Here is a 230,686-nt window from a genome sequence, read left to right on the forward strand (position 1 = left end):
TAGTGAAAGCATCGTTGGTTATGATGGTTATGCGTTTTTATTCGATGAAAACGGAGTCGCGATGGTCCACCCTACCGAAAGAGAAAGTGATTTATCAGAACTAGGTTACATTCAAAGGATGTATGAGTCTGATGACCAAGGCTATTATGATTACACACATGATGGTGATGAGCGGTTTTTAGCTTATAGTACAATCGATCAAACAGGCTGGAAAGTAGGGACTGTCTACCAACAGGAACGCCTTCTTGCAGAATCAACTCAAATTTTAATTGTCATTTTAATTATCTCATTGATTGGCTTTATTATCGCTCTACTAGTAACGTATCTTCTGTCTCGAAGTATTACGAAACCACTATCAAACTTGAAAGAGCAAGTAAGTAAAGTTTCAAATGGAGACTTGACGGTTAGAGTTCAATCGAAGTCAGCAGATGAGATTGGAGAATTATCAACTGATTTTAATAGTATGGTTGGTAGTATGAAGGAGTTAATTTCTTCCGTAGAAACCTCTGCTAGCGATGTTTCTTTGTCTTCTGAAAGCTTAAGTGCTATGGCAGAAGAAACGACGGCTTCAAGTGAAGAAGTAGGTAGAGCGATTTCTGAGATTGCTACAGGTTCTAATCAACAAGCCTCGGAAATTGATGAAGCAAATCAAAAATCGATGGCATTATCAACGCAGATCGATAAAGTGAATGACAAAAACCAAGAAATGGGTACTTTTTCAAAAGAAGCAAACCAATTAAGTAAAGATGGCTTGTCACAAGTTGAAGCTTTAAAAACCAAAACAAATGAATCCAATACTGTCATACGATCGGTTAATGACGTAATCTCGAGTTTAATTGGTAAAGTGAAAGAAATTGAAGATGTGATTGATACGATTAATTCAATTTCAGATCAAACGAATTTACTTGCTTTAAATGCGTCGATTGAAGCCGCGAGAGCAGGTGAACACGGGAAAGGTTTTGCGGTAGTAGCTGAAGAGGTTCGTAAATTAGCTGAGCAGTCTTCGCAAGCAACAGAACAAGTTCGTCATACCATTGTCGGCATCCAAGATGAAACGAATAATGCATCAGAAGAAATGGATCGTACAAATAAAATCTCGCAAGAACAATTGCAAGTTGCGTTGGATACAGAAGGTGTCTTCCATTCTATCGATGACACATTGATCAAATTTGCTAATTCGATTGAGGACATTAGCCGCAATATTACGGAAATGAATCAATCAAAAGATGAAGTAGTTGGATCATTCCAAAGCATTGCTGCAGTAGCGGAGCAGTCTGCAGCATCAACGGAAGAGATCACCGCTTCCACTGAAGATCAAATTAAAGCAATTGCATCGATCTCGGAATCAGCAGAACAATTAAATGAATCCAGCACCAAGCTACAAGAGATGATCCGTGTATTTAAAACATAAAGAAGTACGTGTTCAAAAAGGAGCATAAAAGAGCCGAGTATATCGAGGTGGTGACGTCTTCGAGCACCAGAACGTATGGTGTTAATATGTGAGGAGCATAGAAACAAGCCAGCGAGCTTCCCCAAGATGGGGTGACTTCTGCGTTCGCCACAGGACGTGGCGGTACTTAGTAGAAGTTCCTATAATACGATAGCTATTTTAAGCGGACCTTTTGAACAACCTCATAAAGTTGTAAGAGAAGGCTGACAAAATTAGTTGGCCTTCTCTTTTTAGGCGTTCTCTTCGCTCAAATGATGAATTACGGGACGATTATTCATTACTTAATTGGAAACTTTCACTCTAGCGTGACGGGACAAGCGAATACTGCAAACGCCCAAGAAGTTAAAAGCAAAAACTTTAGAGATACGAACCTTGTAAAAGACCTCAATGACCATAATCATTGAGGTCTTTTTATAAGATCTGAAGGTATAGGTGGATAGCTATCTTTACGCCTCATCTGCGGCGGAAGCTAACGCTGTTTTTAATAAAAGACCGCTTTGCACTTTTTCTTAAGAGTTAAGAGAAAATATAGAAATCTACGTTTCGATGTCTAGCTCCAGCGACGAGCGTTACTTCGTGAATAAGCTGCTAGTTGTCTCGACAGATACACATCGAAGCATTGCTAGCAGAGGAAGAGACAGCTACGAGGTCACTTTAGCCTGTCAGAAGAAGCCCAAAAGCACTTTTTATTGGACAGAACATTTGCATTTCGCCGATAGTCGGCGAAATGCGCTTTTCTTATAGATGTATATCAATATTTTTTATTACGTTATAAACACGATGTTAGTCATATTTGCAATATGAAAGATCTGTAAATTCAGAAAACAAAGAATTTATTCATCGTAATGTATTGACAGCGCTTTCACAAACCGTTACTTTTAATATAACGTTTTTTTGTCGTGTCGTGATTTTTTTATAATGGAAGGGGTAGTATCTATGTCAACTTTTGTTCAAGAAGAAACGTGGGGACAGTCCGAAATGGCTGAACTTCAGTTTATGCGATTAAAAGAAACGGTCAATCGGGTCTATCAAAATGTACCTTTCTATCGTCATGCATTTGAAAGTGAAGGAATCACATCAGATGATGTGAGATCCTTAGCCGACCTGCAACGTTTACCATTTACAAAGAAGCACCATTTACGAGATAATTATCCGTTTGATTTAATTGCTACACCTATGGATGAAGTGGTTCGAATACACGGGTCATCAGGTACGAGTGGAAAGCCTACAGTTGTTGCATACACAAAAAAGGATATTGAGCATTGGTCAGATATTGTTGCAAGAGCCATTTATATGGCAGGAGGTCGAAGAGGAGACCTCCTTCACAATGCGTATGGCTATGGCTTATTTACTGGAGGGTTGGGATTGCATCATGGTTCGGAACGTTTAGGTTGTGCGACGATACCGATGTCAGGGGGAAACACAGCCAGACAAATCACTCTCATTCAAGATTTCAAACCAAGAGTTATAAGTGCGACACCTTCATATTTAATGAACATTGGCGAAACGATGAAAGAAATGGGAATGGATCCAACTGAATCAAGCTTAAAGTATGCGATTCTTGGTGCTGAACCTTGGTCTGAAGAAATGAGAGCAGCGATTGAAGCGTTATTTGACTTAAAAGCGATGGACATCTATGGATTAAGTGAAGTGATGGGACCTGGAATTGCGATGGAATGTGTTGATTGTCAAGACGGTCTCCATATCGCAGAAGATCACTTTATTGTTGAAGTAATTGACCCCGAAACGCTTTTACCGGTTCCGGATGGGGATGACGGGGAACTGGTGTTTACGAGTCTCACAAAAGAAGCGTTGCCAATTATTCGGTATCGTACAGGTGATATTGCCTCGATCACACGAGAGCCGTGTAGGTGCGGACGGACAACAACAAAAATGAGCCGTGTTAAAGGTCGGATTGATGACATGTTAATTATTAGAGGCGTTAATGTCTTCCCATCTGAAATTGAACGGTACATATTACAGATGGACGAGCTTGTTTGCCATTATCAGATTCATTTGCATAAAAAAGGCGTGATGGATCTAGCAGAACTACATGTGGAAGTGTGTGAATCGTTCTTTGATGCTTTACCTGATAAGGATTTGACTCATCCTATTGCAGAGGATTTAGTAAAACGTATTCAACGAACGTTAAAAATGCAAGCTCTCGTCTCTATGGATGTTTTTCTGAAAAAACCTAATTCGATTCCACGCTCAGAAGGTAAGGCAAAGCGAATCGTTGATCACCGTTCTCCAACATTATCAGTCTCAAAATAACGAGAAGAAAATTTTTTATCGATATTTTTCTGAAGATTAAATCAACTGTTGGTTAAAAAGGGAGGGAAACTGAAATGGGAAGAGAACGAAAGTATGGTGAGATTCACCCTGGGGTCAAGTGGGGGCCGTTTACGATAAGGCTTCCCGGTGTTCATTTAAAACTTACACCGAGTCAGCACATCCAAGGTGGGCTGATATTATTGGCCACATGTGGTTCAATCACCCCTTTAGTCATGCAATATTTTGAAGTGTCATTCGAGGTGGCGTGGACGATTAGTTTAGTCATGCTGTTTTGGGTTTTGGCACAAACCGTTTTATTCGGAGACGTTTACGCTGCTGGCGCGATCACAGCGGGACTACCATTAACGATCGTGTTCATGAATACACTCACCCCAGGGATTGAAGCCATACATGGGATGATTGCATTAACGCTTGTGGTTATTGCACTCTTTTTATTCTTTGGTGTGACGAAGTTAGGTGAAAAGTTTAATGCGATGATTCCGGTTGCTTTAAAAGCAGGAATTATTATGGGGGCGGCTATCGCGGCTTTTCAGTCTGAAATCAACCGTTTACCCGAGATGCCCTTTTCACTTATTACCGCTTGGATTGTCGTTCTTGTGTTGATGTTTTCGATCCCTTTTTCAAAATTGCCGAACACAAAGGTGAAACTGTTTTTTGGATCGAATGCCTTGCTTGTTTCTTTTGCATTTGCTGGTCTGGTAGGTTTTTTCACTGGCGAACTAAGTTATTCGATTAGCTGGGGAATTTTCGTTCCTCCTATAGGGGAGACAATTTCTACATTGTCACTTTGGTCTGTAGGGTTCCCTTCGTGGGAAGTGTTTCTCACTGTTTTACCAATAGCGCTAATTATTTATGTACTCGCATTCGGAGACCTAGTAGTTGCTCATACGTTACTTAAAGGGGCCGATAAAGCAAGAGAGGATGAAAAAATTGATATTAACCCAACGCGAAGCCATTTCGTATTAGCCACTCGAAACATCGCTCAGCTTCTAACTGCAGGGCCTTTATTGTGGATACACGGACCGATTTGGACGGGGGTGCAAGTGTTTTTAATTGAACGCTATAAAAAAGGCCGTCACGTGATGGACTCGATTTATGGAGGACCTATGAATTTTTACCTTATGGCGATACCTTTGGGGCTACTCCTTCCGGTTATCGGGATCATCATGCCACTGTTTCCAGTCGCTCTTTCTGTTACATTATTATTAACCGGATTTGCTTGTGCGTATGTAGCAATGTCTATGGTTCATAATAATATTTCACGAGGAATGGTACTAGCCATCGGGATGCTGACGGCAACTTTAGGGCCAGTATGGGGAATCGGAATTGGAATTGGTTTGTATTTTATTTTAATAGGACGTCATGGTGAAACAAAAGCAGTGGAGTCCCAATTCGGCGGTGATTCCGAAGAGAAAGAACAGACGGCGTAATAAAAACAGAGGAGAGCTTGGTAGATACCGAGCTCTCCTCTGTTTTGGGGGTATGTTAAAATAGTGGTCTTGAGTGGAAGTTAATGGAGAACTGTTAAGTTAAAAACAGAGCTCCACAAAGTTTATTGTATTAAGAAAGGGTATGGTCGATTTTGGAATTGAAATTACCTAAAAGCTTTTGGTTTTCGATCATTATTTTTGTTGCATTGCAATGGCTTGCAATACCTGTTTTAGCTCATTTTGCTCATACTCCTGCTGATATTGTCCGGGGTGTTCTGTTCATTGTCGGTATTATTTATCCAATCTATTACATTTCAACATTGCTTTATTTGAGAATGGTAAACAAGCTGGATGGAGAACAAATTATGCTTGCGGCTGTTTTTTTGTTAATCCCATTGTTTGCGTATCTTCCAATTGTCAGTTAAGAAAAAGTGACTTAAATTAATCAATTGTCATCTTTTTCTGTTTGGTTCATGTGTATTCTTCTCGCTCCGATTAATCCCTTTTTCCAGTGAGACTTAAGTTTTGTGATTTTCACTTTCTTTCCTTGGCGAAAGGTATGAAGGATCTTTCCATTTCCTAAATAAAGGGCGACATGTCCAATCTTTTCAATCCCAGCTCTTTTTCTGCGCTTAGAAGTCGTAAAGAATAATAGATCACCTCTTTCTATTTTTTTTAGCGAGATTTCTGATCCTATTTGAAATTGTTGCCGCGAGTTTCTTGGAAGAGTAATGCCGTTTTTGTGAAAAATGTATTGAATAAATGAGCTGCAGTCAAAAGTGTTTGTTTGAAAGGGAGGAGCATTATATAAGTAAGGCACCCCCAAATGGTGCAACCCTGTAGAAATAATGTTATTGGTGCCCATCTCTTAACCTCCATCTAGTAGTTGATAACTATATTTTATTGTTGAAAATTGTCATTGATTGGACAAGAAGAGGAGGTCATATCTGTATTTTTAAAAGTCTGTTTCGTAAAGTTTGTTCCTTTTTAGGTATGCAACAATTAGCAACAATCTTTTTTAGAAGATCTATTAGAACTATAATTTCGACAACATCTAATGAGGACCACTTCCACGGAAGAGGTCCTTTGCTTTTTTTCACACTATTCGATAATTTTCAAGGAGTAGCTGACAATTTGTGTTAAAATAAGTGTAAATTCGACAGTAGACAAAAGATATTTTGGAAATAAACTACCTTAAGCATGAAAATCGATATGATTAATAAAATTTAAGAAGCATTGTTTTGAAAGCAAATTAGTTAGAAAGGAATGCGCTTATGAACAGTGAAGTGGTGAAGGTTCAATATAAAAAGAAATGGACAATGAAGAGGGTCGGCCGGTATGTTGCCGGAGGGCTGGTTGGGATTTTCCTGCTTTCCTCATTATTTGGTTACTTTAAACCGTTACCTGAAGGGATTTCTTATGAAGGAGAGGTCCATCAAGGCGATGTGGATTTATTAATTGATTTAACCTATTCGAGTGAGGACGGCACGAATAAGGATCAAGTTATTTTTGATCACATTCATGACATGATCAATGGGTCAGAGGAATTTATTTTGGTGGATATGTTTTTATTTAATGATGATTATGATCGTGGTGAAGATTATCCTCCACTCGCACAAGATTTAGTGGATGCTCTAGTTGAAAAAAAGAAAGAATATCCCTCGATAGAAATCGTCGTTATGACGGATCCTATTAACAGCTTTTATGGGTCATATCAACCAGAACCATTTAATCAGTTGGAGGAATATGGTATTCACTTACTTGTGACTGATTTAACAGCTCTTAGAGACTCGAATCCTGCTTATTCTGGCTTTTGGCGGGCGATTCCCCAATGGTTTGGAAATTCCGAAAATGGCTGGCTACCAAATCCGTTTAGCCCGGATGCCCCTGAAGGAACAATCCGCTCTTATTTGAAATTGTTGAACTTTAAAGCGAATCATCGGAAAGTAGTAATCAATGAAAAAGAAGGTTTTGTCACCTCTGCTAATCCTCATGACGCGAGTGGCTATCATTCTAATATTGGATTTGTTTTAAGAGGAAATATTTTAGAGGATCTCGTAGAATCAGAGCGAGCTGTTGCCGAAATGTCCGGTGCAAGTGAAGAATGGTTCGATTCGTTTGTTGTTGAGTCTACGGTCGAGGAGGACGTTGACTTAAACAAGGTTCAGATCATTACAGAGGGAAAAATAAAAGAGCATTTAATTGAGGAGATCGGTGCTGCAAATGAAGATGATACGATTTATTTAGGCGCATTTTATTTATCCGATCGCAAGATAATTAAGGAATTGCTTAAAGCTGCGGATCGAGAGGTTGATGTCAGATTAATTTTAGATGCAAATAAGGATGCGTTCGGACGTGAGAAAAATGGTGTTCCAAACCGACCGGTAGCCTATGAACTAATGGAGAAATCAGATGGTAAAGTTCAAGTGAGGTGGTATAACACGAGCGGTGAGCAGTACCACACCAAGTTAATGATGATCGATAAGCCCGAAGAAGCAGTATTAATAGGAGGGTCAGCTAACTTTACGAAACGAAACCTCGGAGATTTAAACTTAGAAACAAACGTAAAGGTTGTCGGTGACCCGCAAGACGAAACGATTGTGAATGCCAGAGATTATTTTACGATGCTTTGGACTAATGATGGTGCAAAATACACATTAGATTATGAGGAATATAAGGATGATTCGCGATTTAATCGGTGGTTATATCGTTTCCAAGAATGGAGCGGACTGTCGACGTTTTAAAGGAACAGATAGTGTAGGAAGACTAGTCAGTGAGGCTAGTCTTTTTTGGGTGTGGAGTGAGCTTTTCGGCATGCTGAGCTATGATTCCGGCAACGAACGAAACTATCTAACTTTTAAAGTTTAACTCACAGTTGACAATTGGAAGAAACCGTCATACGATAATTGTAACTTAATGAAAGGAAGGTACCTTATACAATGAAGCAGTAATCCTAATTTATTAGACATTAATTTTACTTTATTTAATTTTGTCTAGATAGGATTAGTCTGTCCATTTTTAGGTAGCTTACTTTAACAATAGAAATAGTGATTTATCCTCTTAAATGCATGTTAAAAAAAGAGCCGAGAAATTCAGGGAAACGCGACTTTGAGCATCGGGACGTATGTGGTTATAAACGCCACGTCCTGTGGGAACGCCTGTGCTAGCACTTCCTCAACGTTGCGACAGCTATTTTTTCGAACTTTTTGAACTTCCATAGGAGATAGTCTATTTCTGTTTACCTAATATACATCTAATCCTCTCTAGCACTATAGGGAGGTTTTTTTATGCTTTTATTAGAAGCGAATCAAATTGAAAAAAGTTATGGTGACCGTCTTATTATAAAGGTGGAGCAGCTTCAAGTATACGAAGGTGATCGTATCGGTATCGTTGGTAAAAATGGTGAAGGGAAATCAACACTTCTAAAAATGATAGTTGGTGAACTTGAGCCTGATCAAGGTAAGGTGCAGAAATTTTGCTCAGTTGCTTATATTCCCCAACTTGAGGACGCGGGTTTTACGGGGGCTGACAAAGAAAACAACCAGTGGAACGTACCCTTGGGCGATTCTCTTAGCGGGGGTGAAGAAACGCGGAAGAAAATTGCTGCCGCTCTTTCATCAGATGCAAATGTTATTGTCGCCGATGAACCAACCAGTCATCTCGATGTGAAAGGCGTTGAAAAATTTGAGCAAGAAATGCAAAGCTTTCGAGGTGCTTTTGTGATTATTTCCCATGACCGACAACTGTTGAATCAAGTTTGTACGTCAATTTGGGAAGTGGAAGGTGGTGAGGTCACCACTTATGAAGGAAATTACAGTGACTACTTGGATCAAAAAGGGCACGCGAAAAAGCGAGAGTGGTTTGAGTATGAACAGTATCAGAAGGAAAAAGAACGGTTAGTTCAAGCAAAATTAGAGAAAAGTAAGCATTCTAAGTCACTAAAAAAAGCCCCAAAAAGGATGGGCAATTCCGAGGCGAGGCTCCATAAAAGAAGTGTGGGCCTAAAGAAAGCTAAGCTCGATAAAAGTGGTAAATCGATTCAATCAAGAATTGATCAGTTAGAGAAAAAGGAAAGGCCAAAAACCGAAGATGAGCTTATTTTTGATATGAGTCATTTTAAACCAATCCACAGTCGTGCGGTCGTGTCGTTTGATCGAGTGAGTGCACGGGTGGGTGCTAGGACACTGTTTACGGATTTACAAGGATTCATTAAACCAGGAGAAAAAGTAGCAATAACCGGGGATAATGGCACAGGTAAATCTACCCTGCTGAAAATGCTTGTCAGAGGTTATGATGGGATTTCTGTTGCACAACCAGCAGTGATCGGATATTTTCACCAGCAGTTAGAAAATCTTGAAGAAAATAAGTCGATTTTAGAAAACGTGAAAGAAACGAGTCAATACTCAGAACAGTTTATCCGTACGGTTTTATCAAGGCTGCTTTTTAAACGAGAAGAGGTTCAAAAGCAAGTTCATATGTTAAGTGGAGGAGAGCGTGTAAAAACGGCGTTAGCCAAAGTGTTTTTAGGTGATTATAACGTTTTGTTACTCGACGAGCCGACGAATTTTCTCGACCTTCATACAAAAGAAGCGCTGCAAACTGTTCTAAAATCGTACCCGGGGACAATTCTTTTTGTTACTCATGATCGATATTTTGTTAAAGAATTAGCAAAGCGTGTCATTGTTATTGAAAACGAGAAAGCGGTTTTAAAAGAAATTGATAATCTTAATCAAATCGATAAATCGGTTGGAAAACAAAATGATGAGTCTAATGCACTCGCCATTGAGATGGAGTTAACTGAGACGATTAGTAAATTATCAATGTCGGTTGGGGATAAGGAGAAGGAGGAGTTAGAGGAAAAATATCAGGAATTGTTAAAAATGAGAAAACGATTAAACAAATAAGGTGAGAAATAACAGCGGGGGCCGTTTCCGCTGTTATTTTATTTAAAGCCAAAAGCAACCTTCACGTCTCTTGTATCAAGTGAAAAACATCCTTGAGACTTAAAAACAGGCAGTGGAAGCTAACGTTGTTATTTGTTACCAAAAATTAACAATTATCGTTTGAATCATGGTTTTCAATGACGATATCATCGTCTCTCGTGCTCTCTAAGGGCGAATACGATGATTAAATGAACTTGTTGGATAAATGGTGACGCTTTCATACGGTATATCCCCCTATTTCTCACTACCTCATGTTTACCCCTTGAAGTCAAAAATGAGAATGTTACGATTATTAGCGTGATTCAAAAGAGCAGATCAAGAATGTAACAGCCAAGAATAATAACTTTAAAAAAACAGACGAAATTTTAACAGAAAAGCAACTCAACTTAAGGAGATGGATACTTTTATGTCAACAAATTTACGCGTAGCCTTTATCGGGGCAGGAAATATGGCAGAAGCGATGATTTCTGGGATTGTCAAAACGGGAACATTAGAACCAGAGCAAGTGATCGTTACGAACCGAAGTAACGAAGATCGCTTACTGGAACTTCATAACCAATATGGAATTCAAGGAATCGTTCGGGATCGCTTACCGATATCATCGGCGGACGTAATTATATTGGCGATGAAGCCAAAAGACGCCGAGGAGTCACTTATTTCGATTAAAGATCAAATCCGTCCGAATCAAGTGGTGATGAGCGTATTAGCTGGCATATCCACTTCATTTATGGAAGAGCATTTACAAGACGGGCAGCAGGTGATTCGCGTAATGCCAAACACTTCAAGCATGATTCAAGAATCAGCTACAGCCATCTCACCCGGTGAACATGTGACAATGAAAAACGTGAAGGTTGCTAAAAGCTTACTAAGATGCATCGGTGAAGTGTATGTGATAGAAGAAGAGCAAATGGACTTATTTACTGGAATTGCTGGAAGCGGTCCTGCTTACTTTTATTATCTCATGGAAAACATCGAAAAAACGGCGATTGAGAACGGCATGAGTGTTGCTAAAGCAAGAGAGATTGGCGCTCAAACGATCTTAGGTGCAGCAAAAATGATGCTTGAGCGTGACGAAACACCAGCGGAACTTCGCAAAAATATTACTTCTCCGAATGGCACAACCGCATCTGGTCTTGAAGCACTGGCTGATAGTGGCGGAGGAAGTGCGATCAAAGCTGCCGTTCTAGGCGCAATGAACCGTTCAAAAGAAATCAGTGAACAGCTAGAAAAAACACCGGTCCACCAATAATAGGAACGTAGGAGTGAATCAACAAACATGTCGCTAACAAAACGAGTCGTAATTAAAATTGGAAGCAGCTCATTAACGAGCCAATCAGGAGACATTAGTCGTAGAAAACTTGAAAATTTAACAGACCAAGTTGCGGAGCTGAAAGACCAAGGACACGAAGTCTTGCTTGTTTCATCTGGTGCAGTAGCCGCTGGTTATCGTACCCTTGGGTTTGTAAATCGACCAGATTCCCTGCCGGAAAAGCAAGCTGCTGCTTCCGTTGGCCAAGGGCGTTTGATCGAAACGTATTCTGAACTTTTTTCTTCACATGGCTATGCTGCATCTCAAATTTTAATTACACGTAGCGATTTTTCAGAAGAAAAGCGTTATAACAATGTTCGCAACACCATTAACGTTCTCTTAGAGCGAGGGATAGTACCCATTGTGAATGAAAATGATACCGTTACTACTGACCGACTTTGCTTCGGGGATAATGACACCCTTTCTGCCAAGGTCGCAGGTCTTGCCGCAGCGGATCAACTGATTATTTTATCCGATATTGATGGTCTGTATAACGCGGACCCGCGAAAAGACTCATCAGCTGAATTATTAGAGAAAGTATCAGAAATTACCGAAGACATTGAAGACATGGCAGGTGAACCAGGGTCGGATGTTGGAACAGGCGGGATGCGTTCTAAAATCGATGCCTTTAAAATTTCAATGGCATCCGGCATTCCATCTTTCTTGGGACGTTCTGGTGTGGATAACATCTTAGTTGAAGCAGTGAATGAAACAGCAACTGGCACGTATTTTACGTGCAAAGAATCTGATCCAAATTTAGATCATAAACGTCAATGGATCGCATTTAACTCAGGTCCGGAAGGCGAGATTACGATAGAAGAAGAGGCAAGACACGCGATTGTCGATGATAAAACGCATTTACTCCCGAGTCAGGTGTATCAAATCAACGGACACTTTGATAAAGGCTCGGTTGTTCACATTAAAGATGTAAATGGTACAAAGCTAGGGCTAGGTAAAATGAATTATTCCTCAGAAGACTTAGCGAAATTTCAAATGAGAAAAACGCAAGACCCATCGCAGGAAGCTGTAATGAATAGTGAAGCGTTCGTTTGTGAGCTTGAAATTGCAATACCTGTCGGTGTATAAATTAGAAGGAGTGATTGGGTGACGACAGTCGTCGAACCAGTAAACGTAAAAGCACAAGCAAAACTAGCACAAAAAGCATCAAAATCTTTAGGCATGCTCTCGACTGAAGAAAAAAATGAAGCACTTCGTGTAGTGGCTGACCATTTAGACCAAAATACAGCCGCAATTATGACTGCGAACGAACAAGATCTACAAAACGGTCGTGAAGCGAATTTCGAGGATGCTTATATGGACCGTCTTGCATTAAGTGAAGGGCGTATTCAGGAATTTGCTCAAGGACTTCGAGATGTAGCAAAGCTAGAAGATCCTGCCGGTGAAGTTGTAACGGAATGGACGCTTGAAAACGGTTTGGATGTCCAAACGATTCGTGTACCGCTTGGCGTTATTGGTATGATCTATGAAGCACGTCCGAACGTAACCGTGGACGCTACCGGTTTGGCTTTGAAATCCGGTAATGCGATCGTGTTAAAAGGTGGATCCACAGCGATACACTCAAACCGAGCAATTGTCAAATTAATGAAAGAAGCACTTGGGAATACAGCTGTTTCAGCTGATGCTGTCCAATTTATTGATAGCACAGACCGTGAAGCAACAGAACAACTTTTCACAATGAAAGAGCACATTGACGTGCTCATTCCTCGTGGCGGCGGAAAACTGATTCAGGCTGTGGTCAACAACGCAACAGTGCCCGTATTAGAAACAGGGGTTGGAAACTGTCACATTTATGTTGATAAAGACGCGGATGTAGATAAAGCGATTTCGATTTTTGTAAATGCAAAAACAGATCGCCCAGCTGTGTGTAACGCAGCGGAAACGTTAATTATCCACCGCGAATGGTTGAAGGCAAATAAAGACGCCCTAGTTAAGGCATTGGAGAAGCACAGCATTGGTGTATACGGTGATGAAAGTGCCGTTGCAGCAATCCCTGGTGCAAAATCAGCTACCGAAGACAATTGGGCGAAGGAATTTTTAAGCTTAGACGTTGCAGTTAAAATCGTAGACGATGCATCTGAAGCGATCGAACACATCGACACCTATGGCACGAAGCATTCAGAAGCGATTGTCACTGAAAATGCTGAAACAGCAAAGCGTTTTATGGGACTCGTGGACGCGGCAGCTATTTATCATAACGCATCTACTCGTTTTACAGATGGAAGTGCGTTAGGCTTCGGCGCTGAGATCGGAATTTCCACACAAAAGCTTCACGCGCGCGGACCCATGGGTCTTCCTGCATTGACGACAGTGAAATATGTGATGAGTGGGAACGGGCAAGTGAGATAAATGAAATGAGAGAGGACCAATCCTGAGGCGGGATTGGTTTTTTTTAAGAAAGGAATAAAGGTTCTTTTCGTATAGGAGTATTTATTTGAGTAATCTATCAGCGGAAATCAGCATGATATCAGCGGAAATAGTTCGAATATCAGCGATTCGACAAATAACGCGCATTACACTAAATGAAAGCAGCTTTGATAAAAGACCGCTATTGCAGAATCCCCTCACTGTTTTATAAAGCGGGGTTCCAAAAAAGGATTCTCTTCTTTTTTAACGAATGAAGTATGTTATGGATAAAAATAGGGATGGCCAAGCTTTTCATTGTTCTGAAAAGCAGTTTGGACTAAGAAAATTGAGGTGATATCATGACTTTTCCAGTACTCGAAACAAGACGACTCGAATTAGTAGAAGTGGACCAGCAGTACGTAAAGAGCTTGTTTGACATTATGTCAATAGAAGATGTGATGAAATATTACGGAATGGATCCTTTGGAAACCGAAGATCAAGCGACCAAAATTATCGAATCTTTCAAACAGAATTATGAGAATAGTAGAGGTACACGGTGGGGGATGATTCTTAAAGAAACGAACATGTTTGTTGGCACCATTGGTTTAAATCAGTTAAACCTTCTCGGAAAGAAAGCGGAGGTAGGATTTGAATTGCACCCATCCTACTGGAGGAGAGGGATTACTTCAGAAGCATTGAAGGAAGTGCTACGATATTCTTTTGAATATCTAGACTTGTTTCGAGTACGAGCCATTACTTTCCCTGAGAATGATGCATCTGGAAACTTATTAAAAAGCTTAGGTTTCAAAGAGGAGGGAAGATTAAGAGGCTACCTTTTCCAAAACCAGCGCTCTCATGATGCGTTAGTATATTCAATTTTAAAGACAGAGTGGAGGTAAACTTGAATGATTCGGAGAGTTGTTGAGGATAAAAGCTTGCTTTATTAAAAGTTATTGCACATTAGAGAAAAGTGCATAATAGCGTTATCAGTAGGAAGAGGTAGATGACATGTCAGTGAAAAAAATAACAGAAGAGTTTATCGAACTAAATGGTTTTTGCTTATACACAAAACGCTACGAGAAGAGTACAGATGGGCCAACTGTCGTTTTTGATGCCGGATATGGGGATTGCTCAAAGTCTTGGAACTCTATTGCTCCTGAAGTTGCGTCGATGACGAATGTGATTGTGTATGACCGAGCTGGTGTTGGAAAAAGCGATAGCAGTCCAAACCCAAGAACAAGCGAATATATCGTAAAGGAACTTCATCAGTTACTAAGGAATTCCAATGCAAATCCACCGTATATCCTCGTTGGTCATTCATTTGGTGGGGTAAATATACGATTGTATACGACAATGTTTCCTGAAGAAGTAGCAGCGATTGTATTAATCGATTCTACACCGGAGGACTATAAAGAAAGGTTCCTTCCAACTATGGACAAGAATTTTCAAAGAGCCTATAATAAACAATTTGTTCATGAAGCAACATACGATGAATTTATGGAAAGTTTAGATCAATTGACAAAGAACAGAAGACATCTCGGCAACCGATCACTTATCGTTTTATCTGCAGGAAAAAAATCACATTACTCAAAGCATTCACAAGAACTTTGGCATAATATGCAAAGGGAAACAGTTAATCTATCGAATCAAAGCGAGCTAATCATCGCTCACAATAGTTCGCATTATATTCAAAACGATGAACCTGAACTCCTCATAAATGCAATTAAAAAGGTATTGAGGAAGCATACTTATTAGGGAAGTATTGCATATGGTGGAGAATTTACTGATATGAAACAAAAGAGAGAATCTTATAAGTGCGTGTTCAAAATGGACCATAAAGAGCCGAGTAGGTCGAGGCGGCGAAGTTTTCGAGCACCAAAGCTACGAGCAAGACATCGTAGCGATGCTAATCTAAGTTCAGCCTTCTCCATTTGTTTCTTTGTCATTTTGTGTAGAAGGAAAGGTCTTCTTCGCATTCAAAGCAGTACAGATGATTATCTTGATAAACCCCATTTAAAAAGCCATCCATACAATAAATTTCTCTCCCGCATTGTGAACAGTTCCCAACCACTTCTTTCATTAAAGGCCCCTCCAAGCATCATTATATTTCGTTCTAGAAACGTTATTATCACGGCATTCAACATCTAGAAGTTGAATGCCGTGAATTATTAGTAATCTACCGAACAGACTTCTCTTTCTGAACCGGCCATTCTTCAATTTTATATGCCATATCAAAGAACATATACTCAAGCTGGCAGCTAACCATGAAGTGGTCTTTCATGCGTTCTTTTTCTTCATCTGATGCTTTTTCTGCTAATGCATCTAGTTTATCTAAATACGCTTGCATTCTCGGTTCGGTTTGGACACCATAAAAGGAGATCCACTCATAAAATGGATGGTTTTCATCAGGTTGGTATTCTTTCATAATTCGCTCGCCGATGTCTAAGTAAATCCATGGGCAAGGAAGCGTTGCAGCAATTATTTCGCCGAGAGATCCTTCGTGAGCAACATTTAACATATGCTTCGAATAGTGCTGGGCAGTTGGAGCTAACGGATACCCTTGCAAGTCAGCATAATCAACACCGGCGACTTGGCAGAAGTTGTTATGCGGGTGAATTTCGCTGTTTAAAATAAACCCAATGCTCGTATTGAACATTTCCATGTCTTCACGCTTCGTACATTTTCCAATTGCTAAAGCTCGTGCCTGGATCATCGCATTTAAATACTCGAAATCTTGCTTTACATAGTGAATCAATTGATCTTTTAATAGTGTACCTTCTGCTATACCTTTTACAAATGGGTGGTTGTAAGTTGCCTCAAAGATGTAATCTGCCTCTTTACGTAACTCTTGGGAAAATGTCATTCAAAATGCCTCCTTGGATTTTTTGAAGCCTTAAGTACGACTATTTAACATGAAAAAAGTCCCTCCGAAATGGAGCGACTAGTTGTGTAAGGGTAGATTACTAGAAGACACGTAATCACACATTTGCTATCTATAGATAACAAGCGTCGACTCCACTTCCCTACGTTGGTACTAACCAAATCAGGTTCAAAGGGACCAAGGTAAATCCTTATCTCAGCTAAAAAGCGCCCCCAGTGGACTTCTCATTTGAAATTAAAAGATCGTACAATTTCACTGTAATGGATGGAGGAAGGTTTGTCAAAGAGAGGATATTATTGGCTTTTAACTAGCTTAGTAAAAACCTTACTAGAGTCAAGCTTTTCATTTCTGTGAAACTTGCCAATATTATAAAACGTAAATATAGTTATAGAGGAACTTCAAAAAGGTTTGGTGAAAATTAGCAATTAGCTTCGAATATAGAGTTTGGGGTCCTTTGAATGGGACAAATAATATAAATTAAAACATTGAAAGAGGGCAAGGAAATGGAACTCCGATGAGTACACAGATATTCCACACATTTTGATAACCGGAAAGGTCTAATTTCCTAACTCTCAATTATGAGAATGGTTATTGAAGGTTGGAAAATATGGAAGCAGGAAGTAATGAAGGAGGACGAAATGGAAATTCGAATATTAAAACCATCAGACGCTCAGAAGTATCGAGAGTTAAGGCTTGAGGCATTACAAACGTCCCCTGAAGCTTTTGCATCTACCTTTGAAGAAGAGAAAGCATATTCAATAGAAACGTATGCTGACAGATTTGAATCCGAACACTCTTTTAACTTTGCTGCGTTTGCTGAAGAGGACAACCTTGTGGGAATGGTTACACTCGTTCGTGCAAATAAAGAGAAATTAAAGCACCGTGCTACGATTTTGGGGATGTATGTTACTCCGGATAAAAGAGGGGAAGGGATTGGAAAACGATTGATAACAGAGGCTATCGATAAAGCTAAAGCCCACGGTGGAATTGAACAAATTTATTTACATGTCGTTACAACGAACGAATCAGCGGTTAAACTTTATTCTTCAATTGGTTTTACTAGTTTTGGAACGGAACGTCATGCGTTGAAATCGGCGGATACATATTATGATGAAGAGCTAATGGTTTTGTTTTTGGAATAGAATGGCATTTTTCGTTTTACTTCTCGTTAACCATTTTTTTATTCAGGAATAGTAATTAAAATCCATTTTTAAACTAACAGTATAAAAATGTTAGGATAACGACATTATCATAGTATTTTTGTGTACTAAATGGGACACACCCTTTTCCGCACTCGCACATAGAATATACAAGCATCAAATATTCGACAATATGTGAGAGGAGAAAAGTATGTGAAAAAGGTGTGGAAAAATACATTATTTTGGGCAATGGTTGTTCCGTTTCTGCTAATTTATGTTACATTGGCTTACTTCACTTATGGAATGATCAATTCCAGCGCTGAAAAACTATCAGTGATGGAACAAGAGATTACTGAAGCAGAAGAAACAGGAGAAGTATTATCATTTCAAGAGAGAAATGAGTATAGAAGGACCTATGATTTGTACTACAAATCTCAACGCTTAATCCAAAGCTTTTGGATGAGGTATATTTTTGATTTCCCGGAATTCAGAGAGCCACTTTAGGTGGTTTTTTTACATAGTGACTGTGGACAAACTACGGGTATACTTTCTGGGCAGAGAAAAGCGATGAGAAAATTGGCTTAAAGACTCAACTAGACTTGAAGAAATAGATTATTAAGATTATTAATTTGATCGCAGGAGGAATTCTTTCATGAAAAACTACATTATATTCGCAGCTAGCTTTACTGGGCTATGGGTAGTCGTTCAATTAATCTCAGGAATTTTCTTAACGATGAATGCTACACAGGAAATTAACATCGCAGACGGTGCAGTTAGTGTAAATCAAGTAAGCTTTGGACAGAGTAATCCATTTTTCTTTATCTTTGTCCTTGCCGCTGCCATACTAGCGTATGCAATAACAGAAAAGTTCACTAAACAACAAAGTCGAGGCTAACATAAACAAACGATCTCCGGGAAGGAGGTCGTTTTCTTATACCGCCGAACGGGGACAGTCCCCGCACAATTTTGTGTAATTTTTCAATATAAAGAGGGTTGGGTCGTCTTTTTGATGAACTGTTATAGAGAGAAGTATGAGAAAAGGAGACTTACGATGCCCCAAATAAAGGATGCCTGGTTTACAGTTCAGCAAATAACGAAGGATACATTTGCGATTAGTGAGTATGGTCACTGGGAGAAGGTTCATTCGTTTTTACTACTGGGGGAGGAGAGGGCGGCTCTAATTGATACAGGATTAGGGATTGAAAATATGAAGCGAATGACCGATCAATTAACGTCACTTCCTATCGTGGTCTTGACAACTCACGTTCATTGGGATCATATCGGCAGTCATGGTGAGTTTGACAAGATTTATGTCCATGAGGCAGAAGAGGATTGGCTTGTGAACGGTATTAAAAAGTTGCCTATTGAACAGATCAGAAAAGATGTTGCTCGTGACATCACAAAGCCGGTTCCGGAAGCTTTTAACTCAGAAACGTACCGACCTTTTCAAGGCAAACCCACTGGCCTTCTGCGTGATGGCGACTCCATTCAATTAGGAAATCGGGAGCTCACCATTTACCACACACCTGGTCATTCTCCGGGACACATCGCTATACTTGATCATAGGCATCAGTTTTTATTTACAGGAGACTTGCTTTACAATGAAACACCTATTTATGCATTTTTTCCTACGACAGACCCTGCACAATTAGTCGCTTCACTTGAAAAAATTGCCCGTATTCCTAAAGTCTCTAAAATTATTGGTTCCCATAATCAAATAGGTCTTAGTCCAGACATTTTGGAAGATGTGAAAAAAGGGATGAGCCAACTTAAAGAAAAAGATCTTGTGAAACATGGAACCGGAATTCACCAGTTTGGGAGTTTTAGTGTTCAATTTTAGCAAAAGAATGAAGGGGAACTAACATGAGTAATGTTAAAATGTCTGGAGTGAGTTGAGTCTGACATTTAAAAAGAAATAATTTGTGAAGATATCATAGCTTAATCTCAAAATTATGAGATTAAGCTTTCTTCTGTTACCAACGAGAGGTATCCAGATGATATGCGGCTTTTTCGTAAGCTAGGTCCGGACCCTGAGATCCAAGTGATACGATAATTAGCATAGTAAACACGAATTTGTGGAGGAAGAGTTTCACACAAAAGGTAGAAATACAGATAATAGTAGCATACTATATACATATGAATGAAAATTAAATACATTCATATGTATAAAGGAGTTGTTTAATTGCTATGCCAAGAGGGTTTACAGAACGTGAGCAGGAAAAAATCCGCCAAAAGTTGGTTGATGCCGGAAAGTATTATTTTAGCTCACAAGGATTAAAAAAAACCGGAGTAAAGGAGTTGACTGACAAAGCAGGAATCGCTCAAGGATCCTTCTATCGTTTTTTTCAATCCAAAGAATTGCTTTATTTTTATATTTTAGAAATGGAAGAAGAAGTGATTAGAGAAGCCGTTCTCAAGCAGCTAATAAGTACGTCTAACGTTACTGCTTCTTTATTTGCATCTGTTCTTTTGAAAGCACTTACTATGATTGAAAAACATCCGTTAACTTACCGTCTTTATACGAGTGATGACTATGACTACTTAATGCGAAAATTACCTACAGAGAGGTTATCTGAGCATGCGGAGCAAGATACGATGTCATTTACGCCTTTATTATCAGCTTGGAAAAAACAAGGAATTCTCAAGCCAGACCTTTATGAAAATGTCATAAGTGGTGTGTTGCGTGGTTTCTTTCTTCTTATTACTCATAAACGGGAAATTGGTGGCGATGTTTACGATGAAACAATGACGTTTATGGCCTATGCAATAGCAAATGAAATCTTTCGGGAGGGGGAAGTGGAGAGATGATCCAAATTTCCGAGCTCTTTTATACGTACCCGGGTAATCACCGCCCCACAATTAAAGGGGTTAACCTCAGTGTGAAAAAAGGAGAAATCTTTGGTTTTCTAGGTCCATCAGGAACTGGGAAGAGTACGTTGCAGAAGGTTTTGATTGGTGTTTTAAAAAACTATCAAGGAAAAGTGCGGGTTTTGGGTCAGGAAGCAGAACAAGCAACTGGATCTTTTTATGAAAAATTAGGTGTGGCTTTTGAAACACCTAATTTTTATCAAAGATTTACAGCGGAAGAAAACCTTCAATTTTTCAGTTCATTTTATACAAAAATAGCGAAAGATGATTTTCTCAGGAAGGTAGGACTTGAAAACGACAAACATACGAAGGTAGCTGACTTTTCAAAAGGGATGCTGATGAGGCTAAACCTCGTCCGTTCTTTCCTCCACGATCCCGATTTGATTTTACTTGATGAGCCTACTGCTGGGTTGGATCCAGTAAACGTGAATAAAGTCAAAGAACTAATCATGGATAAAAGAGCAGAAGGCAAAACGATTTTGTTAAATACTCACAATATGCACGTGGCGGAATCCATGTGTGATAGAGTTGCTTTTATTGTTGACGGGGAAATCAAACTTATCGATTCACCGGCTCGATTAATCAATTTACACAGCGATAAAAAGGTGGTAGTTACGTTCTTTGAAAACGGTGAATGGAGAGAAAGTAGTTTTTCACTCAGTGGGCTTTATAAAAATGAAGATTTTCAGAGTTTGTTAAAGCAAGGGAAGTGCGAGTCGATTCAAACTTATGAAAAAACGTTGGAAGACATTTTTATTGAAGTTACGGGGAGGAAGCTTCAATGATCTGGAAGCTCTTTAAACAAGATGTTCAATTTCAATTTCGTCACGGTTTTTATTACGTATACGCACTTGTAACGTTCGTTTATATTATCATTCTTTTTCTCATTCCACCTGATGTTCGAGGGGATTGGGGTGTCCTTGTTATTTTCACTGACCCAGGAACATTAGGTTTTTTCTTTATAGGCACAATTGTAATGCTTGAAAGAAATCAACAGCTATTAACCTATCTATTTGCTACTCCGGTTCTACTTAGGAATTATCTAATTTCGAAATTGCTTTCTTTGACATTGATCGCTTGGGCTACGTCGGTACTTATTACTGTCTTTACTCTCGGAATTGAAGTGAACTACATTTTATTAACCGTGTCAGTCATCCTTTGCAGCTTCTTCTTTACTGCGGTTGGTTTAGTCCTTTCCGTCGATGCGAAATCTATTAATCACTTTATGTTTCGATCAATTATTACTATGACCATATTGTATGTACCAATCATTTCTTATTTAGATTTAGTAAGCATTCGTGTATTTGAGATTCTACCAAGCTATTCCGCTCTTTTTTTAATCAATCAGGCAGCGCACGATAGTGTAACTGCCTTGCCAGTATTGGAATTTCTACTTCATATTTTCATATTGATTCTTTGGACGGTGCTCGTTTATTTGTGGGCTTATTCACGATTTAACACGTACATCATCTCGAACACTGGTGAGACGAGGAGGGTTTCAATATGAGGCGACCTTTGGCTCTATCATTAAAAAATTTGAGCACATTCGTAAAAGGAGATGGAAAAAATATTCTTCGAGATCCTCTCATGATGCTCGTTCTTTTCGTCCCGTTTCTCCTTTATGCGATGATCGTCTGGGGAATTCCATTTATTGATTCGCAAATCACACAACTCACAACCTTGCAACTCTCAGACCACATGCCTTTTATTCACGGTTTAGCGTTGACGATGACGCCACTCATGGTTGGTATGGTTACCGGCTTTTTACTACTTGATGAAAAAGATGAAGGTGTTTTTGATTATTTCGCAATCACTCCGATTCAAAAAGAGGGGTTTCTTGCGTATCGAATGAGCATTCCCGTCCTGCTCGCATTTGTATTCACAGTAACTCTAAGCGTTATGTTAGTTAAGGTTGCTCAGAATACGACATTATTACTTCTTTCATTTATCCAGACATCTCTTACAGGTCCGTTAATGACACTCTACCTGGCTTCTTTTGCAAAGAATAAAGTAGAAGGTATGGCTATTGCTAAAGTATTTTCTATTCTAATGGTTGCGCCAGTTTGTACGTATCTTTTTAGTGAGTGGTGGGTTGTTTTTGCCTATATTGTCCCGATTACTTGGAGCGTTGAGCTTTATTATTTTTCCTTGATAGGTAATGGGTATGGGCTGATCCAACAGGGGGAAGTGCTTTTTATCGGCGGACTATTGGTTTACTTTTTATGGATGTTTATTATTTTCAGAAGAATTCAGTGAGATTTCACTAATTCCTTGTATTTATTTGAATATTCATTTTATTCTAAAGAAAAGGGATGAGATAGTGATGGAAAATGAGAATTTAGGGGAATGTCACGCTAATCTGAATGATATGAAGGAGTGATTCAAATTGATTGAAGCAGTATTTTAAGACCGTGACGGTACAATCGGGGGTGATCAATTCATCCACTATCCAGGGGAGTTTCAGTTGTTCCATTATACTCATAAGGTGATGAAAAGATTGAAAGATCATCAGATTCACATTTTCTCATTTACTAACCAACCTGGCATTTCACAAGAGTTATCAAACATAGACGATTTTTATACAGAATTAATGAGTTTTGGGTTTGATGGTGTATATTTATGTCCTCATGGGCACGACGAGGGTTGCGTTTGCCGAAAGCCTGAACCCGGAATGCTTGAAAAAGCAGCAAAGGAACATTGTTTAAATCTTGAAAACTGTGTGGTTATCGGGGATCGCTGGAGTGATATGGTCGCTGCTTCAAAGGTGTGTGCGATTAGAATTCTTGTCAAAACGGGAGCAGGTGAATCGTCTCTAACTGATCAACGTTCCAATTGGCAAGCGATTGAGCCTGATTATGTGGCAGAAACATTAGAGGATGCGGTTGAGTGGTTGATGAAAGATGACATCGATTAATCGAAGGCAATAAAGGGTGGCAACCTCTTTTTCACTACACCAGAAAGTCTAACTGCGCTAAATGAATAAAGTGCTAATAAGGCTTCGCGGCAAGCCAAGCCTTCTTAAAAGAATCTATATCTATAAGTGGATAGCTACCTTATTAGTATTGCTTTGTTTTTTCACCAATGTTTTTTCACCAATGTTTTTTGGAAGTTTTTTAAGTTTCCATGGAGGAGGCCATGATGTATATTTTTTAATTTTGGTTACCATACTATTTCTCGTTTTTAAGTTTTACTCACGATTTTCCCAACAGTAATCAAAGCGTTACTCTCTCTTTACTTTGTTCTCCTCACAATAATCTTTTACGTTCGTTACCATGATATTCGAGAAAACTATAATATGATCGATGCCCTGTCATTCAAGAGGGGTGGGGAATTAAAGCAAATCGGGCGCATCTAACAAGTTATTTCTACTTTGTCCCGTTAAGTATTCTGCTAGCTTATATCTTCATAAGACTATTCATACAAGCCCATACCACCAGTAAAAAAATAATGATATTTTTTCTGTCGGTTTTAACGCAGGGGTTGCTGTTAATTCTGTTTTTCTTATACCTGTTAATTTATGGAGCAAGGCCTTAGCTGGGGAACTCGGCATTGGTAATCGGAATTAATAATTGATGATCCTGGTGAATTTTAAATAAAGAAGGAGGTCTGTCCCATGTTGAATGAAAAAGTGAACGAGACTTTGAAAAAAACTGATTTTTCCGGCACGGTATTATTGAGGGCTGAATCAGATACCGTGTATTCAGGAGCAAGTGGATATGCAAACCGAAGCGATCGTCTAAGAATCAATTTGGAGACCCGTTTTGGCATTGCTTCTGGTTGCAAACTTTTTACTGCTATTGCGATCTGCCAGCTTGTTGAAAAAGGAGATCTGACCTTGCAAACGAGATTAAACTCGTGTCTTGACTTCGATTTTCCACACTTTGATGATGCAATTACAGTTCATCACCTTCTTACTCATACATCAGGGGTTCCTGATTATTTTGACGAAGAAGTGATGGATGATTTTGAAGAGTTATGGCAACAAACACCAATGTATGCATTGAGAAACCTTGAAGGTTTTCTGACCTTATTTCAAAACGAAAAAATGAAATTCACACCTGGTTCTCGCTTTCATTACAATAACGCGGGTTTTGTCCTTCTCGGACTCATTGTAGAAAAGATAAGCGGACAAGTTTTCTCCGATTATGTGGAACAACACATCTTTAAGAAAGCGGCAATGGAAGAATCGGGCTATTTTTCATTTGATCAATTACCCACGAATACGGCATTAGGTTACATTGAAAAAGAGGATGGAACTTGGAAAACAAATGTGTACTCGCTTCCTGTAAAAGGGGGAGCTGATGGGGGTGCATTTACAACAGTCTTAGATATGATCAAGTGCTGGGACGCTCTTTTTTACAACCAACTATTATGTAAGGAGATGACTGAAACTTTACTAAGCCCCCACCGTTCAGTGGATGAGGAGAATTCTTACGGATATGGAGTTTGGATCACGAGAAAAAACGACCAAATCTATAAATATCATGTGATGGGTTACGATCCTGGTGTCAGCTTTCATTCTTCCTATTATCCTAACTCCAAGCACACTTTAGTCGTAGCATCTAACAAAAGCACCGGAGCATATGAAGTAGTAGAAGTAATCGAAGAACAGCTAAAAGAATAAGAGGGTGAATCGAATGTGGAAACAACATCTGCTCTCAATCGGGGAATACCACTATCGGAATAACCACTTTTCTTTTTAAGGATGTTCAGTCTGGAATTCATAGCAGTCGAAAGAACCTTCTAACTTTCTGCTTTTCCACCTAAAACAACCACTCACTTGAATAATTACCGAAGTAACTGGAAAACTTAGGTATAAGCTAATTGAGGAGGATGAAATATGAAATTAAGATGGCTGGTTTTAACCTTATTAATGACGTTGTCTATGGTGGGATTGGGGGCAGACCTAGGACATGCGGCGCCAAATGTTATTGATTTTGAGCTTGAAATTGAGATGAAGGATAACAACAAATATGACATAGAGTACGAGGTGAATGGGACTCAGATCGAAGCTAAATACCAGGTTCCTGGAGAGCCAGTACTTTATGGACAGGACGCAGTTCAAAAAGTTGAGGAATTCATTTCTAAACTAGACCTCAGCCCTGAAACTGGCAGACAAGAAGCAATCGACAGAGTACTTGAACAATTAGGGTTAAATCAAGCAGATATTGATGACTTTGAATTAGAGGTAGATTTTGAAGGTGGACAAGAATTAGATGTTGAATTTGAAAATTAAGTAACCGTTCGAAACGCAAACTCCTGTCGGTCATTTATTCGATAGGAGTTTTATTATGTAATAAAAATTTTCGGAATAGTATGTAAGTGTTATGATGTATTTGGGGAGGGTGATGTCATGAAACTCGATAATATTCGATTGCTCGTAACTAATTTTGACGAGTGTTTTCATTTTTACAAAGAAATACTGAGCTTTGAAGTTACCTGGGGTGAACCGGGCGGAGCTTACGCTAGTTTTGAAACTGCATACGGGGATACAATTGCGATTTTTAACCGTGAAGCAATGGCAGCTGCGGTAGGGAAGAGTAGTCTCCCGAAAGATGCGAATGTACAAGATCGTTTTGCAATCATTTTTCGCATTGAAGACTTAGCAGAAACCGTAGACGTGTTGAAATCGAAAGGTGCCATTGTTTCTGAAATCCACGATCAATCAAGTTGGGGGATTAAAACGGCTCACGTGCGCGATCCTGAAGGGAATCTTCTTGAACTGATGACGAGTATGCCGGAAGAAGAATGGGACGAATCGTTAAGGGAGGAGAGTGAGAAATATGACTAAAAAGGTTATTGAATTGACGGAACAAAAGGAGATAACGGAAGCCTTTCAGCTAATGAGACAACTGCGTACACACCTTGATTTATCTACATATCTCGAGCTTGTAACAGAAGCTATGGCGAAGGATCACTATCGAATGATGGCTTTATTTAATGAAGATAAAATAGTCGCACTTATTGGTTTTAAACCGATGATTACTCTTTATTATGGACGATTCGTCTGGGTGTGTGATTTGGTTACCGATTCGAAAGACCGCTCTAAAGGTTATGGTGAAAATCTACTCAACTATGTGCATGAGTGGGCTAAAGATAACGATTATTCAAGTGTAGCGTTATCTTCAGGATTACAAAGAGAAGCTGCCCACCGTTTTTATGAAAATAAAATGGACTATGACAAAGTGAGTTTTGTATTTAAGAGGTCTGTGAACTAATCTCAACTTTAGAATCAGGTTATTTGTAGAATAGATTTGATTTTTTGTAGAAATAAACTAGCTTTTGTGTAGAATGACGAAGTGTTATGTAGAATTGTTTTTGCTTTTAAAACGAGCAGGGAGCACGCTAACAGAGCTAATAAAGGCTGACACGCTTTCACTTTTGTCAGCCTTAAGTCAGCTAATGTTTATTCATTTCGATGTGAGGGCCGCGAATAGAAGGCAATGTATCATGAACATATTCGGGTGCAGGGTTTAGTACCGGTGAATTACCATAGGCGGGGGCTCGGGAAACGTATTTGAATTCTCCTAAGCCGTCCATGCTTCTCCCTTGTGCCCATCTTCCTGTGCTGCTCTCTTCTCCTTGAGATAGGTTGTAAAAGTCATAAGAAACCTGCTGTTTTTCAAGTTTCCTTGGAAATGTGCTAGGAACTACAATGTTTTCTTGAGCTTCAATCTCTGCGATCGCTGCTAGCCACATGTTTTGGTGCATCGTGTCTCGGGCTATTAAAAACGAGAGCATATCTTTTACACCAGGGTCTGTAGTAGATTCATAAAGTCTGACTGCTTGCAGACGTCCTTGGGATTCAGCGTTTAGGTTTGCTCGAAAATCGGCCAGGAGATTGCCACTTGCAATAATGTAATCCGCTGTCCATCGGTTACCAACGCTATCAGCTGGCATAGCTCCTAATCCAGAAACAATCGCATGTTGGGGGTTCATTCCGCCCAAAATAGCACCAACTACCGGATCTTGTGCTGCTACTTCTTTGTCACCAACGGGTGCATCATCTAATAACCTTGCTATCATCGTTGCTAACATTTCAATGTGAGCAAGTTCCTCAGCCCCGACATCCATTAATAAATCACGGTATTTTGCATTCGCACGACTATTCCACCCTTGAAATAAATATTGCAAAGCAACCGAAATTTCACCAAATTGTCCACCTAAAATTTCCTGGAGCTGTTTAGCAAAAAAAGGGTCAGGCCTACTCGGTTTTGCTTCATATTGCAACTCCTTCATATGGTAAAACATTTGTATCCCTCCTTTGTTTATAACTCCAATAAAAAAGATATGTTGGTATAGTTTGTTTAAGTCCAAGATTTCTAGAAGAGATCGAGAACTTCCAGATGACAGAGGAAGAAGCGTTGACGGTGCACTTAGAAAAAATAATAGAGACTTTGAATCTTCTTTCATCGACAAAGAAATTCTCGTCCTCGGTCAGATTAGTGATGATTATTTTCTCATCACTTGTTAAAATGACAGAGGATAGATAAAAATAGCAGAGACTAAGGTAAAGGAGTTTGAACAACGATGGCAAATGATAAAGTATTGATTTTTGGTCATAAAAATCCTGATACGGATACGATTTGTTCTGCACTTGCATATGCAGATCTTAAAACACAATTAGGGATGAATGTCGAACCTGTTCGTCTGGGGGAAGTGAGTGAAGAAACCAATTACGCTCTTAAACAGTTTAATGTTGACGCTCCTCGCTTTATTGAAAAAGCAGCACCTGAAGCAGAGCAAGTAATTCTAGTTGACCATAATGAGCGTCAGCAAAGTGTAGAAGATATCGAGCACGTTCGTGTATTGGAAGTGATTGACCATCACCGTATCGCGAATTTTGAAACGAAGGACCCGCTCTACTATCGTGCAGAACCGGTCGGTTGTACAGCAACGATTTTAAACAAGTTGTACAAAGAAAATGGTGTTGAAATTAAAAAAGAGATCGCCGGACTTATGCTTTCGGCTATCATCTCCGATTCGCTTTTATTCAAATCACCAACTTGCACAGACGAAGACGTCGAAGCGGCAAAGGAGCTAGCGGAAATTGCAGGTGTTGATGCAGAAAGCTATGGCCTTGAAATGTTAAAAGCTGGAGCTAACTTGAGTGATAAAAGCGTGGGCCAACTTATTTCTCTTGATGCAAAAGAATTTACAATGGGGAACGCTAAAGTTGAAATCGCCCAGGTGAACACAGTAGACACAGAGGAAGTCTTTGCACGTAAAGATGAGTTTGAACTTACAATCGCAAACGTTGTGTCTGAAAAAGGGCTTGATGTCTTTGTTTTTGTTGTGACAGATATTCTTACAAATGACTCTACGGTGCTTGTTGAAGGACAAGCAAGTGAAGCAGTCGAAAAAGCGTTTAACGTTACCTTGAGTAACAAAACAGCCGTCCTCAGCGGTGTTGTTTCACGGAAAAAACAAATCGTACCACCATTGAACGGCGTATTTGCATAATAAAAACCTAGCTTGGCGGTTTCCCAAGCTAGGTTTTTATTATAAGCTAGAAGTATGAGCGGATAGCTACCTTCACACCGCCTGTTTTAATAACAGACTGCTATGCGCCCTTATGAGATAAGATTGTGTAACAATCTACGATTCAATGTCTGCTCCAAGGAAGGTCGGTGTAGCGTCAATGCTTTTTTAGTTCATGATTAATCCCGATCGTTTCTTCGACAGGTAGAATAAAAGCAATTCCTTTCCCCGGTCGATTGAGTGAGGCTTCTTCTTGAATTTTACTTAAAACCTCTTTTACATTTTTACGAGTCACGAGGGTGAGGATGATTTCTTTTTCAGGTTCAATGACCATGGAAAAAAGCTTGGCTTTTTCGTGAATTCCTGATCCACGCCCAGACAGAATTGTTCCCCCTTCAGCGCCAGCTTTTTTGGAAGCATCTACAACAATGCCTGCGTCTCCTTTATTTACGATGGTTACGATTAATTCAAATTCCACATTATCTGTCATTTTATCTAATGCCTCCTCATCCAAGGCCATATCCATGTTGTTATGGACGATGCCTTTCACTGCTAAAGCATCGACTACAAAGCCAATCCCTTTTCCACGTTGATTGAGTTTTGCTGACTTAATAATCTCTTCTAATACATTGGTGACTCGTTCCTCAGGAATAAGAGTAAGGATAATTTCTTTTTCGTAAATCATATCAATGCCGAAAAACGATTCTTTTTCATGTATGCCAAGCCCTGATCCTAATAGGACGGTTCCACCTTCTGCCCCTCCACGTTTTGAGGCTGTGATGACTTTATTTGCTTGTTTCTTTTTGACGATCGTGATGATCAGTTTGTAATGTTGTTTCGGAGCGGTCATACAATTGTTCCTCCTTTTTACTATAAAGTAGTCCAAGGACAAGAACAGAAAGAATAGGGGTTAATGCAACGAGTGAGATCATCCCGAACCCATCAAGGAGTGGGTCGCGTCCTTCTGTTACATTCGCTACGCCGACCGCAATTGCCATAATAAACGTGACTGTCATAGGTCCCGTGGCAACCCCTCCTGCATCAAAGGCGATGGTAACGAAGCGTTTTTTTGAAAACCGAATGAGTAAAAGGGCGGCCATATAACCAGGGATTACAATAATCCACAATGGAATACCGAGGAGAATCCTCACCATGGAGAGCGCGATCGAAATAGCAACGCCGATGGACAATGTTAACAGTAAGACATTACCGGAAATCGAGCCTGCAGTCACCTTCTCTACTTTATGATTCATAATACGGATAGCAGGCTCTGCAAACGTTGCTACAAAGCCAAAAAGAAATCCGATGAGTGGAAGGTAGAGCCAGGACTGCGAGTTTTGACCTAAAATTTCGCCAATAGCTTGACCTGCAGGGAAAAAACCTACACTTACACCTTGTAAAAAAAATGATAATCCAAGGAATGTTAACAAAATACCAAACATCGTCTTCCATACTTTTTTTAAGCTGAGTTTGAGAAAAAAAATTTGAAATACAGTAAAGAATAAAATTAACGGCAGAACGGCCAAAGCTACCTCGAGTAAAATGTGATCAAATCCAGTAAACACTGAATGGATCAACCGAAAACCACCCCCAAAATCATCACAGCTAATACTGGTCCGATAGAGGAGAGGCCGACGAATCCAAACCCGTCACTTGTAGACGAGTCTTTCCCCCTTAGGACAGAAGCAACTCCGACTCCTAGGGCAAGAATAAACGGAACCGTCATTGGACCCGTTGTTACTCCCCCTGCATCAAAGGAGATCGGCAAATAATGGGGTGGCACAAAAGGCACTAGTAAAAAAATGAGTCCATATCCCCCAACTAAAAGGTGTACAAAGGAAATGTTATAGATCATTTTAATCATAGCTAAAGCGACAAAAATTGCGACTCCTAACGCTACTGTATAAACGAGGAGTTGATTGGAAATTGCTCCTTTTGAAACTTCGTCTACTTGAAAGGCGAGCACCCGTACGTCGGGCTCAGCAATGGTGACGACAAGACCTAGAAAAAAACCAACGCCAATAATAAACCATGTTTTTTTTATTTTAGGCAGGGTGGATCCGATTAACTCACCGATTGGTAATAGTCCAATATGGACACCAACGAGGAATAAAAACAGACCGAAACCAACGAACAAAACACCAATCAAAAAGTGGACAAAAACTTCTGTTGGTAAGCCGATGATTGTATATTGGAGAACAATAACGAGGAGTGCCATAGGTAATATCGCAAAAGAGACTTCTTTTACCTGATCAAATAGATTTGTCATTTTTTTCTCCTCTCTTGAAGTTTTGACGACAGATCAATTGAGGTTGAGAGGAATGTATGGTTGATAATAAATATGAAGAGAGACGAGGGAAGATGACAGGCATATCATTACGAAAGTTACATAACTCTATGTTATGATTATATTATGTAACATACGGAGGATAACTATGAAATATGTTGAGCCGATTAAAGACGTCAAAAAAATTCAAGAAGTGAAAGAAATTCTCAAAGCAAAGTCCACGCGTGACTATGCCTTATTCGTACTTGGCATTAATACGGGCTTGAGGATTACGGAATTGTTGGAAACAAAAGTGTTTGAAGTTATGGACTCAAGTGGTGAAATTGGTGACTTCCTATATCCTCATTCACGAACCAATTGTGCATATAGTCAATTTTATTTAAATGAACAAGTGAAGGAAGCTCTTAGCCTTTATTTGTCGGAATATTCGTTTTCAGAAGATGATTTTCTTTTTAAATCAATAAGAGGAACCGTTCCGATTACTCGCCAGCAGGCGTATCGGGTTATACATACTGCGACGCGGGAAGCTGGAATTGACCATAAGGTAGGTACGCACACGTTAAGAAAAACGTTCGGTTATCACGCCTATCGAAAAGGTGTAGCGATATCCTTACTTCAAAAAATCCTTAAGCATACAACGAAGAATGAAACTTATGACTATCTTGGAATAAATCCGAATGATGTTTCGTCGATAAGAATTGATGTTAATTTATAAAATATAAGAGAGGAGCAGATATGATTGAAGCGTTATTAAATACAGATTATGTGGTTTTACTTGTTGCTTTATTTCTTATTATTGGTGTACTCACAACAAAATTTTCTACTCGACTAGGTGTTCCGGCTCTAGTTTTGTTTATTATGCTAGGCATGGTTGCAGGAAGTGACGGGCTTGGTATTATATATTTTGATAATGCTTCGCACGCGCAAATTATTGGTATCATCGCTCTTGTCATTATTTTATTTGAAGGTGGTCTATCCACCAAATGGACAACGATTAAACCAGTTGCGGCTCCTTCTCTACTATTAGCAACAGTTGGGGTGCTAATCACGACTGTTGTGGTTGCAGTAGTAGCAAAGCTGATTCTTGATGTCACTTGGCTTGAAGGAATGCTTTTTGGAGCGATTGTAGGTTCAACTGATGCTGCAGCTGTATTTGCTGTCCTCAAGGGACAAAATATTAAATCTCGTCTTGGTGCTACATTAGAAGCAGAGTCTGGAACGAACGATCCGATGGCAATGTTTTTAACACTCGCTTTTATTGATTTAATCATGCTGGACCAGCAAGGTATTTTATCCACAATCGGTGCCTTTTTTTGGCAAATGGGCTTCGGTTTAGCAGTGGGAATCGCTATGGGAATGTTAGCGTCGTGGGCGATTAACCGGATCAACCTTGATTCGGGTGGACTTTATCCGATTTTTGCGATTAGCTTCGCGTTGCTGACATACAGTATTTCTTCCTTATTAGGGGGGAGCGGATTATTGGGGGTTTACGTGGCAGCTCTTATAATCGGTAATTCAGATTTGACTTACCGTCATACGATTTTCCGGTTTAATGAAGGATTTGCCTGGATGATGCAAATATTAATGTTTATCATTTTAGGGTTACTCGTGTTTCCAGGTCAGCTATTTACGCTAGAAGTAGTACTTCACGGCCTCCTTTTATCATTTACACTCATCGTTGTTGCAAGACCATTAGCAGTGTTTTTATCGACCATTGGGTTTGACTTTACATGGAAGGAAAAAACATTGCTATCTTGGGCTGGCCTTCGTGGGGCTGTTCCCATTGTCCTTGCCACATTTCCGATGATTGTCGGGCTTGATCATGCACAAATGTTCTTCAATGTCGTCTTTTTCGTCGTATTAACATCCGCTTTAATTCAAGGTTCTACAATTACTCCCTTTGCAAAGAAACTGGGGTTAACAGGTCCTAAAAAAGTCACCCCTTTACATTCTTTAGAGCTTGTGAGCATTGGTCAGGCAAATGCGGAAATCATCGAGTATCAAGTGAATGAAGAAGCAAGCATTGTTGGTCAAAACTTAACTGAAATTGAGTTTCCAAGAGATGTTTTGATTAATGCGATTATTCGTGACGGAGAGCTGGTTACTCCATATGGCGAAACGGTCATTGAAGCGAATGATATACTCTATATTCTTGTTTCTCGAACGAGTATGAAAGAACTTAAAAAGCTCCTTGGAGAAACAACGTCAAATAAATAGATAAAAAGAGAGACATTCTGATCCAAGATCGGAGTGTCTCTCTTTTGATGCTATAAAATTACCCTTTCACGCAGCGAAGTGGCCAACAACTGCAAAGAAAAACACGAATCCAAATGCAAAAAATGTTTTACGCATGAGAAACCCTCCTACATTAAAAAGTTTGTTAAGAGATAGTAAAATAAGCGATAATCAGGATTTATTTATGAATGAGTAGTATAAAGTCCGGTTTAGTGTGATTAACTGTTTATATCTCTTATTAACTACATTTTAAACCATATAACTCCATTGATAAAGGGTTGTTACTCATTTTTTTTCGTTTTTTTGAGAGTTGAGAAATGGCAAGCAGACAGCTACCTTCACACCTATCGTTTCAAGGGAAAAGTAACAGTGGTCTTCTTGCGGCGAGTAACAGCAGGAACAGTTGAAGACCCCGCAGGGTGGTGTTCCCGAGAAGGCTGAAGCGTTGACCGCACCAAGTCAAGGTTTCTTTAAAAAAGTAAATTAAAAGAGAGGGATTTATGTAATATTTTCATTACATAATGCAAATTATCATTTACATTATGTAATGAAAGGTATACACTATTAGTAAGATGATGGAAGGAAGGATTCGGAAATGTTAAGAAATCGTGTGAAGGAGCTTCGAGCCCGATTTAGCTTAACGCAAACCGACTTAGCTAAAAAAATCGGCGTCACTAGGCAAACGGTTGGATTGATTGAAAAGGGGGATTATGCACCCTCTGTCACGTTGGCTATTAAAATGGCAAAAACATTTGAAACGCCCATTGAAGAAGTATTTTGGTTAGACTAAGGAGAGGAAAAATAATGTTAGAACGATTTATACGTTCACCGATCAGTATGATGCTTTTCTTTGCTGCGCTTATTGGTGTGATTTACATGGTTCACTATCAATCAGTATCGAACAATGTGGAATCTGTGATCACTTTATGTTTCCTTATTTTGGCTCTTGTTTTTATTGTACTCATTCTGTTTCATAACAAACGAAACCCGGATCGCAGAATTAGTTGGAAAAGCTGGACACCTTATGAGTTGAAGGAAGAAGATGAAGGTCAACAATGGGTAACCTTTCGAGCCTGTAGGAAAGTGTACATTTTTTATTATTTTGCCCTACCAATTGGAGCTGCAGTTATTGCATTCACCCAGCATGTTGCTTATATGCCACTCGTTGTTCTATTAGCGATGGGGGTCATACAGTACACCATCTATTGGCTTGAAGAAAGGAAATATTTAAACCAACAGGAGGAAGTTGAAGAATGACTAGTTTTATTGCTTATGTTGTCGTGTTTTTGCTCGCTGCCACTCCATTTTTTGAAATGATCGCCGTAATTCCGTTAGGTGTTGCAGCTGGTCTGAATGTGGTTCCAGTTACGATTTTAGCACTACTCGGAAACGTCGTAACTGTTCTACTCGTTATACTCTTGATCAACCAGATTCAAGCCTGGTTAACTAGAAGACGGGAAGCGAAAGGAAAAGAGCCTTCCTTGAAGCGACAAAACCGGGCCAAGCGAGTTTGGAAACGGTTTGGATTACCTGGTCTTGCGGTCATTGGTCCTTTGTTTATAGGGAGTCACTTAGCGGCTTTAATGGGGATGAGTTTTGGCGGAACAAAAAAGCAAATGACCAAATGGATGCTAGGTAGTTTAACACTTTGGTGTGTTGTTACTGCAGTTGCTTCTTACATTGGCATTGACCTTCTTTTTACTTATACGGATCGTGAAGGGTTTTTGGTTGATTTATTAGAAGGATAATAAATTTTTGTGAAAAGCTAGCCTTTGAGGTTAGCTTTCTTACATTCTTTGGAGCAGGAATGTTCATGTCTTATGGGAAGATATGTTGATCTTTACATAAAGTCGTTTCAGATTAGAAAGTTAAATGGTTTTCAATGTCGAGAACAAGGTAAATCGGAATAAAAATGGGATTTTGAGGAACGTGAGGTTCAATTATTTAGAAAATAATTTTATTAAAGGAGGCTGTTGCATACGTTAGTAATAGCCTCGTTTTTTCTTTTTAGGGGGTCATTCTTAATCACTTGGATTTGATATCTGGAACAGTGGTTAGTCATTGCCATTTTCTTTATAGCTATCTAATTTCCTTATGAACTGCTGGCTTTTGTCCATAATCTTAAGTAAAAAAGGGGAGTGGATATGGAGTGGGAAAAGGCGTAATAACGGTTAATGTGGTAACGTTTCTGATCGTAGTGACATTTGCTATTATCGGCATGGGTTTTGTTAATTTAGGAGAAACACCTCATATGAATTATTGGCCGCTTTATCCGAGTATTGTTTGGACTGTTGCACTCTTTATTCAACAAATCCCTCATTTATGGGTGAGGCGTTTCGGATTAGCAGTAGCGATTTTAAGCTCACTATTTTGCATTGTTAAGGTTGTTGTCATAATCTTTTAACGAAAGGTCTGGTTGGCAGTGAGACAAATAGAAGTGCGGCCGGCAGAACAGAAAGATTGGTTATCCGTATGGAGCCTTTTACATGATAGAGGGAATACGGATGACGACGAGGCTGCTTATAAGCGATTTTTATATATGATTGATGATTCGAATCATTGTTTGAACGTAGCGACAATCGACGGTTATGTTGTCGGATACTGCTGGATTCAAGACTATGGGCCACATTTAAGAACTGGCCAAAAAGCAATACGGTTTCATGATTTGTTCGTTTGTGAAACATATCGTAAAAAAGGGGTAGCGCGCGCTTTATTTGAAAACGGAAAACAGTGGGCGAAAGACAATGGCGCTAATTGGTTTTCGTGGAATGCAAACCCAAACTCATCTAGTTTTTATACAAAGCTTGGCTATACGCCAACGCCAGAGGAGGAAGAAGGATTTCCTTACTACGAAGTTGAATTTATTGATTAAGTGACGAGCTTTTTACGTTCGCTAGACTACAGACCTTTCAGTAGGAAGAAATCGTATAAATGAAAAAACGGAACTTTTGCTCATTTAGGCATACTATCACCACATTCTATAGAACAGGTGGCAGGTTGAGAAACGAGCATCGTTTGGAAGTTGGTTGGAAAACGTTCAGGTGCTGACATTCTATATGGTTTACTATGATTAGATGAGCTGAAATCCAGATACCATGAGGAACGAAGGAGAAGGAAATATGACGAAAATATGCTGGTGGATAACCCAGTTCCTATTATTAACCGCTTGCACTGACGAAGTCGTGGAGCCTGAAATGAATAAGGTAAAGTTAGATGATGACGTTCATTTTCCTTATAGCATCCCAGAAATCGATGAACATGTCATAACAGCGATTGATGTGGCTCCTCAAGAAGGTGATGCCAAACGAATCGACGTTTATTATACGCATGTTGAAAATGTAAGTAACAATCGGCAGCTAATGGAGGTGGAAGAAGGATACGAAGAGGAGTTTAACTTAAGAACGGTTTACGGACCGTATGAAGAGCTACCTCATTACGGCATTGTCCTTATTCAAAGTCCGGAACCATTCGAGTCAAACTATAAGCAAACAATCTTGGTAAACGATCAAGAGTTTTATTATACTCAAAGCACTAGTGGAGAGACATCTTTATTAGCTTTTCAAGCAGAATATCGAGGTTTATGGTATGATGTGACGATTTTTAATGTGAAGCCAGACCTTTCCGAACGACAAGTAAGAAGAGAAGTTTCTAACGTACATGATAAAATTCTCGAACAATATGAAAAGGACGGTTGAAAAACACTCTGTACTTTAAAGAAGTGTTTTTTCGCGATAATGAACTTTATGATATGGTGGAACTACAGTAAACTTATTTGTAAGTGGAGGTTGAGAGGAGGGGGGAAATTACATCTTCTGCAGATAGGAGAGGAACATCGTGATCAAAAAAATAAACCTACAAGATGATTGTCTTGCCTCTATATTATATAATCTTCAACGAAAAGCCTACACGGTTGAAGCAGATATTTTAAAATATGATGGGCTTCCGCCACTAAAAGAAAGTCTTAGGAAGTTTAAAAATTGTGGGGAGGCGGTCATCGGCTATTTTCAAAATCAAACGGTGCTTGGCTTCCTTTCTTATGAACGATCAGGTAAAGACCTGACGATTTGTCGCCTTGTTGTATCTCCTGAGCATTTTCGTAAAGGCATTGCTCAGCAATTACTAGCTCACATGGATTGTGCGGAGTCAAATGTAACCTCTATTTATGTGGCTACAGGGCGCGGGAATGATCCTGCATGTCTCCTCTATGAAAAAAACGGGAATCAGTGGGTAAGGGATGAAGAAGTGGAGAAGGGCGTTTTCATCCGAAAGTTTCGAAAATTGATCGCCGAAAAAAATGAATTAGAAGAGACAACGCCCAGTAAAAAGGAGTTTACCCACTGATCAAGGTAATTCGGAAAAACATGCGAACGTATTCTTCTTAACAATGATCCTTGCTATCGGGTATTGGAAACCTTGTTCGTTCCTCAAGCAGCTCTTTTCGTTTTATGGGGTCTGGTTCTATCTTCTGTAATTCAGACCGTATGTAATGTAATTCTTCTAAATACGAGTCATATTCTGACCCGAACATTTCGGAGAGGTAATTACGGATTTTTTTTGCTAAAATTGGACTTTTACCTGAAGTTGTCACGCTCAATTTAAGTGCTCCTCTGTCAACTACAGCAGGAAAATAAAAGCTACTTAATTGTGGGTTATCCACAACATTTATGAGAGAAACATAAGACAATAAACCTCTTGATAGCTCTTCATTAATGGGAAAGGAATCTGTTGCAACGACAACTAAAAAGAACGAACGCCAGTTTAATTTTAGCCGGGTACAAAATTCCTCTAAAATGTCTCCTGTAGTCAAGGTCGTTCTTTTAACTTTTAATTGATTAACTTGAGATTGCAGTCCATTTGTAAGTGTAGGGCTAATGAGAGTGACATCTGCCTTTTCCTTTAATAAATAAGCAATTTTTCTTTCTGCAATACTTCCTCCCCCCACAACGAGTATTGGCTTTTGGTAAAGCTGGAGAATAAAAGGGCTACTCATGAAAACCTTCTCCTTTCCAAAGATAGTAACAAAGAAAACAAATTCCTCGTGATTTTCTGATCCCTAGCGAAGATAAACGTTGGGTTTCTAATGTCTTTGTCGAATTGTAACCTGGTCTACTTTTTTGTATATGTTTACAACGAGAGTGCGGTTGCTATCTTCTCCTCAAGCCATTTTGAGATGAGGGGATGTGGGAGATACGTATCCCCGCTCCATTTATAGGATAAACCTTTTAGTCTATTTGGAATGACCTTATTCGTGAAATAGCCTTCACTTAAAAATAATGGCACAACAATCATTGTACGGTCACTTGTAGCAGCCTCTGTTGCTCTTTCTTTAATATTGTCCGGATGCAATGTTCCGTGACAAATTTGATAAAGAGGAATTTTCTGAACGACTTTCTCTTTCAGATCTTCGAGCAACTTTTCCCACCTTTGATGAAAAAAAGGCTCTTCACTGCCATGAGCGACAAAGAGTAACACTTCTTTTTCAGGGTTAACAGACAATGCCTTTATCCTATCCATAATAATCGCAATAATGAGAGGGTGCGCATCCATTGGGTCTAGCCATCGAATACGTGCAGAAGTTGTGATTTGACTCAAGTCAGTTTTAATAAGGGGAGTGTTTAGTAGACCAAGCACATATTTAATTTCCTCAATGTGCGTGCTACCAGAAGAGACAAACAGGGGAATGGCGAGAATCGTACCACACCCCTGGTTCTCCAACGTTCGTATCCCTTGCTCAATCGTCTCATCTTCAGTAAATTCAAGGTAACCGAGCGTAATAGGTAACTGTGAATCTACTTGGTGAATCGCCACTTTAACCTTTTTTACCCAATTCGGGTTGCTTGAGCCATGAACGATAACTAACACACCAGGTCTATCTCGCCTCATACGGTGGACACCTCCTTTATACGTTGATCGCTGTATTTAAATACGAGGAATGTGTTAACTTTTCTTCAAACCAAGCTAGCTTTTCTCTCAACTTTACTACCTCACCTACAACGATGATCGCTGGTGATTGAAAGTTCTTTCTTTCAACTTCGTCTGCAATCGTTGATAGTTCTCCAGTTAATGTTTCCTGTGTTTCACATGTACCCCAACGAACAAGGGCTACAGGAGTAGTTGGAGCAAGTCCGTGATGAAGCAGATTATCTTGAATAACGTTAATTTGTTTAACACCCATGTAAAAAACAAGAGTGTCTACTCCAGAAGCAAGGCTTTTCCAATCAATGTTCTCGTTCTTTCCATCCTTTCGTCGATGTCCTGTAACAACGGCAAATGAAGAGCTTAATTCACGATGGGTTAAAGGAATTCCTGCATAAGCAGGAGCTGCACTTCCGGAAGTGATCCCCGGTACGATTTCGAATGTGAGACCCTTTTTACGGCAGGCTAAAGCTTCTTCTCCAACTCTTCCAAAAATCATCGAATCTCCACCCTTAAGCCTTACTACCTTTTCTCCACGTAATCCATGAAATACAAGAATTTGATTAATTTCCTCTTGGCTTATGCAAGAAGCTAGCGGTGTTTTTCCACAATAGATTAATTCAGCATCCGTTTTACTATGCTTTAAAATTTCCTTGTTAATTAATCGATCATATACGATAACATCCGCTTCCTGTAATAATTCTGTTCCTCGAAGCGTTAATAGTTTTGGGTCACCAGGTCCTGCTCCAACGAAATAAACTTGCCCTTTGCTTTTTTGCACAATGGATTCCTCCTCGTCACTATATTTGACTCTTTAAAACGAAAACTGCTTTTCTGCCAATTTTTTTCGTTTCAATTAAAGATAACTCCTCGATTAACGGGGTTTTTAAATAGTCTCTTTCTAATTCGACTTCGGCCGCATGAAAAGCAGCGGCTTCTCCATCAGCCGCAACGACAATATGGACATTTTCTTCTTTATTAATAAGTGCTTCAAATCGATAGAGCTTCACAGCAATTCCTCCTACTATCATCCATTTATTTTCCTTTCTCGGAAGGGGGAAATTCAGATTAAGAACTTCATATTTTCATTCAGTGAAACGGGGAATACCCCATTTCACTGTGAAAAATTCTGTAGTAGCTCCTTAACCAAAAGGGAGACGTCAGTTTTGCAATCAAGATACTTTTTCATTAATGATTGATGTCAGCTTTTCTTGAAGTGAATCTTTGCCTGTTCGTTCGAAAAAGTCATGAAAATTTTCTCCGGCGAATTTTTCATCTTTAAAATGCGTTAAAAACTCAAGCAGCACATCGTTCAAATAAGAGGCTTCGATTTTCCCTTTGAGCTTTTGATTAAATTGAGCATTTTCTGAGAGCCTTCCGCCAACGTAGATTTCAAATGCTTCTACGAGCTCTTTGTTGTTATTTTTCATTTTGATTCCTTGAAGGCCGATATCTGCTATTTGCCGTTGTCCACAGGCGTTAGGACAGCCGACCATATGAATTCGAACTGGAACATCAACTGTCAAATGGTCGTCTAAGTATTCGGCGATTGCGCTCATGCGAGCTTTTGTTTCTACGAGTGCTAAGTTGCAATATTCAATTCCGGTACAGGAGACTGAGTAACCAATAAAATGCTTAGGTTCGATGCTCATCCGATCTAAAAGGCTCTCATTTAAGAAAGCATCGACATCGTGATCTGCAATATACGGGATGACGACGTTTTGAGAATTACAAGTACGAATCTCACCTTTTCCATATTTTTTGGAGATACGAGCTAGTTCAACAAGCTCCTCTGAATACAGTCTTCCAACAGGGATATTTAAGCCGACATAGTTAAATCCATCTTGTTTTTGAGGGTGTACACCATAGAAATAACCTGCATTCCAAGACTTAAATCGGTTCTCGCCTTTGGGAGGCAAGACAATAAATTCAGAAAGCTTTTCTTTTAACGTTTCTGGCCCCCAATCCGCCATTAAAAACTTCAATCTGGCGCGATGGCGTTTGTCGCGATACCCGTGATCACGAAAGATTGTTGTTATCGCCTCGGTTACTTCTTTTACTTGCTCTGGCTTTACAAAAACATCGAGTTCCTGTGCTAGGAAAGGCTTTGCGGAAAGACCTCCACCAACATATACATGGAAGCCGACAACTTCCTCTCCATCGATTGTTTTTGTTGCGGGTACAAACGATAAGCAATGGATCTCTGCATTTTGTGCATTTTGTATATTTGAGGAGATCGATACTTTATATTTACGTGGGAGATTCGAATAGTCCCGATTTCCTTGAAAGTACCAATAGACCTCATCAACGATTGATCTTGTATCCATTAATTCATTTGGGTCTATTCCAGCTAACGGGTTGCCCACGATAGTTCGCATAATGTCTCCACATGCTCCAACAGAAGATAACCCTACGGCTTTAAGTCTATCGAAAATGTTAGGGATATTTTCGATCTCCAACCAATGAAATTGAACGGCTTGACGCGTTGTAATATCAATGACATTTCGACCATAATCTTTAGCAATGTCGGCTAACACAATAGCCTGTTCATTATTTAAAACTCCAGAGGGGATGTTGACCCTCATCATAAAGTAGCCGTCTTCTTTTGGTTTTTGTAAGTAAAGACCTGCCCATTTAAAACGAGACCACTGATCTTTCGGGATCGATTCGAATCCTTCTTTTGCATACTTTGGAATATCATCTAATATATCAAGACCATCTTTTTCTAGCTTTGCTTTTTCCTCTTTACTTAACTTTTCATTGTCTGCCCAAATTTTCGTGTGAGCCATCTGGTTTGCTCCTTTCACAAGTGAAGAAATGATAAAAGTCTTAAGTTACAATTTGCTTTTCTATTAAGTAGTCTAAAATTTGCTCTACCGATGCTTCGATCGATGACTCATCACTATAAATGATAAGCTCGGGGTTATCAGGCTCCTCATAAGGAGCGCTAATGCCTGTGAATTCTGCAATTTCTCCTTTTCTTGCCTTTTTATATAACCCTTTAGGATCGCGATTCTCACATTCTTGGATGCTGCACTTTACGAAAACTTCAATAAATTCTTCCTTTTCAACTAAATCTCTTGCTAATAGGCGATCTTTTTGATATGGAGAAACGAAAGCTGTCAATACAATTGTGCCGTGATCAACAAATAATTTGGAAACCTCTCCAATACGGCGAATGTTTTCTTGACGATCGTCTGGACTGAAACCTAAATTTGCATTTAATCCGTGACGGACATTATCACCATCAAGTACGTAACTACGAATCTGTTTTTCGTATAATCGTTGGTTCACTGCATTGGCTAACGTTGATTTTCCTGAGCCCGAGAGCCCGGTAAACCATAAAACACAGCTCTTATGCCCATTAAGCTGAATTCGATCACTTTTTGTCACAGCTAAATCATGCCAATGAATGTTGTTGCTTACATTAGTTTTTTGACTCATAGTCTAACTTTCATCCCTTCAATCAGTACTTTTACTACTTCTGCTCGACTAAATTCTGGCGGAGGTGTTTGACCATCGCGTAAAAGCTCGCGTACTTTCGTACCAGAGAGAATGACACGATCCTCTATTTCATGAGGACATGTTTTTGTTGAGGCCATGTTTTCGCATTTCTTACAAAAGAAGCTGTGTTCAAAAAAGAGGGGAGTAATCCCTAATTCTTCTTTTGTAAACTGTTGAAATATTTCCTGTGCCTCGTATGTGCCATAATAGTCTCCAACACCAGCATGGTCTCTTCCAACAATAAAATGTGTGCAACCGTAATTTTTACGAACTAAGGCATGAAAAATGGCTTCTCTTGGTCCGGCATACCTCATTGATGCAGGGAAAACCGCTAGGAATACTCGGTTTTTTGGGTAATAATTTTCTAGCAAAACGTGATAGCTTTTCATTCTTACATCTGCTGGGATATCATCTGATTTTGTTTCACCTACAAGAGGGTTCAAAAAGAGTCCATCCACTGTTTCTAAAGCCGACTTCTGAATATACTCATGTGCTCGATGAACGGGGTTCCTCGTTTGAAAGCCGACAACCGTTTTCCACCCTTTATCTTGAAATGTTTTCCGGGTGTCAACAGGCTCTAAATAATAATTGGAAAACTGTTCTTTCGCGTGCTTTTTCACTAACGTAATGGGGCCAGCTAAATACGTATCGCCTCTTTTGAGGATATTTCTGACCCCGGGGTGCTTCGTATCTTTTGTCTTATAAACTTGGATAGCTTCCATTGTTTGATCAGGAGAATAGACTTCTTCTAGCTCCAACACCCCGTAGGTTATGCCACGATACGTTAAACGGATGAGCTCACCAATCTTTAAAGAAACAGCCTGTTCACTTGTTACCGTAAGCGTGATCGGGATGCTCCAAATTTCACCAGTCGATAATCGTAGGTGATGGACGACACTTTCATAATCTTTTTTTCCAAGGAACCCTGTTAATGGGCTGTAGGCCCCATTTGCAAGGAGCTCTAAGTCAGATAATCCCGTTTTATCCAATTCAACGGAAGGTTTGATAGAAGTATAATCATAGCTTTCATCAATACGGTTAACGATGATGTCCCCGTGTGGAATACTTTCTGTCATTTTGAAATCACTCCTTAATATTTGTTGTCTTTAAATGAAGACCACATTCTGTCTTTTCAAGACCAGACCACCGTCCTGCACGAAGATCTTCACCTTCCTTAACTGCAAATGTGCATGGCTCACAACCAATACTGGGGTACCCTTGATCATGCAGTGGATTGTAGGGTAAATGATGTTTTTCAATATACTGCCATACATCATCCCAGCTCCAATGAATAAGTGGACAGACTTTAATAAGCTGAAACTTCTCATCTTTATTAACAAACTCGGTATTTGCCCGAGTGGGGGACTGGTCTCGCCTTAAGCCAGACAGCCAGGCTGTACTTCCTACCAATGCTTTTTTTAATGGCTTGTTCTTACGTAAGTCGCAGCATAAGTCTGGTTGAGTTTTCCATAATTTTTCTCCATACCTTTCTTTTTGTTCATCGAGGCTTAATTCTGGTTGTACCATTTCAATTTGGAGCTGAGGATATTTTTCTTTTACGCGATCAATGACATCATAGGTTTCGCGAAAGTGAACATGAGTATCTAGAAAAACGACCCTAGCATCTTTTTTAACATGACTTATCATGTCTAAAAGAACCATACCTTCTGCTCCGAAGCTGCAAGCATAAACTAGCTTTTCATCGAAAAAATTAAAGGCCCAGCTAATAACATCTTGTGCACCTAAATAACGCATTCTGTGATTAAAAAACTGATAGTTTTTCTCTGAAAATGTATGGTAGTCTGCCTGGTTAACATTGTTGTCCATATTAGGAGTCCTCCTTTTCTCTGAAATGATCACTAATTTCGGATCGTTTGCCGTTCTATTTTCACAGAGCGATACAAACTTAGTGTTCCAATCGTAGCGATAATAATGGCAGATACTATGACAACGATATATGGGTTTGGGTGTAAAAATACATGAATCAAGCTAAACGAAATCACAAGTGATAGTACAGGAGAGACGATCCATACTTTCATAATTTTCTTTATCACATCCTTTTGCCAAATTTGAAATCCATTCTCAGAGAATCCAATTCCGATAATCCCTGAAGTAGTCGCTTGTGTTAGCGGAACCGGAACTCCAAAGATTGAAGCGATAATAACCAATCCACCTCCCGTTCCAGATACTGCTGTGCCTTGAAGGAGAGAGAAGGAGGTTATTTTCTTGCCATTTGTCTCTAAAACTCTTCCCCCTAAGAGAAAGGCTCCTAGCGCTACGAAAAGTCCTCCGATCCAACCCCCTGTAGAACCTTCCATTAACCCTGCGCCTACTAAAGGGCCTATAGCGTTTGCAACGTTATTCATCCCAGCTGAGAAAGCCTCGATGAACCCAGTAAACACTAAAACAATGGCAAGCACTTTTCCCCATTTTCCTTTGCCTTTCAATTGTGGCCATTTTTCCTCTGCCATTTTTATCACTTTCCCAAAAATAAAACACATAATAAAAGCGGTAAGAGGAACAATCAGCCAGAAAGAAATGATGAAAAGAACACTGGAAACATAAAGGGCTTGAAAGGCAACCCCTACGCCAACAACAGCTCCGATTGTCACTTCACTCGTAGATAGTGGAATACTAATGACGTTTGCTAGAAAAAGGGTCAGGCAAGAGGAGAGCAGGATGATGACGGCAACCTCCACAGAAAAAATAGTCGTTGGAATAATTCCTTTACCCACCGTTTTTACAACCTCTCCACCACCAATAACTGCACCAAGAAAGGCTCCAGTACCCGTCAGTAATAACGCAACCTTTTTTCGTTTGACAGCACCACTGCCGTATGCAGGTCCCATAGTAGCCGCAGCTCCACTTGCACCAATATTCATTGCGAAAAATAATGCAACGATAATGGCAAAATAGGATAATAGCACACCAAACACCTCCAATGATATGACGTAAATTTAAGTTTTTTTATAAAACATATCGGTTTACTTGGTTTTAAGTAAATAAAAAGACCCCTTTCAAAGAAAAGAGGTCGACTTTGTTTGTCATTAGATAAATGTCGTCGATCCCTTATCTTTCAGTATGAAAACTGATGGAAGTAGCACCTTTTGATGTGGAATCAAAGGTTGCTGAGGAGTCATAGGGCCAATTCCCTCGTCCTCTCATGATAAGAGTGAAACTGTTATAGATTATTTTGAATATTTAGAGTGTAAAGTAAATAATGGGAGGAGTCAATAGGATATCGGAAAATTATATTTATTTAGGCTGAAGGTCGGAGGGGAACGATGGTTAAGAACATTTAGTAATAAACCAGCCAATTTATAATGACTCAGTAGCTTTTATCCAGTTCATTTTTCTCAGGATAACATAGTATGAAGTGTACCTTTATGAATTGGAGGTGAGAAAATGGCATTACAATTGATGAAGCTACAAATTACCGCAACAACAACTACAGAAGTGACTCCAGAACCAGAGAAATTCTTTTTTGTGACAACAACTCAAACAGAACCTGATTCCACACTTACGATTAATCCAGATGATTTCTTCCAAGATGATGGAACTGAGGCTACTGAGTTACCAGTTCTTGAAGAAGGAAATAGTTATTACAAAGTTTATATTAATGGTGTTTTACAAATGGAAGGTCTTACTACCTATACAGCTGGAGCTCCTACAGTTGGTTCATTAGCTATCGCAGTGCCAGAGGGTGATGATCCTATTTTAGCTAATACACCGATCGTCTTAGAAGTAATGAATTACGATGCAAGTTCCGAAACTACAGTAGAGACGTAAAAGTGCAATAGTCTCCACTTTGGAGGCTATTGTATTAAGTAGTTAAAGTGACGAATTGGATTATAATAGGGACGCCCTTATGGGGAAGATCTCCCGTTTTTAATGAGAGCTCGCCTTCTTTAATATCATAAACATTCGGTGGTTGTAGCACGCCATTGATAAATACGTTTACATATGAAACAGTTTCAGGATCAAGGATCCCCTTATTTCCATAAGCCAATATCTCATCAGCGTCTGTATATAGAGATTTAGATCCATCAGAAATCGTGTTGTAATGGTAAGTTTCCCCTTGAAGCACTCGAAGGTCTTGTCTTTTCTTGAATGTTATATTGAGTTTAGTTGTGGCCTGAAACGAATCGTACACTTTTTTTGCCGAAACTAGGTGTTTCTGTTTTCTTCGCTTTTTCATGAAATCACCTTCATGTAAATACTGAAGCATCTCATTATGTATATGCCAAGGTTGTTCTGTAAGTTCAACGAAAAAAGAATTTCTGGTGCCTGACCCCCACTGCGTTAATGATGTACAGTGGTGGGGGTCAGGCACCCTTTTTTGTCTTTTCAGTCTTAACATTCGACTTTAGCGTGTGTGGCGAATGTGAAGGCAAGGGAAAAGCATTATTGAGACTTTAAAACATGCGGCGGAATCTAATGCTGCTTTACTTAGCTAATAAAAATTTCCGCACTTCCTCCATAAACAGCTCTGGTTCCTCATAATGAGGAGTATGACCGCTACCGTCAAATGTAATAATTTGACCATTAGATGCATCGTTTATAAAATTGGACGTGTGCGTTTCACATGCAACAGGATCATGTCTTCCATTAAGCATTAGCATCGGCACATGAACGTTTTTAATTTTTGGAAGGAGTGATTCAAAGATCTTTCCTTCATCACGTAGCAGGTTATAATGTATTTCTGACCTGTCGTAAAATTCCTCCCACTCATTGTCAGAGTAACAGGAATAATTCGTTGGGTTAGTCCATTCATATCGGTAAATTTCCATGCGGTTTTCCTCTAAACCTTGGCTTAGCCTCATATACCCTTCTGTAAGCTCACGTGGAGTTGCATTACTATTTCTGAACTCGATGCATTCATTAGCAAGGTCATCCTTACCGTACTTCCTAGCTATCTGAGCAGTTTTGGTAAGTAGGACACGACTTGTAACGGCGAAATCAAATGTAGCACCCTCGAAAATCAACTTGTGAATCGAATCAGGGTGGATGCTAGCGTAATGGAGAGCCAGGTATCCACCGAAAGAGTGACCAATGACTGACCACTTTTTGATATCTAATGTATTTCTTAATGTTTCACAATCTTCAACGAGATCGTCAAGCCCAAAGTCTTCTTCCGGCTTAATCGCTTCAGATCGACATACACCTCGCTGATCAATCGCAATGACTCGGAAATGTTGTGACAGTCTTTCTGCTTGATGTTGGGAAAAATCAAAGCAGCTTTCTCCTGGACCGCCGTGTAAATATAAAATGGCATGCTCGTTCTCTTTTCCAAACTCTTCAACAAATAAATCTTTACCGCGAATGTTCACTTCAATCCCTCCAATTATGATTTAATGATGATTGTCTCTCTTGCCAACCATTGGGAGGGGCTCGCGCTCGAGGAAGGACACAAAGTTAAAATTCGTGTTCTTTATAATTCATAAAAATCCTCCTTTGGGATTATATACAAATAATGGTATCATAATGATGTGAAAATTCAAACAAAAGAGCTTGTTTCATAGGTTCATATGTAAGTAAAGGAGAGACTGGAAAATGACTAAGGTTCATTTTGAGTGGGGGAAGCGTGGTACACGTGAAGCAGCTGGACGGGGAGATATTACGATTATTGTGGACGTACTAAGTTTTTCATCGACAGTCGTTTCAGCATTAGCGTGTGGGGCAGAAATTTTACCCTATCCTCCTTATTTAGACGGGATGGCCTATGCTAATAAGCAAGGAGCTGAATTGATTTTAGGTAGAGCTGAGGCTGCAAGCTTGGATAAACCGACATTGTCTCCTGTGACTTTTAATGAAGAACACAGGGGTAAAAAATATGTCCTTTGCTCGTTAAACGGAGCGGTTTGTACGTGGGTTGCCTCTCAGGTTCCGTATGTTTTTGTTGGGTCACTTCTTAACGCTTTGAGTATTGCTGATGCGGTAAATATTTTAGCTGGTAAGGAAAATGTTGGTGTGACAGTCGTGGCATGCGGCGAACAGTGGAGTGACATTCACGAGCAGGAAGATCGGCTGCGTCCATCACTTGAAGATTATTTAGGTGCAGGTGCGATCATTGCACAACTAAATGGTAGAAAGTCACCTGATGCAAAGGTTTGTGAAATAGCGTTTGAGGGTGTGAAAGGACAAGTAGAGGAACTAATCTGGAACTGTGAAAGCGGAGTGGAGTTGCGGGAAAGAGGATACGAACGTGACGTAAAGCATTGCAGTCAATTAGATATGTCAACAGTCGTTCCGCAGCTTAAGGAAGGAGTATTTGTGAGCGTTCCGGGTGCCTGACCCCCACCACGGTAATGCTTCACCGTAGTGGGGGTCAGGCACCTTCCTAGTTACTCTTCAATTCGTTGTAATATTTCGGTGCCATGTTCCTCAAGAGTACGGAGTATTTTTCCTCTTTGCTGTGCAAACTTGTCGTCAAAACCTATTGTAAAGTTTCCGTTGTCTGTGATGAAAATGTAGTGGGTATAGTAGTGACCATTTTCTTCACCAACGGGCTGAACTTGAGCGATACTTTCCCAAGGGTATTCATCTTCTGTGTAGCTTGTTAATTCATTAATATGAAAACCTTCATCGTCCACATAGTAATAATTCATGATCCCCAAAGTGCAAATAGGTATGAAAAGTAAACCGATAGGAATAAACAGCCAAGAGTGCTTAATATGTTTATTTTTTCGCTCTGAAATCGTATGAACGATAACATAGATAATCATAACAAGTGATGCCCACAGCATTCCACCTCCAAATGTATAGTAGGCCGAAGTGGGGGCTACAAGTATCCAGTTGTCTCTCGAAAAAAAGAATACATCTTGAAGAATGACGATGAAAACGAAAGGTAATATGACGCTACATAGGACCATTATAATGGTCGTTATAATAAGAATGACATTGAGTTGATCTGGATCGATCCGTTTTATACGAAGTGGATTGGACATTGCGATAACTCCTTCTTTTTAGTATCTAATCTCTTATTAGTTCTACGTACCTAGAAAAGAGGGGGTTTCATAAAATTAATAAAATTCTGATTTTTTTCCTGACCCCCACCGCGGTAATACTTCACCGCGGTGGGGGTCAGGCACCTTGTTAAAAGTCATCATTTATTCACAAATAATCACATATTGGTGTTGTAGCTTTTTGAAACTATGACTACAATTTAGGGTAGAGATCATTTTGGGGGTGGGAAGACTTTGTTACCAGAGCAACGAAAGAAACAGGTTTTATCTTGGCTTGAAACAGAAGAGCATATTCGAATTTCGGATTTAAGTGAACGGCTTGAAGTTTCTGAAATGACGGTGTACCGTGATGTACAGGCGCTTTGGGAAGCGGGTTCACTTGAAAGAACGAGTGGAGGTGTTTCAAAAAAGCTCGGACAACAGGTCGGCGTTGAATCCAACCATTGTACATATTGTAAAAAGAGGGTTCATGGTCGGCATCAAGTGCAAATCATTCATCATAACCATAGCGTAGAGAACCTATGTTGCACTCATTGCGGATTGCTTCGCTATCAGGAAGTGGACAAGCAGGTCTCTCAGTTTTTGTGTAAAGACTTTTTAAATGACTCGACTATGAGTGCCCAAATGGCTTTTTTCCTTATTGATGCAGATAATGTAATGAATTGCTGTTATCCGCAAGTCGTACCGTTCGCTATTAAAGAACACGCACTAAAATTTCAAAAAGGTTTTGGTGGTGAACTTTATCAGTTAAGTGAAGCACTCACAATAGTAAATGAGCAAATGAACATAACCAATTGCTGTAAAGATCATTAGATTAAACAAACTCTAGGAGGATAAACGTTATGAAAAAACTATTATCATTTGTTTTAGTAAGCACTCTTATGGTTGCTTGTGGACAAGACGAAGAGCAGAATCAATCTTCTGATATCCCAGAAAGCTTTGAACCTATTGAAGTAGAAGTGCAGATGGATGAAGAGGGAGAACAAGGGGAATGGGCGTTGGAAGCTCTTGTTACCCAAGAGGATCAACCGGTAAATGATGCTAATGAAGTCACTTTTGAAGTTTGGAAACAAGGTGAAAAAGAAGGCAGTGACATGATCGATCATGAGGATGTAAACGAAGGTGTTTATTCAGTATCTTATACGTTTGAAGAAGACGGGATTTTCTTTGTTACACCACACGTAACGGCAAGAGGCATGCACGTAATGCCTACCCATGAAATTGCTATTGGAAATGTGGAGGACGAAGCGACTGAAGGTGAAGATCACGAGTCGGAAGCCGGAGACCATCACCACTCTGATATCGTAGAGGTAGAAAGTAACTTAGGTGAAATTTCTCAGGATGCAGAGGTTGAGCTCACAATTAGTCAAGAAGGCGAAGCATTAGAAGATGCGCGTGTACGCCTGGAAGTCTGGCAGCATGGTGATGAAATGAGAGAATGGATCGACGCTGAAGATGAAGGTGATGGTCAGTACGCCGCATCTCATCAATTTGATGAAACTGGCGATTACCACGTCATCATTCATATTGAAAATGAAGAACTTCATGAGCATTTGGAAGAAGCATTTACGATTGAGTAGGAAGTGAAAAAATGGGGATCTAGCTATGCTAGGTCTTTTTCTTATTTTTGTCCTTACTTTAATTATTTTCTATAGGTTAACGTAAATTCCCTTATAGACATTCTTTATTGGTGTAAAATGGTAGTTAATAGTTTAATACTTTAAATTAAAAAGGAGTCTTATTTATGCTACCTTACCCTCATCCAACCTCACGAGAAGAGAAACAGAATATTATTAAACAGGTTACCAAGCAATTACATAAGAAATTAGGCTCTGATCTTTTGGCACTCGGCCTTTATGGCTCTGTGGGAAAAGGAACAGAAGGAGCCTACTCGGATATCGAAATGCACGTTTTCGTTAAAGATGGTACTCATTTTTCGAGCCATGAATTCATTTATGAGCCCTTCAAAATTGAGCTTAGTGTTCAAACAAAAACCGATATTATCAAAGAGGCACAAACTGTCGATGATGGGTGGAGTATTAAAGCTGGTGTGTTTACGGAGGTTCAAGCCCTTTACGATCCTACCGATCTTTTTACACAATTAAAGAAATTTGCTCTTAACGTACCGGATTCCGAGATACGTGAAGTAATGAAAGAGTTTATGATTTGGGAACCGTACGAAACGATGGGGAAAATTAGGAATAATTATGAACGTGGAACCTACTACTATCTTCCTTGGGGTGCAAAAGACCTTAGTTGGCAAACCGCTAAGCTCATTGGCCTTGCTAATCGAATGATTTATTCTACCAGAAGTGAAACGTTTAAAGAGGCCGTATCTGCTACCTCTAAGCCGAGTGGGTTCGAAAATCTAGCCGAATTGGTTATGAAAGGTGATCTTGCTGACCCAGAACGGGTTTACCTTAGCTGTGAAAATCTTTGGACTGGCTTGAACGATTGGTTTGACCTTTTAGGTATTGATTATCGAGTTACTGATCTACCATTTTAGAAATTGGCAAAATCGTTCATAATCATCTAAATAATGCTAAAACATTTTGTGAGCGTAACTGCTGTTGGTTATCCTCTTAAATTGAGTCGACAAAGGGCAAATGCGTAGTACACCTGGATTTGTATCCGCTACGTATTAGACGTATACTTTTTACCAGACAAAAAATTGAGGTGACCTATTTATAATGTGTGGCATTTTTGCGACAACTAAGAAAGTATCTAAACCATTAATGAATGAAGTGTTAGAAAGTATGAAGCACCGTGGACCTGACGAAGGTAAGTGTGTAGATGTTAATGCGTTTCAACTTGGCCATCGACGTCTTTCTATCGTCGGTTTAGAAGATGGCATTCAGCCGATTACAAATGCCGATGAGTCAAAGTGGCTTGTATGTAATGGTGAGATTTATAACCATCTTTCTTTAAAAGAAAATGAGCTCAAAGAGGAAACGTTCTTCACTCATTCTGATAGTGAAGCTGTTCTTAAGCTTTATGAAAAAGAAGGGGCGAAGAGCATTCAAAAACTAGATGGAATGTTTGGTTATTTTATCGCTGATGTGGAAAATAACACATTTATAGCGGGACGAGATACGTTAGGCATTAAGCCTCTTTATTATGGGATCGATGAGGACGGTCATTATTACTTTTCTTCAGAATTAAAAACATTGTATTTACTTATAGATGATGTAATGGAATTTCCCCACGGACATTATTTTACACCAGAAGAGGGGTTCGTATCGTATCGAAAAATTGAAGCTCCGAACACCGATCAATTAGAGGAAGGTTGGAGAATTCATACAGGAATAATCCAAAAGAACCTCGTTAAAGCTGTCAAAAAACGTCTCATGGCTGACGTGGAAGTTGGTGTATTGTTGAGTGGCGGCCTTGATAGTAGTTTAATCGCGGCAATTGCTAATGAATATACAGATGGACCGGTGAAATCATTCTGTGTAGGCTCTGAAGGCAGTGCGGATATTTTACGGGCGAGAGAAGTCGCTGAGTATTTAGGAACAGACCACTATGAGTATATTTATACAAATGAAGAGCTTGTAGAAGCGATGGAACACGTGATCTATCATCTTGAATCTTATGAACCATCTCTCGTACGTAGTGCGATTCCGAACTATTTTGTGTCAAAGCTAGCAGCGAGTAAGGTGAAAGTAATCTTGTCCGGTGAAGGTGCTGACGAGTTGTTTGCCGGTTATCAATACTTAAGTGACTATCAGAATACTGACAAACTTAATGAGGAAATTATCCAGATGCTAAACGTGCTGCACTCTGTGAACCTACAGCGTGCTGACAGAATGAGTATGGCTCATTCATTAGAGTTAAGAGTGCCATTTCTTGATTTAGAAGTCATTCATGAATCTCTTAAAATACCAGCTGATTTGAAGATTCATAAACAAGATCGTATGGAAAAATGGCTGCTTCGTAAATCGTTTGATGGGTGGATCCCAGAAAATGTCCTTTGGAGAACGAAAGAGGAGTTTTCAGAAGGAAGCGGTGCGTTGGATGTTCTGGAAGCATATGCGAATGAAGTGTTCTCAGACATTGAAATTGAACGGATTCAACAAGAGTCTCCGGTACACTTAAGAAGCAAACAAGAGGCGCTTTATTATCGGATTTTCAAGCTATACTTCCCACAACAATCAGCCCTCGATACTGTTGGTAAATGGGCTACTGCATAGTTCACTGAATAGTCTTGATGAAAAACGCTTGGTAAACCCTGGCGTTTTTCGCAATTAAATAACGCTTATCTAAACGAATTCACCTATGTTAAACTAGTAAAGTGTAAGTTAAATCTAAAAGAGAGAGATTGTTGTATGAGACACAGAAAACTACTTTTAATCATGCTTGTTTCTTTTTTTATCTTTGCGATCACAACATGGGTCCAGTTTACTTATGGAAGTTTTTTATTTGACGAAGTAATTATTTCTGGGGTGACGCAAGTCTCTCATCCATTTCTTATTCAAATGATGCAGTGGGTTACGCTCTTGGGTTCTGGAGAATTTATCGTTGTTATTACGCTAATAGTCACGTTAATACTGCTCTATAATAAAGACTGGTTTAACTCGATTTTTTTATGTGCCCTCACTTTTGGAGGAATCGTTTTAAACTTTTTACTTAAAGTCTTATTTCAAAGAGAGCGGCCTGGTGAGGCAAGGGAATTAGAATTATTCAGTTATTCACTTGAAATCCCTTCTTATAGTTTTCCAAGTGGACACACGATGCGTAGCGTTTTACTTATGGCATTTTTAATCTATTTGAGTTATGTTTTAATAAAGCGCAGTTCTATTCGATTTGTATGTTATTTTTTATGTACAATTGTGATCATGTTAATTGCAATGAGCAGAATTTATCTTGGACTCCATTATCCTTCTGACATTGTAGCTGCTATGAGCATTTCGTTAACGTGGTTTTGTATTTGTTTCTATTTCCTATCTAAAACAAACTTAAAAAACACCCTGACAAACACTTGAGTTTGTCAGGGTGTTTTTATTTGAAGGTAAGAATTCATAAGCGGACAGCTACCTTCACAACACTCGTCTCGAGGGGAAAGCATCCTTGATACTTTAAAACATGCGGTGGAAGCTTATACTGTTTTTAATCAAAGACCGCTATGCGGTTTCTCTTAGAGGTGAGTTACTACTTATTTGATCCAGTACGAATAGGTTCGTTTTTAACACCGTTTTTTATAAAATGTGTAAAAATCGATTAGGGGTGTGCAGATTGGATACAGCTCTGCGCAACAATATTATTTGGCTCATACATCAGCTGCAGAGCATTATGAACGGTTAAAAACAGCGAATGCTTCTAATTCACAGCGTTATTATCAGTATGCAGAACGACAATACTTTCATCGATGGCGAGCCATTTTTTACAGGCAGTATTTTAAGGCGCCAGTCGATGATTAGGTGAATAGGTAAATCAAAGTTCCGCCCATTGCACCGATGATCACAACCATCCAGGCCGGTACTTTCCAAAACACAAGTAGTCCAAACAGTCCGATCGCCAAAGCGAAATCAACAGACGTGTCGATGGCACTCGTAAAGATTGGATTATAGAATGCAGCGGCTAAAATCCCGACAACAGCAGCATTTACACCAAAAAGCGCACCTTGAATTTTCGAGTTTTTTCTCATTACATTCCAAAAGGGCAGTGTCCCTAGAATGAGAAGAAATGCTGGCAAAAAGATCGCCACAGTAGCAATAACCCCGCCGACCCATCCATTCGCGATCGTTCCTAAATAGGATGCAAATGTGAATAGCGGTCCCGGCACTGCTTGAGCGGCACCATAACCGGCAAGAAAGTCTTCGGCTCCTACTAGGCCAGTAGGTACTACTTCTCGCTCAAGTAGAGGTAAGACAACATGGCCGCCACCGAATACGAGTGCTCCTGCCCGGTAAAAGCTATCAAATAAAGCGAGCCATTCAATGGAAAAAAGTTGTCTTGCCAATGGAAGCAAGGCAAGTAACGAAAAGAACAGCACCAAGCAGATGGAAGCAAATCGGTAGCTTAAGCTGATGTTCATATCTGTAGTTTCATCTTGTTTTTTCCCTTTATAAATGAAGAGTCCGACGACTCCAGCAAGGAGAATTAAGACCACTTGACTATAAACCGTTTGCCAGAGCAGCAATAAAATGAGTGTAACAATAGCAATGGTAGCACGCGTGCGATCAGGAGCGAGCTTTTGCCCCATTCCTAGAATGGCGTGGGCAACAACCGCGACAGCGACAATTTTCAGTCCGTGAATCCAACCAGCTGGACTAACATCAAAGCCCTGTAAAAAAAAAGCAAAAATCATCAAGGCTAAAACGGAAGGAAGCGTGAAGCCGATAAACGAAACGATAGCACCGAGCAAACCGCCTCTCATTAATCCAATTCCAATACCAACCTGACTGCTTGCTGGTCCTGGAATAAATTGAGATAGGGCAACCAGGTCTGCATAGGCCTTATCATCGAGCCATTTACGCCGGTTTACATATTCATTGTGAAAATAACCTAAGTGGGCTATGGGTCCTCCAAAGGATGTAAAACCGAGGCGTGTAGAAACGGCTAAAATTTCAAGAAGATGTTTTGTTTTCATAGATACATAACTCCAACTAAGTTTTTTTAATCTTCTTTTTATTTTATCATAGAAAATTAGTTGAATTGTTAAGTTGTTGTAAAACTATAATCGGTTCCTTATAGGGGAAACTTTGCTTATTAGAAAGAGTTCCTTGACTGGTCCGTTTTTCCGCAGGAGCATTCCTGTCGGATAGGTTTTACCCCTATTGATAAAAAAAGGATCCTCCGATATGATGCAAGGTGCAAAAACAAACCAGCAATCACAAAGGAGGAACCCTTCATGAATCGTAGTAGAAATGAACGAATTAATCAAGTCAACGAAAACACTCTAGTTATTGGAATCGATATTGCAAAAAAGAATCACTATGCCTGTGCCGTCAATTTGCGCGGACGCGAATTAGCGAAAGTATGGCGCATCCACCAGTCAAAAGATGGTTTCATCCATTTTGAGCAGGCTGTTAGACAACTGATGGAGACACACAACAAATCAAATGTGCTCATCGGTTTTGAAGCAACCGGCCACTACTGGATGAACCTTGCGGCTATGCTGGAGGCTTTCGAATTCCCTTTTGTCATCGTCAATCCAATGCATGTAAAACAATCCAAGGAAATGGACGATAATTCTCAAACGAAGAACGACGCTAAAGATGCACGCGTTATAGCGAAACTTCTTCCTAACGGCTATTTTAGTATACCGCGGAAGATGACAACCGCTGAACATCACATGAGGCATGGATCCGCAATCCGGGAACGATTACGAAAAGATATCTCTTCCGTAAAAAACAGGATACAGCGATGGAAGGATCTTTACTTTCCGGAATTCAATCAAGTCTTCAGTGAATTGGGCCAACAAGCTCTTGCCGTTTTAAAGCTGACACCTCTTCCCCAGGATGTTCCACATTTGTCTGTCGAAGAGATGGTCAGGCAACAGAAGAAAGCTGGCGCCAAGTATGCTGGGAAACCCAAAATGGTGACCCTGATTGAAGTGGCTCGTCACTCTATTGGCGTAACACGCAGTCAGGAAATGTCACGGCTGGAGATTCGCAGCCTTGTTCAACAGCTGGAACTATTGGAATCACAACTTGAAGAGGTGACTTCCCAGATGGTTGAGCAGGCCCAGTCATTAGAAGAGTTTCAGTACCTCGTCTCCATTCCGGGAATCAGCGAGAACACTGTAAGCGAGTTATTGGCTGAAACAGGCTCTATGCGCAATTACAGGCATCCACGCCAACTCATTAAGCTAGCGGGACTTACGTTGCGTGAGAACAGTTCAGGTCAGCATAAAGGCACAAAGAAGATCTCTAAACGCGGAAGAAAACGACTACGAGCCTTACTTTATAAAGCGATCCTTCCGCTCATTCAGAACAATGCAAGCTTTCGTCAACTGTACATGCATTATCACTCACGGGAACAAAATCCACTGACCAAGAAAGAAGCAATGGTTGTGCTATGCAGAAAGCTGCTTCAGGTGTTCCATGGACTTAGCAAGAAACAGGCAATGTTTGACCCTGAGAGAATGTTGATAGACTCTTCCAACTATCCTCAGAACAAGGCAGCGTAAGGCTTCACAGTGCTTTAATGTACCTTTGACAACACAGGCACAGAGATTCGGCAAGACGGAGACTTTAGACGCCCAGTAAAGGGCAGTCCATGCAGGAGTAAGAGTCCGAGATCTGCGTCAGGCAAGACCCAACGAAGGAATGTAGGCACTTGATGCCAGGAGACATGGGAGGGTAAGTCACCTGATTGTAGCAGAGTTTTTCTCGTGTGAATTACACTATATATGGAAATGTATCCCACATTCCCAACGCAACGCGTAATCTCTAAATACAGTAAATGTATTTACAAGAATTATGTGGACCTTGGCAGTCGGAGGCGAGTACAAAAAAATTTTTTAGGGCCTCAAAATCCGGGCGGACCCCCGCCATATCAACTTTTCCTGAGGGAGTCTCGCAGATTCCGGCCAACTCCGTAGGGTGCTAAACAGACTGCTTCCTCCCATTTCATTTCGTTTGTTTGGTCACTTATTTAATTGGACATTTGGGGAGGTACTCCTTTTTTTCGGTCAATTTACTTCCCAATGTTCATATCGTGTCGTTTTAAACGAAAATTCACCAGAATGAATCCACTCCAGTGCCTTTATGACTAAGGGTGATGCTTGATTCGATTGGAGATTTTCAGTTTTTACCCACCTTGCACCTCTAGAATCCTGATCTTCAAATGAAACGTCCACACTCTCAGGGTCACCAAGAACCTATATCTCGTAGAAAACAGTAATATGATGCAGTCGGGTAAACGATTGCCAATCCCACGGTAAGGAAAAATCTGTTACACCTATTTGCTGCAAAATGGAACTTTTATAGCCAGTTTCTTCTTTAAGTTCACGAGTGATAGCTTCCGGCAGTGTTTCATCATCATTCAAACTCCCATCTGGAAGGTCCCAACGATTTTTATATGGCCCTTTCATTTTATCGATCACGAGAAGTTTGTCACCTTGTACACAAATACCATAAACTCCAAATGCTCTATGTATATTCAAAGTTAATACCCCTTTCTCTTCCTATTAAGATCCGCGTATTTTAAATTTGGACTGAGGTGATCGCAATGAAAAGGGTGGACATTGTATACGGACTTATTTTAAATGAAGAAAAAGATAAGGTGCTCCTCGTGAAGAATGTGGAGCATTCTACATGGACACTTCCAGGAGGAGCAGTTGAACCAGGAGAAACATTGGATGAAGCTGTTGTCCGAGAAGTGAAGGAAGAGACCGGCTTAGACGTAAAAGCTAATTATTTAGTTGCTCTGAACGAAGCATTCATGGTCAAAAACGATCATCATGCGTTGTTTATCACTTTTCAGGCTGAAGTGATTGGAGGGAAGGCGAGTGTTCAAGACCCTGGTAAAATCGAAAGACTTGAGTGGTGCACTTTCTCGAAAGCAAAAGACAGGATGCCTTACTATAAAGGGGGGATCGAAAAGCTGGTCACATCATCAGTAACCTACTTTAACCAAGGAAAGCGTACAGTGTTGTAATTTTCATCAAGCGAAAAACAACTTATACATTCCAATAATAATTAGCACTAGTGAAGGGAAGACTTTATTATTATTTGTGATATAAGGCAATCGTGCAGAGCTTCCGATGATAATTCCGGTTATAAAAAGCACAAAAAAGCTGAGAGTCACAAACAAACTCGTAATTGGGTGGACTTCTTGAACCGCGGAAATGACACCGTATCCGATGTTGTCGATATTAACGATAATAAACAAGTTTCTAACGAGGCGACCGAAGAAGAAGCCACTTTGATGCGTAAGCTGAAAAAGACCGATGCCTAGAAAAACTAGACCTGAAACTTGATTTAAAAACGTAGAGGAACCTTCAAAGCCGATGACTGACCCGATTAGATAGGTAAAAAAGAAGACAAACCCGATGCCTATAGAAAAGAGAAGAAGCTGTCCAATAGGGAAATAAATACGTTTATAACCGATTATGGCTCCCCATAGTAATCCATCAAAACCGATTAAAAGACAGAACATTAACGTAGTTAAGACCATATCCCCTCACTCACCTTCTTTAAAAGTGTATTAAGTGAGTGGAAGTTCTAGGACAAAAATAAAGAAGGTGTCTCAAGAATTGTTGGGACACCTTCTTTCAGCAAGGCGCATTTTAAAATATATTTATTAAATGCTTGTCCTGTCACGAAGAGTGTGACGTCATTTGAGTCCGAAAAAAACCTTAAAAAGCAACAAACTTATTTAGCTTTTCTGGATTGTCTTGGTTTTTCCGCTAATCTTTCTTCCATTCGTTCCTCAATCTTTGCTAGCTCTTTATTGTTTGATAGGATCTGTTCCCGGTTTTGTTCAATTAAAATGGCAATAGATTGTTTAATCATCGGAATCATCCTTTCATATTAGGAAAGTTCAAATCTTAAGTGGTGTGATCGATAACGGCTTATGAGAATGGTACATTATTCTTTTTCCTTCTAATAGAGAAATCAATTCGATAGTGATTCGTTTGTCTGTAGAAAAAAGTTTTTTCATAAACTGGGCGAGTACTTGAAGCTCCTCTGTAAGCGAGCGGTTTCCATCAACAATGACTTTGGATAATGTTACAGAAGATGGACTGTTCATGTTAAGAATTCCTTGAGACAAAGTGATAACAGAATTCTGTTCTTCGACATAGGTGCCATAGTCAGTGATAATCAAAGTATGTGGATCTGACTCTTTTGTGATTGACAGGTCATTCACTAAATAATAAAGCAAATGATCTGAGAGCTTCGCTTTTAATAGAAGAAAGGTTACATTTTGCATACGGAATCCTTTTTGAAATGAGTTGAAAAGAGAATCGATAAATCGTATAGCTTGACAAACATTCTGTTTTACCTTTGGGAGTTGATGAAATGCGAGAATGACATTTTCAATTCTTATTTGTAAATCAGACAAGACATCTTTCATCAAGGCGTGATCTGTGACGGAATTTGATATAAGATTTTTCAATGATATCACTCCTTTTTTATGAAAAGAGAGCTGAGTTTTTTTGTTCTACTTAAATATAATTGATAACGATTCTCATTGTCAACAATGGTCGTTGGAATTAAACAAGTTTTAGATACTTTCTCATAATTGTGAATGGTGTACCTGTGATATAAAATTAAGAGGATTTCATATAAAGGAGTGTCGCGTTTGTATCAGAAAGACAATGTTATGATTCGTCAGATAGAAGAGGCGGATTTAAAGAGACTTTGGGAGCTAACAAGAAAAGAAGAAAATCCAGAATGGAAAAAGTGGGATGCTCCGTATTTTAAGCATCAGTCGATGACATATGAAAACTACTTTGAACAAAAAGATCACATCGTTGCAAAAGATGACGTGTGGGCAATTGTAGTGGACGGTTCGTTAGTTGGTACGGTGAGTTATTACTGGGAGCATCAACCAAGCCGGTGGTTGGAATTAGGGATCGGGATATACGACCCGAAGTATTGGAGCGGGGGATATGGGACGAAAGCGTTCGCGATGTGGGTCTATCATGTATTTGAAGCGGTCCCTCATATTCAGCGAGTCGGCTATACCACCTGGTCTGGAAACGAACGGATGATGAAAGTCGGTGAAAAATTAGGGTTTACTCTTGAAGGTCGAATGCGCAAAGTGCGTTATTTTGATGGTGAATATTACGACTCGATTCGGATGGGTATGCTCAGAGTAGAGTGGAGACAGGTATCAAGTCACAGTGATACGGGGGGGGATTGTTTGATTTAGATGGAACTTTACTTGATCGAAAGAGCTCAGTAAAGTGTTATGATGCTCTACAGTTAGTTAGGAGAATGAAAGACAATACAAATGAGGAAAGCTAGTCAGTGATGACTAGCTTTTTAAGTTAGTATATTCGTTATTGATTATATAATTGAATGATTATATAATTGAATCACTTTCATAATTCATTAGTTTAAAAAAGTAAAAAGCGTTTCTTTTTGCAGCTCCATTGGCCTGCATCTGCTCGCTTTCCGCGTACGAACTGCCAAGCTTCCTCGGGAAAAAGCGCCCTGCGGGGTCTCGGCTAGTCCGTTTATCTGCAGGAGTCTCACAGATTCCGGCCAACTACGCAGAAGAATTTTTTTAATTACGAATCCTTATAGACACTTCAATTCAACTGGGTTGCGGTCTCCAGACTTGCCTTTTCTGGGTTCAGAATTATGAAATTCATTCAATATAGTTAAAATTAAAATTTTGCCTCTAAATGGCTAAAGGAGTTTTAAATCCATGACAAAACCAATCATTTACTTTTTATGTACTGGGAATTCTTGTCGCAGTCAGATTGCCGAGGCTTGGGGAAAGCATTATTTAGGAGATAAATATGACGTATATTCTGCTGGGATTGAAGCGCATGGTGTAAATCCAAAAGCAGTAAAGGCAATGAATGAAGTAGACATTGATATTACAAATCAAACGTCTGATACCATCGACAAAGAGTTGCTTGATAGAGCCGACCTTGTCGTTACTTTATGTGGTCACGCAAATGACGTATGTGCAACACCGCCGAACAAAGAACGCGTACACTGGGGATTTGACGATCCAGCAAAGGCAGAAGGAACAGATGATGAAAAGTGGGCTGTATTTCAGAGGGTCCGTAATGAAATTGGTGAACGGATCAAACGTTTTGCTGAAACAGGAAAATAAAATAAGCATCAAAAAGCCGAAGCCTAGTCAGCTCGGCTTTTTCAAATTGTAGTAGATGAATATTGACAATACTTCTTCACTTGTTAAGTAATTTATGGTTTACTTCTCTTGAAGTAGATGAAATTTACTGTCTTTTTTTGTCTGATTACCATGATAAAATATAACAAAATGAAAATAGAAAGTTATTACCCATTGCGGTTCAACAAAATTTAAAACACAATTTGAAGAGGTAAATGCTCGTTTAACAAAATGCAGGCATGTTGTAATCAGTCTAGGAATTCTTTGAAAAAGCAGAGGGAAAAGAGGATATTTAAACAGAAGAAGCGAAACTTTTCGCAAAATTTATCGTAAAAAGATCGACTTGTCTGATGAAGTTTTTGTGATTCATGTTAACGGGTACATAGGTGAATCTACGCGACTGGAAATTGATTATGCAAAGTTCAAGGAAATGACTGGCCGTTATTATTCAGAGGAAATCCAGAAAAAGAAGTAAACACTGTCTTTAGGAGGTTTGTATGGCTAAAAAACCGTCTGCTAAGTTTACAGTTTTCCTTGTCATTCTGTTTCTTTTACTGCCTATAGTTATCATTTATGTTAGCAATCAAGGCAATCCATTTATTAATAACAAGGTTGAACAAGCCGTTGTGTCTCATTTAAAAGATCGAGGTTTTTCAGATTCAGATATTAAGGACCTTCAAGTGGTGCGCTCAGGAACAGACAACATTGACGGTGCATACCGCTCAAGAATGAAGGTAGTTTTTAATGATGAACCAAACGTTGAGTATACGTTTATTAAGCTGGACGGTGGAGTAGTTATGCAATTATGTAAGGTGAAGACGCAAGGTGAAAATAATACGGTCGAACCATCTTCAATCGAACACCAACATTTAAATGAGGATTGCTACATGCCCAAAGAGGAGATCAGCAACAGCCAATATAAAATGCCGGTTGGCTAGAAAAAAGTGATATTAGGCAGAATGAAAACAAATTAAGTGTTGAATAAATAGAGACTGCTGTATAAGTAGCATACGCCTGCGTGGCAAGAGGATATGCTTTTTCTCATGGAAAGAATCTGCAAGGAAATACCTCTCTTTTGCCAAGGCTCTTTTCTAAAAGATTGTTGCTATTTGATTTTTGAGCTTTTTCAAGATAAATGATAGTGGAGGACAAATTCATTTGTCCGTAACATCATTTGACTTGAAAAAACGCATTACGAAAACAGCCTTTGCCAAAAACCTTGCACCTGACTTTGAGATACACATGAGATAGCCAAGGGGTGCTGTTGCAATGGCGGAGACTCCCTCAGGAAAAGCAACAATGGTCTTCCTGCGACGAGGAACCGCAGGAGGCTGAAGCGTTGCCTGCGGAAAGCGAAGCCATGGAAGCGGCACCCTTTGTATTTGAGTTCTAGAGTATTTCAGCTATACCTAATTATCTTTTATTTTATGTTGATCCTAATTCTACAGGATTTAATTGGAAAAAGGTCGGTGTTTACATATGGAAAAACGAATCGAAACAAAAGACAACCTCGTTTATATAGGAGAGCGGGAAGATGTAATTGTAAAAGCGAAAGAACCTCAGTCTGTTGTTGTACTTGCTCAAGATGACAATGACATTATCTTGATTCGTCAATATCGTGCTCCTGTAGACCACTGGGTAATTCAATTACCGGGCGGGGGAGTGGAAACGGGTGAGGATTTAAAGCAAGCAGCAAGAAGGGAATTCTACGAAGAAACGGGTTATCAGACCGATCACCTTCAGTATTTGGGTAAGCTTTATCCTGGCTCGTGGATCAGTAACGAAGAAAGCCATATCTATTACTCCAATAAAATAACAGGAGAAGGCCGACAACAATTAGAAGACTATGAAAAAATTGAAGTTGGAAAGTACGATGTAAACACGGTTTTACAAATGTTTCGTGACAACGAGCTTCACGATTCTGAACTCAGCTTTGCTATTTTGCAAGCCATTTTACGGGGCTATATCGTTGAGAGAAAATAAGCAAAGTCTTAGTCAGGCTTTGCGATATAATCATATCGGAAAAAAATAACAGAGGAGAGATAAAAAGTGGAATACATCTTTGTAGGTGCAAGTGCAGTTTTTGTATTCGGATTTCTCATGATTTATTCTGGTATTATGAATTCAATTATGGCAGGAAACTTGGAAAGAGAAGATGTTCAAAAGCTGCAGACCAAGTTTTTTATTCGGATCGCGGTTATGGAAGGACCGATTATCGTTGCGATTGTGTTAGCTATAATGTATATGGAGCAGCAGGCTCAAAACGTAAATATTACCTTACCAATTGTTTTAATCATATTCATTACGGTTATTGGTCTAATTAGAGTACTGATGCTAACGAGGGATGCGAAAGCAAGTGTCGATGACGCCGGACTTAAAAATACAGTTCAGACGTTCTTTTTTCTTGGAATGGCATTACTTATCGCTATTCCATTAATTTGTGTCGTCTTTTTAATAACATTAAGTGGGGTATAATGAGACAAACATAGTATTCGGAGTGTTCGAAATGAATCGAAAAGAAATTTATTTCCCTCTTTACGTGGTAATTGGAGCCGCTTCACTGGCAGCTGTGGTGGCTGGTTATGTAAATGATTCGGAACTTTTTAGATTACTAGGGAGAATCGGGTTAGTGGGCCTGATTGTTTTGTTCTTTTTTCATAGAAAATAGTAGCGAATTGCGTTTTTGGCTCAATATGGTATTCCAAATAACCAATAACGAAAAGCAGACGAACTCTAATGAGTCGTCTGCTTTTATTAATGGGATGATTATAAGATTGAAATGCTCTGCTGATTAGTCTTCTAGTACTCGAACTGTTACTGTTTGACGACCGAAACTTTTTGCTTCATCCTTCGTTGCCATATGAAGATCAATGCGGTTTCCTTGGATCGCTCCACCAATGTCACCTGCAATGGCTGTTCCATAGCCCTCAACTTCCACTTTAGATCCAAGAGGAATAACGTCTGGGTCAACAGCAACTACTTTCTTGTCAGGGTTTTCTAGAAGGTTTTGGCCTGTATAAGTAATACCTGAGCATCCGTCACAGTGTGCTGTGTATGCTGTGGCTTCCATTTCCATTGTTGTTTCTGATTCACTAGATTCAGATGAGTCATTGCTGGATCGATCTGTAGATTGATTGTTTGAGTTTTTACTAGACTCATTGCTTGATTTTTCAGATGTTGTAGATCCGTTTGATTCTGAATCGTTAAGAGCAGCATGTAATGTAGCATACGTTTGGGGGCCGGCTAAACCATCCACCAAAATATCTTTTTCAGATTGAAATTCTTTAACTGCGTCATGAGTAACTGAACCGAACTCTCCATCAATGTTAGCGTCATAGTATCCAAGCTCATTTAAGCTGTCCTGGAGAGCCTCAACGACTTCACCTTCATCTCCTTCGCGAAGAATGGCTAGTGCACCAATAGTTTGAACACCAGCGATTCCGTCAATGAGAATGTTTGATTCCGTTTGAAACTCCTTAACGGCTTCTCGAGTAGTTGTATCAAATGCTCCATTTATTGCATCTTCATCTAAGAACCCTTTATCAGTGAGTAGCTCTTGTAACTCCTCAACATGAGCGTGTTCCTTCCCTTCATCTAATAACTTGTCTCCCAGGAAAGGTTCACTTGAAGCGTCACTGCTCAACGGGCTCGTAAAGAAAAAAGCGCCTGCTGCGATGATTGGTAACCCTAGTGTTTTCATTTTTGTAATAGCAAAGTTTTTCATATGTCAGCCTCCTTAGTGCTTAAGTATCTTCGCTAACGTTGTCCATACTACAATCAACGTTTACGTAAAGCAATGAAAAATCGCGCTTTTAAAGGAATTGAAATATAGTTGTAACTGCTGCAATCTATTTGAATAATTAACCCAATCTTTTTTCCTTAAATATGTAGTAAAACCTTATATTACGTACCTTTTTGGGTATTGATACATGAGTATCCTTTTTATTCATAAACACATATTTTATGGAAAAATAATAGAAATAATTATAGTATTAAAGTAATTAGTTAATCCGTATCTTTGTAGGAAGGCTGTAGATTTTTTTGTCGTTATCTTTACGATATAATTACCTTACAGAGGATGTTCAAAAAAGACCGGGAAAAATAGCTGTTGAATTTCTTCGTCATCTTACTTTTCCGCTCCTCGCGTATTAAAGGGATACGTTACGGTGCTGGGAGTGGCGCTTCCTTGAACTACTCGGCACTTTTTGTTCTCCTTTTTGAAGGAGCACTTATGTTAGAACTAGAGGAGGAGTGTTGGACGTGGCATTATATAACCGAATTGGTGTGACTTATGATACCTTAGAAAAGCAGATCCAGAGATTGCGAGATCGTTGTATCGTTTATTGCAAGGAACAAATGAAGGCACTCCGGAAATATTAGATGCCGCTTGTGGCACAGGAAACTATACCCTTGCTTTAGAAATTAAAGGATGCACTATGACTGGGGTAGATGTGTCTGAAGAAATGCTCAGGAAAGCAAGAAGTAAAAGTGAGGATATAAGGTGGATTCAATCAGACATTCGCGAGTGTCGGTTTCATGGGAAAAGGTTTGATGGGGTGACTTGCATTTTATCGATTCATCATTTTGAAGACCTAAGCAGTAGTATTAAGAATCTCTACCATGTACTTAAGTCTGGCGGAAGACTGGTGATCTTTACATCCACTCCAGAACAAATGGCGAACTATTGGTTAAATGCTTACTTTCCTGAAATGATGGAAAAATCAATGGAACAAATGCCTTCTTTTGAAATGGTTTCGTCTGCATTAACGCGGGCAGGTTTTTTTTCAGTAGAAACCGAACCTTTTCTAATTCGTCCTTCGCTAGAAGACTTCTTTTTGTATAGTGGTAAAAGCCACCCTGAATTATATTTAGACGGCCGGATGAGAAGTGGAATTTCGTCTTTTGCAAATCTAGTTTCCGAGAATGAGTTGGAAAAGGGACTTCAATTATTGGCGAGTGACCTTCATAATGGAAACTTTGGTAGGCGAACAGAAGCATTTGATCGTCGGCAAGGAGACTATCTTTTTGTAATAGCTGAAAAACGAGATTCGAACGTTACTTGAGTTGAAAAGCACTCAACAATATCAAGAATAAAAAGGATGGTTTCAAAAAGGAAACCATCCTGCGGTTGCGTTAGATTCGGTTTATCCGTTGAGATAATAATTGCTGATAATGGTCGCTCATCTTCTTTTTTTGTCTTGGAATATAGGGTTTGTAATATTGATAACCCAGTGATAGTTGAGTGGGGTCTTCAACTGTGTTCCCAGATTTCTGCGTCTCTTCTTCCCATTCACTTAAATAAATTACACGAGCATCATCTTCTGGTGGTTCAGGTAGCGTGCTAGCAAATTCTAATGAATTTCCATCTGGATCTAAAAAGTAAATGGAGGCCATAGGACCCCACGTATGAACGAGAGGTTCAATGGGTTTGAGGCCGAATGCTTCACGAGTCTCAATCCCCCTATTTTTTAGCCAATTTGTTGCTTGTTTAATCTCCCCAAAATTAATTTTAAAAGCAAAGTGGCTTTTCTTCCATTCTTCAGCTGATTTTTCCCATATCCCTAACACTTGGCCTGACATACTAAGTGAGTAAAACACGACTCCACGTCCTTTGATTTCTAACTCTGGTTTTAAACCAAGTTTTTCCTCATAAAACTCCTTTGCTTGTGCTATATTTCTGACGTGAACGTGAGTTTCATAAATTCCTTGAATCATAGTCCCATCGCCTCCTCGTTATGCCATTTATTGTTGTTTTTTGTCAAAAAGAGCTGAACGAGGCTTTGAAGTTGGTGGAGTGTTTCCGGTTCTTCAAAGGCATATCCATCAATGACCATTTGTTTGGCCGACACTTCAGCATACAAACCACGCATGACCGTTCGCAGGTTATTAAGGGCATTTATTCCACCTTTACCGCCACCTGCAACACTGACCATAAGTACCGGTTTTTCCTCGAAATACTTGGCACTCGTAAAATCGAGCGTATTTTTCAATGCTCCACTTATGCCGCTATGGTACTCCGGTGTTAAGATAATGAAGGCAGAAGCTTCTTGACAATCTGACAAAAACGATTTTACAGAAGGTTGACTGTTCGTGACATTAAGCCCATTAAAGATAGGAAGCGGAGTTTGACTTAGGTCAAACAGTTTTACAGGATAATTTTCCGAGATATGTTTCGCAACTTTTCCAGTTACCCCTTCTGGTCGGGGAGAGCCATTGATGACAAGTATACTCATATGTTTTTCCACCTTTCTTTCGTGGGTTTTATCTTGTTTGAATATCCTCTTATAGTTTTAGTATAGGAAAAATCGGGAGGAAAAACCTCAGCTAAAAGATTGAATTTTCTTGCGTGAGGAGACTGATTTTTTCTCGGACTGGGGTCGTAGAAAAAGACACCCAAGCATGGGTGTCGTTACTGGAGTTTATACTTAATCGCAAGTAATGCCGCTTGTGTGCGGTCCTGGATGGGAAGCTTTGAAAAAAGGTTTGTGATATGTGTTTTCACGGTTTTCTCAGATATGAAGAGGGTGTTAGCAATTTCATGATTAGCTTTTCCTTTTGAAATTTCAATTAGTACTTCTCGCTCACGATTCGTTAGGGTTTTTAATGCCTTTAACTCTTCGGATTCTTCTTGATGCACATGTTGGAAAAGGTGAGAGGCCACTTTTGGGTCAATGTTTTTTGAACCTTGGGAGACTCGGTGGATTGCAGCGAGTAATTCTTCTGGGTCCGTATCTTTTAAACAGTAGCCATCTGCTCCAGCTTGAACCGCTGAAATCACATGCTCTTGGTCTTCAAAGCTTGTGAGTACTAGCACCTTTACAGGAGGAAAATGTTTTTTTATATGGGTGGTAGCCTCAACACCGTCCATAACTGGCATAGACAAATCAAGAAGTATGACATCTGGGGATAGCCCATTTTTCAACTGATCTATCGCATCTTTACCGTTACTTGCCTCTCCAATTATTTCAATACCAACCTCTTTCAAAAAAAAGTAATAAAGTCCTTTTCTAACAACTTGATGATCATCAACAATCATGATTTTCGTTTTATTCATGAATTTCACCTGCTTTTGGAAGTCTTACAGAAACCGTCGTTCCTTGATTTGGTTGGCTGAGAATGGAGAATTGACCATCGAGCAGCTTGGTGCGCTCTCTCATGCTAATTAGTCCCAATCCATCTGGTAAAACACTTTCTACGTCGAAGCCGCTGCCGTCATCTTTTATCTCCATTTCAACCGAATGCTCATTCGTTCGAATAAGGAAAGAAGCAGTGCTCGTATTCGCATGCTTTTTTATATTATTCAGGGCTTCTTGTCCAATTTTCCAAAGTCCCAGTTCAATATGGCCTGGAATGTTATCGACGAAAATGTCTACCTTGATATTGATTCCTAATTGCTTCCCGTATGTGCAAAAACGGGCCTGCAAGCCTTCTTTGACTTGGTCTGAACGTAATTGCCAGATGAGTGCCTTCATTTGAGCTAATGCTTCTTTTGACATGTGATGGACATCATCAAGAGCTTCGATGATTTGTGGTTCGTTCGTTTGACGTTTTATTCCTTGGGTAGTGTACATAATAGAGAAAAGTTGCTGGTTTACTGAATCGTGGAGATCGCGAGCTAGCCTGTTTCTCTCTTCTAAAACTTTCATTGTTTGTTCTCTTTCTGATAACCGAATCCGTTCCCATGCGGAGCCAATTTGAAATGCTATTGATTCAAGAATGTGCAATTCTTCTTGAGAAAAGGCTTTTTTTTCAGGCGATGCTATATTTAGTAATCCGAATAATTCTTCTCCTGATTTTAATGGAACACTTGCGTGGTGAGTAATTCCTTCAATGTCCCCGCGGTTAAAAGTGATCGCATCTTCAATTCGTTTGCACTCAATAATATTAGTAGCTTTATCGAGCCGTCCGTCAGCACAACGGTTAATACAATAACAACCGCCTTCACGCATATAACGTTTATTTTCATATTGTAGCGCATGAGGTAAATGAGACTCGGCAATAAGTGTAAAGGACTTCTCCTCACCTAATAAGAAAATCCATCCTGATTGAAGATTGGTAAGCTCTAAAATCCGATCGAGTACTTCCTCAAACATAGAGCGCATATTCGTTTCTTTGTTCAGCATCTCAGCTATAGACTTGATTAAAAAAAGTTCATGATTCCGGTTCATGTTACCTCCTCCTTGAAAAGTCGCCTGCTTTCATTTTAGCAAATATTCTAAACAAGCGTTTCTTTTTTCATAATTAACGTTCATAAACGTTGAAATCAATTTTCTCACATTGGTATGATAAGATGGAACCAATAAATGCAATATGTCATTACATAAATTACAGTGGATGGAATGCAAGGAAGGGGTTTTACATGATCACGTTAAAGTCGGAACGGGAAATTTCATTGATGCATGAAGCAGGGAAGCTCCTTGCAAAGTGCCATAAAGAAATAGCAAAAATGATCAAACCAGGAATAACGACGAAAGAAATTGATCAGTTTGTTGATGATTACTTAAAGAAACATGGAGCAACGCCAGAACAAAAAGGATACCAAGGTTATCAATATGCAACTTGTGCTTCTATTAACGATGAAATATGCCACGGGTTTCCACGAAATGAACCGTTACGTGACGGAGACCTTGTCACAATTGATTTTGTAGTCAATTTAAACGGTGCTTTGGCTGATTCAGCTTGGACGTACGGGGTTGGAAGTCTTTCTGATGAAGCAAAGGAATTGTGTAAAGTGACAGAACAATCATTATACCGAGCTATCCGTCAAGCAAAACCAGGAAAGCGGATCGGGGACCTTGGCTTTGCTATTCAATCCTATGTCGAAGCGAAAGGGTATTCGGTTGTACGAGATTTTGCTGGTCACGGACTCGGCCCGACCATTCATGAAGAGCCAAACATCCCTCATTTTGGTATGCAGGGACGAGGGCAGCGCTTAAAAGAAGGCATGGTTATTACAATTGAACCAATGATCAATATTGGAGCATGGAGATCTCAGATGGATGCTAATGGGTGGACGGCACGCACTGTAGATGGAACGCTATCTGCTCAATATGAGCATACAATTGCTATTACGAAGGATGGACCTGTCATTTTAACCGAACAAGAAAGTGTATAACGGGTTAGGGAGATTTAGATTTTATTATAAGTCCCGAGTGGAATACTTGGATTTGATTTACGGTGATGAGTTGGATTCACCGCTTCATTAAGAAAATATTGATCGGTAGTAGGCAGGCACCCTTCTCCTTCCTTCACATAGTTTATAGAGAGCTCATGTGAAAGGAGAGGGCAGTGTGGATAATTATCGACAATTTCCTGGAGGAATCTTCTCTTTCTTATATCCGGGACAACAACAACCTTCAGGCCCACCACCGGGGTTTGGTCCGGGGCAGGGACCAGGAGGAGGTTTTGGACCTGGGCAAGGGCCGGGACAGGGACCACCTGCAGGTCCACCACCGGGCCCGCCACCATCAACGCTACCTCAACAACAAGCTGATGTTGGAGTATTTGCGGTTGATCCTGGATCCCTATATGGTTGTTTGTATCGATATACGTTTATTCGACTTGAGAACGGACGTCGTTTCTGGTTTTATCCGGTATTCATCGGCAGAACATCCGTAGCAGGGTGGCGCTGGCGACCGCGTCAATTCCGCTGGGTTTATACCGGGTTTGATACCCGGCAAATCGCGTCATTTCAGTGTCACTAATGTAAATAAAAAAACCAGATGCAGATTTGTATCTGGTTTTTTTGTGCAAAGATAATTTCTAGAGCTTCAGCTACCTTCACGCCGCTTTTCTCAAGGGTGAAATGCATACAGCTGAAGCTACGCTGTTTTTTAATCTAATAGTATTGTAGGGCAACTCCGATTCGGATAATAAAATTACAGAGCAGGTTTAGTTACTAGCTGAATGTGGTATTAGCTTATGTGAGCATTTTTAAACATACCATTAAATTAAAGGGGGGCTAAGAAATGGTGAGCCCAAATCATATGACTATAATCGGTGAAGCGATTATCGAAAAAAGTAAAGAAATGGCGGAGCAATTATTTGATGATCACGATTCGAAATACCAGGTTAACCAAAAAAATGGGGTTTCAGAGGAAAAGGTGATAGTGTCTCGCCAAGGGCTCTACAAAATGATCGGAGAAGCTCTCATTTCTACAAACTCTGATGAAAAGCTTAATGACATATATAAATGGGGGATAGAAACTGGAAAGAAAGCTGTAAGGCATGGAATATCGCCAGACATTGCTATGCTTTCTTTGTCTCCATTTAGGAAAGTACTTTACCAAATGCTACGAGAAGAATTTAGGAAACACAGTTTGGGATTTGATGCTTATTTTGATGTGTCTGATCGCATAAATCCAATGTTGGATCAAGCCGTTTATTCTTTCACACAAGCATATGTAGAATATAACGATGAAACTCATACTCGTGCGCAGGAGGACCTCCTTGAATTGTCTGTTCCAGTTGTTCCTCTTACGAGCAGTGTGGCTATCTTGCCTGTTATTGGTACGATCGATACGTATCGATCGAAAAAAATGCTTGATCAAGCCCTTGAGCGTGGGTCAGAGCTTGGCCTATCTTACCTTATCATCGATTTATCTGGGGTACGTGTCATTGATACAGCTGTTGCCCGTAACTTATTTCAATTGAATGATGCATTAAAAATTGTTGGAATTACGGGTATTATAAGTGGCTTACGACCAGAATTAGCACAAACCATTGTGAGTTTAGGTATATCGTTCAACCATATGAATGTGACAAACAGCCTCGAACAAGCTTTAATGAAAACAGGACTTAGCATCCAAATTGACAAGGAAGAAGAGGCATCACCTAAACAGAAACGAAAGCAGGTATCTAATAAATGAGGGTGTTCAATTAGTGTGAACACCTTCTTTATTAAAAGTAAAGAAAGCATAAAAATCTACCTTTCTGTGTCTAGCTTCAGGCGTGATGTTAGTAGGGTTCGGTTTTATCTTCAGCTGATGAAACTACTAAACTATGGAAATATTCTCAAATTTTAACACGATTACTAAGTTTTAAAGTGTGGAAAAACTTTCCCTTCTCACATTTTTATCTTATCTTATGTCATAATGAATCCCGTGGAGGTGTTGAGTACATGTTTAAAAAACTTATTTACTCAGTATTAGCTGTTGCTGTAGCAGTTCCGTTACTCGCGACAAATACAGATGCGAGCTCAACGCATACAGTCAAATCAGGAGATACGTTGTATAAAATTTCACAGCAATATGGCGTAAGTCTTTCTGAAATCATTGACGCAAATAGCGACATCCAAGATCCAAATATGATTTATCCAGGGCAGCAAGTTACGATGCCTCAAGCATCAGAATCTGCTCAGCAAAATCAACAAACAAGCCAAGAAGAGTCAAGCGAGCTTTCTCAGTTTGAACAAGAGGTAGTCCAGTTAACGAATGCAGAGCGTGAACAACACGGTCTTTCTCCTCTTGAAATTGATGAACAAGTAGCGGATGTGGCACGTGATAAATCTGCTGATATGAGAGATCAAGGCTATTTCTCTCACAACAGTCCAACTCACGGAAGCCCATTTGATATGCTTCGCAGTTATGGAGTAGATTACAATGCAGCCGGTGAAAACATTGCTGCAGGTCAACGTACACCAGAAGAAGTTGTTGACGCATGGATGAACTCACAAGGACACCGTGAAAACATCCTAAGCGATAACTACACGCACATCGGTATTGGACACGTAGAAGGTGGACAGTACGGACACTATTGGACACAAATGTTTATCTCAAAATAATTGTCAGGGGACTGTCCCCGTACAAATTTGTGAACAAAAGTAGGGAACGAGATTATTAGATTGATAAGTAAGAATAACGCCTAAGCAGCCTGACTTTGTGTTGCTTAGGCGTTTTTTGTATGTATTAAATTGTGCGGGGACAGTCCCCGCACAATTTAGTCTTTTAACATATCGTCCTCGTTTTCGAGGGCTTGATCGGTTTCTGGGTTGCCGGGTGCTGGTGGTGTAGTTTTGGATAGAAACCAGCCACCTACTCCGATGAGGACTAATACAGACCAAAAAATTAATTTCCACACTGTAGATTCGGGAAATTCTTCGGATATGATGGCGACATCGGGGTGGGCAAGGGTAAAGATGACGAGCTTTACGCCGACCCAGCCAACAATTAAAAAAGCGGCAGTTTCAAGGCCGGGACGCTTGTGAAGAATTTTTACAAAGTAGGTGGCGGCAAATCGCATAATAATGACACCGATTAATCCCCCCATCAAGATCACAGCAAACTGTCCACCATCTAAGTCACCTACGTTTGGAAGACCAGTGGGAGGAAGAGTTAAAGCTAGGGCAATGGCAGCAAGAATGGAGTCTACTGCAAAAGCAATGTCTGCAAGCTCGACTTTTAATACTGTTAACCAAAATCCTGAACGGTTTGTTTTTCTGTTAGCCTTCTCCAATTTATTTTTGTCTTTCTTCAGTACGTATTTCTTTACTAGATGATTTAGTGCAATAAATAAAAGATAGATGGCTCCTATAGCTTGAACTTGCCAAACGTTTATGAGAAATGAAATCGCAAATAAGGAGCCGAATCTAAAAATAAAAGCTCCGGCTAATCCGTAAAACAGCGCACGTTTACGTTCTTTTTCAGGCAAATGCTTAACCATTATCGCTAAAACGAGTGCGTTATCTGCAGCCAAAATGCCTTCTAGGCCAATTAAAATAAGGAGAACCCAACCGTATTCCAAAATGAGCGCTGCACTCAATTCAAATCCCTCCTCACTATTACTGTCTCCAATGTCTTTTTAATTAATAAAATTACGTAAAGGAACCAATGCTATTTCTTTTTGGCTATTTTCGTAAAATTTGTTGCTTTTTGAGCGTTTTTGCGTGACAGGGCAAGCATGCGATTGCCTAACGCTCAAAAAACCAATAGCAACAATCTTTTAGTAAAGAGACTTCTTTTTTCAATTGACCAAATATATGTTGTTGGAATTTTTAGAAAATAATAGTCTGAACTTCTGGTTTTATGGTACGATGGAAAAAAGACTTACGAGTATAATTGATTCTTTTCGTGAGGTGATTGGCTTTGTATGAGTGGAAGTGGATGACCAACGAAGATGCAATGAAAATTGCCGAATGGGAGTACAAGGGGCCCTATGACTTTTACAACTTTAAAAATGATGAAGAGGATTTGGATTACTTTTTAAACCCATTTAATTGGGAGCATATTTCAGCTGTTTACGACAGTAACATCTTGGTTGGTTTTGCTTCATTTACTGTAGTTAATGCACGGGAAGTGGAAGTTGGATTAGGATTAAGACCCGATTTAACTGGAAAAGGAAACGGTGAGGAATTTGTCAAATTTGCTGTGGAAAGAGCAAAGGCAAAGTATGAACCGATCACATTAACAGTAAACGTAGCATCTTTTAATGAACGTGCTATAACAGTGTATGGCCGGATAGGTTTTAAAAAAGTAGAAGCGTTTATTCAGAAAACGAATGGTAGTTCTTATCCATTTGTGAAGATGGAGATGCCTGTAAAAGCTGGACACAAACATTCATAACTTTAAAAAATAATAAGGAAAACCATTCACCTCCAGGCTTCTGGAGGTGTCTTTCACAAATATGAAAATGGTGCATTAGTTTACATCAAACACAGAAGCGAGGGAGGGATGTTAGATGAAATTTATAATCGTAGACTCACCAGGTGAAATGTTAATGCAAGCGCAAACATACCTCGCCCAACATGAGGCTACAAACAATCTTCCTTTAGGATTACTTATTCGATTAGCAAAAGAAGAACAAACAGGCTGCTTAGCTTCGGGAGTATGTAAACCATTCTTAGCTATTGCTAAAAATGACACGGAAAGTGTTTCTTTTTTTATCATACAAACACCGCCGTATAACTACATTATCTCTGGTGAGGTTGAACAAATTCCAGAAGTAGTAAACTGGCTGGTCCAGTGCCAGCGCACAATACCAGGAGTTACTGGTGAAAAAGAGCTAGTAAAAGCTTTTAGTTCTGAATGGAAAAAGAGAACTGAACAGCATGGTCAAGTGTTTATGAGGCAACGAATATATCGATTGGATCAAGTGATTACTATCCCTCGTCGAAAAGGAAGACTTCACCTTGCAAAAAAACAAGACATTCCCCTCGTGACGAATTGGATTTTGGGCTTTCACAAGGAGGCGTTAACCCCGACGACTAAAAAAGAAGCGCAGGATTTTGCGATAACATCTATTGAAAATAAGACGATTTACTTATGGAAGAATGAGCACGGTAGGCCGGTTTCGATGGCTAAACGGGCTAGGGGGACAGAAAAAGGTGTGGCTGTAAGTGCCGTTTATACACCAGATGAATATAAACGACGTGGGTATGCGACAACTTGTGTGGCGACATTAAGTGAAAGGTTATTGGATGAGGGGTTCCATTTTTGTTGCTTATACACAGACATTGATAATCCTACATCCAATCGAATATACACAAGGATTGGTTATCGTCCAGTAGCAGACTCACTGGATTACCGATTTAAAATTTGAGGATCGTTAACTAAAGGATCATTTCTTTTTGAGTATCCTCTAAATGGAAAATTTTTAAAGAAACAACTAGGGGGGCGCTAATGTTATCACTTTATTTTACTCGTCATGGAGAGACGGTGTGGAACCGAGAAGGACGCTTACAGGGATGGCAAGACTCTCCGCTTACAAAAAAGGGCGAAAAAGCGGCAGTAACGTTAGGAGAGTATTTACAAAACGTACCTTTCGATGCCATTTACACAAGTCCGAGTGGAAGAACATTGAGGACAGCTGAATTGATAAATAAAGAAAGGGGAACCCCTGTTATTCCTGATGATCGTTTGCGAGAAATTCATTTAGGAATGTGGGAGGGAAAAACAAGGGTTGAAATTGAAGCTGAATATTCAAAAGCAAGGCTTGATACGTTTTGGTCAGACCCGGAATCATATGAAACGGCAGGAGGAGAAACGTTCTGTCAAGTAGAAAGCCGATTGAATGATTTTATCAGTGATATATACAAGCAACACTCATATGGAAATGTACTGTTTGTTACACATACCGTGATTGTAAAGTTGCTTCTAAAGAGGTTCAAAAATCGAATGTTAAATGAACTTTGGGATCCTCCATACATTCATCCAACATGTTTGAATTTAGTGAAGATAAATAAAAATAAACAAACAGAGGTCGTCTTTGAAGGGGATATGACTCATCATGAGTCAAAAAATAATTTGGCTTAACTAAAACTAAGATGAAGTAAAATTTATTGTCGCCTTAAGGCATGGGGGAGGACAAACTATGAGAACTGTTGGTATCATTGGTGGTATGAGTTGGGAGTCAACGCAAATTTATTATCGGTTATTAAATGAAGAAACGCGAAAAAGGCTAGGTGGCTTGCACTCTGCTGAATGTATTTTACATAGTGTTGACTTTGCATCAATTGAAGAAATGCAAAGAGAGGGAGATTGGGAAGGAGCAGCAGCAAAGCTCTTGAATATTGCAAAGAAGCTAGAAGCAAGTGGTGCTCATGGAATTGTCATCTCTTCTAATACGATGCATAAAGTTGCCAAGACAATTGAAAATCAGATAGAAATCCCTCTTTTACATATTGGAGACGCTGTGGCTGAAGGAGTGAAGCAACGAGAAATTGAACATGTAGCTTTACTTGGTACACGGTATACGATGGAAGAGCCGTTTATGGGCGATCGTCTGAAAAAGTACGGTCTTAACGTTCATGCTCCTGAGAAGAATGAGCGGGATTTAATTCACCATATAATCTTTGAAGAGCTTTGCGTTGGCAAAGTGAGAGACGTTTCCCGTAAGCGTATGTTAGCGGTCATTGAAGGTCTGTATGATCAAGGTGTTCATGGAATTATCTTAGGGTGTACAGAACTTCACATGCTGGTGAAGCAAGAAGATTTGAACTTGCCTGTATTTGATTCGACTCAACTCCATGTTGAAAGCATTGTCCAGTTTATGCTTGAAGACGTAGTGCAAAACGTCAGGTAACTGTACCTTTATGCGACTCGCTTTTCGAGATTTCTGTCCTCATTTGCACATGCATTCGAAGGGGACTATATGTCTTGAAGACCATTTATAGGATGAAAGACTAACTCTTTTTATGCTGTTTAATCAGAAAAAAACAATTGAAGATCGTTTGAAAGCTATTGATGTTGAGGTTTTGAAAGAGAGTTGAAGTAATGTGAACGATAGAACGTACGAAAAGCTAACTGATCAAACGTTAGATCAGCTAGAAAGTGAAGTTAAAAAAGAGAACGAGTTACTCTTCTATAGTTATTTGACAAGCCGAAGACCCTTTAGTACTTTTTACGGGCAGTATAAGGACAACAGTCTGCAACATGCAGTAGGTTACTTATCTGGAATGCCTTTTCATGCATTCTCATTTACATTTCAAGGGCCATTGGAAAGTGCCGAATTAGGGCCTTTAGTTGAGATAGTTAGAGAAAAGCACGGTCTTTCCGGTTCAGGAACATCGATGGTTCAAGTTCATGAATTGCCTGTAGTAATGAATGAACTAACGATTGTTTCCCCGCCCAGAAAGCAATATTTGATGAAACTAGCATCAACGGAAAGGCTTGTATCTAAACCAACAGCCCAAAAATTAACCCAAGGTCATAAATTCTATATAGAAACCTTTGCGAATGAACTCGACATGATCGCATTTTCACCTGAAAGACTCCACTTGTCACCAATATATGGGGTATTTAAAGGTGATGCTCTAGTAGCTATGGGAGGCTTTCATGTTTATGATGAACGCTTAATGGAAATTGGGAACATCGGGACGTTATCGGACTTTAGAGGTCAGGGGCTTGCCAGAGACCTCACGAGCGCCATTATTTACGAGGCACAGAAGGTAACCTCTGATAATTATTTATATGTTTTTGCTGATAACACAGATGCGCTAAATCTCTATCATTCTCTTGGATTTGAAGTCATCGGTGAGCGGTTTTTTGTAGAATTTTCATTAGATAACTAAATCACCATTGGAGTGAACATAATGCAACAGAAGGTTAAAATTGAAACATCATTTGAAAAAAAAGTGACCTTTGAGTATCTTCTTCATTTACCTGAAGGCTATGAATCTAGCTCAGAAGATAAGTTCCCTTTTATTTTGTTTCTGCATGGTATGGGACAAAGAGGGGATGACCTCGAAGGAATTAAGGTTTATGGTATGCCAAAAATCGTGGAAGAACAAAATGTACCAGCGATTGTTGTTTCTCCGTTATGTCCTGAAACAACGACGTGGATTGAACAATTAGATGCTTTGCATTCTCTTATTTTACATATTGTTCGGGAATATAGAGTAGACCCAACGAGAATTTACTTGACCGGGCTTAGCATGGGAGGCTTCGGTACGTGGCATTTAGCTGAAAAGTATCCTTATTTGTTTGCTGCTGCGGCTCCAATTTGTGGCGGAGCGCTTCATGAATTTGGTTTTTTAGATCGCATTCATAGGATAAAACATCTCCCTATTTGGACTTTTCACGGAGCCAAAGACGATGTGGTTCCGATTCAAAGAACGCAACTGCTTGTTGATCGTTTACAGAAAGATGGCGGTGACGTGAAATTTACCATTTATCCTGAAGCGACTCACGATTCATGGACAGAGACGTACAACAATCCCAAATTTTTAGAATGGCTGCTTACTCAGACCAATCGAGCAGTAGATTTTTATAAAAAATAATGATCTAGAAGGGTACTTGCATGGACCGTCACGTGTTTCTATTTGGTGCGAAGCTTATTTGCCGCGATATACAGCAGTGTACATTTGTTTAGAGAAGCTTTCTAAAAGCCTTCTAAGTACATAAGGGCTAGATATTATGATGTTAAAAAAGCGTCCATTATTACTATATTGTGGACGTTTTTCTTTTACAAATACGAGGATTGCTATGAACATGCAAGAGGAAAAGAGCACATAAGGGGGCAGCATATGGAAGTACAAGCGATTGATAAAAAAGATTTACCTGCGTTAGCAGAATTCATTGCGTCATTAAATATCGATGCAAAACATTATATTGGCTATAGCAGTATCGAGAGTCAAGGGATTCTTCATCAGTTTTATCATGAGTTTGATGAATGGCCGCCTGAACGCTCTTTTATAATAGGTTTAGAGGATGGAAAAATCATAGCTGCACTTGGATGTGATTGTGATCTTAAAGAAAGCAAGGGATATTTGTGGGGACCGTTTATTATAAATAATATAGATAATGAGTCAGCGGTAACATTAGCGAATAACCTTTGGAAAAGGTTATTAAATATTGTTCCTGCTAGTCTTTTATATTTTAATCTTTTTTATCATAATCAACATTGGCTGGCTAACCGGTTTGCAGATGAGCATAATTTTGGAGTAAAAGAAACTCATCATATTTTTGAAGCTGGTAAAGAGAAGGCGGCAAGACAAAAACACTCAGCAGTGGGGACAGTTTCAGATGAATATGACAAGGTGGTTTCTGATTTACACGATCGAATATTTCCAGGAACCTATTATAGTGGAAAAGTCTTAGTAGAACGAGCACATGATCCGCTGCACAATTTATGGATGATCAAAGATCAAGATATAGTAGCAGGCTACCTTTACGCTGAAGTAGATGGTGATGAATCAGAGGGTTCTATAGAATTTTTAGCTGTAGATGAAGCTTATCAGGGAAGAGGTTTTGGAAGGAAATTATTAGAGCATGCTTTAGACGTATTATTTGATAGTTCGAAAATAAAGCGGATTAGGCTAACGGTACAGGATAACAAAATGATTCCTTTAGGATTATACGAAAGAGCGGGATTTGAGCTGAAAAGTGTAATGGACTCTAGAAAAATGAAAATGAGGAGATAAAGGTAGGTGAACAGGTAATGGAAGAAAAGGGTTGTTTGAAGTGTGGAGTAAGAGATGCAGCGACGAAAGAGATTGCAACAACGGGGACCGGTTTATCAAAAATGTTTGATGTCCAGCATAATAAATTTCTAGTCGTCTATTGTAAAAATTGTGGTTATTCTGAGCTATATAATAAACAATCGTCGAGAGCATCAAATGTCGTTGACTTTTTCTTCGGGGGATAAGTTCAATGTTTGAAGGTGTTAAAGTGCTTTTATATGCAGTGCGTAGTTAATGAGATATAAAATAGCAGCGTGGACACAACTAAATAAATAGATAGGAGAGGCAATGATGTTTTCATACGAGATTAACGACCAGATAAAATTAGAGATATTACAAGAAAAGCACGGGGAAGAAGTGTTTTATTTAACTGACCAGGCTAGGGAATATTTAGGGGAATGGCTTCCTTGGGTGCCACATGTAAAGACAGTAGAAGATACGAAAACCTTTATTCGTTCTACGCTGAAAAGTTTCGGGGAACAAAAAAGCCTTTCGTGCGTCGTTTTATACAAAGGAAAGGTAGCTGGAATCGTTTCCTATCACGAAATTGATCATAGTAACCAAAAAACGAGCATTGGCTACTGGCTTGGTGAAGGTTTTCAAGGAAATGGCCTGATGACGGCGGGAGTTAGAGCTTTAGTCAATCACGCTTTTAATGATTTAGGCTTGAACCGGGTAGAAATTCATGCAGGTCTGACAAATCAAAAAAGCCGCCACATTCCTGAACGGCTAGGATTTGTGAAGGAGGGAGTGCTGCGACAAGCTGAGAAAATTGGCAAGCGCTATATTGATCATGTCGTATATGCTGTATTGAAAGACGAGTGGTCAAACTAGAATCAAAGGTGTTTTAGTACTGAAAATTAGCGAGAGCAAGCAGCTATAGGCCGAGAGAAAAACCATTTAAGGAAGGCGGCGCTGTTTTTTTATGAAGGACCGCTATGTGGTTTTTCTTATGAAGAAAAATATCAGTTACACGAACGCGGATGAGTGCAAACTTCATCTTGGTGGTTTACAAATTAGCATCTTTATCGTTACAATAAAGGTAACAACATAATATCCGTGTTCGCACTAGGGGTGCTATAAGTGCGTGTTCAAAAAGGAAGTAAATATAGCAATGAGAATCAATAGCTATGTTCTTGGACTTTTTGAACATCCTCTTTAAGCTGAGAGGCAGGTGAAATTCCTGTTAACCCTTTGAACCCGAACTAGATAATACTAGCGTGGGGAAGTGCAGGTGACGTCTTAGTTTGTTAATGTTTATTTTATACGAGGACTCTCACTGCATCTTCTCATGAAGGTGCAGTTTTTTTGTTATTGTCGGAAGGCTCTTTTATAAAAGATTGGCTCTATCTTTGCGAAATCAGTAAGAAAGTAAAAGGTAGAATTTCAACGGGTCCTTTTGCGAGCGGAGATGTTGAAAACGAGATATTTCAAGGAGGAGTAAAAAATGGAAGGTTTAAGCTGTGGAATGAGTCGTATTGTTGGGTGTCGCTTTTCAGTGTACCCGATGACTGACAACTTTGTGACGGTCATTAAAGGAGCGCTTGAAGAGGTAGACACAAGTAAGGTATGGATGAAAACAGACGATGTGAGTACTTGTGTGAGAGGCCGGAGTGAGCACGTGTTTGATGTGATAAAGGCGATCTTCGTCCATGCGGCTAAAACAGGGGTCCACGTTGTCTTTAATGGCACTTTTTCAATCGGATGCCCCGGTGATTCTGAAGGAGACACGTACATGTCTGAAGATGGTGTCCGACTAAACGAAGAGGCGGCTCAAGCAGAGGAAGTGGAAGCAGCGACGCAATTTGCGCTGTATCCTTTAAATAATCCGGATTACATGCAAATTATTGCAGAGCAAGTAGGTGTTGCTCAAGATATAGGTACCTTTACAAAAGGTGTTCATTATGCAAGCCGCTTAGATGGAGATGCAAACGATGTGTTCAGAACGCTCGAAGAAGCATTTGTGAATACGTCTAAAACTTATGAACGAAGCCATGTGACAATGACGGCAGCAATTTCTGCAAATAGCCCGTCTACAAAAGATAAGTAAGGAGGGGGTTCATTTGTCAGCAGCATGGAAATTACGTGAAATTGTGTTAATGTCAATCTTTGGTGTTGTATTCGGTGTTATTTACCTTTTGTTTTACTTTTTCGGGCAAGGGTTGCGAAATGTTCTCGCCCCCTTTGGGTTAGGTTCATTTGGTTATGAAGTCATTTTTGGCATTTGGTTTATTGTTTCCATTATTACTGCATATGTCATTCGAAAACCAGGTGCTGCACTTATATCAGAAACGATTGCGGCCACCATTCAAGTGTTAATTGGGAGCCCAGCTGGGCCACGATTGATTATTTCAGGGCTTATTCAAGGGCTTGGAGCTGAAGTCGTATTTGCCGCTACTCGCTGGAAAAATTACAATCTCATGGTCTTAATGCTAGCTGGTGTATCTGCTGCTATATTTAGCTTTGTGTGGGGTTGGTTTATTTCCGGGTTTGCTGCATTATCCACTTCAATGGTTGTGGCTATGTTTATCGTCCGTTGTATCAGCGGTGCGCTACTAGCCGGATTACTCGGTAAATGGATTGGCGATCAGTTAGCTAATACAGGAGTCCTTCGCAGTTATGCTCTTGGAAAGGAGTGGCAGGCTAAGCGTGAACAAAAGATATCGTAACTTACCCGAGTCTACGCTTGTAAACGTTGAAAAATTTTCGTTTGATTATGAGGCGAAAAAGGAAAGCCCTCTTCTCAATCAACTGAGTTTTTCGATTGGGAGAAGTGAGACGGTACTCTTAATGGGTCCAAGTGGCTCCGGGAAAAGTACGTTGGCTCTTTGCCTGAACGGACTTTTTCCTGAAGTCGTGGAAGGTTGGTCAGAAGGGAATATTTATTATGAAGGAAAGCGTCTGGATTCATTTGAAAAGGGGGCAGTTAACCAACGTGTAGGTGTTGTTTTCCAAGATCCTGAAAGCCAGTTTTGTATGATTACAGTGGAAAATGAGTTAGCATTTACGATGGAAAATATCAATGTACCAAGAGAAAAGATGGAAGAGCGAATGGAACATGTTTTAGTAGCGGTTGGACTAGAAGAAGAACGCTACCGCGCAATTCATGAATTGTCTGGAGGCCAAAAACAGAAGGTAGCACTCGCTTCTGTTTTATTACTCCAGCCATCTTTACTCATCTTAGATGAACCGACTGCTAACCTTGACCCTGCTTCCCGAAAAGAGTTTATCGATCTCATCGATTCACTAAAACAATCAAGGGAAATCGCCGTTCTGATTATCGAACATCAGCTTGATGATTGGGTTGCTCAAACGGATCGAGTCTTGGCTATGGACAAAGCAGGTAGACTCTTTGTAGAAGGTGCGCCTCAGGACGTTTTCTATCGTCAGTATTCGGACTTGCAACGCGAAGGCATTCACTTGCCAAAAGTGGTTCGAGATACTGTTGAAACAGGTATTTATCATAAGTTTAATCCTGATGAGATGCCTTTGACCGAAAAAGAATTGGCTATTTATTTGTATAATAACAAATTGAATACCCTCGAGAAAAGCGCGGATCCCATAAGTGACCATGGTTTGTCGACATCGAGTCTGACGTTTTCAGGAGTTGGTTTTGCACGGCAGAAGAAACCGATTCTAAGTGGTGTGAATGTTTCCTTAAATACAGGGGAATTCGTCGGTATAGTAGGAGAAAACGGTGCGGGAAAGTCAACTCTTCTTCAGCTTATGGCAGGAATTTTATCACCTGGAACCGGTGCACGCACATTTTTAGGTAAACCTTTTGAGATATGGGAAGAACGTGACCTTAGACGTGATCTCGGCTTCGTTTTCCAAAATCCTGAGCACCAATTCATTACAGATACCGTTTATGATGAGCTTGCTTTTGGAATGAAGCTGAATGGGACTAAGAGTATACAGGTTGAAGAGAATGTGAAGGCGCTTTTAGCTTCGTTCCAGTTAGAAGGGAAGGAGTGGACTAATCCTTTTGCTTTAAGCGGAGGGCAAAAGCGGCGGTTAAGTGTAGCAACGATGTTGGATGAAAACCCGAAACTGCTGCTTTTCGATGAGCCAACGTTTGGTCAGGATGCGAAAACAACGGAAGAGCTGATGCGAATGATTTCGAAACTAAGAGATCAAGGGACAACGATTGTTTTCGTAACACATGACATGGAACTCGTTGATCAGTATTGTGAAAAGGTATACGTGTTACAGCAAGGGTCTGTAAGTTTCGGTGGATCACCACGAGATCTTTGGGAGGAGACGTCATTGATCGAGTCTGCACACTTGCGACTCCCTTATCGTGTGAGAGTAAACCAAGAGGTAAAGCGGTTGGAAAGCGAAACTAATCGGAAACAAAGAAGGGAAGCTCATCATGCTCACGTCCATTAATCCTACAATGAAAGCTTTTACTATCTTTATTCCCGGATTACTGCTCGCATTTATCTTTGACCCTTTGACACCTCTTCTTTATTTAGTGTTTACAATTGTAATGACCTTTTTGTTAAGTGATATTTCAGTGAAGCGTTGGCTCCTCATTTTTACACCTTTTGTGTTTGTCTCTCTCGGTTTTGCCTGGATGACGATGCTTTATTCGAACGATACCTTTTCAGGTGGGGACGTTATTCTATCCTTTTGGTGGTTTGAAGTAACGAGCGGCAGTATGATGGTTGCAGTTAGTTTGGGGCTTAGATCTCTTTGTTTAGTAGCATTATCGCTCATGTTTGTGTTAACGACGGATTCAACGAAATTTATGCTCAGCCTCATGCAGCAAATAAAACTCCCTCCGAAGCTGACATTTGGGATTCTGGCAGGATACCGGTTTCTCCCGACATTCCGTCATGAGTTCGAGGTGCTTCGTCAAGCCCACCGAATTCGTGGAGTGGGGAGAGCAAAAGGGATAAAGGAACGCATACGGCAGTTTCGCCGTTACGCGATTCCATTGTTGGCAAATGCGATTCGTAAAGCTGAACGTGTCGCTGTGGCAATGGAATCAAAAGGATTTACAGGTTCTCCAAAACGCTCTCATTATCATGAGATGAAGGTAACGCGGCGAGACTGGGTGTTCTTTTCTACGTTCGTATTTGTTTTTTTTGTAACGGTCTTTACGTCCTATTTATTAGGCTATCTGAATGTTTTTGGTCGTCAGTTGTGATTGATGAGTGAAGAGAGTCTTCTGTAATGAAGGCTCTCATTTTATTGTTAGGTTTAAGGGATGAAATGTAGGTATTAAAAGCTCAGAATTAGTAACCTTAAGTAAAATATTCTAATTTTGCTTCAGGGAAATAGCGTTCAATATTAGCTTGCATTGTGTTCTTTAAATCCTCCTGCTCATCTTTTTGATATACGTATTTTCCTATTCCGTACCTCCCCCACTTGTATTTCCGTTTCTCTTCATCAAGTTCAAGCTTTGTCATCGGATAATTCTTTTGAATCACTCGTTTAGCAGGCTTCGTAAAGCGGTGTTGAATTAATTCGAAAGTTAGATCTTCTCGTGCTTTTTCAGACAATTGTTCATTTAGCTTTTGAAACATTTTTTCGTAGCCTTCCTTCCATCCATCATGAATATAAATAGGAGCAACGATAAACCCAAGGGGATAACCAGCATCGGCTACTTTTGCTGCAGCACCTATCCGGTAATCTAAAGGAGAAGTTCCGTGCTCAAAGTTGCGGATTACATAATCAGCATTTATGCTGAAGCGAAACCTTGTTTTTCCTTTATGATCAGCATCTAATAAATGGTCAACATGGTGGTATTTCGTTACGAATCGGAGCTTCCCATTTTCTGAATTGCCAAAAAACTCAATTGCCTGTTTTAACGAATGAGTCAGGTGGTCAATACCGACAATATCTGATGTACAAGATGCTTCAAATCGTGTATCCTGAGGCGCTCGTTCGTTCATATAATCTTCTGCCTGAGAAAAGATATCTTCAAGGTTAACGTACGTGCGAATATACGGTTTACTCCCCATCGTTGTCTGTAAATAACAATACTGACAGTGGCCCATACATCCGGTTGCTAATGGTATAGCGTATTCTGCTGAAGGTTTAGAAGTATCAAACTTTAACGTTTTCCGGACACCAATCACAAGAGTGGATTTTGCATTCCGATATTTTTGAAGATGATTTTCTCCTGGAATGTTTCGAACTTGATTGTGAGAAGTGGTCTGTCTGATTTCCACACCTAAGTCTTCAAATTTTTCCTTTAATTTTGCACCCAAGGGATATTCTAATGCTTGCGGTTCGATATAGACAAGCTGTGGCATAAATGGTTTGATCACCGTCTTCATTCCTTCCAGTTTACTTTGCTTAATTAAAACAGATCTCCATCTACTGGTAAGTCAAAATATTGCTTGTACATCTTTTCTGCTTCTTGATAGCTTGAATACATCGCGTATTCATCGGAAAGAGGGTAATATTCTTCAAATAATAACAAAGACAATCTTCCAGGGTGATCGGGGTGTTCAGCGATAGTGGCTTCTTGTATTTGTGCTACCGTTTGTGCGTGAGGGTTCCGGTAAATAACGTATACTTGATCACCGCTGCGCAATTCTTGAATGTTCATAAATAAACCTCTCTTTTATACAGGATAGTGTTAGCTTCAATCTTCTCAACTTCTTTATTCAAAATCAGAGCTGTTAATGGATGGTAAGTGGGGAAATACCCTCAGCAGGTTTAGGTTCATACTCAATAATTCTAAAAAAAAGTGCCCTCGAATAGAGGGCACAAATGGGAAGTTATTCTTTATCTTTTGATTCAGTATAAGTTTCCGGGGCAGGATCAATTGTTTCCTTTTCATCTCCAGTGTTAAAATCAGCTAAACGTTGTTCCAATTCTTTGACACGTGACTCAAGCGCCGTCAATTCTGTTTTTGATGCAAGATCTAAGTCCTTAAAAATTTGTTGCGCTCGTTCTTTAGTACGGCGGTTCCATGTTTCCTCGGTTTCGGCTCCTTTCTTTACGAAAGAGTCGATCATTTCATTCGCTTCGTCCGGGGTGACTTTTCCTTTAACAACTAACTCTTGAAAGTATTTTTCTGCTTTTTCTTTACTTGTCACCGCTGCTCCAAGTCCAAGTAAAAATCCTTTTTTTAGTAAATCACTCATTTATGAACCTCCTCATTTAATCGTTTTCCCGAAAACTTGATACCCAGCGTTTATGAAAAAATAAAAACAAAAAGGATGACAGAGCACTTACAATCGTGATGAAAATACTGAAAGTAAATAGTGAATTTGCTTCTAAAAGAAGACTTAAAAACAGGAAGATGAGACTGACTAAAAAAGTAGCACTGGAAAATCCAATCAAAAGGACGTATCGTTGATGCTCATAGCCTCGCCATTCCCGACGAGCCTCAGCACGACGTGTGTATTTGGGAGATTGAAGCCAGTTATTTAAGTTACGGGGAACGGCAAGTAATGGTTTCACAGAATCTTTTAAGACTTGCAGGCGAAGATTTCCTTCCTCTTCCTCTGTCTCTTTTAGCCAATCTTTAATTACGGGTTTACCTAATGCAATAAAATCAATTTCAGGGTCAACGATAGTTAATAATCCTAGTGCTATAGAACCTGCTCTTCCAAGGAAGGCGAATTCGGAAGGGAGCTGGATTGGTTGTTCTTGGACTAGCTCTTGAAGATCCTTAAAAATATTTTCTATTACGTCTAGATCTAATTTGTAAAGATCATCATCTAAATAGGATTCCACTGAATGTTTTAAAATCGATTGTAGCTTATGTTTATTTGCATGAGGAAGAAGAAAGCCCATTTCCTGTAACTGTTGAATGACCAACTGATAATCTTCCAAGACAAATCCTTCCACCATTTTTCTTAATTTTGATGCATCTTGCCTTTGAATGGTACCTACCATTCCGAAGTCGATGACAACTAATGTTCCGTTCGGCGTTACTAAAATATTTCCCGGATGGGGGTCTGCGTGAAACATACCATCATCTAATAATTGACCCATGAAAAAATGAAAAACACATTTGGCCAATTCTTTACGGTCAATGTTATTTTTCTGTAAAAAGGACGTATTTGTTACTTTTTCAGCATCGATCCATTCCATTACAAGTACCCGTCTGGTTGAGTATTCCTCGAAATACTGCGGGATATAAAATTGTTCCTGATCATGAAAACGTTTCTTAAAGTATTCCCCGTTTTTTAATTCCTTTGAAAAGTTTAGTTCATTCCCAATTGTTTTAACTAATTCTTTATGAAGGGACTTTAAGTCGGCTTGTTTCCCAAACTTAGTAAAATGATTGGCAATCCAAAGAATAATACGTAAAGCTTTGAAGTCAGTACGAAAAATTTTTTCGATGTTGTGACGCTGGATTTTAATCGCGACTTCTTCACCATTATGTAATCGTCCCCGGTAAACTTCACCAATAGAAGCCGATGCGACAGGTTGTTCACTTAGTTCACTCAACCAATCCCAAATACTTCGTCCCCATTCTTTTTCTAGTAATTGTCTTGATATTCTTGCTGGAACTGGTGGGACACGGTCGATTAGGTCTTCAAGCTCTTGTAAGAAAACGTCAGGTAAAATATCTGCCCGCGTGCTTAAAAATTGACCGGCTTTTATCATCAGTCCTTGAAGCTGAATCGCCCGTTCACGGTATTCAGACGCTTGTTTTTTTAGAAGGCTTTCCCATCTTTCATGAGTATCAGAATCCCAGTGCTTGTTCCGTTTATTAAAGAAGTAAAGCTGCATCATAAACTTAATGAACATAAAGACAATAACTGAAATCCGATAAAGTGAGTTGGTTTTCAATGACGTTCCTCCTATCTCCATTCCCTATACACCATTCTATCTAAAACTACCTATTCCCTTTATTGAATGGAAATATGTTTTAAAAAAATAAACATTTGTTTGTATTTAGGACATATGTTATAGTTTCGTTAGATATTCAGTTACTTTTTATTAGGTTGTTTTCGTAAACTTTAAGGTCATGGAGGACAAATTCATTTGTCTGTAACGTTATTTGAGCCCGAATAATCGCTCAAAAAGTAACCAACTTTACGAAAACAGTCTTGAGAAAAGATCCTTATTTAGTAAAAGGAGGGCGGCTCGGGTGAATGAACGGGAGAAAAAAATTCTGTCTTTAATCCAAAAGGATCCGTACATCTCTCAGCAGGAAATTGCAGATAAGCTTTCTTTATCCCGGTCAGCAGTGGCTGGTTACATTTCTTCGTTAATGAAAAGTGGAGAGATTGTTGGTAAAGCCTACGTATTAAAACAAAGTGACAAAATTCTGTGTATAGGCGGAGCAAATGTGGACCGAAAAATCTGTTTAAAGGATTCATTACATTGGCACACGTCAAATCCAGTAAAAACTCATCAATCGATTGGCGGGGTAGCGCGAAATATTGCCGAAACCCTAGGAATTTTAGGCGCAGACGTTTCTTTATTGTCAGCCATAGGGGAAGATGTTGAGGGAAAGGAAATCGTAAAACAAACGTATCAAACGGTAGATATGAGTCCAACTGTGAAGATTCATAATGAAAAAACAGGATCTTACAGTGCCATTTTAGATGACAAAGGTGAGATGATTGTAGCATTTGCAGATATGGATATTTACGATCGTGCGGTACCAGAACTCATTGAGGATAAATGGGCTCATATTCGAACTGCCAACTTAATCGTTGTTGACACGAATTTTCCACAGGAAACGTTAGAAGAAATTATTACGTATGCAAAAAATGAAGAACGGCTTCTTGGGATTGTCGGAGTTTCTGTCTCAAAGATGGAGCGGTTGCCAAATGACTTAAGAGGCGTGAACTACCTTATTTGTAATGAAGGTGAATTACAGGCGTTGGCAGGTGCACGCTCTAACAGTCAAAGAGAACTCGCCATGATAGCTATGGAAAAAGGTGTTGAACATGTTGTTGTAACAGAAGGAGAAAAAGGAGTGACTTGCTTTTCTAAATCTGCCATGCAAGGTCACATTCCTGCCGTCCATGCAGAGGTAGTAGACGTAACAGGAGCAGGAGATGCTTTTTCAGCAGCATTCTTTTATCGGATCCAGGAAGGGTCTAGTGTAGAAGAAGCAGCCAAGTTTGGGTTAGCCGCTGCAAGTTTAACTGTAGAAAGTAAACAAAGTGTGAATCGGGACTTATCAGTGACAAGAGTTGAAGAACGAATGAACGAGCGTTAGTGAAAGGAACTGTTACCCTACTCGTTGCTATTCGGGCGTTTTATTCAATTAATGCTCAAAAGCTAAAAAGAGAAAACTGTTATTGGAGGAGATCAACATGAAATTGAAAAATTGGCTACAATTATCTAATGAAGTATTGGAAGCGAAGAAAATCGGGTTGCCTGTTGTGGCTCTTGAGTCGACGATTATTTCACACGGTATGCCGTACCCTCAAAATGTTAAAACAGCAAAAAAGGTGGAACAAATTATCCGTGATCAAGGGGCAGTCCCTGCAACAATCGCAATCATGGATGGGAAAATAAAGGTCGGATTAACACATGAAGAAATTGATACTCTTGCCAAAGAAGAAGGAGTAGCCAAGGTTAGCCGGAGGGATTTGGCTTCTGTATTGACTTCAAACCGAACTGGTGCAACAACAGTTGCAGCGACGATGATTTGTGCAGAGTTAGCTGACATTGATGTATTTGTAACTGGTGGTATTGGCGGTGTCCATAGAGGGGCAGAAAAAACAATGGATGTCTCAGCAGATTTGGAGGAACTAGCAAAGACGAACGTTGCGGTTGTATGTGCAGGTGCAAAATCGATACTCGATATTGGTTTAACTCTTGAATATCTTGAAACGAAAGGCGTACCAGTAGTCGGATATCAAACGGATGAATTCCCCGCCTTCTACACTGCAAAGAGCGGATTTGGAGTTGACATAACGGTAGAGGAAGCCCATGAAGTTGCTAAAATGCTTCATGCAAAATGGGAACTGGGACTTCAAGGGGGAGCTGTAATCGGTAATCCGTTACCAGATGAAAGTGCGCTCGACCCAAAATGGATCGATGCGATTATTCAAGAGGCTTTAAAAGAGGCGAGTCAAAATGAAATTAGCGGTAAAGAAGTGACACCATTTTTACTCGATCGCTTAAAAGAAAAGAGTGAAGGTAAAACGCTCGAATCCAATATTTCACTAGTTGAAAACAACGCACGCGTAGGCGCTGAAATTGCCGTACAGCTTACTAAAGAACGACAACAATAAATTCCAAAACAGATACTAAAAAAGCCCAACTGTCAATAACAGTTGGGCTTTTTACACAAAATTGTGCGGGGACAGTCCCTTATACGTTTTTGGCGATTAATTTGGCGTAGAGGAATGTTAGGATGAACGGTACTACGATCGCAATCGCCATACCGATAAAGAATGGAATCCAGTCTTGTGGGAAGATGGATAGAAATCCTGGAAGTCCTCCAACGCCTATTGATGATGCTAGTACACTGTTAATCGTAATAAACATACCGGCTGTTGCTGCACCGATGATCGCACAAACGAATGGGAACCTGTAACGTATGTTTACCCCGAATAGTGCAGGCTCGGTAACGCCGAGATAAGCTGACACGGAAGAAGTTAAAGAAAGTCCGCGCATGTTCTCATTGCGAGTTGCAAACATAATCGCTAACGCTGCAGAACCTTGGGCAATGTTAGATAGTGCCAGGATCGGCCATAAAAATGTTCCATTTCCTGTACCAACAAGCTGCAAGTCAACAGCTAGGAACGCATGGTGCATCCCAGTCACAACAAGAGGCGCATAAAGAGCACCATATACGAGACCACCGATGGCCGGTAATGACGTAAACAGCCATACGAAGAAATCAGTGATACCGTTCGCTATGAAAAATGTTACTGGACCGATCACGATAAATGCTAGGAAACCAGTGACAAGTAGTGCTACAGGAGCAACAACGAGCATTTGAATGGAATCGGGAACGCGTTTTCTTAGGAAAATATCAATTTTTGATAAAATATAAGCTGAGAAGAGAACAGGTAAAACTTGTCCTTGGTAGCCAATCGCTTGAATATCTAGTCCGAGTAAATTCCACATTGGGACTTCACCAGCAGCATCCGCTTCAGCGTAAGCCCAAGCATTAAGTAAATCAGGGTGAACTAAAATCAAACCGAGTACGATGCCTAAGAGCTCACTACCTCCAAACCGTTTTACCGCTGACCATCCAATCAGTGCAGGTAAAAATACAAAGGCGGCGCTGGCGATTACGTTAATGATTTCAGCTAAGTCAGCCCATTGCGGGTACGCTTGAACAACAGACGGCTCAAAGAAAATACCTTCTCCGGTCAAGATGTTATTCAGACCAAGTAGTAAACCAGCGGTCACGATCGCAGGTAAAATTGGAATGAAGATATCCGCAAGCATTTTCACACCGCGCTGTAACCAGTTCTGCTTTGAGGCAGATGCCTCTTTAACATCGTCCTTTGAGGACTCCCCAATACCGGTCATTTCAATCATTTCTTTATAGACTTTGTCTACAGTCCCTTGACCAATGATAATTTGAAATTGACCATTCGTTGAAAAGGAACCTTTAACAACATCGATGCTTTCAAGCTTTTCTGAATCAACTTTGGATTCGTCTTTTAGCGACATTCGAAGTCGCGTTACACAGTGGGTTGCTTTTTCAATATTTTCTTCCCCACCGATGGTTTCTAAAATTTCTTTCACTTGCTTTTCATATTGAGCCATTTTGCTGCCTCCTACATTATTCGAATTTGAATACGAAACATGAGGTCAAAGATGATTAGTAATCGTTTTCATAAACATGCTAAACAGTTTAACTATGAATAGAATCCCCTTACTAACATTGATTATGAGAAAAAACACTCGGTTCCTTGTACCTCAGAACTTGTTATTTTAAACCTGATAGAGAAGCTCAAAAAGGTCTTGGAAAAATAGATAAACGATTGTGCTTATTCAGGGTGGTGCTCCAGTGTTTTCGTCACTTCATTTAACCCATGGTTCCTAGTCAATGCGGTGCTTCCTGAACTTTCAGCCTTTGTTGTCCTCCTATTTTGAACACGTGCTGATATGTGAATAAAGAGTTAATATTGTATATACAAGTCCTTCTTTCGATTTATATTGTATCTTGTATATACACCCTATGCAAGCGTTTTATTTTAGAAATTTAATAGGAAGTATGTGGAATTGAGGAGAGAAGAAAAGAGACTTTGACATATAGAATTAATGATTTAACGTCTTGATGGGGAAAGTGGCGATATTTAAATCGTTTAAAAGCTTAGAAGAGGAGTTTACGAGTCGAATTAAAACTTTTACGAGCCGAAACCACCCAAATACGAGCCAAAAAGTTTTTCTCGAAAAAAATCCCCATCTCAAATGAAAGAGAGGGGGACATAATCAGAAGTTTATTTATTTTTCACAGTCACATTCATTCTTAAAAGCCTTCGAGTGATCAAAAAGCTAAACAATGCGAAAATCACAAAGCCAATCCAATAGAAAATAACTTGAAATTCACTCATGCCCCAAGGAACAAGGGAGGATAGGATCATTCCTCCGAACAAGGCAAAGCATATCACGATTCCGATTAAAAATAGCGGATGGAGCTGCTTGAACACTAAAAATTCTCCATTATGTTCGACTCGGTTTCGTTCGTAAAGAAGCAGTCCTAATACGAAAAAGACAACGGTTCCAATGATTGCACCTGTTATTAAGTCGCCTGTTGAGCTATTGTTAAAGCTTTCAAGTGTGAAAACGTACGTGACTAACGTAATATTGCTAATCCATTCCAAAGGCAGCCGAGGTAAATATGTTCCAAAATTCACCTCTGTAAAGAAAACTAGAAGCATAATAAATCCGAACGGGAAGATTGAAAAAATCAAGGTTAACACAACTTGGGACACCATTTCCCCTGCAATAGTACCGAAAAACATAGCGAATGAAAACAACAGTAAAAAGCCTAATAAAGGCGACCAGAGAATGGCGGTTAATGTGAGGTCATTTAAAACGTAACTGAATTCAGTTGTTTGGATCATCAAATAAGTAACGATGAAATTAAGTAAATGAATGAGTGTAATCGCCATTGCTCCAAATAACCATTTAGCTAAAAACATATCACGACGCTTAAAGGGAAGAGAGAACGTAAAGTCGTTTCTTCTTGTGTTTCGCTCAATGCCAATAAGTAAGCCTGCTAAAACGATAATGCTAATCGTACCGAACAGGGGCAAAGATCCACCCGTAAATAACAAGTACATATCCGACACACGATTGTTAAACACGCTACCCGCTTCTCGCCAGTTCTCAATCGTAACTATGGCTTGAAATGGCAGGTGAATAATAAAGATCACGAAGAGAATCCATACAATCATTTTTGACTGCTTGTAGTTTTGCATCCAAAGCGCTTTATGAAACAAAATCTTTCCCTCCTAACTTTGCCACGAAAATGTCTTCAAGTGACATGGAAAGCTCCTCAAATAATAACGGTTTTTCTTTAAGGATAGCTGCTTCCGCTCCTGACTTTTCGTTTTCGATAATAATCGTGTACACACGACCGGTTTGATTTAAAACGTTTACGTGCTCTTTTATTTCATCAGGCATGTAATCTTGAAATACAACTTGGGCTTTTTTGTACATAGCTTTCATTTCATCAAGCTCGTAATGGCTGTCTACTTCACCGTCTTTAATCATAATGATGTCATTGGCCATAAATTCCAGTTCATCGAGTCGATGAGAAGAAATAATGACGGACACATCGTTCATGGCCACTTCTTCTACGAGTGTTTTTAAGATGCGCCGTTTGACGATAACATCAAGGCCGTCAGTTGGCTCATCGAGAATGATGTACTTTGCCTTTGTAGAGAATGCAACAACAAGCGTAAAAAGAGCTTTCATACCTTTTGAATAATTGCCGATTTTCTTCGATTCAGGAAGGGAAAAGCGGTCCATTAGTTCTTTGAAGTATGCTTCATCAAAACGTGGATAAACGGTTTTATAAAGTTTCACAAGTTCTTTTGTTGAGTAGTTTTTGAGTGCCTCTGATGAATCAGGGACAAAGATGACATTTTGCTTAATTTCTGGGTTTGTAAAAATACTTTTATCATTTATTTTTACGTCACCATTAGTTGGGTCAAGTATGCCTACCATCGTTCTCAACAATGTTGTTTTTCCTGCACCATTTCTACCAACGATTCCAACGATATTACCGGGTTTTATTTCGAATGAGATACATTTTAAAATTTCATTATTGTGAATTCGTTTGGATAGCTGTTCAACCTTCATTATCATTTCCCCCTATATCTTCGTAAAACTCATCCATCCATTCACGTACTTGATCTTTTTGGATCCCCGCATAGTGACTGTCGATCACTACTTGCTTTAATGATTGCCTAATTTTCTCCACCTCTCTTGGGTCATGCGTCTGAACAAAATCTTCGGAGATAAATGTTCCTCTGCCGCGAATTGTCATAATGACACCTTGACGCTCCAACTCACGATACGCTTTACTAACAGTATTAGGGTTGATGACAATTTGCGATGAAAGCTCTCTTACGGAAGGAAGCTTCTCATTTGGTCTTAATAATCCTTTTGCACACATTTCCTTCACCTGATGAATGATTTGTTCATAAAGTGGGGTGTTTTTCTTGGGGTCAATATTAAAGTACATCGCTTCACCACCTTGATGTTCGAATTGTAATCCTTTAAGAATCCGTGCGTGTGATGTGTGTATTATTCATAATAGTACACCAGTAGTTTATTTCTTTTTTGATTAGGTGTCAAATTTTTTTCAGGTTAAGCATGGTAGTCCTGAATAGTGAAGCAGGAAATTGTGCTTTAATTGGAGAAAGGATTAAGCTAGAAAGAAGAGGTGAATTTAATGAAGCAAATAAGAAATGTACTCGTATTAGGTGGAACACGCTTTTTTGGTAAGGGATTAGTAGAATTACTCATAAATAATGGAGATCGTGTCACGATTGCAACAAGGGGAAATCAACCAGCCCCTTTTGGTGACCAAGTTACTCGTGTAAGGGTGGATCGTTCTGATCGAAAAGCGATGGAAGTATCATTTGAAGACACGCGGTGGGATGTAGTCTATGATCAAATTTGTTATTCTCCAAGTGATGCCAAGATTGCGTGTGATGTTTTTAAAGAAAAAACAAAGCAATATATTCTAACCTCGACTCTTTCTGTCTATGAGTGGACAGAAAAAGCTAGTAAAGTAGAAAAAGATTTTGATCCCTATAAATATTCAGTTCAAATGGGAAATAGAGCGGAATTTAACTATGGGGAAGGAAAACGTTTAGCAGAAGCAGTGTTTTTCCAGCAAGCTACATTTCCTGTTACAGCTGTTCGCCCTCCGATCGTTCTAGGGGAAGACGATTATACAGAGCGGCTGCATGATCACGTTCGGAAAGTGTTAAAAGAAGAGCCCATATTTATTAATGAAGCTGAAACCAAGCTGTCGTTTGTAGAAGCTGACGACCTAGCAGCCTTTTTGTTTTGGGTCGGAACGAAAGATTTATGTGGCCCTGTAAATGCATCGGCTCCAGATCAAATTACCTTAGGATCCCTACTAGAGTTAATAGAATCAAGAGTAGGCAAGAAGGCGGTAATTCAAAAGCCACAAGACAAGGAGAATCAATCGCCCTTTAACTTCCCGGCTTCCAACTATCAAGATGTCTCCTTAGTAACAGCTTCCGGTTATGCTTTTCACCCAATAACCGAATGGCTGCCTGACTTAGTAGAGAGCATAGCAAAAAACATACCAAGATAGGGGACAAGATGAAAAAGCCGTCAGGAGAGTCACATTACTCCTGACGGCTTTTTTTGTATAGCATATCTACATGAGGAATGCCATCATCGAGATATACGTTAGATACCGGTTTAAAACCAAACGATTCGTAAAAATGTTTGATATAGTCTTGTGATGAGAGTTTCACGATTGACTCCTCCATGTCGTTTAATATAAAATCCATCGCACGCTCCATTAGTTCATGACCAACTCCGTATCCTCTCTGTTTTTTTGTAACGATTACTCTTCCTATTGCAACTTCACGATAAGTAGCTTCTTGAGGAAGAATTCTAGCATAGGCAATAATTTCACCATGTTCTTCTTTAAATAGGTGATGGGCAATTTTGTCATGATCATCAATTTCAGGGTACGGGCAATTTTGCTCTACGACAAAAATGTTAACGCGTTCCTTTAAAATAGCGAAAAGTTCATTTGTCGTTAATTCTTCAAATGACTTCATTTTCCATGGCATGTTTATTCCCCCGCATCTTTATCTTATATGTATCCTACCAACTAATCTTATCGCAAATCTCTCATACTCTTCAAAGTCCCCTTGTTCAGGGGACTGTCCCCGCACAATTTTGTGTAAAATTGTGGGATGTTTGCTGAATTATCAGATGTTTTAGGTGATTTGGCGTGTCATTGATAAAAAGGGTGCATTTAATAGATTGAGGTAGTAGATTTGTTAGCTCTTTCTATTTTTAGTTATTTCTTGTGTTTACTTCTTGAGGTTAAAAAACACTATATAAGGAGAGTAAAATGGGAGAACAAACTTCGTGTGTATATTGCGGACGCGAGATTAAATATGATATTAAGCTATTTAAAGAAGGTGCTCATGGTGAGCCGATGTGTGAAGATTCTACGTGTGTTGATGAATGGAAATTAGGGATTACGTCGGATGATGACGTTAATAACACAGAGGGTGGTGAAGTATAATGGTTTTGCCTATCAATCTGGGGAGACCAGTAAAAGTGTTTATCGATCCTGGTCACGGAGGTTCTGATCCTGGAGCAGTAGGGAATGGATTGCGAGAAAAAGATTTAAATTTAAATACGGCTCTTCAGTTGAGAAACATTCTACAGAACGATTACCGAAATGTGGAAGTTAGATTGAGTCGGACCTCAGATGTATTTTTATCCTTGGCTGCACGAACACAACAGGCTAATAATTGGGGGGCAGATCTCTTTATATCAATTCATTTCAACTCAGCATCAGCTGCAGCAACTGGTTTTGAATCGTTCCGGTATCGAAATGCACCTAATCGAACGCGTCAAATCCATACAGAATTGCATCGGACGATGTACAATCAAGCTTGGCGTGGCAAGATGCCTGATCGTGGTACTAAAACGGCTGGGTTTTATGTCCTTCGTTATACGTTAATGGCGGCCGTTCTGACTGAAGGAGGCTTTTTAACCAATAGTAATGATGCAAGTTATCTTCGTTCTTCTGCTTTTATTCGTGAAGCAGCAAGGGCTCATGCAGAAGCGATCGCAGCTGTATTTTCTAATATAGGTAGAAAAAGTACAGGTGACTGGACGGGACAAGTGTTGAGAAATGGAGACAGAGGGCCACTTGTACGAAGGTTGCAAGAGGAACTATTAAACTTAAGCTATAATCTCGGTTCCTACGGAGCTGATGGTATTTTTGGAAATGTTACTGAAAACGCATTGAGGAACTTTCAGAGAGATGCTGGGATACTAGTTGATGGTATAGCTGGACCACAGACGTATCAAGCAATGCAAAACGCTACTTCAAGTGGGACGTTAGTAATTGTCGATGTTGATACGTTAAATGTTAGAAACCGCCCTTCTTGGGAGGCGAGCGCAATCGCAGGCCAAGTAAGGCGAGGAGAAGCGTTTACAGTGGTTGAGCGAGTAAATGTGCCAGGTAGCTCTACGGATATGTATCGATTAAAGAGTGGATTATTTATAACAGCAAATGAAAACTTCGTGCGAACGAGAGGTGTGTAAAACGAGAAAGGGAAAAACATCATATGTGCTTTACCTTGTTCTGGAATGGTGTTCTTCGCTCATTCTGGGCTTAAGAAGCATCAACACCCCTTCCGAAAACAGTCTAAAATAAATGAGATGGCTTTTTCCATCACCCTTGCACTTAAATCACATTCAAAAAAATAAAGTTCGGAAGAGCAATCCTTCCGAACTTTGTTTGTTTCCAGGGTCTGTCCCTAAAACAAATTGTCGGGGGACAGTCCCCGCACAATTTATTTATCTTGTAAAAAATGAGGTGGTTTTGCTTTTGCGCCCCAAATAAAAACTACCGCAACTGAAAGAACGAGAACGATGGGGGGGGCTAACATGATTAAAAAGGTTGTTAGGTCCATTTCGATACCCTCCTTCCTTTATTTTTTCCCTTGCACATAATCGGCGTCAAAGAGGAACAGCCTCATAATTAAATACAGCGAAGGGATGAGTAGCAATAGGCCTGCTATGAAAGCGACGATTAATGAAATGGCCATCGCATCATTTGTAAATCCGTCATAAATCGTTAAATACGGATAAAGGAGATAAGGCAAGTGCGCCGCTCCGTATCCGAAAAAGGCTGTGAAGAATTGTACCATGACTAAGAAGAACGCCCATCCGAAATTTCGTCGTTTCCATATGAAGGCAGTGGCAAGTATGAACGAAATAAAAGAGATTCCAAACATCCACCATAAATCGAGCATGTTTGCATAATGCAGTTCATTCCGCTTTCCAAGTAAAAAGAAAACAATAATCCCCATTATGATTGTTGGAAACGACCAAGATAGAGCATACTTCCTAAAAAGCTCCAGTGCAGGTTTATCTTGAGCCCGGTTTGCGTAATAGGTTAAAAAGCTCGCCGAAATAAACAAGACACTAAAGATGGCAAGGAAGACAACGCCCCATGAATACCAACTCGTAAAAAGCTCACCGTATTGTAACTGGACATTCCCGTTATTAACGGTAATGTAATCACCCTCTGAGATCGTCAATACCGTCGTTAATGAAGCTGGAATGAGTAAACCCGTGGCTCCGTACAAGAAAGAGTATACGTGACTATCTTTTGCACCATACGTAGCAAAAGCATAATAAGAACCACGAAGAGCTAACAAAATAATCGAGACACTACCAGGAATTAAAAGAGCTGTTCCGTAATAATAGGCGGTGTCTGGAAAAAACCCTACAATCCCGACAAAGAAAAACACGAGAAAGACGTTTGTTACTTCCCACACAGGAGAAAGGTAACGCTGAATAATGTTGTGAGCGACGTTCCTTTTATTGGTAATACGGCTGTAGTAGCTAAAGAATCCGGCGCCGAAATCAATCGACGCCACAATTAAATAGCCGTAAAGGAAAATCCAAAGTACCGTTATTCCTATTACTTCATAATCCATGCCCGGTACCTCCCTTTATTTATTGCTGATTTTTCTAGTTTTTTCGATCTCTCGCTCTTCCAGCTCATGCTCAACCGGGTTTTGTTTAAACATCTTGCGTAAAACAATAGAACATGTAACCCCGAGAACCACATAAAGGATGGAGAAGAGGACGAGCATTATATCAACGTGATTAGAAGAGGTCGCACCTTTTTCTGTTCTCATCACCCCGTAAATAATCCACGGCTGTCTACCAACTTCTGCAAAAATCCAACCAGACTCAATAGCAATCATGGCTAATGGCCCGCCGGCTGCGATAGCCCAAAGTAGTGGTTTGTTAAATGGATTCCATTTCTTTCGCCAGCTTAGTACAACGAATAGGATAGAGACAGCTGCTAAATACATACCAATCGCTACCATCAGATCAAAGAAATAGTGGACGAACAGCGGTGGTAATTCCTCTTCAGGATAGTCATTTAATCCAACGACTTCAGAGTCTGGTGTCCCTCCTGCTAAAATACTGAGTGCATAAGGAATTTCTAACGCGTACTTTACTTCGTTATCGTCAGTCAGAATACCACCTAAAATAAGCGGTGCCTCAGATTCAGTTTCAAAATGCCATTCAGCAGCAGCAAGTTTTTCTGGCTGATATTCGTGAAGGTATTTTCCAGACAAATCACCAATGACAGCCGTTCCAACAGCAAAAATGGCACCTGCAACCATCGTTAAATGGAGTGCTTTTTTGTGGTAGACATGGTTGTTTCCTTTAAGCAAATGAATCGCCGCAATGGTCGCAAGGATAAATGCGGAGGTTAAGTAACAGGTAATGATAACATGGGAAATTTTTGTAGGTGTCGCTGGGTTAAACATGGCGGCTAACGGATTTACCTCTGTAAGAATCCCGTCAACAAGCTCAAATCCTTGTGGCGCATTCATAAAACCATTTACTGTTGTAATGAAGAAAGCGGAAGCTGTCGCCCCGATTACAATTGGAATCACAAGTAAAAAGTGTTTCATTTTGCTTTTAAAGCGGTCCCAAGTGTACAAGTAGATACCTAGAAAGATAGCTTCAAAGAAAAACGCAAATATTTCTAGAAATAGGGGTAAGCCTATCGTATGGCCGGCTGCTTGCATAAAGTTGGGCCATAAAAGGCTAAGCTGTATCCCAATCGCGGTTCCTGTCACGACCCCTACGGCAACAGTTACAACAAACCCCCGAGCCCACCTCCGTGCTAACAAGGTGTAGTGGGGGTCATTACGTTTAATTCCCATCCATTCTGCAATGGCGATCATAAGTGGTACACCAACACCAATTGTAGCAAAAATGATGTGGAAGCCTAATGTGAAGGATGTAAGAAGGCGACTATATATAACCGGATCGTATTCAAACATAACTCTTTCCCCCTCTTTCTTAATTCTCTCTATTCATCGATACGAAAGGCTATAATTTATTTCATGTACATGGAAAGTAAACGACTAAAACATGATTACTATCCTTATAGTAGTAAATGTGAAACAATAAACATATAGGTAATATCCCCTAATGTATTGTTATTTTGTGAGCAATCTTTGAAACCTATATAAATAAACGTGGTGAGTATTGTAAAAGTGAGTGTTTATAAAGGAAAGTTAGCATAAACACTAAAAATAACTTGTAAAACAACAAGTAGTGATGGGGGGAGGGTTTGTATCACTACCTGTCTTTACCCATTTCAAGAACCAGGTCAAACAAAGACCTTAAGTTTTAAGAGGGTAACTTAATGAAGGAGATTTTCAAGGTTTAAAAGAATAGGTTATTGAAACAAATTTCTAACAGGTTGTAAAAGTTATATTAATCAACCATTAATTAGTTTATGAGTATAGTAAAAGCAGAGAAATGATGGAGGGGTAATATGCGATTTATATTAGTAGAAGAGCACGACCTCATTCGATATGGAACTATTCAGCTATTAGGTGATTTATTTCCCGTGGAATATATTTTAGAGGTGAAGGGTAAAAAAGAGCTTTTTACTTTATTAGAAAAATATAATTTTGATTGGCTTATTTTAAACCCAGATGCATTTCCATATGAAAATACAGGAAAGGTCATTACTGAAGCTAGAAAGCAGCAGTCTGATATGAAAATAGTTTTGTTTGGGGAGGCAGAAGGGAAGTTTGACCCGTCATTTCTTGAGAAGCATCAGATTTTAGGTATTATACGTCATGATGATGCTATTGAGGAAATCATGAGTGCATTTGAAGCGATGAAAGAAGGAAAAAGTCATTACCCGTTTCTCCATCCTATTACAAATAAAACAAATAAAGATCATGAAAAAAAGGAAGGTCCACTTACTGAACGGGAGAGAGAAGTGTTTGACCAGATGATTAAAGGGTTTACTCTTATTGATTCTGCACGCTCTCTTGGTATATCAGAAAAAACAATAGAAAATCATCGTCGGAACATCCGTAAAAAACTGTTAGTCACTAACCAACAGCAATTACTAAAAGCCGCTGAAAAAATGGGGTTTCTTTCCTACAAAGAAGATTAAAGAGGAAGCGGCAAATGTTACCGCTTCCTTAAAACTTCTCTTATTACACTTCATAATGGTGGCAATCAATGACAAGAAGATCGATGTACGGTAGCTACTTCACTACGCTATTCAAACATCAACTCATTAACAAAAACTTTCACCGACTCGAAGTAACGAAATTCTGAATTAGTCCAGTGACCTGGCATGTTTACGTTAATTTCATAAATATCTCCTTCGTGTACTTTGAGCGCATAGAAAGTAATTTCCCCTTCTGGATGACTCCAGACAGAGTGACGGTCGACCTCTTCAAAAGGATTTTCTCTGTCTAATATTTCTGTATACCCTTGCCCTTCTTTTTCTTCTTTGTGATGAAGCTCTTCTAACTCATCAAGCGACCGCTCGTTTTCACTTGGATATCGCGTGACACTGATGCTTGCTTCTTCTCGTTCAACCGCTCCATACATAGAGTAGATATGAACCGTTTCGCTATCATCGGACGTAGCGCTTTCTTCAACTTCAAATTGTTCCTCAATGTAAGAAGAGAACCGCATATCCTCGTTAACATATAAAACGTATTCATATTCCTCATCCATTCCTTCTTGAACGAACTCGTGATTGATCGTTTCTGGACGATCATAAATCCTTTCGACAGGTTGGTCTACTTCTTCATCAAGGTCGTCTATATCCCCAGGGTGTGGATCTTCCTCTGGATCTTCTACATCTCCAGGTACATGAGAAGTACTATCATCTGGAAGTGTAGGGTCGTCTTGAGTAAGGTTGTTGTCACTCATCAGAAAAGACCCCATAAGAATTCCACCAACAAAAAGAAGTGATACGACCGCAGCGTAGACAGGCCAATAAACTAACTTCCTTTTACGCTTTTTTTCCAACTGTACCCCTTGGAAAATTTCCTGAGCAGATGTTGTGGGTGAGGCTGTATTATATTTTTCTTTCAATTCCTTCATTTTTTGGTCAAAATGATTTGAATCCATCGGTTTGACCTCCTTCTTCAAGCGCCATTCTGAGTCGTTCTTTCCCTCTTTTTAACCTGGTTTTCACTGAGTTTTCACGCATCCCAATAATCTTAGCAATTTCACTAATGGTTAGGTCGTGAAAATAAAAGAGGACAATTGGAACACGATATTTTTCATCCATTTTCAGGATGTGTTCATGTAAAAGACTTGCTTCTTCACTTAACCTGTCATAAAAGGAGTAAAACCCTTCAGTTGTTTCCATTTTCATTTTGTTAATTTTTGAACGCTCTCGTTTTTGCTTACGAAAGAAATCTTTACATACATTGAGTGTAACGCTATATAACCACGTACTAAACTTCCCGTATGAATATCTATTTAAAAATCGGTAGACTTTGATAAAGACTTCTTGTGTAACATCGGGTAAATCATTTACGTGAACACCGATTTGACTGGCAAAACGTTCAACGGTTGTATGGTAGTTTGATATGAGCTCGTAAAACGCTTCATCGTTTCCTTGCAAGGACTGGTGAATCAATCTTTTTTCGTCGAGATCTCGCATTCTCTGTCCTCCTTTCAATGGTGGAACGATGTTTATTGGAAAGAAGTTTCATTTGTAGGATGTATTTTTCTTCATCATCATACAATGATGTGTAAGAAATAAAGACTAGAAAAAAATGGTTGACGGAAATTTCGGAATAATGATATGATTAGTTTCGAACAAATATTAAGGTTACGAAAGGAGGAGAGCAACATGAAAGTACTACAGATGATTTTTACAGAAATGAACCACCACCAACTTTATAACTTATGTTGTGGCTCCACCTTTATAGCAGATAAGGTATGGAATTTTTAACCTATATCTATGTCTATTAAGCGCAGCTACAACTCTCGTGGCGTGCGCTTTTTGTATGTATACATTCAAATTTAAGGGATGTAATGCGAGCACATAAGCGGGAAGCTTATGTGCTTATTTGTCTTTTGGTGATCGCGGATCAAACGTGCCGGTCACATAGATTAACACTATTTTGGAGGGATTATTATGATGAGAAGATTTTTGCTAGTAGGAATGCACACAAAAGAGCAAGAGACAGGTGGAGGTTAGCGGAAACACGCACTTAGGACAATCGAATAGGATGTGACAATGTATGTTTATCGTATTAAAGAAGTTAGCATGGTTTTTTAAAGCCCATTGGAAACGCTACACATTTGCGCTTACATTACTTGTTATCGTGAGTTTACTTGAAGTGATTCCACCGAGATTGATTGGTCTTGTCATTGACGACATTCACCAAGGAATCATGACGAATGAGCGTTTATTTTTATACATCGGAATTATGCTTGGCTTGATGGTGGTCATTTACGTGATGACGTATACGTGGATGCGTCAGCTTTTTGGTGGAGCTTTTGTTATTGAGAGGACACTACGATCGCGATTTATGCATCATCTGATGAAGATGACACCGACTTTTTATGAAAAAAATAAGTCTGGAGATTTGATGGCAAGAGCGACCAACGATTTAAAAGCCATTTCAATGACGGCTGGCTTTGGTGTTCTTACACTTGTCGATGCGACTGTCTTTTTAGTCATCATCTTATTTATGATGGGGTTTTTAGTCAGTTGGAAGCTTACGATTGCAGCTTTTTTGCCTCTACCGATTATGGCTTGGCTCATGAAGCGTTACGGCAAAATTATTCATGAGCGGTTTATGAAGGCACAAAATTCGTTCGGAGATTTAAATGACCAAGTTCTTGAGTCAATTTCAGGAGTGAGAGTCATTCGCGCATACGTTAAGGAAAAAGATGACGAATCCCGTTTTAAAGTAATCACAAATGAGGTGCTTCAAAAAAACATCGCTGTAGCTCGAATTGATGCACTGTTTGAACCGACGATTAAAATTCTAGTGGGTCTTAGTTATATGATTGGACTAGGCTACGGTGCATTCTTAGTGTTTAACAGTGAAATTACTCTCGGGCAGCTTGTCTCGTTTAACATTTACTTAGGAATGCTTATTTGGCCAATGTTTGCCTTTGGTGAATTAATGAACATTATGCAAAGAGGAAATGCCTCGTTGGATCGATTAAATCAAACATTTGCTTATGAAGCGGATGTGAAAAACAGTACAGAGCTAGTTCACGTCTCTTCACCGGAATCGATTGCCTTTTCAAATGTTCATTTTCAATATCCGAGTTCAAAATCACAAGCATTAACAGACATTAATTTATCAATCAAAAAGGGTGAAACAATCGGAATTGTTGGAAAGACTGGTGCTGGTAAAACGACATTATTAAAACAGCTACTACGTGAATACCCATCAGGGGCAGGAAGCTTAACAGTGTCCGATGTTCCAATCGGTGAAATTGAACTTGGCCAATTGAAGAGCTGGATCGGATATATTCCACAGGAACAATTCCTATTTTCAAAGACAATAAGAGAAAATGTCCGATTCGGAAGACCAGATGCCTCGGACTATGATTTTTACAGGGTTCTTGATTTGGCATCGATTACAAAAGATATAAAGACATTCCCAAAAGGTATTGAGACTCTCGTAGGGGAAAAAGGTGTTTCCTTATCTGGCGGTCAAAAACAGCGGGTTTCCATTGCAAGAGCTTTGCTTAAAAAACCGGAAATCTTAATTTTAGACGATGCCCTATCTGCTGTAGACGCGAAAACGGAAGCTACTATTATTACAAATATTCGTCATGAACGAAAGGAAAAGACGACATTTATTTCAGCACATCGTATGTCGGCAGTGAGTCACGCAGATCAAATCGTCGTCATCGAAAATGGCAGGATTACTGAAGCCGGTACTCATGATGATTTGATGAAGCTCGGTGGATGGTACCAGGAACAATATACAGCACAACAAATTGAACAAAATCACTTGGTGAAGGGAAGGGAGGTGCATATGCGATGACACCGACAAAAAGATTAATTCGCTATGCCCTTCAGTTTAAACGAACGATAATTTTTGCGTTGCTGCTACTAACGATTGCAGCAGCAGCTGAATTAACGGGACCATTTATCGCAAAGCAAATGATCGATAATCATATTCTTGGGATTGAGAGAGAATGGATCGAAGTAGCTGAAGAAGGCGAAGTTAGCTATGATAACCGCGCCTTTATTCGAAGCGATCGCTACGAAGGGGATAAGGAGGTTTTAGGGGAAGCCCAAGTGCTTCAAATCGGATTGAACTATGTATTTTTAGAAGATCCCATTACATTCGATGGAGAGCGGGATTTAGGAAGCAATACGCTCACGGTTACCCGGGGAGACGATACTGAAACATATCCTGTTACGCCACTTGCAGCAAATGAAGTGTTTCAATTTTTCCAGCCTGAAGTAAAATACTTGATGATGCTAATGGGCGGCTACTTTTTACTCGTGTTAATGGCAGCAATTCTACACTATCATCAAAGCTTTTTACTGCAAAAATCAGCAAATCAAATCATTCAAAAAATGAGAACAGATGTCTTTGAAAAAGTGCAACAGGTGCCGATTCAATATTTTGATTGGCTACCTGCTGGGAAAATTGTCTCAAGAGTCACAAACGATACCGAAGCAATCCGCGAACTATATGTACGCGTTCTTGCTACCTTTTTTACGAGTATCATTTATTTAATCGGGATATACATTGCTTTGTTTTTATTGGACACCCGCCTTGCGACCGCGGCTTTAGTGTTGCTTCCAGTCCTCGTAATCTGGGCAAAGCTGTACCGGAAATTTGCTTCAAAGTACAACCACGTCATTCGTGAACGATTGAGTGATATTAACGGAAAAATTAATGAAAACATCCAAGGAATGCCGATCATTCAAGCTTTCGGCAGGGAAAAAGAAACGAATGAAGAATTTGAAGCATTAAACAAAGAGCACTTTCGCTTCAATAACAAGCTTTTGACATTAAATGCGCTAACTTCATTTAATCTTGTTAATTTATTTAGAAATCTCGCTTTTGTCGGTCTCATTTGGTATTTCGGAGGGGCTTCTGTGGGAGTGGGAGCCGTGTTTTCTTTAGGTATTCTTTATGCCTTTGTTGATTATCTGAACCGCTTGTTTGAGCCTGTTAATAACCTGGTCAACCAGCTGGCTCAATTAGAGGAAGCCCGTGTGGCAGGGGAACGAGTTTTTAACCTGATGGACGAAGATGGAACCCAAGTTTCAAAGGAGGAAGTTTCTCGCTTTAAAGGGAATGTGAGATTTGAAAATGTCTGGTTTGCTTATTCGGGTAGTGAATACGTGTTAAAAGACATTTCGTTTTCAGCAAAACAAGGGGAAACCGTCGCATTTGTCGGACACACCGGGTCGGGAAAAAGTTCAATTATGAATGTATTGTTTCGATTTTACGATCATCAAAAAGGTCTCGTGACAATAGATGGAATGGATATTCATTCCCTTTCAAAGCAGGCTCTACGTAAGCATATGGCAATCGTGCTACAAGATCCGTTTCTGTTTACAGGGACGGTTGCTTCTAATGTCGGTTTGGATGTCCCGCATATTTCTCGTGAGGATATTCGTTTGGCATTAGAGAAAGTCGGTGCAAAAGAGATGATCGATTCACTTCCAAATGGAATCGATGAAGAGGTTAAGGAGAAAGGTAGTACCTTTTCGTCCGGACAACGTCAACTTATTTCATTTGCCCGGGCATTAGTATTCAATCCATCGATCCTCATTTTAGATGAAGCGACTGCGAACATCGATACAGAAACAGAAGCTGTCATTCAAAAAGCGTTAGATGTGGTTAAAGAGGGGCGTACGACCTTTGTCATTGCTCACCGTCTATCAACGATTCGCCAAGCAGATCAAATTATCGTATTAAATAGTGGAGAAATATTGGAACAAGGCAATCACGATCAGTTAATGGAGAAAAAGAGTAACTATTTTTATATGTATCAATTGCAGCAAGGAGTTAAAAAAGAAAATGAAACATTTGCTGGATAAATGAGCAAAGGTCCCTTTATATAGAAAAGCTTTCGAGGAACCTCAAAAGGTATAAGACATTCTTTTGGGGTTCCTCCTCATTTGGGTACAGCTATCTTCACAACGCCTCTCTCCTTATATGTATAATGTTTGAAGTAAAGATAGAAAATAAAGATGAGTAACGAAGGTAAGACATTTTACATGTAGAAAGGCAGATTAACATGGATAATAAAGTGAGCAAAACAAAGGAATGCATCAAGGAAATTGTTTACTCTTTATTTGAAAATGAATATGAAGGGCTTTTTTCTATCATAGATTCTCAAAAACAAAAACAACCTGATCAAAATATCGATAATGAAGACCCTTTACAAAACTTGTAATCCCCCTTTTACAACTGAGAGTGTTAAGGGTGTTTTGCCCATAATTTCACCGTCGCTATGAATGATCAGTGCAGGCTCTGAGCGAATTTCAATATTTTTTCCCCTCAACATGGTCACAGACGGATGGTCGGTGTGTTTTCCTCTGTAGGCTTTCGGTAAAACCTTCAAGAGTTCCCATATTGATAAATTATGAACAATACATAGATCAAACAGACCGTCTTGATAATTTGCCTCTGGACATATTTTTATCCCACCACCGTAGTACGGAAAAGTGGCTGTTGCAATAAGCCACACGTTTGAAAACGTTCGTTCCTCTTCATCAACTCTAATTTGTACGGTTGATGGCTTATATTGCCAAAGTCCTTTCATGATACTCAAAAAGTAGGCTAACCCTCCTAAGCCAACTCGATTACACCAAATTTTATGTTTTGAAGTGTTAGTGATTTCTGCAACTAAACCGTCAAATCCAATGCCTGTTACAGTAATACAATAGTTGTTGTCACCAACTTGTCCTACGTCAATCGCCAACGGTTCCCCTTGGATGATGCGATGGAGTGCTTCCTTATAATCTTTTGGAATCCCTATGCCCCTTGAAAAATCATTACCCGAACCCGCAGGTATAATCCCTACTGGCGTTTTCGTATGAATGAGAACATTGGCAACTTCATGGAATGTGCCATCTCCTCCAATGACGATTATTTTTCTTGTTTCATCATGTACTAAGGATTTAGCGATATCACGGGCATGCCCAGGGTATTTAGTCATTTCTGCTTGATATGAAACTCCATAGTCTTCCAATACCTCTTTTGTCTTTTTCCAGACATACTTTCCCTTCCCATTTCCAGAAGTCTCATTAACAATAAGATAGTACATGATCGATTTCTCCCAACTAATTTGGTACATATATTTTAATGTGTTTTGGCAGTACTTGAAAGGTAAAGGAGTCTGCCTTCTTCCGATCACCATCAATATTAACTGGCAGGTGATTAGGAAGATGAAATGACATTGCTGTTATTTTATCTTCATAAACAAGAGCGTTTTTTACTGGCAAGTGGAATAGCTTTGACATTAAAATAAAAAATAATGCCAGTCGATTACAACGTTTGATTGCGAGAAGATGAAAAACGCCATCACTTGCGAAAGCCTTTGGGTGGATTTTTCTAAAGGGACCAACAGAATCCCCGTTCATTATCATAAAAAAACTGATCTCTCCTTCATTTTGGTGATCTCCAATTTTCAATGTGATCGGCTCCTCCGGGTTAACCCAGTAATGTTTTGTAAAATAATAAACGTATGCTAACTTTCCGAATTTCGATTTAAGATGTGAAGGTGTTTTATATATGAGCTCTCCAAGCCAGCCTGCCGCAGCGATATTTGTGAAGTATATGTTCCCTATTCTTCCTATATCTACAGCCTTTTCGTTACTTTTTTTTATAATGGCAATCGCTTTTTTGACATTAGATATTCCGAGAAACTTGGCGAATTCGTTGCACGTTCCTAGTGGAATTAGACCAATTGAAGGCTTATACCTTTCCTCTGAAATATACTGGATAATCTCATTTATTGTGCCGTCTCCTCCTGCGATGAAGATAGATTCCCACTTTTCTATGCATGCCTGCTTTACTTTAGCTCTGATGTTTTTAGTATCGTCATTTGTTTTAAGTAAAGTCACCTCATAACCAAGATTCTTCACTTCTTTTAAAATTAAAGGGAATTTTCTGTGCCTGCTTTTTTTTCCAGCAAAGGGGTTATAAAGAAATAAACACTTTTTAGATTTATCCACTTATTCTCCCATCCCTTTTCTAAAAGATAACGTTAAGAGCTCGAGGTCTTTTTGACTGGCTTTTTTATATAAGATTGTTGCTATTTGATAAGATCTTCGCTCGAATTTCGCTGTCTCAAGGTAAAATAATCCTTTAGACTTTAAACGAGAGGGCACTTAAGCTAACACTCTTCTATCTACCATTATGTACGGTTCAATTCGTTTTTATTTCCTATGTTCTATCATATATGAATAAAAACCAAAATATGGTTAAAAATAAAGGTAAGACAATCTTTCAGAAAAAGAGGGGATTTCTGTGAAGTCAATTCAATTTGATTATAATGTGCCCCGTTATGTTTTCACAAAAGCTGTTGGAAGGATATCCAATTCTTTCTATTGGCATACGAGATTATCCTGCTTGCGTTTGCGAGAAATTGAGGATATGAAGCTGCCAAATGATGAATGGGTAAAAATAAAAGTCAAGTATGGAGGCATTTGTGGTAGTGACCTCAATCTAATCTTATTAAATGACAGCCCTAAATCCTCTCCATTTGTATCTTTTCCTTTCACGATTGGACATGAGGCCGTTGGGGAAATCGTTGAAGTGGGCAAAATGGTTTTTGGTTTTGAAGTAGGGGATCGTGTTGTAGTGGACCCTGTCCTCTCTTGTCAGGCAAGAGGTATAAAAGAACAGTGTACTGCTTGTAAAAAAGGGCATTACAGTCTTTGTGAAAATAAGCATGAAGGCAATATCTCACCTGGTCTACTCATTGGTACATGCAGGGATACGGGGGGGAGTTGGGGGACATCCTTTGTCGCTCATCACAGCCAAGTATTAAAGCTTCCAAACGATGTAAGTGATCTTAACGGTGTCTTGGTAGAGCCGTTTAGCTGTGCGTTACACGCTGTCCTGCAGAATCCTCCCCCGAAAAACAGCACCGTGCTTGTAGTAGGAGCCGGCGTTATTGGGATCTGTGTAGTCGCTGCTATTCGAGCCCTCGGACTTGACTGTAAAGTGGTTGTTTTAGTGAAACACCCTTTTCAGCAACAGTTGGCCGAAAAGTATGGTGCTGATGAAGTAATTACCTTGTCGAGAACGAATGCTTATCTTCAGCAAACGGCAACTGCACTTAATGCAAAAACACTAAACCCAGTCTTTGGCTCTCCTGTCATACACGGAGGAGCAGACATTGTTTATGAATGTGTGGGTAGAAAAAAAAGTATCAATGACTCACTTCAATTTACGAAAAGCGGTGGGAAAGTTGTTTTATTAGGACTGGCCAGTTTTATCGATGGTATTGACTGGACAACAGTATGGTTAAATGAACTTTCGATAAAAGGGAGTTTTGCCTATGGCACTGTCAATCAAGAAGGGGAGCAATTAAGAACGCTCCAACTTGCTATTAATCTTATGCAAAGCGGTAAAGTAGACCTTTCATCACTCATTACGCATCGTTTTCCGTTAGAGGATTATCGTAAGGCTCTGGAAACAGCTACGAGTAAAAGCAAAGGATCCACGATGAAAGTTGTTTTAGAACCTTAAAGTGAAAATTCAACCTTTTAAAGAGGATGTTTAAAAGTCCGCTAAAAACAGCCTTTTGAATACACATTTACACATATAGCGAAACACCATCTAAAAAATCATGGAGGGAAAGTCATGAAAAGTTTTGCTGTTACAGGAAAAAGAGAAAACCGATTCTTAACATTCTTAGCTGAAGGGATTCAAGACGTTTTTATGGAAAATGAGTATTCCTTATACGACCCGCCAAAAGATGATGTCAAACTTGTTTTTAACTTCATTGACTCTCAAAATCCTAGACCTTTTCGCCGTAAAGCTCAAGCAACATTTGTAGTATCAGTAATTGAAGGGGACGGAGAAGAAGGAAGCGACATCCGTAAAGCAGCGTATCCTTATCTTATTCGTTCATTAGCGAACCATCTGATGTACATTGTGCATGGAGAAGGTAATACAACGGTTTATTTTCTAACACCTGAACAAGGCTTTTATCAAATTAGCTATGTACCTGGGCAGGAAAAGGATTTCTTTAACAAAATTTACACACGCCTCGAGCCTCTTTCGTCGTCACGATTGGTGATTAACAATGAATTCTTGGACGATCTTCCAGAAGATCTCTGGAATGGGGATAATATTACGCAAACGATGAGTTCATCCGGGAAAAAGCTTGATCAAATGAACTTGCTACCAGCCCCATTCCCATTAGAGGAATGCTTGACGAAACGAGACATGAGACATTTGAATAAATTGTACGGAATTGGCGGTTTAAGCTATGGAAACCTAAGTGCAAGAAGAGATGACGAGCACTTTTGGATGAGTGCAAGTGGTATTGATAAAGCGAATATGGTGTCTGTCGGTGAAGACTTTTTATATATTAAAGGGTATGACGAGCAAAAAAATACAATTCGAGTGAGTGTCCCGCCAAAAGTAAAACCTAAACGGGCTTCCGTTGATGCGATTGAACATTGGATGATTTATAAGGAGCACCCGGAAGTTGGAGCTATTGTTCACATGCATGCATGGATGGACGGTGTACAGGCTACAGACATCAATTATCCTTGTGGCACGATTGAACTGGCTGAAACCGTGGCGAAGCTCGTAAAAGAGTCAGAAAATCCTTCTAAAGCTGTAATTGGCTTAAAAAACCACGGATTAACGATAACCGGATCGAGTTTGGAAGAAATATTTGAACGAATTGATGGGAAAATTACACCTCAAGTTCCGATGAGTTAGTGATTACTATGAAAAAGAAGGTAAAATAAGGACCGGGAGCCACCGGTCCTTTTCTTATTCAGTTAAACCGACCCTCTGTTGGATAAAATCCTCCTTGAAAAACTGCTCAAAAGCAAAGCGAGCGGTATCTCCCGTAGTGACTCGTTTGCCCCCTTCAGGCAAGTAATCGGTTTCATATCGGATATTTCCAGTTTCCTCGCCATTCGGCAAGTAAGTAGGACAGATGAGCGTCCAGTCAAGACTCGATTCTTTAAGTGTTAAAAAGGCTTGTAAATGATCCTCTGCTGCAGAAGTGGCTTTTCGATTTGATTCGCTAGATTGAAATCGGTAAACTTCAGGTTCTGTACGAGCTTGAAGGATTCCTGCAGTTCCAACTGAGACGATTCTTTTTACCATTTCCTTTTCCATTGCTGTTACCAGATGCGGAGTAAACGAGGAAAGAAGGTTTGTTTTATCTGTAGAAAGACAAGAAATCACACCATCTTGTCCTTTTATTGCCTCAAGTATATCCTCTTTTTTCTTCGCATCTCCACGCACGATTCTTACGTTAGAAGGAAGAGGAGACGGCAATTTTTCTGGAGAGCGAACAAAAGCGGTAAAAAGATGAGGGCTATTGTCAACAAGCTTTAGAATGTGCGAACCAACCCGACCGGTTGTTCCGAAAAGAAGAATATTCATATTTATATTTGACCTCCTATGTGAGCGGATATTGACTATTATTGAAGTTGTTCAAAAACTTCAGGAAAAAGCTAATGCGGCGTTTCGGGTAGACACTTACAGCTTTGTTGGTGGATACAACCTACCTTTATGACACTATTTTTTCACACTTTTTTTAGTCGTTCTTTGTTAAACTAAAGTGAGAATCGCAAAAATAGGAGAGAAAACATGTTTGAATTAGTCGAAGCCGTTAGTGCTTTTTTTAGAGAACCTTTCATGAATGCGGCAAACCAGGTTGAATCCATCCCAGTTTTATTTGCACTTTTATTAGGACTAGTAGGCGCATTGGCTCCTTGCCAGTTTTCCGGAAATCTAAGCGCGATCACATTGTATGGTAGTAAATCATTAAATCAAGGTGTTTCATGGTCAGATGCCCTATTTTATACATTAGGAAAAATTGTTGCATTTACTGCAATTGGCAGCATCGTATGGATGGTCGGACAGGAGTTTCAACAGCAGCTCACTGTCTATTTTCCATGGATCCGAAGGGCTCTTGGACCGATGCTGATTGTTATTGGTCTATACATGCTCGGTCTGTTTACGTTGCGGTGGACGCTGAAATTGTGGAAGCGTTCCTCTCAAGACACGAGTAAGCGAACTGGGAAGTGGGGCGCATTTATGCTCGGATTCAGTTTTTCACTCGGGTTTTGTCCGACGATGTTTTTACTATTTTTCATGCTTCTTATGCCGCTGACGTTTACTACGGGGTATGGGGGAGTGCTGCCCGCAGTTTTTGCTGTTGGAACGGCTGTACCTTTTTTGATTGTCATTCTTGTGATCTGGTATTTAGGCGCCGGTGGTGTTATGAAAAAGGGCCGGCGACTGGGACTTTTTGTCCAACGAACAGCAGGCGTTTTGATGATTGTTATTGGTGTGTTAGATATTGCTACATTTTGGTAGCGTATAAGCGAAAATGTGTCCTATGGGTACTCTTTTACTATCCAAGGACACTTTTTTTGCGTGATAAAATATAGAGCGACAGCTATCTTCACCCCTTACTCTTCTAACAAAAACCCTTCCTTCGCTAATGCTTTAATGGCTTCGTCAAGCAATTCACCTGAGGGAGCTTCGATGGTATGTAAATGCACACCATCTGTGAGCTCTGACAAATATGAAGCGTTGTTAGATTCTATTTTCTCAATGAATTTTTCGACCTCTTTTCTGTTGCTAACCATAACCGACGCAGTTAAATCACCATAAACAGGATGTTCTATTTTCACATCCTTTACGGTGATACCGTGATCTACGAGCAAATACAACTCTTCTTTTGTCTGGGAAGGCTTATGACTGGATACGATCACTCGTTGATAAGGTGAATCGTCCTGTTCATTTTCAATAAGCATATAGCCTTGAGAGGTGGCCAAAATTGGCACATTACGCGCCTTTAAAAGAGAGATGTCTTGTACAATCACTTGACGGCTTACATTCATCTTTTTTGCTAAACGCGCTCCGGTGAGAGGTGAGTGAGTCGTTTTTAATGCAGTGTGGATTAGTTCTCTACGTTCTTCACCGAGCCATTTTTTTGTTCTTTCTGTCATGGGGTAGTTCCTCCGTTTTTGCATTAGTCACTATCGACTCGATAATGTCAATCGTTCTGCTTAGTTCGTCTTGGGTTGTTGCAATACCAAATGATACGCGTACGAATTCTTTCGCCTCTTGATCGGACTTCCCTATAGATGATAATACATGGGAAGCCTCTTGTTTCGCAACCTGACAAGCACTCCCGGTTGACACGCAAATACCGTGGCGGTCTAATGTCAACATCACATATTGCCCTTCTATTCCTGGAATGCGAAATCCGACGATATGGGGCACGGCTTTTACATGGTGTCCTTCAATGACAGCTGATGGAACTCTCCTCGTTAATTCGGATGCAAAAGTATCTCGCAAATTACGGAGCTTTTTTTCGTTTGCTGCTCTTGATCTGAATTGCTGCTGAGCAGTCTTTGCAAAAGCAGCAATTCCAGGTGTATTTATGGTGCCAGGTCGAAATCCGCTTTCATGAGTAGAGGCTGTAAACGGATCTATGCCTTCCCACATAACATTTTCAGAAATAAAGACAGCTCCAACACCTTTTGGGCCATACACTTTATGAGCGGAAATGGACAAACACGAAATTTGATCTTTGTTGACATCAATCCCGATTTTCCCGAACGTCTGCACCACATCGGTATGAAAGTGCACTTCTTTTTTAGCACAAAGAGCTCCGATTTTGTTTATAGGCTGAACGGTAGCAATTTCAGAGTTGGCGTGTTGTACAGAGACTAGGACGGTTTTGTCAGTTATGGATTCTTCCAATGCTGAAAGAGAAATCTCTCCTCGTTCATTCACATCTAAGTAAGTCACATAAAAACCATCAATTTCCAATTGCTTAAAAACAGATAAAATAGACGGGTGTTCAATCTTCGTAGTAATGACATGCTTCTTTTTTCCTTTAAAAGAAGCAGTAAGCGAGCGGATCGCCCGTTCATTTGACTCAGTTCCACCACTCGTAAAATAAATCTCATGCGGCTTTGCACCAATATTCAAGGCAATCTCCTGTCTGCTCGCTTCGACAATTTGTGTCGCATTATAGCCTCCTTCATGAAGACTACTCGTATTTCCGTAATAATGCTTTGACACTTCCTTATATACATCAAAGGCTTCTTCACTCATTCGTGTTGTCGATGCGTGGTCTAAAAAGATCATGTATACGTCTCCTTAAAATTTAAAAGTAAATGGTCAAAAAGTACGAGAAAACTCGTTTTTTGTAAAAAATGATGTAAAAGAGGGTGTTCAAAAAGTCCACTAAAAATAGCTGTCGTATCTCTAGTTGCAAACACAGGAAGTAATCCTTTCTGTCTCTTTTTGTCCTCATTTTTGAATACCCATAAAAAATAATAGTTGAGTTTAGTTTAAATTTATGTAAATATATGTGTCAAGACACCTGTAAATTTAAAGAGGGGTGTATCAATGAAAAAGAAAAATGTGATCATTGTCGGCAGTGGTTTAGCAGCACTAACAGCTGTAAAGAAATTAGCTGAGCACTTTAATGTGATTGTTTTCACAAAAAGCCTTTCTAGCGGGAGTTCCTGGAAAGCACAGGGAGGTATTGCTGCAGGTATATATGAAACGGACAATGGAGAACAGCATAAACAAGATACAATTCGCGCCGGTGGTGGTCATAATGATCCGCGTGCCGTTGAGCTACTCGTCTGTGAAGGGGAGCAGGTCATCCGAGAGTGGATTAAGGAAGGAATGGTGTTTGACAACGAGTCAAATGGACAGTTGGCCTTAGGGATGGAAGGAGCGCACTCAGTTCGGCGTATTCTTCATGCTGGCGGCGATCAGACTGGAAAAAAAATGATGGAGTACCTATTAGGAAAAGAGGTGGATGTGGAGCTCTATACAGACAAACATATAATAGACTTGATTCATTTACGTGGTGAGTGCAAAGGGGTTTATGTTAAAGATACTTTTGGTCAATCGGAGTGTTACGAAGCAGATGCGGTTATCCTTGCTACAGGTGGATATGGTGGTTTGTACGAAGCGAGTTCAAACGACCAGGACTTAGTTGGGGAAGGCTTAGCTCTCGCTTATCGTGCAGGGGCCACACTTACTGATTTGGAATTTACTCAATTTCACCCGACGTTGTTGTGGACAGAGGGTCATAGCAGAGGACTTGTTTCTGAAGCGGTGCGCGGAGAGGGAGGAGTACTTGTTGATGAGCAAAACAACCCTTTGATGGGGTGGCACCCGTTAAAAGACTTAGCACCTAGAGATGTCGTTGCTAGAACACTGTTTCAAAATGTAAAGCGTAATGAAGCGGTCTATTTAAATATAAATAATGTACGTGCCTTTAAGACGCGCTTTCCAACGATTGAGAAGTTATGTAGTGAAGCGGGGGTTCACGTGGAAGCAGGCAGGATTCCTGTTCGACCGGGGGCGCATTTTTCCATAGGGGGCATCGAAACTGACTTAAACGGAAGAACCTCTGTACCGGGCTTGTATGCTATCGGGGAAGTCGCTTGTACAGGTGTTCATGGTGCTAACAGGCTGGCGAGTAATTCCTTACTGGAAGCGATTGTATTTGGAAAGCGAGCAGCCGAACACATTGTAAACGGTAATAGTTTCGATAGTTGCAAACCGACTGCATTCCTTATGGATGATTTTATGCCGGTACAGTTGCCAGGTAAAGAAGAGGTCATTCAAAAGGTTTCGTACGCTGTTGGCATTGAAAAGAACGCCAATGATTTACAAGACTTAATTAAATGGTGTGAGGGCTATGGTGTGAAACGCCATTTGCATAGTTTCAGAGGATCATGGACTAAAGAGGAGCTTAAAAGGAGCAATATGCTGATTACGGCGTGGTTACTCGCCTCATCGTCACTTTTACGAACAGAAACGAGAGGTACACACTATCGTGCAGATTTCTCGACTGCTAACGACCTCAGATGGCAAGGGCAAAAAGTAAGACGAAACAAATTGGAAAACAAGTGGATGATAGAAACGGGTAACGAGAGGAGCAATCAATATGAACAAGTGGATGCTTAAACAATCATTAGAAGAGTGGCTACGAGAAGATATCGGATTTTCAGACCTTACGGCAGAAGCGATTTTTCCATCCGATGCACAAGGAGAAGCTAAGTTCATTGCCAAACAACCAGGTGTCTTTTTTGGTGTAGATATTTTAAATACTGGTTACCGGGAGCTTGGGTTAAATGTTGACGTTGTGTGTGAAAAAAAAGACGGGGATCTCGTTCAAAAAGGAGATATTTTGGCCAATGTGAGCGGGTCTGTTCGCGACATTCTCACAACAGAGCGGGTATTTTTAAACTTGTTGCAGCGGCTGAGTGGTGTTGCGACGGCTACAAAACGAGCCGTTGAGGAAACGAATGGCTTTTCAACTCGAATTTGTGATACACGAAAAACGACGCCAGGACTTCGAATGCTCGAAAAAGCTGCTGTGCGCGCTGGTGGTGGGGGCAATCACCGGTTCCGTTTAGATGACGCAATCCTAATTAAAGACAATCACATTTCCGCTTGCGGTTCTATTCACGAGGCAGTGAAACGAGTAAAGGCATCAGTCGGTCATATGGTGAAAATTGAAGTCGAAGTTGAAACAGCTGAACAGGTGGAAGAGGCCGTTAAGTCAGGGGCGGATGTGATTATGTTTGATAACGTCTCACCTGATACGGCAAAAGAATGGGTAGAGCGGGTACCAAGTGTAGTGGTTACAGAAGTGTCCGGAGGAATCGCTACCGATGCTATTCGTGACTATGCGGCAACGGGTGTGGATGTGATTTCAATGGGTGTACTTACCCATTCTGTGAAAGCCCTTGATATTAGCTTAGCTTTTGTAGAAAAAGGAGGCGGAGTAAATGAGCGCGCTTGATTCCCTGTTACAAGATCAAACACTTTTACCTGATTATTATAAAAATCAATCAGACAATGCGTTAATAAGACAAATTTCCACGATCAAAAAGGACTTAGGCAGCCATCTTTATTTACCAGGACACCATTATCAAAAAGATGAAATCATTCAATTTGCTGATGATACCGGGGACTCTTTAAAGCTTGCTCAACTATCAGCAACGAACAAGGAAGCCTCTTACATCGTGTTTTGCGGAGTACATTTTATGGCTGAAACGGCAGACATATTAACGGACGAACATCAGCAGGTCGTTTTGCCTGACATGCGAGCTGGTTGTTCAATGGCAGATATGGCTAATTATGCACAAACTGAAGTCGCTTGGGAAGCGCTTACCGAACAGTTTGGGGATACAATTATCCCGCTTACTTATGTCAATTCAACTGCTGAAATAAAAGCGTTTGTAGGAAGACATGGCGGAGCTTGTGTTACATCATCTAATGCTAAACAAATTGTGACATGGGCATTGAAACAAAAGAAGAGGATTCTATTTTTACCTGATCAGCACCTAGGGAGAAATACTGCTCATGATTTAGGCATTCCTTTAGATGAAATGATTATCTGGGATCCAATTGCTGGAAAGCTTGAAGAAACAGACCACCCCGAAGAAGTGAAAGTACTTCTTTGGAAAGGGCATTGCTCCGTTCATGAGAACTTTCGAATGGAGCATGTGAAACAGCTTCGCGAAAAAGAGCCGGATCGCCGAATACTAGTACACCCTGAATGTACGTGGGAAGTAGTCCAGGCAAGTGATGATGCGGGGTCTACAAGTTATATTATTAATCAAATAAAGAATGCTCCAGCTGGAAGTAAGTGGGCAATCGGAACAGAAATGAACTTGGTAAGGCGACTGATTCAAGACAACCCGCATCTCGATATTACTTCACTGAATCCGTATATGTGTCCTTGCTTGACGATGAACCGCATAGATTTACCTCATCTTGCATGGTCACTTGATCAAATCGTCAAAGGTAGTCCAGTGAACACGATCCGCGTCCCAATAACGGTTGCAAAAGATGCACAAAAAGCACTCCAACGGATGCTTTCTCTTGTATAAAAGGCTGTTTTCGGAAAGTATTGTTGTTTTTTAAGCGTTAGGCAAGCATCCGCTTGCCTAACGCATAAATATATTCGGTGGTTCGTGATTTTAATGAAATAGAAGCAGAAGATCCGAGTTTATCCCCGATGTTTGCATGCGAAAAATGCGGCGGAGAAATGTACCCCGAATATGATAAGGGAATTCATGGCGTAGAGTACCGTATTCGAATAAGCTGTGACTCAAAAAGAACCTAGCTTGGTGATTTTCCCAAGCTAGGTTTTTTACTAAAAGAATTTATAAGTGGAGAGCTACTTTCACGCCGCTATGCGTTTTTTCATATATAGGTAGTATTTTCGCAAATATATTCAATATGTTTTGACGGCTAATTCCCTTTTGATGAATACGCAAAAGTACAAGTTCAACTAAGATTTTCCTTTCTGGACGTTTAGTCAAATTTTAATAGTGTAATTATTGTTCATCATTTCACATGATTTTAAATAGTATAAATTTATTTACAATTCAGAATAGGTTCCCTATAATAAAACTGAACGATTGCTCAGTCAGGTAACAGTGCACCTTTTTTTCGACAAAAAAATGAAAACCTTTACATTAAAATAGGGGGAGAAAATTTCATGAATTTTTCACTTACAAAAGAACAACAGATGATCAAAGAAATGGTAAGGGATTTTGCTAAAAATGAGGTTGAACCATTAGCAGATGAAGTGGATCGCACAAGTAGGTTTCCAGCAGAAACCTTTAAGAAAATCGGGGAATTGGGACTACTAGGCATCCCATTCCCAGAGGAGTATGGTGGATCCGGTGGTGATACGATTTCGTATGCGCTAGCTGTCGAAGAAATTGGTAAGGCATGTGGGGGAACGGGATTAAGCTATGCTGCAGCCGTTTCACTCGGTGCTTCACCCCTATACTATTTCGGTACAGAAGAGCAAAAGCAAGAATACCTTGTACCGATTGCAAAAGGGGAAACATTAGGAGCGTTCGGGTTAACTGAACCAAACGCCGGGTCAGATGCAGGAGGCACACAGACGAAAGCTGAACTAGCCGGTGATCACTATGTGATTAACGGGGAAAAATGCTGGATTACGAATACTGAATATTCGAGAATCGTGATTGTTACAGCAGTGAATGGAACAGATGAACGCGGTAAAAAGAAAATCTCTGCATTTATCGTACCTACCGATTCTCCAGGTGTAACAATTCGAAGCGATTATGAAAAATTTGGGGTACGAGGTTCAAACACGACAGAGATTCATTTAGAAGATGTGAAAGTGCCAAAAGAAAACATCCTTGGAGATCCGGAAAAAGGATTCAATCAGTTTTTATACACCCTCGACGGTGGACGTATTTCCATTGCCGCACTTGCAGTAGGAATTGGTCAAGCAGCATATGAGGCGGCTCTTGCATACAGCCAAGAACGTAAACAGTTTGGAAAAGCGATTGGCAGCTTCCAGGCGATTCAATTTAAGCTCAGTGATATGGCAATGGAGCTTGAACTTGCCCGTAATATGGTTCATAAAGCAGCCTGGTTAAAAGACAACAATAAACCGTTTAAAAAAGAATCAGCTTATGCAAAGCTATTTGCTTCAGAAGCAGCTACAAGAGCGTGTAATCAGGCCATTCAAATTCATGGTGGGTATGGCTATATGCGTGAGTACAAAGTAGAGCGTTACTTACGTGATGCAAAGCTTATGGAAATTGGTGAAGGAACATCTGAGATTCAACGACTCGTTATCGCTCGTGAAATTGGTTGTCCAAGAACATAAGGAACTTTGTTTAATAAATTAAAACATCGGGGAGTCAGATTGAGGTTGACTCGATCTAACTGAAATCCACCTATGCAAACGATTAGAGGGGCTAACACCCTGAGAGAAAAATCAGATCATAATTGGGGGGAATCAAGATGATTAAAAAACTACTTGTGGCAAATCGCGGAGAAATCGCTGTTCGGATTTTTAAAACGTGTGAAAAACTAGGGATTCAAACGGTTGCTGTTTTCTCAGACGCAGATGAACATAGTGTACACGTCAAGGCTGCAGACGAAGCACGGTGGATCGGTGGTTCGAGAGTAAAAGAAAGTTATTTAAATATAGATAAAATTCTTGAGGTGGCAAAAGAATCAGGAGCAGATGCCATTCACCCTGGGTATGGCTTTGTATCAGAGAATCCTGATTTTGCCAAGCGCGTAAAAGAAGCAGGGATTACCTTTATCGGACCTAATGAAAAAATCATGGAAACGATGGGGCACAAGATCGCTGCGCGTGAAGCGATGATTGCAGCAGGTGTTCCTGTCGTTCCGGGAAAAACGATAGAAAATGCTGACGATGAGCAGACTGTTGCTAAAATTTGCCGTGAAATCGGTTATCCGGTCATGATTAAAGCTGCTGCTGGAGGCGGCGGAATTGGCATGCAGCGTGTCGATCATAAAGAAGAGCTTATTAAAGTTCTTCCTTCTGTCATAAAAAAGGCCGAAACATTTTTTGGCTCAGCCGAATTGTATGTGGAAAAATTCATAGAGAATCCTCGTCACATCGAGGCTCAAGTCGTAGGGGATATCTATGGAAACGTGCAATGCTTAGGGGAACGTGATTGCTCGATTCAGCGAAGAAACCAAAAGGTTGTTGAAGAAGCACCTGCGGTCAACCTAAGTGAGGAAACGAAAGCATCCTTATACCAATATGCAGAAAAAGCAGCTAAAGACATCGGTTATACAAACGTGGGTACGATAGAATTTTTAGTCGATGACAAAGAAAATATATTTTTCTTAGAAATGAATACCCGTTTGCAAGTGGAACATCCCGTCACAGAAGAAGTGACTGGAGTAGATCTTGTCGAATGGCAAATTCGAATTGCCGAAGAAAAGAGGATTATGGATCTAAAAGAGCGAAATGTGTCATATGAACATGCAATCGAGGTTCGGGTTTATGCTGAAGATCCAGTAAACTTTTTTCCTTCTCCAGGTAAGTTAAAGCGCTGGTCGTTCCCTGATATGCCGAGTATTCGCTATGATTTCGGTGTAGAGGAGAGTACACATGTGACACCTTTCTATGACCCTATGCTAGGAAAAGTGATTTCAAAGGGGCATTCCCGTTTAGAGGCGATTGCTCAACTAGTGGAGTGTTTGGAAAATGCAGAGGTTGAAGGTATAAAAACAAATATCCCGATGCTTGTTGAAACACTACAGCATCCCGTGTTTAAAGAAGGGAAAGCGACAACGCAGTTTGTTCAAACGCATGTAATTGAGAAAAAACGTACACAAGTCTAACTTAGGAGTGAAAGTCATGAAGGAAGTAAAAACAACGATGGCAGGAAACGTATGGAAAGTCCAAGTAGCAGCAGGAGATGAAGTGACAGCGGGTCAAGAGGTTGTTATTCTTGAATCTATGAAAATGGAAATTCCGATTACTTGTGAAACAAATGGCGTCATCGATGAATTGAAAGTAGAAGAAGGTAGTTTCGTTAATGAAGATGACGTGTTAATGACACTGAAATAGAGGAGGTTGCCATGAGTTATCCAAATCAGGTCCTTATTAAAGAGGTAGGGCCTCGGGACGGTCTCCAGAATGAAAAACAGTTCCTTTCTACAGTGGATAAAGTCGAATGGATCAATCAACTTTCTGAAACTGGCCTTTCATACATTGAAGTAACGTCGTTTGTTAACCCAAAATGGATTCCTGCACTTTCAGACAGCTTTGAAGTAGCGACACGGATTAAGCGGAAGCCAGGCGTTACTTATGCAGCTCTTGTACCGAATAGGAAAGGGTTGGAGAAAGCATTAGAAGCGGATGTAGATGAAGTAGCTGTATTCATGTCAGCGAGTGAAACGCACAATCAAAATAATATAAACAAATCCATAGAAGATACACTTCCTGTACTCGAAGAAGTTGTTCAGGAAGCAAAATCAGCACATAAAAAAGTACGAGGCTATTTATCTACTGTGTTTGGCTGCCCATATGAGGGGGCAGTCTCACCTGAACAAGTGGAGAGAATTACTCATCGACTTTTTGAAATGGGCGTCTACGAAGTCTCATTGGGAGATACGGTCGGTGTCGGTAATCCTCTCCAAGTAGAGAAATGTGTTAACCACTGGGTAGACACCTTTTCTGCAGAGAGGCTTGCTTTACACTTTCACAATACAAGAGGAATGGCTCTAGCAAACACCTTGGTCGGATTACAGGCAGGCATTCGAACTTATGATGGTGCTGTAGGAGGACTTGGTGGTTGTCCTTATGCTAAAGGTGCTACAGGCAATGTAGCCACGGATGATCTTGTTCATATGCTCGAAGAAATGGGACTTAATACTGGCGTTGATCTCCCGAAACTAAAAGAAGCAGGTTCGTTTATTGAATCTTCCTTACAAAGACCATTAAAAAGTCATCAAATGGAAATTCATCGCGCAGATCTCTAGGAAATAATGGATAAACGTGAGTGGTAACTTCTTACAAGAAACGGAGTGTGGACAATGAGCTACTTAGAAATTAGTAAAGAAAATGGTGTAGTCTGGATCAAAATCAATCGTCCGGAAGCAGCTAATGCCCTTTCTAAAGATGTATTGATTGAGCTTACGAATCAATTAGAAGAGTTAGCTACAGATCGTTCTATTCGTGCACTCGTCATTACCGGTGCAGGAGATAAAGTTTTTAGTGCCGGTGCTGATTTAAAAGAACGTCGTGGTCTCAGTCCTGAAGAAGTTCCACAAGCCGTAAAACGTATTCGGGATACTGTCAATACCGTAGAAAACTTTCCCGCACCAACAATTGCTGCGATCAACGGCTCAGTATTTGGGGGCGGGCTGGAATTAGCTTTAGCTTGTGATCTTCGTGTTGCCGTAAACTACGCTACATTTGCTTTAACTGAGACAACGTTAGCGATTATCCCAGGAGCAGGAGGAACGCAGCGTCTGCCGCGAACGATAGGTATGCCACGGGCAAAAGAAATGATTTTTACGGGTGAAAAAATTGACGCGCAAACAGCCGAGCAATGGGGGCTAGTCAACCGTGTTTGCGAATCAACTTCTTTATTAACTGAAGTTGAAGCGCTTACATCTAAGATGGCTGGAAACGGTCCGGTAGCACTGCGACAAGCAAAATATGCGATGGATTTAGGTGCCCAAACAGATCTAAATTCGGGACTTACTATAGAAGAAAAAGCATATGAGGTAACAATCCCGACAAAAGATCGAACCGAAGGACTGGAAGCTTTTAAAGAGAAAAGAAAGCCGCAATATACTGGAGAATAAGGAACGGACATGAGAAAGGAGATCGCTATGAGTAACGAAGTGAAGTGGAAAGAGAAAGTGGATCAGATTCACCAGGGTGGTGGTGAAAAGTACCACCAGAAAAACGAAGAAAAAGGGAAGATGTTCGTCCGTGATCGTCTTCGTATGTTATTTGACGAAGGTTCTTGGGCTGAGGACGGTCAGTTTGCCAATTCAGAGAATGAAGGACTTCCAGCTGACGGGGTAGTAACAGCAACAGGTAAAATAAATGGCCAAACTGTTTGTGTGATGGCGAACGATTCGACAGTAAAAGCTGGTTCTTGGGGGGCAAGAACGGTAGAAAAGATCATTCGTATCCAAGAAACCGCTGAAAAACTGGAAGTACCACTTCTTTACTTAGTCGATTCAGCAGGGGCGAGAATTACTGACCAAATTGAAATGTTTCCAAACCGACGAGGCGCTGGGCGCATTTTTTACAACCAAGTAAAATTATCAGGTAAAATTCCACAAATTTGTCTTTTATTTGGCCCTTCTGCTGCGGGTGGGGCATATATCCCTGCTTTCTGTGATGTTGTCATGATGGTAGACGGTAATGCATCCATGTATTTAGGGTCTCCGCGCATGGCTGAAATGGTTATTGGTGAAAAAGTGTCACTTGAAGAAATGGGTGGTGCAAAAATGCACTGTTCTGTTTCTGGTTGTGGAGATGTTCTTGTTGCTTCAGAAGAGGAAGCGATTGAAAAAGCGAAGCAATACTTATCTTACTTTCCGAGCAATTATAGACAAAAAACGAAGAAGGTTGAAGGAAAACCGGTACCAAATTTTGAAAAAAGCTTAGAAGATCTCATTCCAAAAAACCAAAATGCACCATTTAATATGAAAGATTTAATTGACCGGGTTACAGATGAGGACAGTTTCTTTGAAATGAAGGAGCTTTTTGCTAAAGAACTCATCACTGGTTTTGCACGAATCAATGGTGAACCGGTTGGTATTGTAGCAAACCAGCCAAGTCAGAAAGGTGGAGTACTATTCCATGACTCTGCTGATAAGGCAGCACGTTTTATTACTTTGTGCGATGCATACCACATTCCACTTTTATTCTTAGCGGATGTACCAGGGTTTATGATTGGAACGAGGGTTGAAAAGGCAGGAATTATCCGTCACGGTGCGAAAATGATTTCCGCAATGTCAGAAGCAACCGTCCCTAAAATCTCCGTCATTGTTCGTAAAGCTTACGGTGCAGGACTTTATGCGATGGCTGGCCCGGCTTTTGAACCGGATTGTTGTATTGCTTTACCATCAGCACAAATTGCAGTAATGGGACCAGAAGCAGCAGTAAACGCCGTGTACGCTAATAAAATTCAAGAACTGCCACCAGAAGAGCGACCTACTTTCATCCAAGAAAAACGGACTGAATACCAGGAAAACATTGATATTTACCGTCTTGCGTCTGAGATGATTGTAGATGAAATCGTACCAGCAAATCAGCTTCGCAATGAGCTGGAAAATCGCTTAGATTTATATCGTTCAAAAAATCAGGTGTTTACTGATCGGAAACATGCAGTATATCCGGTTTAGTTGAGTACCATTTAACACCGAAAAGGAGGGGAAAGCAGTGAAACAACTTTATACTTCATTTGAAGATGCAGTGAGTGAAATTAAAGACGGCTCTACACTACTTGTTGGTGGTTTTGGCTTATGTGGCATCCCCGAAAACCTCATTAAAGCGCTTCGGGAGACCGGAGTTAAAAACCTAACGATTATCTCTAATAATTGTGGTGTCGATGACTGGGGACTAGGATTATTATTAGAAAACAAGCAAATTGATAAAATCTACGCATCTTATGTTGGGGAAAACAAAGAATTTGAGCGGCAAGTTTTAGCTGGCGAGTTAGAAGTGGAACTCGTACCACAAGGAACACTAGCTGAACGTATTCGAGCAGGCGGTGCGGGCATTCCTGCATTTTACACGCCTGCTGGTGTAGGTACAAAGATTGCAGAAGGTAAAGAAGTGAGAACGTTTAATGGGAAAGATTATCTGCTCGAAGAAGCATTCACAGCTGATTTTAGTTTAGTGAGAGCTTATAAAGGTGATCACCACGGAAATCTAATATACCGTAAAACAGCTCAAAACTTTAACCCACTCGTTGCAACTGCAGGAAAAGTGACAATTGCAGAGGTGGAGGAGTTAGTGAAGCCGGGAAGTTTAAACCCTGAACATATCCATACCCCGAGCATTTATGTAAATCGACTCATTGTTGGTGAACAAGAAAAACGAATCGAACGAAAAACAGTAGCCCAATAAGTAGAAAGGAGGTTTTCTGCATGAGTGTTGCGGATCGTCATAAACTACGAGAATTAATCGCAAGAAGAGCGGAAAAAGAAATTCATGATGGAGATTACGTAAATTTAGGAATTGGGATGCCGACGATGGTAGCAAATTATATTTCAGAAAACAAGCAAGTTGTTTTACAATCTGAAAACGGCTTGCTTGGGATCGGACCTTATCCTACTGAGGCAGAGCTTGATGCTGACTTAATTAATGCCGGAAAAGAAACGGTGACAGCAATTAAAGGAGCTTCTTATTTTAGTAGTGCTGAATCTTTTGCTATGATTCGCGGTGGTCATATAGACGTAGCGATTTTAGGTGCTATGGAAGTGGCTGAAAATGGAGATTTAGCAAACTGGATGATTCCGGGCAAAATGATCAAAGGCATGGGAGGAGCGATGGATCTCGTTCACGGTGCGAAAAAAGTAGTCATCATTATGGAGCACGTAAATCGTTCAGGAGAACCGAAGATCCTTAAGGGGTGCAGTCTCCCGTTAACAGGGAAGCAAGTCGTTAACCGAATCATTACAGATCGTGCTGTTATTGACATAACCGATGACGGACTTTTGTTAAAAGAAATCATTGGAGATTATTCAGTTGAAGATATTCAAAAAGTAACTGAACCAAAGCTGATTGTTGACCCACAACTAAAAAAATAATACGCACATGTAGTAAATAAAGACTGGTGATAGAGCTATATCGCCAGTCTTTTTTAGACTTTAGAAGGTAAAAATCAACGTTTTTTCTTATAAAGCGGATAATGATATGTTTCAGATTTACTTTAAGCACTTTTACCTCTTGAGAATTTCACCCTAGTTTACAGAGAAAAGCCAATCTTCTTCCTAAAAATTACTATCTCCCTTTACACATAGACTGAAGGAATTGAAACAAACTAGGTGTACAAGAGGAGGTGAGAGACATGGCTAACAACAACTCTAACCAACTTGTTGTACCTGGTGTACAACAAGCGTTGGATTCAATGAAGTATGAAATTGCTCAAGAATTTGGTGTGGAACTAGGTGCCAACTCAACTTCACGCTCTAACGGTTCCGTAGGTGGTGAAATCACGAAGCGTCTAGTACAAATGGCTGAGCAGCAATTCGGTGGTCAGCAACAATAATAATAATTGAATAACATGGCTGTAGGGGGAGGGAAACCTCCCCCTCTTAATGTAGGTGGAGTACGTAATGTATTTTTGTGAACTTTCAGACTGTGTTTAATAGAACGAGAACTTTGGATAAATTGGAAGGCATCATACCTTATTTATTATTCGAATGACACATCATTTGGAAACAGTCTTTTGAAAAAAGAGGCTATTTATTAAGAGGCTGCTAAATAAGGAGCATACGCCTGCGTGGCAAGAGGATATGCTCTTTCTCATGGAGAGAATCTGCAAGGAAATAACGCTCCTTTTGCAAAAACCTTGCACCTGATTTTAAGTTACTCATGGGAAAGCCAAGGGGTGCTGCTGCAATGGCGGAGACTACAGCAGGAAAAGAAACAATGGCCTTCTTGCGACAAGGAACTGCAAGAGCAGCAGAAGCCCCCGCAGTGGCAATGAGCACGCCTTTCGCGAATGAGGAGGGAGGCTGAAGCGTTGACTACGGAAAGCGAAGCGATGGAAGCGGCACCCTTTGTATTTGAGTTCAAGAGTTATTCAGCAATCGGTATTTAAGCAAAATACTTAAAAGGAGGCTTCACTTGATGGGAAGGATGTGCCCTGTATGTAACGGGTTCACCAAGATTGAACTACAGTGTGAACAATGCGGAAAACCTCTCACTGATTGTGGGAAATACACAGATTACTTTGATAAATATAGCGCTTATGAGGAGATTGATGCTGTAAAGCTTGCTGATGGAATTAAAAAAGACAGCGCTATCGGGCAATGTCCACACCTCCTTTTTTGTGACTCGTGCCATATTGAGAGAATTGTCATTATAGATGAGAGGAAGATAAAAACAAATTAAAAGACGCCTCCCTTTTAACAAAGAGAGACGTCATATATAAAGGGGGGTGAAACACAAATTAACGCAAGCGAGCTTCCGTTTCTGGATCAAAGAAGTGCGCTTTGTTCATATCAAAAGCAAGCTGGATTTTGTCTTCACTGCCAATATCTGTACGACTATCAACACGGGCAATGAATTCTTGATCGCCAATTTTGGAATAGAGGAATGTTTCAGCACCCATAAGTTCAGCTACATCCACTTTGGCTTCAATTTGGGTTTCTTTAGAAGATTCAAGGAAAACTGGCTCATCGTGAATATCTTCTGGGCGAATTCCCAGGATAATTTCTTTGTTGTTGTAATTTTCAACGACTTTCATTTTCCCAGCAGGCACTTTTACTTTATATGGTCCTACTTCAATATGACCGTCTATGAGTTTACCGGATAAAAAGTTCATGGATGGAGAGCCAATAAATCCACCAACGAATACATTTTCAGGGTTATCATAAATGTCTTTTGGACGTCCAACTTGTTGAATAAGACCGTCTTTCATAACAACGATCCGGGTAGCCATTGTCATGGCTTCTGTTTGGTCATGCGTTACGTAGATTGTGGTTGTTTGTAGACGTTGATGAAGTTTCGTAATTTCAGCACGCATTTGAACACGGAGTTTTGCATCCAAGTTGGAAAGTGGTTCGTCCATTAAGAATACTTTAGGGTCCCGAACAATGGCACGTCCTAATGCGACACGTTGACGTTGTCCACCAGACATGGCTTTCGGCTTACGATCGAGCATTTCCTCAAGACCTAGAATTTTAGCAGCATCACGTACACGACGGTCAATTTCGTCTTTTTTGAACTTACGAAGCTTTAAACCAAAGGCCATATTTTCATATACGTTCATATGAGGGTACAACGCATAATTTTGGAAAACCATCGCAATGTCGCGGTCTTTTGGTGCGACGTCATTTACAAGCTGATCACCGATATGCAATTCACCTTTGGAAATGTCCTCAAGGCCGGCAACCATTCGAAGTGTAGTTGATTTACCACACCCTGAAGGTCCTACAAAAACAATAAATTCTTTATCCTGAATGTCTAAATTAAAGTCAGTTACAGCTTGGACATCGCCATCATAAATTTTATAAAGACTGTTAAATGTAATATCTGCCATTTAATTCCCCTCCACTAGTAAGTATGTGTGCTTCATATAAAAGCGTTTTCATTTGTATGAATAAAGTGTAACCTTTTTCTACAATTACTGACTATTGTAAACGTGCACAAATCTTACTCGATCTTTTGTGCAAAGTGCGACCGGTTACAAAAGTGAAAAGGTGAAGTTACTAGAGTCCCCCTTTCTTAGTCGTTTATTAGGAATTTATATTTGCTTAGGTTGTGATTACTTATTAGTAATTGAAGTAATATCTAGCTTCTGCGACAAGCATTACTTCGTGAATAAGGCTGCGGATTGTCTCGGGAGGATACACATCGGAGCATTACTAGTAGAGGAAAGACAGCCACGAGGTCATTTTAGCCCGTCAGAAGAAGCCAGAAAACGGCTTCAATCTGCCGGTCGAAAATGCTTGTACTTTCTGTATAAAACCATTTTTCGATGAAAGTATAAGGTCAATTAAGACTTTCACCTTTTCGGGCGAAAAATCAAGTTTCCTTTGTCGCACGACGCCATGGCACTTCACACCGTGTAGGAGGAAATCTTAACCTTAATCTCTTTATTTTGAGTCGAGCAGAATGAGAGTCAGATAAGCAACTACGGCATTTGGAAACTGTTTAATATCAACTGTGGTTTTCTCAATAAATTTGTCGACTCTGTATTGTAATGTGTTTCGGTGAACAAACATTTTTTTGGAGGCCATGGTGGTGTTCATATTACATTGAAGATACGTTCTAATGGATTGCTGCAATTCCCGGTCATTTTTAACAGGTTGTAATAATGATTTTAGACGACTTTTAACTTTTTCATCCAATGTACTTAAAAACCAATGAGTCAGAACTTCATGTTCATAGAAAATCGTTTGTGAAGGGGAAAAGGACCTAGCAGTTTGGAAGGTCTCCGTTTCCATTTCGTATCTCTCTGCTAACTTAGATGATTCTTGCTGAGAAGAGCCAATATAAATAGATAATTCCACATAAAAATCACTTATTAAGGCATCGAGAACACTTTCATCGAAAGCTTCTTCTTCAAAATCAGCATCCATAAGCTGGATGAGTACACCTTCTTCTTTATTTTTCCACAGTAAACCTTCAGTCGAAGAAAAAAGACTGTGCATTGCCTCGGCGAAACCGTCCAGATCGGTCAGATTTCCTTTAACATGAAAGTGAATAAAACGGACAGGAAGTGGTACAGGCGATTTTACAGGTTTTTGTTTATAAATGAGCATACGCGTCCATATCTGCTCTGTTTTGGTTGTAGGCAAAATAGCTTGTTCTTCAATAGGGGTAAAGAGCGTACATAAAAGATGTTTTTCGTCTTGACTAAGTTGATTTTCTATTAGCGATAATTGAGCTCCATTTGCATCTTCAATGGTGAGTATCGTATCGTTTTCTTCAGCGATTCCACCAGAAGGAACAATTGCATGGCTATACTTTTCTTTCAGTTTTTCAAACATTCTCTTCTTCCCTTTCTACCTATTCACAGGTATCTGTATCTTTGCTTCTTATAAGCTATATAAGTGTTAAAAGGGTGCCTTAAACGTAATTTAAGACACCCTCTCAAGATCACTTTAACCTTTGTTTACTTTTTTACCTCACCCTCGTGTGGAGGATCTTCTTCATGTAAATCCAAAGATTCATCAATTTGTCGTTTCCCATAGGTGATATGGTCTTGTCCGCCGGCTAGACCTTCATTTGTCATCCGGTCAATATCCATGAATGCACGCTTGCGTCCCTCGAAATCGGCTTCGTTTCTTTTCATATACTGCTTCCTCCTTTTAGAGGCTAGTATTTGAGCATTGACAGGAAACATACATAAGCTTAATGATCCTCATAGACGTGATAAAGCATTAAATCGTGAACACAATCTTCTAAGAAAGATTTTTCTTCATTGTTCATCTCCTTAGTCGTTGGCCGTTCCCACTTAATGGATCCATCCTTAAAATACATCCCTTTGTATTTGTTTTGTTTGTAATAAAACGTAAACGACCATTCACGATTTATCATATTATTTTTTATTTCGCGGTAGTGAAAGTGTGAAAGCATAAAGACCTCTTCCTCCGAATAACGTAGTTGAAGTTCTAAATTAAGTAAGACGATTCTGATTATTTACCTATAATAACATACTGAAGGAGGAGAGGGATATGTTTAGCGGGACATATAAGTTTACTCAAAAGGCGTTACAGGCAATTGAAGGCGAGGCACCTGGTGCAATAAGTAACGAAAAGGCTCCCTACTCAAAGTGTAAGGAGCTTTCATTCGTTTATGAACCCAGTTAATTCATGAAAGATATGGGCGAGGTTGGAGGCGCCTTTTTCTTGAATATGAGGTTCATTAAAGATCATTGGTTTGCTGTTTATATCAAAGATCCAAAGGTGATCGTCCAAATCTTTGCCGATGTCGATAGAAAGCTCATAGAACCCTAAAAGAGTAGTTGATAATTGCTGAGCTGCTTTAATGGCTAACGCTTCAATTGTTGTTGAGTCTATCGAAAAATCTTTAGGGGATTTTAATTGTCCACCATATAAAGTATGGGTTGTATAACGGTTTGAACCAGCAATGCGGATCCCAATTCCAGAGCAGATCCAGTTCCCCCTGATTTTATGAAGGAGAATACGGAAGTCATATGGACATCCCTTCCATTTTGTAAGAGTAACTTCTCTTTGGAGAAGTAATGTACGATTCTTAATAACAGGCAGCAATAGTGTCCATAATGATTGGAGAGAAAGCGGGGGTGTTTTTTTTTGCTGTTTTTGCAAGAGAAAAGTTACGGGCTGAGTGAAAGTAGATCTATGCACGCGGTAAATTCCCCGGCCTTTCGAACCGTCTGTATCTTTAATAAAAGCGGTATCATAATTTTGAAACCATTGTTTAAGGGTTGAAAAAGACGTCAGTGCTCTGGTTTTGGGAATGTGAGTTTTTAATTCACGACTGTTAGATAAAATGGAATATAACTGTTCTTTCAGTAAAAATGAAGGATTAAACAAAGGAATCCCTGTTTTCAAGGCTTTGTCAGAAATTATAGAGAACGGTTGTGTTCTTTCTTTTTTTCTAAATGGCACTCGGTTGTAAATGAGATCAGGACGACCGATGTCAGCAAGGATCCAATTAGCGTCCCTTTCTTGATAAACGTACCCTTCCATAGTTAAATCATCGTTAATAAGAGAATGGGGGACAATTGCTAAAATACCACCTAAATTTTGAACGGCATGATGGAGTTTTTCATATAGCGTTGAGTCCCCTGTAAACGGTTTTTCTTGATGGTCGTCAGTCCAAATCGCAATGACAGGTCCAAGGATAGAGTGTTTACAACGAACATGAAACGAAGGAGAGGAAGAAGGGGGCTTATCTATGCGGCTACACAACTTTGCGCCTAAAGATAGCCCTTTGTCTCCTGTTGTTCGATACCAATAATGGTTTTCTTTGTCATAATAAACGATCATCTTGAAAGAACCATGACATTACGTTTTAGTGATTGTTGAAATAAATACTGGCCATATGCAAATGGTAATTGCCGTGTTAGATAATCTTCTTTCTTGAGACGCGGGTGGGTAAAGATCGACCTTCCTGGTTTAGAATTTGCTTCAAACATCCAAATCCGGTGTTTATCGTCAATCCCAAAGTCAAATCCTATTTCACCAATGTAACCGGATAACTTCTGATCAATCGTTTCACTGATTTCAAGTGCGGCTTTCTTTAGTTGAATAAATAATTTTTCTGAAAGGGTGAGTTCATTTTTTAGTTCGCTCAGGGACTTGATTTGCCCGCCACTTTTGACATGAGTCGTGACACTGCCAATCCCAGCAATTTTTGCAGCGAATGCACTTACTTGCCATTCCCCGTTGTTATCTTTATTAGTATGGACCCTAAAATCAATAGGTTTATTTTGATATGACAGGAGAGCGATTCCTTGTTGGACGACCATTTGATCGAGTCCACTTGGAAACTGTTTTTTTACTAGCCTTTTTAGAGAACTGTAACGTCTAAGCCGATTTTTTTCCCGGTCACGGAACCTGCAATAAAACATGTCTTCTTCTGGTACGTAAATGAGTTGATGGATGCCGATGCCAAGGCTCCCTTTAGCAGGTTTAACGTAAACTTGTTTATGTTCTTTTAAATAGTCTAAAATCGTCTGCATATCCGGGGACAGTGTACTTTTTGGTAAATAGTGTTGTACGTTCGTTTCAACTAATGATTGATGAATAAGCCACTTGTCAAAAAAACCAGGATTAAACCATGGTATTTGGTATTCCGTTTGCAGCCGGTCTCTTACATTTGAATAACCAGGGTGACTCTCAGTTTTTCGGTTTGGAATCCGGTCATAGACAACGTCAGGTAGGGGAGTTTTAATTTTAGACCAGCCTTTTTCATCAAAGAAATACCCTTCAACAAGTCCTTCATCCCAATGAATATGTGGAGCACCAAACAAAAACGTACTAATCCCTAACTTTTTGGCAGCATTCATATACTTAGCAAATAAAAATGACCTTTCACCTACAGGACGGAGGAGGGAGTTTGTAAACCCTGCAGTATAAATACCGATGTGGGGGCCAATTGCAAGGGTTTGTTGCGACAAATGCACTGACAATGGACCTGTAGAAGGTAAGAGAAGCTGTTTGATAATATCTTCACTTAGCTTCCATTCATTTGTTGTACTTTCACGGACGGTGACTATTTTTTCTTTTGTACCAAAACGAATCATCATGTTGACGCCGTCTGTAAGGAAAAACTCTTTCATGCAAGAAATAGGGATGAAAATCGTATTGTCAGAATGCGTGGCTACTTTCCAGGCTTTAATGAGTTTATTCATGAATGACCTTCGCTCCTTTCTGACGTTTCATTTGTCTTTTGTGGTATCGGTTTTTAATGAATAAAAACGTATCAATTGGCCCTTTATAGACGGTAGAGCGCCCTTTAAAGTCAGTTGTAGAAAGAACGGTCTGCATTCCTGGTTTAGAGTTGACTTCAAGAATCCAAAATCGACCATTTTGATCAAAACCAAGATCGACGCCAAGTTCAAATAAGCGAGGGTGATGGCTCTCCAAGTGTCCTCCGATAGAGTCGATGACGCGTGTAAGATCAGCACGTTGTGTTTCAGTTAAATGGTCCGAAGAAAACGAAGAAATAGAGCCGCCAGCTTGTAAATTAGAGACAATGCCTCCTGTTTCTCCCGTGCGGATTCCTCGTCCAAGCTCTTTCCACTTTCCTTGCCGGTCTTTTCTTAAAACGACACGGAGATCAAACGGACGGTGATAACTGTCTATTAAAGGGAGACACGGTTGTATAAGGTATGGAATACCCGCTGTCTTTCTTTTTAGTTCGTTTTTTAATAAAGAGGGGGAAGACAAATGAACCGACGTTTGCAAAGTAAAAGCATCTAGCCATTCAAAAGCACTCTTTTTCCTTGAAATTTTATGAATCCCTTTGCCTCCGGAACCCGCTAATGGTTTGATTATTACGTGTTTGTATTCTCTGATCATCGAAACGAGCCGGGAAGGAACGAGAAGCTGCGTTTCAGGTAGAAAAGAAGCAATAAATGAATCTTCCTGTAGGTATTGATGAACCGTCCACTTATCGGGAAGGCCGTACCCTAGAAAATAAGCTTTCGTTTTTAACTCTTTTACAATAGCTGCTGCTTTTTTTGCTTGAGGAGTACGGTTATAAAAACAACGATCATACAATACGTTTGGCAAAGGGAAAGTGGCAGGAAGAAAGCTTAAGCTATTTTTGTCAAATTGGTATCCGTTAACTTGATTTGTTTTTTCATCCCAATCCCAAGGAGTAAATAAATGAACAGCTGCATTTTTTGCTGCTCCTTCAATCGCAATTTGAGTTACGTATTCTTTTTCCTGGTCATTATCGAGCTGTAAAATGCCAAATGTTAAATTTCTCATGAGCAACATTCCTTCTCATTCATGTTGAAAATACGAACAGTTAATAATCATTCGAAGCCACTTAAATATTGACAGAAAGCAAGCAGTTTTTTTGCGGAAGGGCGAATTGTTATCTCTGACTCTGTATTTTCGTAGGTTTTGGATGGTTTGGAATTAACCTCCAATATCCAAGGGTGACCGTTTGTGTCGATCCCTATGTCGACTCCGAATTCACCAAAGTGACCTTGATCTCCTAGTTCTTCTTCGATGGTGCGAGCGATCTCAATCGCTAATTCATTCATAAAACGAAACAACTGGGAAGCTTCTGGTTCTGGTATTAACTCATTTAGAACCTCGAGAAGTTTTCTTTGCGATCCACCTTTCGCTACATTCGAAACGATTTGATCCTTTACTCCACAGCGGGCAATTTTTGAAGCCACACGCCACTCTCCGGTTTCGTTTTTAGTCGTTAATACCCGAATATCAATGAGGCATCCGTCCAGTTGTAAAAGCGGGATTGACTGTTGAACCAAATACTGTTTTTCCTTAAAACGAGGTAGGATCGTCTTAAATAAATGGTGAAAAGAATTGAAATGATAGCTCTTTATTGATGTATCGGAAGGGTACTCTGCTTCTAATGAGTGTTCATGAACAGTAACCCTAATAATGCCGTTTCCTTCCCGCCCCCATATAGGCTTAAGGTAAAGTTGTGGGAACTGCTTCGTAATTTGATTAAAAGACTCGCGATCATGACCTAAAATAGTCTTTGGCAAATATGGCCGGAGCTCTTCATGCTCATCAAGGAGTTGATGCATTTCCCATTTGTGAATAAATCGATCGTTAAAAAAAGGAATAGATTTCGCCCTTAATTGATTAAGAAAATGTTTCCCTTTTTTTGACGTCTCTTTTTTGGGGGAGGAGAGCCGGTTGTAAACGACGTCAGGATAAGGCAGTTGCTTTACTTTCCAACTACTATTTTCTAAGATAAAACCAGTAACACGTTCCTCTTCTAGATCGAAACTTAAGGGAATTACAAAAAATAAAGCATTCGTCGACTTAGCGTAAGTGGCAAGTTCCGTTGCAAATTCAGTCATCAGTCCAAAAGGAGCCGCTTCGTTTTCTTGAGCATCACTAACAAGCATTGCGATAACAGGACCAAACCGCCAATGAGTTCGCTTTTGATCAACTAATTGCAGCGAGTAATCTATTTTAAGCAGGCTTGCTGAAGAAAAGAGCTTTGGATGAACGACAATCGTATCGGGAGTTACCTGTTCATCTCGTACTAGTACACACTGTTTTATCCATGATCCTAAGCTGATTGTGAGCGCCTCTGATTCAGAGAGCGGATTGTCTTTAGTTGAAATGACAATTTGATTCGTACTCATCCTTTCATTAAACTTAAAGTGACGAATCAAAGTCAGTGGATTTTGCGGAACGATCGTCATGGACATCCCTCATTTGTTACTCTATATGAATAAAAGAAAGAAACGATTCCTTTTTGTCGCAAGGAAATAAGCTCAATGCATAGTCGAGATGACTTACTTGAAGTTAGCCTAATGTATCAATCTGCTCCTGCTGGGCGGATATCGTATACTATGAGCCTCTGGAATTATTGGTGCAAACTATCGTGAAGGTGATGAAGATGGGAGCAATAACGTTATTTATATTAATGGTCGTCATAGGTGGGGTGATTGGGGGGGTAACAAACCTCATTGCGATCCGGATGTTGTTTAGACCATTTCAGGCTATTTATATTGGGAGGTATCGCATGCCGTTTACTCCTGGGTTAATCCCGAAACGACGAGGAGAATTGGCGGAACAGCTAGGTAAGCTGGTTGTGGGTCACCTGATTACCGTTGAGGGTGTTCGTAGCAAACTTTTTGATGAAACACTTCTAAACGATATCCGAGATTGGTTTACAAAAAAAGTGAAGGATTTAACATCCAATCAAACTACTTTAGAACAATGGTGGAAAGCGCAGTCAGGTGGGAAGTGGTCTTCTGAAAAAACGAAAAGTCAATTTATTTCCATTGTAGCAGAGCGCCTTGTCATTACGTCAAAAGAATATCGTGACAAACCGCTAGAATCCTGGCTTCCTGGCGATTTGATGGAAAAGGGGAATGAAAAAATTCCTCATGTAGCAGATGCGATTTTAAAAAAAGGGAAGGTTTATGTTCAGTCAAAAGAGGGAAAAGACAAGATTGAAGAAATGGTTTCTCGTTACTTTTTAACAAAAGGAAGTTTCGGGGGAATGGTCGGTCGTATGGTGAGTAACATTCCGATTGCCAGTAGGATTCAGCAACAGCTTCTCCGGTTTTTAGAGGACGAGAAATCAAAAAAATTCATAGAAAAAGAGCTACATAAAGAATGGAAACAGCTACGGAAAAAATCATTAAATGAACTTTTCCCCTATATTAATTGGGAGGAGAAAGCGGGAGACGTTGCCGGGGAAATGGCAAAGAAAGTTCCGATCCTTAGTGAGTGGGAACGCCCGATGCATGAATGGGCGCCTCGTTATGAAGACCAGCTTATTCTTATGATACCCACGGTTTTGGATACTCTGTCCGTAATTATTGAACGAAATTTGCAAAGAATGCTGCAAAATTTAAAGCTAGATGATATCGTCAAACAGCAAGTTAACAGCTTTCCATTACCACGAATAGAAAAAATGATTCTATCAATTGCAAAGAAAGAATTAAAAATGATTGCTCTGCTAGGGGCACTCATAGGTGGCTGTGTAGGTTTTTTTCAAGGTCTTCTCGTCATTTTCTTTTTTTAGAGCTAGAAAGTGTCTTTAATAAATAATAGTCACAGGATGAACTGTACCCATTATGTATGTTATAGTCTTATAGTAGTTAAGAAGTGCGTATGTTCATGTTCCCTGAATTTTCTAATGAAGGAGCAAATACGTACAATACATTTAGGAGGATTTTGATCTATGGCTAACCCTTACGATAAGGCACATGAACTTGCACGTGTTTTAAAAGAAAGTGAAGAATTCAGCAAGCTTACTGAACTACATGAAGTTGTGAATAGCGATGATGTAGCAAAGCGTATGCTGGACAACTTCCGTAAAGTGCAAATCGAACTCCAACAAAAACAAATGCAAGGGGCACAAATTTCTGAAGAAGAAATTCAAAATGCCCAAAAGCAATTTGAACTTGTTCAACAGCATGAAACAATTTCTCAGCTTATGGAAGCTGAGCAACGTATGAGCCAAGTGATCAGTGATGTAAACAAAATCATCACAGAGCCACTTGAAGAGCTTTATGGTGCTGAAGGCAGCGAAGAGCAAGAATAATGAGCAAACAGATAAAAGGCGTCCTCGGTTAGATATCGGGGAGGCTTTTTTTATAAAATAAGAATTTATAAGAGGACGGCTACCTTCACGCCGCTCATAACACTTGTCATAAAAAATAACTTTTCTTCGTGTTAATCTACCGAAACGAGAGGGACATTTCCTGTTCTATTCGCTTTTTTGTTTTCATAAATATGAAGCAACGACGTTAGGAAGATGAAGGGGGATGGCAGCAATGACATATCGCTTATTGGCGTTGGACATCGATGGAACCCTGTTAAGATCTAATCATAAGCTTGCAAAAGAAACGAAAGAAGCGGTTGAATATGTGCGCAGCAAAGGGGTATACGTAACTTTGGCGACTGGGAGAACGTATCCCTCTGCAAAGAAGGTAGCAAAAGCATTAAAAGTTGACGATCATGAGCTCATAACTCATGATGGTGCATTTATAGGCTCTTCTGTAGATGAACCCATGTTTGTACGAAGGTTAGATTCGGATCGAATTTTTCAAATTGTTGATATTCTTGAAAATTATCACTGTCATATTCGACTTCTTCACGAAAAATACGCTCTGGCAAATAAAATTAAACAGAAAAATCATTTGATTGCTCGAATGAATATGGGAGTAGGCGATCCATTACTTTATGCTGTTAATTTTGTTGATTCTCTAAGCCATCACTTGATCGATCAGCCTCTTACCGTCCCGAAAATTAAAGCTCATTTTTGGAATGAGATGGAGCGTGAAGATGCTCTTGAAGAGTTAGAAGAAGTCGTGTCAGGAGTCCGTTTAACTTCTTCGGATGAATACAGTGTTGATATTACAGATGCTGCTGTATCAAAAGCACGGGGACTTCAGGTTATCGGGCAAAAGTTAAACATCGGATTACAAGAAATGGTGGCCGTAGGAAGCTTTGAAAATGATCAAGAAATGATTGCTCAAGTCGGGTTAGGTGTCGCCATGGGGCAAGCACCACAAAGTGTAAAGGACGTCGCCGATTGGGTGACACGTTCAAACGACCAAAATGGTGTAGGGTACATGATTAAAGAAGTATTTCGAAAACAGTTGAAAGTCATGTTGTAGAGAAGTGGCCGTGATAGAAAGACGCTCTTCGCTTATGAAGGGCGTTTTTATTATGGCTTTTTCTGAAATGTTGTTGTAAAGGGTAGTCATTTTCTCTAAATACATTACCCATACATTGACCTTGAAATCTACCTTCGCTAAACTAAGTGAGGGATTAGTACTAGGAGGCAAACTAAAAGTGTAAATATTACAGATATAGGTAAAAAAACAAAAATGGACAAATTGACCATAGTACTCAATAAAGAACGAACAGAATGTTCAGTAGGAGCGTACAACAGATGGATCCAAAGCAACTATCAGAGAAAGCAGTAAAAGCTGCAAAAAATCATCAAACAGGAACAGATTCCACTTTTCTATATTCCTTCCTTGATTTCTCGTTCAACTATCTTCAAGAAGAAGAGAAGGTAAAAATTACTTGTCCGGTTACGGAAGTGATGTTTAATCCGATTGGATTTCTCCATGGCGGGATTGTGATGTATATCGCTGATACAGCCATGGCTCACTTGTGTGCGTCAGTGATTGGGAGTCCGAGTGTGTCGTTGGAAGTAAAAACACAGTTTTTCCGTACTTCACGAGAAGGAACGATCGAGGCAGAAGCGTATTTTACGAAGCGTGGAGGCACTATCCAGTTCGCGGAATGTATCCTTAAAGATGATCAACAACGGGAATTAGCTAAAGTTTCCGGTACATTTTATACCCTAGGTGACTAGGGAGGTCAAATAATAAATGGAGCGCTTAGTATTGATGAAGCGCTCCGTTCTATAGAGGCTAGTTAATTTTTATGAGTGAAAATGAACCAGTCCTCCTGATTCTCTAACAACGCGACTTGGGCTTTCTAAAAGTTTTTCTTCGGCCAATCGCTTCTCCCCAAGCTGTTTAGCTTCTCCATCATTACTTGCTTCAAAGCTTTCGTTAAGTAAGTTGCTCCCCTCTTTGTCAAACGCAGTTAAAAAATATTTCTTCATGGTTGCTTCACCCCTAAGTGTCTATGTAATCTGAATTTTCTTTCCTTTATTTCAGTTTACCTTTACGTTTCAAGAAGTTCAACATTTGAAACTTTTAAAGAAGGTTTAATCGAGAGGAAAAATATCACAAAATCTGGTAAAGTGTAAAGGAGAATTAGAAATAAGAAACGGGAGAGAAAGCACATGACGTTAAAACTTGTGGATGTGACAAAAAAATTTGGACCCTTTACTGCTGTTGATCAAATTAACATGAACATTCCTAAGGGTGAGATGTTTGGAATGCTTGGTGCCAATGGCGCAGGGAAAACGACTACGTTTCGGATGATTTTAGGACTTATCGATCAATCAGATGGGCAAATTACTTGGGACGGAAAAAGAATAGGCTATCACTCAAGTCATTTAGTTGGCTATTTACCAGAAGAACGAGGCTTGTATCCGAAAATGAAGGTGAGAGATCAGCTCGTGTATTTAGGCAGATTACGGGGCATGAAGAGAAGTGACATTGTCAAAGAGTTGGAAAGCTGGCTAGAACGTTTTAATGTGCCGGAGTACATAGACAAAAAAATTGATGAGCTGTCAAAAGGGAATCAGCAAAAAATTCAATTCATTGCTTCTGTCATTCATCAGCCAGAATTACTTATTCTTGATGAACCATTCAGCGGATTGGACCCAGTAAATGTTGAACTATTAAAGAAAGCAGTTATCGATTTAAAGAATGAAGGAACCACAATTCTTTTTTCCTCACATCGAATGGAACATGTAGAGGAGTTGTGCGAACACTTGTGTATTCTACACCACGGTCGTTCTGTCGTTTATGGTGAATTAAGAGAAGTAAAACGCTCGTTTGGCAAAATGAAACTTGTCATTCATGCAGACTTTAAAATGGACGACCTTTGTCATTTTGAAGGAGTCAATCAATTTAAAGAAACACTTGATGGTGTTGAAATGCAAGTACAAAGTGATAGGGTAGCTCAACGAATATTTGAAAAGTTGGGCGGGAGAGGGTTTGTTAGAAAGTTTGCACTCGAAGAACCTTCACTGAATGATATTTTCATTGAAAAGGTGGGTGCTTCCTATGAATAAATTTTTCATCATTTTGTTTCATACGTTTTTTTCAAAATTTAAATCAAAGTCCTTTATTATTTCGACGATTATAACCGCAGTTATCGTCGCTGGGATTGCTAATATTGACCGTATCTTTGAAGCTTTTGAGGATAGAGGAGTAGAAGCTGATAGGGTCGGTGTCATTGAAGTAGATGAAGGCAAGGGTTATACAGATCGACTACTTGAACATTTACAGCCCTTTTCCGAGCAGATAGAACTTGTTCCGTTAACGGATTCAGAGGAAGATGCTGTTGAAAAGGTCGAACGTGGTGATCTTGATGGCTTGCTAATGGTTCGTGAAGGAAATAGCGGAATGCCTGAGGGTTTTTACCAAGCCAACACAGTTGCCGACCAACGAGCACCAGAGTTAGTGGAGCAAGCACTTCAACAAGTGAAAGTAGAGGTAGCAACTGCTCAACTCGGATTGGACGAGGCAACTGTAGAAAATGTGTATGCGCCAGTAACTTTTGAAACAGAAGCGATCAGTGATACAGCCCGTTCGGAAGAGGAAATAACGCAAACCCGATTTCTTGTAAATGCGCTAGTCGTTGTTATTTATTTTTCGGTCCTCGCTTACGGGAACATGATTGCGATGGAAGTCGCGACTGAAAAATCTTCGAGAGTGATGGAAATTCTCGTATCGAGCGTTTCTCCAGTGAAGCAAATGTTTGCTAAGATTTTAGGTATTGGTTTACTCGGGATCATTCAATATATCTTGATTATTTTAGTTGGCTACTTGTCAATGAGAGGAAATGTCGAGTCAGGTGGGTTTGTAGGAGACATTATGACTGGAGTTCCAGGGGTGTTGATTGTGTATGCCTTATTATTTTTCCTGTTAGGATATTTGTTTTATGCGACTATCTCTGCTGTCCTTGGTTCTTTAGTAAGTCGAACAGAAGAAGTAAACATTGTGATCACACCACTGACTCTCATTGTTGTCGTAGCTTTCCTCATATCTATGTTTGGTCTTAATGCACCAGAATCGACACTTATTACTGTTACATCTTATATTCCTTTCTTCACGCCGATGGTCATGTTCCTGCGTGTTGGCATGTTGCAATTGCCTTTTTGGGAATTAGCATTAGGTATCGCTATTATGGTTAGCTCGATTGTGATCCTTGCCTTTGTAGGTGCAAGAATATATAAAGGCGGCGTATTGATGTATGGGAAAATTTCATCTTTAAAAGATATAAAACACGCACTAGCTTTATCTAAGAAAGAATCTTAAATCCCCTCACCCTTCATCCAGTATTGAATAAACTGGGCATTGAAGGGAGGACGGATATGAATAAACAAGAAATGTATCAAACATGTAAAAACCATGTGAACCGTTACGTTATGGTGACGACTCAAGATCAGCAAATGTATGACGGCATAGTAGAAAATGTTGATGACGACTATTTGTACCTAGCTGTTCCAACAGGCGGGATGGATATAATGAACGGAAATGGCATGCAACAAAGGAATAGTGGCTATCATGGGTTTGGATACGGAAACTCGGAGAATCATGAAACCACTCATTCTGATAAAAGGTTTTTTGGGGGAGGGTACGGTGGCTATTTCGGCTACCCTTATTACCCTTATTACCCTTATTACCCCTACTATCCTTACTACCCACCGAGAAGAAGGTTCCAACGACTGATTCTTCCTCTTGCAGCCTTAACAGCCCTATCAGTTCTTCCATTTTACTAAAAGACTGTTTTCATTAATTTTTTCGATACCCTTGAAACAATGAGTGAACCTATTGTTTCGAGGGTTTTTCTTTTAGAGAACCTTCCGGTATTTAATTTAAAAGTACAGTCTTTATAAAAATGACCATTAAATGTATATATATAGCGAACAAATGATCGCTTTATATGGTATAATTGAAGAAAACGAAGAAAGGATGGAGAGGGTTGGAAACAATTCGGTTTATCCATTGTGCGGACTTACATTTAGACCGTCCATTTGAAACATCGAAACTTCCTGACATTGTTTTAGCTAAATTGAAAAACAGTGCTTATGAGTCCTTTGAAAGGACCATTGATTATGCAATTGAGTATCAAGTCGACTTTGTAGTCATCAGTGGGGACTTATTTGACCTTGAATATCGTAGTATCAAAGGTCAGTTGTTTGTGAAAAAACAAGCTGAAAGGTTACACGAATCAAGGATTTTCCTTTATATCATTCATGGTAATCATGATCCATTAACTGATACGGTTTCTGAAATAACCATGCCAGAAAATGTGGTCGTATATAGTACAGAAACGAAGAGTGTGCTACATAAAAAGAACGAAAAACCAATAGCGAGAATCTATGGATTCAGCTACCCAGCCAGAAGTGTGACGGAGAACAAGATCGACAGCTATATTGAAGTAAAAGAACAAGATGATGTTTTTCATGTCGCCATGCTTCATGGACAAGAACAGTCTCAAAAAGATCACGACCCTTACGCTCCGTTCACACTTAAAGAGTTAAAAGAAAGCGGCTTTGACTACTGGGCGTTGGGTCACATTCACAAGCGTCAAGTGTTGAGCGAAGACCCTTATATTGTTTACCCTGGAAACATTCAAGGAGGGCACCGAAAAGAAACAGGCCCTAAAGGGAGCTATCTTGTTGAACTTAAAAAAGGCGATGAGAGCTTAACATTTCTACCGACCTCCCCCATTGAATGGCATGAAGTCGATGTATCGATTTCGGAACTTTCTACGGTTGACCAACTTTTACAAGTGTGCGAACAAAAGATGATTCAAGTGCTATCTCCAGGTAAGAGCGGTTTGTTTCATCTCACCTTTTCTGGAGAAGGACCATTACATGAACAGCTTGCCAAGCGTCATGCCCCTGAAGAATTACTTGAGGAATTAAGAGGGGATGAAGCGGCATTTTATAACGCGTTCCAGTGGGTGGACCACCTTTCTATTCAAACACGTCCAGCATTTAACCGTGAACATGCAAAGCAGCAAGATGATGTATTAGGGGATATGCTGCGAATTATTGATACTTTTGAAGTAGATATGAAGGAAGGGAAGTTGACTGAACTTTACAATCATCGGACCGCTCGACGATATTTGTCTTCATTATCTCCAGAAGAACAAAAAGAGATTATTAATGAAGCGGAACGTTGGCTGGTACATCGTCTAGGCAATGAGGTGGAAGGTTAATGATCATAAAAAAAATTGAAGTGTATGGGTTTGGAAAGTGGTCCAATGAAACATTTCACTTTCAAGAAGGATCGCTACAGCTTGTTTTCGGCGAAAATGAAGCAGGGAAATCTACGCTGATGGCCTTTATTCAAGCCATTTTTTATGGGTTTCCAAAAAAGAATGAAAGAGCGAAATCTTATGAGCCTCTCCATCAAAATCAGTATGGCGGTGCAATAACTATCTGGACCAAGTCAAAAGGGGTTGTTCGAATTGAGCGTGTCAAGCGTAATCGAGTGAGAGGGGATGTAACGGTACAATTTTCAGACGGAAGTGAGTCTGGTGAAGAAGCACTGCAATCCATTATGGGGGGATTAAATGAAGCTGCTTTCCAAGGCATTTTTTCATTTAATCTGAAAGGTCTTCAAGGCTTGGAGAATATGAAAGCAGAGGAAATAAATGAATTTTTATATGATACAGCGATTACCGGTGGGCCTTCTTTATTATCGAGTGAAAAAGAGGCAGAGACGCAAATGCAAGATCTCTTTAAAGCGAGGGGGAAGAAGACCCCGGTAAATCAGCAGCTTAGAGTTTTACAGGAACAAGATAAAAGAGTCCAGGAGTGGCAAAGAAAACTAGCCGATTATCGGAATCTTGTAGCGAATAACCAACAATTAGAAGAAAGTCTTTTGGAACTTGAAAAACAGAAACAAGGTTATGAACAACAAGTTTTAAAGTGGGAGCGTGTAAAAAAGCTTCTTCCGCTGCAGCAAAGATATCGGAACTTGCAAGCTAAACTTGATGAAGAGCCGGCCTTATCATTTCCAGAGAAGGGTGAAGATCGTCTTGACCGGACGCTAGAGAAAAAGAAAGAGTGGGAAGGTTTTCTGGAGGAGGAAAATGAAAGAATGCATCTCCTCGAAAATAAAGTATCAACGCTTAGAAAAGTCGTTTCAAACGACTGGGAATCTTCTCAGCTTATCTTTCAAAAGCTTAATAAACAATCCGGTGTTTATACCGAACAACAAAGAACAAAAACGTCAATAATAGAGAAGCTCAGACAATTAAAAAAGGAACGAAACTTTCTTGAAGATGAGTGGGGGTGGGGAATAGAAAAGACTCCATTCTTGCTTGAGAGAAAAACAACAAGAGCGGTAAAGGATGAGTTAGCCTCGGTTGATACTCGTGTGAAAAAGTCTGAACATGAATGGACCTCACTTAAAACAGAGGAAAAGCACCTGGAGCAGGAATACCGACGATTAAGTGGAGAATTAACCGATACTGAAAAAAAACTACTTTCTAACGATAAGCGTGAACGATATTACGAATGTCTTTCCCGTGTCCAGGAATACGAGTCAGTGAAGCCACAACTAGCTTTTATGGAAAACCGTCAAGAACTTCTTCAAGCAGAAGACAAACGGTCCTCATCTATCCAACAACTATTTGACACTTCATTGGTTCGCATAGGTATAGGATCAATCCTTCTCCTGCTTGGTGGATGGATCGGGTTTACGAATGACTGGGTAATTGGTACGGTAATTGGAGTTATCGGAATTACATTTGTACTTGCTTCTTTAGGAAGGAAACAAACAGAAATCAATAATAACAACAGTACAACTCCAAGCGAGAAACACCATATCCAATTAGAGCTTGAGAAATGGGCATCCTTTCAAGACGAGATAGATCAATGGCCGGTTGAGGAATGGAAACACCTTCTAAAGGTAGATGAACAATTCAGACAAAAGGTTGAACAGATACAACTTGCTCTTCAACAGTGGGAGCGTCGAAAAGCCGAGAATGCAACCGAGCTTCAAAGAACCTGTGATCAGTTATTTACGGAAAAGAGGGAGTTAAACAAATGGGCTATTAATTACGGGTTTGACGAGGGATTCACAGGGGAGCAGTATCAGGAAATGATGCAAGACAGTGTCAAGTGGAAAGAGCTTTATTCAAAGGAACTATCATTAAATGAGCAACTCGCAGAAATCGAATCGATGAATAAAGAGTTCAGAGGAGAAGTAAAGAAGCTAGCTTCTTCCATTGGGGTTCACTACACAGGTGATGACCTACATGCGCTATATCAAATCGAGAACTGGTTAATAGACCAAAAAGAAAGTCAAAGTGCACTAAATCAGCACATAGATCACCTTGAAGAGGCAAATGTAAAAAAGAAAGCGGCAATTTCAAGAATCTCCAAACAAGATGAAGAGATAGGCCGGTTGTTTAAAGAAGCTCAGGTTACAGGTGAAGAAGAATTCAGAGCTAGAGGAGAACAGGTTCGTGTAAACCGTAAAAAGTATGCTGAAAAAGAATCTCTAATGTTGCAAATGAAAGCCATTTCCCCATCTGAACGCTTGGAAGATGAAATGGCACTGTGTGAAATGTGGGGAGAAAAAATCGAAGAAAAACAACAAGAGGTCCAACAACATAGGCACCTGCTTAATCAAAAGCATCGGACAGCTGTTGAACAAGTAACAGAAATGAAACAGGATTTGAAAGTACTAGAAGACGGCCAAACGTACCAGGATTGTTTACAATCCTTCGAAATGGAAAAAAAACAGTTACAAACGATGGGTAAACAGTGGGCGGTCTACGCAGTAGCTAAAGAAATCATTCAAAAGACGAAACAAGTGTATGAAAAAGAGCGCCAGCCTGCAGTAATTCAAAGAGCGGAATTCTTGTTTCAAAAATTAACAAATGGAGCTTATGTACGTCTTTTTGCTCCCTTAGGAGAAATGAAGTTTATCGTGGAGCGTCAAGATGGCGAACGTTTTGAACCTGTAGATCTAAGTCAAGGCACGTGTGAGCTACTTTATTTATCGATTCGCTTCTCTTTGGCAACATTATACCAAAGAGAGGAAGCATTTCCTTTAATTATTGACGAAGCATTTGTAAATTTTGATGCCTCTCGACGAAAACGGGTGATGAACGTTTTAAAAGAATTGGCTGAAGATCATCAAGTTATTTACTTTACTTGCCATGAATACGTTGTAAAAGAAGAAGGACTGCCACTCCTTTCTCTTGATCAAACGATACGCACTTAAAAAGTTGTAAAACGGTGTAAATTAGAGCATAATTGTTCTTTCGTCCAGAATTATTATAAAATAGTGACGTAAGGTGTCTTAATTAACATCATAGTTAAAGGGTGTGTGTCATTTGGATAAATTTCAAGTCAATCTAGTCGAAGACGAAAAAAATCTAGCAGAAGTTATTAAAGCATATATGGAGAAAGAAGGATGGGAAGTGAGCATTTTTACTGATGGTAAAGAAGCTCATGATGCGATTAGTCAGCCGACTCACTTGTGGGTGCTGGATATTATGCTTCCTGGAATGGACGGCTACCAACTGTTAAAAGCAATAAAAGCGGAACATGATACGCCAGTTATTTTTATTTCTGCACGTGACAAGGACCTTGACCGGGTTTTAGGGCTTGAACTGGGCAGTGATGATTATCTGGCTAAGCCATTTATGCCAGAAGAACTTGTGATTCGGGCAAAGAAGCTCTTAAATCGCGTATATCAGGCTGAACAACAAGAGGAAGATAAAATTGAGCTTAATGGCTATACAATCGATGTGAATTCAAGAACAGTGTTGGATGGTAATGATCAAGTAGAACTTACGACAAAGGAAATGGACTTGATTATTCTGTTAACCTCCAATGTAGGAAATGCTTTGTCACGTGAAGACATTATTGAATATGTATGGGGAAGCGACTATTTTGGCTCAGAGCGTGCTGTAGATGATGTTGTTCGACGAGTCAGAAAAAAACTCCCACGAGTACATGTTGAAACATTATACGGGTATGGTTACAGGGTTTTATCGTCATGATCAAAATGAATCTGACACAGCGGATTTGGTTTTCATTTATTGCCATAATCCTAATGGTCGGGTTATTGATCGGCATAATCTATCCAATTTCGTTAAAAAGTACGTTAACAGAAGAGACGTACCGAATTATCGAGCAAGAACAAGCACGGTCGATGAATCCTTCTGGTGAACACCTTGTGCCACCTTCATCAGACCTGGAGTTTCTTGAACGAAGAGAAGCAGAGCGTTCGGTTGGTAATGTTTTCTTAAGAGACCAGTATGGAATACTTGAAGGCGATCAGGTACCAAACGATGTATTAAGGGAAATGGTCCAAAACGCTCAAAACCAGGAGGATGACAGACGTGGTCGTTACGAATTAACGTACAATGAAGCGACTTTATTTTACACCGTCTTCAAAGTTTATCACCCAGATGGTGAGATCTTTCATATTTCCTTCATGTGGGATACGTACCGAGATCAAATGGTGAACCGCCTTTGGAGTCGATTGTTTTATATTATGCTTTTAGCAGGGTTACTAAGCTTGATCCCCGCTTTTTGGCTGAAGCATTATTTAAAGCAGCCTTTAACAAGCTTAGGAAATCATTTTGAGCAAATCGCCAAACGAAATTGGAAAGAACCATTTCACTGGGAAGGCGATGATGATTTCGAAAAACTGTCCGATCAATTTGAGCAAATGAGACAAAACTTAATCCGGTATGACCGGGCGCAGAAGACATTTATTCAGCACGCGTCTCACGAGCTAAAAACACCAATCATGGTTGTAAAAAGTTACGCTCAGTCTGTGAAAGACGGGATTCTCCCCCGTGAAAACATCCCCTCCAACATGGATGTGATTCTTGAAGAAGCGAACCGTATGGAAAAGCGTGTAAAGGATATGCTCTATTACACAAAACTCGATACACTAAAAGAAACAACCATGGATAAAGAGTTTTTTCCATTCGGGTCCATTGCTTACCAACTTGAAGAACGATTTCGAATGCAAAGGGAAGATGTGAAAATCACGGTAACAGGTGAGCAAGTAGACATCTATGGTGATAAAGAACAGCTACAAGTGTTGCTGGAAAACCTGGTAGAAAATGCCCTTCGGTATGCAAATTCTATAATTGAAATGAGTGCAGAAGAAAAAAAAGACCAAACCATTCTTAGCGTATTAAACGATGGAGATCCAATCCCTGAAAAAGAGATGGAGCATTTATTTACCCCTTTCCGCAAAGGAAATAAAGGTCAATTTGGTCTCGGGCTTGCTATCGTTAAAGGTATTAGCGAGCTTCATAAAGGCTATCCAAAGGTAAACAATACTGAGGAAGGCGTTTGTTTTAAAATTATTTTACCAAAGCAACAGAAAAAGAAATGAAAATAGGGGACAAAGGTGAAGTCCCTACATTTGAAGAATTTCAAAATGTCGAGGGTGCCTCAATAAGTTGGGGCATCCTCTTATTCAAGAGAGTATTCCGTTTAATGAGATCGAAATCAAGAAACGAACATAGAACATCTGTTTGAAAATCTATGCTATACTTGAATTACTTATAAACAGTTGATGGAGAGAGGGAGGAGACGATGAAAAGAGGAATTAAGCATCATCAAATAGGAGATGCCGTCGAATCATACTTATTAATAAAAGCTTCAAAAAAAGGACTTGCTAGTAATGGAAAACCTTTTTTAACATTGATGCTTACCGATCAAAGCGGCGAGATTGAAGCCAAACTTTGGGGCTGCTCACCCGAAGACGAAGAAGTTTTTATTAGTAAAGCTATTGTACATATCCACGGCGAAGTTAATGAATACCGAGGCAATCGACAGCTGAAAATCAAAGCGATTCGTCCCACTTCTGAGATGGACCAAGTCAATACAGCGGATTTTTTACCGTCTGCACCACTACCCCCTAATGAAATGCTGGAACGAATTAATCAATATTTGTTCGAGATGACCAATCCAAAAATTCAACGGATCACAAGGCACCTTATTAAAAAGCATCAACAAGCCTTTATGGAAGCCCCAGCAGCAACTAGGAACCATCATGAATATGTGTCGGGATTAGCTTACCACGTCATTTGTATGCTGGACTTAGCAAAATCAATCTCTGCATTATATCCAACTCTGGATTCCGATCTGCTTTATGCGGGTGTTATTTTACACGACTTAGGAAAAGTACATGAACTGTCTGGTCCGGTAGCAACTGAATATACAACAGAAGGTAAGCTGATTGGGCATATCTCCATCATTGTTAATGAAATTGCTGAAGCCGCTAAAGAGTTAGAAATTGATGGTGATGAAGTTCTCGCTTTACAACATATTGTTCTCAGTCATCATGGAAAGGGAGATTGGGGAAGCCCCAAGCCTCCGATGATTCGAGAGGCGGAAATTCTTCACCACATTGATAACTTAGATGCAAAAATGAACATGATGGACAGGGCATTAGATGGTGTTCAGCCAGGTAAGTTCAGTGAGCGAGTGTTCGCTATGGAACAACGCTCATTCTATAAACCTGCCTTTCATGATAAGCCACTAGATTTATAAAAAGAATGAGAGTTTAATTTAACATGAAAAACGAACAAAGCGATTAGCTTGTTCGTTTTTTCGTGAGATTGGACACTTCCTTATGTTACTCCGGTTATATATGTTGAGTAACTGTAGAGAAATGTTTACAACCCTTGCTTCTCTTTATGGACGTCATGAATGACCGCATCCTCAAACCATTGGAAACACTCCGAATCATGCCATTGATTCCAAGTCAGTTCTCTGCATTGTTCCCATGTTTTGTTGCGAATTCACAAGTAAAATAGTTTCTACTTTATCATGAACAATTGGAAAGTATAATAGAGGCGTGTCAAGGGGCTTTTTTCTAAGAGAAAGTATAAAAAATCTACGCTTCGATGTCTAACTCCAGGCGCGTCAAATAACTTGCTCGATTAAAAGTAAAAAGCACTTTTTTTCCGACAGAACATTTGCATGTCGTCGGGTAAGGGCGCCTTGCACTTTTCTTGTAATTGGCCATATGACCATTGCAGTAGCTGTATTTCATTCATGAGAATAATCCTTCCGATTCATGAGTATGATTATATGTTTCATTCCCTTTTCTCATTTATATAAAACACTATCTATCATAATTTTCTAAACTCGCCATATTATTAATAGAGAAAAGTAAAGTAGAAAGGATGATAGATTGATGAACCGCGTCAAGATTGTAGGGGTCATACTTAGTATTGTATTTACAGCATTTATGGTGCGTATTTTATCTTTGACGAAGGTAGGGGAGTTTCTCTTTCAAGTTCCTAGTTGGGTTTACCTCATTTATGCAGGCGTCGTATTTTGTGGTTATAAGGCAGTACAATCATTTAGCGATGAACGGAGGAAAGAAAGGGTACTCATTGAGCAGGAAGGGGAAATGATTATGAAAAAAGTAAGAGAAGAACGTTCAAAAAGAAAATTGGGCTCATAGATTTCAGGATTTGTTAGGTTTATGAAAATACGCTGAAGGCGGGAGAAAAGCTTGCGAAAGTCGTGAGAGCAGCGAAAAATAGCGAGCATCATCTGAAGTGCAATTAAAACTAAAGTTAAGAATCCCAAAAAAAGAGTCTGTTTTTGATTTTGCATTCCAAAAACAGACTCTTCTCTAATTAATTTTCAAAAAGGTGGTCAAACCGACTATCAAGGACATTAATTTCAACTTCATCAAGAAGTTCCTGTTGTTTTTCTCCCATTTGTTGAAGTTTTCGCTGGTTGATGCCATTGATAAGCTGCTCTTCAACCTCTTCAAAATCATCTTGAAACGGATTACGATCGGTGACCTGGATAATGTGGAAGCCAAAGTCAGAGTGAACAGGTTCACTAATCTCATCAATCTCAAGTGAAAATGCTGTTTCTTCAAAAGGTGGTGTCATCGCACCTCGGCGGAAGAAACCAAGTTCTCCACCTTCCTCACGAGATCCTGGATCTGTAGAAAACTGCTCCGCTAATTCAGCAAAGTCTTCACCGTCTTCTAAACGTTGGAAAATTTCTTGTGCAGTATCTTCGTCTTCAACGAGAATGTGGCGAGCCTCCACTTCTTCGCCACGTTCATACTCTTCACGTAACGTTTCCTCGCTTGGATCACCTTCATCATCGATGAGTTTTTGGAGTACAAGGTGGTGCTTGATGCGTTCACGTAGTTCACTTTCTCCACCCATTCCTTGCATTTCAAGCATCATGGAAAACTCTTCATCTGTTTCAGTACCCATTGTTACTTTAAGTTCTTCCACTTCTTCATCAATATCATCTTCTGTTATACCTAATTCATTTGCTTGGTTTCCTACAATCGTGGACTGGACCATTTCTTGAAGAACCTGGGCCCCAGAGACATCTTTTAATCTATCTACAAATTCTTCCTCTGTTATATTTCCGGCGCTTGTTTCTACAACGATATGATCTTCGCCGGAAGTCTCAGTTTCGTTTTCGTCAGTTGCTTCTCCATTCGTGCATGCTGTAAGTAAGAACGCAAGGGAAGAAGCCGTTATAATCCACTTGTTTTTCAATAGTTACACTCCTTTTAAACGATATCGGACAATAATGACATAGATGACACGTTTTACTATAGCACAATCTGAATTATATTCAAACGATTTACTGTCAATGTAGGATCTGACATTTGACTAAAAAATGTCGGGTAAATTCGTGACAAACGTCCAAACATACTGCCCGCTTTTAAATAAGATGTAGGGAACACTGAAAAGGAGGGATACCATGTCACACTCTCATCAATCTGGTTTTGCATTGCTGGTAGTGCTGTTCATTTTACTGGTTATCATCGGAGCTGTTTGGGCTTATTAGCTAGATTCACTAATGTGAACAAAGAGCTCTTTAGAAGATATTCAGCATAGGCGGAAAGGGGGAAGCGCTTGTGAGTGATAAAGGTTACGGCTACGGCACTGGTTTTGCGTTAATCGTGGTGTTATTTATCTTGCTTGTTATCGTAGGGGCTGCTTGGTACTAGGATACATGGAGGAATAATTGCACCATGAAAATTAGGGGAGCAAAAAAGAGGCTGTATCAGGTGAGCATTAGCTTACCTGATACAGCTTTAGATTTTTTTCAATAAAATTTAGGTGAAGAAGATGCGTAAATAAGAAGAAGTGAGTAAAATCATAATTAAGACATTAATCGTCCGAAATACTTTCGGCTGCTTTTCTTCTGGAATTTCTTTTTGTATACACAAAGAATTCGTCATTGAATTAATAGTAAATAGGTATAATGCAGAAAACAGAACAAATGGAATAATCATCAAGTAACCCCCATCAATATGGCTCATTCTTTTATAACTTTATCAAAAGATCTTAAAAAATCATAGTATTTTTGGCTAATCAAAAGTTTGGGGACGATAACGATCAAATCTTTGCTAAACTATGAAAAAGGTATTAGCCTTCCAAATTTAATACGACCTAGAAATAGAGAGGAGAAGCACAGGTTATGCAAAAGTCGCAAAATAAATGGAAGATCGCATTTATCTCCCTTCTTTCCATTGTAACATTAATTGTCATTTTCATCATGTTTTTGCTCTACCGTTTGTTTGGTCCTATAGAGGATCCTGAATGGACAGAAAGAGGAAGAGAAGCTTTGGAGGGCCAGTACCCTTCATTTACAGTAGAGGCGACAAAAGAGAATCTTAACCGCCTCATTGAACAGGAATTGGAAAAAGAAGATCCTGACAGGGAATACAATATTTTTTTGGATGATGAGGTTCACTTTCAGGCTTCATTTACCGTAATAGGTCAACAAATTCCAGTTGACATGAACTTGAAACCTGAGATAACTGATGATGGCAATATCATATTACAAGAGACTTCTTTTAAAGTAGGACAACTCAATTTGCCTTCTGAACAAATTTTCAGGATGATGGCCTCTGTCGTTGATTTACCTGATTGGGTGTATATTAATTCGAGTGAATCTAATATCTTTCTTCATCTACAGGAAGGCATATCAGATGAACTGGTTGCTGAGGCTGAAGAGTTTAACTTAGAAGAAGACAATATCCGATTTCGAATTTATTTAACAGAGAAGAATGAAGCCCCGTAACAAGTTGTTACGAGGCTTCTGTTTTATTTAAAGTAGGGTTTTCACAAAGGATGTGAAATCCGTCATCGTACTCTTCAATCCAGGACCTTTTTGGCGCTGATTTAATGTGTTTAAAGTAAAGGAAATCATACATGCAAATTCCTACATTTACTGCTGATATCAAAGCTGTGTAATGCAGTAAGTGAGGGAATGCGATGGCTGTAAAGATTGAGCCGCTTGTAATGAAAATCGCCGGAGAGCAGATGGCCAAAATAGATAGACGCTTGGCTAATGGCTGTTTGGCTGTGAAATATAAAAACGGCCAACGATTAGTACGTACTCCCAATGTGGCCTTCTTTCCGACCATCCATATAGGCAGGCAATGAAGAAACATGTGTGTTGGAATGACGGAAGCCAAACATATGAAGAGAAACCCTGCTCCGTAGTCGACTAAGGGTACTCCTGAAAACAACGTTCGAATAATTAAAAAGTAAAGTAAAAAATAAAGAAGCATCATCATGCCTGATAAAAACCAAAGCCGAAAGCGACCGATGTCTTGAGTAATCGATACAGTTTTCCAGCAATTCATCTGCTCTCACCCCCTTTTGTAGTTACTCTAGTAATTTACGATGGATGAGGGAAAAATTCAATAGGTTTTTTCAAAAAAAAATACTTGATTTTTCGGGTTTGAGGGAGGTTTCTTAATAAGTAAGAATGGCATTTAAACAGCTACAACGAATACGTCAAAAAAACTGCTTCAGAAATTACTTCTGAAGCAGTTTTTTTTGACGTGTTTGTTACGATGACCGGGCGCTTGATTCTGTTTTTTCCACAGGTGACAGTTTGCCATCCACTTCCGTAAAATCACTTTCTATTTTTGATAAAGATTTCTCAAAAATAGACATGAAGTCAGGACCATAGATATGTTTCACAATACTTGTGATTTCGGAAAATTCAGGGAATTTTCCGTATAACTCTTTGATTGGTAGGGATCCACTGTAAACACCATAAGTCTCAGGGTTGTAGTTTTTCAATGTTTCTAACAACAATTCCTCGCCTTCCTTTGTAAGGAAAACATAAGTATTTCGTTTGTCGTTTTGTCGTTTTGAAAACGTAAGCAAGCCTCTTTCTTCCAATTTTTTGGAAAAGTTAAAGGCAGTAGACACATGCATGACCCCAAACTTAGCAATGTCAGAAATCGAAGCTCCTTCTAGCTGGTACGAAATGAGTAAGATATGATGTTCGTTGATGTTCAAATTGTACGGTTTAATCCATGTCTGCCAGTCTTTCTCAATTGATTTCCAAAGCGCTTTGCTTAGTTGTGCTACTTTGTGACTGAACATGATGGACTGTTTAATGGATTGTGTGACTTGTGTATCCATAAGTTCCCTCCATCTTTAAGAGAATCCATAAGAAAATAAGTATTTTCTAAAAATTCATTATTTTTTCAGGAAAATGATATTTTAATCATAACATAGAGGTATTCTGTTTAACAATACCGTTTCAGTATTTTCTGAAAATTGAACCTCCAGGCAGATAGACACCACAAGAGGCGATGAATGAAAGGGAGGTTGAACAGTTCAACAGTTTTTATTAGTAAGGAACACCGCCTTCTTGTATGGATGGAAAAGACATGGAAGCAGGTCTGTGTTTTGATCTGAAATACTTATATAGAAATACTGAATCTGGAGAGAAATCATTTGATATTGCCTTTATTAACATGTATGTTGTTGGCGAAAGTTAGCCATGTACTCAGTCAAAATTTTCGTTGATTCCGTTGTGACAGCATTATAAAGGGAAATACGACAACCGCCTACGGAGCGATGTCCTTTTAAGCCAAGAAACCCTTCGTCCATAGCGCGTGTTAAAAATAATTGTTCTAATTCCACAGAAGGAAGACGAAACGTTATATTCATCATCGAACGGCTGTGTTTTTCTGCATGAGGGAGATAAAAATGGTCAGACTGATCCATCAAGCTGTAGATAAGATTAGCCTTTTGCGCATTCCGTTCATGAAGTTTATCAACTCCACCTTGATCGATGATCCAGTCCATCATTAACCCCATAATGAAGACAGAAAATGTTGGAGGAGTGTGGTAGAGAGAATTTTTTTGCTGATGAGTGCGGTAGCTCATGATTTTCGGAATGTTATCATTGGCAGATTCGAGCCATTCTTTTTTTACAATGACAATTGTGACCCCGGCAGGGCCTGCATTTTTTTGTGCCCCAGCATAAATGAAATCGACTTTCGACCAGTCAATTGGTCGGCTGAAAATATCACTTGACATATCTATACAAACAGGTAAATCATGATGATGTTGAGGGTATTGATACCATTGTGTACCGTATATCGTATTGTTAGAAGTCAGGTGAAAATAAGCGGTGTTTTCATTGGGTTCCCAAGAATAAATGTTCGGGATCGAACGGTACTGTTTTTCTGCACTACTCGCATAAACGTAGCTTTCTCCGCATCTTAAAGCCTCTTCATAAGCCTTTTCTGACCAAGAACCAGATAGGACATAGCCGGCTTTTTTACCTGGTGTTAAAAAATTCATTGGAATCATGGCAAATTGCAAGCTTGCCCCACCTTGGAGGAAAAGAATATCAAAGTTGTCAGGGACTTTAAGAATTTGCTTTATCTTTTCTTGTGTGCCAAAGTGAATTGCTTCATATTCCTTTGAACGGTGGCTATACTCCATGATGGAGAGATTGCCGTTGTCTATGTTAAACCCTTCTTCTTTGGCGCGGCGTTTAACTTCATCGGGTAATGCAGCAGGTCCTGGGTTAAAGTTGTGCATGTTATTCATCCTCTCTTAGAAAATCGACTGTGACTATTCTCTTTCTTCATAAACATAAAATCTCCTTCTCAAATCAAAAAGGTTTTGTGCGTAATTGCACAAAACCTTTTTGAATGTAAAGGGCTAAAAGGAAAACGTGGCCTACACGTCGCTCGTTAAGGCATTAATTGAATATGTTTTTTCACTCCGTTTGCCATTTCAGTCAGTTTTTCAGTACTATATTCACTGCCGTGCTCTTTCCAGACGGCCCCAAATCCATCACCCTTCCCGTAGCGTGGGATGAGGTGAAGGTGAAGATGAAAAACGGACTGACCTGCTTCTTTGCCGTTGTTGTTTATAATGTTTAAGCCAATAGGCTCAAATTCAGCTTTTAGAGCGTTGGCTATCTTAGGAACAGCTGAAAATAATTGCTTAGGCGTTTCACCTTGCAACTCATAAACATTTTCAACGTGATGTTTCGGGATGACAAGGGTATGCCCTTTTGTTACTTGGCTAATATCAAAAAATGCTACAACGTGTTCATCTTCATACACTTTTGCTGATGGTATTTCCCCGTGTACAATTTTACAAAAGATACAATCTTCCACACTATGATGACTCAAAACAATTCATCCTTTCAGTTATAACGAATTTTTCTTATTTTACCATATCTTGTCCGTAAACCAAAAAGAGCATGTCTATCTTTGTTACCCGTTACATACGATGGAAAACGGGAGGAGATGTTTGTGAGCGAGCAAAACTTATCTCGGACTAAACAAAAACTGGCGCTTTTTATGCTTTTGTTTCTTATTTTCACGAGTATGCACATGCAGTTTCCAATTTTAACTCCATTTGCTGTAAGTTTAGGTGCGAGCAGTTTTATAGTAGGGCTTATGCTCGGAGCAACCTCGTTTATTAATTTAGGTGGAAACTTACTGGCTGGAATTGTCATTGATCGTGGCGGTCCAAGGCGGTTTATTATCGCCCCCCTAGCCTTGTTAACAGTTTCATTAGCACTTCACTTTTTTGCGAGTGAAGTGTCACATTTATTTGTCTTACGCCTTTTTAATGGATTCCTACTTGCTTTCTTAACGCCTGCCTGTATGACTCTTCTTTCGTCTTTTGCTGATAACAGAAGAGAACAAAGCAAGAACATGGCAGTGAATACATTAATGGTCACCATAGCGATGGCTGTAGCTCCATTTGCAGGAGGAAAAGTGGGAGAATGGCTTGGTGCTTCTGGAACATTTATCGTAATTGCATTATTGATGTTTGCTGCGTTTATGCTTGCTCAAAAAACAATTCAATCGAATTTGATTATTCATTCATACAGAGAAAGTCCAAGCTATAAAACGCTTTTATCTATTAAGCTTCTTCCTGTTTATATTACAGCCTTTGGCATTATGTACGCACAGGGAACGATAATGTTTGAGATTCCTTTTTTATCTGTAGAAACAGAAATGACAAAGGGGGAAGTGGGCAAGATGGTGAGTATGATTGGTGCCGGGACACTCATTTCTCTCATGTTTTTCTTTATTCATTGGATTAGTCCTTTTATCCGTATCATGCTTGGATTATTACTCATGTGTGGGAGTTACAGTTGGATTTTATTTTTTTCCGGTGATATTCCTACGATCGGACCTTTGCTTATGTTTGGAGCAGGGACAGGGATTATCTTTCCGGCGATGATGACGATGTTAACGGAACGAATTGCCGAGGAAGCGCGGGGAAGAGGCTTTGCATTACTTTCTGCAATATTTTCTTTAGGAACAATCTCGAGTCCGTTTATCGCTGGGGCAATTCGGGATGTGATTTCTCCTTATTTTATATCGTGGATAGTATTGATGGTCGTAATAATGGTTATAGGAACAATCAATCCGAGTAAAGGTAAGCCAAGACAATTACCGACAAGTATTTAAAGATGAATGATACGAATGGCTTTCCTCAAAGCCTTAGATTCGATATAGTTAATGTACGTAGAAATCAGTGTCATTAGAGAAGGAGACAAGATGATGAAAAATGTGTTGGAGGTTTCAGGCTTAACAGGTGGATACCAAAGAAGTAAGCCGGTACTTCATGATGTCAGTTTTACAATTGGGCGTCATGAAATTGTAGGGCTTATTGGATTAAATGGTGCTGGTAAAAGTACTACGATTAAGCATATTCTCGGTCTGATGGAGCCCCATAAAGGAGAGGTTCGTATTCATGGCCAAACGATGGCACAGGATATGGAATCCTATAGAAGTAGTTTGGCGTACATACCTGAAACACCTTTACTTTATGAGGAACTAACGCTATGGGAACATCTTGAGTTAACTGCTATGGCCTATGGCTTAGATCAAGAGACCTTTAAAAAGAATGCGGACAAGCTATTAAAGGAATTTCGGATGGAAAAGATGGTCCGTTGGTTTCCAAGCCATTTTTCCAAAGGAATGCGGCAAAAAGTGATGATCATGTGTGCTTTTCTCGTTCGTCCGAGTCTTTACGTAACGGACGAGCCTTTTGTTGGTCTAGACCCACTAGGGATTAAGTCTTTTCTTGACCACATGAAAGACATGAAAGAACAAGGGTGTGGCATTCTTATGTCTACTCATATATTAGCCACTGCAGAGAAATATTGTGATCGCTTCCTTCTTCTCCATGAGGGAGAAATTGTTGTCCAAGGTACACTTGAAGAGCTTCGTGAAAAGCTCGAATTACCACATGCGGACCTTGACGATATTTATGTTGCTGTTACTGAGGAAGGTCGCCATGGATAATGTAGAAAACTTATGGAAAAGAAGGCGTGCAGATTATTGGGAGATGGCGGTTAAATATTTAAGGTTAATAGGGAATAGCGGGTTTCTATTTACAATATATATCCTGTTTATTTTTGGGAGTTATTATTATGGTGAGTTTCTTTTATGGCTTCCAGAGGACTTCCCGACAGTTTGGGTATTTATTGTCTTATTCACATGGCTTGTAACGAGAGGTAGAGTGCGTACGTTCGTAAAAGATGCTGATCTAGTCTATCTTCCTCCATTGGAAAGCAAAATGAAACCCTATTTCAGATCATCAATTTTGTACAGCTGGATGATGGAAACGTTTTGGCTTGCCTTACCGCTGCTTATATTGGCACCGCTTTTCTTTCATCGTTTGTCTGACTCAGGAAGCTTACTGTTCACGATTTTGTTGTTACTTAGTGGTCTGAAGCTGTGGAATTTAGCATCGGGGTTTGAAGAACAGCGTTTCCAGGAAAATAGCAAAGTATGGTCTCATACCTTGCTGCGGATTGTTATTAATGCGAGTGCAGTGATAGCCTTGTTTACGTTTCAACCTGTGTGGATGTTAATAGGCATTGCCGTTTTACTGATCGGGTTGTACGCTTTTTATTTCGTGAAAATAAATGGAACGCATGCTGTAAAATGGGACAGGCTTGCTCGAATTGAAGATAGTACGGTGATGACGTTTTACCGTATTGCCAATTCATTTACGGATGTCCCCCGTTTGAAAATGACAATTCGCCCAAGAATCTATTTGAACCGTATATTGGATGTTATTAAATTTGGTCAAAAGAATACGTATCTGTATATGTACAGCAGGTCCTTTGTTCGCTCCAATGATTATTTTGGGATTTTTGTCCGTTTAACGTTTTTAGGCAGCTTATTCCTCTCGATTATTACGCTTGAGTGGGGGCTTTGGGTTGTGACGGCTTTGTTTGTCTATATGACAGCACTACAGTTAAAAACATTAAAGGGCCACTTTAAAACAAATCAAATGATCGACCTCTATCCCGTTTCGTTATCGAGAAAGGATGAGGCTCATATTAAATTAGTTTATGTGTTGCTAGTGTTCCAGAGTGTTGTATTAGGCATTGTCGTAAGTTTTGCTCATAGTATAATGTCAGGTAGCATCGTACTGCTGATTGCATTGGTTTTTTCATTTTGCTACCCAAAAATAGCATTGAAAAAAGAGTGAAGGAGGAATCTTCATGAGCTATGAAGACAAGGTTTTCCGAGAGCTTGATCGGTTTGAGCGAAAAGTGTACCGTCCATCTTCTATGCCTTCCTCTGTAGCAAAAAGATGGCAAAATAAAATCAACGAGAAGATTCCTGAAAAAATTCATCAAACTGTTTCAGAAAGTATTAAACAAATGGTGCGAATGACGTTGTATGGCACTAGTTACATGTCTGATCAACCAGTACTTGTTTCAAAAAGCTTGGAGGAACGGGAGCAGGTATTAGAAAAACGAAAAGAAATGTATCGACGGACCGCGGCTCTTGAAGGAGCTGGGACTGGAGCTGGGGGAGTCCTGCTTGGAATCGCCGATTTCCCCCTTTTATTAACCATTAAAATGAAATTTTTGTTTGATGCTGCAAAAATTTATGGCTATGATGTGAACGATCAACGAGAGCGTCTTTTTCTATTATATGTATTTCAACTTGCCTTTTCTAAAGAAGAGAAGCGCATAGCAGCCTTTGAGCGTATTATAAATTGGCAAAAAGAACTAGCACAACTAGATGAAAAGGATGCAACCTTAAACGAAGTAGATTGGAAAACATTTCAGCTAGAATACCGAGATTATATTGACCTTCCAAAAACTCTCCAGCTTGTTCCTGGCTTTGGAGCTATTGTTGGCGCAATAGCGAATCATCATTTTTTAGATTTGTTAGGGGAAAATGCCATAAATGCATTTCGAAAGCGCTGGTTGCTAGAAGGAAAATTGGAGGAAAAGAAAGCTGACAAATAACTTGCCCGATTAAAAGTAAAAAGCACTTTTTATCGGACAGAACATTTGCATATCGTCGGGTAAGAGTACCTTGCGCTTTTCTTGTATATTTTCCCGTCAAAGTAAGTAAATATGCCCACTAACGAAAACCTAGCCCGGGTGAGCCCGTGGCTAGGTTTTGGTTTTTTCTTAACTTATACATTTACGGTTTTTTGAGCTGATCCAACATAATGTAAGGCTAATTTAGCCAAAGATTTCGCCCCTAAAACCATCGCTTTTTCATCAAAGTCAAATTTTGGATGATGGTGGGGATAAGGAGAGTCAACGTTTGCACCTTGTGCCCCAGTGAAGAAAAAGGCGCCTTTTACATTGTGGAGATAATAACTAAAGTCTTCACCACCCATTTGCGGTTTCGCATGTTCGACCTGTTCAACGCCGTCAATCGAGGTGAGTTGAGAGTCAATGAGTGAGGCTTCCTGTTCGTGATTAATTAAGGCAGGATAACCTTTTTCATAAGTAAATGAAATCTCTGTTTCACTGCTCATTGCAGTGCCGTCAATGATACGCTTCATTTCTTTTTGGACTTTTTCTTGGACAGATGCATCAAATGTGCGAACAGTACCAATTAATTTAGCCGTGTCTGAGATAACGTTAAAAGCGTTCTTAGCTTCAAATGACCCAATGCTGATGACAGCAGAATCAAGAGGGTCAACACGACGGCTTACAACTTGCTGTAAGGATTGGACAAGCTGTGAGCCGACGAGGATGGCGTCTTTCGTCTTATGAGGCTGTGCTCCGTGGCCGCCTTGCCCTTGGATGTTAATTTCAAATCGGTCCGCTGCTGCCATTAGTGCACGATTGTTGTATTGAATTTTTCCTAACGGTTCTGTCGCCCATAGGTGAGTACCGAAAATAACGTCAACGCCTTTTAGGCATCCGTCTTCGATCATCGCTTTCGCTCCTCCTGGTGCAACTTCTTCAGCATGTTGATGGATAAAGGCAATGTTTCCATGGAGCTGATCTTTTCGCTCGCTCAATGTTTTCGCTAAAACGAGCAGAAGAGCTGTGTGTCCGTCATGACCACAAGCATGCATAACTCCAGGAACGGTTGAACTATATGGGACGTCCTTTTCATCTTGGATTGGAAGGGCGTCAAAATCAGCTCTAAGCGCAACAGTTGGACCTGGATGAGCCCCTTTTAACGTGGCAACGACCCCTCGTTCGCCTACATTTCTTCTAACTTCATGACCTAATTTTTCATGATAGTTAGCGATATAAAGAGGTGTGTTCACCTCTTGGAACGATAGCTCCGGATACTGGTGAAAGTACCGGCGTAGTTTTACCATTTCATCATAACGTTCTTCAAGGGCAGTAAATAAGGATTGCATCTTTCAAACTCCTCTCTCTTTTTAGAATTATCAAAAAATAAAATAAGGTATAATAATGCCTCTGTCTGGTTTAACAGACAGAGGACGAGTTACTATAAGAGGGTGTTCAAAAGGTCGAACTTCTTTTTATCCTCCTTTTGAAATCGTACTTTAAATTGATTAAATATTAAATGGAATAAACTGGGCTAAATAGGCTGAAATACGATTAAATATACCGGTAAATAGCAGAATCCCTAAAATAATCATCACAGTACCGCTCGTTTTTTGGATAATAGGCAAATAGCGGTTTACGTTGCGCATTTTGTTTAGTGATTTTGAAAATATAAGGCCAACGAGTAAGAAAGGAATACCGAGGCCAATTGAATAAAAGAGTAACAGTGTCATTCCGCCCCATAAATCTGTTTGCGAGGCTAAAGCTAAGATCGATGCAAGGACGAGACCGATACATGGTGACCAAGCTGCAGCAAACACAAGCCCAAACAAAATCGATCGTAAAAAACTAGCTGTTTTTTTAGGGCGATGTATCCGTTTTTCTTTCATTAGGAAAGAAAGACTCATAATTCCTGTAAGCTGAAGACCAAACAACACGATGACGATGCCACCTAGTTGTTCTAATAATACACGATTTTGAATAAAAAAGCTGCCAATAAAAGTTGACGAGGCACCTAAAACTAAAAAGATTGAGGTGAAGCCGATAATAAATCCGATACTACGAGATAAAATCAATTTTCGATCAGCTTCGATCTGGTTATTTGAAATATTTGTCCCGGTAAGTTGAGCCAGATATGCTGGTACGAGCGGAAATACGCAAGGGGATAAAAACGAGACAATACCAGCAAAAAGGGCAATCCATATTGATAAAAAGCTAAGTTCATTTATTGTCATTCTAAAACCTCCAGAAAGGGTTCGCGAGGTGAGAATATGTAAGAAATAATCATCTTTTTTCTCCCTGTTATTCTATTATAATTCATTTAACTGTAAATAATAAAGTCTGTCACACGATTGTCGTAATTAACACGGTCTGATCATTCTAGATTTCATTGATTACAACAAGGGTAGAGCTACATAGTGCTTCATAGAAATGGTGAGTTGTACATGAGTGAAGTGATCATGAGTTCTTTTGATTGTTTAGAAACAGGCTGGAGTAAAAGTGAAAGTAGATCTTGTGATTGAAAATGCGAACGGACGTGATCGTTTTAGCCAACCATATCATATACCGATTTTCCGTTTTCCTTCTTTTTTTAATGAACGGGTACCGAGCAACTATTCATCGAATGGTGAAACCTTTTAGTGAAAACTATCGTATAGTTATTTTATAGTTACGATTAGGTGAAATTAGCTAGGAAACAAGATATTTTATTCATGACATTCAAATTATTGGTAAATAATATCTGTACATCAAAACTCTTAATTAAAAGGGGGTGGGGTTATTGTTGGAAAAAATAAAGCTAAAGAAAAAAACAATCTTCATGGGAGCAGCATTTATTGGAGTAATGTTTGTTCTCGGAGTTACTTTCTACTTTACTATGATTTTATTTGGCAATTATGTAATTGATAATAAAAAGTTAGTTATGAATGAGGCGTCGGTTCTAGTTGATCAGGACGGAGATGAAATTACGAAGCTTTTTGAAGAAAACCGAGAAATAATCTCTAAAGATGAAATTCCCGAACACGTAAAGGAAGCCTTTATAGCAGTTGAGGATCAGCGTTTCTATGCTCACCAAGGCATTGATTTTCGTGCGATTGGACGGGCCTTGTATCGAGACATCCTATCAGGAAGCAAAGTAGAAGGTGGTAGTACAATCACTCAGCAGCTCGCTAAAAACACGTTTTTAGAGCATGAGAAAACGTGGCTAAGAAAAACAAAGGAAGTGCTCATTGCTGTCAATTTAGAAAAACGTTATGCAAAAGAGGACATTTTAGAAATGTATTTGAACCGGATTTATTTTGGACATGGTGCGCACGGAATACAAGCTGCAAGCCAGCTGTATTTTAATAAAAATGTAGACGAACTGACAGTAGAAGAAGGAGCTTTGTTGGCAGCACTTCCGAAAGGTCCCAATGCATATTCACCAATTCAACATCCGGAAAGAAGCAAACAGCGACGGGATTTAGTATTAAGTTTAATGGAGCAACAAGGGTACTTAACGGCGGATGAAGCTGTTAGGCTGCAAGGGAAAACGATTCCTGCTAATAAACATAAAATTACTAACGATCCCGCTTTTTTAACTTATGTCGATATGGCATTAGAAGAAGCTGAAAAGCGGTATCAGCTCTCTAGAGAAGAAGTATTAAGAGGGGGGTATACGATTGTTGTTCCTATGAATACAGAGTTACAGAAACTTTCATATGAGCATTTCCAAAATGAAGCCGCCTTTCCTAGTAGTAATGGAGAAGAACAAGTAGAAGGAGCCTTTACCTTAATGGACCACCAAAATGGGGGTGTAGCAGCAGTTCAAGGCGGAAGGGATTATCTCAGACAAAGCTTCAATCGTGTGAATGCCAAAAGGCAGCCTGGTTCTTCCTTTAAACCACCTGCAGTTTATGCACCTGCTTTGGAATCGGGTGATTACTATCCGTATTCGTATCTTCAGGATACAGAAGACCTAGACTTTAATGGTTATTCAGTTCACAATGCTACAAAACAGTACAATGGTCAAATGATGATGTACGATGCTATAAAAGATTCAGCGAATGTTCCAGCGGTCTGGCTTTTAAATAACATTGGTGTTTCACGTGCAAAAACTTACTTGGAAGAACAGCTTGTTGAAATTGAAGACGAGGGCTTAGCGATGGCTCTTGGTGGTTTGGCGGAAGGCATTAGTCCACTTCAGCTCGCTTCTTTGTATAGCCCTTTTGCCAATGGTGGGACGTATCACGAGCCTTATTTTATTGATGCCATTTACGATCGTAATGATGAGGAAATTCAAGGAAAAGACAACGTAGTCAAAACTGTTTTATCTCCTCAAAATGCCTGGAACTTGACGAGAATGCTAGAGGCGGTCGTTGCAGATGGTACAGGAAAAGCGGGTGCCTACGATGGTGCGTTAGCGGGGAAGACTGGAACGACTTCCTTTGAACCGATTCCTGGAGCAGCACGCGACTTATGGTTTGCAGGCTTTACTCCTGAATATGCTGGAGCTATTTGGATGGGTTACGATCGCACGGATGAAGAACATTATTTAACATCTGCAAGTGATGTCCCGACTAAGCTATTTAAATCGATTATGCAAGACGCAAAAATAGAGGGGATTTTGCGTAACATTGCTTTTGAAGTGCCTGAAGAAGTAGAGGATATTGAGCCCCCGATTCGGTTTGTAGATATTGGGGACTTAGAAGCAGAGATTAATGTACGTTGGAATGGTGCTCACGTTCAGTTAAACTGGACGGGAAGTGAAGATGATCGACTTCATTATAAAATTTACTCCGTCGTTGAGGGTCAGTTGGAGGAAGTTGACCAAGTAGCAGGTGAGAGCCATTTTACTGTAGAGCGGGTGAATCCTTTTTCTACAAACGAATTTGTTGTTATTCCTTATAGTCCCCAAACCAAACAAGAAGGTCCGCCATCCAACCGTGCGCAAGTAAGCTGGAGGTTATTTTCTCAAGATGCTTCATAATAAGTATGATGACGATAAAAGCAGTTCGCAATGGCGAATTGCTTTTTTCTAATGATGTCCCCATATTAAATTCATGGTTAGTGTACAACAATTGGGAAAAACGTCAGCATCTGCGAAAAGTTTAAATGTCACTGAATTAGGTGTGTAAGAAGTTTCAACAATCGAAGGAACTCCTGTTGCTTTAATAACACGGTCTACTTCCATGTCATTACCAGCTTGTGCATAATACATTAACTCGTGCATCATTTTAGGTGAAGAGACAAGACTGTTTAAAACAATAGCGCCGTGCTGTAATAACTCTTGGTACGATAATAAAGATTGTTGGAACAGACTGATATTAATCGGGGGATAAGGATACTCCGGACGGTAATAAGGGTGAGAAGGTCCTCGATAATACATTGAAAAACTACCTCCAGTAATTTTCAACACTCTATACAACATATGTTATACCCTAATTAAAGTGTAAGGTGATTTTGATGTAAGGTTTTTTACTCAAAGCTTCTTCCTTTCTCTAACCCTAAAAAAGAAAGCGCTCGGACCTTTAATCCGAGCGCTTTTTCTTATACTTTAAGAAAGTTTAACTTCTCTAAAAGGATAAATTATAAGCACAACTAAAGCTTTCTTTATAAAAAGGATAACTACTGTAGCGGATTTGAACGAAGGTCTTATCTTATAAAAAAGCAATAATCTTTTAGGAAGCTGCTTTAACAAAAGGCCACTATGCAGTTTTTCTAATAAAAAGTTAAGTTTTGAGCAAGATAAGGAAAAATAACCCTTGAAAGGAAACCGCGTTGTATGTGGCAGTTTATTCAAGATCGGTTTTTAGGTTTTGTTCCCGAAAAAAGCACCTTATTTGCGGCAGTTACCTATTTGGTCATTTGTTTCGTATCATTAAAAATCTCCGGAAAGATGACCAATGCTTTTTCTCTTCCTTGGCAAAAGGAAGAAAATCAAAAGGTGCGCAAGCAAATAAAGAAAGAAGGGAAGGCAAAATGAAATCACAATCTTCGAGTAACTATACGATGTCTCCCTTTGAAATGTCAGTGGCCCATGTGTCGTTTACAGTAGGCGCTGGTATATTGACGATGCCTAGGGCTCTTGCCATTGTTCTCGACAGTCCTTTTGGGTGGGTTTCTCTTATTGTAAGCGGCTTGGTGACGCTTCTTTATATATATTTAATCGTCAAGCTTCAGGGAAGAATGAAAAATGAAAGCTTGTTTGATTATGTCGAAAGATCTAACTCCCTGAAATGGGTGGGGAAGGTCTTCTCTATTTTATTCTTTGTCTACTTCCTTGCATTTTTCTGTATCGAGGGCAGGATTTTAGCAAGTGTAGTGCATATATATTTGCTCGATCAAACGCCACTAGAAGTCATTTTTTTACTTATGCTTCTTGCCACTACGTATGCGTGTAGTAAGGGTGTCGAAGGGATTGTTCACATCAGCTTAATTTATTTTCCTTTTCTTCTTCTTGTGTTAGTGATTATAAACCTATTTAATACCGGAAATTTTCAGGTGGTTGAAATGAGACCGGTTGTCGGGAAAGAAGTTGTTGCTGCCCTAAATATTAGGCAAGTCTTTTACTTTTTCTTAGGCTTCGAAATTTTCTTTTTCTTTTTAAAATATGTAAATCCAATAACCCAGACAGGAAAGCGGCAAAAAAAGAATCATCCCCTATTTATTTACTTTCTAGGTGCAGGGTTGATTGTGCTTTTGAAGGTCAGCGTTGTTTTGTTCTCTTATGGTGTATTGACGGTTGAAGGAACGAAAGTGTTGCCATTCCCAACGATTGAGTTGTCAAAGGAGGTAGAACTGCTAGAGGGATTGATCGAGCGCCTAGAACCATTAGTTATTGTTATGTGGATTATGACGATCTTTAATACGATGGCAATTTTACAATTTATAGCTGCGGATATTTTTCATTCACAATGGGTACCGGAAAGAAATGCAAATGTCGTGGCGTTTATTTTTGGGATATTGTCCTTTTTCTTAGCGTTTTACCCGGACTCACTTACTGAAACACTCTTTTTCTATGAATGGGTTGGTTATTTGGGGATTGTCATTATCACGCTTTTCTTGGCTACAGGTTTAATAGTGGTGAGAAAAAACAAACGTCCTTTGACAGGTCCACCTTCTTCACGTGATCAGGGAGGTGACGTAAATGGGTAGAAAATATAAGTATTTTATCTTTTTAGTTACTGTATTCCTGTTTTTGACTGGTTGTTGGGATCGAAACGAAATCGAAGAAATAGGGTTTATAATCGCGGCGGCAATAGGAAGCGCTGAAGAAGTGGAAAAGTTCAAAAAGGGGGAAGATCAGCTAGCCTTAACTTACCAGGTTGCTATTCCGAGTCTTATGACTGGAGGAAGTGAAGAAACAAATGCTGAAGGCACTCCGTTTTTTAATTTGAAAACAACAGAACGGACGAACTTCGGGGCAAACAGAAACATTCCTTCTCGGCAGAGTCGACTTCTGAATTACGAACATTTAAAAGTTATCCTGCTAGATGACGGGCTCATTGAAAAGGGAATGCTTAAATATGTACTTGACTTTTTTCTTCGGGATCATGAAATGAGACGAAATACAGAAGTTTTTGTCGTTGAAGGTGATGCAAGTACGGTGTTAAGTGATGATCAGCCACCAGAACCATTAACTGGTTTAGCGATCAGAAGTACTGCTGAAAATGACTTGCAGGATTTGTCGATGTTAGAGAATGTCACGATATCTGAAGTAACCAACGCGTTATTAAATGAACAAAGCTTTGTTGTACCCCGTGTTATTCATAGAGAGGGAACGTCGTATCGTGTTCGTGGTGGGGCTATATTTAATGCTCAAGGTGATTTTGTTGATTGGCTTACGGATGAATTATCGATTGGCTATAAATTCATGAATGGAAACATGAAAAAAGGCATTATTGAGGCATCATTGGACAATCCGGAAGACATGTTTGTTTTTGAGGCAAACCGGATGTCAGCAAATATTTCATTTCGTTTAGATAATGAAAAGCCTATTTTTGACGTTGAGCTTAAATCGGAAGGAGCATTGGTGGAAAGTTGGATTGAAGATGAAAATGTAATCAAAGAGCAATACTTAAGAGAAATGGAAGAGGTTTTGGAAACGATGGTCGTTGAAAAAACACAGGAGACGATTCGTCAAATGCAGGAGGAGCACCAATTGGATATTTTTAACTTATTACAAAGGGTCCGGCTTCAAAATTATTCATATTGGGAGCAGATACGAGATCGCTGGGAAGGTCCGGAGGGAGAATTTAGTACGGCGGAAGTGAATGTGACAGCTAATATCCGCATACGTCATTTTATGACAAAAGAGCGTTTTTTTTAGCGTTTTCTTGAGAGTATGAGGCGGACAGCTACCTTCACTCTGCTCGTTTCAAAGGAATGACATCCTTAAAACTGAAAAACATGCGAGTTTACGAGTGATTTAATAGAAAGGAGGGGTTTTCGGTGTTCAAAAAACTTTTTAAAAAACTAAATGAAGAACCTGTTCGCCGTCGTGATGAGTATGACATTGAGATTAGTAGTAATCTGGACGAAACTAAACGAACCATTGATCAAACCATTGCAGAAAGCGATGATGTAATAACAAAGGAATTTCGAATTGCTCAAAAGCGTCGTGCAGTGATGTATGTCATCGACGGCTTGACAAATATGAAAACGTTGGAAGACGGTATTTTACGTCCGTTGCTTTATTTTCGTGAGGAACTTCCCCGGGAAAAAGATGAGCAAACCTTCATTGAAAAGGTTTTGCAAGATACAATTATGTTTACCGAAGTAGAAACGACTGACAACCTGGACGATGCGATTCTAGGATTTATGGCTGGCCAGTCCCTCCTTGTCATTGATGGAGTTCAAACCTTCATCCTCATTGATGCTCGTGAGTTTCAACAACGAGGACTTCAGGAACCGCCAAGTGAAGTGCTGGTTAGGGGGCCGCGTGAAGGATTCAATGAAGTGTTGCATACGAATGTCATGCTCGTACGTCGGAGAATTAGGGACCCGAATTTTATTGTACAGTTTGGTCAAATCGGAAGACGGTCGAAACGCGATTTTGCTCTCATGTATATTAAAGGTATTGTTGATCCTAAGCTGGTCGATGAAATGCGCTATCGGCTTTCATGTATTGACACAGATGATACTGAGGAATCAGGAAATATAGAACAGCTAATTGAGGACAATGTATTTTCTCCTTTTCCACAAGTCCTAAGGTCTGAACGTCCCGATAAAACTGTCGGTTCTTTGATGAACGGCGGAGTGGTCGTATCGCTAGACGGGACGCCCTTTGCTCTTTTAGCGCCTGTTACACTGCAATTCTTATTTAAATCACCAGAAGATAACTATGACCGCTGGCAAATTGGAACAATGATCCGGTTTCTTCGTTATGTTGCCGGATTTATTGCTTTGTTTTTACCGGCCATTTATATCGCAATGGTTTCTTATCATCCGGGAATGATCCCTACCTTGTTAGCAATTTCGATAGCAGGTACTAGAGAAGGGGTTCCTTTTCCTTCTTTTATTGAAGCTTTTATGATGGAGTTCACTTTAGAACTTTTGAGAGAGGCAGGAATTCGCTTGCCGCAGCCAATTGGGCAAACGATTGGAATCGTTGGTGGCTTGGTTATTGGCGATGCCGCTGTACGTGCTGGGATTGTAAGTCCAATTATGGTCATTATTGTCGCATTAACTGCTATTGCTTCGTTCTCATTACCTTCGTACAATGTAAGTATTACGGTAAGGATGCTCCGTTTTGCGATGATGATCATGGCTGCTGGTTTTGGTTTATATGGGATTGTCATTGGCTTTATTTTTATAACGATTCACGTAGCGAGCTTAAAGAGCTTCGGGAATTATTATATGAGTCCACTTGCACCTTATCGTTTTCGAGATTGGGGAGATTTGCTATTTCGCGAGCCGTTGTCAGGGCATACGAAGCGCCCTCAAGTTCCTAATACAGATGATGATACGAAGAGTAATTGGACGAAGTGACAGAAACTATAGCGAATTTATGACAATTGAGCCCTCAAACTGTACTTTTGATCTTTCCATTAGTATATTTGTAACGACTAATATTTTTAAATAAAATGTGCGAACGCAGGAAGTGGCAATAAAATTAAAGGAATAAAGTTTACATAAGAGAGGTGCTCAGCATGTTTAACGATCGTTTTTTAAAAGCTTGCCGGAAGGAAGAAGTAGATCATATTCCTGTTTGGTATATGAGACAAGCAGGGAGGTCACAGCCTGAATACAGGAAAATCAAAGAAAAATATTCATTAGAAGAAATTACGAAACAGCCTGATCTATGTGCGTGGGTAACGAAGCTACCTGTAGATCAATACAACAATGACGCTGCGATACTGTACAAAGATATTATGACACCATTACCGGCCATCGGGGTTGATGTTGAAATCAAAAAAGGAATAGGACCAGTCATTGATAACCCGATAGAATCGATGGGCGATGTGGAACGCTTAGGCTCAATCAATCCAAAGCAAGATGTCCCTTACGTCTTAGAGACGATTAGTCTTTTGCGTGAACAATTATCTGTGCCGTTGATTGGATTCAGTGGGGCTCCGTTTACGTTATCTAGCTATATGATTGAAGGAGGTCCTTCAAAAAATTACAATAAAACAAAATCATTGATGTACAGCGAACCAGAAGCATGGTTTATGCTTATGGATAAACTAGGTGATATGGTTATTGCATATGCTAAATCACAAGTAAATGCAGGTGCACAGGCGATTCAAATATTTGATTCCTGGGTCGGTGCATTGAATGTTGTTGATTATCAAACGTATGTAAAACCGGTTATGGAGCGGATTTTTTCAGAGCTGCGTGAAATGAACGTTCCGTTAATCACATTTGGAGTAGGAGCCCGTCATTTAACAAAAGACTGGCATGATTTACCGGTAGATGTGGTGGGTCTTGATTGGCGTTACCCAATTGGACAAGCAAGACAAGACGGTATTACTAAAGCCGTTCAAGGAAACTTGGACCCTTCTGTTTTGTTAGCTCCTTGGGACGTAATTGAGAAAAAAGCAAAAGACGTGATTGATCAGGGGATCGAGCAACCAGGGTTTATCTTTAACCTTGGTCATGGGGTATTTCCTGAAATTAAACCTAAAACGTTAAAGCGATTAACGTCGTTTGTTCATGAATACTCTGCAGAAAAATTAGCGAAGTAGTACTAAATGGATGTTGCAACGAAGAGATTCGACAGCTATTTTTAGCAGACTTTTTGAACAACCTCTAATGAAAATTAGATCAATGTTATAGATAGGAAGATGGAGGCGTTGGCAATGAAAGAAACTTATGGATTGTTAGTTATGGCATATGGTACCCCTCGAAATTTAGATGAAGTAGAGCCTTATTACACACACATTCGTCGTGGTAGAAAGCCTTCTGAAGAACAATTGAATGATTTAGTGGAACGTTACGAAGCCATCGGCGGTATTTCTCCATTGTCTCGAATTACTGAAGAGCAGGCGCAAAAGTTAGAGGCCGAGCTGAATAAACGCTATAGCGACCGTCAGTTTAAAGCTTATCAAGGTTTAAAGCATATCGATCCGTTTATTGAAGATGCCGTACATCAGATGAAGGAAGACGGTATTAAGAATGCGGTTAGTATTGTCCTTGCCCCTCACTACTCGACGTTTAGTGTTAAGTCTTATAATGGTCGTGCGAAAGAAGAATCGGAGAAAATTGGTGGACCCGAGATCAAAAGTGTTGAAAGTTGGTATGATGCCCCTAAGTTTATCGACTATTGGGCAAATCAAATCAAGCAAACAATGGCAAAAATGTCAGAGTCTGAGCGTGAAAAAGCAGTTGTAATTTTCTCTGCTCACAGCTTACCAGAGCGAATCTTGCAAAATGGTGATCCCTATCCGGACCAGCTGCAAAGGACTGCCGATTTAATCGCTGAAAAAGCAGGTTTGAAAAATTACACGATTGGTTGGCAAAGTGAAGGGAATACGCCTGAGCCGTGGATCGGTCCGGATGTACAAGATTTAACGCGGAACCTCTATGAAAATGATCGGTATGAAACGATGATTTATTGCCCAGTAGGTTTTGTAGCAGATCATTTGGAAGTGCTCTATGATAATGATTATGAGTGTAAAGTCGTCACAGATGAGCTTGGCTTAGCTTATTATCGCCCGGAAATGCCAAACGCAAAGGACGAATTTATCGACTGCTTAGCTACTGTGGTTGAAGAGAAATTAAAGGAAGACGAAGAATGAGCAAACCTAAAAGAATTGCTGTGATCGGTGGCGGTATTACCGGTCTAAGTGCTGCTTATTATCTTCAAAAAGAAATTCATGCGGAAGGTCTCAATGTGAACTGCGTATTATACGAAGGGGCGGACACTTTAGGTGGAAAGATAAAAACTGAGTATTTCGATGACTTTGTGATCGAAAATGGTCCCGATTCATTTTTAGCACGAAAAACAAGTGCTGCAGAATTGGGAGCTGAAGTAGGACTAGAGCAAGATCTTGTTTATAACAATGCCACGAAATCTTACATTTTACATGGTGGAGAGCTTTACCCGATGCCCGGTGGAGCGATTATGGGTATCCCTACACAATGGGGGCCGTTCCTCAGCACGAGACTTTTAAGTCCTATGGGGAAAATACGTGCAGCTGCGGACTTAGTGTTACCTCGTTCTTCTAAAAATGGGAGTGACCAATCGTTAGGGCATTTTTTTCGGAACCGTTTAGGTGGTGAAGTGGTTGACCGTTTAATCGAGCCGCTTTTATCTGGCATTTATGCTGGTAATATTGATCGGCTAAGTTTACAAGCGACGTTTCCACAATTTCAACAAATGGAAGAACAATATCGTAGTCTTGTAGTTGGGATGAAATCATCTCTGGTTAAACGAGGCCATGATGGACAAAAGAGAACGACAGTAAAGAAAAATGGGATGTTTCAAACGTTTAAAGGCGGTTTAAACTCCTTAGTTACAGCTATTGCTGATCACTTGGATGAGGGGACTGTTCATACAGGAACGCCTGTAACGAAAATTAACAAAGAGAACAACGGTTACACACTTTCTTTTTCAGATGGACGCATAGATCAAGTGGATCGAATCATTTTAACTACCCCGCATCAAGTGACTGCAAAACTTTTTGATAATATGACGATTTTCGATGAGATAAAGGATGTTCCATCAACCTCTGTTGCAACCGTAGTATTGGCTTTCGATCCTGCAGCGATTAAAAAAGATATTGATGGATCCGGGTTTGTTGTCTCAAAGAAAAGTAACTATAAGATCACTGCGTGCACGTGGACTAATAAAAAATGGAGTCATAGTGCGCCAGATGACCGCGTTCTCTTGAGAGCCTATGTCGGCAGGGCAGGTGAGGAGGAGATCGTCGACCGCCAGGATGAAGAAATTATCGCGACGGTTCTTCAGGATTTAAATCATATTATGGAACTTGAAGGTGAGCCGGAATTTTACCGGATTACAAGGTGGCGAAACGCAATGCCTCAATACCTCGTTGGCCATAAGGATAGACTGTTAGCTTTGAAAGCAGAGATGAAGAAAGAGCTTCCCGGTGTTTACTTGGCAGGGGCTTCTTATGAAGGTATAGGCATTCCAGATTGTATTGATCAAGCGAAAAAAGCAGCGGGTGAAGCACTTTTATAAATGTTTTCTTGAAAATCTGTCTCTCTTTGATGGGCAGATTTTTACGAGAAAGTATAAAGCGGATACATCATTGAGACTTAATAAACATGGGAGCTAACGTTTTAATAAAAGAGCTCCCTCTATGCTCAAAAAAATACCGTACGCTTTTGGCGTACGGCTCCAACAGGGAGAGGAAATATGAGAAAAGTGGGGGAGTTATGTTAGGTACATACCCCGTATATGCGAATTAAAACCTGGTTTTAAAAATATTTACTTGTTTTTTCGATTGATTTCACCAGCAAGAGCGTAAAGGACAATCCAAGATGCAAAGTGAGAACTGAAATCAGTTTCATCTTGCTGAGGATACACTTCTACAAAATCCATTCCTCCGACTCCTCGCTTGCATACCTCGTAAATAATCGTGAGAAGTTCATATGACGTCAGCCCGTTCCCATCGGCTGGACCACCTGGATTAAAAGCATGATCCATTACATCACTACAAATGCTCAAGTAAACAACATCTGTTTCTTTCGCAGCTATATCATAAACCTGATTTGCAAAAGCACGCAGATCTTTTGCTTCTCTTACGTCATTAATAGTTAATGTCGTCGCCCCTACTTCTTTTGCTAAACGTCCGTTCTCAGGTTTGTTTCTTGGTCCGTGAATTCCTAGGTGTACAAGGCTTTCATTACGTACACCTTCTGTCTCATAAAGTCTGGCGAAAGGTGATCCTCTGCCGTAGGGGTCTCCCACTGAGTGTTCGTTGTTGTCATAGTGTGCATCTAAGTGGATAATGCCAACTTTTTTACCGCTGTGTTCTATGAGAGACTCGAGGATTGGGTAAGTTATCCCGTGATCTCCACCCAAAGCAATAGGGAAGGCTCCGGATTCCCAAGCTTTTTTGGCAAACTTGCTTATCTTATTTTTTGTATCTTCTGGTTCTGCCGGGGTCACAGCAACATCGCCCATGTCACCTAATGTCATATGTTCAAACACATCGATATGGTCTAGTTCAGGAAGGTATCCGCTGTATCTTCCTGAGGAGAGACGCATAACCTTAGGTCCAAGTTCACACCCTGTATAATCTCCCCAAGTAACGGCACCTTCCCATGGAACTCCATAAATAATGGCATCGACATCCTTTATTGATTCAGGAGACTTGACGAGGTTTTTTGCTCCAAGAAAACAAGGGGTATTTCCATAGATCATTTTTTCAGACATTTTATGTAATCCTCCTTTGTTGTTTAGACTAAATGAAATCCTTTACACTTTCCTTATTTCAAAGCGTAACACACTTAGTATGTTTGATTACAAAATTAAAGCTGTCGAAATAAAGTTTTGATTTCGTAGTATTTGTCGAAAGCTACCGAAACTTGAAGACCTCTTGTACCTTTTAGGGAAGATGAGTTAGATTTGTCGGAAAATTAATGAGACATTGAATTTAAAATCCCTTATACTTAACAAAGGTAAAAAAAATAAGGGGAAAAAGTCATGAACACAAAATGTAATAAAACGAAAACGGTTGTCTTATTATTGGCCAAAGAGAAGAGAACTATTTTAGAATCTGTGTTAATGCAATTGCCTTATTACAGTCACGGTAGCGAGAAAAGAGTCAAGTCCAAGTTTTCTGAACTTTTCGAAACCATGCTTGAGTATTTAAATGGTAATCCAGTCATAAACCTTAACCAGTATGGTAAAGATGTAGCGCGATACAGAGAAGAAGCAGGGTTAAATTTTGAAGAGTTTTTAAATTCTTTTGATGAGACACGTCTTTTTGTGGCACAGTACATTCAGTCCTTGCCCTTGGAAGTTGAAGAAATTAATGAATCCCTTATTATGCTGAATGAATTCTTTTTATCAATTCAAAAACATACGTACGTGCATACAACTTATTTGAAAAACTTAGAGATCGAAAAAAAAGATGAGTTGCTTCATTCATTAGAGGAAGATCGTATGGAGATTTTGGGGAAAATTTCAACGAGTTTTGCTCATGAATTCAGGAATCCTCTTACGTCTATCAAAGGGTTCGTTCAATTATTGGAACGAAGAATACCTGAAAATTTACAAGAAAAAGCATATATCGACTATATCAACCAGGAAATTAAAGGGTTGGAGGAAAATGTGAATCAGTTTTTAATGCTATCGAATACAAAAAATCACCAGGACGAGCTGTCTGATATGATTTGGCTTCATCATTTATTATTATCCATTACCGAGGCTTTTCGGCCAGCTTGCATTGAAAACGATATCAAACTCACCCTGGAAATTCAGGATACACTGTTAACACAAGGTTCTGAGGAACAACTGCGGTTGGCAGTTATGAAAATCATTCATAATGCTGTAGATGCTCTCATGTATGTAGAACATGAGCGAATTATTCTCATCCGTGCGAAGCTTCAAGATGGGAAAAACAGTATTGTTATTGAAAACAATGGACCTAAAATTCCTGAATACTTATTGGAATCGATGTTTGAACCTTTCGTGAGTACAAAAGAGTTAGGAAAAGGGCTAGGTTTAAGTGTTTGCAAACAGGTTATTGAAAAACATAAAGGGTCGTTAAATTGCATATCCAAGAAAGGTTTGACGGTTTTTGAAATGTGTCTTCCTTCTCTTTAAACTATAGAACAATAAAACGTAATTCAATCATAAAAATACGTGCTTTTTTTAGAATGCCTGTGCTATGATTACAGGTAGTCAACTGAGCTATACAAGTATCTGGGAATCATCACGCTTCTTTAGGAGTGTTGTTTTTGTGACAAAAGAATGGCATCCAGTAGAACTTTTACGCCATTACCGGCATGACTGGCTAAATCAAATGCAGTTAATTAAAGGTAATTTATCGTTGGGAAAAACAGAACGAGTGGAAGTTCTACTAAATGAAATTATTGAGCAAGCAAGAAATGAAGCGAGGTTATCAAATACAAATGGAGAGCATTTGGCTGAATATTTATTGACCTTTAACTGGGAACATCATAATTTTCATTTGAACTTCGAGGTTGTTTCAGAGCCCCGCGATCTTAAAGCTAAGCAAATGAGGATATTAAATGTAATCAAACGTCTATTCACGTGGTTTGACCGCCATTGTTATTCCGGCGCGGACAACCACCTTCTTTTTGTTATGAGCGAAGAAGACGGAATTCCGGTGATTGACTTTGATTTTCAGGGTAAACTTAATATTGAAGTGCTTTCTCTAGAGGAACTTGAGGAAGTCGTTAGTGTAACAGAAGAAGTGGAAATAAAGGAAATTGAAATGGGTCAAACTGAATGTTTCATTAGGCTCCATTTTCATGATTAAGTTTGACTGGGAAATGATTGAGGTGAAGTTCGATGTTTGTGGATAAAGTTAAGATTTATGTTAAAGCAGGAGACGGCGGAAATGGGCTTGTTGCTTACCGCCGGGAAAAGTATGTACCAGACGGAGGACCAGCTGGAGGAGATGGCGGACGAGGAGCAGATGCTGTTTTTGTTGTTGATGAAGGTTTACGTACGTTAATGGATTTTCGTTATCAGCGCCACTTTAAAGCTGAACGTGGTGAAAATGGGAGACCAAAAAATCAGCATGGTAAAGGTGGAAAAGAAATGGTCGTTCGTGTCCCACCTGGAACAACGATTTTAGATGAAGATACTGGAAAGGTAATTGCTGACTTAACAGAAGAAGGTCAACGCCATGTGGTTGCCAAAGGCGGTCGTGGCGGACGGGGAAATTCTCGCTTTGCGACACCAGCAAACCCTGCTCCAGAGCATGCTGAAAATGGACAACCTGGGGAAGAACGTAACTTAGTTCTAGAGCTTAAAGTTCTTGCTGATGCCGGGCTAGTTGGATTTCCCAGCGTCGGGAAGTCTACATTATTAAGTGTTGTCTCAGCTGCGAAGCCAAAAATTGCTGACTATCACTTTACGACGCTCGCACCTAATCTGGGTGTTGTAGAGACCGAGGATTCCCGTAGTTTTGTGATCGCTGACCTACCTGGTTTAATTGAAGGGGCCCATTCTGGAGTTGGCTTAGGTCATCAATTTTTACGTCACATTGAACGGACTCGAGTGATTATTCATATCATTGATATGTCAGGGCTAGAAGGCCGCGATCCTTACGAGGATTACCTCACGATCAATGAAGAATTAAAACAATACAAAATGCGGCTGACAGAGCGTCCGCAATTAGTTGTTGCAAATAAAATGGACATTCCTGAATCTGAAGAGAACCTTGCAGTCTTTAGGGAAAAAGTTGGTGACGATGTTGAAATCTTCCCTATTTCCGCCGTCACAAAAAAAGGACTTCGTGATCTGCTCTTAGCTATTGCTGACACAGTTGACTCAACAGATGAGTTTCCTCTATATGATAAAGAAGAGAAAGAGCAGCGCGTTCTTTATAAGTTTGAGAAAGAAGAGGTACCTTTTACTATTTCTCGTGATGATGACGGCGCTTATGTGATTGAAGGTGCCGACATTGAAATGGCATTTAAGATGACTGACTTTAATCGAGATGATTCCATTCGACGTTTTTCAAGAAAAATGCGGCATATGGGAATTGACGACGCTTTACGTGAACGAGGTGCCCAGCACGGAGATACGGTACGAATCTTACAATATGAATTTGAATTTGTAGAATAATAAGAGGGTGTATTAAAAGGTTAGTTTTCACCTTTTGATACACCCTCAAAGCTTAAAAAGTTGAGAGTAACATTTTTGTCTGCTCCAAATGTGTTTGTCATCAAAGGCATTAGCTTCTATAATTGATACACAAAGGGTGGTGATGTTCGTGAAACGGCGTACTGATCAATTTTATTTAGTAAGAGAAGATATGCTTCCGGAAGCCATGCTAAAAACGGTGGAAGCAAAAAAGCTAATTGAAAGTGGGAAAGTAGAAAGAGTCAGTGAGGCTGCCCAAAAAGTAGAAATGAGTAGAAGTGCCTTTTATAAATATAAAGACGGTATTTTTCCTTTTCACACAATGGTTAAAGAAAAAATTATTACGCTCTCCATCCATTTAGAGGACCAGTCAGGTGCTCTTTCGAAGCTATTATCGATTATTGCTCACGAAGGTGGGAATGTGTTAACCATTAATCAGACGATACCGTTACAAGGTAGAGCAACATTGACGGTTTCTATTGAAACCGCGGCAATGACGTCAAATATTAATCGATTAGTACAAAAAATTGAAAGTTTAGATGCAATAGAAAAAGTGGAAGTTATTGGATCTGGGACTTAATCTACTCATCTGCATAGAATTGTGTGAAAATAACAAAAATACGTGTTTGAAAGGAGGCATAAAAAGAGCCGAGTAGATTGGATCGGTATTTAGCAGGAGGTTTTATTCTCCAACAGCTTTTTTTAGCGTACTTTTTGAACATCCTCATAAAGGTGGTGTGTCAGTTATGAAAGTCGGTTTCCTCGGGCCAAATGGATCTTTTTCCCATATTGCAGCGTTTTCTTTGTATCCTAATGATGAAATTATTGCTTTTTCTACCATACCTGACAGTATTGATGCTGTGAATGAAGGAAGAGTCGATAAAACAGTCGTTCCTTTAGAGAATACGATTGAAGGTTCAGTCAATATCACCCTTGATTATATTCTTCGCTATCACCGGCTATCAATCGTTAAAGAAGTAACTGTTCCGATCGATCAGCATTTATTAGTGGCCGGGGGTTACAAAGCAACTTGGAAAAAGGATATTAACAAGATTTTTTCTCATCCTCATGCAATAGCACAATGTCATTTATTCATTCGGAAAACCTTTCCAAATATGGAGATTGAATATACAGACTCTACTGCTTCAGCAGCGAAGTATGTTTCTCAACATCCTCATGAAGCTGTTGCGGCTATAGCTAATGCACGAGCAGCGGATATTTACAACCTTAATGTTGCACAACCTTACATAAATGATTACACAAATAATCATACACGGTTTGTTGTATTGGATCGTGAAAATACGGTAGATAAAGGGGCGACAAATGAGGGGGCGTTTAAGAGTGATAAAACGACGATCCTCGTTACACTTCCTGATGATCATTCAGGGGCGCTTCACCAAGTGTTATCAGCTTTTGCATGGAGGAAATTAAATTTGTCGAAAATCGAATCCAGACCAATGAAAACCGGTTTAGGAAATTATTTTTTTATTATCGATGTAGATAAAAAACAAGATGACGTGTTAATACCAGGTGCGATTCAAGAAATTAAAGCTTTAGGCTGTGGTGTTACTGTCCTAGGGAGTTATCCTTGCTATCAGCTAAATGATGATCAACTTCATAAAAATGACCAGGCGACCTCTTAATTAATTCGAGAGGTTGTTTTTTTGTACTTTAAAGAAAGGAAAAAAGGCAATTAAGATTTGGTTTAACAAACTCAACTACTTAATGACTTGAGGTTACTAAGTATTAGCGTATTGTTGGGTTTAAAAGTTCAATTACGTCTCTTTAAACTGTTCCTGGAATTTGGTTCTACTATCTAACCTCTTTAAAAATAGTTATACATCTTATCCAGCTTACATAAAGTGTGATGAAAGGGACTGTACGGTTTATGTTTTCTAAAGGTGACCAATCGCCCATTCATGCATAGGATGTAAAGAAAACGTATGGGAGGGATCAAAGAAAGTGAAAATTCATATTGTCCAAAAAGGCGATACGCTTTGGAAGCTATCACAAAAATATGGCGTAAATTTTGACGAGTTAAAGTCTGTAAATAATCATTTAAGCAACCCAGACCTGATTATGCCAGGGATGAAGATAAAAATCCCGACAGGGGGAGTACAGGCAAAAAAAGAGGCGCCTGTGGCAGGAGTTGCTAAGGAACAGCCTGTTAAGGAGATGCCAAAAGTAAAGGAAGCACCAGTGGCACCACAAAAAAAGCCGCCTTCAATAAAAGAGGAGAAAGAAGCACCGGTAGCAAAAGCGGCTCCACCTCCGCAACCTCAACCTTCTTATAAAGTGCAACAAAAAATGAATTTTAATTTTTATAAGCAGCAAGCACAGCCTAAAAAAGAAAAACCTAAAATGCCAGAGCCTCCAAAAATGCCGAAGCCAAAGGAAGAGCCTAAAAAGGTAAAGCCTGCAAAAAAAGAGGAGCCTAAAAAAGTAATGCCGGCTAAAAAAGAAGAACCGAAGAAAAAGGAGCAAGTTCAAGGGAAGAAAGAAACCGCTCCTAAGGGGATGCCAACCGGAATGACTATGCCCCAAGCCGCCCATCATCCGCAAATGGCTCCTCAAGCACAAATGATGGCTCCACAGCCACAGATGGCTCCACAGCCACAAATGATGGCCTCACAGCCACAATATGATTGTTATCCGGTTTCTCCAATTATGCCAGGGTGCGCGTATCCGTGTGGTAACGGTACCTATCCACAGCAAGTAATGGGTCAACAAGTGATGCCAAACCAGATGATGCCGCAGCAAGTGATGGGTCAGCAAATGATGCCAAATCAGATGATGCCGCAACATGTGATGGGTCAGCAAATGATGCCAAACCAGATGATGCCGCAGCAAGTAATGGGTCAGCAAATGATGCCAAACCAAATGATGCCGCAGCAAGTAATGGGTCAGCAAATGATGCCAAACCAAATGATGCCACAACAAGTAATGGGTCAGCAAATGATGCCAAACCAAATGATGATGGATGACGATTTCGATGATGATCTATATGATAATGACAACATGGTTGAAGGTACAATGTACCAACCAAATGATATGGCGCAAATGTATGGAGATGTGACAGCTCATCAGTTTCAGCCCCATAACATGCAATATCAGACTCCTATGCAAGCACCTTTCGGGAATGGTCCCCAAGGATATGGCATGATGCCAGGCCATCAAGGTGGGATGATGCCTGGATCACAGTCTGGTACTCACGAATACCAAGGTGATTGGGATCGACAAGATAGTGAAGAAGACGATTAAAAACGTGAAGTGCTATACATTCAGTTGTATGGCACTTTTCATTTGTTTCGAGATAAAAATTATGCTCTTATATAAATAGCTTCTCTTCCTCGGCCGACTCGGCTCTTTTTTATGCTCCTTTTGAACACGCACTAAAAGATCCTGTTTGCTTTATGAGCGTTAGGTAAGCGTAAGCTTGCTCTGTCACGCCGTTCGTGTAGTTTACCTCATCCTCTTTTTCCTTTAACTAACAGAATCATTTTTCTCCTTAAACGCCATCCTAAAAGGTGAAAGGAGGAATTTAAAAAACATGAAAAAATGGTTCTTAAGTTTATCAGCAGCTACGATGCTCGTCTCAGGCTTAGCAGGTTGCGGCGGTAACGCCAATGATACAGACGAAGGTGCCCAACAAGGATTTTTTAGAAACCAACAAAATCAGCAAAGAAATGTTGAACAACAAGATGGTGGAGGGTATTTAAACAAACGTCAAGGGATGACTGGTCACTATTATGGGCAAAATGCCGATCAGAACTTTCATCAAAACCGAGGGCGTGAGACAGAGCGTTTCGGGACAAGAGCTGCAAATTATGGTAATCCGATGACAGGTTACCGTACTAGAGCAAGAGGCATGAACCGTACACAAGGGTTTGGTAGAGGTATTACGGGTAATGACCGTCCTGGGATGGTTGATAACAATGGAATTTTAAACCGTTTCAATGCGAATGAAAACCGCATGGGCGGTTATGACAACCACCAGCGATACCGAATGCAGGGAGCAAACAAGCAACAACGTCAAGGCATGATGCAAGGGAGCAATCAGCAACAACGTCAAGGCATGATGCAAGGACAACAACATCAACGATCTCAACAGGGACAGGGTCACCAAGGTCAGCAAGGCCAACACCGTGGTTACTATGACGGAGAAGATGGTCACTTAGCTCAACGCATTGCTAATCGTGTAGAAGACATGGACAAGGTTGAAGATTGCCGTGTTATTGTAAATGGAGATGACATTGTGATCGGTGTTAATACATTAGATGGCGATGATCAAAGAGTTCAACAAAAAATTCATAGAATGACTTCAGATCTGGATGATCATAAAGACATTTATGTTTCTTCTGACAGAGAACAAGTAGACCGAATTCGTGGAATGGATGACCGTTTAAGAGCAGGGGAACCATTTGATGAAGTTGGAGCTACATTTAACGACATGGTTCAAGACTTAGGAAGAGCAATACAACGTCCTTTTGAAAGATCTCGATAAAATGGCTGGAGACAGGTTATCTGATAACCTGTCTCATTCTCTTTTTACCCTTCTTTCCGGTAATTTTCACATGTGATATATTGAATGAAATAGGAAAGTACAGGAGGAGATACCAATGGCAGGTCATTCAAAGTGGTCAAACATTAAACATCGAAAAGGAAGACAAGATGCTAAAAAAGGAAAAATGTTTACAAGTATCTCTAAAGAAATTTTTGCTGCCGTACGAAGTGGGGGAGATGATCCGGCTTCAAACACTAAGTTGCGACTGGCAATGAATAAAGCTAAAGCTGCGAACATGCCAAACGATAATGTGGAACGAACGATTAAAAAAGCAACTGGAAACCTTGATGGTGTCACGTATGAAAATATTACATATGAGGGATACGGGCCTAATGGTGTGGCGATTTTTGTAGAGGCTTTAACTGATAATAAAAACCGTACAGCTGCTGAGATGAGGCTGGCATTTAATAAAAACGGTGGAAACCTTGGTGAAACTGGATGTGTGGCCTTTATGTTCCAGCGATCTGGTTATTTGGTTGTAGAATTTGAAGCGAACGAAACAGATGAAGAATCGTTGATGCTTGCTGCCATTGAATCAGGAGCGGACGATGTTATGTCTGAGGACGAGGGGCTGGAAATTATTACAGAAGCGGAGACGTTTGAATCAGTTCGTGATTCGTTGGAAAAAGAAGGAGTGACCTTTACAGAAGCGGAAGTTACCATGCTTCCAAATGTAAAGACAAAGCTACCTGTAAATGAAAGCGAAGAAATTCTTCGATTAATTGATGTACTAGAAGATAATGATGATGTGCAAGAAGTGTATCATAATTTAGAAATTATAGATGAATAAGATGGATAAAAATTTCACAGCTGGAAACACTATGTGTATCTACGAAGTGGGGTCCCTAAACGTTGGTGTGAATTTATTGTGTAAATGTAAGGAGGCGTGTATGCATGCTTACCACTTTCTCTTTGAAAGACTTAAATCACCAGTTCTTCAGGATGTTTTTGGTCTTAGCCCTCTTTTTTGTTTGTTTCGTTTCGGCTAACGAAGTTCTACAACCTGTCATTTATGCAGAGGATGATGATGCCTTCGAAGTTACAGGACCGTTAACGGTTGAAGTTGTTCTCCAACGTGTATATCTTGATGGGGAAATGAGTGAAGAGGTTATCGAGGAAGAGATTTTATCGATGGAAGATTTCTGGTCATTTTATGACGACTGGCAGTTATTAACTCACACTCAGGACCAAGTCGTCTTTCAGCAGGAAGTCAATGATATTTCCCCTTTACTTAAGGTGAACGGTTACTTCGGTCTATCAGAAGAAGGAACCTTAAATATTTATAATGGAAAACCGGAACAAGATGATGTTATTCAATCGTTTTTCCAAATTAATACAGACAGGTTAAAAAGTAAGGTGCATTCAGACTTAAAGAGTGGAATTCCTGTTTCCTCTAAGGATCATTATTTGGAAGTGTTGCAAATGTACGAAAAATATTCTGTAACTGATATGTAGTAAAAAGCTGTCTCATATAGGCAGCTTTTTTATTTTTATGCTAAAATAGAAATGTGTGTTCGCATAAAGGGAGAGGTGAGTTAGGTGATTGAATTTGTTACTGGAAAATTGAGTTATATAGATACAGAATATATTGTTATTGATGTGAATGGAGTAGGATACTTAGTTTTTTGCGCGAATCCATTCAGCTTTCAACAGAATGAAGGGAAACAGCTTAAAATATATACATATCAACACGTAAGAGAAGACGCACTCCGGTTGTACGGCTTTCATAATCGCGAAGAAAGACGCCTTTTTGAGAAACTTCTTCAGGTGTCAGGAATTGGCCCTAAAGGAGCGTTAGCTATTTTGGCATCAGGAGCTCCGGAGCGAGTGGTTCAAGCCATAGAAGAAGAAGACGAACGTTTCCTTGTCAAGTTCCCTGGCGTTGGCAAAAAAACGGCACGCCAGATTATTTTAGATTTAAAGGGGAAGCTTCCTGAATGGATGCCTTCTTTGCTAGATCAAGACGGACAGCCTATAGATTCGGGGATACAAAACAATGGAAGCAGCCACCAGGAGTTAGATGAAGCGGTTGAAGCATTAAAGGCACTCGGGTATTTAGACCGTGAGATTAACCGGGCATTGCCAGCATTAAAGGAAAAGCAATTAACTACAGATGGCTATATAAAAGAAGCGTTAAGATTAATGCTTCAAGTGTAAATGTGAAGCCATTCTCTCGCTCACAGGATCGGAGGTAAGTAATATGGAAGAAGAACGGATTGTAAGCGGCGAGACTCAAAGGGAAGAAGAAAAGTGGGCGGAACTATCTCTTCGACCCCAACGTCTTTCTCAGTATATAGGTCAACAAACGGTAAAGGATAACTTAACTGTTTTTATAGAAGCCGCAAAGATGCGAGAAGAGTGTCTCGATCATGTGCTTTTGTATGGGCCGCCGGGATTGGGAAAAACAACTCTTGCGATGATTATTTCCAATGAGATGAATGTGAACTTGCGAACAACAGCAGGGCCTGCAATTGAGAGGCCAGGGGACTTGGCTGCAATTTTAACAGCACTGGAACCCGGTGATGTCTTATTTATCGATGAAATTCACAGGCTTAATCGAGCGGTTGAAGAAGTACTTTATCCAGCTATGGAAGATTTTTGCTTAGATATCGTAATCGGGAAAGGTCCGTCTGCTCGTTCAGTTCGTCTCGATTTACCACCTTTTACACTGGTAGGGGCAACGACACGTGCAGGAATGCTTTCTGCACCTTTACGAGATCGTTTTGGTGTGGTAAGTCGTCTGGAGTTTTATACTCAAGAAGATTTGACGGAAATTGTATCGCGTACAGCCGATGTCATGGAAGTTAATATTGACAAGAAGGCGAGCCAGGAAATCGCCAGGAGATCAAGGGGGACACCTAGAATTGCAAACCGATTGCTACGCCGGGTCCGAGACTTTGCTCAAGTACGGGGCAACGGCGAGGTGACATTTCAACTGGCCAGTGAAGCATTAGTGCTTTTACAAGTTGATAAAGAAGGACTTGACCATATCGATCATAAATTATTAATCGGACTCATCGAGAAATTTAGAGGGGGTCCCGTAGGTTTAGATACGATCGCGGCTACCATTGGGGAAGAGTCTCACACAATAGAAGATGTTTATGAACCTTATTTATTACAAATTGGGTTTTTACAAAGGACTCCGCGGGGAAGAATGGTAACGAACCGTGTGTATAACCATTTTAATTTGGAGGTGCCCGACTATTGATGAACATCCCGAAACTGCTCGTCACAATAGGAGTTGTTCTTATTATAGCCGGTGTCTTATGGCAAGTAGGTGGGCGGTTTATTTCATTGGGGAAGCTTCCAGGAGATATTTTTATTAAACGAGGGAACACGACGATCTATTTTCCCATCGTGACGTCTATTATTGTTAGTATCGTTTTATCGGTGATTTTGTATTTAATTGGTCGCTTTAGATAACGGTCGAACCCAGTAGTTTAATTGGGTTCGACTTCTTTCTGTATGTAACGTTGGCGTATGAGGTTACTTTTTATTATACTGGTGAAGCGTATTTATTTTTTGACAAGAAAGAGGTTTATGGATATGGATGTTTCACAATTTGATTTTGAACTTCCGGATGAATTGATCGCCCAAACCCCGTTATTAGAGCGGGAGAAGTCCAGGTTACTTGTTCTTGATCGGAATAACGGAAGTGTGGAGCACCGGAATTTCTCCGATATAATAAGTTTTTTAAAGGCTGGCGATGCTTTAGTCATTAATGACACGAAAGTAATTCCTGCCCGGCTTTTTGGAATAAAAGCAGAAACAGGAGCTAAAATTGAGGTGCTTCTTTTAAAAGAAAATGGCGATCACGTTTGGGAGGCTCTAGTGAAACCTGCTAAAAGAGTGAAGGTTGGTACTACCGTCTCATTTGGAGGTGGAAAGCTGACTGGTACTTGTGTCAATGAACTGGCTGACGGCCGAAGGGAAATCCGATTCTCTTTTGACGGCATATTTCATGAAGTATTAGATGAGCTTGGGCAAATGCCGTTGCCTCCATACATTCAAACACAACTTGAAGAACGAGAGCGTTATCAAACGGTTTATGCAAAGCATCGCGGATCTGCCGCAGCGCCAACAGCCGGGCTTCATTTTACTAAAGAGCTGTTACAAACTGCGGAGGAAAAAGGGATATCCATTGTCAATGTCACGCTACATGTAGGACTTGGCACGTTTCGTCCTGTATCAGTAGATGATGTAAAATCACACAAAATGCACTCGGAATTCTATCAAATGGATGAGGAAGCTGCATACACGCTTGAAAAAGTAAAAGGTGAAGGTGGACGCATTGTTGCTGTAGGAACTACATCCGCCCGTACATTAGAAACAATTGCTAAGCAAAATAATGGGAAGCTGGTTGCCTCTTCTGGATGGACAGACATTTTTATCTATCCAGGCTACGAATTTCAAGCAATAGATGGCCTTCTTACTAATTTTCATTTGCCCAAATCAACATTGGTCATGTTAGTTAGTGCTTTTGCCGGGAGAGAGAATGTCATGAAAGCATACGGTGAGGCTGTTGAAAATAGGTATCGCTTTTTTAGCTTCGGTGATGCGATGCTTTTGATATAAGAGGCTTAGAGGGGCTGAAAGCGTCCGCCTGTAGCGGATTCGAACGAAGGTCTTATCTTATTAAAAAGCAAATCTTTGAGGGAACTGCTTTAACAAAAGGCCGCTATGCGTTTTTCTAAGACCCAACATTTAAGGAAGTGAAAATAAACATGTCAGCGATCACATATGAACATATCAAGACTTGTAAACAATCAGGTGCTCGGTTAGGACGAGTTCATACACCACATGGCTCGATTGAAACACCGGTATTTATGCCTGTAGGTACGTTAGCAACGGTGAAAACGATGAGTCCTGAAGAATTAAAGGATTTAGGTGCCGAGATTATTTTAAGCAACACTTATCATTTATGGCTAAGACCAGGTCACGAAATCATTAAAGATGCCGGTGGCCTTCATAAATTTATGAATTGGGACCGTCCGATTTTAACTGATTCAGGCGGGTTTCAAGTGTTCAGTTTAAGTGATATTAGAAAAATTACTGAGGAAGGTGTAGAGTTCCGAAATCATTTAAGTGGAGAAAAACTTTTCTTAACGCCTGAAGGCTCTATGGAAATACAAAATGCACTTGGGCCAGATATTATGATGGCCTTTGACGAATGTCCACCTTACCCTGCTGAACATGATTATATGAAAGCTTCTGTCGAGCGAACAAGCCGCTGGGCTGAACGTTGCTTGAAGGCACACAAAAGGCCGGAAGATCAAGGTCTCTTTGGCATTGTTCAAGGTGGGGAATATGAGGATTTAAGAAAACAAAGTGCAGAAGACTTAGTTTCATTAGATTTTCCTGGTTATGCTATTGGAGGCCTATCGGTTGGGGAACCCAAAGACGTTATGAACCGCGCATTGGAATTCACAACGCCATTACTACCACAAAATAAACCCCGTTATCTCATGGGGGTAGGTTCACCTGATTCATTAATTGACGGAGCTATTCGTGGGGTGGATATGTTCGACTGCGTGTTGCCGACACGAATTGCCCGTAATGGTACGCTAATGACTAGCGAAGGGCGGTTGGTTGTGCGGAATGCAAAATATGCTCGGGACTTCCGACCCCTTGATGAAAACTGTGACTGTCATGTGTGTAAGAACTACACTCGTGCATACATTCGCCACCTTGTAAAATGCAATGAAACATTTGGATTTCGTCTAACGACGTACCACAATTTATATTTCTTAACTAACCTCATGAAGAAGGTCCGTCAATCGATTCGTGAGGACCGCCTTCTTGATTTTAGAGAAGAATTTTTTGAACAATATGGATTTAATGAGGAAAACGCCAAAAACTTTTAGTAAAGAAAGTTTAAGCACGAAATGCGTGATGTACGGTAACCGAGTTGATTATTCACCTCGTGAAAATCGTAATACGGCTCGTAAATGTAGGCAATCAAGGCGAAAAAATAATCAAGTGGCCCGTAAAACCTGTGTAAAAATTAGCTAGAGGGTCTCTTCTGAGAGTTAAGTGTTAAGAAAGCATAAAAATCTACGCTTCAATGTCTAGCGCAAGCGACAGCTACGAGGTCACTTTAGCCTGTCAGAATAAGCCAAAAAGCGGCTTAAATCTGCCAGTCGAGGCGCTTGCGCTATTCTTTGAAATTGCTTTTAATACTAAACTTTTAGTCATTTTGGATGTTTTTCATTGATTTTCCCTATAAAGATTGTCTACAATAGTACGGGAGAGTTAACAATGAGTTAAATGAGGATGATTTAACTTTTTCTGATTCTAACGAGGATAAACAAGTTTTTCTGTAGTTATTTGAAAGGGGTGAAAACAATGGATGGTGGAATTTTAGGTGCGTTATTACCTTTATTACTTATGTTCGCGATCTTCTATTTTCTTTTGATCCGTCCTCAGCAAAAACGTCAAAAGAAAGTTCAGCAAATGCACGCTGCGCTTGAAAAGGGTGATAAAATCATCACAATTGGCGGCATGCATGGGACAATCGATGCTATCGATGATGACCGTGTTATCATTGCTGTGGACAATGGTAGTAAGCTAACATTTGATCGTCAAGCAATTCGTGATGTTACCAATCGTGACTAAACACGAACAGAAAGCCGGTTCCTACATGGGGCTGGTTTTTTTATACTCTGGCTCTGTTAAAGCCGTTGTTGTATTGTGATTTGCTTTCGGTGGACGCTTTCCGTGGGCAGGAGACTCGTGCTGTTCCCGCTGGAGTCGCCACCTTCGCTCACCACAATACAACAACTCAGTGTTAACTTCTTTGATAACAATACTAAACTTTAACAGAGTCTAAACTTTAAGAAAGGTTACCTTCCCTAAGTGTAGGATCGGGTTTTTCTACTCCTTAAGATTCTCGCGTTTCCCCTCCGGTCAGGTTAACTCCGAGAATCCCTCCTAATACAGCTGCTCCTGTAAAGCCAGCGTGCATCATAACTTGTTGCAGATCAAACATTTGGTTGTAACCGAGAAATTGCACTAAAAAAATGATTAAGGTATAAAGGATAGCTGTTACGGCGCCTGCGAGCCATCCTTTTCGTTTTGCTTTTCCCCCAGAAATAAAACCTCCAATAAACATGGCGATGAACGAAAACAAAATCAGGAACCAGGCAACGGAACTTTCGTCCATTGAGCTAAACCTTAGAGTTGTTGATACACCAAAGCTAGCTGCCAAGACTAAAATTAAAATAGCTAATATTCCGTAAAGAGCACTCGAAAATAATTGACGCTGTGCCATTTGCTACTCGGACCTCCTCAAAATGAATGGTTTAATAATGTATATTCAATGTGGACAAAAATAGACGAGCAATTTAGTACGGCAAAACATGTTTGTCCTTTTTTGAACATAAGATGTACTGGAGAGAGTGAAGGAGGGGCGGCCAGGATGGATTTGATTCTAACGTTTATTGTTTTTGTGATCAGTTATGTATTTATCATAAGTGAAAGATATAATCGTGCCCTTGTTGCTTGCCTGGGTGGGGTTGTCATGCTTTTCGTAGGTGTTCTAGATTTAAATACTGCGTTTATTGAACACATTGATTGGCATACCATCGTACTGCTTCTTTCGATGATGATTTTAGTTTCAATTACAAGCCAGAGTGGTTTTTTTGAATACGTCGCGATTACGCTTGCCAAATTTGTTCATGGTCGTCCATTGCCGTTATTGATCGTAATTTCTACATTAACTGCAATTGGCTCAGCTTTTTTAAACAACGTGACAACGGTGCTGCTCGTAGTACCCATTGTTTTTACATTAACTCATTTGTTAAAAATCTCAGCAATTCCGTATCTGTTAGCGACAATTCTCGCTTCCAATATTGGTGGAACAGCAACGCTCATTGGTGATCCGCCGAACTTGATGATCGGCCAAGCTGTCGAACACCTCACATTTAACGCTTTTCTGATTCACTTAGGTCCGGTTGTCATTTTCATTTTCTTGGTCATCATGGCTTGGGTCACCTTCCTTTACAGAGGTCAACTTACTGTCTCTCAAAAAGAAAGAGATGCGTTAATGAAACTTAACCCACATGACTTTCTAAAAAGACGAACACTTCTCCTAAAGTCGGTGGCCGTGCTTTTTATAACGACTGCTGGTTTTCTTTTGCAACCTCTACTATCAGTGGAACTTACGAGTGTGGGAATGGCAGGAGCGCTTTTACTTATGTTTCTGACACACGAGGAGCAGCGGACCGAAGAAGTATTTCAATCGATTGAATGGGTAACGTTATTTTTCTTTGTAGGTCTGTTCATGCTTGTCGGAGGGTTAAAGGAAGTCGGGATTATTGATCAAATTGCAAGTTCGATTATCCATTACACAGAAGGTGATGTTCCGAAAACAGCGATGCTCATTTTATGGGTTTCTGGTTTTCTTTCGGGGTTTGTTGATAATATCCCGTTTGTAGCTGCAATGATACCTGTGATTTTCGAATTTCAGGAATACGGTGTGACAGAATTAGACCCACTCTGGTGGGCGTTAGCTCTCGGCGCATGTTTAGGTGGAAATGGAACGCTAATAGGAGCTAGTTCTAATGTAATTGTGGCAGGACTTGCAGTTAAAGAGAAGCAACCTTTTAGCTATGTAGATTTCCTTAAAATCGGAGCCCCTGTTGCATTTGTTTCGTTTGTCATTTCGAGTTTTTATATTTATTTCAGGTACCTGATTTTTTTGTAGCACAACACACTCCCCGTGTTTCCAACTATTACAATGTAGACAATAAGCTGCCTTCGGTGACACTAACGTAAACGAGAAGTTCGTGTAGCGAGGAGTGATAGTTGTGGAAGTCGGAACAATTGCAGCTAGAACGATCGTCATATATTTTGTTATTCTTCTCGTTATGCGTATGATGGGGAAACGAGAAATCGGTCAACTGTCTATTGTTGATTTTGTTGTTTCAATTATGATCGCAGAATTAGCCGTTATGTCCATCGAAAATGTGACTGTGCCAATGGTTAAACAAATCCTCCCTATGCTCATTCTTATGCTCATACAAATTACATTGGCCTATGTGTCGCTAAAGAGTGACAATTTAAGAAAACTAATTGATGGTAAGCCTTCTGTACTCATTAGCCGGGGGAAAATTGATGAATCAGAAATGAGGAAGCAGCGGTACAATTTTGATGATTTAATGATTCAACTGAGGCAGAATAACGTGGAAACGCCAGCAGATGTTGAGTTTGCGATTTTGGAACCGTCTGGAGACTTATCTGTCATTAAAAAGAAAGAAGGTCAGAAAGAGGAGGTTTTTTTACCTCTTCCTCTCGTATTGGATGGAAAAGTCCAAAACAGCCATTTAGAGAAGATGGGGAAAACACCTTTGTGGCTAAGACAGGAACTAAGAAAATTGGGGTACCGCGATATCAAGAAGATCTCTTATTGTGTGTTAAAAGACAACCATACCTTCTATATTGATGAAAAAGATGAGAACTAAAGAAGCTGCCTCCGCTGGTAATAATGGAGGCAGCTTTTTTTATGATTTAGAACGACAGCTACCTTCACGCCGCTCGTCTCAAGGGAAAAGCATCCTTGAGACTTTAAAACATGCGAACTGACCCTGTTTTTAATAAAGGTTCTTTTCGCATAGATTGGTATTTTTATTGATAAATCGAAGGAGCGAAAGACGGCGGCTCCCAGCGGGAAAAGCAACAATGGTTTTCTTGCGACGAGGCTGAAGCGTTGCCCGCGGCAAAGAAGACAACGTGAATCCGAACGAAGTGAAGGAAGAACGGACGTCGCCCTTGTGCCCTGGGGTGAAAGCGTCCGCCTGTAGCGGATTCGAGCGCTTATCTTTTCAAAAAGCAACAACCTTTTGAAAACAGCCTCAATAAAAGACCGCTATGCGGTTTTTCTTAAGAGTTAAGAAATTATAAAAAAATCTACGTTTCAGTGTCTAGCTCCATGCGCCATCGGCTCGTGTCAAATAACCTGCCCGATTAAAAGTAAAAAGCACTTTTTATCGGACAGAACATTTGCATTTCGCCGATAGTCGGGCGCCTTGCGCTTTTCTTGTTAGAAACTTTGTTGCTTTTCGGTCAAGCCAAAAGCAATAATATTCGAGAAACGAGTCTTTAGTTAAAATACTGGCCGATAAAAGGGATTCGTCTCGCTTCATCTTTTTTTACTAAGCCGAGGACAAAAAGAAGAATGGTGTAGACGAATCCTGTAATGGCGATTTGAAGGGTAGTGCGAATGGCCAATCCGCCTGTTAGCGGAATGTATACAATGACGAGATGGGCGACAAATCCTGTGGCGGCTATTGCAATTATCACTTTTAAAAAATCTTTAACGTCGAGCGTAAAACTGATCGTCTTTGCAAGAGTGGCGAAGTGGAGTAAGGTGACTAGGATGAAGCCAGTGACGATTGCAAGCGCCGCTCCCATAATCCCAAGCTCAGGTCTAGAAGCAAGAACAAAGATAGCAGCAATTTTTACTACAGCACCAATCAGGCTATTATACATGGCGGCTTTAGCTAAACTAAGTGCTTGTAAAGCAGCTTGCAGAGGTCCTTGGAAGTAAAGAAAAATGCTAAAGGGTGCCATGATGACGACATAAGCGGCAACTTCAGGTGCGTTATACATAAGTGACATGATCGGCTCTGCAAACATGTAAAGGACAATGGCTGCACCTCCCCCGGAAACTAGAGCAAGACGTAACGCCTGGTCTAGACGGTAATGAATAGTAGCGTAGTTTTTTTGTGAAGCTGCTTCACTTATAGCAGGAACCAAGGAAACAGATAGTGAGTAGGTAATGAATGTCGGTAAAAGTAAAAGTGGAATCACATATCCTGCTAATTCACCGTATTGGGCCGTAGCCACTGCTGTAGCCACGCCTGCAATCGCTAAACTTTGCGCGACAACGATCGGCTCAAAGAAAAACGATACGGAACCGATTAACCGGCTTCCAGTCGTAGGCAAGGCAATGGATAGTAAGTTGTTTAATGTTGAACGCCCGCCTTTTACATGCTCAAAAAATTGCTTGCGGACTTTGAACCTCTTTTTGCGCTTAAACTGATAAATCATAAACAAGAGGGAAGCGAGCTCTCCAATAACGACTGAGATCATTGCACCTGCTGCGGCGAATTCTATTCCATAGGGTAAAAGAGCTGTTGTAAAAGTTGCTACGAGGGTGATTCGGACGATTTGCTCGATCACTTGAGAATAGGCTGTCGGTTTCATATTTTGCAGACCTTGGAAGTAACCTCTTAAAACTGAAGACAAGGCAACGATCGGAACGATTGGCGATATCGCTACTAAAGGATAAAACGCCCTTGCATCAGTCAGTAATGTTTTTGAGATTAGAGGCGCACCGATAACCATTACAGTTGTAAAAATAACACTTAGCACTGCGGTAATTGTGAGGGAAACAACGAGAATTCGTTTAATGCGAAGACGGTCGCCCACCGCATCAGCTTCCGCCACTAGTTTTGAAATCGCCACCGGAAGCCCCAACTGAGTGAGGGCAATGATTAATAATAAAGTGGGAACGGCCATCATGTAAAGCCCGACCCCTTCAGCCCCCATAATCCGAGCAACGACTATTTTATTTACAAACCCGAGGATGCGGGTAATCAACCCCGCGAGAATGAGTATGAATGCGCCTTTTAAAAATGATTGTTTTGTCATAGAAAAGCCCCTGCCTTTTTATCGTAATCAAATTGGTTTTGAGTATAGATTTTTTCTATAAAGATGTATATGCTGAATGGGGGGCCAAGCATGACAAGTCCATTAGTTAAATGAGCTTCCCCAGGATGGGGTGACTTCTGTGTTTGTCACAGGACGTGGCGGTACTTAGCAGAAGAATCCTGTGGCCCGACAGCTATTTTGGGGCGGATTTTTGAACATTCCCGATATAAAATTCAAGGAAATGTAAAACGAAAGGTTAAGAAACTGTTGAATTTGGTCACGTTCAATGGTAGTTATAGAAAGATACATATATAAAGGAGCGACATTCATTGAAAGAGAGACTCACCGATTTTTTTGTAGAAAATTTATCTTTTTTACCACCAGAATTGATCGTAATTATTATTTCAGCTATGCCAATATTGGAACTGAGAGGTGGTATACCGGTAGCGGCTGCTTTTTACGAGTTTACTTACTATGAAGCTTTCATTTATGGCGTTATTGGAAATTTACTTCCGATTTTACCGATTTTATATTTTTTCCGGCCGATTAGTACATTTTTAATGCGGTTTAGCTTATATAAACGGTTTTATGACTGGTTATATAAACGGACAATGAAAAAGAGTGATAAAGTTGAGAAATACGGTGCCATTGGCCTTATTTTATTTACTGCGGTACCTCTGCCGACAACAGGTGCTTATTCTGCTTGTTTAGCAGCAATTTTGTTCTTTATCCCAACTCGAGCGGCGTTTATTGCGATTGCTACGGGAGTCCTTATTGCCGGTCTTGGTATAACGTCTTTCGTATACGGATTATTTGGCTAATGATGAGAGGAGGATTGAGGATGAGTGAAAAGAACTTTGATCGTTGGAAAGATGATTTAATACCTGCTTTAGAGAGTAAAGCAGAAGAGTGGCAGCTTCTTGGCTATGATCGAGTGTCTGTTGAAGATGTATGGCAATGTGTAACTGTAAAGTGGCAAAAAGAGCTAAAAAAAGGAGAACTAACCGAACCTTTACGTGTTCATCGACTAATCGGCGATGTTTTCAGTCTAAAAGCAACGGAATATATGAACTGGCTTACTATTGAAGCGTACAAAGGCCCGGATTATTTTCAAGAAGAAAATCAAGAGCCGTTTCGTCTCGAAGATTTTAATGTCGAAGAATTCACGAATAAATAAGGCGGACATTGACATTGATTTTTTCGTATCGCTATAATGGAAATATTGGGTAAAGAAACAGGCTTTTACCGTCAAATGCATACATATCTCAGCGATTGTTGAATTGAGGTTAAGGAGGATAATCGTTTCATGAAGAAAAAGAGAGGGGTCAAAAAGTGGCGTATAGTGGTGTTCTTTGCCATTATTTTAGCTTTAGCAGGGCTTATTTTTACAAACGTCATGGATCATGCAGATGATATTAAATTAGGGTTGGATTTGCAAGGCGGATTTGAAGTTCTTTATGAGGTCCATCCGGTGAACGAGGGTCAGGAAATTGATCGGGAACTTTTAAGTGATACGGTAAGTGCCATTAACGCTCGAATTGACGTGTTAGGCGTATCTGAGCCAAATGTTAGTATTGAAGGCGACGACCGGGTGCGGGTTCAGCTGGCAGGCGTTACAGATCAGCAAGGAGCCCGGGAATTGCTCTCAACTGAAGCACGTTTGTCGTTTCGTGATGTGGACGACAATGTCCTAATCGATGGGTCAGACCTTGTTGAAGGTGGAGCCGGTCAAAGCTTCCATGCTGATACGAATCGTCCGATTGTCACTGTTACAGGAAGAGATGCGAATGTTTTTGGTGATGCAACAGAAGAAGTTTTAGCGCATCCGGACAGCAGAATGGCGATCTGGCTTGACTATGATGAGGGGGATTCATTTGACGAAGAGTTTGGTAAAGAAGATTCGAAAATCATCTCCGCTCCAAATGTTAGTTCAGTTCTAAGAACAACCGATATCATGATAGAGGGTGCCTTCACTGTCGAAGAAGCCCAGGACTTGGCTGGAATATTAAATGCCGGTGCATTACCAGTGGAACTAGAAGAAATCTATTCCAATGCAGTTGGGGCTTCACTTGGTGAGCGTGCGATGGATATGGCCATTGCGGCCGGGTTTATCGGCATTGCCCTGATTTTTGCTTATATGCTCGTATACTACCGCTTTATGGGGCTGATCGCAGTCCTTACACTAAGTGTGTATATTTACTTTGTTCTCGTCATCTTTAATTGGATGAATGCGGTACTAACACTACCGGGAATTGCAGCGCTAATTCTTGGTGTTGGGATGGCAGTAGATGCTAATATCATCACGTATGAACGCATTAAAGACGAGCTCCGTACAGGAAAGTCTACAATGAGTGCATTTAAAGCTGGAAGCCGTCGGTCATTATCTACAATTCTAGATGCGAACATTACGACTATTTTAGCTGCCGGTGTGCTGTTTTACTTTGGGACAAGCGCAGTTCAAGGTTTTGCGGTCATGTTGATCACGAGTATCCTTGTGAGCTTTGTGACAGCCGTATACGGAGCTAGGTTACTTCTAGGATTATGGGTGAACAGCCGTATACTAAATAAAAAGCCTAAAATGTTCGGGGTAAAGGAGCGTGAAATTAGTGAACTTTGATCATGAAACGACGAAGCTGGATTTTGTCAAACATCGGAAGAAATTTTTCTTAATTTCGGCTGTTCTATTAACTGTCGGTGTGATCCTCCTTTCTACGATTGGCTTGAATTTAGGCATTGATTTTCGCAGTGGAACGACAATGGAAGTATTAGCGGATGAACCGTTAACAGCAGAATCGGTCGAGTCAGAATTTGAATCGGTCGGACTTACAGCAGACGATATTACGTTAGCTGGAGATAATAATGATGTGGCGCGAGCGAGCTTTATTGGTGTACTTGGACAAAATGAAGTATTAGAAGCCCAACGTCATTTTGAGGAGTTATATGGGAATACCCCGACAGTCAGCAGTGTGACACCGTTAGTCGGGGAAGAGTTAGCAAGAAATGCGATAATTAGTGTGTTAATTGCTTCGGTCGGAATTGTCATTTACGTGACCATTCGATTTGAATTTTTATATGGGATCTCGGCGATCATTGCCCTTTTCCATGACGCGTTGTTCATATTAACGATTTTTAGTATTTTACAGATGGAAGTAAACATTCCATTCATTGCCGCTGTTCTCACGATTATTGGTTACTCAATTAACGATACGATTGTTACTTTTGACAGGATTCGTGAGAACATGAAGCTTGAGAAGAAAGTTAAAACGTTTGAAGATGTAGCTCGAGTTGTAAATAAAAGTTTAGTGCAGACGTTGGCCCGTTCCATTAACACGGTGTTGACGGTTGTGTTTGCTGCAGGGGCTTTATTAATTTTCGGCGGCGATGCTATTCGCACTTTTTCACTTGCGTTGGTTGTTGGTCTTGTAGCTGGGACGTATTCATCCTTGTTTATCGCCGCACAGATTTGGTTAGTGTTTAAAGGAAAGCAAGTTGAAAAAAAGCGTTTTGATTCGCAAGTGCAAGGAAACGAAGCTTAATTATTGAAAGGTGGTGCCCTAGACAAAATGTTGTAGGTCACCACTTTTTTTGAAAGATAATTTATAAGAGGACAGCTACCTTCACTCCGCTCGTCTCAAGGGAAAAGCATCCTTGAGACTTTAAAACATTCGAGCTGACGCTGTTTTTAATAAAGGTTCTTTTCGCATAGATTGTTGTTTTTTATTGATAAATCGAAGGAGCGAAAGGTGGCGACTCCCTCAGGAAAAGCAACAATGGTTTTCTTGCGACGAGGCTGAAGTATTGCCCGCGGCATAGAAGACACCGTGAATCCGAACGAAGTGAAGGAAGAACGGATGTCGCACTTGTGCCCTGCCCTGGGGTGAAAGCGTCCGCCTGTAGCGGATTCGAGCTCTTCTCTTATCCGAAAGCAACAATCTTTTGAAAACAGCCTTAATAAAAGACCGCTTTGCGGTTTTTCATTAAGATTTAAGAAATGATAAAAAGCTACGTTTCGGTGTCTAGCGCAAGGCGCCATCGCGATAGTCAGGCGCCTTGCGCTTTTCTTATGTGTTTAGATCGGGAGATAAATAAACCTGAAAGAGTCAGGAGCCCCACCGCAAACTTGGGAATCCTCCCCCAGGTGAAACAGAGGAACATTCTTAAAAAAACATCATAAAAAGAGTATGGACTAATTTTGCTCGAGAAAAATAATGTACATTAGGGTAGGCTAGAAAGATTGAGGTATGGAAGGTTTTAATGGAGGGTCATCAATGACAACAGACCAGGATTTACGCTATAAAAAAGTGAGAATGGGCGCATGGATCGGGATCATAGGAAATGTCGTTCTAGCGATTGTAAAAGCGGTCGTTGGTATTATGGCAAATAGCCGTGCGCTCGTTGCTGATGCGGTACATTCCGCGTCTGACGTCGTGGGATCCGTAGCTGTCCTTGTTGGAGTGAGAGCTGCGAAAATGCCGCCGGACGAAGATCATCCGTATGGACACGGAAAAGCAGAGACAATTACAGCTATCATCGTAGCTGTTCTCTTGTTTGTCGTGGGATTGGAAATCGCTATCAACGCTATAAAAGCTTTTTATGAGCCGATTTTCGTTCCTGGAATGGCGGCGATTTATGCTGTGATTTTTTCGATTATTGTAAAAGAGTTTATGTTTCGATATAAGATTCGTTTGGGTAAGAAATATAAAAGCGATGCTTTAATTACAGATGCATGGCACCACAGATCCGATGTATTTTCTTCGCTTGCTGCATTACTTGGGATTGGGGCTTCCATTTTAGGAGGTACTCTTACTATTGACTGGCTTGTCTATGCAGATCCGCTGGCGGGGCTATTTGTAGCAGGACTTATTATAAAAATGGCTTGGAAGTTAGGGGGAGAAGCCGTCCATAATACGCTCGATCATGTGCTGCATGATGAAGACACCAATGAGATGCTTGAAGAAGCAATGAAAGTTGAAGGTGTGCTGGAAGTTAATGAATTACTAGCAAGAGAGCATGGACACTATGTTATCGTCGACATCAAAGTTGCGGTAAACCCCCATATAACAGTGGAACAAGGTCATAAAATAGGAAAAAAAGTTAAAGATCGACTAATGGAAGACGAATACGTACAAGATGTACGTGTGCATATTAACCCTTATTCGGAAGTGTAAAAAAGGAGAGTGGGAGTAAATGCGAGGGCAATGGGGACTCATCACCGGAATTATTGTTGTCTTAATTATTGCGATTTTTGCAGTCATCAATGTCGAGCCCGTGGAAGTTAACTACTTGTTTGGACAAAATGAATGGCCTTTAGTGCTCGTGATCATTGGTTCCGTCCTTATGGGTGGTTTGATTGTGGGCAGTGTTGGCATTTATAAAATTTACCGACTTCAGCAGGAAGTGAAGAAACTACAGCTTGAAAATGAAGGTCTGAAAAATGATCCAGAAGGACGATCCCGGGTAAAAGAAAGAAGTAAGCGAGCAAAGGACGAAAATAATCATGACGTGACAAAAACAAAACAATAATTAAATGCACATTGTCACCCCTGTGCCCCTCTTGTATAATGAGTGGGTCAGGGGTGTATTTTATGCTTGAATCAAAATCCAGGTGGAACATTGAAACTACAGATGAAACGCTAGTCGATCAACTAGCTGTACAATTAAATCTTTCAAAACTAGCAGCGAGGCTTCTTGTTCAACGAGGTTGGACGAATGTTGAAGAAGCTAAACGCTTTTTACATATGGACGAATCGGCTCTTCATGATCCGTTTCTATTTAAAGGGATGGAAGAGAGTGTAGCTCGAATCAAGAAAGCGATCTCAAACGAAGAACGAATTCTTGTTTTTGGTGATTACGATGCGGATGGTGTGACGAGTACATCTGTTATGTATCAAACATTGAAAAGTTTAGGTGCCGACGTGTCCTTTTATGTACCCAATCGGTTTACAGAAGGTTATGGGCCGAACGAACCCGCATTTCGAAATGCTAAAGATGAAGGTGTTAGTGTAATCATTACAGTTGACACGGGGATATCAGCAGTTTATGAAGCTTCAGTGGCAAAGGAGATAGGGATAGATCTTATTATTACAGATCACCATGAACCGCCACCAGAGCTGCCAGATGCTTTTGCAATTGTTAACCATAAACAAGAAGATTGCCCTTACCCATTCAAATCTCTCGCAGGGGTAGGTGTTGCTTTTAAAACCGCTCAAGCCTTATTAGGCAGGTTTCCCGAAGAGTATCTCGACCTGCTGACACTTGGTACAATTGCAGACTTAGTGCCACTAGTAGAAGAGAATCGTTATCTTGTCCAAAGAGGATTGCCAAAAGTAGCTCAGACGAAGCGACCAGGGTTAAAAGCCCTTATGGAATTATGTGGTGTTCAAGGGCAGGACGTAACAGAAGAGCATGTCGGATTTGCAATTGGACCCAGGTTAAATGCGGCAGGCCGACTAGACTCAGCTGATCCCGCTGTTTCTTTATTAATAACAGAAGATTCGATGGAAGCTGAGGAGATTGCCCAGCAAGTGGACGACTTGAACAAAGAGCGACAAAAGATCGTAAATGACATTACTAAAGAAGCGATTGCCCAAGTTGAGCAGGATGAAGGAAGTCCTGTGATCATTGTTGGTCAAGAAGGCTGGAATGCTGGAGTTATCGGTATTGTTGCATCACGTCTCGTTGAAAAATATTACAGGCCGACGATTGTATTAAGTATTGACTCTGAAAAAGGGGTAGCTAAAGGGTCCGCGCGAAGTATCGAAGGCTTTGATATGTTTCAAAACCTGTCTGAGTGCCGTGAGTGGCTGCCTCACTTTGGAGGGCACCCGATGGCTGCAGGTCTTACAATGAATGTGGCCGACGTTGATAAGCTCAGAAAGAAGCTCAGTTTATTGGCTGATGAGGTATTAAAGTCCGAAGACCTTATCCCAACGAAGCACGTCGATTTAATCGCAAAAGTAAACGAAGTGACAGTGGATGCAATCATGGATCTTCAGAAGCTTTCTCCTTTTGGTGTGGGACATCCTTCACCAAAAGTGATGATTGCGAAAACAAAGATTGGTCAGTTTAAGAAAATCGGTTCGAATAAAGATCATTTAAAAATGACGTTTGAAGACGAAAGCGATTCTTTAGATGGCATTGGTTTTCGCATAGGAGATCTTTATGATCATATTACGCCATTGGACTTTGTTTCTGTAATTGGAGATGTGTCAATAAATGAGTGGAACGGGCATGTGAAGCCACAGCTGATTATAGAAGATCTAAAAGTAGAAGACTGGCAGCTTTTCGATTATAGAGGGAAGCATATACCATGGCGCAACTTTACAGAAATGGAAGAGCAAGATCGTCTTGTCTTCGTGAAATTTAGAGAAAACACACCTATTCCAATGGAAATCGAAGCAGCGGGAATTAAGGTTATCGATTTTTCCAGCCGCCAACAAGTGTCATCAGAATATGACGTAACGGAATGCTTCGTCATATTAGCCGATATTCCAACCACTGAAGAGCAAATCCCTATTTTACTAAACGGAAAAAAACCGAGCAGGATATACGCTTTGTTTGCACAAGAAGAAGATGCCTATTTTCAAACGTTACCGACAAGGGAACACTTTAAGTGGTTTTATGCCTTTTTGAATAAACGAAAAAGCTTTCATCTTGAAAAGCAGGCTCAGGAGCTAGCAAAATATAAAGGATGGACGAAAGATACGATTGATTTCATGAGTAAGGTGTTTTTTGAATTGGAATTTGTTACAATAAACAATGGGTTTGTGACGCTCGTGTCCGAACCGTCAAAAAAATCTCTCGCTGACTCTGTCCTTTATCAACAGCAAGTCAACCAAAGTGAGTTGGAAAATCAGTTGGTTTACTCTTCATATCGAGCGTTAAAACAATGGATGACACCTTATATTGAAACAAAAATGAGTGAAACAGTATAAATGCAAGAAGATTTTAGGAGGAAACAAGGATGGATTACAAAGATTATATTACAGTTGTAGAGAATTTTCCAAAAGAAGGAATTCGCTTTAAAGATATTACGACGCTCATGGAGAATGGCGAAGCATACAAAAAAGCAATTGATGACATGGCTGAATTTGCTAAGGAAAAAAACATTGATGTCGTTGTCGGCCCTGAAGCAAGAGGGTTCGTAGTTGGTTGCCCGATTTCATATTCATTGGGTATTGGCTTTGTTCCTGTTCGTAAAGCAGGGAAACTTCCTCGTGAAGTGCTGGCAGTAGACTATGGTCTTGAGTATGGTAAAGACAGCCTTAACATTCATAAAGACTCTATTAAGCCAGGGCAAAAGGTTCTAATTTCCGACGATTTACTTGCCACAGGTGGAACGATCGAAGCTACAATTAAAATGGTTGAAGGGCTCGGCGGTGTAGTCGCTGGTATTGTTTTCATGATTGAACTTACTTACTTAGAAGGACGAGAAAAGTTAAAAGACTACAACGTCTATTCATTAGTTCAGTATTAGTACAAGTCATCAAGGGGTGCTCAAAAAGGCACTCCTTTCATATAATACATACTTTCATTGTATTTCCTATGATATTTTGAGTTTCCATACAAATAACAATGACAGTTTCTTAAATATTATGTTAAGATAATGGCAATTCAAGATTCTCGGAAAAAAGAAAGAATAGGTAAGACAGGGGAAGATGGTTGGTAGGATGCACACAAGCCTTTTGACTTCTGCTGATGTACTCGGCAAATGCCGAGTTTTCTTAATCCATCTATTCGACAAATTTCTCAACCTCTCATGAAAGAAATTTTTAAGATTAAAGAAGTATAAAGTCAATATCTCGATGTCTAGCTCCAACGCCTACGGTATCGAGGTCATTTAGGCGATCCACTGAAGTAAGAATGCGGCTTTTAATTACCACACCTCAAATGCTTGCCGCAAACAGGGCGCTTGTACTCTAGCAGTACTAAAGAGCAAGACAAGCTTTCTGAACAACCTCTAATAGGATGTAAGGTGATTCCATGACAAGTGAACAAGTGCTTCAAAAAGCAAGTGAATATCTGTCCGAGCAAGATGTGACCTTTATAAGAAATGCTTACCTTATGGCGGAAAATGCTCACAAGGACCAGTTTCGTAAATCAGGAGAACCGTATATCGGTCATCCTGTTCAAGTGGCGGGGATTCTTGTTGAATTGGGCATGGACCCCAACACTGTTGCTGCGGCGTTTCTCCATGATGTCGTAGAAGATACGTCTGCCCACATTGATAGCATTGCCGATCAGTTTGGTGAAGAAGTAGCCATGCTTGTGGATGGAGTCACAAAGCTCGGGAAAATTAAATATAAATCTAAAGAAGAACAACAAGCTGAAAATCACCGAAAAATGTTTGTAGCGATGGCGAAGGACATTCGCGTGATTTTAATTAAGCTTGCCGATCGTCTTCACAACATGCGGACACTGAAGCATTTGCCACCAGATAAACAGCGGAGAATTGCCAATGAAACGTTAGAGATTTTTGCACCTCTAGCCCATCGGTTAGGGATTTCAGCAATTAAATGGGAGTTAGAAGATACTTCACTACGATATTTAAACCCACAGCAATATTATCGAATTGTTAATTTGATGAAAAAGAAGCGTGCGGAAAGAGAAAGCTATATCGATGAGGTAAAGAATAAAATCCAGGACCGGCTTGGAAATGTAAATGTTAAAGCCGATATTAATGGACGTGCAAAACACATTTACAGTATTTATCGTAAAATGGCGTTGCAAAACAAGCAATTCAATGAAATTTATGACCTGCTAGCCGTGCGGATCATTGTCAAAAATATTAAAGATTGCTACGCTGTCCTTGGGATTATTCATACACACTGGAAGCCGATGCCAGGTCGCTTTAAGGATTATATTGCGATGCCGAAAGCTAATATGTACCAATCTCTTCATACGACTGTAATCGGTCCAAAAGGAGATCCTCTAGAGGTCCAAATCCGCTCGGAAGATATGCACAAAGTTGCTGAATACGGGGTAGCTGCACACTGGGCATATAAAGAAGGGAAAACTGATGATGACAGTGGATCGTTAGATACGAAGCTGTCATGGTTTCGTGAAATTATTGAGTGGCAAAACGATACAAGTGACGCTCAGGAATTCATGGAGTCCCTAAAAATTGATTTATTTTCCGATATGGTGTTTGTGTTTACACCTAAAGGTGATGTTATTGAGCTTCCTAAAGGTTCAGTACCACTTGATTTTGCATATCGAATCCATACAGAGGTAGGGAACCGGTGTATTGGAGCAAAAGTGAATGGCAAAATGGTTCCTCTTGATCACGAGCTGAAAACAGGTGACATTGTCGATGTTCTTACGTCAAAACATTCGTATGGACCGAGTCAGGACTGGTTAAAGCTGACTCAAAGCTCGCATGCGAAAAATAAGATTCGTCAATGGTTTAAAAAAGAGCGTCGTGAAGAAAACGTTGAAAAAGGTAAAGATATGGTCGAGCGTGAAATTGGGCGGAAAGGCTACGACCAAAAAGACGTATTAACACATGAAAATATCAACCGTGTTGCAAACAAATTTAACTTTGGTACAGAAGAAGATATGTACGCAGCTGTTGGATATAATGGAATCACTGCAGCACAGATTGTGACTCGCCTTACAGATAACATTCGTAAACAACAAGATGAAGAGCAAGATAACCTAACACTTTCCGAAGCTGTTGAGGATTTAAAAACCTACAATACTTCGAAAAAAACAAGTGTTGGCGTTCGCGTTAAAGGTATTGACAATTTGCTCATCCGTTTATCACGCTGCTGTAACCCAGTCCCAGGTGATGATATTACCGGATATATTACAAAAGGACGAGGTGTAAGTATTCACCGCAGTGATTGTCCTAATATTAATAATGATGAAGCCAAAACACGGCTTCTTCCAGTAGAATGGGAAGGTAATCAGCAGAAAACGAAAAACTACAACGTCGATATTGAAATATCCGGCTTTGACCGTAGGGGCTTGTTAAATGAAGTTCTTCAAGCTGTAGCTGAAACGAAAACGAATATTAACGCTGTTTCAGGTAAATCAGATAAAAACAAAATGGCGACGATTGATATGACGATTTCGATTCAAAATATATCCCACCTACAAAAAGTAGTCGATCGAATTAAGCAGATCCCGGATATTTACGCTGTACGTCGAATAATGCATTAGATTAACAGGAAGTGATACGATGCGTATAGTAGTGCAAAAATCAAAAGAGGCTCGCGTTATTGTAAATCATGAAATTGTTGGTGAAATCGAACACGGTCTCATGCTTTTAGTCGGTGTTACGCATGACGACGACGAGAAAGATGTCCAATTTGTAGCCGATAAGGTAAGTCACCTTCGTATTTTTGAAGATGATAACAATAAAATGAATAACAGTGTTTTGGATGCTGGCGGCCAAATCCTCTCTATATCGCAATTTACGTTATACGGTGATTGCCGAAAGGGACGTCGACCGAACTTTATGAATGCCGCGAAGCCAGACCAAGCCAAAGATTTATATGAAAAATTCAATGACCGGCTAAGAGATAACGGACTTCATGTAGAAACCGGTGTTTTTGGTGAAATGATGGACGTTGACTTTGTGAACAACGGACCAGTTACTCTCATGGTCGATAGTAAAGAATAAACCGATCCTCATCCTGTCTAAATATCTTCTTTCTTGGTAACACTAAAAAGAAGTTTAAGGCAGAGAGGACGAAGATGATGAGACACGGACACGGGCAACAGAATAAAATAAATCAAGCGAACAACTATATGGGTGTTGACCTTCACCGCTTTAGCGAGCAAGAAGGTGAAAGAACGAATATTGAACTTGCAAGTGAATTTGGTCTTTCGTTACACGACGTCAAAATGCTCAAGAAAAAGTTAGACAGAAACTAGCCTTTTAAGTGCGTGTTCAATAGGAGTATTAAAATAGCCGAGTAGGTCGAGGCGGCGAAGTCTTTGAGCACCGGAGTGAATGGTGTTAATACGTGAGGAGCGGAGAAGCGAGCCAACGAGCTTCCTCAGGATGGGGTGACTCCTGTGTTCGCCACAGGACGTGGCGGTATTTAGCGGGAAATCATATTCTCCAAGCGGACTTTTTAAGATTCTCTTTAAGAGGATCTTGAGATATTGACTGTTGACAGATGTCATTTATATTCGTATGATAGATTCATTATAAATGAATAAAAACCGATGATAGAGCACAGTAGTTGAGATTTCCTTTGTTCAGAGAAGAAGTGCCATAGGCTGTAAGCATTTCTCAAAGACCTCGATGAATGAACACTCTTTAGGTGTTTTTTTGAACGGATCGTTTTTTGATGATCTTATTAGAAAAAACCGCCAAGAATGGCGTTATCAATGAAAGCGGAGTTTTGCTTTTTGTTTTCCATCAGAAACATGCAAACTCAACTAGGGTGGTACCACGGGAATTGAACTCTCGTCCCTGTTTTTATACAGGGATGGGAGTTTTTTGTATTTTAGAGGAGTTTTAAATCGTTCATGAACGATTGCAGTCGTAAGACCTCCTGCTAAGTTCTATCAATTCTTGTGATGAATGCAGGAGTCAGCCCCATCCTAGGAAGTGCGTTGGCTTGTGGCTTCAGTCCTGGCAATTCACTTCTACCCTTTGCATCAAGTTACTCTCTGCTTGTTCCTTGAGGATGGAGGCTTTATAGCATAGTTAAGATAGAAATTTATACATAAACAAAATGAGGAGGAAAGGATTATGAATTTTAGAATCCCTCGTGGAACGCAGGATATTTTACCGGAAAATTCACCAATGTGGCGGTATGTGGAGCAAAAAGCGCATGATTTATGCCGCCGTTATAATTATAAAGAAATTCGTACACCAATTTTTGAGCAAACTGAGTTGTTTGCTAGAGGTGTAGGCGATACAACAGATATCGTACAAAAGGAAATGTATACATTTGAAGATCGCGGTGGGAGGAGTTTAACGCTTCGACCGGAAGGAACAGCATCTACAGTGCGTTCTTACGTAGAGAATAAAATGCACGGATGGGCAGACCAGCCTGTAAAGTTGTATTATGTCGGACCTATGTTTAGGTATGAACGTCCCCAATCAGGACGGATGAGACAGTTTGTACAATTTGGTGTTGAAGCGATGGGGAGTGATGATCCAGCTATCGATGCTGAAGTAATCGGACTTGCAATGGACTTTTACCGAGAACTTGGACTTAAAGGGCTGAAATTAGTCATTAATAGTCTTGGTGATAAAGAAAGTCGGAATTCACATAGAAACGCTTTGATTAATCATTTCAAACCGAGAATCACCGAATTTTGCCCTGATTGCCAGCAGCGACTTGAGCAAAACCCACTCAGAATTCTTGATTGCAAAAAAGATCGTGATCATGAATTGATGGAAAATGCTCCTTCAATTTTAAGTTATTTAAATGAAGAATCTAAAAAGTATTTTGATCGTGTTCAATCTTATTTAGGAGCGATGAACATCGATTTTGAAGTTGACCCTGGCCTTGTACGTGGTCTTGATTATTATAATAACACCGCTTTTGAAATTATGATCGATGGCGCTGGGTTTGGAGCGATCACAACGTTAACTGGCGGCGGTCGCTATAACGGACTCGTCGAAGAAATCGGAGGACCACAAACGCCAGGTATTGGGTTTGCCTTAAGTTTGGAACGACTGCTCATGGCCCTTGAGACCCAAGGTGTTGAACTGCCGACTGAAACAGGTTTGGATGCGTATTTGATTGCCATTGGTGAAGAAGCAAAAAGTAAAGCACCAAGTCTCCTGCACACGCTTCGCCAAAGCGGGTTAGCTGTAGACGCTGATTACTTAAACAAAAAAATGAAAGCTCAATTTAAGGCTGCTGATCGTCAAGGTGCAGCGTATACACTAATTTTAGGTGACGATGAAATCGCTGCAGGAACAATCGTAGTGAAAAACCTTAATAGTGGAGAACAAGTGAACGTTTCAATTGAAGAAGCTATTCAAATGATCATTGAGAACAGACAAAGGAAAGGGGCATAACAGTGACTGTTAGAACACATGTATGCGGTGATGTATTAGAAGGATTAATCGGTGAACGAGTTCGATTAAAAGGATGGGTAAAAAAGCGTCGCGACTTAGGTCAAATGATCTTTGTTGATCTCCGTGACCGCTCCGGTTTTGTGCAAATTGTATTCAATGGTGAAAAATATCCTGAAGTACTAAGTACGGGAGAAAAAATAAGAAGTGAATATGTGATTGAAGTCGAAGGTGAAGTAGTTGCCAGAGACGAATCGAATATCAACGATAAAATCGCGAACGGAACTGTGGAAGTGTTTGTTGATCATGTAACAATTTTAAATGCCGCAAAGGGACTTCCGTTTCACATTGAAGATAATGTTGATGTGTCTGAAGATGTTCGTTTAAAGTATCGGTACCTAGACCTCCGGCGTCCCAAAATGCAAGAAACGATGTATTTACGTCACCGGACTACGAAGTTTATCCGTGATTTTCTTGATGAAGAAGCTTTCATGGAAATAGAAACGCCAATGCTAACGAAAAGTACGCCTGAAGGAGCCCGTGACTACCTAGTTCCTTCTCGTGTACATCACGGTGATTTTTACGCACTCCCACAGTCTCCACAGTTATTCAAGCAGTTGTTAATGGTATCTGGTTTCGAACGCTATTATCAAATAGCCCGCTGTTTCCGTGACGAAGACTTGCGTGCCGACCGCCAGCCGGAATTTACTCAAGTGGACATCGAAGCTTCGTTTATGGAAAAAGAAGACCTTCTTTCTATGATGGAAAAAATGATGGTTTCTCTCGTGGAAAAAGTTAAGGGAGTTCAAGTTGAGCGGCCATTTCCACGACTGACCTATAAAGAAGCAATGAATCGCTATGGCTCTGATAAACCGGATACCCGGTATGGCATGGAACTAGTAGACGTGTCAGAAATATTGAAGGGCAGCGGCTTCAAAGTGTTTGCCTCTACGGTAGAAAAGGGAGGCGCAGTTAAAGGGATTTGTGTCAAAAATGTTGCAGACAAATATTCTCGAAAAGACTTAGATGGGCTCGGTTCAGTCGTGGAAATTTACGGAGCTAAAGGATTAGCTTGGCTGAAAATAGAAGCTGATGGGGAGCTAAAAGGACCAATTGCTAAATTTTTTAACGATGAAGAAAAATCAGCGATCATCGCTTCTTTTGAAGCTAATGAGGGAGATGTGCTCTTCTTTGTAGCTGACAAAGAGAAAGTTGCATGGGACAGTTTAGGGGCACTTCGGCAAAAGTTTGCGAAAGACTTGGATCTAATAGATCATTCGAAATACAACTTCCTATGGGTCACGGAATTTCCGCTATTATCCTATGATGAGGATGCAAAGCGTTATGTAGCAGAACATCATCCGTTCACACGTCCTGTAAAAGAAGACGAGGGCAAACTTGTATCTGAACCGGAAAATGTTCGAGCAGAAGCCTATGACCTTGTCCTTAATGGGTATGAGCTTGGTGGCGGCTCTCAGCGTATTTTCGAACGTGAACTCCAGGAACAAATGTTTACGGCACTAGGCTTTTCAGATGAAGAAGCAAAAAGCCAGTTCGGGTTCTTATTAGATGCCTTTGAATACGGAACACCTCCACATGGGGGAATAGCTCTTGGCTTAGACCGCCTGGTGATGATTCTAGCTGGCAGGTCGAACTTGCGTGATACAATTGCATTTCCTAAAACAGCAAGTGCCAGCTGTCTGCTTACTAAAGCACCAGCAGAAGTCAGTAACGCTCAGCTGGACGAGCTGCACCTTTCGATTATTCCGAAGCAGAAAAAAAGTGAAGAGTAAGTGATTTTTCCTCAGTGTACCTTTTACACTGGGGAAATTTTGTGGCCGTCCTTTTTTGGATGCTATGTGAAATATAATTATAGCTTTTTACAGTTCTTCAATCTATTAAGGGGATACGAAGAATCGTTTCTGACCTTTTAAAGAAAACTTGGCTAGCAGATAAGCATTACTTACGCTCATACTTTATTCCTTAAGAGAAGTTAAACCTACTTAAAGTACAAAAAATGAAACAGCCCTCATTTCTTAATGAGGGCTGTTTCACATGTGAACTTCTTATTTTGCGATCTTTTCCAAATTTCCGTTTTTATCCATTTTAAATGCTGGAGCTGCACGATCTTCTTCGCTTTCTTCCTCTAGAAGAGCCATGCGTCGTGCACGGTTCATGATTTGGATAATCGATTGATAATCTTCCTCCACCACTTTGTGTTCATTTTCTAACTCTTTTAAGCGGGCACTTAGTTCCTCTACTTTTTTATTCAAAAAGTCATTTTCACGAACTAATCTTTCATTTTCTACTTTAGCAGTAGCCGACATGTAATTGTTTTGCGCCATCTTTTCTAAAAAGTCAATAACATCGGTCAGTGTAAGGTCACGTTTGCGAGTTGAAATGGAAGGCATAGCAATGTCCATTTCCACCTCTTTTTCTTCAGAGACTTCCGTTTGATATGCTTTTTCAGGGGCGTATTGTTGCTTTGCGATTGCATTATAAGTTGATACTGGTTTCGCATCATTTGCAACACGTCGCTTCCGTTCTTTACGATGTTTTTTTGCTAGTTTGATTGCATCGTCGTATTTATTGCGAACAACTGCGTTCCACCGGAAACCGCATGCTGCTGATGTACGGTTTAATGCATCTCCCACCTCATCAAAGGCATTTAATTGTGTGCTTCCTTCTCGGATATGTCTTAATACTGTTTCTGCGAGTAGTAAATCGTCCTCTTGTGACCATGCATCTTGTCTAACTTTCATGATTGCACAATCCTTTCTATTTGAATTGTTTATGTTACTACTAACATGGACAGAAGAAAGCGGAAATATACCAAAGAGAAATCAAATTACTAGCTTCTTCCAATGGGAGCGGCTGTATTGAGACTATTCTATATGGATCTACTATTTTGCTGAACGATCATTCATCAAAGGTTGTTGCTATTTTTTTTAGAGTTGGCAAGTGAATGATTACCCTGTCACGTAAAACCAGCAAAAACGCCCAAACTTTACGAAAACAACCTTGCTGTAAAACAAAAAACCTTGCATCAGCAAGGTTTTGAACAGGAGGTCATGGTTGCTCTTTTCGTTTTCGGTCAGCGAAGTAATCGAGTCTTTTCTGGACTGTCTTTTCATACCCGTTTGTTGACGGAGAGTAGAAGGTTTTGTTTTTCAGATGATCCGGTAAGTACTGCTGAACGACATAGTGATTCTCAAAGTTATGTGGATATTTATAACCTTCGCCGTGACCTAGCTTCGAGGCTCCTTTATAGTGAGCGTCTCTCAGATGGACAGGGACATCCCCGTTTTTTTCTTTTTCGACCATTGCGAGAGCTTTATCAATTCCGGTAATTACCGTGTTACTTTTAGGAGCTGTTGCTAAGTAAAGTGCTGCTTCCGCCAGTGGGATTCTCGCTTCAGGTAAACCAACAAACTCCACTGCCTGAGCGGCAGCATGGGCGATTAATAACGCATTGGGATCTGCTAAACCTATATCTTCAGCTGCATGTACGTACAATCTTCTTGCGATAAATTTTGCATCTTCTCCAGCATATATCATTTTTGCCAACCAATAAAGGGCAGCGTCAGGGTCTGAACCACGAATACTTTTAATAAAAGCTGAGACGGTGTCGTAATGATTATCGCCTTGCTTATCATAGTGGATGACCCGTTTTTGAACGGATGCTTCGGCTGTCGCAACATCAATAACAATGGTGCCCTCTTCGTTTGGATCGGTCGTTAACACAGCTAGTTCTAGGGCGTTAAGGGCTGTTCGTGCATCCCCGTTTGCCACATCAATTAAGTGGTCTTTGGCTTTTTTTCTCAAAGTAATTTCATATGAACCAAATCCTCGTTCCTTATCCTCAAGTGCTTGGTCGATTACGTTTGCTAATTCCGTATCCTTTAATGATTCAAGGCGGAAAAGGCGAGAGCGGGAAAGGAGGGCGGAGTTGACTTCAAACATTGGATTTTCCGTTGTAGCCCCAATTAAAATAACGGTTCCGTCTTCAACAAATGGAAGAAGCGCATCTTGTTGTCCTTTGTTAAATCGATGAATCTCATCTATAAAAAGGATCGTTTTAGTTTGCTCATATTTTAACCGGTCCTTCGCACTATCAACAATGGCGCGTACGTCTTTAATGCCTGCAGCGACGGCATTGAGCTGTTCAAAATGAGCGGAAGTGGAGTTGGCAATTACGCGAGCCAATGTTGTTTTTCCTGTCCCAGGAGGCCCGTGAAAAATCATCGCTGTCAACCGATCAGCCTTGATCGCCCTTCGTAATAGTGTTCCTTCTCCTACAATATTCTTCTGTCCAATCACTTCGTCTATTGTTCTCGGTCTCATCCTAGAGGCGAGTGGTCCTTTTGGTTTTGAATCCTGAGGGTATTCAAATAAATCCATGCGAGTTTCCCCCTTAAATCGGTTATAAATGATTGCATTTCCATAAAAACCTCGTTAAAATGCTAGTGATTGAAAACTGTCTATACCACTTGGTTAATACAAAACCAACATTAATTATAATATCACGATGATACCACGAATGCCTTTTTATTAACATTTCTATGCTATAATTAATGCAGATCACAAGTGTTTTGTATAGTGTGTTATAGGGAGAGGATAGGAATGGCACTGATGTTTTATTCCTCACAAAACCGATTTATATTTCGGTGGAGTATTTATATAATTGGTCTCATTATCATGAGCATTGGTATTTCGTTTATAATCAAAGCAGAGTTAGGGAGCTCGCCATGGGATGTTCTTCATATAGGATTAACTGAGCAATTTGGGCTTACAATTGGATCATGGACGATCATTATGGGCTTTTTTACATTAGTTACCGCAGCTTTTCTGCTTAAAGAATGGCCCAAAGCCGGTGCTTATTTAAATATGATTCTAGTTGGTGTTTTTGTTGATTTAAACCTTCTCATACTCCAAACGCCACCTAATCTTCCCGGTCAGGCAACGATGCTCGTTACAGGCATCTTCATTATGGGGTTTGGAATAGGTCTTTACATTAGTCCCCGGTGCGGGGCAGGACCAAGAGATAGTTTTATGCTTGCGGTCTCACAAAAAACAGGGATGACAGTGTCGAGAGTGCGAGGCTTAATGGAAATCGTCGTTCTTGGAGCAGGCTGGTATTTGGGAGGACCTGTTTTTGTCGGTACGATTCTATTTTGCTTAACAATTGGTCCAATTACAGGAGTATGCTTAACTGCTTGTCAATCTTGGATGGATCGAAGAATGGAAAGAGGGATTAGCGTTGAAAATATCCACTAAAGGAAGATATGGATTAACTATTATGATGGCATTGGCAAAAAAATACGGGGAAGGTCCCGTTTCATTAAAATCGATTGCTAAGGAGCACCAATTATCTGAACACTACTTAGAGCAGCTTATTGCTCCACTTCGTAATGCAATCCTCGTGAAAAGTGTGAGAGGAGCTTACGGAGGTTATATGCTAACAAAGGCACCTAAAGAGATAACAGCAGGTGATATCATACGCGTCCTTGAAGGACCAATAAGTCCTGTTGAAGTGGTAGATGATGAAGAACCTGCAAAGCGGGATTTATGGATTAAAATCCGCGATGCTGTTAAAGATGTGTTGGATAGTACTACTTTAGAAGACTTGTCTAGTTATGAGGATAAGGGTGACCAGGAGTACTACATGTTTTACATTTAAAAGGTAAAAATTATATCCGACAGAACCTACACGTCGCTCGTCTCAAGGACGTTTCGATGTCTTGCGCAAAGCGCCATCGGTTCGTGTCAAATAACCTGCCCGATTAAAAGTGAAAAGCACTTTTAACGGACAGATCATGTGCATGTCGCCGGGTAAGCGGGCGCCTTGCGCTTTTCTTATAATGGAGTGAAACATATGAAAAGAATTTATTTAGACCATGCTGCAACTTCACCAGTAGCCCCGGCCGTTTTAGAAGCGATGCACCCTTATTACGAAGAGATGTTTGGAAATCCTTCGAGCATTCATCATTTCGGAAGAGAAGCACGTCGAGGATTGGATAGCGCGAGAGAATCGATCGCAAAAGTGCTAAACGCACGGTTCGATGAGGTGGTTTTTACAAGCGGTGGAACAGAAGCGGATAACTTAGCTGTTATTGGTTTTGCTGCTGCAAACCAAAGCAAAGGTAAGCATGTGATCACAACACAAGTGGAGCATCACGGGATTTTACATGCCTTTGAATACTTAGAGACGCTTGGGTTCGAAGTCACATATTTACCAGTTGATGAATTCGGGAAAATAACTGTCGGGCAAGTAAAAGAAGCCCTGCGGGAAGATACGATTCTTTTATCTGTTATGTATGGAAACAATGAAGTAGGAACAGTTCAGCCAATTGCTGACATTGGTGAACTGTTGACTGATCATCAGGCTGCTTTTCATACCGATGCAGTTCAAGCATTTGGCATGGAAGAGATTGATGTCCAAGCATTGAACGTACAAATGTTATCTGTTTCAGCTCATAAAATTAACGGACCGAAAGGTGTTGGATTTCTTTATTTGCAAAGCGGGTTAACGGTGACGCCAAGTCTGTTTGGTGGAGAACAGGAGCGAAAGCGCAGGGCAGGTACGGAAAACGTCGCAGCGATTGCCGGTATGAAAAAAGCAGTAGAACTAGCTTTAGAAAACCGACTCGAAAAACGTGCAGTATATGAAAATTACCGTGAACAAATGATAAGAGTATTTTCAAACGATGAACTTCGTTTTTATGTTAATGGACATCAGGAGGACCATTTACCTCACATATTAAATGTCAGTTTTCCTGGAGTAAATGTAGAGGCGATGCTCACAAACCTGGATATTGCTGGGATTGCAGCTTCCAGCGGGTCTGCATGTACAGCAGGTTCGATTGAGCCTTCTCACGTTTTATCTGCGATGTTCCCAAATGAACAAGCACGAAGCCAATCAGCGATTCGCTTTAGCTTCGGAGAGGGGCTAACAGATGAAGATGTAAAAGCTGCAGCTGAGCAAGCCGCTCGTATTGTTAAACGATTAGGAGGTGGACAATGATGACAACAAACATGGAAAAAACACCAGAAGATACACGCGTCATTGTCGGAATGAGTGGCGGTGTTGATTCATCTGTATCAGCGTATTTGTTAAAAGAACAAGGATATGATGTTATCGGGATTTTTATGAAAAACTGGGATGACACGGATGAAAATGGCGTTTGTACCGCTACAGAAGATTATGAAGATGTCATTCGCGTATGTAACCAGCTTGAAATCCCATATTACGCTGTGAATTTTGAAAAAGAATACTGGGATAAAGTATTCAGCTATTTCCTCGAAGAATATAAAGCAGGTAGAACCCCCAACCCTGACGTGATGTGTAATAAAGAAATTAAATTTAAGGCGTTTTTAGAGCACGCCCTATCCCTAGGTGCGGATTATTTAGCAACGGGTCATTATGCACGATTATCAAGGGAAAATGGAAAAGTAGAACTTCTTAGAGGTGTTGATCATAACAAAGATCAAACGTATTTTTTAAACGCATTAAGTAAAGAGCAGCTCCAGCATGTTATGTTTCCTTTAGGTGATATTGAAAAACCTAGAGTAAGAGAAATCGCATCTGAAGCGGGTCTTGCCACAGCAAGTAAAAAAGACAGTACGGGTATTTGCTTTATCGGAGAGCGTAACTTTAAGGAATTTCTCAGTGAATATTTACCTGCTCAACCAGGTGAAATGCAAACGTTAGACGGGGAAGTGAAAGGCCGTCACGATGGTCTCATGTACTACACACTAGGCCAACGTCAAGGTCTTGGCATTGGTGGATCTGGTGAACCTTGGTTTGTGATAGACAAGGACCTTGAACAGAATGTCTTGATAGTCGGCCAAGGCTACCATAACGAAGCCTTGTATTCAACAGGGTTAAAGGCAGTCGAGGTAAACTGGATTAACCCATTGGAGTCAGAAACGTTAAAATGTACTGCGAAATTCAGGTATCGTCAAGAAGATCAAGACGTTACGGTAAAAATGCTAGGTGAAGGTGAGGTACTCGTTACTTTTGCTGAACCGCAAAGAGCTGTAACTCCAGGACAATCTGTTGTATTTTATGATGGGGATGTATGTCTTGGCGGAGGTACCATTGACGAAGTAATCAAAGACTAACACCGCCGATAGAGGAGAGGAAATGATGACAGATAAAAATCAATTGGCTGTGAAAGAAATGCAAGAAGGAAATTTAGAAGCAGCCGCGAAATTATTAAACGAAGCCATCGAAGAAAATCCAGATAACCCTGTTGGGTATACAAACTTCGGGAACTTACTTTCTGCTGTAAAAGAAGAAGATAAAGCATTACGCTTTTTCGAACGTGCCATTGAGCTTGATGCTGATACTGCGGCTGCACATTACGGAAAAGGGAATATTCTCTTTAATAAAGACCAATTCGATTTGGCTATTGAAGCATATCAAACAGCATTAGCAAAAGGTCTACAAGAAGCTGATGTTTATTATATGCTTGGATTTAGTTATTATCAAAAAGGTGATCTATCTCACGCTTTACCAAGCTTGCAGCGCGCGATTGAGTTGAATCCTAACGACATTGATGCCCAATTTCATTTTGCGCTAACTTTAGCTCAACTCGAACTCGTCGATCAAGCTATTGAAGCCTTTTATGATGTTTTGCAACTAGACTCTGAACATGCAGACAGCTACTTCAATTTAGGTGTAGCTTATGCATTTAAAGAAGACGCGGATAAAGCAATCCAAATGTTTGATCGTGCTATCGAGATTCAGCCAGACCATGTGTTGAGTCATAATGGGAAAAAGCAAGTGGAGGCACAGCTAAACAAAAAATAAAACTAGTATGTTAACTCATACAAAAGTCTACCGTTTGGAAAGTAGGTCGAATTTCGATGACCGAATCAATAGCGCAGAATGCTAATTTTGCAAAAGGGGAACTACTCCACCTGATTTATCATAATGAGGAGAGTTTATATACAGTTGCAAAAATCAAAGTTCATGAAACGAGTTTAGACCTTTCCGATCGGGAATTAACGGTGGTTGGAATATTACCAAAACTTGATTACGACGTGGCTTATCTTTTTCATGGAGAAATGAAGGACCATCCCCGCTTCGGGAAACAATTTAAAGCAGAACAATTTAGAAAAGAAATTCCTCATACAAAACAAGGAATCATTCATTATTTATCGAGTGACCGTTTTCCTGGCGTCGGCCATAAAACAGCTGAAAAAATAGTTGAAACCCTTGGTGAGCAGGCTTTATCTGCGATCCTAGAGGATAAATCATCCTTGGAAAGAGTGGAAGGTTTAAAAAAGGAGAAAGCTGATAAAATTTACGCTACACTTATGGAAGAACAAGGTGTAGAGCAAGTGCTGCTGACCCTTTATGAGTACGGTTTCGGGTTACAATTGGCGATGAAAGTGTATCAAACCTATAAGCTGGATGCGATGAGAATCATTGAAGAAAATCCTTATAAAATGATTGAAGATGTGGATGGGATCGGTTTTGCAAAAGCAGATGCGATTGGCCAAAAACGCGGTCTTACGGGTAATCATCCTGACCGTGTCAAAGCTGCAATCATTTATGTTTTAACGGAACAGTCAATGAATGAAGGACACGTATTCGCTCGTGTAAAAGATGTCCTGTTAGCAGCTCAAAGACTCCTTAGTGACCGCGAACTTATCCAGGAAACTGATATTGCCAACTGTCTCGTTGAACTAGGGGAAGAAGGCAAAGTGATGGTAGAGGAAGAGCGGATGTATTTGCCGACACTGTATTTTGCTGAAAAAGGTATTGTTTCAAACCTTCACCGTTTAGTCACTCGAGAAAAATCAGTAGAGGATTTTCCAGAATCGGAATTTTTAAAAGCGCTTGGAAACGTGGAGGAAAAGTTAGGGATAGAATATGCACCTTCCCAAAAAGAAGCGATTCAAACTGCTCTTTCTTCTCCGGTGACGATTTTAACTGGTGGGCCTGGAACAGGGAAAACGACCGTTATTAATGGTCTTGTTGAAGTGTATGGTCAGCTTAAGGGGCTTTCTGTAGACCCAGACGATTATAAAAAAGATGATACGTTTCCAGTTATTCTTGCAGCTCCCACGGGACGAGCGGCTAAACGGATGAGTGAGTCAACAGGACTTCCGGCATCCACAATTCACCGTCTTTTAGGTTTTAAAGGGTCTCAGGATGATTTTGAATACGGTGAGCATCATCAGCTGGAAGGTCATTTGATCATTTTAGACGAGATGTCCATGGTGGACACCTGGCTTGCGAATCAATTATTCAAAGCTATACCAGATGAGATGCAAGTTTTATTTGTAGGAGATGAAGATCAGCTTCCTTCTGTTGGACCAGGACAGGTCCTTAGTGACATCCTTAAATCAGAAATTCTCCCTTCTGCTCAGCTTACAGCTATTTTCAGGCAGGCGGAAGGGTCGAGCATCATTACGTTTTCCCACGAAATAAAAGAAGGAAAAGAGCTTCACGCTATCGATCCTAAGAGCAGTGATTTAAGATTCATTCCATGTAATCAGCTTCAAGTGACAGATGCTGTTCAGCAAATTTGTAAAAAGGCTATCGACAAGGGATTTACAGCAAAGGATATACAAGTGCTAGCTCCAATGTATCGTGGTGGCGCTGGGGTAACTGCACTAAACCAAATGCTTCAAGAGTTGTTCAACCCATCAAAAGAACAAAAACGGGAAGTATTATTTGGAGATGTGGCATACCGACATGGAGACGTTGTTTTACAACTTGTCAATAACCCAGAAGAAAATGTTTATAATGGTGACCGGGGTGAAATCGTTGCGATTTTTACACCGAAAGAGACAGAACAAAATGAAACGATGATTGTTATTTCTTTTGACGGAATTGAAGTGGGCTATTCAAAGTCAGACCTATCACAAATCACCCATGCTTACTGCTGCTCAATTCATAAGTCCCAGGGGAGTGAATTTCCAATTGTCGTCATGCCCGTGGTTAGAAGTTATTCAAGAATGCTTAGAAAAAATTTAATTTACACAGGTGTTACCAGGGCAAAAAACTTTTTGTTATTGTGTGGAGATTGGAGCGCATTGGAGGTTGCCGTCCATAGAACAGAAGACATCAATCGTAATACAACACTTAGGGAAAAACTGAAAGAGACATTTTTGGAAGGGAAACACCAGCATGAGAAGTCAGGTGCGACCAAAGACTAAGAATGTTCGAAGGGTGTGATCCACTTTGAGGACATTTCAAAAGGTCAAGGGAGCGCCTGTTTTTTTGCTTTCAAATGATGAAAATGTTGGAACAGTCAGCGATATTTTTGTAGGCGATAATGGGAAGGTCGCAGGATATTGGGTAGCGAATCGTAAATGGTGGAATCGGCAAAAATTTCTGCCGTTATCTGCAGTTAAGCAACAGGAGCTTTCCAATATTTATGTGAACAGTAAAACGGATTTAACTGAAGTACCACATTCTCTTTACCGTTTTCATGAGGGGAAAAATCATTTATTCGGCAAGCCATTATTTTCTGAAGACGGGGCAGTAAAGGGGCTTGTGGAAGATGTATACTTTCTCGATGAAATGGGCACGATTGTAGGGTATGAAGTGACCGATGGTTTTATCTCTGACTTTACAGAGGGAAAGCATGTCGTAAAGACAGATGCTCCTCTAAGGGTAGAGAAGAGCCAATTGGTACTACGGACCCACAGTTAGAGCTTGGAGGAGAGAGAGATGCGTTGCCCAAATTGTAAAGGTAAAGATATTGGTAAAATCGGTACTAACCAATTTTATTGCTGGAGCTGCTTTATTGAGCTGACGTTAACTAACGAACGTTTGTCATTGCATCAAGTGGAAGCAGATGGAAGTTTAAGCTCCCTTGATGATCTGTTTGCAGAAGAAGAACGTCGTGTCGAAACAGACTATTAATTGGTGGTGACAGACGAATTGAGAATGTTATCTTTAGTGGCAATTGGTGCTGGAGCTGCAGCTTATGCTATGACGAGGGATAGAAGGAGCCGTAGACGATGGAAAAAGCGTCTAGATAACGCAAATTTTCTAGAAGAATTTGCGTTGGATGACGTCATCCCAAATATGCGGGAAATAAATCGTTATCGGAAACGAATGATGAGAACCATAACGTAATTTTACAAAAAAGTTCGGGGGACTGTCCCCCGAACTTTTTTGGTTAAAAGGGACGGTTAGGGAACACGCTATAGTCATAGGAGGCGTGTTTTATGAAAGACCAGCTCGTCCATCGTTTTATTCAACTGGGTATATTGTTTTTAGGACTACTGATCGTGGCATTGGTATACAGTATGTTTGCTGAATTAGCTGGACTTTGGGTTAAGTTTGGGCGCATCCTACTTCCGTTTTTCATTGCCATCTTTATTACTTATTTGTTACATCCAGCTGTTGATTGGCTTGATCGTAAAGGGATCTGCCGCCCTTATTCGATTTTGCTTATTTTTGGTTTGTTTTTAGCTGGATTCTCCTTAGTTATTTTGAAGGCAACCCCCTATCTAATCGAAGAAGGCAAGGATTTTATTGAGCAACTTCCAATGATTGCTGATACATATAGGGGGTGGATGGGAACCTTTCACGCGCAAACAGAATGGTTACCAGATAGTTTTCAGGCAAAGGTAGATATGTGGCTAGAAAGAGGCGAAGCTTATATAGCCGATGCTTTTATACGCCTAGTAGAATTTCTAAAAACAATATTAGATTTGATATTTTTAGTCATCGCAATTCCTTTTATCGTTTTCTACTTACTTAAAGACATAAATCTCATCAATAAAGTGGTATGGTATTTTACCCCTTCTAGGTGGCGTAGTGGAGGGCGTCTGCTTCTTTCGGAAGTAGACGAATCACTTGGAAACTATATTCGTGGGCAGATAATAGTATGTGTTGCTATTGGGATTTTTGCATTTATCGGCTTTTGGCTAATAGAGCTGCCATATGCTTCGCTTATTGCTGTATTTTTTGGGGTCACTAACGTCATCCCGTACTTTGGGCCAATTGTTGGTAGTATCCCCGTACTCCTCATTGCACTTACAGAAGGTACGAATGTATTCGTTCTCGCTTTGTCGATTATTTTTATTTTGCAATTCCTAGAAGGGAATATTTTTGCACCGTTGATTGTCGGAAAATCTCTTCACATGCACCCGGTATTAATCATCTTCGCATTAGTAGTTGGTGGGGAATTGGCAGGTATAATCGGACTTATATTCGCTGTCCCATTATTGGCTATCCTAAAAGTTTTTATTATCCACTTTAGAAAGCTTATCAGAGATAAAAAAGCGGTAATCGAAAGGTAGTGTTATTGACAAAGGTCATTTCACTTTTCTATAATTACAAATAGATAAGTTCTCTAACAGTAGAAATAAGTAAACTTGATGAAGGAACGGAATCGTTAAAGTCCATTTTCCAGAGAGGGATCTCCTTGGCTGAAAGGATCCCAAATGAAGAGTAACGATCGGCTACTCCTGAGAGCAGGTTAATACCTGCCGGCTGACACACTGTTATTGTGTTGCGAGGTGACGAAACGGATTGTTCTGTTTTGTAACCAGGGTGGTACCGCGTGAGTGTTCTCTCGTCCCTGTTTAGGGCGGGAGCTTTTTTGTGTTTTTGTAAGGAGAGTTCAAAAGTGCGGAAACGATAGCGGCTGAAAGGTCTTCTGCTAAGTACCGCCACGTCCTGTGGCGAATGCAGAAGTCACCCCATCCGGGGGAAGCTCGTTGGCTTGTGGCTTCAGTCCTCACGTATTACCCAATACGCTTTGGACTTCGAAGCTATCCTGACTCGATCTTTAGGACATCTTCTAGTGAAATTGATGAACTTACGCAACAATGCTACTCATGTATTAACTCCCAAAAAACGAAGGAGGAAATAAAATGAAAAAACTAACATCAGCACAAGTAAGGCAAATGTATTTGGATTTCTTTAAAGAAAAAGAACATGATGTCGAGCCAAGCGCTTCGCTAGTTCCCCATGAAGATCCATCACTTTTATGGATTAACAGTGGGGTCGCTACATTAAAAAAATATTTTGATGGCCGTGTGATCCCAAAGAATCCGAGAATTGTAAATGCACAAAAATCAATTCGTACAAATGATATTGAAAATGTTGGGAAGACAGCTCGTCACCATACGTTTTTCGAAATGCTTGGAAATTTTTCGATCGGAGACTATTTTAAAAAAGAAGCCATTCATTGGGGATGGGAATTTTTAACTGATGAAAAGTGGATTGGATTTGACCCGGAGAAGCTAGCTGTCACGATCTATCCCGATGATGATGAAGCTTTCCAAATTTGGCACAAAGAGGTCGGTCTACCTGAAGAGCGTATCATCCGTTTGGAAGAAAACTTCTGGGATATCGGTGAAGGCCCATGCGGACCGAATACTGAAATTTTCTACGACCGTGGTGAGGACTACGGAAACGACCCGAATGATCCTGAACTTTTCCCAGGTGGTGAAAATGAACGTTACTTAGAAATCTGGAATCTTGTGTTTTCTCAGTTCAATCATAATTCTGATGGTAGCTACACACCGCTACCCAAGAAAAACATTGATACTGGCATGGGATTGGAGCGCATGGTAAGCGTCATTCAAGATGCGCGCACAAACTACGATACAGACTTGTTTTTGCCAATTATCGGGGCGACAGAAGAATTTGCGAACCATTCATATGGAAAATCAGCTGAAGGAGATACAGCCTTTAAAGTGGTTGCAGATCATATCCGTACTGTAACATTTGCTGTATCAGATGGTGCACTACCTTCCAATGAAGGAAGAGGATACGTACTCCGTCGATTACTTCGTCGCGCCGTTCGTTTTGCAAAACAAATTGGCATCGAACGTCCGTTTATGTTCGAACTCGTGCCAGTCGTTGGTGAAGTAATGGCACCTTTCTATCCAGAAGTAAAAGAAAAAGCTGAATTTATCCAAAAAGTCGTTAAGAATGAAGAAGAAAGGTTCCATGAAACGCTTAATGACGGCCTTACAATGCTAAATAAACTAATGAAATCAGCGAAGGAAAATGGCGTTGTTGAAATTTCAGGGGAAGATGTATTCCGACTTTACGATACGTATGGATTCCCAGTAGACCTAACAGAAGAATATGTGATAGATGCTGGCTTTTCAATAGATAAAGCAGGGTTTGAAACGGAGATGAAAAAACAAAGAGAACGAGCTCGTGCGGCAAGACAAGAATCTGGATCGATGCAAACCCAAGATGAGATTCTCGGAAATATTAAAGAACCAAGTGAATTTGTCGGCTATGACTTAATGGAAATTCCTGCAGTAGTAAAAGCTATAGTCAAAGATAAACAGCTCGTTGAACAAGTGGAAGCAGGTGAACAAGCTCAGGTGATCGTGGACCGGACGCCTTTTTATGCTGAAAGTGGTGGGCAAATCGCGGACAGCGGAACTATGGCAACGGATGGGGTTACCGTTAAGGTGCTCGATGTACAAAAAGCGCCGAATGGCCAAAATCTTCATACTGTTGAAATTGAAAAGGGTACGTTGAGGCTTAACATGGGGCTATCAGCAAAAGTTGATCCTAAAAACCGAATAGGTGTCGTGAAAAACCATACGGCCACACACCTTTTACACCAAGCGTTAAAAGATGTCCTAGGTGAGCATGTAAACCAAGCTGGATCTCTTGTAGAAGAAGGTCGACTTCGCTTCGACTTTTCACACTTTGGTCAAATTCATGAAGGAGAATTGACAAAGATTGAAGAAGTTGTCAATGAACAAGTATGGAAAGCGATCCCAGTGCACACGATGTATAAGAGTCTTTCAGAAGCAAAAGAAATGGGTGCTATGGCGCTATTTGGTGAAAAATACGGAGATGAAGTTCGTATCGTTCAAATTGGTGAATACAGCTTAGAGCTTTGTGGAGGTTGCCACGTAAACAACAGTGCTGAAATTGGTTTGTTTAAAATTGTCTCTGAAGCTGGAATTGGAGCAGGTGTCAGACGTATTGAAGCTGTTACGGGACAAAATGCATACAAGCATTTAAATGGTCAAGTAGATCTCTTAAAAGTAACAGCAGGTAAGCTTAAAACAACCATTCAAGAGGTTCCACAACGTGTTGAGCAGCTACAAAAACAGCTCAAAGAAAAGCAAAAAGAAAATGAATCATTATCAGCTAAGTTAGGAAATATGGAAGCAGGAAGTGTCATGGATGCTGTTGAAGAAGTAGAAGGGGTTAAAGTATTGTCTACAATAGTCAATGCACCGGATATGAATCGCTTGCGCCAAATGGCAGATTCTTTGAAAGATAAACTTGGTTCAGGTATTCTCGTAGTGGGGACGAGCCAAGGTGAGAAAGTCAATATTGTCGCTTCCGTTTCGGAAGACCTGATCCAAGATGGCTACCATGCTGGAAACATTGTCAAAGAAGTAGCTACCCGTTGTGGCGGCGGTGGTGGTGGTCGCCCGGATATGGCTCAAGCTGGAGGGAAAGACCCTTCAAAACTAGAAGAAGCTCTTCGTGCTGTTCCAGAGTTAGTAAAAAGAAATTCCTAATTGTGTTTGTTT

General features: G+C 40.1%; 232 protein-coding genes, 2 pseudogenes, 3 riboswitches and 1 other annotated feature (1 of these 238 cut by a window edge). Of the genes and pseudogenes, 162 read left to right on the forward strand and 72 right to left on the reverse strand.

What is annotated here, in order from left to right; all coding sequences use genetic code 11:
• The 4 genes from CDZ94_RS19465 to CDZ94_RS19480 all read left to right on the forward strand — a co-directional run.
• Positions 1 to 1,411 carry the 3' portion of a methyl-accepting chemotaxis protein gene (locus tag CDZ94_RS19465; protein WP_096439987.1) on the forward strand. 593 nt of this gene lie to the left of the window's left edge, so the window shows 1,411 of its 2,004 coding nt (coding positions 594-2,004); the start codon falls outside the window, past its left edge; it ends in the stop codon at positions 1,409 to 1,411.
• A gap of 975 nt (positions 1,412 to 2,386) precedes the next feature.
• Complete coding sequence (gene paaK / locus CDZ94_RS19470; RefSeq protein ID WP_096439989.1) at positions 2,387 to 3,724, forward strand: phenylacetate--CoA ligase PaaK; 1,338 nt, start codon at positions 2,387 to 2,389, stop codon at positions 3,722 to 3,724.
• A gap of 74 nt (positions 3,725 to 3,798) precedes the next feature.
• Positions 3,799 to 5,175, forward strand: coding sequence for a hypothetical protein (locus tag CDZ94_RS19475; protein WP_096439991.1), 1,377 nt, complete (start codon positions 3,799 to 3,801; stop codon positions 5,173 to 5,175).
• 152 nt (positions 5,176 to 5,327) lie between these two features.
• Positions 5,328 to 5,600, forward strand: a complete 273-nt coding sequence (locus tag CDZ94_RS19480) for a hypothetical protein (RefSeq protein ID WP_096439994.1) — start codon at positions 5,328 to 5,330, stop codon at positions 5,598 to 5,600.
• A 20-nt stretch (positions 5,601 to 5,620) separates the two neighbouring features.
• On the opposite strand, the gene CDZ94_RS19485 is transcribed toward CDZ94_RS19480, so the two are convergent.
• On the reverse strand, positions 5,621 to 6,040 hold the full coding sequence (locus CDZ94_RS19485; protein WP_096439996.1) for a C40 family peptidase: 420 nt from the start codon (positions 6,038 to 6,040) through the stop codon (positions 5,621 to 5,623).
• Between the two features lie 409 nt (positions 6,041 to 6,449).
• Here CDZ94_RS19485 and CDZ94_RS19490 point away from each other — a divergent pair, with 409 nt between their 5' ends.
• The 7 genes from CDZ94_RS19490 to CDZ94_RS19520 all read left to right on the forward strand — a co-directional run bounded on the left by CDZ94_RS19490 (position 6,450) and on the right by CDZ94_RS19520 (position 15,546).
• Entirely contained in the window at positions 6,450 to 7,919 is a 1,470-nt protein-coding gene (locus tag CDZ94_RS19490; protein WP_245415764.1) for a phospholipase D family protein, read from the forward strand.
• Positions 7,920 to 8,462: 543 nt separating this feature from the next.
• Positions 8,463 to 10,079, forward strand: a complete 1,617-nt coding sequence (gene abc-f / locus CDZ94_RS19495) for a ribosomal protection-like ABC-F family protein (protein ID WP_096439998.1) — start codon at positions 8,463 to 8,465, stop codon at positions 10,077 to 10,079.
• A gap of 445 nt (positions 10,080 to 10,524) precedes the next feature.
• A complete protein-coding gene (gene proC / locus CDZ94_RS19500; RefSeq protein WP_096440000.1) occupies positions 10,525 to 11,367 on the forward strand; it encodes a pyrroline-5-carboxylate reductase in 843 nt (280 codons plus the stop codon).
• A 27-nt stretch (positions 11,368 to 11,394) separates the two neighbouring features.
• Positions 11,395 to 12,513: a glutamate 5-kinase gene (proB, locus tag CDZ94_RS19505; protein ID WP_096440002.1), complete on the forward strand. Its 1,119-nt coding sequence runs from the start codon at positions 11,395 to 11,397 to the stop codon at positions 12,511 to 12,513.
• Positions 12,514 to 12,531: 18 nt separating this feature from the next.
• Entirely contained in the window at positions 12,532 to 13,794 is a 1,263-nt protein-coding gene (locus CDZ94_RS19510; protein ID WP_096440004.1) for a glutamate-5-semialdehyde dehydrogenase, read from the forward strand.
• A gap of 356 nt (positions 13,795 to 14,150) precedes the next feature.
• The gene (locus tag CDZ94_RS19515; RefSeq protein WP_096440006.1) at positions 14,151 to 14,690 is read left to right on the forward strand and encodes a GNAT family N-acetyltransferase; all 540 of its coding nucleotides are present in this window, start codon (positions 14,151 to 14,153) and stop codon (positions 14,688 to 14,690) included.
• Between the two features lie 109 nt (positions 14,691 to 14,799).
• Positions 14,800 to 15,546 carry an alpha/beta fold hydrolase gene (locus tag CDZ94_RS19520; protein ID WP_096440008.1) on the forward strand — a complete coding sequence of 249 codons (747 nt, stop codon included), beginning with the start codon at positions 14,800 to 14,802 and terminating at the stop codon, positions 15,544 to 15,546.
• A 187-nt stretch (positions 15,547 to 15,733) separates the two neighbouring features.
• Here CDZ94_RS19520 and CDZ94_RS21595 read toward each other — a convergent pair whose 3' ends face one another.
• Entirely contained in the window at positions 15,734 to 15,871 is a 138-nt protein-coding gene (locus CDZ94_RS21595) for a hypothetical protein (protein ID WP_198546737.1), read from the reverse strand.
• Between the two features lie 96 nt (positions 15,872 to 15,967).
• Positions 15,968 to 16,654 carry a thiaminase II gene (gene tenA, locus CDZ94_RS19525; protein ID WP_096440010.1) on the reverse strand — a complete coding sequence of 229 codons (687 nt, stop codon included), beginning with the start codon at positions 16,652 to 16,654 and terminating at the stop codon, positions 15,968 to 15,970.
• A gap of 140 nt (positions 16,655 to 16,794) precedes the next feature.
• A riboswitch (TPP riboswitch) is annotated at positions 16,795 to 16,896 on the reverse strand.
• A 414-nt stretch (positions 16,897 to 17,310) separates the two neighbouring features.
• Here tenA and CDZ94_RS19530 point away from each other — a divergent pair.
• From CDZ94_RS19530 to CDZ94_RS19590, 13 genes and pseudogenes are all read left to right on the forward strand, one after another.
• The gene (locus CDZ94_RS19530) at positions 17,311 to 17,814 is read left to right on the forward strand and encodes a GNAT family N-acetyltransferase (RefSeq protein ID WP_096440012.1); all 504 of its coding nucleotides are present in this window, start codon (positions 17,311 to 17,313) and stop codon (positions 17,812 to 17,814) included.
• A 210-nt stretch (positions 17,815 to 18,024) separates the two neighbouring features.
• The gene (locus CDZ94_RS19535; protein WP_096440014.1) at positions 18,025 to 18,315 is read left to right on the forward strand and encodes a hypothetical protein; all 291 of its coding nucleotides are present in this window, start codon (positions 18,025 to 18,027) and stop codon (positions 18,313 to 18,315) included.
• 148 nt (positions 18,316 to 18,463) lie between these two features.
• Positions 18,464 to 18,706, forward strand: a complete 243-nt coding sequence (locus CDZ94_RS19540; protein WP_096440016.1) for a hypothetical protein — start codon at positions 18,464 to 18,466, stop codon at positions 18,704 to 18,706.
• Between the two features lie 156 nt (positions 18,707 to 18,862).
• Entirely contained in the window at positions 18,863 to 19,651 is a 789-nt protein-coding gene (locus tag CDZ94_RS19545; protein WP_096440018.1) for an MBL fold metallo-hydrolase, read from the forward strand.
• Positions 19,652 to 19,998: 347 nt separating this feature from the next.
• A complete protein-coding gene (locus tag CDZ94_RS19550) occupies positions 19,999 to 20,619 on the forward strand; it encodes a TetR/AcrR family transcriptional regulator (protein ID WP_096440020.1) in 621 nt (206 codons plus the stop codon).
• Entirely contained in the window at positions 20,616 to 21,464 is an 849-nt protein-coding gene (locus CDZ94_RS19555) for an ABC transporter ATP-binding protein (protein WP_096440023.1), read from the forward strand. Before CDZ94_RS19550 ends, CDZ94_RS19555 begins: the two co-directional genes overlap by 4 nt.
• The gene (locus CDZ94_RS19560) at positions 21,461 to 22,186 is read left to right on the forward strand and encodes a fluoroquinolone export ABC transporter permease subunit (protein WP_096440025.1); all 726 of its coding nucleotides are present in this window, start codon (positions 21,461 to 21,463) and stop codon (positions 22,184 to 22,186) included. Before CDZ94_RS19555 ends, CDZ94_RS19560 begins: the two co-directional genes overlap by 4 nt.
• Complete coding sequence (locus CDZ94_RS19565; protein ID WP_096440027.1) at positions 22,183 to 22,935, forward strand: hypothetical protein; 753 nt, start codon at positions 22,183 to 22,185, stop codon at positions 22,933 to 22,935. The genes CDZ94_RS19560 and CDZ94_RS19565 overlap by 4 nt, the downstream gene beginning before the upstream one ends.
• Before the next feature lie 130 nt (positions 22,936 to 23,065).
• Positions 23,066 to 23,593 (forward strand): annotated as a pseudogene (locus tag CDZ94_RS19570) (HAD-IIIA family hydrolase).
• 699 nt (positions 23,594 to 24,292) lie between these two features.
• Positions 24,293 to 25,303: a serine hydrolase domain-containing protein gene (locus CDZ94_RS19575; RefSeq protein ID WP_096440029.1), complete on the forward strand. Its 1,011-nt coding sequence runs from the start codon at positions 24,293 to 24,295 to the stop codon at positions 25,301 to 25,303.
• A gap of 216 nt (positions 25,304 to 25,519) precedes the next feature.
• Positions 25,520 to 25,915 carry a YusW family protein gene (locus CDZ94_RS19580; protein WP_096440031.1) on the forward strand — a complete coding sequence of 132 codons (396 nt, stop codon included), beginning with the start codon at positions 25,520 to 25,522 and terminating at the stop codon, positions 25,913 to 25,915.
• A gap of 117 nt (positions 25,916 to 26,032) precedes the next feature.
• The gene (locus CDZ94_RS19585; protein WP_096440033.1) at positions 26,033 to 26,470 is read left to right on the forward strand and encodes a VOC family protein; all 438 of its coding nucleotides are present in this window, start codon (positions 26,033 to 26,035) and stop codon (positions 26,468 to 26,470) included.
• The gene (locus CDZ94_RS19590) at positions 26,463 to 26,897 is read left to right on the forward strand and encodes a GNAT family N-acetyltransferase (protein ID WP_096440035.1); all 435 of its coding nucleotides are present in this window, start codon (positions 26,463 to 26,465) and stop codon (positions 26,895 to 26,897) included. The genes CDZ94_RS19585 and CDZ94_RS19590 overlap by 8 nt, the downstream gene beginning before the upstream one ends.
• 181 nt (positions 26,898 to 27,078) lie before the next feature.
• Here CDZ94_RS19590 and CDZ94_RS19595 read toward each other — a convergent pair whose 3' ends face one another.
• On the reverse strand, positions 27,079 to 27,930 hold the full coding sequence (locus CDZ94_RS19595; protein ID WP_096440037.1) for a manganese catalase: 852 nt from the start codon (positions 27,928 to 27,930) through the stop codon (positions 27,079 to 27,081).
• A 279-nt stretch (positions 27,931 to 28,209) separates the two neighbouring features.
• Between CDZ94_RS19595 and CDZ94_RS19600 the strand changes: the two genes are divergently transcribed.
• Positions 28,210 to 29,142 carry a manganese-dependent inorganic pyrophosphatase gene (locus CDZ94_RS19600; RefSeq protein ID WP_096440039.1) on the forward strand — a complete coding sequence of 311 codons (933 nt, stop codon included), beginning with the start codon at positions 28,210 to 28,212 and terminating at the stop codon, positions 29,140 to 29,142.
• Between the two features lie 175 nt (positions 29,143 to 29,317).
• Here the strand turns inward: CDZ94_RS19600 and CDZ94_RS19605 are convergent, their stop codons facing one another.
• From CDZ94_RS19605 to CDZ94_RS19615, 3 genes are read right to left on the reverse strand one after another with little or no spacing between them, the layout of a single operon-like run.
• Positions 29,318 to 30,010, reverse strand: coding sequence for a P-II family nitrogen regulator (locus CDZ94_RS19605; protein WP_096440041.1), 693 nt, complete (start codon positions 30,008 to 30,010; stop codon positions 29,318 to 29,320).
• Positions 29,946 to 30,737 carry a DUF1538 domain-containing protein gene (locus CDZ94_RS19610; RefSeq protein ID WP_096440043.1) on the reverse strand — a complete coding sequence of 264 codons (792 nt, stop codon included), beginning with the start codon at positions 30,735 to 30,737 and terminating at the stop codon, positions 29,946 to 29,948. Before CDZ94_RS19610 ends, CDZ94_RS19605 begins: the two co-directional genes overlap by 65 nt.
• On the reverse strand, positions 30,734 to 31,429 hold the full coding sequence (locus tag CDZ94_RS19615; protein WP_096440045.1) for a DUF1538 domain-containing protein: 696 nt from the start codon (positions 31,427 to 31,429) through the stop codon (positions 30,734 to 30,736). The genes CDZ94_RS19610 and CDZ94_RS19615 overlap by 4 nt, the downstream gene beginning before the upstream one ends.
• Positions 31,430 to 31,595: 166 nt before the next feature.
• On the opposite strand from CDZ94_RS19615, the gene CDZ94_RS19620 reads away from it, so the two are divergent.
• The 9 genes from CDZ94_RS19620 (at position 31,596) to CDZ94_RS19660 (ending at position 38,023) form a co-directional block, all read left to right on the forward strand.
• A complete protein-coding gene (locus CDZ94_RS19620) occupies positions 31,596 to 32,162 on the forward strand; it encodes a tyrosine-type recombinase/integrase (RefSeq protein WP_096440047.1) in 567 nt (188 codons plus the stop codon).
• A gap of 20 nt (positions 32,163 to 32,182) precedes the next feature.
• Complete coding sequence (locus tag CDZ94_RS19625) at positions 32,183 to 33,664, forward strand: potassium/proton antiporter (protein ID WP_096440049.1); 1,482 nt, start codon at positions 32,183 to 32,185, stop codon at positions 33,662 to 33,664.
• A 613-nt stretch (positions 33,665 to 34,277) separates the two neighbouring features.
• Entirely contained in the window at positions 34,278 to 34,472 is a 195-nt protein-coding gene (locus CDZ94_RS19630) for a helix-turn-helix transcriptional regulator (protein WP_096440051.1), read from the forward strand.
• A 14-nt stretch (positions 34,473 to 34,486) separates the two neighbouring features.
• Complete coding sequence (locus tag CDZ94_RS19635) at positions 34,487 to 34,939, forward strand: hypothetical protein (protein ID WP_096440053.1); 453 nt, start codon at positions 34,487 to 34,489, stop codon at positions 34,937 to 34,939.
• A complete protein-coding gene (locus tag CDZ94_RS19640) occupies positions 34,936 to 35,430 on the forward strand; it encodes a small multi-drug export protein (protein ID WP_096440055.1) in 495 nt (164 codons plus the stop codon). Before CDZ94_RS19635 ends, CDZ94_RS19640 begins: the two co-directional genes overlap by 4 nt.
• 401 nt (positions 35,431 to 35,831) lie before the next feature.
• Positions 35,832 to 36,086 carry a hypothetical protein gene (locus tag CDZ94_RS19645; protein WP_096440057.1) on the forward strand — a complete coding sequence of 85 codons (255 nt, stop codon included), beginning with the start codon at positions 35,832 to 35,834 and terminating at the stop codon, positions 36,084 to 36,086.
• Positions 36,087 to 36,104: 18 nt separating this feature from the next.
• Positions 36,105 to 36,554, forward strand: coding sequence for a GNAT family N-acetyltransferase (locus CDZ94_RS19650; RefSeq protein ID WP_157911788.1), 450 nt, complete (start codon positions 36,105 to 36,107; stop codon positions 36,552 to 36,554).
• Between the two features lie 247 nt (positions 36,555 to 36,801).
• Positions 36,802 to 37,377, forward strand: coding sequence for a hypothetical protein (locus CDZ94_RS19655; protein WP_096440061.1), 576 nt, complete (start codon positions 36,802 to 36,804; stop codon positions 37,375 to 37,377).
• A gap of 139 nt (positions 37,378 to 37,516) precedes the next feature.
• A complete protein-coding gene (locus CDZ94_RS19660) occupies positions 37,517 to 38,023 on the forward strand; it encodes a GNAT family N-acetyltransferase (RefSeq protein ID WP_096440063.1) in 507 nt (168 codons plus the stop codon).
• Positions 38,024 to 38,060: 37 nt separating this feature from the next.
• Here the strand turns inward: CDZ94_RS19660 and CDZ94_RS19665 are convergent, their stop codons facing one another.
• From CDZ94_RS19665 to CDZ94_RS19705, 9 genes are all read right to left on the reverse strand, one after another.
• The gene (locus CDZ94_RS19665) at positions 38,061 to 38,672 is read right to left on the reverse strand and encodes a precorrin-2 dehydrogenase/sirohydrochlorin ferrochelatase family protein (protein ID WP_096440065.1); all 612 of its coding nucleotides are present in this window, start codon (positions 38,670 to 38,672) and stop codon (positions 38,061 to 38,063) included.
• A gap of 134 nt (positions 38,673 to 38,806) precedes the next feature.
• A complete protein-coding gene (locus CDZ94_RS19670; protein WP_096440067.1) occupies positions 38,807 to 39,565 on the reverse strand; it encodes a sirohydrochlorin chelatase in 759 nt (252 codons plus the stop codon).
• 16 nt (positions 39,566 to 39,581) lie between these two features.
• Entirely contained in the window at positions 39,582 to 40,379 is a 798-nt protein-coding gene (gene cobA, locus CDZ94_RS19675; protein WP_096440069.1) for a uroporphyrinogen-III C-methyltransferase, read from the reverse strand.
• 19 nt (positions 40,380 to 40,398) lie between these two features.
• A complete protein-coding gene (locus tag CDZ94_RS19680; RefSeq protein ID WP_096440071.1) occupies positions 40,399 to 40,608 on the reverse strand; it encodes a DUF3906 family protein in 210 nt (69 codons plus the stop codon).
• A gap of 162 nt (positions 40,609 to 40,770) precedes the next feature.
• Positions 40,771 to 42,387: a nitrite/sulfite reductase gene (locus CDZ94_RS19685; protein WP_096440073.1), complete on the reverse strand. Its 1,617-nt coding sequence runs from the start codon at positions 42,385 to 42,387 to the stop codon at positions 40,771 to 40,773.
• Positions 42,388 to 42,427: 40 nt separating this feature from the next.
• Positions 42,428 to 43,042 (reverse strand): adenylyl-sulfate kinase, encoded by a 615-nt coding sequence (gene cysC, locus CDZ94_RS19690; protein WP_096440075.1) that lies wholly within the window; start codon positions 43,040 to 43,042, stop codon positions 42,428 to 42,430.
• Positions 43,039 to 44,178 carry a sulfate adenylyltransferase gene (gene sat / locus CDZ94_RS19695; RefSeq protein WP_096440077.1) on the reverse strand — a complete coding sequence of 380 codons (1,140 nt, stop codon included), beginning with the start codon at positions 44,176 to 44,178 and terminating at the stop codon, positions 43,039 to 43,041. Before sat ends, cysC begins: the two co-directional genes overlap by 4 nt.
• 7 nt (positions 44,179 to 44,185) lie before the next feature.
• Positions 44,186 to 44,929: a phosphoadenylyl-sulfate reductase gene (locus tag CDZ94_RS19700; protein WP_096440079.1), complete on the reverse strand. Its 744-nt coding sequence runs from the start codon at positions 44,927 to 44,929 to the stop codon at positions 44,186 to 44,188.
• Positions 44,930 to 44,961: 32 nt separating this feature from the next.
• On the reverse strand, positions 44,962 to 46,029 hold the full coding sequence (locus CDZ94_RS19705) for a sulfate permease (protein ID WP_096440081.1): 1,068 nt from the start codon (positions 46,027 to 46,029) through the stop codon (positions 44,962 to 44,964).
• Between the two features lie 139 nt (positions 46,030 to 46,168).
• A riboswitch (SAM riboswitch) is annotated at positions 46,169 to 46,275 on the reverse strand.
• Between the two features lie 232 nt (positions 46,276 to 46,507).
• Between CDZ94_RS19705 and CDZ94_RS19710 the strand changes: the two genes are divergently transcribed.
• Positions 46,508 to 46,891, forward strand: coding sequence for a DUF4183 domain-containing protein (locus tag CDZ94_RS19710; RefSeq protein ID WP_096440083.1), 384 nt, complete (start codon positions 46,508 to 46,510; stop codon positions 46,889 to 46,891).
• A 34-nt stretch (positions 46,892 to 46,925) separates the two neighbouring features.
• Here CDZ94_RS19710 and CDZ94_RS19715 read toward each other — a convergent pair whose 3' ends face one another.
• Together CDZ94_RS19715 and CDZ94_RS19720 are read right to left on the reverse strand one after the other, a co-directional pair.
• Positions 46,926 to 47,300 (reverse strand): DUF4183 domain-containing protein, encoded by a 375-nt coding sequence (locus CDZ94_RS19715; RefSeq protein ID WP_096440085.1) that lies wholly within the window; start codon positions 47,298 to 47,300, stop codon positions 46,926 to 46,928.
• Between the two features lie 247 nt (positions 47,301 to 47,547).
• Entirely contained in the window at positions 47,548 to 48,432 is an 885-nt protein-coding gene (locus CDZ94_RS19720) for an alpha/beta fold hydrolase (RefSeq protein WP_157812029.1), read from the reverse strand.
• Positions 48,433 to 48,655: 223 nt separating this feature from the next.
• On the opposite strand from CDZ94_RS19720, the gene CDZ94_RS19725 reads away from it, so the two are divergent.
• A complete protein-coding gene (locus tag CDZ94_RS19725) occupies positions 48,656 to 49,396 on the forward strand; it encodes a 2-phosphosulfolactate phosphatase (protein WP_096440090.1) in 741 nt (246 codons plus the stop codon).
• Between the two features lie 50 nt (positions 49,397 to 49,446).
• Here the strand turns inward: CDZ94_RS19725 and CDZ94_RS19730 are convergent, their stop codons facing one another.
• Complete coding sequence (locus CDZ94_RS19730; RefSeq protein ID WP_096440092.1) at positions 49,447 to 50,049, reverse strand: hypothetical protein; 603 nt, start codon at positions 50,047 to 50,049, stop codon at positions 49,447 to 49,449.
• 252 nt (positions 50,050 to 50,301) lie between these two features.
• On the opposite strand from CDZ94_RS19730, the gene CDZ94_RS19735 reads away from it, so the two are divergent.
• The 6 genes from CDZ94_RS19735 to CDZ94_RS21460 all read left to right on the forward strand — a co-directional run bounded on the left by CDZ94_RS19735 (position 50,302) and on the right by CDZ94_RS21460 (position 55,484).
• On the forward strand, positions 50,302 to 50,880 hold the full coding sequence (locus CDZ94_RS19735) for a DeoR family transcriptional regulator (protein WP_096440094.1): 579 nt from the start codon (positions 50,302 to 50,304) through the stop codon (positions 50,878 to 50,880).
• Positions 50,881 to 50,909: 29 nt separating this feature from the next.
• Positions 50,910 to 51,647, forward strand: coding sequence for a FixH family protein (locus tag CDZ94_RS19740; protein ID WP_096440096.1), 738 nt, complete (start codon positions 50,910 to 50,912; stop codon positions 51,645 to 51,647).
• A gap of 164 nt (positions 51,648 to 51,811) precedes the next feature.
• On the forward strand, positions 51,812 to 52,573 hold the full coding sequence (locus CDZ94_RS19745; protein WP_096440098.1) for a kanamycin nucleotidyltransferase C-terminal domain-containing protein: 762 nt from the start codon (positions 51,812 to 51,814) through the stop codon (positions 52,571 to 52,573).
• A gap of 184 nt (positions 52,574 to 52,757) precedes the next feature.
• Positions 52,758 to 54,257, forward strand: coding sequence for an asparagine synthase B (gene asnB, locus CDZ94_RS19750; protein ID WP_096440100.1), 1,500 nt, complete (start codon positions 52,758 to 52,760; stop codon positions 54,255 to 54,257).
• 135 nt (positions 54,258 to 54,392) lie between these two features.
• Positions 54,393 to 55,049 (forward strand): phosphatase PAP2 family protein, encoded by a 657-nt coding sequence (locus CDZ94_RS19755; RefSeq protein ID WP_096440102.1) that lies wholly within the window; start codon positions 54,393 to 54,395, stop codon positions 55,047 to 55,049.
• Between the two features lie 243 nt (positions 55,050 to 55,292).
• Positions 55,293 to 55,484: a hypothetical protein gene (locus CDZ94_RS21460; protein ID WP_157911789.1), complete on the forward strand. Its 192-nt coding sequence runs from the start codon at positions 55,293 to 55,295 to the stop codon at positions 55,482 to 55,484.
• Here the strand turns inward: CDZ94_RS21460 and CDZ94_RS19760 are convergent.
• Positions 55,481 to 56,656, reverse strand: coding sequence for a chromate transporter (locus tag CDZ94_RS19760; protein ID WP_096440104.1), 1,176 nt, complete (start codon positions 56,654 to 56,656; stop codon positions 55,481 to 55,483). The two genes, CDZ94_RS21460 and CDZ94_RS19760, sit on opposite strands and share 4 nt — an antisense overlap.
• 261 nt (positions 56,657 to 56,917) lie before the next feature.
• On the opposite strand from CDZ94_RS19760, the gene CDZ94_RS19765 reads away from it, so the two are divergent.
• Positions 56,918 to 58,198: an IS110 family RNA-guided transposase gene (locus CDZ94_RS19765; RefSeq protein WP_096440106.1), complete on the forward strand. Its 1,281-nt coding sequence runs from the start codon at positions 56,918 to 56,920 to the stop codon at positions 58,196 to 58,198.
• A gap of 693 nt (positions 58,199 to 58,891) precedes the next feature.
• Here the strand turns inward: CDZ94_RS19765 and CDZ94_RS21775 are convergent.
• Entirely contained in the window at positions 58,892 to 59,176 is a 285-nt protein-coding gene (locus tag CDZ94_RS21775) for an NUDIX domain-containing protein (protein WP_232735791.1), read from the reverse strand.
• Between the two features lie 65 nt (positions 59,177 to 59,241).
• Here CDZ94_RS21775 and CDZ94_RS19775 point away from each other — a divergent pair, with 65 nt between their 5' ends.
• On the forward strand, positions 59,242 to 59,670 hold the full coding sequence (locus CDZ94_RS19775) for an NUDIX hydrolase (protein ID WP_096440108.1): 429 nt from the start codon (positions 59,242 to 59,244) through the stop codon (positions 59,668 to 59,670).
• Positions 59,671 to 59,676: 6 nt separating this feature from the next.
• On the opposite strand, the gene CDZ94_RS19780 is transcribed toward CDZ94_RS19775, so the two are convergent.
• The 3 genes from CDZ94_RS19780 to CDZ94_RS19785 all read right to left on the reverse strand — a co-directional run bounded on the left by CDZ94_RS19780 (position 59,677) and on the right by CDZ94_RS19785 (position 61,131).
• On the reverse strand, positions 59,677 to 60,189 hold the full coding sequence (locus tag CDZ94_RS19780; RefSeq protein ID WP_096440110.1) for a hypothetical protein: 513 nt from the start codon (positions 60,187 to 60,189) through the stop codon (positions 59,677 to 59,679).
• 197 nt (positions 60,190 to 60,386) lie between these two features.
• The gene (locus CDZ94_RS21095) at positions 60,387 to 60,527 is read right to left on the reverse strand and encodes an FbpB family small basic protein (RefSeq protein ID WP_100832108.1); all 141 of its coding nucleotides are present in this window, start codon (positions 60,525 to 60,527) and stop codon (positions 60,387 to 60,389) included.
• A gap of 28 nt (positions 60,528 to 60,555) precedes the next feature.
• Positions 60,556 to 61,131: a hypothetical protein gene (locus CDZ94_RS19785; RefSeq protein ID WP_096440112.1), complete on the reverse strand. Its 576-nt coding sequence runs from the start codon at positions 61,129 to 61,131 to the stop codon at positions 60,556 to 60,558.
• A gap of 186 nt (positions 61,132 to 61,317) precedes the next feature.
• Between CDZ94_RS19785 and CDZ94_RS19790 the strand changes: the two genes are divergently transcribed.
• The 6 genes from CDZ94_RS19790 (at position 61,318) to CDZ94_RS21465 (ending at position 65,494) form a co-directional block, all read left to right on the forward strand.
• Positions 61,318 to 61,890, forward strand: a complete 573-nt coding sequence (locus CDZ94_RS19790; protein ID WP_096440114.1) for a GNAT family N-acetyltransferase — start codon at positions 61,318 to 61,320, stop codon at positions 61,888 to 61,890.
• A gap of 501 nt (positions 61,891 to 62,391) precedes the next feature.
• Positions 62,392 to 62,808 carry an arsenate reductase (thioredoxin) gene (gene arsC, locus CDZ94_RS19795; protein WP_096440116.1) on the forward strand — a complete coding sequence of 139 codons (417 nt, stop codon included), beginning with the start codon at positions 62,392 to 62,394 and terminating at the stop codon, positions 62,806 to 62,808.
• Positions 62,809 to 63,323: 515 nt separating this feature from the next.
• Positions 63,324 to 63,764 (forward strand): DUF3139 domain-containing protein, encoded by a 441-nt coding sequence (locus tag CDZ94_RS19805; protein WP_096440118.1) that lies wholly within the window; start codon positions 63,324 to 63,326, stop codon positions 63,762 to 63,764.
• A 541-nt stretch (positions 63,765 to 64,305) separates the two neighbouring features.
• Positions 64,306 to 64,809: an NUDIX hydrolase gene (locus CDZ94_RS19810; protein WP_096440120.1), complete on the forward strand. Its 504-nt coding sequence runs from the start codon at positions 64,306 to 64,308 to the stop codon at positions 64,807 to 64,809.
• Between the two features lie 66 nt (positions 64,810 to 64,875).
• On the forward strand, positions 64,876 to 65,301 hold the full coding sequence (locus tag CDZ94_RS19815; protein WP_096440122.1) for a hypothetical protein: 426 nt from the start codon (positions 64,876 to 64,878) through the stop codon (positions 65,299 to 65,301).
• Between the two features lie 31 nt (positions 65,302 to 65,332).
• Positions 65,333 to 65,494 carry a hypothetical protein gene (locus tag CDZ94_RS21465; protein WP_157812028.1) on the forward strand — a complete coding sequence of 54 codons (162 nt, stop codon included), beginning with the start codon at positions 65,333 to 65,335 and terminating at the stop codon, positions 65,492 to 65,494.
• A gap of 123 nt (positions 65,495 to 65,617) precedes the next feature.
• On the opposite strand, the gene CDZ94_RS19820 is transcribed toward CDZ94_RS21465, so the two are convergent.
• Positions 65,618 to 66,550, reverse strand: coding sequence for a peptidoglycan-binding protein (locus CDZ94_RS19820; protein WP_096440124.1), 933 nt, complete (start codon positions 66,548 to 66,550; stop codon positions 65,618 to 65,620).
• 607 nt (positions 66,551 to 67,157) lie between these two features.
• On the opposite strand from CDZ94_RS19820, the gene CDZ94_RS21600 reads away from it, so the two are divergent.
• A complete protein-coding gene (locus CDZ94_RS21600; protein ID WP_096440126.1) occupies positions 67,158 to 67,889 on the forward strand; it encodes a class I SAM-dependent methyltransferase in 732 nt (243 codons plus the stop codon).
• A 220-nt stretch (positions 67,890 to 68,109) separates the two neighbouring features.
• Here CDZ94_RS21600 and CDZ94_RS19830 read toward each other — a convergent pair.
• The 4 genes and pseudogenes from CDZ94_RS19830 to CDZ94_RS19845 form a co-directional block, all read right to left on the reverse strand.
• Positions 68,110 to 68,541 (reverse strand): annotated as a pseudogene (locus tag CDZ94_RS19830) (VOC family protein); the annotation flags it as partial.
• Positions 68,538 to 69,059: an NADPH-dependent FMN reductase gene (locus CDZ94_RS19835; protein ID WP_232735790.1), complete on the reverse strand. Its 522-nt coding sequence runs from the start codon at positions 69,057 to 69,059 to the stop codon at positions 68,538 to 68,540. The gene CDZ94_RS19835 and the pseudogene CDZ94_RS19830, both read right to left, overlap by 4 nt.
• Before the next feature lie 176 nt (positions 69,060 to 69,235).
• Positions 69,236 to 69,880: a response regulator gene (locus CDZ94_RS19840; RefSeq protein WP_096440130.1), complete on the reverse strand. Its 645-nt coding sequence runs from the start codon at positions 69,878 to 69,880 to the stop codon at positions 69,236 to 69,238.
• Entirely contained in the window at positions 69,873 to 70,994 is a 1,122-nt protein-coding gene (locus tag CDZ94_RS19845) for a GAF domain-containing sensor histidine kinase (RefSeq protein WP_096440132.1), read from the reverse strand. The genes CDZ94_RS19840 and CDZ94_RS19845 overlap by 8 nt, the downstream gene beginning before the upstream one ends.
• A gap of 191 nt (positions 70,995 to 71,185) precedes the next feature.
• Here CDZ94_RS19845 and map point away from each other — a divergent pair, with 191 nt between their 5' ends.
• The 4 genes from map (at position 71,186) to CDZ94_RS19865 (ending at position 74,608) form a co-directional block, all read left to right on the forward strand.
• The gene (map, locus tag CDZ94_RS19850) at positions 71,186 to 71,941 is read left to right on the forward strand and encodes a type I methionyl aminopeptidase (protein ID WP_096440134.1); all 756 of its coding nucleotides are present in this window, start codon (positions 71,186 to 71,188) and stop codon (positions 71,939 to 71,941) included.
• A 175-nt stretch (positions 71,942 to 72,116) separates the two neighbouring features.
• On the forward strand, positions 72,117 to 72,530 hold the full coding sequence (locus CDZ94_RS19855; protein WP_096440136.1) for a hypothetical protein: 414 nt from the start codon (positions 72,117 to 72,119) through the stop codon (positions 72,528 to 72,530).
• Between the two features lie 264 nt (positions 72,531 to 72,794).
• A complete protein-coding gene (locus tag CDZ94_RS19860) occupies positions 72,795 to 73,694 on the forward strand; it encodes an STAS domain-containing protein (protein WP_096440138.1) in 900 nt (299 codons plus the stop codon).
• A 251-nt stretch (positions 73,695 to 73,945) separates the two neighbouring features.
• Entirely contained in the window at positions 73,946 to 74,608 is a 663-nt protein-coding gene (locus CDZ94_RS19865) for a CAP domain-containing protein (protein ID WP_096440140.1), read from the forward strand.
• 155 nt (positions 74,609 to 74,763) lie between these two features.
• On the opposite strand, the gene CDZ94_RS19870 is transcribed toward CDZ94_RS19865, so the two are convergent.
• Positions 74,764 to 75,585 (reverse strand): TerC family protein, encoded by an 822-nt coding sequence (locus CDZ94_RS19870; protein ID WP_096440142.1) that lies wholly within the window; start codon positions 75,583 to 75,585, stop codon positions 74,764 to 74,766.
• Positions 75,586 to 75,926: 341 nt separating this feature from the next.
• Between CDZ94_RS19870 and CDZ94_RS19875 the strand changes: the two genes are divergently transcribed.
• From CDZ94_RS19875 to CDZ94_RS19935, 13 genes are all read left to right on the forward strand, one after another.
• Complete coding sequence (locus tag CDZ94_RS19875; RefSeq protein ID WP_157812027.1) at positions 75,927 to 76,385, forward strand: GNAT family N-acetyltransferase; 459 nt, start codon at positions 75,927 to 75,929, stop codon at positions 76,383 to 76,385.
• A gap of 115 nt (positions 76,386 to 76,500) precedes the next feature.
• Positions 76,501 to 77,361, forward strand: a complete 861-nt coding sequence (locus CDZ94_RS19880; protein WP_096440146.1) for a GNAT family N-acetyltransferase — start codon at positions 76,501 to 76,503, stop codon at positions 77,359 to 77,361.
• An 80-nt stretch (positions 77,362 to 77,441) separates the two neighbouring features.
• Positions 77,442 to 78,074, forward strand: coding sequence for a histidine phosphatase family protein (locus tag CDZ94_RS19885; protein ID WP_096440148.1), 633 nt, complete (start codon positions 77,442 to 77,444; stop codon positions 78,072 to 78,074).
• Between the two features lie 58 nt (positions 78,075 to 78,132).
• Positions 78,133 to 78,843, forward strand: coding sequence for an aspartate/glutamate racemase family protein (locus CDZ94_RS19890; protein WP_096440150.1), 711 nt, complete (start codon positions 78,133 to 78,135; stop codon positions 78,841 to 78,843).
• Positions 78,844 to 79,036: 193 nt separating this feature from the next.
• A complete protein-coding gene (locus CDZ94_RS19895; protein WP_096440152.1) occupies positions 79,037 to 79,831 on the forward strand; it encodes a GNAT family N-acetyltransferase in 795 nt (264 codons plus the stop codon).
• Between the two features lie 21 nt (positions 79,832 to 79,852).
• Complete coding sequence (locus CDZ94_RS19900; RefSeq protein WP_096440154.1) at positions 79,853 to 80,539, forward strand: carboxylesterase family protein; 687 nt, start codon at positions 79,853 to 79,855, stop codon at positions 80,537 to 80,539.
• Positions 80,540 to 80,785: 246 nt separating this feature from the next.
• Positions 80,786 to 81,682, forward strand: coding sequence for a GNAT family N-acetyltransferase (locus tag CDZ94_RS19905; protein ID WP_096440158.1), 897 nt, complete (start codon positions 80,786 to 80,788; stop codon positions 81,680 to 81,682).
• Between the two features lie 17 nt (positions 81,683 to 81,699).
• Positions 81,700 to 81,906 carry a zinc ribbon domain-containing protein gene (locus CDZ94_RS19910; RefSeq protein WP_096440160.1) on the forward strand — a complete coding sequence of 69 codons (207 nt, stop codon included), beginning with the start codon at positions 81,700 to 81,702 and terminating at the stop codon, positions 81,904 to 81,906.
• Between the two features lie 106 nt (positions 81,907 to 82,012).
• Complete coding sequence (locus CDZ94_RS19915) at positions 82,013 to 82,555, forward strand: GNAT family N-acetyltransferase (RefSeq protein WP_096440162.1); 543 nt, start codon at positions 82,013 to 82,015, stop codon at positions 82,553 to 82,555.
• 226 nt (positions 82,556 to 82,781) lie between these two features.
• A riboswitch (TPP riboswitch) is annotated at positions 82,782 to 82,965 on the forward strand.
• Positions 82,966 to 83,168: 203 nt separating this feature from the next.
• Entirely contained in the window at positions 83,169 to 83,771 is a 603-nt protein-coding gene (locus CDZ94_RS19920; RefSeq protein ID WP_096440164.1) for a YkoF family thiamine/hydroxymethylpyrimidine-binding protein, read from the forward strand.
• Between the two features lie 13 nt (positions 83,772 to 83,784).
• Complete coding sequence (locus CDZ94_RS19925) at positions 83,785 to 84,390, forward strand: ECF transporter S component (RefSeq protein ID WP_096440166.1); 606 nt, start codon at positions 83,785 to 83,787, stop codon at positions 84,388 to 84,390.
• The gene (locus CDZ94_RS19930) at positions 84,371 to 86,110 is read left to right on the forward strand and encodes an ABC transporter ATP-binding protein (RefSeq protein WP_245415765.1); all 1,740 of its coding nucleotides are present in this window, start codon (positions 84,371 to 84,373) and stop codon (positions 86,108 to 86,110) included. Before CDZ94_RS19925 ends, CDZ94_RS19930 begins: the two co-directional genes overlap by 20 nt.
• Positions 86,094 to 86,873 carry an energy-coupling factor transporter transmembrane component T family protein gene (locus CDZ94_RS19935; RefSeq protein WP_096440170.1) on the forward strand — a complete coding sequence of 260 codons (780 nt, stop codon included), beginning with the start codon at positions 86,094 to 86,096 and terminating at the stop codon, positions 86,871 to 86,873. Before CDZ94_RS19930 ends, CDZ94_RS19935 begins: the two co-directional genes overlap by 17 nt.
• 97 nt (positions 86,874 to 86,970) lie before the next feature.
• Here the strand turns inward: CDZ94_RS19935 and splB are convergent, their stop codons facing one another.
• The 4 genes from splB to CDZ94_RS19955 all read right to left on the reverse strand — a co-directional run bounded on the left by splB (position 86,971) and on the right by CDZ94_RS19955 (position 90,484).
• Complete coding sequence (gene splB, locus CDZ94_RS19940) at positions 86,971 to 87,999, reverse strand: spore photoproduct lyase (protein WP_096440173.1); 1,029 nt, start codon at positions 87,997 to 87,999, stop codon at positions 86,971 to 86,973.
• Positions 88,000 to 88,031: 32 nt separating this feature from the next.
• Complete coding sequence (locus CDZ94_RS19945) at positions 88,032 to 88,283, reverse strand: transcriptional regulator SplA domain-containing protein (RefSeq protein WP_096440175.1); 252 nt, start codon at positions 88,281 to 88,283, stop codon at positions 88,032 to 88,034.
• A gap of 172 nt (positions 88,284 to 88,455) precedes the next feature.
• Complete coding sequence (locus CDZ94_RS19950; RefSeq protein WP_096440177.1) at positions 88,456 to 88,824, reverse strand: phasin family protein; 369 nt, start codon at positions 88,822 to 88,824, stop codon at positions 88,456 to 88,458.
• 16 nt (positions 88,825 to 88,840) lie between these two features.
• Complete coding sequence (locus CDZ94_RS19955; protein ID WP_157911790.1) at positions 88,841 to 90,484, reverse strand: ABC1 kinase family protein; 1,644 nt, start codon at positions 90,482 to 90,484, stop codon at positions 88,841 to 88,843.
• 301 nt (positions 90,485 to 90,785) lie between these two features.
• On the opposite strand from CDZ94_RS19955, the gene CDZ94_RS19960 reads away from it, so the two are divergent.
• Both CDZ94_RS19960 and CDZ94_RS19965 read left to right on the forward strand, forming a co-directional pair.
• Complete coding sequence (locus CDZ94_RS19960) at positions 90,786 to 91,868, forward strand: carbohydrate kinase (protein ID WP_198546738.1); 1,083 nt, start codon at positions 90,786 to 90,788, stop codon at positions 91,866 to 91,868.
• A gap of 103 nt (positions 91,869 to 91,971) precedes the next feature.
• Entirely contained in the window at positions 91,972 to 92,892 is a 921-nt protein-coding gene (locus CDZ94_RS19965; protein WP_096441032.1) for a pseudouridine-5'-phosphate glycosidase, read from the forward strand.
• 79 nt (positions 92,893 to 92,971) lie between these two features.
• Here CDZ94_RS19965 and treP read toward each other — a convergent pair whose 3' ends face one another.
• The 4 genes from treP to CDZ94_RS19985 all read right to left on the reverse strand — a co-directional run bounded on the left by treP (position 92,972) and on the right by CDZ94_RS19985 (position 97,316).
• Complete coding sequence (gene treP, locus CDZ94_RS19970) at positions 92,972 to 94,384, reverse strand: PTS system trehalose-specific EIIBC component (protein ID WP_096440183.1); 1,413 nt, start codon at positions 94,382 to 94,384, stop codon at positions 92,972 to 92,974.
• A 677-nt stretch (positions 94,385 to 95,061) separates the two neighbouring features.
• A complete protein-coding gene (locus tag CDZ94_RS19975; RefSeq protein ID WP_096440185.1) occupies positions 95,062 to 96,066 on the reverse strand; it encodes a hypothetical protein in 1,005 nt (334 codons plus the stop codon).
• Positions 96,056 to 96,934 carry an ABC transporter ATP-binding protein gene (locus tag CDZ94_RS19980; RefSeq protein WP_157911797.1) on the reverse strand — a complete coding sequence of 293 codons (879 nt, stop codon included), beginning with the start codon at positions 96,932 to 96,934 and terminating at the stop codon, positions 96,056 to 96,058. Before CDZ94_RS19980 ends, CDZ94_RS19975 begins: the two co-directional genes overlap by 11 nt.
• Positions 96,921 to 97,316: a GntR family transcriptional regulator gene (locus CDZ94_RS19985; protein ID WP_096440189.1), complete on the reverse strand. Its 396-nt coding sequence runs from the start codon at positions 97,314 to 97,316 to the stop codon at positions 96,921 to 96,923. The genes CDZ94_RS19980 and CDZ94_RS19985 overlap by 14 nt, the downstream gene beginning before the upstream one ends.
• A gap of 210 nt (positions 97,317 to 97,526) precedes the next feature.
• Between CDZ94_RS19985 and CDZ94_RS19990 the strand changes: the two genes are divergently transcribed.
• Positions 97,527 to 98,423, forward strand: a complete 897-nt coding sequence (locus CDZ94_RS19990) for an NAD-dependent epimerase/dehydratase family protein (protein WP_245415766.1) — start codon at positions 97,527 to 97,529, stop codon at positions 98,421 to 98,423.
• A 34-nt stretch (positions 98,424 to 98,457) separates the two neighbouring features.
• Here CDZ94_RS19990 and CDZ94_RS19995 read toward each other — a convergent pair whose 3' ends face one another.
• Positions 98,458 to 98,913 carry a GNAT family N-acetyltransferase gene (locus CDZ94_RS19995; RefSeq protein WP_096440191.1) on the reverse strand — a complete coding sequence of 152 codons (456 nt, stop codon included), beginning with the start codon at positions 98,911 to 98,913 and terminating at the stop codon, positions 98,458 to 98,460.
• A 287-nt stretch (positions 98,914 to 99,200) separates the two neighbouring features.
• Between CDZ94_RS19995 and CDZ94_RS21605 the strand changes: the two genes are divergently transcribed.
• Together CDZ94_RS21605 and CDZ94_RS20000 are read left to right on the forward strand one after the other, a co-directional pair.
• Entirely contained in the window at positions 99,201 to 99,377 is a 177-nt protein-coding gene (locus CDZ94_RS21605) for a hypothetical protein (RefSeq protein WP_198546739.1), read from the forward strand.
• Complete coding sequence (locus CDZ94_RS20000; protein ID WP_096440193.1) at positions 99,377 to 100,411, forward strand: N-acetylmuramoyl-L-alanine amidase; 1,035 nt, start codon at positions 99,377 to 99,379, stop codon at positions 100,409 to 100,411. Before CDZ94_RS21605 ends, CDZ94_RS20000 begins: the two co-directional genes overlap by 1 nt.
• Before the next feature lie 251 nt (positions 100,412 to 100,662).
• Here the strand turns inward: CDZ94_RS20000 and cydS are convergent, their stop codons facing one another.
• Genes cydS through CDZ94_RS20010 form a run of 3 tightly spaced genes read right to left on the reverse strand, consistent with a single transcriptional unit; the run spans position 100,663 to position 103,185 of the window.
• Positions 100,663 to 100,782, reverse strand: coding sequence for a cytochrome bd oxidase small subunit CydS family protein (cydS, locus tag CDZ94_RS22025; protein WP_425352550.1), 120 nt, complete (start codon positions 100,780 to 100,782; stop codon positions 100,663 to 100,665).
• Positions 100,783 to 100,800: 18 nt separating this feature from the next.
• Positions 100,801 to 101,814, reverse strand: coding sequence for a cytochrome d ubiquinol oxidase subunit II (locus CDZ94_RS20005; RefSeq protein ID WP_096440195.1), 1,014 nt, complete (start codon positions 101,812 to 101,814; stop codon positions 100,801 to 100,803).
• 15 nt (positions 101,815 to 101,829) lie between these two features.
• Complete coding sequence (locus tag CDZ94_RS20010; protein WP_096440197.1) at positions 101,830 to 103,185, reverse strand: cytochrome ubiquinol oxidase subunit I; 1,356 nt, start codon at positions 103,183 to 103,185, stop codon at positions 101,830 to 101,832.
• A 500-nt stretch (positions 103,186 to 103,685) separates the two neighbouring features.
• On the opposite strand from CDZ94_RS20010, the gene CDZ94_RS20015 reads away from it, so the two are divergent.
• Positions 103,686 to 104,321: a response regulator transcription factor gene (locus tag CDZ94_RS20015; protein WP_096440199.1), complete on the forward strand. Its 636-nt coding sequence runs from the start codon at positions 103,686 to 103,688 to the stop codon at positions 104,319 to 104,321.
• A 107-nt stretch (positions 104,322 to 104,428) separates the two neighbouring features.
• On the opposite strand, the gene CDZ94_RS20020 is transcribed toward CDZ94_RS20015, so the two are convergent.
• On the reverse strand, positions 104,429 to 105,295 hold the full coding sequence (locus CDZ94_RS20020; RefSeq protein WP_096440201.1) for a hypothetical protein: 867 nt from the start codon (positions 105,293 to 105,295) through the stop codon (positions 104,429 to 104,431).
• Positions 105,276 to 105,836, reverse strand: a complete 561-nt coding sequence (locus CDZ94_RS20025; RefSeq protein ID WP_096440203.1) for an RNA polymerase sigma factor — start codon at positions 105,834 to 105,836, stop codon at positions 105,276 to 105,278. Before CDZ94_RS20025 ends, CDZ94_RS20020 begins: the two co-directional genes overlap by 20 nt.
• Before the next feature lie 586 nt (positions 105,837 to 106,422).
• On the opposite strand from CDZ94_RS20025, the gene CDZ94_RS20030 reads away from it, so the two are divergent.
• From CDZ94_RS20030 to CDZ94_RS21475, 3 genes are all read left to right on the forward strand, one after another.
• Positions 106,423 to 108,192, forward strand: a complete 1,770-nt coding sequence (locus CDZ94_RS20030; RefSeq protein ID WP_096440205.1) for an ABC transporter ATP-binding protein — start codon at positions 106,423 to 106,425, stop codon at positions 108,190 to 108,192.
• The gene (locus tag CDZ94_RS20035; protein ID WP_096440208.1) at positions 108,189 to 110,213 is read left to right on the forward strand and encodes an ABC transporter ATP-binding protein; all 2,025 of its coding nucleotides are present in this window, start codon (positions 108,189 to 108,191) and stop codon (positions 110,211 to 110,213) included. The genes CDZ94_RS20030 and CDZ94_RS20035 overlap by 4 nt, the downstream gene beginning before the upstream one ends.
• A 200-nt stretch (positions 110,214 to 110,413) precedes the next feature.
• Complete coding sequence (locus tag CDZ94_RS21475; RefSeq protein WP_157812025.1) at positions 110,414 to 110,572, forward strand: hypothetical protein; 159 nt, start codon at positions 110,414 to 110,416, stop codon at positions 110,570 to 110,572.
• Here CDZ94_RS21475 and CDZ94_RS20040 read toward each other — a convergent pair.
• Positions 110,558 to 111,445 (reverse strand): diacylglycerol/lipid kinase family protein, encoded by an 888-nt coding sequence (locus CDZ94_RS20040; RefSeq protein WP_096440210.1) that lies wholly within the window; start codon positions 111,443 to 111,445, stop codon positions 110,558 to 110,560. The two genes, CDZ94_RS21475 and CDZ94_RS20040, sit on opposite strands and share 15 nt — an antisense overlap.
• A 16-nt stretch (positions 111,446 to 111,461) precedes the next feature.
• The gene (locus tag CDZ94_RS20045) at positions 111,462 to 112,355 is read right to left on the reverse strand and encodes a diacylglycerol/lipid kinase family protein (RefSeq protein WP_096440212.1); all 894 of its coding nucleotides are present in this window, start codon (positions 112,353 to 112,355) and stop codon (positions 111,462 to 111,464) included.
• A 295-nt stretch (positions 112,356 to 112,650) separates the two neighbouring features.
• On the opposite strand from CDZ94_RS20045, the gene CDZ94_RS20050 reads away from it, so the two are divergent.
• Both CDZ94_RS20050 and CDZ94_RS20055 read left to right on the forward strand, forming a co-directional pair.
• A complete protein-coding gene (locus CDZ94_RS20050) occupies positions 112,651 to 113,877 on the forward strand; it encodes a zinc-dependent alcohol dehydrogenase (protein ID WP_096440214.1) in 1,227 nt (408 codons plus the stop codon).
• Positions 113,878 to 113,991: 114 nt separating this feature from the next.
• Positions 113,992 to 115,083, forward strand: a complete 1,092-nt coding sequence (locus CDZ94_RS20055) for a class II aldolase/adducin family protein (protein WP_096440216.1) — start codon at positions 113,992 to 113,994, stop codon at positions 115,081 to 115,083.
• Positions 115,084 to 115,137: 54 nt separating this feature from the next.
• Here the strand turns inward: CDZ94_RS20055 and CDZ94_RS20060 are convergent, their stop codons facing one another.
• Complete coding sequence (locus tag CDZ94_RS20060; protein WP_096440218.1) at positions 115,138 to 115,761, reverse strand: NAD(P)-dependent oxidoreductase; 624 nt, start codon at positions 115,759 to 115,761, stop codon at positions 115,138 to 115,140.
• Positions 115,762 to 115,968: 207 nt separating this feature from the next.
• Between CDZ94_RS20060 and CDZ94_RS20065 the strand changes: the two genes are divergently transcribed.
• Positions 115,969 to 116,700, forward strand: a complete 732-nt coding sequence (locus tag CDZ94_RS20065) for an urease accessory protein UreH domain-containing protein (protein WP_096440220.1) — start codon at positions 115,969 to 115,971, stop codon at positions 116,698 to 116,700.
• Positions 116,701 to 116,795: 95 nt separating this feature from the next.
• Here the strand turns inward: CDZ94_RS20065 and CDZ94_RS20070 are convergent, their stop codons facing one another.
• Entirely contained in the window at positions 116,796 to 117,338 is a 543-nt protein-coding gene (locus CDZ94_RS20070) for a transcription repressor NadR (protein ID WP_096440222.1), read from the reverse strand.
• Positions 117,307 to 118,488 (reverse strand): cysteine desulfurase family protein, encoded by a 1,182-nt coding sequence (locus CDZ94_RS20075; protein WP_096440224.1) that lies wholly within the window; start codon positions 118,486 to 118,488, stop codon positions 117,307 to 117,309. Before CDZ94_RS20075 ends, CDZ94_RS20070 begins: the two co-directional genes overlap by 32 nt.
• Positions 118,489 to 118,752: 264 nt before the next feature.
• On the opposite strand from CDZ94_RS20075, the gene nadB reads away from it, so the two are divergent.
• The 13 genes from nadB (at position 118,753) to CDZ94_RS20145 (ending at position 131,782) form a co-directional block, all read left to right on the forward strand.
• Entirely contained in the window at positions 118,753 to 120,333 is a 1,581-nt protein-coding gene (nadB, locus tag CDZ94_RS20080; protein WP_096440226.1) for an L-aspartate oxidase, read from the forward strand.
• A complete protein-coding gene (gene nadC / locus CDZ94_RS20085) occupies positions 120,314 to 121,174 on the forward strand; it encodes a carboxylating nicotinate-nucleotide diphosphorylase (RefSeq protein ID WP_096440228.1) in 861 nt (286 codons plus the stop codon). The genes nadB and nadC overlap by 20 nt, the downstream gene beginning before the upstream one ends.
• Positions 121,161 to 122,267, forward strand: a complete 1,107-nt coding sequence (nadA, locus tag CDZ94_RS20090) for a quinolinate synthase NadA (protein ID WP_096440230.1) — start codon at positions 121,161 to 121,163, stop codon at positions 122,265 to 122,267. Before nadC ends, nadA begins: the two co-directional genes overlap by 14 nt.
• A 614-nt stretch (positions 122,268 to 122,881) precedes the next feature.
• A complete protein-coding gene (locus tag CDZ94_RS20095) occupies positions 122,882 to 124,033 on the forward strand; it encodes an acyl-CoA dehydrogenase family protein (protein WP_096440232.1) in 1,152 nt (383 codons plus the stop codon).
• Positions 124,034 to 124,170: 137 nt separating this feature from the next.
• A complete protein-coding gene (locus CDZ94_RS20100) occupies positions 124,171 to 125,532 on the forward strand; it encodes an acetyl-CoA carboxylase biotin carboxylase subunit (protein WP_096440234.1) in 1,362 nt (453 codons plus the stop codon).
• A 16-nt stretch (positions 125,533 to 125,548) separates the two neighbouring features.
• The gene (locus tag CDZ94_RS20105) at positions 125,549 to 125,761 is read left to right on the forward strand and encodes an acetyl-CoA carboxylase biotin carboxyl carrier protein subunit (protein WP_096440236.1); all 213 of its coding nucleotides are present in this window, start codon (positions 125,549 to 125,551) and stop codon (positions 125,759 to 125,761) included.
• An 11-nt stretch (positions 125,762 to 125,772) separates the two neighbouring features.
• On the forward strand, positions 125,773 to 126,675 hold the full coding sequence (locus tag CDZ94_RS20110; RefSeq protein WP_096440238.1) for a hydroxymethylglutaryl-CoA lyase: 903 nt from the start codon (positions 125,773 to 125,775) through the stop codon (positions 126,673 to 126,675).
• 54 nt (positions 126,676 to 126,729) lie between these two features.
• Positions 126,730 to 127,506, forward strand: a complete 777-nt coding sequence (locus CDZ94_RS20115; protein ID WP_096440240.1) for an enoyl-CoA hydratase-related protein — start codon at positions 126,730 to 126,732, stop codon at positions 127,504 to 127,506.
• A 27-nt stretch (positions 127,507 to 127,533) separates the two neighbouring features.
• Entirely contained in the window at positions 127,534 to 129,063 is a 1,530-nt protein-coding gene (locus tag CDZ94_RS20120) for an acyl-CoA carboxylase subunit beta (RefSeq protein ID WP_096440242.1), read from the forward strand.
• A gap of 37 nt (positions 129,064 to 129,100) precedes the next feature.
• Positions 129,101 to 129,790: a CoA transferase subunit A gene (locus CDZ94_RS20125; RefSeq protein WP_096440244.1), complete on the forward strand. Its 690-nt coding sequence runs from the start codon at positions 129,101 to 129,103 to the stop codon at positions 129,788 to 129,790.
• Between the two features lie 20 nt (positions 129,791 to 129,810).
• Complete coding sequence (locus tag CDZ94_RS20130) at positions 129,811 to 130,473, forward strand: CoA transferase subunit B (RefSeq protein ID WP_096440246.1); 663 nt, start codon at positions 129,811 to 129,813, stop codon at positions 130,471 to 130,473.
• Positions 130,474 to 130,733: 260 nt separating this feature from the next.
• Positions 130,734 to 130,934, forward strand: coding sequence for an alpha/beta-type small acid-soluble spore protein (locus CDZ94_RS20135; protein WP_096440248.1), 201 nt, complete (start codon positions 130,734 to 130,736; stop codon positions 130,932 to 130,934).
• Between the two features lie 581 nt (positions 130,935 to 131,515).
• Positions 131,516 to 131,782: a hypothetical protein gene (locus CDZ94_RS20145; RefSeq protein ID WP_425352551.1), complete on the forward strand. Its 267-nt coding sequence runs from the start codon at positions 131,516 to 131,518 to the stop codon at positions 131,780 to 131,782.
• A gap of 58 nt (positions 131,783 to 131,840) precedes the next feature.
• Here the strand turns inward: CDZ94_RS20145 and CDZ94_RS20150 are convergent, their stop codons facing one another.
• From CDZ94_RS20150 to CDZ94_RS20185, 8 genes are all read right to left on the reverse strand, one after another.
• Positions 131,841 to 132,932, reverse strand: coding sequence for an ABC transporter ATP-binding protein (locus tag CDZ94_RS20150; protein ID WP_096440252.1), 1,092 nt, complete (start codon positions 132,930 to 132,932; stop codon positions 131,841 to 131,843).
• 556 nt (positions 132,933 to 133,488) lie between these two features.
• On the reverse strand, positions 133,489 to 134,385 hold the full coding sequence (locus tag CDZ94_RS20155) for a PucR family transcriptional regulator (protein WP_096440254.1): 897 nt from the start codon (positions 134,383 to 134,385) through the stop codon (positions 133,489 to 133,491).
• A 125-nt stretch (positions 134,386 to 134,510) separates the two neighbouring features.
• A complete protein-coding gene (locus CDZ94_RS20160) occupies positions 134,511 to 134,690 on the reverse strand; it encodes a hypothetical protein (RefSeq protein ID WP_096440256.1) in 180 nt (59 codons plus the stop codon).
• Between the two features lie 59 nt (positions 134,691 to 134,749).
• Positions 134,750 to 134,974 (reverse strand): DUF5342 family protein, encoded by a 225-nt coding sequence (locus CDZ94_RS20165; protein ID WP_096440258.1) that lies wholly within the window; start codon positions 134,972 to 134,974, stop codon positions 134,750 to 134,752.
• 209 nt (positions 134,975 to 135,183) lie between these two features.
• Positions 135,184 to 136,371 (reverse strand): YheC/YheD family endospore coat-associated protein, encoded by a 1,188-nt coding sequence (locus tag CDZ94_RS20170; RefSeq protein ID WP_096440260.1) that lies wholly within the window; start codon positions 136,369 to 136,371, stop codon positions 135,184 to 135,186.
• A complete protein-coding gene (locus CDZ94_RS20175; RefSeq protein ID WP_096440263.1) occupies positions 136,368 to 137,738 on the reverse strand; it encodes a YheC/YheD family endospore coat-associated protein in 1,371 nt (456 codons plus the stop codon). The genes CDZ94_RS20170 and CDZ94_RS20175 overlap by 4 nt, the downstream gene beginning before the upstream one ends.
• Positions 137,731 to 138,822, reverse strand: coding sequence for a YheC/YheD family endospore coat-associated protein (locus CDZ94_RS20180; protein WP_157812023.1), 1,092 nt, complete (start codon positions 138,820 to 138,822; stop codon positions 137,731 to 137,733). Before CDZ94_RS20180 ends, CDZ94_RS20175 begins: the two co-directional genes overlap by 8 nt.
• Before the next feature lie 47 nt (positions 138,823 to 138,869).
• Positions 138,870 to 140,246, reverse strand: coding sequence for a YheC/YheD family endospore coat-associated protein (locus CDZ94_RS20185; RefSeq protein ID WP_157812022.1), 1,377 nt, complete (start codon positions 140,244 to 140,246; stop codon positions 138,870 to 138,872).
• Between the two features lie 197 nt (positions 140,247 to 140,443).
• Between CDZ94_RS20185 and CDZ94_RS20190 the strand changes: the two genes are divergently transcribed.
• From CDZ94_RS20190 to CDZ94_RS20205, 4 genes are all read left to right on the forward strand, one after another.
• A complete protein-coding gene (locus CDZ94_RS20190; protein WP_157812021.1) occupies positions 140,444 to 141,580 on the forward strand; it encodes a DUF445 domain-containing protein in 1,137 nt (378 codons plus the stop codon).
• A 159-nt stretch (positions 141,581 to 141,739) separates the two neighbouring features.
• Positions 141,740 to 142,102 (forward strand): YlbF/YmcA family competence regulator, encoded by a 363-nt coding sequence (locus CDZ94_RS20195; protein WP_096440270.1) that lies wholly within the window; start codon positions 141,740 to 141,742, stop codon positions 142,100 to 142,102.
• A 232-nt stretch (positions 142,103 to 142,334) separates the two neighbouring features.
• Entirely contained in the window at positions 142,335 to 143,180 is an 846-nt protein-coding gene (locus CDZ94_RS20200; protein ID WP_096440272.1) for a Cof-type HAD-IIB family hydrolase, read from the forward strand.
• A 278-nt stretch (positions 143,181 to 143,458) separates the two neighbouring features.
• Complete coding sequence (locus CDZ94_RS20205; RefSeq protein WP_096440274.1) at positions 143,459 to 143,890, forward strand: PaaI family thioesterase; 432 nt, start codon at positions 143,459 to 143,461, stop codon at positions 143,888 to 143,890.
• A 69-nt stretch (positions 143,891 to 143,959) separates the two neighbouring features.
• Here the strand turns inward: CDZ94_RS20205 and CDZ94_RS20210 are convergent, their stop codons facing one another.
• The gene (locus CDZ94_RS20210) at positions 143,960 to 144,145 is read right to left on the reverse strand and encodes a YhzD family protein (protein WP_096440276.1); all 186 of its coding nucleotides are present in this window, start codon (positions 144,143 to 144,145) and stop codon (positions 143,960 to 143,962) included.
• Positions 144,146 to 144,328: 183 nt separating this feature from the next.
• Between CDZ94_RS20210 and CDZ94_RS20215 the strand changes: the two genes are divergently transcribed.
• From CDZ94_RS20215 to CDZ94_RS20255, 9 genes are all read left to right on the forward strand, one after another.
• Positions 144,329 to 145,228 carry an ABC transporter ATP-binding protein gene (locus CDZ94_RS20215; protein ID WP_096440278.1) on the forward strand — a complete coding sequence of 300 codons (900 nt, stop codon included), beginning with the start codon at positions 144,329 to 144,331 and terminating at the stop codon, positions 145,226 to 145,228.
• Positions 145,221 to 146,477 carry an ABC transporter permease gene (locus tag CDZ94_RS20220; protein ID WP_096440280.1) on the forward strand — a complete coding sequence of 419 codons (1,257 nt, stop codon included), beginning with the start codon at positions 145,221 to 145,223 and terminating at the stop codon, positions 146,475 to 146,477. Before CDZ94_RS20215 ends, CDZ94_RS20220 begins: the two co-directional genes overlap by 8 nt.
• A gap of 56 nt (positions 146,478 to 146,533) precedes the next feature.
• Complete coding sequence (locus CDZ94_RS20225) at positions 146,534 to 146,941, forward strand: hypothetical protein (protein ID WP_096440283.1); 408 nt, start codon at positions 146,534 to 146,536, stop codon at positions 146,939 to 146,941.
• Positions 146,942 to 147,144: 203 nt separating this feature from the next.
• Positions 147,145 to 148,389 (forward strand): metallophosphoesterase family protein, encoded by a 1,245-nt coding sequence (locus CDZ94_RS20230; protein WP_157911791.1) that lies wholly within the window; start codon positions 147,145 to 147,147, stop codon positions 148,387 to 148,389.
• A complete protein-coding gene (locus CDZ94_RS20235; RefSeq protein ID WP_096440287.1) occupies positions 148,389 to 151,412 on the forward strand; it encodes an ATP-binding protein in 3,024 nt (1,007 codons plus the stop codon). The genes CDZ94_RS20230 and CDZ94_RS20235 overlap by 1 nt, the downstream gene beginning before the upstream one ends.
• A gap of 112 nt (positions 151,413 to 151,524) precedes the next feature.
• Positions 151,525 to 152,196, forward strand: coding sequence for a response regulator transcription factor (locus tag CDZ94_RS20240; protein WP_096440289.1), 672 nt, complete (start codon positions 151,525 to 151,527; stop codon positions 152,194 to 152,196).
• Complete coding sequence (locus tag CDZ94_RS20245; RefSeq protein WP_096440291.1) at positions 152,193 to 153,551, forward strand: sensor histidine kinase; 1,359 nt, start codon at positions 152,193 to 152,195, stop codon at positions 153,549 to 153,551. The genes CDZ94_RS20240 and CDZ94_RS20245 overlap by 4 nt, the downstream gene beginning before the upstream one ends.
• Positions 153,552 to 153,754: 203 nt before the next feature.
• Positions 153,755 to 154,714 (forward strand): 3'-5' exoribonuclease YhaM, encoded by a 960-nt coding sequence (gene yhaM / locus CDZ94_RS20250; RefSeq protein WP_096440293.1) that lies wholly within the window; start codon positions 153,755 to 153,757, stop codon positions 154,712 to 154,714.
• A gap of 649 nt (positions 154,715 to 155,363) precedes the next feature.
• On the forward strand, positions 155,364 to 155,636 hold the full coding sequence (locus CDZ94_RS20255) for a sporulation YhaL family protein (protein WP_096440295.1): 273 nt from the start codon (positions 155,364 to 155,366) through the stop codon (positions 155,634 to 155,636).
• Between the two features lie 178 nt (positions 155,637 to 155,814).
• On the opposite strand, the gene CDZ94_RS20260 is transcribed toward CDZ94_RS20255, so the two are convergent.
• Positions 155,815 to 156,708, reverse strand: a complete 894-nt coding sequence (locus CDZ94_RS20260; RefSeq protein WP_096440297.1) for a peptidylprolyl isomerase — start codon at positions 156,706 to 156,708, stop codon at positions 155,815 to 155,817.
• A gap of 208 nt (positions 156,709 to 156,916) precedes the next feature.
• On the opposite strand from CDZ94_RS20260, the gene CDZ94_RS20265 reads away from it, so the two are divergent.
• Together CDZ94_RS20265 and CDZ94_RS20270 are read left to right on the forward strand one after the other, a co-directional pair.
• Positions 156,917 to 157,003 carry a YjcZ family sporulation protein gene (locus CDZ94_RS20265; RefSeq protein WP_096440299.1) on the forward strand — a complete coding sequence of 29 codons (87 nt, stop codon included), beginning with the start codon at positions 156,917 to 156,919 and terminating at the stop codon, positions 157,001 to 157,003.
• A gap of 70 nt (positions 157,004 to 157,073) precedes the next feature.
• Complete coding sequence (locus tag CDZ94_RS20270) at positions 157,074 to 157,166, forward strand: YjcZ family sporulation protein (protein ID WP_096440302.1); 93 nt, start codon at positions 157,074 to 157,076, stop codon at positions 157,164 to 157,166.
• A 108-nt stretch (positions 157,167 to 157,274) separates the two neighbouring features.
• Here CDZ94_RS20270 and CDZ94_RS20275 read toward each other — a convergent pair whose 3' ends face one another.
• On the reverse strand, positions 157,275 to 157,454 hold the full coding sequence (locus CDZ94_RS20275) for a hypothetical protein (RefSeq protein WP_096440304.1): 180 nt from the start codon (positions 157,452 to 157,454) through the stop codon (positions 157,275 to 157,277).
• A gap of 185 nt (positions 157,455 to 157,639) precedes the next feature.
• On the opposite strand from CDZ94_RS20275, the gene CDZ94_RS20280 reads away from it, so the two are divergent.
• Positions 157,640 to 158,245: a YpmS family protein gene (locus CDZ94_RS20280; RefSeq protein WP_096440306.1), complete on the forward strand. Its 606-nt coding sequence runs from the start codon at positions 157,640 to 157,642 to the stop codon at positions 158,243 to 158,245.
• A gap of 7 nt (positions 158,246 to 158,252) precedes the next feature.
• On the opposite strand, the gene CDZ94_RS20285 is transcribed toward CDZ94_RS20280, so the two are convergent.
• From CDZ94_RS20285 to CDZ94_RS20300, 4 genes are all read right to left on the reverse strand, one after another.
• Entirely contained in the window at positions 158,253 to 158,813 is a 561-nt protein-coding gene (locus CDZ94_RS20285) for a DUF3267 domain-containing protein (RefSeq protein WP_096440308.1), read from the reverse strand.
• Between the two features lie 208 nt (positions 158,814 to 159,021).
• Positions 159,022 to 159,606 carry an HTH-type transcriptional regulator Hpr gene (locus tag CDZ94_RS20290; protein WP_096440310.1) on the reverse strand — a complete coding sequence of 195 codons (585 nt, stop codon included), beginning with the start codon at positions 159,604 to 159,606 and terminating at the stop codon, positions 159,022 to 159,024.
• A 333-nt stretch (positions 159,607 to 159,939) separates the two neighbouring features.
• Positions 159,940 to 161,031: a 3-phosphoserine/phosphohydroxythreonine transaminase gene (gene serC / locus CDZ94_RS20295; RefSeq protein ID WP_096440312.1), complete on the reverse strand. Its 1,092-nt coding sequence runs from the start codon at positions 161,029 to 161,031 to the stop codon at positions 159,940 to 159,942.
• 146 nt (positions 161,032 to 161,177) lie between these two features.
• Positions 161,178 to 161,624: an HIT family protein gene (locus tag CDZ94_RS20300; RefSeq protein WP_425352552.1), complete on the reverse strand. Its 447-nt coding sequence runs from the start codon at positions 161,622 to 161,624 to the stop codon at positions 161,178 to 161,180.
• Positions 161,625 to 161,747: 123 nt separating this feature from the next.
• Between CDZ94_RS20300 and CDZ94_RS20305 the strand changes: the two genes are divergently transcribed.
• The 4 genes from CDZ94_RS20305 (at position 161,748) to CDZ94_RS20320 (ending at position 165,730) form a co-directional block, all read left to right on the forward strand.
• The gene (locus tag CDZ94_RS20305; RefSeq protein ID WP_198520862.1) at positions 161,748 to 162,920 is read left to right on the forward strand and encodes an MFS transporter; all 1,173 of its coding nucleotides are present in this window, start codon (positions 161,748 to 161,750) and stop codon (positions 162,918 to 162,920) included.
• A gap of 93 nt (positions 162,921 to 163,013) precedes the next feature.
• Entirely contained in the window at positions 163,014 to 163,760 is a 747-nt protein-coding gene (locus CDZ94_RS20310) for an ABC transporter ATP-binding protein (protein WP_096440316.1), read from the forward strand.
• A complete protein-coding gene (locus CDZ94_RS20315; RefSeq protein WP_157812019.1) occupies positions 163,753 to 164,958 on the forward strand; it encodes an ABC transporter permease in 1,206 nt (401 codons plus the stop codon). The genes CDZ94_RS20310 and CDZ94_RS20315 overlap by 8 nt, the downstream gene beginning before the upstream one ends.
• Positions 164,959 to 164,971: 13 nt before the next feature.
• Positions 164,972 to 165,730: an EcsC family protein gene (locus CDZ94_RS20320; RefSeq protein WP_096440320.1), complete on the forward strand. Its 759-nt coding sequence runs from the start codon at positions 164,972 to 164,974 to the stop codon at positions 165,728 to 165,730.
• 173 nt (positions 165,731 to 165,903) lie between these two features.
• Here CDZ94_RS20320 and CDZ94_RS20325 read toward each other — a convergent pair whose 3' ends face one another.
• The gene (locus CDZ94_RS20325) at positions 165,904 to 167,097 is read right to left on the reverse strand and encodes a M20 family metallopeptidase (RefSeq protein ID WP_096440322.1); all 1,194 of its coding nucleotides are present in this window, start codon (positions 167,095 to 167,097) and stop codon (positions 165,904 to 165,906) included.
• 159 nt (positions 167,098 to 167,256) lie between these two features.
• The gene (locus CDZ94_RS20330) at positions 167,257 to 167,982 is read right to left on the reverse strand and encodes a cytochrome c biogenesis CcdA family protein (RefSeq protein ID WP_096440324.1); all 726 of its coding nucleotides are present in this window, start codon (positions 167,980 to 167,982) and stop codon (positions 167,257 to 167,259) included.
• A 545-nt stretch (positions 167,983 to 168,527) separates the two neighbouring features.
• Between CDZ94_RS20330 and CDZ94_RS20335 the strand changes: the two genes are divergently transcribed.
• The gene (locus CDZ94_RS20335; RefSeq protein WP_321196092.1) at positions 168,528 to 170,714 is read left to right on the forward strand and encodes a transglycosylase domain-containing protein; all 2,187 of its coding nucleotides are present in this window, start codon (positions 168,528 to 168,530) and stop codon (positions 170,712 to 170,714) included.
• A gap of 48 nt (positions 170,715 to 170,762) precedes the next feature.
• Here the strand turns inward: CDZ94_RS20335 and CDZ94_RS20340 are convergent, their stop codons facing one another.
• The gene (locus tag CDZ94_RS20340) at positions 170,763 to 171,113 is read right to left on the reverse strand and encodes a YuzC family spore coat inner layer protein (protein WP_096440326.1); all 351 of its coding nucleotides are present in this window, start codon (positions 171,111 to 171,113) and stop codon (positions 170,763 to 170,765) included.
• Positions 171,114 to 171,509: 396 nt separating this feature from the next.
• Between CDZ94_RS20340 and CDZ94_RS20345 the strand changes: the two genes are divergently transcribed.
• The 7 genes from CDZ94_RS20345 to hemY all read left to right on the forward strand — a co-directional run bounded on the left by CDZ94_RS20345 (position 171,510) and on the right by hemY (position 179,372).
• Positions 171,510 to 171,710, forward strand: a complete 201-nt coding sequence (locus CDZ94_RS20345; RefSeq protein ID WP_096440328.1) for a hypothetical protein — start codon at positions 171,510 to 171,512, stop codon at positions 171,708 to 171,710.
• Positions 171,707 to 172,882, forward strand: coding sequence for a GerAB/ArcD/ProY family transporter (locus CDZ94_RS20350; RefSeq protein ID WP_096440331.1), 1,176 nt, complete (start codon positions 171,707 to 171,709; stop codon positions 172,880 to 172,882). Before CDZ94_RS20345 ends, CDZ94_RS20350 begins: the two co-directional genes overlap by 4 nt.
• The gene (locus tag CDZ94_RS20355; RefSeq protein WP_096440333.1) at positions 172,875 to 174,056 is read left to right on the forward strand and encodes a Ger(x)C family spore germination protein; all 1,182 of its coding nucleotides are present in this window, start codon (positions 172,875 to 172,877) and stop codon (positions 174,054 to 174,056) included. The genes CDZ94_RS20350 and CDZ94_RS20355 overlap by 8 nt, the downstream gene beginning before the upstream one ends.
• Positions 174,057 to 174,178: 122 nt before the next feature.
• A complete protein-coding gene (locus CDZ94_RS20360; protein WP_096440335.1) occupies positions 174,179 to 175,717 on the forward strand; it encodes a spore germination protein in 1,539 nt (512 codons plus the stop codon).
• A gap of 161 nt (positions 175,718 to 175,878) precedes the next feature.
• The gene (gene hemE / locus CDZ94_RS20365; RefSeq protein ID WP_198520861.1) at positions 175,879 to 176,913 is read left to right on the forward strand and encodes a uroporphyrinogen decarboxylase; all 1,035 of its coding nucleotides are present in this window, start codon (positions 175,879 to 175,881) and stop codon (positions 176,911 to 176,913) included.
• 114 nt (positions 176,914 to 177,027) lie between these two features.
• On the forward strand, positions 177,028 to 177,966 hold the full coding sequence (hemH, locus tag CDZ94_RS20370; protein ID WP_096440339.1) for a ferrochelatase: 939 nt from the start codon (positions 177,028 to 177,030) through the stop codon (positions 177,964 to 177,966).
• A complete protein-coding gene (gene hemY, locus CDZ94_RS20375; protein WP_096440341.1) occupies positions 177,963 to 179,372 on the forward strand; it encodes a protoporphyrinogen oxidase in 1,410 nt (469 codons plus the stop codon). The genes hemH and hemY overlap by 4 nt, the downstream gene beginning before the upstream one ends.
• Positions 179,373 to 179,621: 249 nt before the next feature.
• Here the strand turns inward: hemY and CDZ94_RS20380 are convergent, their stop codons facing one another.
• Entirely contained in the window at positions 179,622 to 180,572 is a 951-nt protein-coding gene (locus tag CDZ94_RS20380) for an agmatinase family protein (protein WP_096440343.1), read from the reverse strand.
• Between the two features lie 270 nt (positions 180,573 to 180,842).
• Between CDZ94_RS20380 and CDZ94_RS20385 the strand changes: the two genes are divergently transcribed.
• From CDZ94_RS20385 to yajC, 15 genes are all read left to right on the forward strand, one after another.
• The gene (locus tag CDZ94_RS20385; RefSeq protein WP_096440346.1) at positions 180,843 to 181,967 is read left to right on the forward strand and encodes a sensor histidine kinase; all 1,125 of its coding nucleotides are present in this window, start codon (positions 180,843 to 180,845) and stop codon (positions 181,965 to 181,967) included.
• Positions 181,968 to 182,103: 136 nt separating this feature from the next.
• On the forward strand, positions 182,104 to 182,646 hold the full coding sequence (locus CDZ94_RS20390; protein WP_198520860.1) for a Spo0B C-terminal domain-containing protein: 543 nt from the start codon (positions 182,104 to 182,106) through the stop codon (positions 182,644 to 182,646).
• A 32-nt stretch (positions 182,647 to 182,678) separates the two neighbouring features.
• Complete coding sequence (gene obgE / locus CDZ94_RS20395; RefSeq protein WP_096440350.1) at positions 182,679 to 183,962, forward strand: GTPase ObgE; 1,284 nt, start codon at positions 182,679 to 182,681, stop codon at positions 183,960 to 183,962.
• A gap of 142 nt (positions 183,963 to 184,104) precedes the next feature.
• Positions 184,105 to 184,560, forward strand: a complete 456-nt coding sequence (locus CDZ94_RS20400) for an ACT domain-containing protein (RefSeq protein WP_096440352.1) — start codon at positions 184,105 to 184,107, stop codon at positions 184,558 to 184,560.
• 166 nt (positions 184,561 to 184,726) lie between these two features.
• The gene (gene pheA, locus CDZ94_RS20405; RefSeq protein ID WP_096440354.1) at positions 184,727 to 185,623 is read left to right on the forward strand and encodes a prephenate dehydratase; all 897 of its coding nucleotides are present in this window, start codon (positions 184,727 to 184,729) and stop codon (positions 185,621 to 185,623) included.
• Between the two features lie 319 nt (positions 185,624 to 185,942).
• Complete coding sequence (gene safA, locus CDZ94_RS21905) at positions 185,943 to 187,241, forward strand: SafA/ExsA family spore coat assembly protein (RefSeq protein WP_096440356.1); 1,299 nt, start codon at positions 185,943 to 185,945, stop codon at positions 187,239 to 187,241.
• Between the two features lie 289 nt (positions 187,242 to 187,530).
• Positions 187,531 to 188,484 (forward strand): YhcN/YlaJ family sporulation lipoprotein, encoded by a 954-nt coding sequence (locus tag CDZ94_RS20415; RefSeq protein WP_096440358.1) that lies wholly within the window; start codon positions 187,531 to 187,533, stop codon positions 188,482 to 188,484.
• A 115-nt stretch (positions 188,485 to 188,599) separates the two neighbouring features.
• Complete coding sequence (locus CDZ94_RS20420; protein WP_096440360.1) at positions 188,600 to 189,334, forward strand: YebC/PmpR family DNA-binding transcriptional regulator; 735 nt, start codon at positions 188,600 to 188,602, stop codon at positions 189,332 to 189,334.
• 104 nt (positions 189,335 to 189,438) lie between these two features.
• Complete coding sequence (locus tag CDZ94_RS20425; RefSeq protein ID WP_232735786.1) at positions 189,439 to 189,999, forward strand: BofC C-terminal domain-containing protein; 561 nt, start codon at positions 189,439 to 189,441, stop codon at positions 189,997 to 189,999.
• Positions 190,000 to 190,083: 84 nt separating this feature from the next.
• Positions 190,084 to 190,701 carry a Holliday junction branch migration protein RuvA gene (gene ruvA, locus CDZ94_RS20430; RefSeq protein WP_096440362.1) on the forward strand — a complete coding sequence of 206 codons (618 nt, stop codon included), beginning with the start codon at positions 190,084 to 190,086 and terminating at the stop codon, positions 190,699 to 190,701.
• A gap of 43 nt (positions 190,702 to 190,744) precedes the next feature.
• Positions 190,745 to 191,752, forward strand: a complete 1,008-nt coding sequence (ruvB, locus tag CDZ94_RS20435) for a Holliday junction branch migration DNA helicase RuvB (protein WP_096440364.1) — start codon at positions 190,745 to 190,747, stop codon at positions 191,750 to 191,752.
• Complete coding sequence (locus CDZ94_RS20440) at positions 191,752 to 191,967, forward strand: DUF2905 domain-containing protein (protein WP_198546741.1); 216 nt, start codon at positions 191,752 to 191,754, stop codon at positions 191,965 to 191,967. The genes ruvB and CDZ94_RS20440 overlap by 1 nt, the downstream gene beginning before the upstream one ends.
• Positions 191,968 to 192,090: 123 nt before the next feature.
• On the forward strand, positions 192,091 to 193,119 hold the full coding sequence (gene queA, locus CDZ94_RS20445) for a tRNA preQ1(34) S-adenosylmethionine ribosyltransferase-isomerase QueA (RefSeq protein WP_096440366.1): 1,029 nt from the start codon (positions 192,091 to 192,093) through the stop codon (positions 193,117 to 193,119).
• 149 nt (positions 193,120 to 193,268) lie between these two features.
• Positions 193,269 to 194,408 (forward strand): tRNA guanosine(34) transglycosylase Tgt, encoded by a 1,140-nt coding sequence (gene tgt, locus CDZ94_RS20450; RefSeq protein WP_096440368.1) that lies wholly within the window; start codon positions 193,269 to 193,271, stop codon positions 194,406 to 194,408.
• A 481-nt stretch (positions 194,409 to 194,889) separates the two neighbouring features.
• Positions 194,890 to 195,159 (forward strand): preprotein translocase subunit YajC, encoded by a 270-nt coding sequence (gene yajC, locus CDZ94_RS20455; protein WP_096440370.1) that lies wholly within the window; start codon positions 194,890 to 194,892, stop codon positions 195,157 to 195,159.
• Positions 195,160 to 195,424: 265 nt separating this feature from the next.
• Here the strand turns inward: yajC and CDZ94_RS20460 are convergent, their stop codons facing one another.
• Entirely contained in the window at positions 195,425 to 195,814 is a 390-nt protein-coding gene (locus CDZ94_RS20460) for a TIGR04086 family membrane protein (RefSeq protein WP_096440372.1), read from the reverse strand.
• Between the two features lie 147 nt (positions 195,815 to 195,961).
• Between CDZ94_RS20460 and CDZ94_RS20465 the strand changes: the two genes are divergently transcribed.
• On the forward strand, positions 195,962 to 197,248 hold the full coding sequence (locus tag CDZ94_RS20465) for an ArsB/NhaD family transporter (RefSeq protein WP_096440374.1): 1,287 nt from the start codon (positions 195,962 to 195,964) through the stop codon (positions 197,246 to 197,248).
• Between the two features lie 103 nt (positions 197,249 to 197,351).
• Entirely contained in the window at positions 197,352 to 198,005 is a 654-nt protein-coding gene (locus tag CDZ94_RS20470) for a DUF421 domain-containing protein (protein ID WP_096440376.1), read from the forward strand.
• A 637-nt stretch (positions 198,006 to 198,642) separates the two neighbouring features.
• Here the strand turns inward: CDZ94_RS20470 and spoVB are convergent.
• Positions 198,643 to 200,196: a stage V sporulation protein B gene (gene spoVB, locus CDZ94_RS20475; protein ID WP_096440378.1), complete on the reverse strand. Its 1,554-nt coding sequence runs from the start codon at positions 200,194 to 200,196 to the stop codon at positions 198,643 to 198,645.
• A 329-nt stretch (positions 200,197 to 200,525) separates the two neighbouring features.
• Between spoVB and CDZ94_RS20480 the strand changes: the two genes are divergently transcribed.
• From CDZ94_RS20480 to aspS, 13 genes are all read left to right on the forward strand, one after another.
• Positions 200,526 to 201,017 carry a COG2426 family protein gene (locus CDZ94_RS20480; RefSeq protein ID WP_232735785.1) on the forward strand — a complete coding sequence of 164 codons (492 nt, stop codon included), beginning with the start codon at positions 200,526 to 200,528 and terminating at the stop codon, positions 201,015 to 201,017.
• 20 nt (positions 201,018 to 201,037) lie between these two features.
• The gene (locus CDZ94_RS20485) at positions 201,038 to 201,373 is read left to right on the forward strand and encodes a post-transcriptional regulator (RefSeq protein WP_096440380.1); all 336 of its coding nucleotides are present in this window, start codon (positions 201,038 to 201,040) and stop codon (positions 201,371 to 201,373) included.
• Between the two features lie 129 nt (positions 201,374 to 201,502).
• Positions 201,503 to 202,813, forward strand: a complete 1,311-nt coding sequence (secD, locus tag CDZ94_RS20490; RefSeq protein WP_096440382.1) for a protein translocase subunit SecD — start codon at positions 201,503 to 201,505, stop codon at positions 202,811 to 202,813.
• Positions 202,803 to 203,732, forward strand: coding sequence for a protein translocase subunit SecF (gene secF / locus CDZ94_RS20495; RefSeq protein WP_096440384.1), 930 nt, complete (start codon positions 202,803 to 202,805; stop codon positions 203,730 to 203,732). Before secD ends, secF begins: the two co-directional genes overlap by 11 nt.
• Before the next feature lie 732 nt (positions 203,733 to 204,464).
• The gene (locus CDZ94_RS20500; protein ID WP_096440386.1) at positions 204,465 to 205,364 is read left to right on the forward strand and encodes a cation diffusion facilitator family transporter; all 900 of its coding nucleotides are present in this window, start codon (positions 204,465 to 204,467) and stop codon (positions 205,362 to 205,364) included.
• A gap of 19 nt (positions 205,365 to 205,383) precedes the next feature.
• Positions 205,384 to 205,719: a LapA family protein gene (locus tag CDZ94_RS20505; RefSeq protein ID WP_096440388.1), complete on the forward strand. Its 336-nt coding sequence runs from the start codon at positions 205,384 to 205,386 to the stop codon at positions 205,717 to 205,719.
• 62 nt (positions 205,720 to 205,781) lie between these two features.
• The gene (gene recJ, locus CDZ94_RS20510) at positions 205,782 to 208,130 is read left to right on the forward strand and encodes a single-stranded-DNA-specific exonuclease RecJ (protein ID WP_096440390.1); all 2,349 of its coding nucleotides are present in this window, start codon (positions 205,782 to 205,784) and stop codon (positions 208,128 to 208,130) included.
• A gap of 29 nt (positions 208,131 to 208,159) precedes the next feature.
• A complete protein-coding gene (locus CDZ94_RS20515; RefSeq protein ID WP_096440392.1) occupies positions 208,160 to 208,672 on the forward strand; it encodes an adenine phosphoribosyltransferase in 513 nt (170 codons plus the stop codon).
• 506 nt (positions 208,673 to 209,178) lie between these two features.
• Positions 209,179 to 211,359: a RelA/SpoT family protein gene (locus CDZ94_RS20520; protein WP_096440394.1), complete on the forward strand. Its 2,181-nt coding sequence runs from the start codon at positions 209,179 to 209,181 to the stop codon at positions 211,357 to 211,359.
• 19 nt (positions 211,360 to 211,378) lie between these two features.
• Positions 211,379 to 211,822 carry a D-aminoacyl-tRNA deacylase gene (gene dtd / locus CDZ94_RS20525; RefSeq protein ID WP_096440396.1) on the forward strand — a complete coding sequence of 148 codons (444 nt, stop codon included), beginning with the start codon at positions 211,379 to 211,381 and terminating at the stop codon, positions 211,820 to 211,822.
• 74 nt (positions 211,823 to 211,896) lie between these two features.
• A complete protein-coding gene (locus CDZ94_RS20530; protein ID WP_096440398.1) occupies positions 211,897 to 212,076 on the forward strand; it encodes a hypothetical protein in 180 nt (59 codons plus the stop codon).
• A 288-nt stretch (positions 212,077 to 212,364) separates the two neighbouring features.
• Positions 212,365 to 212,628 (forward strand) — a binding site (T-box leader).
• A gap of 277 nt (positions 212,629 to 212,905) precedes the next feature.
• Entirely contained in the window at positions 212,906 to 214,189 is a 1,284-nt protein-coding gene (gene hisS, locus CDZ94_RS20535; protein WP_096440400.1) for a histidine--tRNA ligase, read from the forward strand.
• A 2-nt stretch (positions 214,190 to 214,191) separates the two neighbouring features.
• A complete protein-coding gene (gene aspS / locus CDZ94_RS20540) occupies positions 214,192 to 215,979 on the forward strand; it encodes an aspartate--tRNA ligase (protein ID WP_096440402.1) in 1,788 nt (595 codons plus the stop codon).
• Positions 215,980 to 216,252: 273 nt separating this feature from the next.
• Here the strand turns inward: aspS and CDZ94_RS20545 are convergent, their stop codons facing one another.
• Both CDZ94_RS20545 and CDZ94_RS20550 read right to left on the reverse strand, forming a co-directional pair.
• Entirely contained in the window at positions 216,253 to 216,948 is a 696-nt protein-coding gene (locus tag CDZ94_RS20545) for an RsfA family transcriptional regulator (RefSeq protein ID WP_096440405.1), read from the reverse strand.
• Between the two features lie 307 nt (positions 216,949 to 217,255).
• Positions 217,256 to 218,587: an AAA family ATPase gene (locus CDZ94_RS20550; protein WP_096440407.1), complete on the reverse strand. Its 1,332-nt coding sequence runs from the start codon at positions 218,585 to 218,587 to the stop codon at positions 217,256 to 217,258.
• Between the two features lie 222 nt (positions 218,588 to 218,809).
• Here CDZ94_RS20550 and CDZ94_RS20555 point away from each other — a divergent pair, with 222 nt between their 5' ends.
• From CDZ94_RS20555 to alaS, 11 genes are all read left to right on the forward strand, one after another.
• Positions 218,810 to 219,463: a YczE/YyaS/YitT family protein gene (locus CDZ94_RS20555; protein WP_232735784.1), complete on the forward strand. Its 654-nt coding sequence runs from the start codon at positions 218,810 to 218,812 to the stop codon at positions 219,461 to 219,463.
• Positions 219,447 to 219,866, forward strand: a complete 420-nt coding sequence (cymR, locus tag CDZ94_RS20560; RefSeq protein ID WP_096440409.1) for a cysteine metabolism transcriptional regulator CymR — start codon at positions 219,447 to 219,449, stop codon at positions 219,864 to 219,866. Before CDZ94_RS20555 ends, cymR begins: the two co-directional genes overlap by 17 nt.
• A gap of 195 nt (positions 219,867 to 220,061) precedes the next feature.
• On the forward strand, positions 220,062 to 221,210 hold the full coding sequence (locus tag CDZ94_RS20565; protein WP_096440411.1) for a cysteine desulfurase family protein: 1,149 nt from the start codon (positions 220,062 to 220,064) through the stop codon (positions 221,208 to 221,210).
• Between the two features lie 11 nt (positions 221,211 to 221,221).
• Complete coding sequence (mnmA, locus tag CDZ94_RS20570) at positions 221,222 to 222,310, forward strand: tRNA 2-thiouridine(34) synthase MnmA (RefSeq protein ID WP_096441050.1); 1,089 nt, start codon at positions 221,222 to 221,224, stop codon at positions 222,308 to 222,310.
• A gap of 25 nt (positions 222,311 to 222,335) precedes the next feature.
• The gene (locus CDZ94_RS20575; RefSeq protein WP_096440413.1) at positions 222,336 to 223,001 is read left to right on the forward strand and encodes a tetratricopeptide repeat protein; all 666 of its coding nucleotides are present in this window, start codon (positions 222,336 to 222,338) and stop codon (positions 222,999 to 223,001) included.
• 56 nt (positions 223,002 to 223,057) lie between these two features.
• Positions 223,058 to 225,361 carry an SF1B family DNA helicase RecD2 gene (gene recD2 / locus CDZ94_RS20580; protein WP_096440415.1) on the forward strand — a complete coding sequence of 768 codons (2,304 nt, stop codon included), beginning with the start codon at positions 223,058 to 223,060 and terminating at the stop codon, positions 225,359 to 225,361.
• Between the two features lie 25 nt (positions 225,362 to 225,386).
• Positions 225,387 to 225,860 carry a PRC-barrel domain-containing protein gene (locus tag CDZ94_RS20585; protein WP_096440417.1) on the forward strand — a complete coding sequence of 158 codons (474 nt, stop codon included), beginning with the start codon at positions 225,387 to 225,389 and terminating at the stop codon, positions 225,858 to 225,860.
• Positions 225,861 to 225,878: 18 nt separating this feature from the next.
• Positions 225,879 to 226,073, forward strand: a complete 195-nt coding sequence (locus CDZ94_RS20590) for a hypothetical protein (RefSeq protein WP_096440419.1) — start codon at positions 225,879 to 225,881, stop codon at positions 226,071 to 226,073.
• An 18-nt stretch (positions 226,074 to 226,091) separates the two neighbouring features.
• A complete protein-coding gene (locus CDZ94_RS20595; protein ID WP_096440421.1) occupies positions 226,092 to 226,289 on the forward strand; it encodes a DUF3918 family protein in 198 nt (65 codons plus the stop codon).
• Between the two features lie 92 nt (positions 226,290 to 226,381).
• Complete coding sequence (locus tag CDZ94_RS20600; protein WP_096440423.1) at positions 226,382 to 227,461, forward strand: AI-2E family transporter; 1,080 nt, start codon at positions 226,382 to 226,384, stop codon at positions 227,459 to 227,461.
• 576 nt (positions 227,462 to 228,037) lie between these two features.
• Positions 228,038 to 230,674, forward strand: coding sequence for an alanine--tRNA ligase (gene alaS, locus CDZ94_RS20605; protein WP_096440425.1), 2,637 nt, complete (start codon positions 228,038 to 228,040; stop codon positions 230,672 to 230,674).
• Positions 230,675 to 230,686: the final 12 nt, after the last annotated feature.

The organism is Alteribacter populi, from assembly GCF_002352765.1.
Taxonomy (GTDB): domain Bacteria; phylum Bacillota; class Bacilli; order Bacillales; family Salisediminibacteriaceae; genus Alteribacter; species Alteribacter populi.

Bases quoted from the DNA above. Each gene is read 5' to 3' on its own strand.
- CDZ94_RS20020 (WP_096440201.1), bottom strand. From the start codon at position 105,295: ATGGATTCAAATCATTTTGACCAAAAAATGAAGGAATTGAAAGAAAAA.
- CDZ94_RS20315 (WP_157812019.1), top strand. From the start codon at position 163,753: ATGGATAATGTAGAAAACTTATGGAAAAGAAGGCGTGCAGATTATTGG.
- CDZ94_RS20205 (WP_096440274.1), top strand. From the start codon at position 143,459: ATGGATCCAAAGCAACTATCAGAGAAAGCAGTAAAAGCTGCAAAAAAT.
- CDZ94_RS19600 (WP_096440039.1), top strand. From the start codon at position 28,210: ATGGCAAATGATAAAGTATTGATTTTTGGTCATAAAAATCCTGATACG.
- CDZ94_RS20150 (WP_096440252.1), bottom strand. From the start codon at position 132,932: ATGGCAGATATTACATTTAACAGTCTTTATAAAATTTATGATGGCGAT.
- CDZ94_RS19860 (WP_096440138.1), top strand. From the start codon at position 72,795: ATGGTGAGCCCAAATCATATGACTATAATCGGTGAAGCGATTATCGAA.
- CDZ94_RS20105 (WP_096440236.1), top strand. From the start codon at position 125,549: ATGAAGGAAGTAAAAACAACGATGGCAGGAAACGTATGGAAAGTCCAA.
- CDZ94_RS19560 (WP_096440025.1), top strand. From the start codon at position 21,461: ATGATCTGGAAGCTCTTTAAACAAGATGTTCAATTTCAATTTCGTCAC.
- CDZ94_RS19835 (WP_232735790.1), bottom strand. From the start codon at position 69,059: ATGAGTATACTTGTCATCAATGGCTCTCCCCGACCAGAAGGGGTAACT.
- CDZ94_RS19565 (WP_096440027.1), top strand. From the start codon at position 22,183: ATGAGGCGACCTTTGGCTCTATCATTAAAAAATTTGAGCACATTCGTA.
- CDZ94_RS20135 (WP_096440248.1), top strand. From the start codon at position 130,734: ATGGCTAACAACAACTCTAACCAACTTGTTGTACCTGGTGTACAACAA.
- CDZ94_RS20210 (WP_096440276.1), bottom strand. From the start codon at position 144,145: ATGAAGAAATATTTTTTAACTGCGTTTGACAAAGAGGGGAGCAACTTA.
- CDZ94_RS19595 (WP_096440037.1), bottom strand. From the start codon at position 27,930: ATGTTTTACCATATGAAGGAGTTGCAATATGAAGCAAAACCGAGTAGG.
- ruvB (WP_096440364.1), top strand. From the start codon at position 190,745: ATGGAAGAAGAACGGATTGTAAGCGGCGAGACTCAAAGGGAAGAAGAA.
- CDZ94_RS19700 (WP_096440079.1), bottom strand. From the start codon at position 44,929: ATGGACAACAATGTTAACCAGGCAGACTACCATACATTTTCAGAGAAA.
- CDZ94_RS20245 (WP_096440291.1), top strand. From the start codon at position 152,193: ATGATCAAAATGAATCTGACACAGCGGATTTGGTTTTCATTTATTGCC.
- CDZ94_RS19550 (WP_096440020.1), top strand. From the start codon at position 19,999: ATGCCAAGAGGGTTTACAGAACGTGAGCAGGAAAAAATCCGCCAAAAG.
- CDZ94_RS19910 (WP_096440160.1), top strand. From the start codon at position 81,700: ATGGAAGAAAAGGGTTGTTTGAAGTGTGGAGTAAGAGATGCAGCGACG.
- CDZ94_RS19890 (WP_096440150.1), top strand. From the start codon at position 78,133: ATGAGAACTGTTGGTATCATTGGTGGTATGAGTTGGGAGTCAACGCAA.
- sat (WP_096440077.1), bottom strand. From the start codon at position 44,178: ATGACAGAAAGTATTCCACACGGGGACATCATCGTTAACCGTATTGAT.
- CDZ94_RS20040 (WP_096440210.1), bottom strand. From the start codon at position 111,445: ATGTACTATCTTATTGTTAATGAGACTTCTGGAAATGGGAAGGGAAAG.
- CDZ94_RS19865 (WP_096440140.1), top strand. From the start codon at position 73,946: ATGTTTAAAAAACTTATTTACTCAGTATTAGCTGTTGCTGTAGCAGTT.
- CDZ94_RS19920 (WP_096440164.1), top strand. From the start codon at position 83,169: ATGGAAGGTTTAAGCTGTGGAATGAGTCGTATTGTTGGGTGTCGCTTT.
- CDZ94_RS20035 (WP_096440208.1), top strand. From the start codon at position 108,189: ATGACACCGACAAAAAGATTAATTCGCTATGCCCTTCAGTTTAAACGA.
- CDZ94_RS19515 (WP_096440006.1), top strand. From the start codon at position 14,151: ATGACTTTTCCAGTACTCGAAACAAGACGACTCGAATTAGTAGAAGTG.
- pheA (WP_096440354.1), top strand. From the start codon at position 184,727: ATGAAAGTCGGTTTCCTCGGGCCAAATGGATCTTTTTCCCATATTGCA.
- CDZ94_RS19670 (WP_096440067.1), bottom strand. From the start codon at position 39,565: ATGAGGCGAGATAGACCTGGTGTGTTAGTTATCGTTCATGGCTCAAGC.
- CDZ94_RS19620 (WP_096440047.1), top strand. From the start codon at position 31,596: ATGAAATATGTTGAGCCGATTAAAGACGTCAAAAAAATTCAAGAAGTG.
- CDZ94_RS20550 (WP_096440407.1), bottom strand. From the start codon at position 218,587: ATGGATTTATTTGAATACCCTCAGGATTCAAAACCAAAAGGACCACTC.
- CDZ94_RS20350 (WP_096440331.1), top strand. From the start codon at position 171,707: ATGAAATCACAATCTTCGAGTAACTATACGATGTCTCCCTTTGAAATG.
- CDZ94_RS20460 (WP_096440372.1), bottom strand. From the start codon at position 195,814: ATGGCACAGCGTCAATTATTTTCGAGTGCTCTTTACGGAATATTAGCT.
- CDZ94_RS20025 (WP_096440203.1), bottom strand. From the start codon at position 105,836: ATGCGAGATCTCGACGAAAAAAGATTGATTCACCAGTCCTTGCAAGGA.
- CDZ94_RS19605 (WP_096440041.1), bottom strand. From the start codon at position 30,010: ATGACCGCTCCGAAACAACATTACAAACTGATCATCACGATCGTCAAA.
- CDZ94_RS20440 (WP_198546741.1), top strand. From the start codon at position 191,752: ATGAACATCCCGAAACTGCTCGTCACAATAGGAGTTGTTCTTATTATA.
- cydS (WP_425352550.1), bottom strand. From the start codon at position 100,782: ATGGACCTAACAACCTTTTTAATCATGTTAGCCCCCCCCATCGTTCTC.
- CDZ94_RS20500 (WP_096440386.1), top strand. From the start codon at position 204,465: ATGACAACAGACCAGGATTTACGCTATAAAAAAGTGAGAATGGGCGCA.
- CDZ94_RS19840 (WP_096440130.1), bottom strand. From the start codon at position 69,880: ATGAATAAAACGAAAATCATGATTGTTGATGATCATCAAGTTGTTAGA.
- CDZ94_RS19820 (WP_096440124.1), bottom strand. From the start codon at position 66,550: ATGAAAAACTTTGCTATTACAAAAATGAAAACACTAGGGTTACCAATC.
- CDZ94_RS20265 (WP_096440299.1), top strand. From the start codon at position 156,917: ATGTCACACTCTCATCAATCTGGTTTTGCATTGCTGGTAGTGCTGTTC.
- CDZ94_RS20400 (WP_096440352.1), top strand. From the start codon at position 184,105: ATGTTCGTGAAACGGCGTACTGATCAATTTTATTTAGTAAGAGAAGAT.
- CDZ94_RS21475 (WP_157812025.1), top strand. From the start codon at position 110,414: ATGGATAATAAAGTGAGCAAAACAAAGGAATGCATCAAGGAAATTGTT.
- CDZ94_RS19630 (WP_096440051.1), top strand. From the start codon at position 34,278: ATGTTAAGAAATCGTGTGAAGGAGCTTCGAGCCCGATTTAGCTTAACG.
- tenA (WP_096440010.1), bottom strand. From the start codon at position 16,654: ATGACATTTTCCCAAGAGTTACGTAAAGAGGCAGATTACATCTTTGAG.
- CDZ94_RS20255 (WP_096440295.1), top strand. From the start codon at position 155,364: ATGAACCGCGTCAAGATTGTAGGGGTCATACTTAGTATTGTATTTACA.
- CDZ94_RS20170 (WP_096440260.1), bottom strand. From the start codon at position 136,371: ATGATCGTTTATTATGACAAAGAAAACCATTATTGGTATCGAACAACA.
- CDZ94_RS20000 (WP_096440193.1), top strand. From the start codon at position 99,377: ATGGTTTTGCCTATCAATCTGGGGAGACCAGTAAAAGTGTTTATCGAT.
- CDZ94_RS19740 (WP_096440096.1), top strand. From the start codon at position 50,910: ATGAAAAAACTATTATCATTTGTTTTAGTAAGCACTCTTATGGTTGCT.
- CDZ94_RS21605 (WP_198546739.1), top strand. From the start codon at position 99,201: ATGGGAGAACAAACTTCGTGTGTATATTGCGGACGCGAGATTAAATAT.
- nadB (WP_096440226.1), top strand. From the start codon at position 118,753: ATGAAAAAGAAAAATGTGATCATTGTCGGCAGTGGTTTAGCAGCACTA.
- CDZ94_RS20030 (WP_096440205.1), top strand. From the start codon at position 106,423: ATGTTTATCGTATTAAAGAAGTTAGCATGGTTTTTTAAAGCCCATTGG.
- CDZ94_RS20330 (WP_096440324.1), bottom strand. From the start codon at position 167,982: ATGACAATAAATGAACTTAGCTTTTTATCAATATGGATTGCCCTTTTT.
- abc-f (WP_096439998.1), top strand. From the start codon at position 8,463: ATGCTTTTATTAGAAGCGAATCAAATTGAAAAAAGTTATGGTGACCGT.
- CDZ94_RS20005 (WP_096440195.1), bottom strand. From the start codon at position 101,814: ATGGATTATGAAGTAATAGGAATAACGGTACTTTGGATTTTCCTTTAC.
- CDZ94_RS19745 (WP_096440098.1), top strand. From the start codon at position 51,812: ATGCTACCTTACCCTCATCCAACCTCACGAGAAGAGAAACAGAATATT.
- CDZ94_RS19730 (WP_096440092.1), bottom strand. From the start codon at position 50,049: ATGTCCAATCCACTTCGTATAAAACGGATCGATCCAGATCAACTCAAT.
- CDZ94_RS19985 (WP_096440189.1), bottom strand. From the start codon at position 97,316: ATGTACTTTAATATTGACCCCAAGAAAAACACCCCACTTTATGAACAA.
- CDZ94_RS19545 (WP_096440018.1), top strand. From the start codon at position 18,863: ATGCCCCAAATAAAGGATGCCTGGTTTACAGTTCAGCAAATAACGAAG.
- CDZ94_RS20280 (WP_096440306.1), top strand. From the start codon at position 157,640: ATGCAAAAGTCGCAAAATAAATGGAAGATCGCATTTATCTCCCTTCTT.
- CDZ94_RS20095 (WP_096440232.1), top strand. From the start codon at position 122,882: ATGAATTTTTCACTTACAAAAGAACAACAGATGATCAAAGAAATGGTA.
- CDZ94_RS20380 (WP_096440343.1), bottom strand. From the start codon at position 180,572: ATGTCTGAAAAAATGATCTATGGAAATACCCCTTGTTTTCTTGGAGCA.
- CDZ94_RS20225 (WP_096440283.1), top strand. From the start codon at position 146,534: ATGAATAAACAAGAAATGTATCAAACATGTAAAAACCATGTGAACCGT.
- CDZ94_RS20165 (WP_096440258.1), bottom strand. From the start codon at position 134,974: ATGCTTTCACACTTTCACTACCGCGAAATAAAAAATAATATGATAAAT.
- CDZ94_RS20600 (WP_096440423.1), top strand. From the start codon at position 226,382: ATGAAAGACCAGCTCGTCCATCGTTTTATTCAACTGGGTATATTGTTT.
- CDZ94_RS19875 (WP_157812027.1), top strand. From the start codon at position 75,927: ATGACCAACGAAGATGCAATGAAAATTGCCGAATGGGAGTACAAGGGG.
- CDZ94_RS19575 (WP_096440029.1), top strand. From the start codon at position 24,293: ATGTTGAATGAAAAAGTGAACGAGACTTTGAAAAAAACTGATTTTTCC.
- recD2 (WP_096440415.1), top strand. From the start codon at position 223,058: ATGACCGAATCAATAGCGCAGAATGCTAATTTTGCAAAAGGGGAACTA.
- CDZ94_RS19990 (WP_245415766.1), top strand. From the start codon at position 97,527: ATGAAGCAAATAAGAAATGTACTCGTATTAGGTGGAACACGCTTTTTT.
- hisS (WP_096440400.1), top strand. From the start codon at position 212,906: ATGAATTTTAGAATCCCTCGTGGAACGCAGGATATTTTACCGGAAAAT.
- CDZ94_RS20285 (WP_096440308.1), bottom strand. From the start codon at position 158,813: ATGAATTGCTGGAAAACTGTATCGATTACTCAAGACATCGGTCGCTTT.
- CDZ94_RS19715 (WP_096440085.1), bottom strand. From the start codon at position 47,300: ATGAAAAAGCGAAGAAAACAGAAACACCTAGTTTCGGCAAAAAAAGTG.
- CDZ94_RS19580 (WP_096440031.1), top strand. From the start codon at position 25,520: ATGAAATTAAGATGGCTGGTTTTAACCTTATTAATGACGTTGTCTATG.
- CDZ94_RS20075 (WP_096440224.1), bottom strand. From the start codon at position 118,488: ATGATCTTTTTAGACCACGCATCGACAACACGAATGAGTGAAGAAGCC.
- CDZ94_RS19615 (WP_096440045.1), bottom strand. From the start codon at position 31,429: ATGACAAATCTATTTGATCAGGTAAAAGAAGTCTCTTTTGCGATATTA.
- CDZ94_RS19555 (WP_096440023.1), top strand. From the start codon at position 20,616: ATGATCCAAATTTCCGAGCTCTTTTATACGTACCCGGGTAATCACCGC.
- CDZ94_RS20180 (WP_157812023.1), bottom strand. From the start codon at position 138,822: ATGAGAAATTTAACATTTGGCATTTTACAGCTCGATAATGACCAGGAA.
- CDZ94_RS19635 (WP_096440053.1), top strand. From the start codon at position 34,487: ATGTTAGAACGATTTATACGTTCACCGATCAGTATGATGCTTTTCTTT.
- CDZ94_RS19490 (WP_245415764.1), top strand. From the start codon at position 6,450: ATGAACAGTGAAGTGGTGAAGGTTCAATATAAAAAGAAATGGACAATG.
- CDZ94_RS19915 (WP_096440162.1), top strand. From the start codon at position 82,013: ATGTTTTCATACGAGATTAACGACCAGATAAAATTAGAGATATTACAA.
- CDZ94_RS19475 (WP_096439991.1), top strand. From the start codon at position 3,799: ATGGGAAGAGAACGAAAGTATGGTGAGATTCACCCTGGGGTCAAGTGG.
- CDZ94_RS20320 (WP_096440320.1), top strand. From the start codon at position 164,972: ATGAGCTATGAAGACAAGGTTTTCCGAGAGCTTGATCGGTTTGAGCGA.
- CDZ94_RS19900 (WP_096440154.1), top strand. From the start codon at position 79,853: ATGCAACAGAAGGTTAAAATTGAAACATCATTTGAAAAAAAAGTGACC.
- spoVB (WP_096440378.1), bottom strand. From the start codon at position 200,196: ATGACAAAACAATCATTTTTAAAAGGCGCATTCATACTCATTCTCGCG.
- CDZ94_RS20055 (WP_096440216.1), top strand. From the start codon at position 113,992: ATGAAAAGTTTTGCTGTTACAGGAAAAAGAGAAAACCGATTCTTAACA.
- CDZ94_RS20590 (WP_096440419.1), top strand. From the start codon at position 225,879: ATGCGTTGCCCAAATTGTAAAGGTAAAGATATTGGTAAAATCGGTACT.
- map (WP_096440134.1), top strand. From the start codon at position 71,186: ATGATCACGTTAAAGTCGGAACGGGAAATTTCATTGATGCATGAAGCA.
- CDZ94_RS20485 (WP_096440380.1), top strand. From the start codon at position 201,038: ATGAGTGAAAAGAACTTTGATCGTTGGAAAGATGATTTAATACCTGCT.
- asnB (WP_096440100.1), top strand. From the start codon at position 52,758: ATGTGTGGCATTTTTGCGACAACTAAGAAAGTATCTAAACCATTAATG.
- CDZ94_RS19995 (WP_096440191.1), bottom strand. From the start codon at position 98,913: ATGCCATGGAAAATGAAGTCATTTGAAGAATTAACGACAAATGAACTT.
- CDZ94_RS20100 (WP_096440234.1), top strand. From the start codon at position 124,171: ATGATTAAAAAACTACTTGTGGCAAATCGCGGAGAAATCGCTGTTCGG.
- CDZ94_RS20325 (WP_096440322.1), bottom strand. From the start codon at position 167,097: ATGCAATCCTTATTTACTGCCCTTGAAGAACGTTATGATGAAATGGTA.
- hemE (WP_198520861.1), top strand. From the start codon at position 175,879: ATGTTTAACGATCGTTTTTTAAAAGCTTGCCGGAAGGAAGAAGTAGAT.
- CDZ94_RS20425 (WP_232735786.1), top strand. From the start codon at position 189,439: ATGCTTACCACTTTCTCTTTGAAAGACTTAAATCACCAGTTCTTCAGG.
- treP (WP_096440183.1), bottom strand. From the start codon at position 94,384: ATGGCTCAATATGAAAAGCAAGTGAAAGAAATTTTAGAAACCATCGGT.
- CDZ94_RS20465 (WP_096440374.1), top strand. From the start codon at position 195,962: ATGGATTTGATTCTAACGTTTATTGTTTTTGTGATCAGTTATGTATTT.
- CDZ94_RS20555 (WP_232735784.1), top strand. From the start codon at position 218,810: ATGGCACTGATGTTTTATTCCTCACAAAACCGATTTATATTTCGGTGG.
- CDZ94_RS20520 (WP_096440394.1), top strand. From the start codon at position 209,179: ATGACAAGTGAACAAGTGCTTCAAAAAGCAAGTGAATATCTGTCCGAG.
- secD (WP_096440382.1), top strand. From the start codon at position 201,503: ATGAAGAAAAAGAGAGGGGTCAAAAAGTGGCGTATAGTGGTGTTCTTT.
- CDZ94_RS20530 (WP_096440398.1), top strand. From the start codon at position 211,897: ATGATGAGACACGGACACGGGCAACAGAATAAAATAAATCAAGCGAAC.
- CDZ94_RS20355 (WP_096440333.1), top strand. From the start codon at position 172,875: ATGGGTAGAAAATATAAGTATTTTATCTTTTTAGTTACTGTATTCCTG.
- CDZ94_RS19625 (WP_096440049.1), top strand. From the start codon at position 32,183: ATGATTGAAGCGTTATTAAATACAGATTATGTGGTTTTACTTGTTGCT.
- CDZ94_RS20155 (WP_096440254.1), bottom strand. From the start codon at position 134,385: ATGTTTGAAAAACTGAAAGAAAAGTATAGCCATGCAATTGTTCCTTCT.
- CDZ94_RS19805 (WP_096440118.1), top strand. From the start codon at position 63,324: ATGGCTAAAAAACCGTCTGCTAAGTTTACAGTTTTCCTTGTCATTCTG.
- yajC (WP_096440370.1), top strand. From the start codon at position 194,890: ATGGATGGTGGAATTTTAGGTGCGTTATTACCTTTATTACTTATGTTC.
- CDZ94_RS19520 (WP_096440008.1), top strand. From the start codon at position 14,800: ATGTCAGTGAAAAAAATAACAGAAGAGTTTATCGAACTAAATGGTTTT.
- CDZ94_RS19530 (WP_096440012.1), top strand. From the start codon at position 17,311: ATGGAAATTCGAATATTAAAACCATCAGACGCTCAGAAGTATCGAGAG.
- CDZ94_RS20515 (WP_096440392.1), top strand. From the start codon at position 208,160: ATGGATTACAAAGATTATATTACAGTTGTAGAGAATTTTCCAAAAGAA.
- CDZ94_RS20015 (WP_096440199.1), top strand. From the start codon at position 103,686: ATGCGATTTATATTAGTAGAAGAGCACGACCTCATTCGATATGGAACT.
- CDZ94_RS19485 (WP_096439996.1), bottom strand. From the start codon at position 6,040: ATGGGCACCAATAACATTATTTCTACAGGGTTGCACCATTTGGGGGTG.
- mnmA (WP_096441050.1), top strand. From the start codon at position 221,222: ATGGAAAAAACACCAGAAGATACACGCGTCATTGTCGGAATGAGTGGC.
- CDZ94_RS19710 (WP_096440083.1), top strand. From the start codon at position 46,508: ATGGCATTACAATTGATGAAGCTACAAATTACCGCAACAACAACTACA.
- CDZ94_RS19755 (WP_096440102.1), top strand. From the start codon at position 54,393: ATGAGACACAGAAAACTACTTTTAATCATGCTTGTTTCTTTTTTTATC.
- yhaM (WP_096440293.1), top strand. From the start codon at position 153,755: ATGAAAAGAGGAATTAAGCATCATCAAATAGGAGATGCCGTCGAATCA.
- CDZ94_RS20505 (WP_096440388.1), top strand. From the start codon at position 205,384: ATGCGAGGGCAATGGGGACTCATCACCGGAATTATTGTTGTCTTAATT.
- CDZ94_RS20235 (WP_096440287.1), top strand. From the start codon at position 148,389: ATGATCATAAAAAAAATTGAAGTGTATGGGTTTGGAAAGTGGTCCAAT.
- CDZ94_RS20200 (WP_096440272.1), top strand. From the start codon at position 142,335: ATGACATATCGCTTATTGGCGTTGGACATCGATGGAACCCTGTTAAGA.
- arsC (WP_096440116.1), top strand. From the start codon at position 62,392: ATGACAAAACCAATCATTTACTTTTTATGTACTGGGAATTCTTGTCGC.
- CDZ94_RS19905 (WP_096440158.1), top strand. From the start codon at position 80,786: ATGGAAGTACAAGCGATTGATAAAAAAGATTTACCTGCGTTAGCAGAA.
- CDZ94_RS20175 (WP_096440263.1), bottom strand. From the start codon at position 137,738: ATGAATAAACTCATTAAAGCCTGGAAAGTAGCCACGCATTCTGACAAT.
- hemH (WP_096440339.1), top strand. From the start codon at position 177,028: ATGAAAGAAACTTATGGATTGTTAGTTATGGCATATGGTACCCCTCGA.
- cysC (WP_096440075.1), bottom strand. From the start codon at position 43,042: ATGAGTCAAAAAACTAATGTAAGCAACAACATTCATTGGCATGATTTA.
- CDZ94_RS20110 (WP_096440238.1), top strand. From the start codon at position 125,773: ATGAGTTATCCAAATCAGGTCCTTATTAAAGAGGTAGGGCCTCGGGAC.
- CDZ94_RS20420 (WP_096440360.1), top strand. From the start codon at position 188,600: ATGGCAGGTCATTCAAAGTGGTCAAACATTAAACATCGAAAAGGAAGA.
- tgt (WP_096440368.1), top strand. From the start codon at position 193,269: ATGTCAGCGATCACATATGAACATATCAAGACTTGTAAACAATCAGGT.
- CDZ94_RS20010 (WP_096440197.1), bottom strand. From the start codon at position 103,185: ATGTTTGAATACGATCCGGTTATATATAGTCGCCTTCTTACATCCTTC.
- proC (WP_096440000.1), top strand. From the start codon at position 10,525: ATGTCAACAAATTTACGCGTAGCCTTTATCGGGGCAGGAAATATGGCA.
- CDZ94_RS20185 (WP_157812022.1), bottom strand. From the start codon at position 140,246: ATGACGATCGTTCCGCAAAATCCACTGACTTTGATTCGTCACTTTAAG.
- CDZ94_RS19935 (WP_096440170.1), top strand. From the start codon at position 86,094: ATGCTCACGTCCATTAATCCTACAATGAAAGCTTTTACTATCTTTATT.
- CDZ94_RS19945 (WP_096440175.1), bottom strand. From the start codon at position 88,283: ATGAACATTCAAGAATTGCGCAGCGGTGATCAAGTATACGTTATTTAC.
- CDZ94_RS20060 (WP_096440218.1), bottom strand. From the start codon at position 115,761: ATGAATATTCTTCTTTTCGGAACAACCGGTCGGGTTGGTTCGCACATT.
- CDZ94_RS19590 (WP_096440035.1), top strand. From the start codon at position 26,463: ATGACTAAAAAGGTTATTGAATTGACGGAACAAAAGGAGATAACGGAA.
- queA (WP_096440366.1), top strand. From the start codon at position 192,091: ATGGATGTTTCACAATTTGATTTTGAACTTCCGGATGAATTGATCGCC.
- CDZ94_RS20385 (WP_096440346.1), top strand. From the start codon at position 180,843: ATGAACACAAAATGTAATAAAACGAAAACGGTTGTCTTATTATTGGCC.
- CDZ94_RS20415 (WP_096440358.1), top strand. From the start codon at position 187,531: ATGAAAAAATGGTTCTTAAGTTTATCAGCAGCTACGATGCTCGTCTCA.
- CDZ94_RS20310 (WP_096440316.1), top strand. From the start codon at position 163,014: ATGAAAAATGTGTTGGAGGTTTCAGGCTTAACAGGTGGATACCAAAGA.
- nadA (WP_096440230.1), top strand. From the start codon at position 121,161: ATGAGCGCGCTTGATTCCCTGTTACAAGATCAAACACTTTTACCTGAT.
- CDZ94_RS20130 (WP_096440246.1), top strand. From the start codon at position 129,811: ATGAGTGTTGCGGATCGTCATAAACTACGAGAATTAATCGCAAGAAGA.
- CDZ94_RS20545 (WP_096440405.1), bottom strand. From the start codon at position 216,948: ATGAAAGTTAGACAAGATGCATGGTCACAAGAGGACGATTTACTACTC.
- CDZ94_RS19880 (WP_096440146.1), top strand. From the start codon at position 76,501: ATGAAATTTATAATCGTAGACTCACCAGGTGAAATGTTAATGCAAGCG.
- proB (WP_096440002.1), top strand. From the start codon at position 11,395: ATGTCGCTAACAAAACGAGTCGTAATTAAAATTGGAAGCAGCTCATTA.
- CDZ94_RS19775 (WP_096440108.1), top strand. From the start codon at position 59,242: ATGAAAAGGGTGGACATTGTATACGGACTTATTTTAAATGAAGAAAAA.
- hemY (WP_096440341.1), top strand. From the start codon at position 177,963: ATGAGCAAACCTAAAAGAATTGCTGTGATCGGTGGCGGTATTACCGGT.
- CDZ94_RS19845 (WP_096440132.1), bottom strand. From the start codon at position 70,994: ATGAACCGGAATCATGAACTTTTTTTAATCAAGTCTATAGCTGAGATG.
- CDZ94_RS20290 (WP_096440310.1), bottom strand. From the start codon at position 159,606: ATGGATACACAAGTCACACAATCCATTAAACAGTCCATCATGTTCAGT.
- alaS (WP_096440425.1), top strand. From the start codon at position 228,038: ATGAAAAAACTAACATCAGCACAAGTAAGGCAAATGTATTTGGATTTC.
- CDZ94_RS19585 (WP_096440033.1), top strand. From the start codon at position 26,033: ATGAAACTCGATAATATTCGATTGCTCGTAACTAATTTTGACGAGTGT.
- CDZ94_RS20195 (WP_096440270.1), top strand. From the start codon at position 141,740: ATGGCTAACCCTTACGATAAGGCACATGAACTTGCACGTGTTTTAAAA.
- CDZ94_RS19760 (WP_096440104.1), bottom strand. From the start codon at position 56,656: ATGAAAACAAAACATCTTCTTGAAATTTTAGCCGTTTCTACACGCCTC.
- serC (WP_096440312.1), bottom strand. From the start codon at position 161,031: ATGAATAACATGCACAACTTTAACCCAGGACCTGCTGCATTACCCGAT.
- CDZ94_RS20115 (WP_096440240.1), top strand. From the start codon at position 126,730: ATGAGCTACTTAGAAATTAGTAAAGAAAATGGTGTAGTCTGGATCAAA.
- CDZ94_RS19780 (WP_096440110.1), bottom strand. From the start codon at position 60,189: ATGGTCTTAACTACGTTAATGTTCTGTCTTTTAATCGGTTTTGATGGA.
- CDZ94_RS20160 (WP_096440256.1), bottom strand. From the start codon at position 134,690: ATGAAAAGAAACGAAGCCGATTTCGAGGGACGCAAGCGTGCATTCATG.
- CDZ94_RS19540 (WP_096440016.1), top strand. From the start codon at position 18,464: ATGAAAAACTACATTATATTCGCAGCTAGCTTTACTGGGCTATGGGTA.
- CDZ94_RS21095 (WP_100832108.1), bottom strand. From the start codon at position 60,527: ATGATTAAACAATCTATTGCCATTTTAATTGAACAAAACCGGGAACAG.
- CDZ94_RS20220 (WP_096440280.1), top strand. From the start codon at position 145,221: ATGAATAAATTTTTCATCATTTTGTTTCATACGTTTTTTTCAAAATTT.
- CDZ94_RS20340 (WP_096440326.1), bottom strand. From the start codon at position 171,113: ATGTATTATCGAGGACCTTCTCACCCTTATTACCGTCCGGAGTATCCT.
- CDZ94_RS20575 (WP_096440413.1), top strand. From the start codon at position 222,336: ATGACAGATAAAAATCAATTGGCTGTGAAAGAAATGCAAGAAGGAAAT.
- paaK (WP_096439989.1), top strand. From the start codon at position 2,387: ATGTCAACTTTTGTTCAAGAAGAAACGTGGGGACAGTCCGAAATGGCT.
- CDZ94_RS19640 (WP_096440055.1), top strand. From the start codon at position 34,936: ATGACTAGTTTTATTGCTTATGTTGTCGTGTTTTTGCTCGCTGCCACT.
- CDZ94_RS21465 (WP_157812028.1), top strand. From the start codon at position 65,333: ATGAATCGAAAAGAAATTTATTTCCCTCTTTACGTGGTAATTGGAGCC.
- CDZ94_RS20345 (WP_096440328.1), top strand. From the start codon at position 171,510: ATGTGGCAGTTTATTCAAGATCGGTTTTTAGGTTTTGTTCCCGAAAAA.
- obgE (WP_096440350.1), top strand. From the start codon at position 182,679: ATGTTTGTGGATAAAGTTAAGATTTATGTTAAAGCAGGAGACGGCGGA.
- CDZ94_RS19885 (WP_096440148.1), top strand. From the start codon at position 77,442: ATGTTATCACTTTATTTTACTCGTCATGGAGAGACGGTGTGGAACCGA.
- CDZ94_RS19665 (WP_096440065.1), bottom strand. From the start codon at position 38,672: ATGAGTAGCCCTTTTATTCTCCAGCTTTACCAAAAGCCAATACTCGTT.
- CDZ94_RS20565 (WP_096440411.1), top strand. From the start codon at position 220,062: ATGAAAAGAATTTATTTAGACCATGCTGCAACTTCACCAGTAGCCCCG.
- CDZ94_RS20070 (WP_096440222.1), bottom strand. From the start codon at position 117,338: ATGACAGAAAGAACAAAAAAATGGCTCGGTGAAGAACGTAGAGAACTA.
- nadC (WP_096440228.1), top strand. From the start codon at position 120,314: ATGAACAAGTGGATGCTTAAACAATCATTAGAAGAGTGGCTACGAGAA.
- CDZ94_RS19725 (WP_096440090.1), top strand. From the start codon at position 48,656: ATGACTAAGGTTCATTTTGAGTGGGGGAAGCGTGGTACACGTGAAGCA.
- CDZ94_RS19765 (WP_096440106.1), top strand. From the start codon at position 56,918: ATGAATCGTAGTAGAAATGAACGAATTAATCAAGTCAACGAAAACACT.
- CDZ94_RS19810 (WP_096440120.1), top strand. From the start codon at position 64,306: ATGGAAAAACGAATCGAAACAAAAGACAACCTCGTTTATATAGGAGAG.
- CDZ94_RS20065 (WP_096440220.1), top strand. From the start codon at position 115,969: ATGTTTGAATTAGTCGAAGCCGTTAGTGCTTTTTTTAGAGAACCTTTC.
- CDZ94_RS20120 (WP_096440242.1), top strand. From the start codon at position 127,534: ATGAGTAACGAAGTGAAGTGGAAAGAGAAAGTGGATCAGATTCACCAG.
- CDZ94_RS21595 (WP_198546737.1), bottom strand. From the start codon at position 15,871: ATGAAAGAAGTGGTTGGGAACTGTTCACAATGCGGGAGAGAAATTTAT.
- dtd (WP_096440396.1), top strand. From the start codon at position 211,379: ATGCGTATAGTAGTGCAAAAATCAAAAGAGGCTCGCGTTATTGTAAAT.
- CDZ94_RS20215 (WP_096440278.1), top strand. From the start codon at position 144,329: ATGACGTTAAAACTTGTGGATGTGACAAAAAAATTTGGACCCTTTACT.
- CDZ94_RS19655 (WP_096440061.1), top strand. From the start codon at position 36,802: ATGACGAAAATATGCTGGTGGATAACCCAGTTCCTATTATTAACCGCT.
- CDZ94_RS20275 (WP_096440304.1), bottom strand. From the start codon at position 157,454: ATGATTATTCCATTTGTTCTGTTTTCTGCATTATACCTATTTACTATT.
- CDZ94_RS19950 (WP_096440177.1), bottom strand. From the start codon at position 88,824: ATGAGTGATTTACTAAAAAAAGGATTTTTACTTGGACTTGGAGCAGCG.
- recJ (WP_096440390.1), top strand. From the start codon at position 205,782: ATGCTTGAATCAAAATCCAGGTGGAACATTGAAACTACAGATGAAACG.
- CDZ94_RS20190 (WP_157812021.1), top strand. From the start codon at position 140,444: ATGGGAGCAATAACGTTATTTATATTAATGGTCGTCATAGGTGGGGTG.
- CDZ94_RS19685 (WP_096440073.1), bottom strand. From the start codon at position 42,387: ATGGCTCACACGAAAATTTGGGCAGACAATGAAAAGTTAAGTAAAGAG.